We start from the raw sequence: 225,634 nt of genomic DNA, 5'->3' as shown, positions 1-225,634 counted from the left end.
TCTGCGCCGTATCGATCTCAACCTGCTGGTGATCCTCGACGCCTTGCTCAACGAGCAGCACGTCACCCGTGCCGCCGAACGTTTGCACCTGAGTCAACCGGCGGTCAGCCATGCGCTGGCGCGGTTGCGCGATCTGCTCGGCGATCCGTTGCTGGTGCGCGCCGGTTCCAGCCTTGTACCGACGTCGCGAGCGCTGGAACTGATGGCGCCGCTGGCCGAAGCCCTGGCCCAAGTGCAATCGCTGCTCGCGCCCAACACTTTTGATCCGGCCACCGCCAAACGCACCTTTCGTCTGGCGATGTCCGACTACGGCGCCGCCATCGTCCTGCCAGGGTTGATCCGTACACTGCGCCGTGAGGCACCGGGCATCGACCTGCAAATCAGCCACGCCAGCCGCGAAGGCATGCTCGAAGGCGTGCTCAACGGTGATATCGATATCGCCGCTGCCGTATTTCCAGAAATACCCAACGAGTTACGCAGCACCCCATTGTTCGAAGAGCGCTACGCCTGCCTGGTGGATCGCAGCAGCCTGCCTGAAACAGGCACCCTCGACTTGGCCACCTATCTAAGCCGCCCGCATGTCCTGCTGGAAATGCGCGGCAGCGGCACCCCGGAAATCGAGCGCGCCCTGACCAGCCTGCGCGAACGCCGCCGTGTCGCCGTCAGCCTGCCGCACTGGCGCGTCGCCCCGGAATTCATCAGCGGCACCGACCTGATCCTCACCGTCGCCTCCCGGGCTTTGCGCGACATCGATGAGTCGACCTTGGTCGTCGTGCCGCCGCCGTTTGAGATTCCATCCTTTACCTTTGTATTGGTGTGGCACAAGCGGCGGGGCGGGGATCAGGCGTTGAATTGGTTGAATGAGCGAATTGCCGAGGGGATAAAGCGATAAGGGTTTTCTAAATGAGTTTTACCAACTGGAAGGCGGAAGTCGACGCGTATGAAAGACGCGTAGTACCTGAAGCCGACCTTCACGAACCCGATAGGGAATCAAATAGGGGCGATCAGGCATGACCCATTCCCGAGTACCGGGTAAACGTCCCTCACGGCCTGTCGCTGGAAAGCGGGCGAGGTGATCGACACTGGCTAGAACAGCCTGAACGAAATCTGCTGCCGCTTTTGGATTCTCGATGGCGATATACGCGGCTTCGTCATCCAGATTTTTTAACGCCGTACGCAACCACTCAACGCGCATTGGCCGTCCACTTATCAGCGATTGCGGTCACTTCCTCTTGTGTGGCGAAGTCACCCTCATCGGCTTCTTTCAAGGCTTTCTGGATTTCCTCGATTTGCCACGCTTCACGGGCCAGGTATTCGCGCAACGCATCCACAGCCAAAAAAGATTTGCTGCGCCCAGTTGCTTTGGAAAGTCTGGCGAGGGTATCGGCGATTTCGTCGGGTACGCGCAGAGACATGACTGACATGACGGTCTCGATGTAGTGGTTTGTAATACAACATAGTACACCGTCATCTAGGGTGCACAGCCTGGCCGTTCGTCTGTCGAGATGTTTCAGTCGACAGGCAACGACTGATATAGACTGGCGCCCATTCACCAAACCGTGCAAAAGGACTTCCCATGACCCCCTCGCTGCTGATGGCCGTGCTCGCCTCGGGATTCATTTATGGCATCACCCCGGGACCGGGCGTGCTGGCGGTGTTTGGCATTGGTGCGGCGCATGGGCGGCGGGCGGGGGCGGGGTTTCTTTGCGGGCATTTGCTGGGGGATGTGATTTGGTGCAGCACCGCGCTGGTGGCGATTGTCGGGGCGCGGGAAATCGGCAGCACCGCGTTTGATGTGCTGGGCGTGCTCAGTGGCCTCTATCTGTTCTGGCTCGGCTGGCGTGCGGTGAGGGCGCGCCGCAACAGTGCCGATGCGCCGCAAGGCCCGGCGCGCCAGCCGTTTTGGCATGGCATCCTGTTCGGCCTGACCAACCCGAAGGCGTACCCGGTAGCGGTGGCCACGTTCACGGCATTGCTGTCGAGCCGCGCCGAGTTGCTGACCTGGTCGATGTTGCCGTGGCTGATATGTCTGAGCTTTGTTGGCGGCCTTATCGCCTACGCTATCCTCATCGGCATTGTCGGAGCGCAGCGGGTACGCACCTTGTATCAACGTCATGAGCTGGCGATTACGCGGTTGTGCGGGGTAATGTTCATCGGTTTTGCTATCAATGCTTTGGCCCATGCGCTGCCGGGGCTGGTGACGAACAAGGCTTGACGCTGATCGCCCGGATGCATCAGCCGCACACGTACGGGTCAGGGATGGGTTTTTATTGCTGCATTGTTCGGACACGCGCTCGGCACCATGACCATCAGAAATTCCGCGCCGCTGGCGAGCTACATCGACCTCCTGCTGGACGCCGTTTGCGCGGTCGACAAACAAGGTCGCTTCGTTTTTGTCAGCGCCGCCTGTGAGCGCATTTTCGGCTACAGCCCCGACGAGTTGATCGGCCAGCCAATGATCGATCTGGTGCACCCGGCCGATCGCCAGCGTACCCTCGACGCCGCCCGCGAGATCATGGACGGCGAGCCCAAGCTCAACTTCGAAAACCGTTACCTGCGCAAGGACGGCCAGGTGGTGCACATTCTCTGGTCGGCGCGCTGGTCGGAGGTCGATCAGTTGCGCATTGCTGTGGCTCGCGATATCACCGAGCGCAAGCAGGCCGAGTCCCGGCAGGCGGCACTTTATGCGATTTCCGAAGCAGCCCATGCGGCGGAAGACTTGCTGGCGCTGTTCAAACGCATCCACCTGATCATCGGCGAGTGGTTGCCGGCGCTAAATTTTTCCGTGGCGTTGTATGACGAGCACTGTGCAGAGCTGAATTTCCCCTACCACGTCGACGACCTCGGACCTCAACCCGAGCAGCCCGGCACGATCACCGCTCGGCTGTGTGCCGAAGTTATCCGCAGCGGTCTGCCGATCCTGCTGACCCCGGGGCAGGAACATCCACCCGGGGGCTTCGAGGCGCTGGTGACCGGGCAGAACTCGCCGTGCTGGCTCGGCGTGCCGCTGAACTCACAGAACGGCACCATCGGCGCACTGATCGTCAAAAGCATTCCGGGGGGCGAGCGTTACACCGAGCAGGATAAAGAGCTGTTGCAGTATGTCTGCGCGCAGATCGCGACGGCGATCGAGCGCAAGCAATTGCACGAGCGGTTGCAGCGCATGGCCCAGTACGATCAGTTGACCCAGCTGCCCAACCGCGGATTGCTGCGTGACCGGCTCAAAATCGCAATCGAGGCGGCGCGTGAGGCACAGGGGCGCATGGCGCTGCTGTACGTCGACCTCGATCGCTTCAAGCAGGTCAACGACACCCACGGCCATGCGGTGGGCGACATGCTCCTGCAAACCGTGGCCAATCGGCTCAAGGGCTGCGTGCGCGAAACCGACACGGTGGCGCGCATCGGCGGCGACGAATTCGTGGTGTTGTTGCACAGCATCCACGCCTCGGGCGATGCCGATTGCGTGGCCGGGAAAATCCGTCAGGTGCTGGCCGCGCCGCTGCGCCTGGACGGACACAGCCTGAACATCCAGCCCAGCATCGGCGTCGCCCAATACCCCGAACACGGCACGGAAGAAAAACAGTTGTTCCGTCACGCTGATGAAGCGATGTACACCGCCAAGCGCGAACATCACCTGCGGCTCGTCTGAAAAAAATCGCCACCGTTCGTCGTGGCGATTTCAGGTTTTCTAAACCTTTTGGTGCGCGAAAATTCAGATTCTATGCGGGCTCCAGCTCGCCGCGATTAATACCAAGAGGTAGAGAATCATGCCTAACTCAAGAAACTCGAACTCGGGAAACTTCGCCAACGATCGAACCAAGGCCTCTGAAGCCGGTCGCAAAGGTGGGAAAACCACTACAACGACTGTCGATAAAGAGCCTGCGAAACCCGATATGGGCCGCAAGCCCGCACAGAAATCCAAGTAAGGATGAAGGTGGTTTTGATTGAGAAGCGGGGGCGAAAGCTCCCGTTTGAATTTGAAGAGGAGGGCGCGACCATGAGCCCGATGACCATCCGATTACGCAACAGCGGTTTTGCCGTATTACTGGGCCTGTGCGCCACTAGCGCCTTTGCCCAGACACCCACCGAATTCATCAACGATGCCTCGGCCAAAGGTGTGGCCGAAATCGAAGCCAGCCGCCTGGCGCATCAGAAGGCGGAATCCAAAGAGGTCAAGGATTACACCATCGTCGTGATCAACGACCGCACCACCGCCAACCAGCATCTGGCGAAAATCGCCAAGCAACTGGACCTGCCGGTGGCGCCCCGCGAAGAGGTTGTGGAGAAAGCCAAGACCTTGATGCCTGAGGTCATGGACGGCGCGACGTTCGATGAGGCATATGCCGCGAGCCAGGTGAAGACGACTCAGGAAGCCATTGAGCAGCTTGAGCAAACGGCGCAAACCACCGATGTACCGCAAATCAAAGCCTTCGCCGAAGAAACCTTGCCCAAACTGCAAAACCATCTGCAAATGGCCAGGGCGCTGCAGGCCAGTCGCTAGCCACCCATCAGCATTTATTCAAATTCTGATTGCCATTTTCCTGGACGACGGTGCCGTCCAGGGAAACGGTCTGGCCCTCGCCAAGCTGCCGATACTGCTTTCTCAGCGCCTCCAGTTCCTTGAGGTCCAACGCCTCAAGCCCGAGCATCGCGTTCTGCGCCTCCTGGGTCACCCGCAGCAATTCATCGACCTTCAAATGCAAAATGTCCGTGTCGCGGTTCTGCGTGTTCTGGATCAGGAACACCATCAGGAACGTGATGATGGTGGTCGAGGTGTTGATGACCAGCTGCCAGGTGTCGTTGTAACCAAAAAACGGCCCGCTCACCGCCCACAAAAAAATCAGAATGATCGCGCCCATGAAGGTGGTGGGACTGCCGGCCCACAGGGCGAGTTTCTGCGCGACTTTTGCGAATTTCATGGCCGTGTTCCTTATCAGAAGGCGCTTGAATTTCAGACAGTGGCGGTAAGGTGAAAATTCGATGTGACTGAACATCCGTTTTTCTGAAACCTTTGATGATGTTCAACGCGGTATCGTAGCGACCCGAGGACAACACACCGACAGGAGAACGCAATGAGTTGGTCTGCCAAACAATACGTCGCTTTTGAAGATGAACGCACCCGTCCCGCCCGCGACCTGCTGGCGGCGGTCCCCGCCGGGGACGTGCGCTCGGCCATCGACATCGGTTGCGGCCCCGGCAATTCCACCGAGTTGCTGGTAGAGCGTTTTGCCGGTGCTGCGGTGCGTGGCCTGGACAGTTCCACCGACATGATTGAAGCGGCACGCAAGCGCTTGCCGCAGGTGCGGTTCGACCTTGCGGACATCGACACCTGGCAGGAAAGCGGCCCGTTCGATGTGATTTTTGCCAACGCAGTGCTGCAGTGGGTGCCGGACCACGCCACGTTGCTGCCTTCGCTGGTGAGCAAACTTTCTCCCGGTGGCAGCCTGGCCATCCAGATGCCGGACAATCTGAATCAACCCTCGCATCGCCTGATGCGTGAAGTTGCGGCTGACGGCCCATGGGCGGGCAAACTGGCGGGCGCCGCTGACCAGCGAACTGACATGGAAAGTGCCAGCGGCTACTACTCGATACTAAAAGCCTGTTGCACCCGTGTCGATGTGTGGCGCACCACCTATCATCACCCATTGGCGGGCGGTGCCTCGGGTGTGGTCGAGTGGTTCAAGGGCAGCGGATTGCGACCGTTTCTCGAACCGCTGGATGAGGCGGAGCGGGCGCAGTACCTGAAGCAGTATCAGGCCGCTATCGAAAAGGCTTATCCGGCTTTGAGCGATGGTTCAGTGCTGTTGCCGTTCCCACGTTTGTTTTTGGTGGCAACGCGATGATGTAAAAAAGGGACAGATGACCTTGGAGTCATCTGTCCCTTTTCTTGACCGCCCGAATCATTACGGCAGCTTGTTCTTTTTCGAGCGGCGGGCGCTCAAGTATTCAAATGCAAAGGAGGCAAAGCCGAACAACCCGATCATTGAAATGATCATGATCCCCAACTCTGAACTGGCCATGTTGATCTCTTAGCGGAAGGTGAGCCGAGAGAATAGGGGATCTTTCTCCGGGCTCAACGCCTTGCTACGGTTTCTTTACTGCCGCACGAAGATCGATACGAAAAATATACGAGCGCCTTCAAAGGCGCCCGAATAACCGTCAGGACGTTTCCGCATCCATGCGCCGGGCGATCACATCCAGCACATCGCAACCATCGCGCAATGGTATGGCGCACAACAATGCGAAGTCGCTGAGAATCACCGAGTCGGTGCTGATTTCACCGCGCATCGCGAGGTTTTCGAGAACCTGCGTCACGGCACCGATTCGATATCGGGCGCTGCTGAGCAGTGAGTGCAGCGGTTGGGTGGTGTTGACGTAAAACGAGGGGAGGTCGTCGGCGTTGCTGGTTAAAGCCATGAACTCTTGCATGAGTGATTTCCGTGTAATTTTGAATTAACCACTCCATCGTCGCCAAACAAAGGGTGGCAGCTGTACGCGGGTTGGCGAACCGGGACACGGCAAAACCGGCAGATCCTAAGATCTCCCACGCACAGCTACCAAAAAACAGGCAGCACAGTGCGTTCAAAAGCACACCGATTAACAGCTCGGAAGCTTCTGCACCGTATCGTCGAGTCGCCAAACCCGACACGCCATTTGGGCGCACTCGGACTATAGGTCTCATGACAAACGCACGGCAATGCGCAAGTGTACGGACATTTCCCAGACTATTGTAGGACGTTGCTTTTTCTGAAAAACGGCTTCGATTGAGCGCTCTAAGTTCGGGGGTGGACCCCGCGGTTCACTAAATGCCGGCCATAAAAAAACCGGCCATCAAGGCCGGTTTTTTCTGTCTCTACAGCCCCCGTCAAAACTCTCTTAACGTGAGACTAAAAATTCGATTGGAGCGGGTGAAGGGAATCGAACCCTCGTTATCAGCTTGGGAAGCTGGAGTAATGCCATTATACGACACCCGCTCAGAGCGGTGACTTTGTACCAGATGTGCGCAGGGAAATGAAGTTTTTCTTTGTGCCAGACGGCTTTAGCGCAGGTGACACGGGGCAACGACCGTATGACGGTCTGTCGCGGGCAAGCTTCGCGGTTACAGGAATACGTTCAACACTGTAGAGCGAAACTTGCTCGCGATGACGCTGTTTCAAATGGCCAATGCATGGTGGTCCTGGACGTAGTGGTAACGCGGTCGGCTTTCGTGCAGCGCCGGCTTCAGGAACCCCATCAGGGCGTTGCGGCTGTCTCGGCAGGCGGCTTTGTGTTCCATGTCGAGAAAATGGCCGGTGGCTTCGAGGGTGGTGAAGGTGGCGTTTTGCACGTGGTTGGCGAATAACCGGGCGCCATCGGCGGCGGTGTATTCGTCCCATTCGCCGTTCATGAACAGCACTGGCACGTTGATTTTTTCCGAGGCTTTCAAGAAGCACTGGCGGTCGCTGTGCAGCAGGTCGTTGATGTGGAAGTGCATCTGCCCGTATTCGTGATCGGCCAGGCTGCTGACGTGCCGGTAGTTGAAACGCTTGAACAGCGACGGCAGGTGTTTGCCGATGGTGCTGTTGACCAGATTGCCGACCCGGTCGCCATCACGGCTGCCAAGGTAATCCACACCGCGCTCAAGGTAGTCGAGCATGTGTGCGTTGATCTCCGGGGAGAACGAGCTGATCACGGCTTTTTCGATGCGCCGTGGCCGGTGGGCGAGGGCGACCAGGGTCGCGGCGCCACCCCAGGAAAACGACAGCACGTGTTCGGCGGCGAAGTGGTCGATCAGCTCCAGGAGGATCTGCCCTTCGACTTCCTTGGTCAGCAATTTCTCATGCAGGTTGTGGGCTTTGGACTTGCCCGCGTAGGGCTGGTCGTAGCAGACCACATTGAACTGCGGGTGAAGGTTCTTCACGGTTTGTGCAAACGACGCAGTCGTGGCCATCGAGCCGTTGACCAGGATGATGGTCTTCTCTGCGGCGTCTGCGCGATAGAACTCCGTGTAAACCCGATACTGACCCTGTATATCCAGCACAGCGATTTCTGGCCTCATGTCATAAGACTCCTGGCAAGCGGGTATGCGCGCAAAAGAGATTGCACGAGCTTTGTGACAGGTAGGCATATGCCTGGAATTTTGAGAGGCCCATGTCGATCCAGTGCAGTCCGGTCGACGGGTATTGTTATTGGCGGGCAGTCTGCCGGGTGAGGCCGGAACCCAAGGGTTCCTACCGGCAAAAAGTTTCTTAGAAGTATGTGGTGACTTGTCGGTCACATTTCGGCCGACGTCCTGATTCAAGCAGGGGTCACATCATTGCGCAAGTGCCGTTGGTAAATTGTTAGACAACTTCTGCTCAGCGGTAGGCTGCTTAGATCAATTCGATCTCATCAACCCTCAGCGGACGGTATTCGCCGGTTTTTAACGCGTCGTCGAGCACCAGTGGGCCCATGCGTTCGCGGTGCAGGCGCAGCACTTTGTTGTTGAAGTAGCCAAACATGCGCTTCACCTGATGATAGCGACCTTCGACGATGCTCAGGCGCGCGCACTTCGGCCCGAGCAGCTCGAGCCCGGCGGGCTGGGTGGTGAGGTCTTCGAAGGCGAAGTACAAGCCTTCGTTGAATTTGATCGCGTATTCGGGGCCGATGACTTGCTCGGTTTCGACGTAGTAGACCTTCGGCAGTTTGGTCTGCGGCTGGGTCAGGCGTCGTGACCAGCTGCCGTCGTTGGTGATCAGCATCAGCCCGGTGGTGTTGAAGTCCAGGCGTCCGGCGATGTGCAGTTCGTCCTTGTCCGGTTCATGGATCAGGTCGAGCACGGTCGGGTGTTGCGGGTCGCGAGTGGCGCTGACGCAACCGGCAGGCTTGTTCAGCATGAAGTGGCGCAACGGTTTGCCGGTCTGCAGCACTTCGTCGTCGACCTCGACGCGACTGAACTCGCGGACTTCGCTGTGCGGATCGCTGACGATTTTGCCGTCAATCCTGATGCGTTTTTCGACCAGCAACAGGCGCACTTGCTTACGGTTGAAGCGAGGCAAGTTGCTGAGGAAGCGGTCGACGCGCATGACTTAAGGATCGGTAAAGAAAGGGCCGAGCATGTTACGCGATCGGCCGCGTCGCTGCTTGCAACTGCGCCTCGACGTCGGCACAACGCGGGCACAGGCACGCGGCGTTGCGCAGTTCGGCGGGCAGCGCTTCAAGCACCGCCGGGTCGATGCTGACGCCGTAGCACCAGCATGCCCGGTCAGCGGTTCGCGGGTCGGCCAGGGCGCAGTCGTTGGGTGCGCCGCAGGCGGGGCAGAGATCAGGCGGGTTCATAACTGGAGTGAGGCATTTCCACGCAGGTGCGGTTGCGGCCACTTTGTTTGGCCCGGTACATCGCATGATCGGCCCGCGACAGCAAGGTGTGCAAGGTGTCATCGGTTTGCAGGGTGGTCAGGCCGATGCTGACGGTCAGATGCAGGGTGCTGCCGTTGTAGGCATAACGCTGTTGCTCCACATGCTGGCGAATTTTCTCGGCGATCATCAGACCGGTCTCACCATCGGTGTCCTTGAGCAGCACGATGAATTCTTCACCGCCCCAGCGACAGACGATGTCGGAATGCCGCAGGCAGCTCTCCAGGTCCCGGGCAAAGCCGATCAGTACCTGATCACCCGCGAGGTGGCCGTAGGTGTCGTTCAGGGCCTTGAAGTGGTCCAGGTCCAGCAGCAACGCTGTCAGCGGTTTCGGCTCGCGCTGGGCTTCGTGCATGGCTTGCGCGGCGAGCAGGTCGAAGCCGCGACGGTTGGGCAGGTCAGTCAGACTGTCGAGGGTGGCCTGGGCCTGGATCCTGCTCTGATAGCGTTTGATCACCCGATTGAGCAGGGCCAGCACGGTCAACGTGACGATCAGGCAGATCAGCAGGTTGAGGTACAGCGAGCGACGGATGTCACTGAGGTCGCCGTCTTCGCGTTTGTCGACAAACAGATACCAGTTCAACTCCGGGATGAACCGAACGTTGAGGAAATGTCCCTGGCCTTCGCCGGAATATTCGAAGCTGCCGCTGTGGGGTTTGGGCAACTGGCTGACCAGGTTCTTCATGCTGTCGAGTTCGCCCAGGGTCTGCCCGATACGTGCGCCGTCCGGTCCACCCTCGGCGCCGGTCAGCACCACGCGTCCGAACGTGTCGACGAAGTACACGCTGCGCTGGTAGCGCTGCTGGTATTTGTCGATCAGTTTGATCACTGCATCGACCGTCAGTCCGACACCGGCGGCGCCGATGAAGCGGTCGTTGTAGTCGTGGACTTTGTAGTTGATGAAGACCGTCAGGTTGTCTTTGTTGGCGAGGTCCGGGTCGACGTTGATCTCGTAGGGATCCTTCATGTCGCGCACGCGAAAGTACCAGGCATCGCGTGGCTCGGTGGCCTTGACCTGCTTGAGCACGCCTTTGGCGTGGTAGTACGTCAGGCTGGCGTTGGAGACGAAGAACGCGGTGTAGGCGCCGTAGTGGGTCATGACCTCGTTGAGGTAGCGGGTCATCTGGTCGGAATCTTTTTCACCGTTGACCACCCAGTCGCGCATGAAGGTGTCGCGGGCCATCATCGAGGAAATCAGGATCGGTCTGACAAGGTCTTTCTGGATTTCCGAGTACACCGTGTCCGAAGTCAGCGGCAGTTCGGTGTTGACGATGTTGTCGCGGATCGACGCCCGCGAGGCGTAGTAACTGAGAAAAGACGTGGCGAGGAAACCCGCGCCCAGCAACGCGACCAGCGTGAGGATCAACGAACGTTGAGAATACAGCGGCGAGCGAAGCGGCATGGCAATTCCGTTGTCAGTATTCCGATGGCATGCATTCTAGTGGCACTGCCGGGAAATAACTGCTCTATGTGCGCCGCGAATGGTCATAAATCTTGCCCGGGCCTTGTGGGAGCGAGCTCGCGATCGCGCAGTATCAGACACCCATGAGGGGCGTGCTGACGTCATCGCGAGAAAGCTCCCACAGGCACACTGTCAGACGAGGCTTTTCAGATACGCACGCCATCCGCCGAGCTGGCTGATGTCGGTCGCGCCCTGCAAGCCATACGCCTCGCAAATAAAACCGCTCTCCCAGCGACCGTCCGCCAGTTGCACCTTGCCCAACCCCAACGGTGCGGGAATCCCGGTCAGGAACGAGCCCAATTCGTTGCTTGGCAACTCCCACACTTCCACGGCAATCGCCACGCCACCGTCCTTTACCCGAACCATGCCGGGACGAAACGGCGGGCCACCGGCCAGGGCGTACAGTTGATAGTCCGGTGAGCTGAATGTCGTTTCCACCCATCGCCCACCGCGCTGCTTGAGCTGCCAGTTCAGCGCCAAACCGTCCAGGTGCGCACCACAGACCACCAGTCGGGCGCGGTCATTGCGCGCAACGGTCGTCGGCGCAGGCGTTGCCAGACCTTGTTGGCGCTGCAAACCGTGCGCCACGCTCAATAGATATTGATCGGTAAACGCCCGGCCAAACAGCGTCACGCCCCACGGTAAACCATTGCCCATGAAGCCGCTCGGCACGGCGATGGCGGCGTAGTCCAGCAGGTTCATGAAGTTGGTGTAGTAGCCCAATTCGGAATTGCGCTGCACCGGTTCGGCGGCGAGTTCTGCCAGGGTGACGGGGCGGCCAATGGTCGGCGTGACCACGCAATCGAGGTTTTCCAGCGCTTTGTCGCACAGGGCTTTCAACGCTTGCAGGCGGTACTGGGCGCGGAAGGTTTGCACGCCGCTGACGGCTGGCGCCTTGGCCAGCACGGCACGAATCACCGGCAGCACGGCTTCGGGATTCTGCTCCATCAGCTCGCCAGCCACGCTATAGCGCTCGGCCACCCAAGGACCTTCATAGAGCAGGCGCGCCGCTTCAAGGAATGGCGTGAGATCCAGTTCCACCGCTTCGCCGCCCAGGCGCTTGAGTTGCTCGATCGCATCACCGAACAACACGGGGCCTTCAGCACAACCGAAAAACGCCAGGTCTTGTGCGCGGGGCACGCCGAAGCGGAACGGGCGCGGCGTGCCAAACGCCGAGCCGTCATTCCACAGCGGATTGTCGCGGCTGTACTCATCCCGGGGGTCGAATCTGGCGGTCAATGCCAGCAACTGACTGGCTTCCTGGGCGGTCGCCGTAAATGTGGTCACACAATCCAGCGTGCGACAGGCCGGCACCACCCCGGCGGTGGAAATCAGCCCCTTGGTGGCTTTCATCCCGACCAGATTGTTCAACGCCGCCGGTACGCGGCCCGAGCCTGCCGTGTCGGTGCCCAAGGAGAAACTCGCGACACCGAGCGCCACGGCCAACGACGAACCGGCACTGGACCCCCCCGACGGATAGTCCGGCAGCACGCTGTTCGGGCAAACGCCATACGGCGAGCGACTGCCGTTGAGGCCCGTGGCGAATTGATCGAGATTGGTCTTGCCCAACGGCACCGCGCCCAGCGCCAGCAGTTGCTCAACGATGGTTGCCGAACGCTGTGGCACGTAAGCAAAGGCCGGGCACGCTGCGGTGGTCGCGATACCCGCCAGATCAATGTTGTCCTTGATCGCGAAGGGCACGCCGTACAACGGCAGGCTGTCGATGTCGCGACCGTCGAGGGCCGCCAGATACGGTTCCAGTTCCTCGACACTCAGCAAGTGGATGAACAGGTGATAGTCGGGGTTCAGCGCCGCGGCTTTGTCCCGCAGGCTCAGCAGCAATTGCCGGGGCGTGGTGCTGCCGTCGCGGTAAGCGTTGCGCAGGGCGTCGAGTTGCAGATTGATATTCATGGCGTGAGTCCTTGTCAAAATGGGTTCAGTCGAGTTCCAGCACCACGACGCGCTGTCCGGCGCGCACGGCCGAACCGGGTTGCACGCGAATCTCGCGGACGACGCCGGCCATCGGCGCGAGCACAGGGATTTCCATCTTCATCGACTCCAGAATCACCAGCACATCACCGGCCTCGACCCGGCTGCCGGTTTCCACCTGCACCTGCCAGAGGTTGCCGGCGATGTGGCTGTCGACGCTCTGTTGGCCGCTGCCCAGCGGCGAATCCTCGGTCGCTTCCGGAGCCAGTTCCTCGCTGTCGAAATGCGCCTGGCCGCTGGCGATCCAGCGCTCGCGTTCGGCGTTGAACGCGGCTTGTTGTTGACGACGAAAAGCGTCGATGGTCTCGGCTTCCTGTGCCAGGAATGCCTGGTATTGCGCCAGGTTCAGCTGGCTGTGCTCGATGTTCAGGTCGAAGCGCCCAAGGGGGAAATCCCGGCGAATACGCAGCAGTTCATTGGCGCTGACCGGGTAGAAACGGATCTGGTCGAAGAAGCGCAGCAACCACGGTTTGCCCTCGAACGCGGCGACGTCGCGGTAGCGGTTCCACATCTGCAAGGTGCGCCCGACAAACTGATAGCCACCGGGGCCTTCCATGCCGTACACGCACATGTAGGCGCCGCCGATGCCCACCGAGTTCTCGGCGGTCCAGGTGCGGGCCGGGTTGTACTTGGTGGTGACCAGGCGGTGGCGCGGGTCGAGCGGGGTGGCGACCGGCGCACCGAGGTAGACATCGCCCAGGCCCATCACCAGATAGCTGGCGTCGAACACCGTGCGCTGCACTTCATCGAGGTTCGGCAGGTCGTTGATGCGGCGGATGAACTCCAGGTTGCTCGGGCACCACGGCGCGTCCTTGCGCACGGTGGTCATGTACTTCTCGATCGCCAATTGGCACGCCGGGTCGTCCCAGGACAGCGGCAGGTGGACGATGCGCGACGGGACTTGCAGGTCCTTGGCGGCACACACCGCGTCCCATTCGCCGGCCACGATGCCGAGCAGGTCTGCCAGTGGCAGTTGTTCGGGCTGGTAGTGGATTTGCAGCGAGCGGATGCCGGGGGTGAGGTCGATCACGCCGTGCAGGGTTTTGCTTTCCAGGGCCTGCATCAGTGCGTGGGCGCGGAAGCGCAGGACGAGGTCGAGTTCGGGGGCGCCGATTTCGAGCAGTAGATGTGTATCGCCGGACAGGCGTGCCACCAGCCGCGTGTCTCCCTCACCCAACTCCAAAACAACAGGCGACATAAGCGCTAGGGGGAGCTGGCTTGGCAGCGATGAAGTTGATGCGGTGTCTGGTCGGGCACCATCGCTGGCAAGCCAGCTCCCACAGGTGCCCCAGTTGCAGGCGAGATTTCTGGCGGTCTTCAGGTCTACCGGCAAAAACTGCACCTTGTCCCCCGCCTTCAACTGCCCCAGTTGCCATAGATCCGCCTCGATCACTGTCACCGGGCATACAAACCCACCAAGGCTCGGGCCATCCGGGCCGAGGATCACCGGCATGTCACCGGTAAAATCCACCGCGCCAATCGCATACGGATTGTCATGAATGTTCGACGGGTGCAGACCCGCCTCGCCACCGTCGGCACGCACCCATTGCGGCTTCGGGCCGATCAGGCGCACGCCGGTGCGGCTGGAGTTGAAGTGCACTTCCCACTGCGTGGCGAAGAAGGTACCGATGTAGTTTTCGGTGAAATATTCCGGGGCGCCGTGGGGGCCGTAGATCACGCGGATCTGCCGCACGGTTGGCAACGCGGTCACGTGTTCTTGCGCCAGTTGCTGACCGACGCTGCGATCGCTCAGCGCGGGCACATGCAACACGTCGCCGGCACGCAAGGCGCGACCGCCGTGACCCCCAAACTGACCGAGGGTGAAGGTGCTTTTACTGCCCAGATAATCCGGGACTTGCAGGCCGCCGCGCAGGCACAGGTAGCTGCGGGCCCCGCTGCCGGCGATGGTGCCGAGGCTCAACGTCTCCCCTGCGGGAATCAGCAATGCCGTGTTCATCGGCACGGTTTCGCCGTTCAGCGTCAACGGAATCACCGCCCCGGTCACGGCAACCACGGCGTCGCAATTGAAGCGCAGCAGCGGTCCGCTCATGGTGATTTCCAAAGCCGCCGCGCCTTCTTCATTGCCCAGCAAACGGTTGCCCAGACGCAACGCGCGACTGTCCATCGGCCCCGACGGCGGAACGCCAACGGCCCAGTAACCGAGGCGGCCGGGATAGTCTTGCACGCTGGTTTGGGTGCCGGCGCTGATCACCTCAAAGGTGTTGGCCTGATACACCAGGCCCTCCAGGCAGCGGGTCCATGGCTGGCCGCTGGCGAAGGGCGCATCGAGCAGAATCTGCCGCAGGTAGTCGCGATTGGTTTCCACGCCATACAGCAGGCTGTCGCCGAGGGCACGATGCAAATCGGCGCGGGCTTCTTCACGCGTTGGCGCCCAGTTGATGACCTTGGCGATCATCGGGTCGAAGTACGGAGGGATCTCGCAACCCGCTTCGACCCAAGTGTCGATGCGCAGTTGGATGCCGTTGGCGGTCGGGAAATTCACGGCAGTGAGCAAGCCCGGGCTCGGCTGGAAATCCCGGCCCGGATCTTCGGCATACAAGCGCGCCTGAATCGCATGGCCCTCGGGTTGCAAGCCCTGCATCAGCTCGCTCAGCGGCGGCAAGTCACCGGCTGCCAGTTGCACCATCCAGCGCACCAGGTCCACGCCCCACACTTGCTCCGTGACGCCATGCTCCACTTGCAAGCGCGTATTCACTTCAAGGAAATAGAAGCGCTGGGCGTCACTGTCGAAGACGAACTCCACGGTGCCGGCGCTGCGGTAGTTCACGGCTTTGGCCAGCTTGATCGCGGCGGCGCAGAGTTCATCGGCCATGCCGTCCGGCAGGTTCGGCGCCGGGGTTTCTTCGAGGACTTTCTGGTTGCGCCGCTGCACCGAGCAGTCGCGCACACCGAGGGCAATCACCTCGCCACAGCCGTCGCCAAACACCTGCACTTCCAGATGCCGGGCGCGCTGGATGTACTTCTCGATGAACACACCGGCGTCGCTGAAATTGTTCTGCCCCAGGCGTTTGACCGCTTCGAAGGATTCACTCAACTCGGCCGCACTGCGGCACACACGCATGCCGATGCCACCGCCGCCAGCGGTGCTCTTGAGCATCACCGGGTAGCCGACCTGTTCACCGGCAGTCAGCGCGGCGTCGAGGCTGTCGAGCAGTTCGGTGCCTTCGAGCATCGGCACGCCGTGTTGTTTGGCCAGGGCGCGGGCGGTGTGCTTGAGGCCGAACACGCGCAGTTGCTCTGGCGTCGGGCCGATGAAGGCGATGTCGGCGGCTGCGCAGGCTTCGGCGAACGCGGCATTTTCCGAGAGAAAACCGTAGCCGGGATGGATCGCCGTGGCACCGGTGGACTTGGCAATGGCGAGGATCTTGTCGACCGCCAGATACGTGCCGGCGGCGGCACCTTCGCCGAGGCTGTGGGCCTCATCGGCTTGCAGGATGTGCAGGCTGGCGGCATCGGCTTCGGAGTACACGGCGATGCCCTGGACGTGCAGCTCACGCAGGGTGCGCAGGATGCGGCAGGCGATGGCGCCACGGTTGGCAATCAGGACTTTTTCGAACATGGCATAACCCCTGAAGGGGATGCGGGCCGTCCCGCAGTTTTTCGACAGGCATCCGGGACGTCCCGGATGTAGAAATCCACATCAACTGTAGGAGCTGGCAAGCCAGGTCCTACAGGGATTAACTGTGTTTTTACTTTTTGAGGCACTGGCCTGAACGGGCCTGGCACAGGCCAAACAGCCAGCGCCGCAACCGCGAAAATTTCAGTTCCATACCAGCAGCTCCGCAGGGGTCGGGTTGTAGGCGTTGCACGGATTGTTCAGTTGTGGGCAGTTGGAGATCAGCACGATCACGTCCATCTCGGCGCGCAGATCGACGTATTTGCCCGGTGCGGAGATCCCGTCTTCGAAGGTCAGCCCGCCGTCAGCGGTGACCGGCACGTTCATGAAGAAATTGATGTTCGGCCCGATGTCGCCCTTGCCCAGTCGGCCATCGTGGACACAGGCTCGCAGGTAGTTGTCGCGGCAGCTGTGCATGTAGCGTTTTTCCAGGGCGTAGCGCACGGTGTTGCTCTCTTGCGCGCAGGCGCCGCCGAGGGTGTCGTGACGGCCGCAGGTGTCGGCGACGATGGTCAGCATCGGCTTGCCAAGGTTGGAATAGAGCACGCTGCCGGTGCTCAAGTAGACGCTGTTCTGCCGGCGCAAGGTGCGCTGTACGTCGTAGCGTTCCTTCGGATTGGCCACGCTGTAGAACAGGGTGTCGACTGCCTGATTGCCTTCGAGGTCGAGAATGCGCAGGGTCTGGCCGGCCTTGACCTCCATCAGCCAGGGTTCGCCGGCGGGAATCGTGGCGCGGTAGATCGCGGTTTCTGGCTGCTTTTCAGTATTGATGAGAGCGAGTGACATGGCTGCGATCCTCAGGCGAACAGACGGTCGGTGTTGATGAAGCCGCGCTCGTTTTCCGGGCGCGAGGTGCGGCAGTGTTCGGCGACGCTGGCGTCGGCGTTCATCCAGCTGAGCTTCAGTGGTTTCGGTGCGTATTGCGGCGACGGGTCCATCGGGTGTTGCAGGGCGGTGAGCACCACCAGCGTGTCCATCGGTGCGTACAACTCGATGTAATCGCCGGCCTTGGAATTGCCCTCGACAAAGTGGAAGCGTCCGGCGTCGTCGACGTTGACGCGGCTGAACAGGTTGAGGGTCATCAGCAAATCCGACAGGCCCAGACCCCACTTGCCCAGTTCCACCAACAGGTTGTCGGTGCCGTTGCGGAAGAAGCCGTTGCGCAGTTCCTGATAGCGCCCGGCGCCATATTTTTCGGCGACTTCTTCAGCGCAAAGCACGCCGCCGAGGCTGTCGCTCCAGCCGCAGGTGTCGGCGGTGATGGCCGCGAGCACGCGGCCCATGTCCGAGTACAGGCAATGGCCGGTGGTGAGCTTGGCGGTGTGTTGGCACTTGAGGCTGTCGGGAAGGTTCAGGCGTTCGGTTTTTTCATTGGCGTTGAGCAGCGTCAGGCTGACGTTGGCGCCACCGCGAATGTCGGTCAGGCGCAGCAGTTGGCCGCGTTTCAAAACGAAGGAACGATGGCCGCCACCGGGGAGCATTTCTTCGGCGAAGGGTGGAAACAGTTGGGTCGAATCAGTCATTTCAAAATTCCTCTAAGCGATACGAAGCGTGCCTGCCAGTTGCACCGGCAAGGCATCGACGGCGGCACGGGTGGTGCGGCGGTCGCTGTTCAAAGGGATGTCGTAAGTGATGCGTGCGCCATAGCGGCCGGGTGCATGGGGGTCAAGACGGACCTTGTCGAACACCAGCAAACGGGTGCCGAGGCTGAAGCCTTCGGACAGATCATGGGTGACCATGAATACCGTCAATTGCGTTTCGCGCCACAGCGCCAGCAGCAACGCGTGCATGTCCTTGCGGATGCCCGGATCGAGCGCGCCGAAGGGCTCGTCGAGCAGCAGCACGCGCGGCTTCATGATCAACGCCTGGGCGATGGCCAAGCGTTGTTGCATGCCGCCGGAGAGCTGCGCCGGGTACTTGTCCAGCGAGTGCCCGAGGCCGACTTTGTGCAGCAGCGCCGAGGCCTGTTCGCGGGCTTCTTTTTTCGCGCTGCCGAACAGGCGACCGAGCAATGGCGAGCGCGGCAGTTCAAGGCCGAGGGCGACGTTGTCCAGTACGCTCAGATGCGGGAACACCGAATAGCGCTGGAACACCACGCCACGGCTGGCATCCGGCTCACCGGCCAACGGTTGGCCGTCGAGCAGGATCTCGCCGCGGCTGGCGCGCTCCTGGCCGAGCAGCAGGCGCAAGAAGGTCGATTTGCCGCAACCGGAAGCGCCGACCAGGGTGCAGAACTCGCCCTCGTTGACGGTCAGGTTCAGGCCTTCGAGCACCACCTGGTCGGCGTATTGCTGCCAGACGTTTTTCACGGTGATGAAGCTCATGCCCGTGCTCCTTCATACCAGGGGAACGCACGTTGGGTCAGGCGTTTCAGGCCCCAATCCATCAGCCAGGCGAGCAGGGTGATCCACACCACGTAGGGCAAAATCACGTCCATCGCCAGGTAGCGGCGTACCAGGAAAATCCGGTAGCCGAGGCCGTCGGTGGAAGCAATCGCCTCGGCGGCAATCAGGAACAGCCATGCCGAGCCGAGCATCAGCCGCAGCGAGATCAGCAGCCGTGGCAGCAGTTGCGGTAATACCACGCGCAGCATCAAGGTCCAGGTCGAAGCGCCGAGGGTTTGGGCCTTGATCAGCAGTTCCACGGGAATTTCCCGGGCGCGCTGTTCCAGATCCCGGGCCAGTGCCGGGGTGATGCCGATCACGATCAGCATCACTTTCGACAGCTCGCCCAACCCGAAAACGATGAACAGGATCGGCAGGATCGCCAGCGGCGGCACCATCGACAACACCGTCAGCAAGGGCGACAACGGCGCGCCAAACAACGGCAGGGTGCCGGCGGCCATGCCGAGGCATAAGCCAGCGAGGGCGCTGATACCCAGGCCGATAGCCAGGCGTCGCAGACTCGAAGCACTGTCCTGCCAGAGCAGGTAGTCACCGGTGCGGCTGTCGGCGACGAACGCCAGGCGTTTCACCGCATCGGTCATCTGCACGGCGCTGGGCAGCAGCTTGTCGTTGGGGTTGTCCGCCAGTCGCTCGGCCGAGCCCATGAAGTAGGCGAACAGCAGCAGGGCGAACGGCAGGATCACCAGCAACAGGCGACTCGGGCGATCCGGGTGGCGATTGATCAGGCGCATGGCCAAGTCCTCTTCTTACAACTTGGCGTCGGCGGCCATTTGCACGTAGCTCGGGTCGAAGCGCAGCTTGAGGTTGCCTTTGTCGCCGCTGGTCACGCCGTTGGCGAAGGCCATGCCGACCGCGCTGGTGTCCTTGGCGCCTTCACCCAGCAAACCGTGCTGGAAGGAGAATTCGGCGACCTTGCGCATGGTTTCCGGCAGTTGCTTGCTGGTGCTGAACGCCAGGGCCTCTTGCGGCGTGGCGAACAGCTTGGTGGTGTCCAGTTGCGCCTGGAAACCTGCAAGGTCGGTGCCTGAGGCTTTGGCCATGTGTTCGAGCGCGGCTTTGCCGGCGGCGTTCTTCGCGTTCATCAACTCGACCACTTCGAACCAGGCGCCGGTCAGTGCTTTGCCCAGTGCCGGGTTGTCTTTGAGGGTGGCGCTGTTGACCACCATCATGTCCATGATTTCGCCGGGGATCTGGCTGGAGTTGAAGACTTCGGTCACCCCGGGCTTGGCCTTGATGTCCGAGAGCATCGGGTTCCAGGTGGTGACGGCGTTGACCTGATCAGTGTTGAAAGCCGCCGCGATATCGGCGTCGGAGGTGTTGACCACTTTCAGGTCCTTCTCGGTGAGGTCCACCGAATCCAGGGCCCGGGCCAGCAGGTAATGGGACACCGACAGCTCGACCAGATTGACGTCCATGCCCTTGAGGTCGGCGACTTTCTTGCCTTCGCCCTTGAGCACGATGCCGTCGTTGCCGTTGGAGAAATCGCTGACGATCAGCGCGGTGCTGTCGACGCCACCGGCAGCGGGAATGGTCAGCGCGTCCATGTTGGTCATGGTGCAGCCGTCGAACTGGCCAGCGGTGTACTGGTTGATGGATTCGACGTAATCGTTGAGCTGCACCACATCGATCTTGATGCCGTACTTCTTCGCCCATTTGTCGACGATGCCTTGGCTGCCGGCATACTCCCAGGGCATCCAGCCGGCATAGATCGTCCAGCAGACGCTGAAGTGGTCTTTGGGTGCCGCGTGGGACGAGACGCTCACGAGGGCTGCGAAAGCAGCGGCGAGCAGGGCGGGTAAACGAAGCTGGGACATGGTGGTTCTCCAGTTGATCAGGGGCGGACAGGAGGCAACGCGGCACCGTTAGCGGTGGCTTTGTCTCCCGGGCTTTTGTCCCGCCGTGTAACCTCAACTGGAGGTCGCCAACTCTCGGACCAGTCACTCGCGAAGCGAGCCGGAACCCTAGTCAGCCATTGCAAATTGTGGTGCCGCGAACCTGTGATGACTCCTGCACGCCATTGCTAAAGCGAGAGCCGTGCCAAGTTTGCAGAACGCTTCTAGCGCGCGGGGGAGAGGCAAGTCTCGGTGAGTGCAGTGGGGAACAGCTGCTTTGTGATGGTGCATCGGTGCACTGTGATGTGGCGTGGGCAGCCGTTATTACCGGGTGGATATCTCCACCTGCAGCATTAATCAGCGCGTGAATGGATGAAAAACCTTTCATCGGCGAGATGTTTCAACTTGTTGCAGGAACGCACCAGATTCTGAAATCGATGTCTGATCTTTCGACAGTCGCCGAATAATCGACTGTCGCCTGCCAGCGTCGCTGGTGTGGCTCACTCGCGGTCCAGGAGGCCGCCATGCTCTCTCGAATTCTACTGATTGCTGTGTTGGGTTTGTCCCTTGGTGCATGCGTGCCTTATTCCGATGGAGGCGTCAGCTACTACAGTTCCGAGGTGTATACCTCGCCAGCGCCAGGCTATTACGCCGGTGGTGATCGCTACTATTCCAATGGCGGTTATTACTCGCCGCCAGCCCGTTACTACGCGCCGCCTGCGCGGTATTACAAGCCAACGCCGCGCTACTACTCGCAGCCGCGGATCTATCAACCCTCACCGCGCTATTACCAGGCGCCACCGCGTTACTATCAGGCGCGTCCTGATTACCGGGCGCATCAGAATCATGGCTGGGATGGCCGCAAACGTGGCGGCTGGGACAACGACCGAGGCCATGGCGGGCGCAACAACAATTACGGCGGCCGAGGTGACCATAACGGACGCGGTGATCGCGACGGCCGGGGCAATCACCGCTAATCATTCCTTGTAGACACACAATCGGTGGGAGCGAGCAGACTCGCTCCCACAGTTCGTTCAGTATCCAGAAAGATCCGCCAACGGATGCCGCCCCTCCCACGCCTTATGAAAATGCGCCTCCACCACCGCATCCGGCACGTTATTGATGTCCGGCCAGTGCCAGTGCGGTTTCTGATCCTTGTCGATCAACCGCGCGCGCACGCCTTCACTGAATTCCGGATGGCGGCAGCAGTTGAGGCTTAGCGTGTATTCCATCTGAAAGACCTCAGCCAGCGACAGGTGGCGGGCGCGGGCGATCTGTTCCCAGACCAGGTGGGCGGTCAGCGGTGAACCTTCGCTCATGGTTCGGGCGGCGCGGCTGAGCAGCGGGTCGGCGTCATCGCGTAATGGGCTGATGGCTTTCCATGCGCACCGCACATCGCTCACATCCAGCAATTCATCGATGCGCTGGCGTCGCGGCAGCCATTGAGGTTCGGGCATCTGTGCAACGGCTTCCTGCTGCAACGCCTTGAGCAGGCTGTTGAGTTGCATCGGCGTCTGTTCCTGCCAGTTCAGTTGCAGCAAGCCTTCGATCAGCGCTTCCTGTTGCTCGTCGAGCAGGAAGCGGTCAGCCAGGTCCAGATCGATCGCATCGCGCGCGTTCATGTGGGCGCCGGTCAGGCCGAGGAACAAGCCGAGCTTGCCGGGCAAGCGTGACAGGAACCAACTGGCGCCGACGTCCGGGTACAGGCCGATGGTGATTTCCGGCATGGCCAGTCGACTGCTCGGCGTGACAATGCGGATGCTCGCCCCCTGCAGCAGGCCCATGCCGCCGCCGAGCACATAACCATGGCCCCAGCAGATCAACGGTTTTGGATAAGTATGCAAGCTGAAGTCCAGGCGATATTCCGCTGCAAAGAAGTGCGCGGCCAGGGGCGGCACTTCGCCGGGATGGTCGCGGCAAGCCTCTACCAGGCTGCGCACCTCACCACCGGCGCAAAAGGCCTTGGCGCCGTTGCCTCGCAGCAGGACGCAGACGATTTGCGGCTCCTTGGCCCAGGCGTTCAGTTTGTCGCTCAAGGCGTTGATCATGGGCAAGGACAGCGCGTTCAGCGACTTTTCGGCATCCAGCGTGGCAATGCCGATGCGGGCGCCGTCGGTGCCGGTGAGTTCTTCGAAGTGCAGATTCATCGTGACCTCGATCAGGAAATTGAGGGTTAAGTATGATCGCTGTGTAGGAAAGTGCCGGATCTGTGTCAGATCAATTGACAAGCGTGATGCGCTTTCCTAGGGTTCGCCCCATTGTTTTTGCCGGATGTAACCATGACTGCTGATGACCGTATCAAACTCGAACCGAGCTGGAAGGAGGCCCTGCGTGCCGAATTCGACCAGCCCTACATGACAGAGTTGCGAAACTTTCTCCAACAGGAACGGGCGGCCGGCAAGGAGATCTATCCACCGGGCCCGATGATTTTCAACGCGCTCAATTCCACGCCGCTGGATAAGGTCAAGGTCGTGATTCTCGGCCAGGACCCGTACCACGGCCCGGGCCAGGCCCATGGCTTGTGCTTCTCGGTGCAACCGGGCGTGCCGGCACCGCCATCGCTGGTGAACATTTACAAAGAGTTGAAGCGCGACCTGAACATCGACATCCCCAGCCACGGTTATCTGCAAAGCTGGGCCGAGCAGGGCGTGCTGATGCTCAACACCACCATGACCGTCGAACGCGCCAACGCCAATGCGCACAAGGACAAGGGCTGGCAGTTTTTTACCGATCGGATCATCGAAGTGGTCAGCCAGCAGCAACCGCACCTGGTGTTCATGCTGTGGGGCGCTCATGCCCAGAGTAAGCAGAAGTTGATCGATGCGACCAAGCATCTGGTGCTGACCTCGGTGCACCCGTCACCGCTGTCGGCCTATCGCGGCTTCCTCGGCTGCGGGCACTTCAGCCGCACCAACAAGTTTCTTGAGCAGAATGGCGAGACGCCGATCGAGTGGCGATTGCCGCCGGTTTGATGGTTTGACCGGGCTGGCCCCTTCGCGAGCAGGCTCGCTCCCACAGGTTTTGTGAACACCGCAAATCCACTGTGGGAGCGAGCCTGCTCGCGAAGGGCGCGACTCGGTCTAACTGTCTGAATCGGGATTTCGGTTCCAGTACTTGAACAACGGCTCCGCCAGAAACAGCACAAACAACAACCGCATCACCTGCATCGCCGTCACCAGCGGCACCGACAGTTGCAGGGTCTCCGCCGTCAGGCTCATCTCCGCAATCCCGCCCGGCATCATGCCCAGCGTCAGCGAACGCAGATCCAGGTGAGTCAGCGCACTCAAGCCCAATGCAGCTGCCGTGGCGATCAACATGGTCAACACCGTACCGATCAAGGTCCGGCCCATGAATGAAGGCGCCCGACGGAAAAACTGCCGGTTGAAGTGACAGCCCAGACCGCTGCCGATCAACCACTGGCCGATCTGGCTACCGCCGTTGGGTAGGCCGATGTGCAAATCCCAACCGATACTCACTGCCGCACTGACCAGCAACGGACCGAACAGCCACGGGTTGGGTTGACGCAGACGCTCCCATATCCAGGCGGCCAGTGCGCCTGCGGGAAATAAAATCGCCAGCCAGCGCCAATCGATACTGCCAGCATGGGAAATCGGTGCTCCGTCGCCCAGCAGGTATTTGAATGCTGCCGGTACACACAATACGACGACCAGTACGCGCAAGCTCTGCCCCGCAGCAACTCGGCTGAGCACGGCACCATTGCGGGCACCGAGGTTGACCATCTCCCCGGAGCCGCCGGGCATACTGGAGAAAAAAGCGGTGGCGCGGTCCTCACCGGTACGTCGCATCAACCAGACACCGACCACGGCCGACAGGCTGGTGACCAACGCACCGAAGAAGATCAAACCGAAATGACTCAGCACCTGCTCCATCACCACCGGGGTGAAGTGCAGGCCAATGCCGATGCCGACGATCCACTGGCCGCACTTGCGCCCGCCAGGGATTTCCGCCAGTTGCCAGGGTGTCAGGCAGCGCACGAGGATGATCGCCAGTAACGAGCCGACCATCCACGGCAAAGGCCAGCCGACCTGGCTGGCGAGATAACCGCCCAGCAGGCCGACCAGCGGGGTTCCCCACCAAAGTTTGAAGGGGGAGCGATCAGACATCGGCAATCGCGCGTTGCGCGGCCGAACGTTTGCGCCAGATGCGGATGAGCGGCATCAGCAGCATGATCGCCGTCAGCACCCAGCAACCGAACGTGATCGGGCTCGACCAGAGGATTTCCAGTGCACCGTTGGAAATCGACAGGGCGCGACGCAGGTTTTGTTCCATCAAACCACCGAGGATGAAGCCCAGCAACACCGGCGACAGCGGGAAATCCAGCTTGCGCAGGATATAACCGAAGATGCCGATGCCGATCATCAGGAACAGGTCGAAGGTGGTGGCGTGCACCGCGTAGACGCCAATCCCGGTAATGATCGCGATCACCGGTACCAGTGCCCAGTTCGGCACGGCGAGGATGCGGGTGAAGATGCGGATCATCGGAATGTTGAGGATCACCAGCATCACGTTGGCGATGAACAACGAGGCGATCAGGCCCCAGACGATGTCCGGTTGTTGCTGGAACAGCAGCGGGCCCGGTGTGATGTTGTAGAGCGACAGGGCGCCGATCATCACCGCCGTGGTGCCCGAGCCCGGAACGCCGAGGGTCAGCATCGGCACCAACGCACCGCAGGCGGCGCCGCCGATGGCGGTTTCCGGGGCTGCAAGGCCGCGCATGTCGCCTTGGCCGAAAGTACCCTTGGCACCCGCCATGCGTTTTTCGGTCATGTAGGCCACGGCGCTGGCCAGGGTCGCGCCGGCACCGGGCAACACGCCCATGATGAAACCCAGTACGCCACAACGGATGTTCACCACGAACACCGACGCCGCTTCCTTGAAATTGAACATCATGCGCCCGGTGGCTTTCACCGCTTCCTGTCCGTGGTGGGTTTTTTCCAGCAGCAGGAGGATTTCGCTGATGGAGAACAGGCCCAGCACCAGCACGACGAACTGAATGCCATCGGTCAGGTGGATGTTATCGCCAGTAAAACGGTACACGCCGCTGTTGGCGTCGATGCCGACGGTCGACAGGAACAAACCGATCAGTGCCGCGATAAACGTTTTCAGCGGTCGGTCGCCGGCCATGCCACCCAGGCAAACGATCGCGAACACCATCAGCACGAAGTATTCCGCCGGTCCGAAGGCAATCGCCCATTTCGCCAGCAGCGGGGCGAACAGCACCATGCCGCAGGTGGCGATGAAGGCGCCGATGAACGAACTCCACGCCGACAGCGACAACGCCACGCCGGCCAGGCCTTTGCGGGCCATCGGGTAGCCATCGAGGGTGGTCATCACGGTGGAGGCTTCGCCCGGAATGTTCAGCAGGATCGAGCTGATCCGGCCGCCGTATTCGCAACCCAGGTACACCGCCGCCAGCAGGATCAGTGCCGACTCCGGTGGCAGACCGAGAGCGAAGGCGATGGGGATCAGCAGCGCCACGCCGTTGATCGGCCCCAGGCCCGGCAGCAGGCCGACCACGGTGCCGATCAGGGTGCCGCAGAGTGCGGTCACCAGGTTGTACGGGCTCAGCGCGACGCCGAAGCCCTGACCCAAATAGCCAAGAGTATCCATATCAGTTCTCCAGAACGTCGAGCACGCCAAGTGGCAGCGGCACGTCCATCAACTTGTCGAACAGCAGGTAGAGGCCGACGGCCATCAGACTGATGATCACGATGCTTGGCACCCAGCGACCGCCATACAGACGGGCCATGGGCACGCCGATGAGGATGCTGGCGACGATGAAACCCAGCGGTTCGAAGGTGCCGGCGAACACCAGTAGCAGCGCTACGCAGATGCCGATCTTGGTCAGGGTTTCGCGATCCAGCGGAGGCTCGTCCTCACTGTGCTTGATCGGTGCCGGACGGAACACCATGTACAACAGCGCCGCGCCCATCAGACCGAGCATCAACAGCGGAAAGGCCCGAGGCCCCACCGGTTCATAGGAAAAAGCCGCTTGATACGGCCAGGCCATCAGCGCGAGGCCGAGACAGGCCAGCAACAGCACCGAAGCAAAAATGCGTTGTAAGAGCATGGGGAACTCCTTTGCCGCGACTCCGCCAAGCGGAGCCGCAGCCGCTAGACAGAGGCGATCACTGAATCAGGCCGAACTCTTTGGCCAGCACTTTGTAGTCCGCGACTTGCTTCTTCACGTAGGTGTCCAGTTCCGGGCCGGTCATGGCGAACGGGAACAGTTCACGCTGATCGCGCAGCTTGGCGAACTCAGGGGAAGCCAGCAGTTTGTCGAAGGAGTCTTTCCACCAGGCGTAGTCTTCGTCGCTGACTTTTGGCCCGAGGTAGAAACCGCGAACCACTGGCCAGACGATGTCGTAGCCTTGCTCGCGAGCGGTCGGGATGTCCTTCATTTCCGGCTCATCGAGACGCTTGTCGGCGAACACCGCCAGCAGGCGCATGTCGCCGCTCTCGATGTGCGGCATGGAGTCGGAGATGTCGGTGCTGCCGACCTGAATGTGGCCGCCGAGCAGGGCGGTGGCGATTTCACCGCCGCCTTCGAGGGCGACGTAACGCAGGTCACGCGGATTGATCCCGGCGGCCTTGGCGATCAGTGCGGTTTGCATCCAGTCCTGGCTGCCAACGGTGCCGCCGGAACCAATCACCACTTTGCTCGGGTCTTTCTTCAGCGCCTGAACGAGGTCGTCGAGGGTCTTGTAGGGCGAATCGCTTTTTACTGCGATGGCGCCGTAACTGGTGCCGACAGCCGCGAGCCAGCGCACATTGCTTTCATCGAAACGGCCGAACTTGCCCTGGGCCAGGTTCAGCAACGAACCGCTCGACCAGGCCACCAACGTGCCGGCATCCGCCGGACGCTGGGCAACCACTGCGTTGTAGGCCACGGCGCCGACACCGCCAGGCATGTACGTCACGCGCATCGGTTTGGTCAGCAGTTTTTCGTTGACCAGCGCGCTTTGCGCCAGTTTGCAGGTCAGGTCGAAACCGCCGCCCGGCGATGCCGGAGCGATGCATTCCGGGCGCTTGGGCTCGGCCATCAGTTGGCCGGCAAACAGCATGCAGCTGGCGGCGAGGGCGAAACGGCGCAGTGGTCGATTCATTTTTTTCTCCACGGGAGTTGTTGTTTTTGGGATGTTTCAGGTGCGGCGGTTTCGCTTCGCGCAGCCGATAACGGCGCCGGCAAGCGTAAACGATGAGGTGCGGGAATAGGCGCGGGGCGGGCAAATCTGGCGCTGGGTGGGCAGCATGGCGAAGTACCTCGTTATTGTTCTTATTGGCGAAAACGCATCAAGGCGTTTTTCGGGAGCTACATTTCAAAGCAGGAGCGATGGCTACGATTGAAAACCTCCGTGGATCGACTCTAACGCTCGAACCTTTCGCTAACCTTTCATCGGGCTTTCACGGTTTTTCGGGCTTCACAGCGACGGATGCCGCTGTAAACTCCGCGCCAAAGAATGGCGTCGACCATCCCTGAATGAGGTAAAAATCCATGCGTGTCCTGCTCGTCGAAGACCATCTGCAGCTCGCCGAAAGTGTCGCCCAGGCGCTCAAGAGCACCGGCCTGACCGTGGATGTGCTGCACGATGGCGTGGCGGCCGACCTGGCGCTGGGCAGCGAGGAATACGCCATGGCGATCCTTGATGTCGGCTTGCCGCGCATGGATGGTTTTGAAGTGCTGGCGCGCCTGCGTGCGCGGGGCAAGAACCTGCCGGTGCTGATGCTGACGGCGCGCAGTGACGTCAAGGACCGGGTCCATGGCCTGAACCTCGGCGCCGATGATTACCTGGCCAAACCGTTTGAGCTCACCGAGCTCGAAGCGCGGGTCAAGGCCCTGTTGCGCCGCAGTGTGCTGGGCGGTGAGCGCCTGCAACGCTGCGGCGTGCTGGCCTACGATCTGGACACCCGGCGCTTCACCCTTGGCGAAGAGTTGCTGACCTTGACCTCCCGCGAGCAGGCCGTGCTCGAAGCGTTGATCGCCCGGCCGGGTCGGGTGATGAGCAAGGAACAACTGGCCTCTCAAGTCTTCGGTCTCGACGAAGAGGCCAGCCCCGACGCCATCGAAATCTACGTGCACCGCTTGCGCAAGAAACTCGACGGCCAGCCGGTGGCCATCGTGACGTTCCGCGGCCTCGGTTATTTGCTGGAAAGCCGCGATGCATAAGCCCAGCAGCCTGCGCTGGCGGTTGCTGTGGAATCTGGCAGTGCTGCTGGTGGTGTTGATGCTGGCCAGCGGCTTGAGCGCCTACTGGAACGGTCGCGAAGCGGCCGATACGGCTTATGACCGGACGTTGCTCGCCTCGGCGCGGACCATCGCGGCGGGCCTCTCCGAACGCGACGGCAGCCTCAGTCTCGACGTGCCTTACGTGGCGCTAGACACCTTCGCCTATGACAGTGCCGGGCGGATATTTTATCTGGTCAATGACATCAACCAGAAGCTGATTTCCGGCTACGAAAACCTGCCTGGCCCGCCCCCGGGAACGCCGCGCACCGATGATTATCCGGCGCTGGCGCGGTTCTACAATGCGACTTATCGCGGGCAGAACGTGCGTGTGGTCAGCCTGCTCAAACCGGTCAGCGAACCGAACATGAACGGCATGGCGGAAATCCGCGTGGCCGAAACCGATGAAGCGCGGGTCAGCATGGCCCGCAGCCTGGCGGCAGATACATTGCTGCGTCTGGGCATGCTGGCGGTCGGGGCATTACTGATGGTGTGGTTTGCGGTCAGTGCTGCTTTGCGTCCGTTGGAGCGCTTGCGCACGGCGGTGGAGGAGCGTCAGCCGGATGACTTGCGGCCGTTGCCGCTGGTGGAAGTGCAACACGAATTATGGCCGCTGGTGCGCGCCCTCAATCACTTTACCGAACGCCTGCGCGGGCAATTCGAGCGGCAAGCGCAGTTCATTGCCGATGCCGCCCATGAACTGCGCACGCCACTGGCGGCGCTCAAGGCTCGGCTTGAGCTGGGCTTGCGTTCGACCGAGCCACAAACCTGGCGCAGCACGCTGGAAACTGCGGCTCAGGGGACTGATCGTCTGACTCATCTGGCTAACCAGTTGCTCTCGCTGGCGCGGGTCGAAAACGGCGCCCGGGCGATTGCCGAGGGCGGCGCGCAGTTGCTGGACCTCAGTCAACTGGCGCGTGAACTGGGTATGGCCATGGCACCACTGGCCCACAAACGTGGGGTGGCGCTGGCGCTGGAGGCGGACGAGCCCGTTTGGTTGCGCGGTGAACCGACGTTGTTGAACGAGCTGTTGAGCAATCTGGTGGACAACGCCCTGGCCCACACGCCGTCGGGCGGCAACGTCATTTTGCGGGTTTCGGCGCCAGCGGTGCTGGAGGTCGAAGACGACGGTCCGGGGATTCCACTGGATGAGCGTGATCGGGTGTTCGAGCGTTTTTATCGACGCAACCAGCAAGTGGCTGGGTCAGGCCTGGGGTTGGCGATTGTCGGCGAGATCTGTCGGGCGCACCTGGCGCAGATCAGCCTGCATGATGGGGAAAAGGCGGGGTTGAAGGTTCGGGTGAGTTTTATTCCCGGGGAGTGATTACCGCTTTTTGTGGAGGGGGAGCAAGCTCCCTCGTCACAAGGACTGGCTCAGGCTCAGTAAAACATCGACCGCGTTTCCTCCAGTTCGGCGCACCTGGCTTGGTTGTCCAGATCAATCCCGAGTTTGACGAAGGCCGGGACGCTAAGTGGATCGATGCGCGAAATCGGGTGGTCGGTGTCTTTGTGGCAGTACAGGCTGGCAACCTGCACCAGGTCGACATAATCGATCCGGGCCGATTGCCGCTTGAAGTTCTGATACAGCAGCGGCACCTGCACCAGCAACTCCGGAAACTCCCAGGCCCTGAGCAGCTTGTCGCCGAGCAGCGGATGAATGCGCTCAATTACATGGTTGAGGCTGACCGGATCGGCCAGCAGCTCATAGTGGTCTTCGGCATAGGTCAGGATCGGCAACACGCCAATCTGATGGACCAGCCCGCCAAGTGCTGCCTGATCAGGCTTGAGTTGGGTGTACGTGCGGCACAGCGCATAACTGACGCCGGCAATCTCCAGGCTCTTGCGCCAGACATCGCGCATTTTCTGTTCAACCACCTCGGAGCGGGCATGGAAAATCTGTTCCATGACCAAGCCGATCGCCAGGTTGCTGCTGTAATTGATGCCCAAACGAGTGATTGCCGTGTGCAAGTCAGTAACTTCCTGGGTCGCGCGCAGCAAGGGGCTGTTAACCACCTTGATCAGGCGCGCCGACAGCGCGGCATCACGGCCAATCACTTTGCTCAAACTGCTGATGCTGATTTCCGGGTCTTCAGCGGCCTTGCGAATCTGCAACGCCACTTCCGGTAATGTCGGCAGAACCAGGTCATCGTTATCGATGGCCTCAACCAAATCCTGTTGGACCTTTTCCGCCAGCTCAATCATTTAGTTTCTCTAGGTGTCGCAAAAGGGTACTGCGATTAACGCTGGATCTCGCGGTCGCGGTCCAGTTGATAAGGCAGGTCGAGCAAGTGCAGCGGCGGGCCATCGATGGCGCCCACATGAATATCGCCACCCTCTGCAGCTTCGGCTTGCAACACGGCCAACAGTTCAATGTGGTTTTGGGCGTTGGCAGCGAGCACCACTTCACCGATTGCACTGTTATGGCTTGGGGAAAACAGTTGGGTGCCAGGTTCAGGCAGGTCGCTGGCGTCCAGTTTCACGCGATAGAGTCGACGCTTGAGTTTGCCCAGGTACTGCATCCGCGCAACGATTTCCTGGCCGGTGTAGCAACCCTTTTTGAAACTCACGCCGCCAACGGCTTGCAGATTGAGCATCTGCGGAATGAACAGCTCGCGGGTGCCGGGCATGACCTGGCCGATCCCTGCGCGGACCTGGCCCAGCAGCCATTGATTGAGGTCACCTTCGGCCAGCAGCGCTGACAGCTTGCCCTTGATGCTGTTGGCCTGATCCGCCGCGGCCCAGAGTTCGGCGCGCTCGGGCGATACGCGAATGGCGATCAAACCGTCATGTCGCGCGACGCTGTCGGTGTCTGCCGGCAGGTCGAGTCCAAGGCTGTTCAGTGCGGCATCGCCATGATCGATGCCGAATCGAGTCCAGGCAGTGCTTTCGTCAGTCAGTTTGGATTTGGAAAACACGGCGTACTTTTTCAGGTCGGCCAGTTGCGGTTCCAACAGTTCACTGGCCATGGCCAGCAACACGCCGTCACCTTCGAGCAAGATACGGAAGCTCGATTGCATCCGGCCTTTCTGGGTGCAGCGCGCCCCGAGGCTGGACTGTGTGTCGCTCAGGTAGTTGAGGTTGCAGGTCAATTGGCCTTGCAGGAATTTGCCGGCGTCCGCGCCGCGGACCGCCAGGACACCTTCATGAGACAGCGTGCAGAAAAAAGCAGAATCGGCCATGGGTCATCGCAGGGTAAAGAGTCTGGCGGACATGATAAGGGGGCGCCTTCGAAATGGGTAGTTCACAAAGGATCGCCGGTGCCCGACCAAAGCCGACTGTTCGGCGCGGCGAGGCGCTGTATACTTGCGGCCTATTTGAGGAGCGCTCCATGGTCGAAGATGTTGAACTGAATCGCCTCTACTGGCACAGCCGCCGCGGCATGCTTGAGCTTGACGTGTTGCTGGTGCCGTTTGTGAAAGAGGTTTACGCAAGTCTGAACGAGGTGGATCGCGCGTTGTACGTCCGCCTGCTGGAATGCGAGGATCAGGACATGTTCGGCTGGTTCATGGAGCGCAACGAATCGGAAGATCCGGAGCTTCAGCGCATGGTTCGCATGATCCTGGACCGTGTCCAGCCCAAGTAATTCGTTCGAATGCCGCTGGCATGCCTCACGGCAGTTGCTGGCGGCTTATCTGTTGGCCCAGCTGCTCGCGCTGGGCTCGTTGTTCCTGCTTGAACTTCCGCTCTGGGCCAGCCTGCCGGGCGCTTTATGCTGCCTGCTGCATGGCATTCGGGCGTTGCCTCGTCAGATATTGCTGACACACCCACAGGCATTTTGCGGCTTGCGTCGCGATGCCGATGGTTGGCAGTTATGGAATCGGGCGGCGGGATGGCAACCGGTGCAGTTGCGACCGGACAGCCTGGCGCTGCCGTTGGTGGTGGTGCTGCGTTTTCGTCTGCGAGGCGAGCGGCGGGTCCGGGCAATCTGTGTGCCCCGGGATTCGCAGGCGGCGGATGTGCACCGACGCCTGCGGGTTCGGCTCAAGTTCAGTCGGCGTAGGTGGGCGGCACCAGAATAGTGTCGAGCGCGACGGGCAGCATCTCCGGATAGTCGAGCGTGTAATGCAGGCCGCGACTTTCCTTGCGCTCCATGGCTGACAAAATCATCAATTCGGCCACTTGGGCGAGGTTGCGCAATTCAATCAAGTCCCGGCTGACTTTGTAGTTGCTGTAGAACTCGTCGATTTCATCCAGCAACAACCGCACCCGGTGCTGAGCCCGTTGCAGGCGCTTGTTGGTGCGCACGATGCCAACGTAGTCCCACATGAAGCGCCGCAGCTCATCCCAGTTGTGCGCAATGATCACGTCTTCGTCGGAATCCGTCACCTGGCTTGCATCCCAGGCGGGCAGGGCGATGGGTGTTGAAATCTGCGGCAACTGCTCAACGATGTCCGCAGCCGCCGAGCGCGCGTAGACAAAGCACTCCAGCAGCGAGTTGCTGGCCATGCGGTTGGCACCGTGCAGGCCAGTGAAGCTGGTTTCGCCAATCGCGTACAGCCCGGGTACATCGGTGCGACCTTGCTGGTCGACCATTACGCCACCGCAGGTGTAGTGCGCCGCCGGAACCACCGGGATCGGTTGCTTGGTGATGTCGATGGAAAATTCGAGGCAGCGTTCGTAGACGGTGGGGAAGTGCGTCTTGATGAAGTCTTCGGACTTGTGGCTGATGTCCAGATACACGCAGTCAACGCCCAGGCGCTTCATTTCATGGTCGATGGCCCGTGCGACGATGTCTCGGGGCGCCAGTTCGGCCCGTGGGTCGAATCGCTGCATGAAGCGCTCGCCGTTGGGCAGCTTCAAGTGTGCGCCTTCACCGCGCAGGGCTTCAGTGATCAGGAAGCTCTTCGCTTGCGGGTGATACAGGCAGGTGGGGTGGAACTGGTTGAATTCCAGGTTCGCTACCCGGCAGCCCGAGCGCCAGGCCATGGCAATGCCGTCACCGCAGGCGCCGTCGGGGTTGCTGGTATAAAGGTAGACCTTGGCGGCGCCACCGGAGGCGAGGATCACGAAACGGGCGCCATAGGTGTCCACTTCACCGGTGCCGCGATTGAGCACGTAGGCGCCCAGGCAGCGTTCGCCCTCAAGGCCGAGGCGTTTTTCGGTGATCAGGTCGACGGCGACTCGCTGTTCCAGCAGTTCGATGTTCGGCCGTTGCATGGCCTGGGTCAGCAAGGTTCTGAAAATCGCCGCGCCCGTGGCGTCAGCGGCATGGATGATACGGCGATGACTGTGCCCGCCTTCACGGGTCAGGTGAAATTCGAAGCCGCCGTCTTCGACGCTGGACTGTTCATCACGAGTGAAGGGAACGCCCTGGTCGATCAGCCATTGAATCGCCTCTTTGCTGTGCTCGACCGTGAAGCGCACGGCATCCTCGTGACACAGGCCGCCGCCGGCATTGAGGGTGTCATCGACGTGGGATTCGACAGTGTCAGTGTCATCCAGAACGGCAGCGACACCGCCTTGCGCCCAGAACGTCGAGCCATTGGCGAGATCGCCTTTGCTCAGTACGGCGATACGCAAATGACCGGGCAAGGTCAGCGCAAGGCTCAAGCCGGCAGCGCCGCTGCCAATTACCAGAACATCGTGTTGAAACTGTTGGCTCATTTCAGGATTCCGCTCAAAGCGACCCGGGTCGGGGGAGGCGCTGGACAACTGGACAGGCGAGTCAGGTTTGCGAACAGCCCACTAGTATATAGAGGGGGGGAGCGGCACAATAGCCGAGCCCATATGGCATTGTGAAACTACTCTTGCGGAAAACACCCGACGCTTCGTCGGATGTTTTTTCGATCGATTCGGCGACAAGTGAACTGTATCGTGGATTTAACAGTCTTTTTCGCTGCGTGGTTGCACAATGTCGGTTTCATGCAGCTATAAATATTTGGAACTTTTGCCAAAGGCCCAAGATCAATAGACGGTTGCCTGATTCAAGGGACAGTGTCGGCTTCAGCGCGGGATCTGCTTTGGATCCTTGTCGGCGAACCGATAACAAGATTATTCGCGCAGCCGGGGAATCTCGCGCTGCGTTTTTCGTGCGTGCCGAATCAGAGCCCGCAGGAAACTTGCCTGGAGGGGGAGAACTTTTGCGAAAAGCCCGAGTCTATGTTTGCAAGTCCGGTCGTTTAGTAATGCAAGCCTCCTCCGAGCTCATCGAGGAGTGTTCATGCTAACCCAGGAAGAGGATCAGCAGCTGGTCGAACGCGTTCAACGCGGCGACAAGCGCGCATTCGATCTGCTAGTGCTGAAATACCAGCACAAAATTCTCGGGTTGATCGTGCGTTTTGTGCACGACACCCATGAAGCCCAGGATGTGGCACAGGAAGCCTTTATCAAGGCCTACCGTGCACTTGGAAATTTTCGCGGAGACAGCGCGTTTTACACGTGGCTTTACCGCATCGCCATTAATACGGCGAAAAACTATCTGGTTTCACGCGGCCGTCGGCCGCCGGATAGCGATGTCAGTTCCGAGGATGCAGAGTTCTACGATGGCGATCATGGCCTCAAGGATCTCGAGTCGCCAGAGCGGGCTTTGCTGCGGGATGAGATCGAAGGCACCGTCCATCGAACCATTCAGCAACTACCGGAAGATTTGCGTACGGCTTTAACTTTACGTGAATTCGATGGTCTGAGTTACGAGGACATTGCGAGCGTCATGCAATGTCCGGTGGGCACCGTGCGCTCCCGGATTTTCCGCGCCCGGGAGGCCATCGATAAAGCCCTGCAGCCGTTGTTGCAGGAAAACTAAAGACAGCGGCGACAGCCAAGAGAGGAACGCCATGAGTCGTGAAGCCCTGCAGGAATCGCTGTCCGCAGTGATGGATAACGAAGCGGACGAATTGGAATTGCGTCGGGTACTCAGTGCCTGTGACGATGTTGAAACCCGTGAAACCTGGGCTCGTTATCAGATCGCTCGGGCAGCGATGCACAAGGATCTGCTGCTTCCACGTCTGGACATCGCCGCGGCCGTTTCCGCAGCCTTGGCTGACGAAGCCGTACCGGCAAAAGCCACCCGTGGTCCATGGCGCAGCCTGGGTCGTCTGGCGGTCGCAGCTTCGGTAACGGTGGCTGTACTGGCGGGTGTTCGCCTGTACAATCAGGACGAAATCGCCGGTGTAGAACTGGCTCAGCAGTCCAGCCAACAGAATCTGGCCGCACCTCAAGTGAAGGGCCCGGCCGTTTTGGCAGGCTACAATGAGAGTTCGGAAGCCACTGGCCCTATGGCCAACGGCGTATTGCAAGGTCAGCCTGGCTGGCACGATCAACGTCTGCCGAGCTACCTGCGTCAACATGCTCAACAGGCTGCATTGAAAGGCACTGAGAGCGCACTGCCTTACGCTCGCGCAGCAAGCCTGGAAAACCGCTAAGGAGGATCATGCGCGCCATACCTCTACTTTCGCTTCTGCTCGGTGGCTGGTTTGTTGTTCCAGCCCATGCCGATGAAGCCCAGGACTGGTTGACCCGTCTTGGTCAGGCCGAGCAACAGCAAAGCTTTCACGGTACCTTCGTCTACGAGCGTAACGGTAGTTTTTCTACCCATAACATCTGGCACCGCGTCCAGGATGGCAAGGTCCGCGAGCGTTTGCTTCAGCTCGACGGATCCGCTCAGGAGGTTGTGCGCGTCGATGGCCATACACAATGTGTCAGCGGCACCCTGATTGCAGGGCTTGGGGATTCTCCCAATGCCGCCGCCCGTGCACTTGATCCAAAAAAGCTCAAGAACTGGTATGACCTTGCCGTCATCGGCAAGTCGCGTGTGGCCGGGCGTTCGGCGGTCATTGTGTCACTGACGCCTCGCGACCAGCACCGTTACGGGTTCGAGCTGCATCTGGACAAGGAAACCGGCCTGCCACTCAAGTCATTGTTGCTCGATGACAAAGGGCGTCTGCTGGAGCGTTTCCAGTTCACGCAACTGGTCACCTCTGATGTTCCGTCCGAGAGCGATCTGCAGCCGGGCAGCGATTGCAAGGCAGTTAACCTCGACAGTGACAAGGCTTCGGCAGTCAAGGCTGCGCAGGCCTGGCATTCAGACTGGTTGCCACCAGGGTTCGAGCTGACCAGCAGCACGTCACGTAAAGACCCCGAGACCAAAACCCAGGTCAACAGCCTGATGTATGACGATGGCCTGGCGCGTTTTTCTGTTTTCCTTGAGCCTTTGAACGGCGCTGCCGTCACCGATACCCGCACTCAGCTCGGGCCAACGGTGGCTGTATCCCGGCGATTGACGACCCCGCAAGGTGAAATGATGGTGACGGTGGTGGGTGAAATTCCGGTCGGCACTGCTGAACGGATAGCCTTGTCCATGCGCGCCGACGTCACTGCAACCTCCAAGCAGTGAGCTGAAATCGAAATGTTTCGTGAGCATTTCAGTTTGCAAAGACCCCCAAAATTTTTTATAGGTCAGAGCCCCTCGGCTCTGGCCTTGTTTGTTGTTCCCGGAACAAAAATACTGGCGTATCTTTCCCGGTGTTCTTTGAACCATATCGCTTAACCATGCTCGTCGTAACGGGAGCCGTATGTCGATACCACGCTTGAAAACTTATCTATCCATCTTTGCCACCGTGCTGGTGCTCGGTCAGTCGGTCGCTGCGCAAGCAGTCGAATTGCCTGACTTCACGCAACTGGTTGAACAGGCGTCGCCCGCGGTCGTGAACATCAGTACCACGCAAAAGCTGCCGGAACGCAAAGTGAACCAGCAGATGCCTGACCTTGAAGGCCTGCCGCCAATGCTGCGCGAGTTCTTCGAGCGCGGCATGCCGCCGCAGCCGCGTTCGCCTCGCGGCGATCGTCAGCGTGAGGCCCAATCCCTGGGTTCGGGTTTCATCATCTCGCCTGACGGCTACATCCTGACCAACAATCACGTCATCGCTGATGCCGACGAAATACTCGTGCGTCTGGCCGATCGCAGTGAAATGAAAGCCAAACTGGTCGGCACCGATCCACGTTCCGACGTGGCGCTGTTGAAAATCGAAGGCAAGGACCTGCCGGTTCTGAAGCTCGGCAAATCCCAGGACCTGAAGGCCGGTCAATGGGTCGTGGCAATCGGTTCGCCGTTCGGCTTTGACCACACAGTGACCCAAGGCATCGTCAGTGCCGTCGGTCGCAGCCTGCCCAACGAGAACTACGTGCCGTTCATCCAGACCGACGTGCCAATCAACCCGGGTAACTCCGGTGGTCCGCTGTTTAACCTGAACGGAGAAGTGGTTGGCATCAACTCGCAGATCTACACCCGTTCCGGCGGCTTCATGGGCGTATCGTTCGCGATTCCCATCGATGTGGCGATGGACGTTTCCAATCAGCTCAAAAGCGGCGGCAAAGTCAGCCGTGGCTGGTTGGGTGTCGTGATCCAGGAAGTGAACAAGGATCTGGCTGAGTCATTCGGTCTGGACAAGCCGGCCGGTGCGCTGGTTGCCCAGATCCAGGATGACGGCCCGGCTGCCAAGGGCGGCTTGCAGGTTGGCGACGTGATCCTGAGCATGAATGGTCAGCCGATCGTCATGTCCGCCGATCTGCCGCATCTGGTGGGTGCACTGAAAGCCGGTGCCAAGGCTAATCTGGAAGTCATCCGCGAGGGCAAGCGCAAGAACGTCGAGCTGACGGTCGGCGCCATTCCTGACGAAGACAAAGAGCTGGAAGCGTTGCCAAAGTCCGGCGCTGAGATCAGCAGTAATCGTCTGGGTGTTGCGGTTGTCGAGTTGACCGCCGAGCAGAAGAAAACCTACGACCTCAAGGGCGGTGTGGTGATCAAGGAAGTGCAGGACGGTCCTGCGTCGATGATTGGCCTGCAGCCAGGTGACGTCATTACTCACCTCAACAACCAGGCGATCGAGTCCGCCAAGCAATTCACCGACATCGCCAAGGCGCTGCCGAAGAATCGTTCGGTATCGATGCGTGTATTGCGTCAGGGTCGTGCCAGCTTCATCACCTTCAAACTGGCTGAATAATCCGTTTGCAGGTTGAATAAAAAACCGCCTCGAAAGAGGCGGTTTTTTGTGCCTGAAACACGCTAGCCCATCATGTCCTTGATCATGCGCTCCTGCTCCATCAGCTCTCGCTGGCGGGCATCGATGCGTGACGACAGTGGGAAGTTGGAGCCGGCCTTGCGCTTGGCGAAGTCCAGTTGCTGGATGGCCTGGCGGTAGTCGCCGACCAATGCGAAGTACTCGGCGCGAGCCTGGTGCAGGCCAATGATGTTGCCCGACAAGCCGCGAGTTTCTGCCACCTGATACCACACGTCCGGATCGTCCGGGCGCGACTTGAGCAAACCTTCCAGTGCTTTCTCAGCGTCCGCAGCGCGGTTCTGTTTCAGCAGCAGATCGACACGTACCTGGTTCAGCGGATAGTTGCCGGGATATTGGGTCAGCATCCGGTCAACACGGGTTTGTGCATCCGGCAGACGGTTGTTGGTGATGTCCAGATCAATCTGGGCGAGGTTGTAGATAATCTCGTTGGGCGCCTTGGCCAGCAGCAGTTTGAGATTTTCCCGTGCCTCGTTCAGTTGGCCACCCTTGACCTGGGCAATGGCCAGTCCGTAGCGCGCGACATCGCTTTTCGGGTTTTCATCCAGCTGGGCGCGGAAGCGCTTGGCGCCCAGGCCCGGAGTCTCCTCATAAATCAGTTGCACGCGTGCGCGAATCAGTTGATAGCGCACGGTGTCTTCGATGCCCCCTTGTGGAGCCTGTTCGGCGCGGTTGCGGGTGTCGGCGATCCGCGATTCTGTGACTGGGTGAGTCAGCAGGAATTCTGGTGGCTTGGCATCAAAACGGTACTGACGCCCCAGACGCTCAAACATGGTAGGCATCGAACGAGGGTCGTAACCAGCCTTTTCCAGGTTGAGGATGCCGATACGGTCGGCTTCCTGCTCGTTCTGGCGAGAGAAACGTCGTTGTTCCTGAATCGCTGCTGCCTGCGTACCGGCAATGGCCGCGATCCCGGCATCACCGGCACCGGCGGCCGCAATCACGATCCCGGCCAGCAACGCAGCCATCATCGGCACCTGCATGCGCTGTTGGGCTTCGACGCCGCGAGCAAAGTGGCGCTGCGACAGGTGAGCCAATTCGTGCGCCAGTACCGACGCGTATTCGCCTTCTGTCTGGGCATTGAGGAACAGGCCGCCGTTGACCCCGACAATGCCGCCCGGCGCTGCGAATGCGTTGAGTTGCGGGCTGTTGATCAGAATGAACTCAAGACGCCGGTCGTTGACCTGGCTGGTTTCCACCAGGCGATAAACGCTGGATTCGACGTAGTCCTTGAGTTGCGGATCGTTCAGTTGTGACACCTGGCTGCGCAACAGCGCGAGCCAGGCACGGCCCAGCTGATATTCCTGCTGCGGCGAGACAATGGCAGAACTGGCGTCGCCGAGTGACGGCAGGTCGTCGGCGAAGCCCGGTGAGGCGAGCAGGCAAGCGAGCGTCAGCAGGGTAGGGCGCAAAAAAGTCATGCACAAAGCCTTAGTCGACAAAGACCTTACTGTAGCCGGACACCAGCCTTGCGACCAGATATTCTAGGCAACTCGACTACGTGACCCGGAGTGATGCAATGATCGATGCTGTAGCCCATGACGTTGAGCTGGACGCCAGTGGCCTGAATTGTCCGCTGCCGTTGCTCAAGGCCAAGATGGAACTCAATCGGATGGCTAGTGGCGCGATACTCAAGGTCATTGCCACGGATGCGGGTTCGCAGCGCGACTTTCGCACCTTTGCCCGGTTGGCCGGTCATACGCTGCTTCGTGAAGAAGACGAAGCAGGCGTTTACCGCTACTGGTTGAAAAAAGCCTGAAACCTGCGGCATTTGTTCTTAAGGATTATTGATGTTCAAAGTGTTACGCGACTGGATTCAGCGCTATTTCTCCGATGAAGAAGCGGTGGTGCTGGCGGTGCTGCTGTTTTTGGCGTTCACCGCGGTCCTCACGCTGGGCGGCATGCTGGCGCCGGTGCTGGCGGGGATGGTGCTGGCGTACCTGATGCAAGGGCTGGTGGTGGCGCTTGAACGGATGCGCGTGCCGGGCTGGGTGGCGGTGGGACTGGTGTTTGCCTTGTTCATGGGGCTGCTGCTGGTATTCATCGTGGTGGTCGTGCCGCTGCTGTGGCACCAACTGATCACGCTGTTCAATGAATTGCCGGGGATGCTCGCCAAGTGGCAATCGCTATTGTTGCTGCTGCCCGAGCGTTATCCGCATCTGGTGTCCGACGAGCAGGTGCTGCGGGCCATCGAAGCGGCGCGGGGCGAGATCGGCAAGTTCGGTCAATGGGCGCTGACATTCTCACTGTCGAGTCTGCCGCTGTTGGTCAACATCATGATCTACCTGGTCCTGGTGCCGATCCTGGTGTTCTTCTTTCTCAAGGACCGGGCCATGATCGGCCAGTGGGTGCGTGGCTACTTGCCGCGCGAACGGGCTTTGATTACCCGGGTCGCCCATGACATGAACCGGCAAATCGCCAACTACATTCGCGGCAAGGTTATCGAGATCTTCATTTGCGGCGGCGTGACCTACATCGCCTTCGTCGTCCTGGAGCTCAACTACGCGGCACTGCTGGCATTGCTGGTGGGGATTTCGGTGGTGGTGCCCTATGTCGGCGCCGTCGTGGTGACCGTGCCGGTGTTTCTGATCGCGCTGTTTCAGTGGGGCTGGAGCGATCAGTTCATCTATTTGATGGCGGTGTACGGAATCATTCAGACCCTGGATGGCAACGTGCTGGTGCCGCTGCTGTTTTCCGAAGCGGTCAACCTGCACCCGGTGGCGATCATCTGTGCAGTGCTGCTGTTCGGCGGGCTGTGGGGGTTCTGGGGCGTGTTCTTTGCGATTCCCCTGGCGACGCTGTTCAAGGCTGTGCTGGATGCGTGGCCGCGCAAGGAGCCTGTGGTGGCGCCGCTGCTTTAAAGGATGCTGATAAAAGAATCGCAGCTCAGGGCTGCGATTCTTTTGAAGGATCAGGCCTTGTTCAGCGCCTGAGCTGCGGCCAATACCGCATCAACATGCCCAGGCACTTTCACGCCACGCCATTCCTGACGCAAAACGCCATTCTTGTCGATCAGGAATGTGCTGCGATCCACGCCCATGTATTCCTTGCCATAAAGCTTCTTCAGCTTGATCACATCGAACAGCTGGCAAAGCGCTTCTTCCTTGTCGCTGATCAGCTCGAACGTGAACGCCTGCTTGGCCTTGAAGTTCTCGTGGGATTTGAGGCTGTCGCGGGACACGCCGAACACTTCGGTGTTGGCCGCTTTGAACGCGTCCAGTTGATCGCGAAAGCCCTGCCCTTGGGTCGTGCAACCCGGCGTGCTGTCCTTCGGGTAGAAGTAGATCACCACTTGCTTGCCTTTGAGGCTCGCCAGGCTGACGGTTTGCCCGCTGGTGGCGGGTGCTTCGAAGTCGGCAACCGGTTGGTCGATAGCAACGGCCATGAAAAGCTTCCTTACATTGGGTTTTGTGGGCGCCACGGTTCGATCAGGGCATCCAGGTTCAGCGCGTCGGCGAAGTCGAGGAACTGATCGCGCAGCCAGCTGATTTGCACGCCGGCCGGCAGCGTCACGGTAAACGTGGCATTGAGCATGGTGCCGCCGGTCTGTGGAGCCTGATAGGTGTCGCAGGTCAGGTTTTCCAGCTCGACGTTGTGGTCCATGAAGAACTGGCACAGTTCATTGATGATGTCCGAACGGTAAGCCGAGCTGACATAAGCCACGTAAGGCAGGGCCTGGGGACGATTCTCCAGTGCCGCGCTGCGCACCACGTTAACGGTAAACGCATGACGCTTGGCCAGTACTGGCAGGCTGCCTTCCAGGCGCGCCAGGGCGTCCCAACTGCCGGAGACTTCCAGCACCAGCGCACTGCACTCGCCATGGCGGGTCAGGCGGGAGGTGACGACGGCGCAGCGGTTTTCATGGCTGGCTCGGCACAGGACGTTGGTCAGCTCCATGGGGTTGGCGCCGAGGGCACTGATGACAAGGAATTGTTCGCGAACTGTGGGGGTGGACATGCAGCATTCCTAAAGCGATGAGCGGTCGGTACTTCTATCGGCTGGTTCTGCCGGGAGTGAGCCTGCTAATGCGAATTCAGAAAGCCCCGACCCAGCTTGCAACGTGCTCCAGTAGGGCCGGAGCGGGAGCAGCAACGCTGGGGTGGGGCTTGTGATGCCGAAATTGGAGGCTTAGACCCGGTGTACGAGCTTGTCAGTATCGATCAAAGTCTGAAGGGTAGCGAAAAGCGACGCCAAGGGGAATGGCGGCAGCGCAGTACTTCGCTTGTACAAGCATCTTGGCGCCAGTACCATTACGGCTCTCTTTTTCCGGCAGGAGCGGTTTCATGATTGCGGGCAGTATGGTGGCACTGGTCACTCCCATGGATGCACAAGGGCGTCTTGACTGGGACAGCCTCAGCAAACTCGTGGACTTCCATCTCAAGAACGGTACCCATGCCATTGTCGCGGTCGGAACGACCGGCGAGTCGGCAACCCTTGATGTAGAAGAACACATCGCCGTCATCAAAGCCGTGGTCAAACAGGTTGCCGGGCGTATCCCGGTGATTGCCGGTACCGGCGCCAACTCGACTCGCGAAGCTGTCGAGCTGACCCGTAACGCCAAAGAGGCCGGCGCCGACGCCTGCCTGCTGGTCGTGCCGTATTACAACAAGCCGACCCAGGAAGGCCTGTACCAGCACTTCAAGCACATTGCCGAAGCCGTCGACATCCCTCAGATCCTCTATAACGTTCCAGGCCGCACCTCCTGCGACATGCAGGCCGAGACCGTTATCCGTCTGTCCACCGTGCCGAACATCATCGGCATCAAGGAAGCGACCGGTGACCTGAAACGCGCGCAAGCCATCCTCGATGGCGTGAGCAAGGACTTCATCCTCCTTTCCGGCGATGATCCGACTGCCGTCGAACTGATCCTGCTGGGCGGCAAGGGCAACATCTCGGTCACCGCCAACGTCGCTCCGCGCGAAATGGCCGACCTGTGCGAAGCCGCTCTCAGGGGCGACGCCGCGACCGCCCGTGCAATCAACGAAAAACTGATGCCTCTGCACAAAGACCTGTTCATCGAAGCCAACCCGATTCCGGTGAAGTGGGCTTTGGTTGAAATGGGCCTGATGCAAGAAGGCATTCGCCTGCCGCTGACCTGGCTGAGCGCACCTTGTCATGAAACGCTTCGCACGGCCCTGCGCCAGTGCAGCGTCCTGGTTTAATTGAGGAAGTACAACGCATGAAGCGAATGGCCGGACTTTCCGCACTTGCCTTGATTATCTCCAGCACCAGTGGCTGCGGATGGATCTGGGGCCCGGAAGGTTATTTCCGTGACCGTGGTAGTGATTACCTGGAAGCGCAACAGACTGCACCGATGCAACTGCCACCCGACATCAGCACCGCCAAGCGTCTGGATCCGCTGTTGCCGATCCCGCGTAACGTCGCGGACGATACCGCCAAGGGCGAGTACGTTGTGCCTCGTCCGCAGCCGTTGTCGGCCGCTGCCGATGCCAGCGCCTACTCTCTGCAAAAGAGCGGCGATACGCGCTCGATCCTGGCGCAGAACCCTCCGGCCGAAGTCTGGCCTGTGGCCGTGCAGTTCTTCCAGGATAACGGTTACCGCCTGGATGAACAGCGCCCGCAAACCGGCGAGTTCACCACCACCTGGCAGCATTCCGACGAACTGTCCGCAGCCATGGCCAAGCGCCTGAGTGCGGCCGGTGTCAGCACCGACAGCGAAACTCGCGTACGGGTCCGCATTGAGCCGGGCGTGCAGCGCAACACCAGTGAAGTCTACGTGGTCAGCGCCGAGCGTCCTGCCGGCAGCACTGCCGATGTCGCCTTCACCAACCGTTCGGTCAACACTGGCCTGGACGCCGCACTGGTCGATGACATGCTCGCGAGCATGAGCCGCATCTCCGAGAAGGGCGGTTCGGTTTCCATGCTGGCTTCCCGTGATTTCGACGCACCTAGCCGTGTCAGCCTGAACGAAGACGGCAGCGGCAACCCTGTGCTGAACGTCGGTACCGATCTGGATCGTGCCTGGTCGAGCGTCGGTCGTGCGCTGGAACAAGGCGAGTGGCGCGTTGAAGACATCAACCGCAGCCTGGGCCTGTACTACATCAACCTGGCCGAAAAAGCCGAGAAGAAAGACGACAAACCAGGCTTCTTCAGCAGCCTGTTCGGCAGCGCGCCGAACAAGGAAGAAGTTGAAGCCCGTGCCGAGCGTTATCAGGTTCGCCTGAGCAAGGTGGGTGAAAACGTTCAGGTCACCGTCGAGAAAAACATCAACACCGTGGCGCCTGCTGACGTGGCGCGTAAAGTGTTGAGCGTGATTCAGGACAATCTGGGCTGACCCCATGCGTTTTGCCGTTCTCGGCAGCGGTAGCCAAGGGAACGGCACGCTGATAGCCAGCGCTGATACGTACGTGCTGGTGGATTGTGGTTTCTCCCTGCGGGAAACCGAAAAACGCCTGCTGCGCCTGGGTGTGAACCCTGCGCAGCTGAACGCGATTCTCGTAACCCACGAACATGCCGACCACGTGCATGGCGTGGGTTTGCTGTCTCGGCGCTACAATCTGCCTGTCTACCTCAGTCGCGGGACCCTGCGCGGGATGCGCAAACCGATTGAACCCGCCGGCCTTCTGGCCGGTGGCGAGCAACTGCAAATCGGTGACTTGAGCATTGGTGTCATTGCCGTGGCCCACGATGCGCAGGAACCGACGCAATATGTTTTCAGTGATGGTGAGCGCCGTTTCGGCTTGTTGACCGACCTGGGTTCGTATTGTGACAAAGTGCTGGACGGCTATCGTGACCTCGATGCATTGATGATCGAGGCCAACCATTGCCGTGACATGCTGGCTCGCGGTCACTACCCGTATTTTCTCAAGCAGCGGGTAGGCGGTGAATTGGGACATTTGAACAACCACCAGGCGGCATTCCTGGTGTCCGAGTTGGGCTGGCAAGGCCTGCAACACCTGGTCCTGGCCCATCTGAGCAGCAAGAACAACCTGCCGCAGCTGGCCCGGCAATGTTTTGTCGACACCCTCGGGTGCGACCCGGACTGGCTGCAATTGGCCGATCAAGATTCAGGGCTCGACTGGCGACACATCGCCTAGCCCATCTACTTAGCAAGCGGAGCCCATCATGGAAAAACGTGAAGAACTCTACCGCGGCAAAGCCAAGTCGGTTTACAAGACCGACGACGCTAACCGTCTGATCCTGCTGTTTCGCAACGACACTTCGGCGTTCGACGGCAAGCGCATCGAGCAGCTCGACCGTAAAGGTATGGTGAACAACAAGTTCAACGCCTTCATCATGCAGAAGCTCGAAGCTGCCGGCGTGCCGACCCAGTTCGACAAGTTGCTGGGCGACAATGAGTGCCTGGTGAAGAAGCTGGACATGATCCCGGTTGAATGCGTCGTGCGTAACTACGCCGCTGGCAGCCTGGTCAAGCGTCTGGGTGTTGAAGAGGGCATGAAGCTCAATCCTTACACCTTCGAGCTGTTCCTCAAGGACGACGCCAAGGGCGACCCGTTCATCAACGAATCCCACGTCGTGGCTTTCGGTTGGGGCACTGCCGAGCAACTGGTTCGCATGAAAGAACTGTCGCTCAAGGTCAACGATGTCCTGAGCAAGCTGTTTGACGACGCCGGCCTGCTGCTGGTCGACTTCAAACTGGAATTCGGCGTATTCCACGACGGTTCCATCGTCCTGGGTGACGAATTCAGCCCGGACGGCTGCCGTCTGTGGGACAAGGCCACCAAGAAGAAAATGGACAAAGACCGCTTCCGTCAGGGCCTCGGTGACGTCATCGAAGCCTACGAAGAAGTCGCCAATCGACTGGGCGTACCGCTTTAACCGACGCAAGCATCTGATAGCACAGAAATATTTCGCTCAGGGGGTTCGCTTCCGGCAAAAGTGTTGTTATGATGCGCGCCGTTGGAGAGATGCCAGAGTGGCCGAATGGGACGGATTCGAAATCCGTTGTACCTTCACCGGTACCTAGGGTTCGAATCCCTATCTCTCCGCCATTACATAGAAAAAGCCCCGTAGCTGAAAAGTTACGGGGCTTTTTTGTTTATACGGGTTTTCTCTCGAGTAACGGATGTCGGACCAGGCGTCATTCCGATGTAAGAAAAATATGCCGATTTTCATGAAAAATTACCGACTCTTGTCGCTGAATTTACCGCCCCCTTAATCCATTGCTCGCCCCCGCGGTTCAAGGATTTCTCCCGAAATATTTTCTGACACCCCGACGCCTCACTGTCCAAAAACCTCATCTACTCTGGCATTCACAGGTCAGCGACCTGTTGTAACCAGTCATCGCAAGGAGCGAACAATGTATTTTGAGATTTACAGGCAAACCCGCGGCTCGATCCTGACTGGGAAAGGCCAGTGGAGGTGGCGTTTGCGGGCGGGGAATCATGAAACGATTGCCAGCGGAGAGGCCTATGTCAACAAGTCCGATTGCGTGCATGCGATCAGTTTGATCAAGGGCACATGCGACGTGACGCCGGTCAAGGAGATCTAAGCCAGTCGGCGAAGCCGGTCATTCAACCGCTTTGTTCCAGTCGGGCAGTTAATTGCAGCGTGTTGCGGCTATTCGCGTGTGTTGCATAGACGCCGATTGGGACATCTCCCTAAACTGTCGACAGTTTTTGGGCGCGGGGGCAATGGATGAATCGCAACGAGCTACGCAAGGCCGACATCAACCTGATGGTGGTGTTTGAAGCATTGATGCTTGAGCGCAATGTCACGAAGGTGGCGAACAAGCTGTTTCTCGGTCAGCCGACCATCAGCTCGGCGCTCAACCGTTTGCGTACGATGTTCGACGATCCATTGTTCATTCGCGTCGGCCATCGCATGGAACCGACCGCTCGGGCCGAAGAGATCTTTCGCTACTTGTCGCCGGCACTGGACTCGTTGTCGGTGGCATTGAGCCTGACCCACGATTTCGATCCGAGCAACAGCGCCATGACCTTTCGTATCGGCATGTCGGACGATGTCGAGTACGGGCTGCTGCCACCGCTGCTGCGCGCATTGCGCCAGGAAGCGCCGAAAGTGGTATTCGTGGTGCAGAACGTCGATTACTGGCGGATTCCCGATTTGCTGGCGTCTGGCGACATAACGGTGGGTATCAGTCAGACACGTGGGTTGCCGGCCAATGCCAAGCGCAAGTTGCTGCGGCACATCTACCCCAGTGTGTTGCGTGCCGATGCATCCGATACGCCGTTGACCCTCGACGAGTATTGTTCGCGCCCGCATGTGCTGGTGTCCCACATCGCCAACGTCAGTGGTTTCGCTGATGAGTGGCTGGCGCAGATCGGTCGTTCCCGCCAGGTGGTGCTTTCGGTGCCGCAGTACAGCTCGCTGCCGGCGTTGCTTGCCGGGACAGATCTGATTGCCAGTCTGCCTGACTACACCGCCGAAGCCATGGCGGCTTCCGGTCAGCTGTTCAGAGAACCGTTTCCCTTCAATACCCCGACCCTCGAGCTGTCGATGGTTTGGCTCAGTCATGCCGACAGCGATCCTGCCGAGCGCTGGTTGCGCTCTCGAATTGAAGCGTTCATGGGGGAGCGCAGTCTGATGTCGTTATCGCAATGACTCGGGCAGCGCTGTGTTATATCTAAGAACTTTCCACCCACCTACAGGAGTTACGCCATGCCTCATCTGCACTTGGAATACACCGCAAACCTGACGGATCTGAACGCCGATGTGGCGTTGATGCGGCTGAACAATGCGCTGGTGGGTTCCGGGCAGTTCGGTGCCGAGTTCGACATCAAGAGCCGCGCGGTGAAAGTTGAAACGTTCAAGGTCGGGACGGCGATGACAGAGCGGGGTTTCGTGCATGTGAAGCTGGCGTTGTTGAGCGGTCGCTCGCCGCAGATCAAGCAGCAGTTGTCCGAAAGCCTGCTGGCGGTGGTGAAGGAGTTGTGTGCGTGGCCGGCAGGCGTTGAAGTCCAGTTGTGCGTGGAAATCCTCGACATCGATCGTGAGTCTTACGCCAAGGCTGCCATCGGCGTCTGAGGTTCAGATTTCCGGCTCGGCAAAAGCCTTGATCACCTGCTCGCGCATCCAGAACAGGACGCAGGTGTAGGCGAATACCTCTTGGGTTGCATTGATCAATCACTGAACCAGAGCTGAACCATTCTCAAATAAGTTGAAAGTTTGATTCCGGGAAGGCAAGCCAACTATTCGTTGGCTTCTTTTTCACAAAAAATTGATGGTCGGCTACCCAGAATTAGTGTTGTCGCGGTAAATGAAATTTTCACATTTACAGCAGGCACATCTTTTCAGGAATAGCCGATCATATGTTGAAGATTAAAGCCGTTCGCCCCGAGTGGGTGACACTGTTTGCCAGCGCTTTTCTAATAACCGGCTTTAATTTGGTTCTATGGAAACATCTGTTTGAAATCACCGCGCATGACGCTGCGGGCATCGTCATGCGTGTGGCATTCGGTGCAATGATCTTCGCGGCCTTCAATATCGTGCTGACCCTGCTGGCGTTCCGGCCTGTCATGAAACCGGTCCTGACACTGTTGTTCATGGTCAGCGCGGGCGTGGCGTATTTTATGAGCCAGTATGGTGTATTAATCGATGCCGGAATGTTGCGTAATTTTGCCGAAACCAACGCCACGGAAGTTCGTGATTTACTGTCCTTAAAGTTATTTATCTATATTGTGTTGCTCGGCGTGTTGCCTTCTTGGTTACTGTGGAAAACCCCTGTTAACTATCGCCGCTGGCATCGTGAGTTGTTGAGTAAAACGTTGGTGTGTGTTGCATCGGTGGCAGTCATCGGTGGCGTTGCACTGATTAACTATCAAGGGTTGTCTTCACTGTTCCGTAATCACCATGAGCTGCGCCTGATGGTGGTGCCAAGTAACTACATTGGCGCGTCGTTTGGTTATTTGCGCGAACAGGTCGCGTCGGCCCGACAGCCTTTTATCGCTGTAGGTGAAGACGCGCAGCGCAATCCGGCCTGGCAAACCCATGGTCGAAAATCCCTGACGGTATTGGTGGTGGGTGAAAGTGCCCGGGCCGAGAACTTCGGCATTCTCGGTTATGACCGCAACACGACCCCAATGCTGGATAAAGAAGCCGGCCTGATCGCGTTTACCGATGTGCATTCATGTGGCACTGAAACCGCTGTGTCGGTGCCGTGCATGTTCTCCAACATGGGCCGCAAGGATTACAGTGCCAGCAAGGCGAAGAACGAAGAGGGCCTGCTGGACGTGCTCAAGCGTGCCGGTCTCGACGTGATCTGGCGCGACAACCAGTCCGGCTGCAAAGGCACGTGTGATCGGGTCACGCTCGATGATGTCAGCAAACTGAAAGACCCGGTGTTGTGCGCCAACAGTGAATGCCGCGACGAGATTCTGCTGCAAGGTCTGCAGCACTTCATCGATAACCTGAGTAAAGACACGGTGTTGGTGTTGCATCAAATGGGCAGTCACGGTCCGGAGTACTTCAAGCGCTACCCGAAAGAATACGAACGCTTCACTCCGGTGTGTGAAAGTAATGCGCTGAACAATTGCAGCCGCGAAAGTATCGTCAACGGCTACGACAACACCCTGGTTTACACCGACCATGTGTTGTCGACCCTGATTGATTTACTGCGCAGCAATCAGGACAAGGTCGATACCGCGATGCTTTACCTGTCGGACCATGGCGAATCCCTGGGCGAGTACAACCTGTTCCTCCACGGCACACCGTACATGCTGGCGCCGGAACAACAGAAGCACGTGGCGATGCTGGCCTGGTTCTCCGACAGTTATCAAAAATCGTTCTCCGTAGACACCCATTGCCTGCAACTGAGCCGTGAAAAACCCCTGAGCCAGGACAACCTGTTCCACTCGATGCTGGGGTTGCTGGAGGTCAACAGCAAGGTCTACAACCAGGATCTGGATATGTTTGCCGGATGCCGCTCAGCGGTGATCGATGGCGTGTTGGCCGACAAATGAGGGCTGCATCTCCTTTAGCCGTGTTTGCTTGCATGCCCTGCAGCGCCGGTTGAATGAGGACTTGCGGGCTATTCTTTGCGAATGTCAGGTGATTTCGCTAAAGCTCTTGTTCAGTGGATGCGCGGAAATCGCCGGGCGCGATATATACTGCGGGCCATTCTTCAAGGGAGAGCCGTGTGGCCATCGATATTCACTGGATTCGCGACAACGATAGCCTCGGTCAATTTTGCGCCGAGTGGCAAAAGTTGCCATTCGTTGCCCTCGACACCGAATTCATGCGGGTCGACACCTTTTATCCGATCGCAGGTCTGCTGCAGATCGGCGATGGCGAACGCGCTTACCTGATTGATCCACTGACCATCGACAACTGGCAGCCGCTGGCCGCGTTGCTGGAAAACACAGCCGTGGTCAAAGTCCTGCATGCCTGCAGCGAAGACCTCGAAGTCTTGCTGCGCCTGACCGGCAGCCTGCCGGCGCCGCTGTTCGATACGCAACTGGCCGCCGCTTACCTGAACCTTGGCTTCTCGATGGGGTATTCGCGACTGGTGCAGGAAGTGCTCGGCATTGATCTGCCCAAGGGAGAGACCCGTTCCGACTGGCTGCAACGCCCGCTTTCCGACACCCAGATCAGCTACGCCGCCGAAGATGCGGTGCATCTGGCGGAGGTTTTCGTAAAACTTCGCCCGAAGCTATCCGACGATAAATTCGCCTGGGTCCTGGAAGACGGCGCCGAACTGGTGGCCAACCTGCGCCGCGAGATCGACCCGTATGAGGTCTATCGCGACGCCAAACTGGCCTGGAAGCTCTCCCGCGCGCAGCTCGCGGTCCTGCGTGAACTCTGCGCCTGGCGTGAAAAAGAAGCCCGTGCCCGTGATTTGCCGCGTAATCGCATCGTCCGCGAGCATTCGTTGTGGCCACTGGCGCGCACGCAACCGGACAACCTTGGCGCACTGGCGAAAATCGAAGACATGCATCCGCGTACCGTGCGTCAGGACGGCGAGTTTCTGCTTGATCTGATCAAGCGCTCTGGCAGTGTGTCGCCAGATCAATGGCCGCCAGCCGTGCCGGAGCCTTTGCCAGTGGACGCCGCTGCACTGCTCAAACAAATGAAAGCCATCGGCCAGGCAGAGGCGGAGCGTCTGAACATGGCGCCGGAACTGATGCTGCGCAAGAAAACCCTGGAAGCGCTGCTCAAAAGCGGCTTCCCCAATGGTCCTTACCAATTGCCTGATTCGCTGCGTGGCTGGCGCCGCGAATTGATGGGCCAGGCGCTGCTCGACAGCCTGGCCACCGCCGGAGAACAGCCTTGAAACGTATTTGTTCCATCTACCGCAGCACCAAACGCAATGAAATGTACCTCTATGTGCTCAAGAGCGATGCCCTGGAGCGCGTACCTGAAACGCTGATGGCGGCCTTCGGCAAAGCCATCCACGCCTTTGACCTGGTGTTGAGCCCGGAGCGCAAGCTGTCGCGCGAGGACATCACGGTGGTGCTGGAAAACCTCGACACGCAGGGTTATCACCTGCAAATGCCGCCCGCCGAGGATGAGTACATCGAACACTTGCCGGAAGAGTTATTGCGACGCAACGACCCTATGTAATCGGCAGACAGGCTCTGTTCAGAGTCTTGATGAAATACTGGAATGATTTTGGCGATGGTCGCGTGGACGGAGCGAAGCTCTGTCGGCGACCGTCTGCACTGTTTTCGAAAGGTTTGATGCATGCGCGTTCTGATTGCTGAACACGACCACCCGGTGTACGCCCAATTGTTACGGGAGGCTGCCCCTGATCTGGAAGTACTGACCAGTGGCGACTCCGCCGAACTGGCCCGCCAGGCAGCCGATTGCCCGATCTGGCTCGGCCAGCCCGATTTGCTGGCGACGTTGCTGCGACAGGGGCACCAGCCGCAATGGTTGCAATCGACATGGGCAGGCATTACGCCGCTGCTGGTCGACGGCCTGCCACGGCACTTTCGCCTGACCCGCGCCGTGGGGATTTTTGGCCAGGTCATGGCCGAGTATGTGCTCACGTACATGCTGGGGCATGAGCGCGAAGTGCTGGCGCGGTTGGTCAGCCAGGTCGAACGCAAGTGGGACAGTCGCCATTGCCAGAGTCTGGCGGGGCGCAAGGTGTTGATTGTCGGCACGGGGGATATCGGCCAGACCGTTGCGCAGTTCCTCGTGCCGTTTGGCGTTGAACTGTACGGCATCGCCAGCAGTGCCAGGGAACAGGCGCCTTTTATCGAAGTCGGCGCAATGGCGGATTTGCCACGCCTGGTCGGCGAGGTGGATTACGTGATCAATCTGCTGCCCAATACCCCGAACACCCACGATATCTACGATGCCGCTCTGTTCAAGCAATTCAAGCCGACCGGTTTGTTCATCAACGTCGGGCGTGGCGTGGCGGTGGTCGATGCAGATTTGGTGGAAGCGTTGAAGGAAGGCCATCTTGCGGGGGCGGTGATTGACGTCTGCCGTCAGGAGCCTCTGCCGCAGCGCCATCCGTTCTGGACTGCCTGGGGCTTGTTGTTGACGGGCCACAGCTCGGCACCGACATCGCCGTCGTTGATGGTCAAACTGTTTGTCGAGAACCTGCGGGCGTATCAGGCGGGTGAGGCATTGCGCGGGGAAGTGGACTTCAATCGCGGGTATTGAAAATACCTGAAAACCTGTGGGAACGAGCCTGCTCGCGATAGCGGTGTGTCAGCGGACATTTGTGTTGGCCGACTTGGCGCCAATCGCGAGCAGGCTCGCCCCCACATCGGGTTCTGCCGTGAGGGTCAGAGGGTAAAATCACCTTCCGCCGCCAACTCGCTCAGCGGACGACGCGGGCTCGGCTCTTCGCGGGCCTGCAGGTACTCCGCCAGCGTAGCCTTGTCACCCAGCTTGCCTACCGCGACAGCCGCGTGCAGGGCGTAGCCTTCTGGAATGTTCAGCTCCTTGCGGGTCAGTTCCTGATCGAAACCCGCCATGCCGTGGGTGTGCCAGCCGCTCAGGCTCGCTTGCAGCGCCAGGTGGCCCCAGGCCGAACCGGTGTCGAAGGTGTGCCACAGCGCCGGGGTTTCTTCGGTGGCGCCAGGCGCCGTGAAGGTGGTTTTTGAAATCACGATCACCAATGCCGAGGCGTGTTGCGCCCAACTGCGGTTGAATTCGTTCAGCAGGCCCAGGTAGCGCTCCCAGTTTGGCGTGTCGCGACGCGCGTAAAGAAAGCGCCAAGGCTGCGAGTTGTACGCCGACGGCGCCCAACGAGCGGCTTCGAAGAAGCTCAGCAGGGTTTCTTCCGGGATGGTTTCGCCGGTAAAGGCACGGGGCGACCAGCGATCGGTGAACTGAGGGTGAATGGCGTATTCGGCAACGCGTGGGTTTGCACTCATCAAGAGGCTCCTTGCTACGTCTGAAAGTGATTGGCGACGCAAAACCCTACTTGGCGGCGCAATAGCTGACAAGCGCGTTCTACCGACAGTCGCCAATGCTTGGCCCGCGCGGCTGCGGGCACTAGACTGGCGGCCTTCTCACCACCTGATGTTGACGCTCGAACCATGGCCGCCAAAGTAGAACCGTTCTGGATACGCAAGACCCTCGATCAACTCGATCAAGAGGAATGGGAATCGCTGTGCGACGGTTGTGGCCTGTGCTGCCTGCAAAAGCTTGAAGATGAAGACGACAACAGCGTCTATTACACGCGTATCGCCTGCAAACTGCTGGATTTGAAAACCTGTCAGTGCACCGATTACCCGAACCGTCGCGCCTCGGTACCCGATTGCATCCAGCTCACGCCGGGCAAGGCTGACGCGTTCAAGTGGCTGCCACCTACCTGCGGTTATCGTCTGGTCAGTGAAGGCAAGGATCTGCCACTCTGGCATCACCTGGTCTGTGGTGATCGCGACGCCGTGCACCACGAGCGTATCTCCCAGTCCGGGCGCATGCTCGCCGAAGGCAGCGTGCCGGAAGATGATTGGGAAGATCACCTGATTTTCCGCGCGGGTTGAGCGCCCCGCGAGTCGACGGTTTTATCAAGGAGTGAGTATGGCTGTGGGATGGCGGCGGGCGCTGATCGTTGGCATGTGGATCTTGAGCTCACCGGTGTGGGCGGCGAAAAAGGTCGATCTGGATTACCACGTGCGCCTGTTGCCGCAAAGTGATCAGGCGGAAGTCCGCCTGACCCTGGCCCAGGGCTCGGCGGTCCGCAGTCTGGATTTTTCCCTCGGCGACGGCAACCGTTACAGCGATTTCAAGGCCGACGGCCAATGGCAGCTCACACCGGGCAAGCAGGTCCGCGGCATTTGGCGCCCGGCGCCGGACAAGGCCAGCCTGACCTACCGGGTACGTATCAGCCAGGGCCGAAAAAACGGCAGTTTTGACACACGCATGACGCCGGGTTGGGCGTTGATGCGCGGTGACGATCTGGTGCCGCCCGCCAGGCTTGATCAGCAGGACGGTATCGAACTGGTTTCCCGCCTTGAGTTCGAGTTGCCCAGCGGCTGGAAAAGCATCGAGACGGCCTGGCCGCGCATCGGCAAGAACACGTTCCGCGTCGACAATGTCTCCCGCCTGTTCGACCGGCCCACGGGCTGGATGCTCGCCGGCAACCTTGGCAGCCGCCGCACCCGGCTCGGTGAAACCGAAGTCACCGTGACTTCGCCGCAAGGCCAGGGCATGCGGCGCATGGATGTGCTGACGTTGCTGACGTTCGTCTGGCCGCAAGTACAAGCGGTGTTCCCTCGTCATCCCACCAAGTTGTTGATTGTCGGTGCCAACGATCCGATGTGGCGCGGCAGCCAGTCGGCGCGTGAGTCGATCTACCTCAACAGCCGCCTGCCATTGGTCAGCGAAAGCGGCAGCAGCGCACTGGTGCGTGAACTGGTTCAGGTGTTCGGGCGAATCAATGATTCGCAGCACAGTGACTGGATCAGCGAAGGGTTTGCCGAGTACTACGCCATTGAGCTGGTGCGCCGCGCCGGTGGCATGAGCGATGAGCGGTTCGAGAGCCTGCATGGAAAACTGGTCAAGTCCGGGCAGAAGGTCACGACGCTGCGCGGGGAGCAGGTTAATCCGGCGCAGGTGGCCAGGGCGGTGGTGTTGTTGCAGGAGCTGGATCGCGAGATCCGCCTGAAGACGCGCAACAAGCGGTCGCTGGATGATGTGGTGCGCGGAGCGATGCGGTTGGAGAGCATCGATACCAATGAGCTTGTGCAGCTCAGTGAGCGTGTAATTGGCGACTCATCCAAAGTCCTTGATACCGGGTTGCTTCAATGAAACCGCCATCTCGAGCAAGATCCCACAATGAACGCCGGCGATCACACATGTTGTTCACACCGCACCACTCTGTGGGAGCGAGCTTGCTCGCGATGAGGCCTTTAAACTCGCCGAACCTTGCCGGTCAGACGCCGGTTTTTGGCGACTTCAAGGAATCATTCCCGGTCACGGTGGCGGTTTTGGTCGCCGCTTCGGCATTGGCCTTCAGCGTCTGCAACTCCTCACCCGCACGCTGAATTTTCGCCCGCACGTTGTTCATGTCCTGACGGCTTTTTTCCAGCAGGCTTTTCGCCGAGCTGTGGCCGGTGATGCCACGGGCCAGGGCTACGCCGCCGATGGCCACCTGGATCAGGCCAAAGAAGCCGCCGCGGCGCAGACCCTTGCCCACCATCACCACGCCACCGGCCAGCGAACCGAGGCGTTCCCAGCCCTGAACGTTATGCTCGGACGGGGTCTGGAACGGGGTGGATTCGATGCGCTCTACACGTTTGAGTTCGCTCATGATCTGTCTCCAGGCAGGAAGGGCTGCTTCAGTAATCGATAGTTAAGCTGACTGTGCGGACATGGCGCTTGTTCCATCGGATGTGCAGCGACTCAGCGGAATTTTGGCCCCGAGCGGGTATTGAGGCCCTTGGCCATGCGGTCATAGAGCACGACGTTGACCGTGGCGGCCAGGTTCATGCAGCCGGTGGTCGGGATGTAGACCACGTCTTCACACCAGTCGCGAATTTCTTTATCCAGCGAGCCGTCTTCCGGGCCGAAGATGTACAGCGCGCGGTCCGGGTGGGTGTACTCGGGCAGCGGGCGGGCGCCTTCGACCAGTTCCACGGCGACTGGAACGCAGTTCAGCGGCAGGATTTTCTTCAGGTCATCGATGCCGATCAGCGGGATGTCGTAGTGGACGCGCTTGGTATCAGTCACGAAATCGGCGGCGCGTTCATAACGCTTGCCGGTGTAGAACACCGACGCCACGCCATAACAGCCAGCGGCGCGCATCACCGAACCGACGTTCTCCGGTGATTTGGGGTTATACAAACCAATGCAGCTGTACCGTTTGTCTGCCACGAGCGGGGTGCCTTTGGGTAAAAAAGCGCGATTATACGGGGATTGGGGCAGGGGTGCTCAGGTTGGCGATCTATGTGTCTGGGCTATTGCTATCGCGGGCTTGCCCGCGATGAGGCCAGTTCAGGCAATGAAGGTGTTCACTCTTCTTTTTTCATCAACCCGGCCAATGCGGCAAACGGGTTATGCGTCGCCTTGGCGATTTTCGGCGTGCTCAGCGAGCCTTCGCCGAAGTACTGCTGGTCGGTATAACGCGAGTGCTCGTTATCGTGGCAGTACAGGCACAACAACTCCCAGTTCGAGCCATCCTGCGGGTTGTTGTCGTGGTTGTGGTCACGGTGGTGCACGGTCAGTTCGCTCAGGCGCTTGCCGGAAAATTCACGGGCGCAGCGGCCGCACACGTGTGGGTACATCTTCAGGGCTTTGTCGCGGTAGCCCATTTCCTTGTCGCGCTGATTGTCGGCGAGGATGCGATCGAGCTTCGACGTGTTGGTTGGGGTGGACGAACTCATGGGTTCACCTTTGTAGAAAGACTAATGACGGTTATGCAGCCAGTTTAGCTCAGCCCTTGAGCTTCTCGGCAATCCAGATGGTATGGCGGGTGCCCTTGTTGCCGTGGGCGAAGACCTGCACTTCTTCGGCCTTGAACCCGGCTTTTTTCAGTTTGTCGGAAAACTGCCGGTCTGCGCTGGCCGACCAGACCGCCAGCACGCCTTTGGGGCGCAGGGCCTTGGCGCAGGCGCTTAGGCCGCCAGCGGAGTAGAGCCAGCTGTTGGCCCGTTGGGTCAGGCCTTCGGGGCCGTTGTCGACGTCGAGCATGATCGCGTCGAAGCCTTGTGGCTCGGCTTGCAAGACTTTGGCCACGTCTTCCATGCGGATGACTGTGCGCGGGTCCTGCAGCGGGTTGCCGGCTTTTTCGCCCAAGGGTCCACGGTTCCATTCCACCACGCCCGGCACCAGTTCGGCGACCACCACTTCAGCGGCCTTGCCCAGGTGCTTGAGTGCCGAGGCGAGAGTGAAACCCATGCCCAGGCCACCAATCAACACCCGAGAATTCGGACGACCGGCGACCTTGCGGCAGGGGATCTCGGCCAGGGCATCTTCGGACCCGTGCATGCGCGTGTTCATCAGCTGCCCGCCGTCACCGCCCTGGATCTTGATGACGAAATCCTCGCCATACTCGAACAGGCACAAGGCGCCGCCGTTCTCGGGAATGGGGGCGGTATCGAGTAGAACGAAACGTTTCATGGGGCTCACTTGAGGAAAAATGGCAGCACAGGGGGAAGGCAAATCGACGCAGTTGGGAGTAGCCTGCAACAGACCACAAGGCCAACGGAGCCATTGATGAAGCGCATCATTCTAACGGTCATTGCCATGGCCGCGCTCTCGATTACTGCAGTGCAGGCCCAACAGCTGCAATCCCTTCCCGTCAGCCCCGCACCCATGCCCGGTTCACCGGGGACCGCAACGCCTACGCCGTATCCGCAAATCAGCCCGGCCCCCTTGCCCAAGGTCGGTCCCGGCAGCGGCGGCCCGCCGTTGGTGCCCATTGAAAGACCGAGCCCGCCCACCAAGGACCAACCGTTGCCGGGCATAGAACCTGACCCGCCGAAAGCCAAACCGCCCGGGGGTTAGACCTGCTGCGTAAGCAGTTGCCCGTCAGCCATGCGCAGGCGTCTGGACAGTGCGACGGCGAGGGCGCGGATGATCTTGGCGGCGATTTTCGGTGCGTCGTTGAGCATTTTTTCCAGTGAGTCCTTGCCCAGGTTGAGCAACTGGCAGTTGCTCGCTGCCACGCAACTGGCCGAACGCCGTTCACCATCGAGCACGGCCATTTCGCCGAACGAGCGACCGCTGCGCAAGGTGGCAATGGTCACCTGCTGGCCGTCACTGGTGGTCTTCTGCACGGCCACCTGGCCGGTGTGGATGATGCACATGAAACTGCCGGCATCACCCTCGTGGAAAATCTCTTCGCCCTGGGCAATGGTGCTGATGCTGAAGTAGCCTGAAGCGGCGGCAAAGTCGGCGGGCAACAGCTGGTTGAACAGGCCGCAGTCCATCAGCCAGTCGCGGATTTCGTTGTTCAGGAAGGTCGGTTCTGACATGTCGTGCGGTCTTTTTTGTTGTGTCTGATGGCGGCTTTTTAAGTATCCCCAATCCCTTGTGGGAGCGAGTCTGCTCGCGAAGGGGTCTGCACATTCAAGATCAATGTTGACTGATTCGACGCTTTCGCGAGCAGGGATCTTCGTTGTATCGGGTCCGGTGTACTGGTCTTGAGACCGGTTCTAGGGGGCAAGTTCCTCAGGCAACGCCCAAAACCTTGAACAAAAATGCGTATTCGAGTGCTACGTCACGCAATCCCTGATACCGCCCGCTCATCCCGCCATGTCCGGCGCCCAGTTCGGTCTTGAGCAGCAGGGGATTGGTGTCGGTTTTGGCCGTGCGCAATTTCGCCACCCACTTGGCCGCTTCCCAATACTGCACACGACTGTCGTTGTAGCCGGCAATGACCAGCATGGCCGGATAGGCTTGCGCCTTGACGTTTTCGTAGGGGGCGTAGGCCTTGAGCCGCTCATAGACGTCCGGCTCCTGCGGGTTGCCCCACTCGTCGTATTCGGTGACGGTCAGCGGCAGGTCCGGGTCGAGCATGGTATTGAGCACGTCGACGAACGGCACTTCGGCAATCGCGGCACCGAACAATTCCGGGCGCTGGTTGAGCACCGCGCCGATCAACAGGCCGCCAGCGCTGCCACCGCTGATCGCCAGTTGTGGCGCGCGGGTGAAGCCGTTGGCGATCAGGTGCTCGGCGCAGGCAATAAAGTCGCTGAAGGTGTTTTGCTTGTGTTCCTGCTTGCCGGCGCGATACCAGGCCTCACCCAACTCGCCGCCACCGCGAACGTGGGCAATGGCGAACGCCATGCCGCGATCCAACAGGCTCAGGCGCGCGTGGGAGAACCAAGGATCGAGGCTTTCGCCATAAGCGCCGTAGCCGTACAGATACAGTGGCACCGGTTTGCCAAGGGCTTCGCGTTTGATCACCAGGCTGATCGGTACCTGCGTGCCGTCGGGCGCGGTGGCCCACAGGCGCTGGCTGACGTAGGCGTCGGCATCGAACGGACCGAGCACCGGGGTTTGCTTGAGCACTTGCTGTTCGCCGTTACTCAGTTGCAACTGGCGGATCTGCGCCGGACGGTTCAGCGCTTCATAGCGCAGGCGGATCCGCTCGCTGACGAACTCCAGGGTATTCTGCACATGCAGGCTGTACGCGGCGTCCGGCAGTTGCACGCGGTAGCTCGGCAAATCCTGTGGGTGCACTTCGATGATCGGCAAGCCGCCTTCACGCAGGCTCAGGGTCATGGCGCCGGCGTTCAGGCTCATGCCGTCGATCATCACCGTGTCGCTGTGCGGGATCAGGATTTGCCATTGCGCCTCGATCGGCGCCACGCCGGTATCGACAGCGGTGTACAGCGCGAAGTTGATGCCGTCGCGGTTGGTGCGGATGAACCAGGTCCATTGGCCGTCGAGTGCGCCGTGGTCGACGTCATACTCGTGGTCTTCGACCCTTGGCGCGATACAGGTAAAGGCTTGTTGCGGCTGGTTGGCGTCGAGCACCCAGACTTCGCTGGTGGTCTTGCTGCCTACGGACAGGAGCAGTTGTTGCTCGGAGCTTGAGCGGTAGCAATGCATGAAGAAGCGGCCGTCCGGCTCATGGAACACTTCTTCGGCCGCCGTGCCGTCCAGGCGATAGCGATACAGCTTGTGCGGGCGGTGGGTGTCATCCAGCTCGCCAAAGAACAGCGTCAGGCTGTCATTGGCCCAGGTCATGCTGCCGTCGCAGTCCTGGAACTCCAGTTCGCTGACACGTCCGTCGGACAGTTCCTTCACGAACAGCGTGTAAATCTCATCGCCCGTGGAGTCGATGCTGTAGGCCAAGCGCTGGTGGTCCGGGCTGATGCTGAACGCGCCCAGGGAAAAGAAGCCGCCGTTGGCCAGCACGTTCGGGTCCAGCAGCAGTTGTTCCCGGCTTTCGTCGAGGATCAGGCTGTCGTCGGCCGGACGCGGGCAGCGGTAATGACGGGCGTATTCATCGCCCGCCGTGGTGCGCGTGTAATACAGGTACGGCCCCCACGGCGAGGGCAGGGACAGGTCGGTTTCGAGAATCCGGCCCTTGATCTCCTCGAACAGGGTTTCACGCAGCGCGGCCTGGTCGGCGGTTTGCGCCTGCTGGTAGCTGTTTTCAGCCTTGAGGTAGTCGAGCACAGCTTCGGTGTCGCGCTCCTGCAGCCAGGCATACGGGTCGCAGCCTTCGGCCTTATGGGCGATCGGGGCGTCGCAAATGTTGGCGGATGTCGGCATGAAAGGCTCTCGAACAGTGTACTGAATAGGGGGTGGCTCCTACATGAAGGAGCCTGATGGGCGAAAAGCCGTTATCATAAGCGCCTCTTTGCCTGCCTTGCCATGGACACCATGACCGAGAACGACTATCTGATCGCTTGGGGCCTTTACGCCTTTGCCGCTTTGGGCTGCCTGTTGGTGTGGATGCGCATTACCCGCTGGATGTGGCGCTGGTTGCGTGAACCGCTGCGGTTGCTGGTGGCGGTGCTGCTGTTCAGCCCGACGATCATTGACCCGGTGAAGGAAAAGGTCGCCCCGGCCATTGCCATTACTGCCCTGGACCTGCTGTTCAAGGTCGGCAACAACGCCTGGCGGGCCATTTCCGATCTGTTCATGTACGGCATGATCGCATTCGGCATTTACCTGGTATTCGTGGCCATCCGCTTCCCCTTCGAGCGCGCTGCCAACGCCCGCAAGGAGCAGGCGGCCGCCGCCAAGGCCGCTGCCCGTGCCGACGATCCGGAAGAAGAGGACCATCCTTTCGGTGGTGCCGGCGATGATCGCTACGGCCGTCCGCCGGTACCGGGCAATCCCCAGCGTATGCGGGTCGAACCTCGTCTGTAACCGCGCCCCCTGCCATTGAGCGAGAGTCCGAGCATGTGTGAGTTATTGGGCATGAGCGCCAATGTCCCGACCGATATCGTGTTCAGCTTTACCGGGCTGATGCAGCGCGGCGGGCGTACCGGTCCGCACCGTGACGGCTGGGGCATCGCTTTCTACGAAGGTCGCGGTTTGCGCCTGTTTCAGGACCCGGCGGCGAGCTGCGAGTCGGAAGTGGCCAATCTGGTTCAGCGCTACCCGATCAAGAGCGAAGTGGTGATCGGGCATATCCGCCAGGCCAATGTCGGCAAGGTCTGCCTGTCCAACACCCACCCGTTCGTCCGCGAACTGTGGGGTCGCAACTGGTGTTTCGCCCATAACGGCCAGTTGGCGGATTTTCAGCCGACGGCCAGTTTTTATCGGCCCGTGGGCGATACCGACAGTGAAGCGGCGTTTTGCGATTTGCTCAACCGCGTGCGCGCGGCGTTCCCCGAGCCGGTCGAGGTCGAGGAACTGCTGCCGGATCTGGTGGCCGCTTGCGCCGAATACCGTAGCAAAGGCGTGTTCAACTGCCTGCTCAGCGATGGCGACTGGTTGTTCTGCTATTGCTCGACCAAGCTGGCGCAGATTACCCGTCGTGCGCCGTTCGGCCCGGCACGCTTGAAGGATGTCGATGTGATCGTCGACTTCCAGGCTGAAACCACACCCAACGACGTGGTGACAGTGATCGCCACCGAACCGTTGACCGAAAACGAAACCTGGACCCGTTACGAACCGGGTCAATGGAGCCTGTGGCGACGCGGTGAATGCGTCAGTCAGGGCCAGACCTCATAAGGACTACTCCCATGTTGCTCAGTTATCTACGGCTGGTGTTGTTCGCGGCGGGACTGTTGATCGGTGTCCAGGTGCCGGGGTTCATCAGCGATTACGCCAAGCGGGTCGAGGCGCACCTGATTGAAGCGCAGACCGGGTTGAGCGGATTCCAGAACACCGCCAATCAGTTTTTCAAGGGCGATATGCAGGCCCTGGTGGCGCATTATCGCGCCAGTGAAGACCCGATCTTTCGCAGCGATGCCGACAGCCTGAGCAACCTGCTGACCCGTCAGGTCGCGCTGGATAAACAGTTCCAGGCGATGCAAGGCCCTTGGTACATCCGGCTCCTGCAAGTGGTGCTGGCCGCCGACCCGGACATCCGCAAGGAAACCTGGAATGGCTACAGCTACCAGATCCTGCTGACTCCAGAGGCGATGATTTGGGGCATGAGCGGCGCGTTGCTGTTGTCGTTCGGGATTGAGTGCCTGTTCCGGCTGATCGACTGGGTGGTGTTGGGCGGCAAGCGCCTGCGCCAGAGCCGGCCGATTGAAGAGCGGGATTTTCGCGGGCTTTAAACACGGTCTTTGTGGCGAGGGAGCAAGCTCCCTCGCCACAGGGCTAACCAGCCAATACGATGTAGCTGCTTCCAACCCTGCGCGCATACCCCTCCAGTACCTGCTGACACAACGCCACGATCTCTTCGACCCATTCCACGCCCACGCGCCACGACACCACCACCTGCAAATTCGGTGGCCGTTGCTCGATGTCGAGCAAGGTCAATTCCCCGCGCGCCAGTTCCTCGGCCACCAGCACCGGCGGCAATGCGCCAATCCCAAAACCGTCACGCAGCAACCGGGTAATCGCCGACACCGAGTTCACGCAATTGAGTCGCGGCGCCGCCACGCCGTTGGCCTGCATCAGGGCGAGCACTTCCTGATGCGGATGGGAGTTTTTCGAGTAGGTGATGATCCGTTCGTTCGCCAGATCGGCGATGCCCGAATACTCGCGGTTGTAGAGGGCGTTGCTGGCAACGATCCAGCCCATCGGATGGCTGGCCAGTTCGAGGCTGCGCACGCTCTCCTGACGTAGCAGATCAGTTTGCAGGATCACATCGAGGAAGCCTTTTTGCAGCTGATCGCAGAGGTTCAGCGAGGTATCGGCCACCAGCTCGATTTCCACCAGCGGGTAGTGATCGGTCATCTGCGCCACCAACGGGCTGAGCCAGGTGTGGATCACCGTGTCCATCACACCGATGCGGATGCGCCCGGCCTTGCTCGAACGGGTTTCGATCGATTGCTTGAGCGCCTGCATGGTGTCCATCATCTGCTCGGCGTAATCGAGCACTTTCAGGCCTTCGGGCGTCAGGCTCACACCGCGTGAATCACGCAGAAACAGCTTCACCCCCAGCTCGCTTTCCAGCACGGCGATGCGGCTGGAAATCGACGCCTGGGTGGTGAAGAGCTTATCGGCGGTCAGGCGAAAACTCTTGAGTCGGGCGACCCAGACAAAGGTCTCGAGAAACTTCAGGTTCATGGGATAAAAATTTCTTATGCCTAAGGCGGGGTTTTATTAGTTGGACGCAGCAGGGATGGGCGCACAAAAATCAGGGCCATCCGGTTCCCACGATAGGCGTCGTCGGGGCTCAGAACAATACCAATAAAATCAGCGCGGAGATTTGCCATGAGTGCGCCCGACACCCCCTACGTCCCGAAAGCCTCGGCCCGCCCGGGACCTTTCGACTGGTATCGCAACATCAATCAGCAGGAACGTCGCACCTTCTGGAGCTGCAAGATCGGTTATGGCCTGGATGGCATGGACACCCAGATGCTCAGCTTCGTGGTGCCGACCCTGATTGCCATGTGGGGCATCACCACCGGACAGGCCGGGTTGATTCACACCAGCACGCTGATCGCTTCGGCCGTCGGTGGCTGGGTGGCGGGGATTCTCTCCGACCGTATCGGCCGGGTGCGTACGCTGCAACTGACCGTGCTGTGGTTTGCGTTCTTCACCTTCCTCTGCGGTTTCGCACAAAACTACGAGCAATTACTGATCGCCCGCACCCTCATGGGCTTCGGTTTCGGTGGCGAATGGACCGCGGGTGCGGTGTTGATCGGCGAGGTGATTCGCGCCAAGGATCGCGGCAAGGCCGTGGGCATGGTGCAATCCGGCTGGGCGCTGGGTTGGGGCCTGACCGCGATTCTGTACGCGTTGCTGTATTCGATCATGCCGCCGGAAGACGCTTGGCGTGCGCTGTTCATTCTTGGCATCGTGCCGGCGGTTTTTGTGATCTTCGTCCGTCGCCTGGTGAAAGATCCGGAAATTTACCGTGAAGCCAAGGCCAAACAGGAGCCAAGCAACCCGTCGAAGTTCTACGAGATCTTCGCCCCCGGCATTCTCTTCACCACGATTCGCGCTTCGCTGCTGACCACCGGTGCACTGGGCGGCTATTACGCGATCACGTCCTGGCTGCCGACGTTCCTGAAGAACGAGCGCGGTTTGAGTGTACTCAATACGAGCGGTTATCTGGCGATGGTGATCGTCGGGTCTTACGTCGGCTACGTCATCAGCGCCTATCTGACTGACATTCTTGGCCGTAAAAAGAACTTCATCCTGTTCGCCGTCGGCTCGTTCACCATCGTCTTGCTGTACACCCAACTCTCCGTCAGCAACGGCGTGATGCTGTGGCTGGGCTTCCCGCTGGGCTTCTTCGCCTCGGGGATTTTCAGTGGCATGGGCGCGTTCCTGACCGAGTTGTTCCCTACACGCATTCGCGGTTCCGGCCAGGGCTTTTGCTACAACATCGGCCGGGCGCTGGCGGCCTTGTTCCCGTTGTTGATTGGCCTGCTCAGCCAGACTGTGCCGTTGAGCGTGGGCATCGGTGCCTTCGCGGCAGTGTCCTACGGCGTGGTGATTCTGGCAGCGTTGAGCCTGCCGGAAACCCGTGGCAAACAACTCGACGCCCAGTAACTGATAATCTGCGGGCGTGTCATACGGATATGTCCCACAGCCGAAAAGAATAAAGCCTACAGGAGTGTTCACCGTGAACCGCCTGCTATTGAACTGCGACATCGGCGAGAGCTTCGGCACCTGGACCATGGGTCTGGACGCCGAGGTCATGCCTTTCATCGATTGCGCCAACATCGCCTGCGGCTTTCACGCCGGCGATCCGAGCATCATGCGCAAGACCGTCAGCCTCGCGCTCAGCCATGGCGTACAAATCGGCGCCCATCCGGCGTATCAGGACCTCGTGGGGTTCGGGCGGCGTTCCATGGCCTACGCGCCCCAGGAACTGCAGGACATTTTGCATTACCAGATCGGCGCGCTCGACGGCATCTGCCGGGCTCAGGGCGGTCGGGTGAGCTACGTCAAACCCCACGGCGCGATGTACAACGACATGATGGCCAAACCGGCGCAATTGCGCGCCGTACTGCAAGCGGTGGCGTCCTATGACCGCGACCTGCCACTGATGTTGATGGCGACCAGGGACAACAGCGCCGCGCAGCAGCTGGGTGATGAGTATGGCGTGACCCTGTGGTTCGAAGCCTTCGCCGACCGTGCCTATGACAGCGCCGGCATGCTGGTTTCGCGGCAACTGCCGGGGGCGGTGCATCACGATCCGGAAAAAATCATCGAGCAGGCGCTGACCATTGCCCGTGGCGACCCCCTCACCGCCAGCGACGGCAGTGCCTTGCATTTACAGGCCAATACCCTCTGTGTGCACGGCGACAACGCCAGTTCGGTGGCCGCCGTACAACGCATCCGCCAAGCCCTGAACCAGCAGAGCGCGTCATGAAGCTGCGGGTGGAAGTGGTCGCGCTGGATTGTCTGATGGTGCGCCTGTTCGATGAAATCGCCGAAGCCAACATGCCGTGGATGCTCGCGGCCAGCGAAAGTCTGCGGGCTGCGTTTGCCGGGCACCTGATCGATCTGGTGCCGTCCTACACGACGTTGATGGTGCATTACGATTTGACCGCATTGAGTCCGGCCCAGGCCCGCGAGTTGATCGCCCACGCGTTGATTGATCTGTCGCCCAATGCGCGGGCACGCGGCACCTGCCACGTGCTGCCGGTGTGGTACGACTTGAGCGTCGGCCCCGAGTTGAGCCTGCTGGCGCAACGCAGCGGACTGGCGGTGGAGGAGGTCATCCGTCGCCACAGCGAGCGTGAATATCAGGTGTTCGCCCTGGGCTTTGCGCCGGGCTTCGCGTTCATGGGGCTGGTAGAAGAAGTGCTGGCCGCGCCACGCTTGAACACCCCGCGCAAGAAAGTCGCCGCCGGCAGTGTCGGCATCGCCGAGCGACAAACCGCGGCCTATCCGGTGGTATCGCCGGGGGGCTGGAACCTGATCGGCCGTACGCCGGCCAAATTGTTCGACCGCAACCGTGACGGCTACAGCCTGATGCAACCGGGCGACACCGTGCGCTTCGAAGCGGTCGGTCATGCCGAGTTCATCAATCTGGGCGGTGATGACACGCCACTGGAGGCCCAGGCATGAGCCGTTTGACGATTGAGGCGAGTACGCCGCTGTGCCTGTTGCAGGACGCCGGACGTTTTGGCGTGCGGCATCTGGGCGTGACCCAGGGCGGCGCGACTGATTGGCGGTCGATGTCGTGGGCCAATTGGTTGCTGGGTAATAATCTGGATGCCGCCGTGATCGAAATCACCCTCGGTGGTTTCACGGTGGTGGCTGAACAAGATTGCGTACTGGCATTGGCCGGCGCGGATCTCGGCGCGCAGGTGGACGGTGAGGCGTTGGCGCCCTGGCGCAGTTTCCGATTGCACAAAGGCCAGCGTTTGCAACTCACCCAACCGTTGCTCGGTGCGCGTGCCTATCTGGCGGCACCGGGTGGCTTCGATGCGCCGAAAGTGTTGGGCAGCGCCGCAACGGTAGTCCGTGAAGCGTTGGGTGGGCTCGATGGCATGGGCCGGGCGCTGAGCCAAGGCGCGAATTTGGGCTATTCGGGCAACTCGGTGATGTTGCTGCGGGAGCTGACCGCAGACCAGCGGCCGGACCTGAACCTCAATGCGCCGCTGGATTTGGTTCTCGGTGCGCAAATCGGTGAGTTCAGCGGGCAGAGCCTGTTCGATGCGTTCAACAGCACGTGGAGCCTCGACAGTCGCGCCGACCGCATGGGCATTCGTCTGTTGGGCACGGCGTTACAGTATCAGGGCAAGCCGATGATCTCCGAAGGCATTCCGTTGGGGGCTGTTCAGGTGCCGCCGGATGGGCAGCCGATTGTGTTGCTCAATGACCGGCAGACCATTGGTGGTTATCCACGGTTGGGCGCGTTGACGCCGTTGGCGTTGGCGCGATTGGCGCAGTGTTTGCCAGGGGCGCAGGTGCGGTTGCGGCCGGTGGTGCAGGACGTGGCGTATCGTGAACAGGTCGAATATCTACAGCGCTTTTAACTGTGGCGAGGGAGCAAGCTCCCTCGCCACAGGTTCAGTGTGTTATTTAGACAAAAACCGCATCCCTTCCTCCAACCCGCGAAGGGTCAGCGGATACATCTGGTCGTCAATCAAGTCCCGCACAATATTGGTCGACGAGGTATAGCCCCAGGTGTCCTTCGGATACGGGTTGATCCAGATGAGCTTCTTGTACTTCTCCTTGAACCGCTGCATCCACACATAACCGGCTTCTTCGTTCCAGTGCTCGACACTGCCGCCCGCCTGGGTGATTTCATACGGTGCCATCGCGGCATCGCCGATGAAGATCACTTTGTAGTCGGCACCGTACTTGTGCAGCAGGTCCTGGGTCGAAGTGCGCTCGGACGTGCGGCGCATGTTGTTTTTCCACACCGATTCATAAATGAAGTTGTGGAAGTAGAAGTACTCCAGATGCTTGAACTCGGTCTTGCAGGCCGAGAACAGCTCTTCGCAGATCTTCACGTGCGCGTCCATCGAACCGCCGATGTCGAACAGCAGCAGCAACTTGACGGTGTTGCGCCGCTCCGGTCGCATCTGGATGTTCAGCAGCCCCGCGTCCTTGGCGGTGTGGTCGATGGTGCCATCGATGTCCAGTTCTTCCGCCGCACCCTGACGGGCGAATTTGCGCAAGCGCCGCAGGGCAACCTTGATGTTGCGCGTACCCAGCTCGACCGAGTCATCGAGGTTCTTGTATTCACGCTGATCCCAGACCTTGGCCGCCTTGCCCTGGCGCTTGCCGGCGTCGCCGACCCGAATGCCTTCCGGGTTGAAACCACCGGAACCGAACGGGCTGGTACCACCGGTGCCGATCCACTTATTGCCGCCGGCGTGGCGTTCCTTCTGCTCTTCCAGGCGCTTCTTGAACTCTTCGATCAGCTTGTCCAGACCACCGAGGGACTGGATCGCCGCGCGTTCTTCATCGGTCAGGGAGCGCTCGAATTCCTTGCGCAGCCAGTCTTCGGGAATCAAGGCCTGCAAGTGATCGTCGAGTTTTTCCAGGCCATTGAAGTAGGCACCGAAGGCCCGGTCGAACTTGTCGAAATGCTTTTCGTCCTTCACCAGAATCGCCCGGGACAAGTAGTAAAACTCATCCATGTCGGCGAAGGTCACGCGCTGTTTCAGCGCGTTGATCAGGTCCAGCAACTCTCGCACCGAGACCGGCACCTTGGCTGCGCGCATTTCATTGAAGAGGTTGAGCAACATGGGTTGACGCCTGTTAGTAGTGCTTAGCGGCTGCCGCGACGACTCATGAACGCCAGGCGTTCAAGCAGTTGCACGTCCTGTTCGTTTTTCACCAGCGCACCGGCCAGTGGCGGGATGGCTTTGGTCGGATCGCGTTCACGCAGCACGGCTTCGCCGATGTTGTCGGCCATCAACAGCTTCAGCCAGTCCACCAGCTCGGAGGTCGAAGGCTTTTTCTTCAGGCCCGGCACTTTGCGCACGTCGAAGAACACGTCCAGCGCTTCGCTGACCAGGTCTTTCTTGATGTCCGGGTAGTGCACGTCAACGATTTTTTGCAGGGTGGTGCGGTCCGGGAAGGCGATGTAGTGGAAGAAGCAGCGACGCAGAAAGGCGTCCGGCAGCTCTTTCTCGTTGTTGGAGGTAATGATGATGATCGGGCGCTTCTTGGCCTTGATGGTCTCGTCGATCTCGTAAACGTAGAACTCCATCTTGTCGAGTTCTTGCAGCAGGTCGTTAGGGAACTCGATGTCGGCCTTGTCGATTTCGTCGATCAGCAGGATCACCCGCTCTTCGGACTCGAAAGCTTCCCAGAGCTTGCCCTTTTTCAGGTAGTTGCGCACGTCGTGGACTTTTTCGTTGCCCAGCTGCGAGTCGCGCAGGCGGCTGACCGCGTCGTACTCGTACAGGCCCTGATGGGCCTTGGTGGTGGACTTGATGTGCCAGGTGATCAGCTTGGCGCCAAAGGATTCGGCCAGTTGCTCGGCGAGCATGGTCTTGCCGGTGCCCGGTTCGCCCTTGACCAGCAACGGCCGCTCCAGGGTGATGGCGGCGTTGACCGCGAGCTTCAGGTCATCGGTGGCGACGTAGGCCTGGGTGCCTTCGAACTTCATCTGCTAATCCTCGAACGGTAACTCCGACCTGAACGAGGCAGGGCGGGGCGCAATAAAAGAGTCAGCCCCGACTATAACGCGCTGCCCGGTCGACTGTGAACGCAGACGACTTATTCAGTCTCTGAATGGGGCGTCACATCTTGACTCAGTCTCGACGTGTGGCCGGTATTGAGCTAGGTTCGAGCAGGCCGAGCTCGGGGATGACGGCTGGTGCGTTGAATGGCCTGAGCTGGACATCCAGATCGGCGCCGATACCTTGTATCTGGATGCACTCGCGCAAAACGCATCCGACGAAAATACCCGGATCTTCATCGATTGGCGCGCTCGCACCGGCTTGCCGCTGCACCAGGCCGCCGAGGCATTGGGCGTCAGCACCCGCAGCATCACTCGCTACAGCAGCGGTCGGGAACCTGTGCCACGCTCATTGGCTCTGGCCTGTCTCGGCTGGGACTTCCTGCAACTGCAAGCGAAATCGCCAAGGGCAGCCGAAGAGACCGGGCGGTACACCGTCATGCGTAGACGTTAACCAGCATCCGGCTTCGGCCGCTCATACCGTGCATTGAATGCCTGGATGAAACCATTGCGTAAAATCTGCAAAAACGCTTCGAATGCGTTGATATTTTGCTGGTGTACGCTGCCACTGAGTTCAACCCGAGTGGCGAACTGGTTTTTGCCCTGATTTTTCAGCACGGTTTCAGAACCGCCGACGATGGCCTCCCAAATGGAGCGGAACAGACCCTTGTCCTTGTTTTCCACGTCCTGCTGCCAATTGAACACGTCGACGTCTTTCAGCAGCGGCTTGATATAGCCGGTCAGTCTGGCCTTTTTTGCCTGGGCCTCGATGACTACATCGCCATGGCCCGCGTTGAAATCGAATTTTCCGTAGGCCGAGGCGAAGTCGTTCATGCGTTTGAGCTCGATGTCCCTGGCGCGCAAACGGAACTCAAAGTCTTCGAAATTGCTCAGTGGGTCAAACGTTGCGGTGGTTTCCAGCGGCGCATGCCCCAGCAGCAGCGCCTTGCCTTCGAAGCGGGCATCGCGTTTGCCTTCGGTGTCCACCACGTTGGTCAGGTTGAAAATGCTGGCGTCGACATTTGTGGCATTCATGTTCACCGGCGGCTTTGAGTTGAAATTTCGAAAGGTGATTTTGCCATCGCTGATTCGCACCTCGTTCAAGGTGAACGGCAGCAGTTTGCCCAGTTGCGCCCGCCAGTCGGTACCCTGACCGGTCTGGGAGTTCTGTTTATTGGCGCCGCCGTCGACGAAGTTCACTTCGGGCTTGATGAACTGGACTTCGGCAACTACGGCATGGTCGTACCAGAGCGAGTGCCAGCTGACGGCAAGGTCGATCAACGGCGCGTTGACGAACGGTACCGGGACCTTGCCATCGACCTTGACGATTTTCAGCCCGTTGATTTTGTAGGCACCGCGCCACAGGGCCAGGTCTACATCGGTTATCTGGCCACGGTAATCGCCCATGTCCGCCAATCTGTCGTTCAGGTAGTCGCGCACCAGATAGGGCAGGGCAAAGTGCAGGGTAATGACTAGCACAACGAGACCGGCGAGGGTCCACAGTGGCCAACTGTATCGACGTTTCATAGTGGCAAATCTCTGGCGATCTAAAGCCATTGACTGCGCTGAACTGCGGACGTTCGACCTGACTGGACGCCTCCCGGCAAGAGGCTTACCTTGATGGCCTATTTCAATGCTGTCTTTAAGGACCCAGCCATGAGCCGTATTTTCGCTGACAACGCCCACTCCATCGGCAATACGCCGCTGGTGCAGATCAACCGTATCGCTCCCCGTGGTGTGACCATCCTGGCCAAGATCGAAGGGCGAAACCCGGGCTATTCGGTCAAGTGCCGCATCGGCGCCAATATGATCTGGGATGCCGAAAGCACCGGCAAACTCAAGCCGGGCATGACCATTGTTGAACCGACTTCCGGCAATACCGGCATCGGCCTGGCTTTTGTTGCCGCGGCGCGGGGCTACAAACTGATGTTGACCATGCCTTCTTCCATGAGCATCGAGCGCCGCAAGGTGCTCAAGGCACTGGGGGCGGAACTGGTGCTGACCGAGCCGGCCAAGGGCATGAAGGGCGCCATTGAAAAGGCTGCGGAAATCGTTGCGAGCGATCCTTCCACCTACTTCATGCCGGCGCAGTTCGATAACCCGGCAAACCCGGCCATTCACGAAAAAACCACCGGCCCGGAAATCTGGAACGACACCGATGGCGCGGTGGATGTTCTGGTGGCAGGTGTCGGAACCGGTGGAACCATTACCGGTGTATCGCGGTATATCAAGAATACCCAGGGCAAACCGATTCTCTCGGTGGCGGTCGAGCCCGTCGTATCACCGGTGATCACCCAAGCGCTGGCCGGTCAGGAGATCAAGCCGAGCCCGCACAAGATCCAGGGTATCGGTGCCGGTTTTGTGCCGAAGAACCTCGACTTGTCGATTGTCGATCGCGTGGAGCTGGTCAGCGACGAAGAATCCAAGGCCATGGCCCTGCGATTGATGCAGGAAGAAGGCATTTTGTGCGGTATCTCGTGCGGCGCGGCGATGGCGGTGGCGGTTCGGTTGGCCGAGACCCCGGAAATGCAGGGTAAAACCATTGTGGTGATCCTGCCGGACTCCGGCGAGCGCTATTTGTCGAGCATGCTGTTCAGCGATCTGTTTACCGAGCAGGAGAACCAGCAGTAAACGGCATTGTCCGGTTGATGGAGGAGGAAGGGCTAAGCCTTCTCCATCAAGGCTGATTGACGTCAGCCGGCGTTCAGGCCCTTCGTGCTAATAAGTGCTTTGTTGCGCTTTCGTTAACACTGATTGTTGGCTCGGGCGGTTTTTCCCTTGGAGGGTAATGTTTATCATGCCGGTTGCAACGTCGGGTAAAGGGCGTTGTGCAACGTGTTTATTGCCAAGGAGTTGTTGATGACCTTTTCTTTTGCCGCGAAGGCGTCGTTGTTGCTGCTGTTTCTGGGCAGTACCCTCTATGTCCACTTGCGTGGCAAGGCGCGTTTGCCGGTTCTGCGCCAGTTCGTCAACCACTCGGCACTGTTTGCCCCTTATAACGCCTTGATGTACCTGTTCTCCGGCGTGCCTTCCAAACCTTATCTGGACCGCGACAGGTTTCCTGAACTGGACGTGCTCAAGCACAATTGGCAAGTCATTCGCGATGAAGCGATGCACCTGTTCGACGAGGGCTACATCCGCGCCGCCGAGAAAAACAACGACGCCGGTTTTGGCTCGTTTTTCAAGAAAGGCTGGAAGCGTTTCTATCTCAAGTGGTACGACAAACCATTGCCTTCCGCAGAACTGCTGTGCCCGAAAACCGTGGAACTGGTCAACAGCATTCCCAACGTCAAGGGCGCGATGTTTGCACTGCTGCCAGGCGGCAGTCACCTCAACCCGCATCGTGACCCCTTCGCCGGTTCCCTGCGTTATCACCTGGGCCTGTCCACCCCCAATTCCGACAATTGCCGGATCTTCGTCGACGGCCAGGAATACGCCTGGCGTGACGGTGAAGACGTGATGTTCGACGAGACCTATGTGCACTGGGTCAAGAACGAGACCGACAAGACCCGGGTCATCCTGTTCTGCGATATCGAGCGGCCGTTGAGTAATCGTTTGATGACTCGCATCAACCGTTCGATCAGCGCTTTCCTGGGCCGCGCCACCGCACCGCAAAACCTTGATGATGAACGTGTGGGCGGCATCAATCAGGCTTACGCCTGGAGCAAGAACGCCAGCGACAAAATCAGCGGTGCCGTCAAACAGTGGAAACGTGGTCATCCCAAGGCTTACCGGGTTTTACGACCGGTGCTGGCGGTGGTGGTGCTGGCGTTGTTGGGGTATTGGTTGATCGGGTGATGATCTGCTTGAAAAACCGCTCTCTGGACGCGGTTTTTTAAGCTCTCCATTGGTTTGACAAGCCGGCTCCTACAGGTTTTGCGTTATCCGTGAACAACCGTTTTACTTGGTCAGCGCATGCTCGGCCCGCACCGAGTTCATGAACGCCTGCATCGCCGAGGACTGAATGCGATGACGGCGGGTGATCAGTCCGTAGGGGGGCAACCGTGCTTCGAACTTGATGGGCAACACTGCCAGCAGGTCACGACCGGGATAATCCTCGACCACCGACACCGGCGTGACGCCCAGCATGTCGGTCTGTTGTATCAAAGAAAGCAGGGTCATGATCGACGTGGTTTCGACGATACTGCTGGGGATGTCGACCCGGGCGTTGTGGAACACCTGATTGATGATTGCGCGCATCGGGCTGGGTTGTTGTTGCAGCACCCACGTCATGTTCTGCAACTCTGCCCAACCCAGGTTTTTCTCTCGCGCCAGCGGATTTTTCGCACCCGCGATTACGCACAGTTCTTCTTCACCGAGGCTGTCGAACAGCAGTTCTTCAGCCCGTGCACCGGGCGGAATTCGCCCCAGCACGATGTCCAGTTGATCCTGCAGCAGTGCCTGTACCAGCACGTCGCTGGTATCGACCTGAATGCTCATGGACAAGCGTGGATGGCTCTGTTTCAACGTGGCGATGGTGCGGGTCAACAGCCCCGAAGCCAATGCCGGAATGGCACCGACCGCGACCCGCCCAAGGTTGCCTGATTGCAGCGCCACCAGTTCTTCGCGCATGCCGCTGAGTTCGGCGAACACCATGCGTGCGTAGTAGATGACGGTTTCACCGAATGGCGTGGAGCGCATGCCCCGGGGCAGGCGTTCGAAGAGCTCGACACCGAGCAAATCCTCGGCCTCGTGCAACATCTTGGTCGCCGCCGGCTGGGTCATGCCGATGTGGTCAGCGGCGCGCCGCAACGAACCGAATTCCTCCAGCGCCAGCATCAGCCGCAGTTGGCGTAGACGCAGTCGACTGTGGATTACATTGGCATCTGGAATTCGGGACATGGGCCGTACTCGCAATAAAGACTGCGGCAAGCCTGACAACAAATGTCAGGCCTTGCCAGCATTGCCGTGTCACAGCACCGATTTTGGTTTGGCGACGTGAGGTTTGCGCAGGCCCAGCAGCGCGCCCAGCGCCTTGGAAATCAACGGCCAGAACAGCATCAGCAGCGCTGCCGTGGTCAGGCAGCCCACCAGTGGGTTGGACCAGAAAATGCTCAGGTGGCCGTCAGAGAACAGCATCGACTGACGGAACGCATCTTCAGCCTTGTCTCCCAAAACGGCCGCCAGCACCAGTGGCGCAATCGGGTAGCCGAGCTTCTTGAACAGATAACCCAGCGCACCGAAGCCCAGCATCAACACGACGTCGAAGAACGAGTTGTGCACCGAGTACGCGCCGATGGCGCAGACCATGATGATGATGGGCGCGATGATCGAGAACGGAATGCGCAGGATCGAAGCGAACAGCGGCACGGTGGCCAACACCACGATCAGACTGACCACGTTGCCCAGGTACATGCTGGCGATCAGGCCCCAGACAAAATCGTGTTGCTCGACGAACAACGTCGGCCCAGGATGCAGGCCCCAGATCATCAGGCCACCGAGCATCACCGCCGCCGTGGCGGATCCCGGAATGCCCAGGGTCAGCATCGGCAGCAGCGCGCTGGTGCCGGCGGCGTGGTCGGCGGTTTCCGGGGCGATCACGCCTTCGATTTCGCCTTTGCCGAAGTTGTCGCGGTTTTTCGAAAAGCGCCGCGCCAGGCTGTAGCTCATGAACGATGCGGCCGTCGGGCCACCGGGCGTGATACCCATCCAGCAACCGACCAGGGTGCTGCGCACAATCGTCCACCAGTAGCGCGGCAGTTTTGCCCAGGTGCGCAAAATCACCATGGGTGTAATCCGTGCGTGTTCGCCACGGAACACCAAGCCTTCTTCTACGGTGCAGAGGATTTCGCCGATGCCGAACAGGCCGATCACCGCGACTTCAAAACTGATCCCGGTCATCAGGATTGGCTGGTCGAATGTCAGGCGCAGGTTGCCCGACACGGTGTCCATGCCGACAGCCGCCATGGCGAAACCGATCATCATCGCCACCACGGTTTTCAACGGCGGGTTCTTGCTCATGCCAATGAACGTGCAGAACGCCAACAGGTACACCGCAAAGAACTCCGGCGAGCTGAATGACATGGCGAACGCGGCGATTTTTGTCGACAGGAATGTCAGCAACAACACCCCGCACAAGGCACCGATCAGTGCCGAGCTGAACGCCGCGGTCAACGCTTCGGCAGCGCGGCCTTCGCGGGCCATCGGGTAGCCGTCAAACGTCGTCGCCACCGATGAGGGCTCACCGGGTATGTTGAACAGGATCGAGGTGATCGAGCCGCCAAACAGCGCGCCCCAATACATGCACGACAGCAGGATGATCGCCGACACCGGTGACATGGTGAACGTCAGTGGCAGCAACAGTGCCACGCCGTTGGGGGCGCCAAGGCCGGGCAGGACGCCGACCAGAATGCCCAGCAGCACGCCGATCACCATCAGGCCGATGTGGCCCGGGGTCAGGATCAGGTTCATGCCTTGCAACAGGGAATCGAATTCGCTCATTTGAAATTTCTCCCGGCCAGGGCAATCCAGTCGCCCATCGGGCCGGCATCCAGCGGGACCTTGAACCACAGCGCGAAGATCAGGTAGCTGGCGAGTACCGCGCCGAGGGAGACGCTGCCGATCATCAATTTGCCGTACGGTTTTGCACGGACCTTGTCACGCCACATGAACCTCGCGATGAAGCACGCCGAGGCGACGTAGATGCCGGTGAACGGCATTGCGCCGACGAACAGGGCAATGGGCACGAACACCGACATCACTTGTTTGAACGCACTGCGGCTGACGAATGCCACGCTCAGGGCTTGCCAGCGCACCACGGTCAACACGCCGTTGGCAACGCTTGCGGCGCTCAACATCAGGCCGATGTAGAAGGGGAAGTAACCCGGTTCAGGGCCGGCATCGCCCCAGCCGATGCCTTGTTCGATACTGCCGTACATCACCACCGCGCCGAGCAGGGCGGTGAAGACCGTCAGGCCGAGCTCGACCCAACGGGTGCCGACCAGCGCCGGTGAATCCGAAGAATGGGACATCAAACACCTCCAGCAGGTGACGGCCGCCCGTGGGCGAGCGGCCCTGGCAACTTCAGTTTTTCAGCCAGCCGGCTTCCTTGAACACCGGCGTGACGCGGGCGGTGTCTTTTTCGATGTAGGCGGTCAGCGGTTCGCCTTCGAGGAAGGTTGGCACCAGCGCGTTTTGCTTTACGTAGGCCTTGAACTCATCGGTCTGCGTGACTTTGCGCATCAGCTCGACATAAAACGCCCGTTGTTCGGCGCTGACATCGCCGGGCATGAACACGGTGCGCGGGAAGCGATATTGGTCGATACCCAGGCCTTGTTCGTGGCAGGTCGGTACGTCGGCCCAGGATTTATCGCCAGCCACCTTCTCGGTGTAGCTCATGCGTTCCTGACTGAACACACAGAGCGGCTCGACCTGATCGCCACGCCATTGGCTGATGCTTTCGCTGGGGTTGTTGACGTTGGCAGCGATGTGTTTGCCGGCCAGTTGCGTCGCGGCTTCACTGCCGCTCTTGAACGGGATGTACACCAGTTTGCTGTTGTTGGTCTGGTTGAGCAGCAGGGTCAGGGTCTGGTCGACGTCCTTGGACTGGCTGCCACCCATGCGCAGTTTCGATGGATCAGCCTTGGCCGCTTCGTAGAAGCTTTTCGCGTCTTTCCACGGTGCGCCCTTGTAGCTCCAGAGGATGAAGTCGTCCTCGGCCACGGCGGCAATCGGCGTCAGCTCCTGCCACTGGTAACCGAGCTTGGACACCAGCGGTAACAGGTAGATGTTGTTGGTGCCGATCACCAGTTTCTCGGCATCGCCCTTGTTCATTTTCATGTCGAGGAACGCTTCGGCGCCGTTGCCGCCGCCCTTGTTGAGGACGATGGTATTGACGTCGAGCAGCTTGTGAGTGGTGATGATTGACTGGATCAGGCGACCGAGTTGATCGGTTCCGCCACCGGGGCCGCCGGCGACAACGATTTCGACGTTCTTGTCCGGTTGCCAGGCGGCCTGGGCGAGAGCGGGAAGGGCGCCGGCGGCAATCAGGGTGCAGCCAAGGACCAGACGGGAAGTGCGACGGACGAATGCATTTCGCATGATGGAAGAGCCTCGTTTTTGTAGTTGTTATGAGTGACTTGTCTGCGCTGTGAAGCCGCAAGCCTGGCCTGAGTGTGGGAAGGCGCGGTCGCCGCGTCTAGTCAAAACAATACATACACCGATAGCCTGGGGTTATAGCAAGACAAACGAAGCAGGCTTTCTGCAGGTGCGAGCAAGCCGCTCCTGCAGGAGAGCAGGCGTGCCAACGCTGAAAGCTCGTTGAAAGCAGGGCATGACATAACCCGAGGCTATCGCCGTATTTCAAGTTTTGATTAGACGGTTATCACTGAGCCTTCGATAGTGCTCACAAACCGCCGCGATAAAGCGGCGCTGCAGTCTCCACAAAAATAATAAAGAGGTACGCACCATGGCTCGTCCCAGTGCTTCCCTGCATCTGCCCGGCGCGGAGACTCCGTCCGCCGTCGCGGCTGAACCGCAGGCCAACGCCGCCAAGGCCAGCAGTGTGCGCTGGCGGATCTTCGCGATCGTCTTCGCGTTGACCATGGTCAACCTGATCGACCGGGTGTCGCTTTCCATCGCGATGCCGACCATCGCCGATGAGTTTTCCCTGTCGCCGAGCATGCAAGGCCTGATCCTCAGCAGTTTCTTCTGGGCCTACGCGCTGTTGCAGATACCTGGCGGCTGGATGATCGATCGCTTCGGTCCGCATCGGGTCATCAGTTGGTCCACCGGGTTGTGGGGTACGTTTCAGGTGCTGGCGGCGTTTGCCTCCGGTGGCTTGTCGTTGCTGTTCGCCCGCGTGGCGCTGGGGGCTTCGGAAGCGCCTCTGTTCCCGTCCGGCGGCAAGTTGATTTCCCTGTGGCTGGCGCCCAGCGAACGCAGCCGTGGCGCGGTGCTGATGGACAGCGGCAGCCCCTTGGGTGTGGCGTTGGGCGGATTGATCATCGCTTATCTGATTGCTTCGCTGGACTCCTGGCGCCTGGCATTTGTGATCGCCGGTGTCGCGACCCTGGCCCTGGCCTGGCTGGCGTGGCGTTATCTGCGCGACGACCCGGCCAGCCATCCGCAGGTCAATGAACTGGAGCTGGAAAAAATCAACGCCGGACGCGCGACACCGGCCGCCGAAACTGCACGCGCACCGGTCAAGGGCCTGGGCATTGCCACCCGTTCCCTGAGCGGTCTGCTGATTGGCCGGGCCAGTTGGGCGATGGTGTATTTCGGTTTGCTGACCTGGGGGCCGAGTTATCTGTCCCAGGCGCGCGGCTTTGATATCAAGGGCATTGGCGCGGCGACATTTGTGATTTTTGTCTGTGGTGCGCTGGGTTCGCTGACCGGTGGGTTCCTCTGCGACGGTTTGATCCGCAAGGGCGTCAGTCGTGGTGTGGCGGTCAAGAGCCTGCTGGCGTTCTCCGGCCTGATCGCCCTTGGCGCGTTCCTGTTGTTGCCCACCCTGAGCAATCCTTTTGCCGCGGTGGCGTTGCTGGCCATGACCGCGTTTTTCCTGATGTGGGGCAGCCTCTACTGGAGCTTCCCGGCATTGCTCGCCGCACCGGCGCGGGTCGGTTTGATTGGCGGTGTGATGAACATGGCCGGCAGCACCGGCGGCATCGCGGTGCCGATCCTGGTAGGGGTGATCCTGCAAATGTCCGGTGGTTTTGCCCCAGTGCTGGGATTCTTCGCGGCGTGCTCGGCAGTGTTCGTGCTGGCGACGTTGTTCATCAGCCTGGATGAGGTGCGCCATGACTAATGCGCAATGGGACGGCCCGATCATTGACGCCCATCATCACTTCTGGGACCCGGCTATCAACGATCACCCGTGGCTCGCCCCCGAGGCCAATGTGCCGTTTCGCTACGGCGACTACAGCGCGATCAAGCGTCGCTATTTTCCCGAGGATTACTTTGCCGACGCCGGGCCGCATAACGTCGTGCAAACGGTGTACGTCGAGACGGAGTGGAACCCGCAGGACCCGATTGGCGAAACCCGTTTCATCGAGCAACTGGCTGCCTGTTATGGCGTGCCCAATGCGGTCGTCGCGCAAGCCTGGCTCGATCACCCGGACGCCATCGATGTGTTGAGCGAACAGGCGCGCTTCAAGCAGGTGCGCAGTGTCCGGCACAAACCCGGCGGGCCGATTGCACCGGAGCAGGTCGGGCATATGCGCAGCCTGATGAGCGACGAACACTGGCGCCGCAGTTACGCCGCGCTGGAAGGTCTGGGCCTGCATTTCGATTTGCAGACGCCGTGGTGGAACCTGCATGAGGCCGAGCGCCTGGCTCGGGATTTTCCCGGCATCACCCTGATCCTAAATCACGCCGGGTTGCCCAACGACCGCAGTGCCGAAGGTCTGGCGGGTTGGCGTCTGGCGATGGCGCGGCTGGCCCAATGGCCGAACGTGCAGGTGAAGATATCCGGGCTGGGGCAGGGCGGCCGGAAATGGCGCGCCAAGGACAATGCCTGGATCGTGCGCGAAGTCATCGCGATGTTCGGCACCCATCGGGCGATGTTCGCCAGCAATTTTCCGGTGGACAGCCTGTGCGGCTCGTTCGACGACATCTACAGCGGTTTCAAAGCCATCGTCGCCGATCTGCCACTGGCTGATCAGGAGCGACTGTTCTACAGCAACGCGCAGCGCATCTATCGCTGCGAACCTTGCGCCATTGACCGGGCGCGTCCTGAATTCTTGAGGAGTGAAGCATGAAAAAAACCACTATCGCCATGGTCCTCGGTGACCCGGCGGGCATTGGCCCGGAGTTGATTGCACGTTTGCTCGCCGAGCCCGAAGTGCGCAGCAAGGCCAACGTGATCCTGATCGCCGACGAAGCCGAAATGCGTCGTGGCATGCGCATCGCCGGGTCCGAATTTCCTTATCGGCGAGTGGAGACTTTGCAGACGTTGGAGTTTGTCGATGACACGCCACTGTTCTACGACTTTCGCGGTGAGGCGGTCGGTGAATTCTCGCGCAACGAGGCCAGTGTGATTGGCGGTCGCTACAGCCTCGATACGCTGGAGCAGGCCCTGCGCCTGACCGAAGCCGGGACCTCCGACGCGATCCTGTTCGGGCCGCTGAACAAAACCTCGCTGCACATGGCCGGCATGGCGCACAACGACGAACTGCACTGGTTTGCCGAGCTGCTGGATTTCCACGGGCCGTTCTGCGAATTCAATGTGCTCGACAATCTGTGGACTTCACGGGTGACTTCCCACGTGGCTCTGGCCGAGGTTTCGGGTCTGCTCAGTGAGCAGCGGGTGGTTGAAGCGATTCAACTGATCGACACTGCGCTCAAGCGCAATGGCCTGGAGAAACCGCGTATCGGCGTTTGCGGTTTGAACCCGCACAACGGCGACAATGGTTCGTTTGGCCGTGAGGAACTGGACATCATCGGCCCAGCCGTGCGCTCGGCACAGGCGCTGGGGATCGCGGCGGAAGGGCCGTATCCCGGGGACACGATTTTCCTCAAGGTCCAGGGCGATGCCAGTGCCTTCGACGCGGTCGTGACCATGTACCACGACCAGGGCCAGATCGCGATCAAGTTGATGGGCTTTTCACGGGGCGTGACGGTGCAGGGCGGCTTGCCAATCCCGATCACCACCCCGGCCCATGGCACCGCGTTCGATATTGCGGGGCAGGGCAAGGCAAACGTCGGCGCAACCCGCCAGGCGTTCGAAATCGCCTGCCGGATGGGCGCCAACAGCTACTGACACCGCAATTTCCGAGCAACACATAACCCTGTGGGAGCGGGCCTGCCCGCGATGACGGCAGTGCAGACACCTTTTAGGTGCCTGTCAGACCGCTATCGCGGGCAAGCCCGCTCCCACAGTGGTTTGTGTATGCCCGATATCCTGATCTGCCAAGAAATCGCTGGATGCCATCACCCCAGGTTATCGCCGGATACGCATAAGTGATTATCCGCACTCCCTTGGCGCTGGCTAAAGTCGCTCCATCGAATGCCTGGAACCGTTCACCCGAGCGGCTCCGCGCAGCGACTCAACAATTACAAGAAGCCGGCAGCGCAAGGAAACTGTATTCATGAAAATCAAAGCGATCCGTACCCGCGTTTTCGAGTGGAAAGGCAAAGTCGTCCCCCCTCAAGCGCACTTCTGCACCAACGCCAGCGACATCCTGTTCGAACGCGGCGACGCCATGGGCTCGTTCCGTTTCCACGGCTGGCTGGTGGTGGAAGTCGAGACCGACACCGGTCTTGTCGGCATCGGTAACTGCGCCCTGGCGCCACGTGTGGCCAAGGAAATCATCGACACTTACCTCGCGCCGATCGCCATTGGCGAAGACCCGTTCGACAACGAATACATCTGGCAGAAAATGTACCGCCAGAGCCACGCCTGGGGCCGCAAAGGCATTGGCATGGCGGCGATCTCGGCGATCGACATCGCGATCTGGGACATCATGGGCAAAGCGGTCAACAAACCCGTCTTCAAACTGCTTGGCGGTCGCACCAAGGAAAAGATCTGGACCTACGCCTCCAAGCTCTACGCCAACGACAACCTCGACCTGTTCCTCGAGGAAGCCCAGGGCTACCTGAACCAAGGCTTCACCGCTCTGAAAATGCGCTTTGGCTACGGGCCGAAAGATGGCCCGGCGGGCATGCGCAAAAACATCGAACAAGTACGCGCGCTGCGCAATCTGGCCGGTCCCGACGTCGACATCATGCTCGAATGCTACATGGGCTGGACCCTGGAGTACGCGCGACGCATGTTGCCGAAACTGGCCGAATTCGAACCGCGCTGGCTGGAAGAGCCAGTGATCGCCGATGACATCGAAGGCTACATCGAGCTGAAGAAGATGGGGATCATGCCGATCTCCGGCGGCGAGCACGAGTTCACTTCCTACGGCTTCAAAGACCTGCTGGAACGCCGTGCCATCGACGTAATCCAGTACGACACCAATCGCGTCGGCGGCATCACCGCCGCGCGCAAGATCAACGCCATGGCCGAAGCCTGGTCGGTGCCGGTGATCCCCCACGCCGGGCAGATGCACAACTACCACCTGACCATGTCCACCACGGCTTCGCCAATGGCCGAGTTCTTCCCGGTGTTCGACGTCGAAGTCGGCAACGAGCTCTTCTACTACGTGTTCAAGGGCGAGCCGCAACCGGTCAACGGCTACATCCAGCTCGACGACAACAAGCCGGGCCTGGGCCTGGAAATCTCCGATGAGTACTTGAGCGACTTCAACATCATCGAGTGACCTGGAGGCGCCGCAAACCTGTGGCGCCCACCCTGAATTTCTGGAGGCCAGCATGCGCCTGATTCAATTCGAAAACGCCAACGGGGAGCGCCAGGTCGGACTCGTCGACGGAGTACAAATCCAAGTGCTCAAAGGCGCCCGCAACACCCGTCAACTGGCGCTCGCCGCGATCCGCGGCAAACGCAGCCTGCAAGAAGAAGTCGCCTCGCGCGGCACCGAGCCGGGCCCGGATTACGCACAGCTGTTGCAACAAGGCAAAGTCCTGCCGCCACTCGACCATGAAGACCCGGCCCATTGCCTGATCAGCGGCACCGGCCTGACCCACTTGGGCAGCGCCTCGGCGCGAGACAAAATGCACCAGCAGGAAGGTGCGGTGGAAGTCGGCATGACCGACACCATGCGCATTTTCAAATGGGGCCTTGAAGGCGGCAAACCCACGGCGGGGCAGGTCGGGGCGCAACCGGAATGGTTCTACAAAGGCGACGGCAGCATCGTCGTGCGCCCCGGCGCGGACTTCCCGGTACCGCCGTTTGCCGAGGACGCCGGTGAAGAACCGGAGCTGACCGGCCTCTACGTGATTGGCGACGATGGCCAGCCATATCGCGTCGGTTATGCCTTGGGCAATGAGTTCTCCGACCATGTCATGGAACGGCGCAATTACCTGTACCTCGCCCACTCGAAACTGCGCAGTTGCTCCTACGGTCCGGAGCTGCGCGTCGGTGAGTTGCCTAAGTATCTGGTCGGCACCAGCCGCATCCAGCGCAATGGCGAAACGATCTGGGAGAAGGCGTTTCTCAGCGGCGAAGACAACATGTGCCACAGCCTGGCCAACCTTGAATTCCACCACTTCAAGTACGCGCAGTTTTTGCGCCCAGGCGACGTTCATGTGCATTACTTCGGCACCGCGACCCTGTCGTTCGCCGACGGTGTGAAGACCCAGCCGGGGGATCGCTTTGAGATCAGCCTCGACGAGTTCGGTGCGCCACTGGAGAACGGCATTGGCGAGAGTGCCCAGCCGTTGCCCATCGGCCAAATTCGAGCGCTCTGAATCGAACCCGCTGCAGGCGCGAGCTTGCTCGCTCCTGCAGTGAATCGCAGCAGGTGCAGCCTCCTATCAAGGAATCCACATGACCACGTTATCTGGACACAATTACATCGGCGGTCGCCGCAGTGCCAACGGCACCTTGCAATTGCAAAGCCTCGATGCGACCACCGGCGAACCCTTGCCCGGCACATTTTTTCAGGCATCCGAAAGTGAGGTGGATGCAGCCGCCAAAGCCGCCGCTGCGGCTTACCCGATCTATCGCAACCTGAGTGCGGAAAAACGTGCCCGGTTCCTCGATGCCATTGCCGATGAAATCGACGGACTGGGCGATGACTTCGTCGCCACCGTGTGCCGCGAAACCGCATTGCCGGCCGGACGCATTCAAGGGGAACGGGGACGCACCAGCAGCCAGTTGCGCCTGTTCGCCAAAGTGCTGCGTCGCGGTGATTTCTACGGTGCGCGCATCGACCGCGCATTACCGGATCGCCAGCCATTACCGCGCCCTGACCTGCGTCAGTACCGCATCGCCCTGGGGCCAGTGGCGGTGTTCGGCGCCAGTAACTTTCCGTTGGCGTTTTCCACCGCTGGCGGCGATACCGCTTCGGCGCTGGCTGCCGGTTGCCCGGTGGTGTTCAAGGCCCACAGCGGGCACATGGCGACCGCCGAGTGGGTGGCGGACGCCATCCTCCGCGCCGCCGAACGCACGGAAATGCCAGCTGGCGTGTTCAACATGATTTATGGCGGTGGCGTCGGTGAGTGGCTGGTCAAGCATCCGGCCATTCAGGCGGTGGGCTTTACTGGTTCGCTCAAGGGCGGTAATGCCTTGAGCCACATGGCGGCGACCCGGCCGCAGCCGATTCCGGTGTTCGCCGAGATGTCGAGCATCAACCCGGTGTTCCTGTTGCCCGAGGCACTGGCAGTGCGCGGTGAGCAGATCGCGGCGCAACTGGCCGGTTCGGTGACGTTGGGTTGTGGTCAGTTCTGTACCAATCCGGGTCTGGTCATCGGCTTGCGTTCGCCGCAGTTCAGCACGTTCCTGGAAGCCTTCTGCGCCAACATGAACCAGCAACCGCCGCAAACCATGCTCAACGCCGGGGCCTTGGCCAGTTACAGCCGAGGCCTGGGCGAGTTGCACGAACATCCGGGCCTGACGCACCTGGCGGGCAAGCCGCAACAGGGCAGCCAGGCGCAGCCACAAGTGTTCAAGGCCGATGTCAGTCTGTTGCTCAAGGGCGATGAACTGTTGCAGGAGGAGGTGTTCGGGCCGACCACCATCGTCATCGAAGTCGAAGATCGCGCTCAGTTGGCGGCGGCGTTGCACGGCCTGCGCGGGCAATTGACGGCGACCTTGATCGGCGAGGCGGACGAGTTGCTGGAATATCGTTGGCTGGCAGAGGTGCTGCAGGAGAAAGTCGGGCGGATTTTGCTCAACAGCTATCCGACCGGGGTCGAGGTGTGCGAGGCGATGGTGCATGGCGGACCGTATCCGGCGACGTCCGATTCCCGGGGTACGTCGGTGGGCACGCTGGCCATTGACCGCTTCCTGCGGCCGGTGTGTTTCCAGAATTACCCGGATGCGTTGTTGCCCGAGGCATTGCAGGATGCCAATCCGCTGGGTATACGGCGGTTGGTGGATGGGGAGGTGAGTCAGTCAGCTTTGTAGTGTCTGGGTGATCGCTATCGCTGGCAAGCCAGCTCCCACGGGTTCGGCGTAGTGCACGGAAACAGTGTCCGACACCAAACCCTGTAAGAGCTGGCTTGCCAGCGATGTCGTCATCGACGGCACCACACATCTATTTGGCTGCTACCCCAGCCACCTTCACCAGCGCCGGTTTCAACACCAGCCACAACGCCACGGCAATCAACACCCCGCCATAGATATGCGCCATCGACAGCGGCTCATCCAGAAACAGCGCGCCCCACAACACACCGAACAACGGGATCAGGAAGGTCGTGGTCATCGATTTCACCGGGCCAACCGAGCTCAGGAGGCGGAAGTAAATGATGTACGCAAACGCCGTGCAGCCCAGACCCAACCCCAGCAGCGATAGCCAGACACTCCAGCCGCCCCAGCTCGCCGGTGGTTGGCTGATAACGCTGTAGCCGAACAGCGGCAGCAGGAACAGCGTCGCGCCGAGCATGCTGCCCAGTGCCGACAAGCGGCTGTCGAGACCGCCGGCCTGATCGAGCCAGCGGCGCGCCAGAAAGCCCGCAAATCCGTAGCACGTGGTCGCGAGCAGGCAGGCGACGGCACCCATCAGCAGTTCCATATCGAACGCCACCGGACCGGCACGGGTCAGCACGCCCACGCCGAACAGCCCGAGGAACACGCCGCCGAGCTTGGCGCCGGTGAGCCGCTCATGGAAAAACAGGCCGCCGATGAGCACGCCCATCAAAGGGGTGGTGGCATTGAAAATTGACGAATAACCGGCGGGCAGCACCTGCGCGGCCACCGAATAGAGCGTCGCCGGAATCCCGGAGTTGATCACCCCGAGCAGCATCACGGTTTTCAGTTTGCCCTTGAAATCCCAGCTGATGCGCATCAGCCCCAGAATCACCAGCAACCCGGCAGCGGCAATCGACACACGGAAAAAAGCGGTAGGGATGCTGCCTATCACCGGCGCAATGATGCGCATGAACAGGAAGCTCGCCCCCCAAATGGCCGCAAGCGACAATAAACGGAATAAATCGACGGGGTTCACAGCGCGTTCCTTCCTTGATGAGGGCCAGAGTGTTGCTGAGCGCCTGATCGATGGCAACCGGAAAACGAACAGGTAACTCTACTAGGCGTTGATGACGCGGCAGTCACAAAATTACGCTTCTCCTGCACCCGTTTCACTGGCTAAGCTCAAGGCTCACGAATTCCCGCAGAGGTCTCACCATGCCGCAGCAATGGCCAGCCGCCGACATCGCCCGCTTGATCCTCGATGGCTTTGACGATTACCGCGAGCATTTCCGCCAGATCACCGACGGCGCCCGGGCCCGCTTCGAACAGGCCAAGTGGCAGGAGACGCAGTCGGCGTCGGCCGCGCGAATCAACCTGTATGAAGAAAAGGTCAGTGAAACGGTGGGGCGGTTACGCACTGCATTTGACACCGACACGCTGGATGTCAGCTGCTGGCCACTGGTGAAAAGCGCCTACATCAGCCTGATCGACCTGCGCTTCGACGATGAACTGTCCGAGACCTGGTACAACTCGATTTTCTGCGGCTTGTTCAGCCATGACCTGATCAGCGATGGCTGCATGTTTATCCACACCACCCGACCCAGCCTGCGCCGGGCCCGCGCTGCGCAAACCCGCACCTATAAACCCCAGGGGCAATTGTCCGGCATGCTCGCGAGCATCTTTGCCGATTACCGCTTCAGCGAGGAATACGCCGACCTGTCCGGCGACCTCAAGCGCCTCGAAGCACAACTGCGCGAGAACCTGCCGGACTGGGTGTGCAAGGACCCGGAACTGAGCGTCGAACTGTTTTCCTCGGTGCTTTACCGCAACAAGGGCGCCTACCTGGTGGGGCGCATCTACACCGCCGACGAACAATGGCCGCTGGCCATTCCGTTGCTGCACCTCGAGGGTCGCGGCATCCAGATCGACGCGCTGATCACCGACGAGGCGGACGTGTCGATCATTTTCTCGTTCACCCGTTCGTATTTCATGGTGGATGTGCCAGTGCCGGCTGAGTTCATCGGCTTCCTTAAACGCATTTTGCCGGGCAAGCACATCGCCGAGCTGTACACCTCGATCGGTTTCTACAAGCACGGCAAGTCCGAGTTTTACCGAGCGCTGATCAATCACCTGGCCAACACCGACGACCAGTTCATCATGGCCCCCGGTGTGCGCGGCATGGTCATGAGCGTGTTCACGCTGCCGGGGTTCAACACCGTATTCAAAATCATCAAGGACCGTTTCTCGCCGTCGAAAAACGTCGACCGCGCCACGGTGATCGAAAAGTATCGCCTGGTGAAAAGCGTCGACCGCGTCGGGCGCATGGCCGATACCCAGGAGTTCGCTGACTTCCGTTTTCCGCTGAGCAAGTTCGATCCGGCGTGCCTGGAAGAGTTGCTGGAAGTCGCGCCGTCAACGGTGTCGGTGGAAGGCGACACGGTGCTGATCCGCCACTGCTGGACCGAGCGCCGCATGACGCCGCTGAACCTCTATCTGGAAAACGCCAACGATGCTCAGGTGCGCGAGGCGCTGGACGATTACGGCCTGGCGATCAAGCAACTGGCGGCGGCGAACATTTTTCCCGGCGACATGTTGCTGAAGAACTTCGGCGTGACCCGTCACGGTCGCGTGGTGTTTTATGACTACGACGAAATCTGCTTCCTGACTGAAGCCAACTTCCGCCACATCCCGCAGCCGCGCACGCCGGAAGATGAGATGGCGTCCGAGCCGTGGTACTCGATCGGGCCGCTGGATGTGTTCCCTGAAGAGTTTCCGCCGTTCCTGTTTGCCGATTCGGGGCAGCGCAAGCTGTTCGATCAACTGCATGGCGAGTTGTACAACGCCGATTACTGGAAAAGCCTGCAAGAGGCGATCCGGGCAGGGAAGGTGATCGATGTGTTCCCGTATCGACGCAAAAGCGCCGAAAACTGACTCTGTAGGCGCTGCCGAAGGCTGCGATCTTTTGATATTGAAATCAAACGATCGCCGCCTCGTTTCACTCGACAGCTCCTTCAGGAGAAACAGCCAATCCATGGCAAATCTGCGACAATCCCCGACCTTGCGCCACTAGACGACTGAATTGCGTACCCGATGACCGACGAATCGCCCTCCATCGACAAACTGCTGAAAAACCTAGATCACGCCATGCTCGCCGACCGCCACCGGCTGCGGCGGCAGTTGCTTGAGCTGCGCAAGAAACCCGATGAGGCCAAGCTGGCCCAATGGGTGGCGCGCATGCAGGCGTCCTGTGATCAGGTGCTGGCCCGCCGTGCCAGCCTGCCGGTGATTCGTTACGACGACAGCCTGCCGATTGCCGCCAAGCGCGACGAAATCAAGAAAGCGCTGGAAAAGCATCAGGTGCTGATCATCGCCGGCGAAACCGGTTCGGGTAAAACCACCCAGTTGCCGAAGATCTGCCTGGAAATCGGTCGTGGCCAGCATGGCCTGATCGGCCACACCCAGCCGCGCCGGATCGCCGCGCGCAGCGTGGCCGCACGGGTCGCGGAAGAATTGGGCACGCCGTTGGGCGCGCTGGTCGGTTATCAGGTGCGGTTCGAGGATCAGAGCGATTCCAACACCCTGATCAAACTGATGACCGACGGCATCCTGCTGGCGGAAACCCAGAACGACCGCTACCTGGAACGCTACGACACGATCATCGTCGACGAAGCCCACGAGCGCAGCCTCAACATCGACTTCCTGCTCGGTTACCTGAAAACCCTGCTGCCACGTCGCCCGGACCTGAAAGTCATCATCACCTCGGCGACTATCGACCTGGAGCGCTTCTCCAGGCACTTTGACGATGCGCCGATTGTCGAGGTCTCCGGCCGTACTTTTCCGGTGGACACCTGGTATCGCCCGCTGACCCTGGAGCAGGACGAAGAGGGCAACCGCGTCGAGGACGACTTGACCGTCGATCAGGCGATCCTCGCCACCCTCGATGAAATCGCCGCCTACGAACGCAGCGAACGCCGCAGTCCCGGTGACGTGCTGGTGTTCCTGCCCGGCGAGCGCGAGATTCGCGACGCTGCGGACATGCTGCGCAAGGCCCAACTCAAACACACCGAAATTCTGCCGCTGTACGCGCGGCTGTCGCCGGCTGAACAGCAGCGGATTTTCCAGTCGCACCCTGGCCGCCGTGTGGTGCTGGCAACCAACGTCGCGGAAACCTCGCTGACCGTGCCGGGTATCCGCTACGTGATCGACAGCGGTACCGCGCGCATCAGTCGCTACAGCTATCGCGCCAAGGTTCAGCGCCTACCCATCGAAGCGATTTCCCAGGCCAGTGCCAACCAGCGTAAAGGTCGTTGCGGGCGGGTCGAGCCGGGCATCTGCGTGCGCCTCTACAGTGAAGAAGATTTCCTCGGGCGCCCGGAATTTACCGATCCGGAAATTCTGCGGACCAACCTCGCCGCCGTTATTTTGCAGATGTTGCATTTGCGCCTAGGCGAAGTCACCGCGTTCCCGTTTATCGAGCCGCCGGATGGCAAGGCGATCAGCGACGGCTACAACCTGCTGCAAGAACTCTCTGCGGTGGATCGCAACAGTCAGCTGACCCCGCTCGGTCGGCAATTGGCGCGGCTGCCGGTGGACCCGCGCATGGGCCGCATGTTGCTCGAAGCGGCCAAGCTCGGCAGCTTGCAGGAAGTGCTGATTGTCGCCAGCGCGATGTCGATCCAGGACCCGCGCGAGCGTCCGCCGGAGCGTCAGCAAGCGGCGGATCAGGCCCACGCACAATGGAAGGATGCCGATTCGGACTTCGCCGGGCTGGTCAATCTCTGGCGCGGGTTCGAAGAGCAGCGCCAGGCGCTGACGGCCAGCCCGCTGCGAAACTGGTGCCGCAAGAACTTCCTGAATTACCTGCGCTTGCGCGAGTGGCGCGATTCCCATCGCCAGTTGAGCCTGATCTGCCGCGACATGCAGCTGAGCCTCAACAAAGAACCGGCGGACTATTCGAAACTGCACAAAGCGGTGCTGGTGGGCCTGCTCAGTCAGATCGGCCAGAAAACCGAAGACGGCGACTACCTCGGCGCGCGGCAGCGGCGTTTCTGGATTCACCCGTCGTCGGGGATCGGCAAGAAGCGCCCGCAATGGCTGATGACCGCCGAACTGGTGGAAACCACCAAGCTCTACGCGCGGATGGTGGCGAAAATCGATGCCGACTGGATCGAACCGCTGGCCGGACACCTGATCAAGAAAAACCACTTCGAGCCCCATTGGGAGAAGAAGCGCGGCCAGGTCGTGGCGTTCGAGCAGATCACCCTGTTCGGCTTGATCGTGGTCGGTCGCCGGCCGGTGCATTACGGCCCGGTCGATCCGGTGGTGTCTCGCGAGTTGTTCATCCGAGAAGCACTGGTGCGTGGCGAAATCCAGTCCAAAGCCAAGTGCCTGAGCGCCAACAAGCAATTGCTCGAACAGCTCGACGAACTGGAAGCCAAGGCCCGACGTCGCGATATCCTCGCCGACGAAGAAACCCTCTACGCCTTCTACGATGCGCGGCTGCCAGCGGAGATCCATCAGACCGCGACCTTCGATAGCTGGTATCGGATCAACAGCCAGAAAGACCCGCAGCTGCTGATCATGCGCGAAGAAGACGTGCTGGCCCGCGAAGCCAGCGAAGTCACCGCGCAGCATTACCCGGACACGCTGCACATCGGCGATCTGGAGTTGGCTCTCAGCTACCACTTTGAACCGAATCATCCGCGTGACGGCGTCACCTTGCGCGTGCCGGCGCCGCTGTTGCCGATGCTGCCGCCGGAGCGCCTGGAGTGGCTGGTGCCGGGTGTCATCGAAGCCAAGTGCATCGCGCTTGTGCGCAACCTGCCCAAGGCGTTGCGCAAGAACTTCGTGCCGGTGCCGGACTTCGTCAAAGCCGCGTTGCAACGCATGACCTTCGCCGAGGGCTCGTTGCCTCAGGCTTTGGGCCGCGAGCTGCTGCGCATGACCGGCGCCCGGGTCAGCGATGAAGCCTGGAGCGAGGCGGCGCAGCAAGTCGAAAGCCATTTGCGCATGAACCTGGAAATCGTCGACGCCCAGGGCAAGTTCCTCGGTGAAGGTCGTGATCTGGCCGAGCTGACCGCGCGTTTCGCTGAAGCGAGCCAAGCCGCATTGGCGGTGCCGCAAACCGCGAAAAGCCAGCAGCCGGTCGAGCCGAAGGTGTTTGCCGCGGTCGCCGAGAAGACCCAACAGAAGATCGCCGGGCTGTCGATGACGGTGTATCCGGCGTTGGTGGAAGAGGGCGGTACGGTCAAGGAAGGACGTTTCTCGACCCCGGCCGAAGCGGAGTTCCAGCATCGCCGTGCCTTGCAGCGTTTGTTGATGCAACAACTGGCCGAACCGGCGAAGTTCCTGCGCGGCAAGTTGCCGGGCCTGACCGAGCTGGGCCTGCTGTACCGCGACATGGGGCGCGTCGATGCGCTGGTGGAAGATATTCTGCTGGCCAGTCTCGACAGCTGCATTCTTGAGGGTGAAGACCCGTTGCCTCGCGACGGCGCCGGTTTGGCGTCGTTGGCCGAACGCAAGCGTGGCGCGTGGACCGAGCACGCCGAGCGGGTGGCGAAACTGACATTGGAAATCCTCAAGCTCTGGCATGGCCTGCAAAAGCGCTTCAAGGGCAAGATCGATCTGGCACAGGCCGTGGCCCTTAATGACATCAAGCAGCAGCTCAGTCATCTGGTGTATCCGGGGTTCGTCCGGGAAACGCCGATGCAATGGCTCAAGGAGTTGCCGCGTTATCTCAAGGCAATCGAACAGCGCTTCGAGAAAATCGGTGCTCAGGTGCAACGGGACCGGGTCTGGAGCGGCGAGTTGTCCGGACTCTGGACCCAATACCAGACCCGCGCCAACAAGCACGCCCAGGAAGGCAAGCGCGATCCGCAGCTGGAGCTGTATCGCTGGTGGCTGGAGGAATACCGGGTTTCACTGTTCGCCCAGCAGTTGGGGACCAAGGTGCCCATCTCCGACAAACGCCTGAACAAACAGTGGGCCCAGGTCGAACCCTGAACCTGAGGTTTGCACAATACCTGTGGGAGGGAGCCTGCTCGCGAAAGCGGTGTGTCAGTCAATGCAGGTGTTGAATGTGATGACCCCTTCGCGAGCAGGCTCGATCCCACAGGATGCTGTACTGTCTTATCCAGCAAATAGGGGCCAAAACCCAAGGTTTATGGCAAACTTCGCGCCTATAAACGCCGGCCCCGCGGTTTTGAGCCTTCGCCACTGCGGGCAGATCGGAATAAAGCGATGCCAGGTTTGCGTCCCCCGGATGGGAATAGACCCTTTGTGTATTGGTACGACGGTGCCAATGCTTTCTGCCTGAACAGATTAGAGACACGACCATGCATAACGTCGTCATCAGTGGCACCGGCCTTTACACCCCGGCCAACAGCATCTCCAACGAAGAGCTGGTGCAGTCTTTCAATGCCTACGTCGCGCAGTTCAACGCCGACAACGCCGATGCCATCGCTCGCGGCGAAATCGAAGCATTGACCGAGTCCAGCGCAGCGTTCATCGAAAAAGCATCCGGCATCAAAAGCCGCTTTGTCATGGACAAGGAAGGCATCCTCGACCCGCAACGCATGGCGCCACGCCTGCCGGAACGCTCCAACGACGAATGGTCGGTGCTCTGCCAGATGGCCATCGGCGCCGCCGAGCAAGCCTTGCAACGCGCCGGCAAGACCGCCGCGGACATCGACGGCGTGATCGTCGCTTGTTCCAATCTGCAACGCGCCTACCCGGCCATCGCCATCGAAGTACAGGAAGCGCTGGGCATCCAGGGTTTCGGTTTCGACATGAACGTGGCGTGTTCTTCGGCGACCTTCGGCATTCAGGCCGCCGCCAACAGCATCCAGCTGGGCCAGGCCCGGGCGATCCTGATGGTCAACCCGGAAGTCTGCACCGGCCACTTGAACTTCCGCGACCGCGACAGTCACTTCATCTTCGGTGATGCGGCCACTGCCGTGATCATCGAACGCGCCGACCTGGCCACGTCCGAGTACCAGTTCGACATCGTCAGCACCAAGCTGCTGACCAAGTTCTCCAACAACATCCGCAACAACTTCGGCTTTCTCAACCGCGCCGCGGAAGAGGGCATTGGGGCCAGGGACAAACTGTTTGTCCAGGAAGGTCGCAAGGTGTTCAAGGAAGTGTGCCCGATGGTGGCCGAACTGATCGGCGAGCACCTGGAAGAAAACCAGCTCAACGTCAGCGACGTGAAGCGCTTCTGGCTGCACCAGGCCAACCTCAGCATGAACCATCTGATCGTGAAGAAACTGCTCGGTCGCGACGCCACCGAACAGGAAGCGCCGGTGATTCTCGACACCTACGCCAACACCAGTTCCGCCGGTTCGGTCATTTCGTTCCACAAGAACCAGGACGATCTGCCGGCCGGTTCCCTGGCGGTACTCAGCTCGTTCGGCGCCGGTTACTCGATCGGTAGCGTGATTCTGCGCAAGCGCTGAGTCTTCGGATGACCCCGGTCCATGTGAGAGCGAGCCAGCTCGCGATGAGGGCGTGTCAGTCGACATCAATGTTGGCTGATATACCGCAATCGCGAGCAGGCTCTCTCCCACGGTGGATCGCCGCGATGCCCAGGCCCTGGTCGATCACTCGAATAATCAACTGCTCGCGATGGTCTTCGAGAGTAAGTACGGGCATGTCGCGTGTGTACCGAACTCGACACAATGGTGGCAAAGGCTAGTCTTGCCTGAGCGCCATCGACGATTTACCGATCATCGGGTCCCGCAGCGGCGCTGGTTCCGCTACAATGCGCGCCGATTTCGACTTGCCTGAGAGCCCATTCATGTCCGCCTGCCAGACTCCTATCATCGTCGCCCTGGATTTCCCTACCCGTGACGCCGCACTGAAGCTGGCCGATCAGTTGGACCCGAAACTGTGCCGGGTCAAAGTCGGTAAAGAACTCTTCACCAGTTGCGCCTCGGAAATCGTCGGCACCCTGCGTGACAAGGGTTTCGAAGTGTTCCTGGACCTCAAGTTCCACGACATTCCAAACACCACCGCCATGGCAGTGAAAGCGGCAGCGGAAATGGGCGTGTGGATGGTCAACGTTCATTGTTCCGGTGGCCTGCGCATGATGGCGGCCTGCCGTGAAGTGCTGGACAAGCGCAGCGGCCCGCAGCCTCTGCTGATCGGGGTGACCGTGTTGACCAGCATGGAGCGTGAGGATCTGGCGGGCATCGGCCTGGACATCGAACCGCAAGAGCAAGTACTGCGCCTGGCCGCATTGGCGGAAAAAGCCGGGATGGATGGTCTGGTTTGTTCGGCCCTGGAAGCCCAGGCCCTGAAGTCGGCACATCCGTCGCTGCAACTGGTGACCCCGGGGATTCGTCCGGCGGGCAGCGCCCAGGACGATCAGCGCCGCATCCTGACCCCGCGTCAGGCGCTGGATGCCGGTTCCGACTACCTGGTGATCGGTCGTCCGATCAGCCAGGCGGCTGATCCGGCACAAGCGTTGGCTTCGGTGGTCGCCGAACTGGCGTAAACACCGCTAAACCTGTGGGAGCGAGCAGGCTCGCTCCCACAGTGGGTTTCCGGGTGGGGTCAGATTTCGGATTAAACATTCAGCACCAACTTGCCGAAATTCTCCCCGCTGAACAATTTCATCAGCGTCTCCGGGAAGGTCTCCAGTCCTTCCACGATGTCTTCCTTGCTCTTGAGTTGCCCCTTGGCCATCCAGCCGGCCATTTCCTGCGCGGCACTGGCGTACTGTGCGGCGTAGTCCATCACCACAAAGCCTTCCATTCGTGCGCGGTTGACCAGCAACGACAGGTAGTTGGCCGGGCCCTTGACCGCTTCCTTGTTGTTGTACTGGCTGATGGCGCCGCAGATCACCACCCGTGCCTTCATATTCAGACGGCTCAACACCGCGTCGAGAATATCGCCGCCGACGTTATCGAAATACACGTCGACGCCTTTCGGGCATTCGCGCTTGAGGCCGGCGAGGACGTCTTCGCTCTTGTAGTCGATAGCGCCGTCGAAGCCCAATTCCTCGGTCAGGAACTTGCACTTGTCCGCGCCGCCAGCGATCCCGACAACACGACAACCTTTGATCTTGGCGATTTGCCCGGCAATGCTGCCCACCGCGCCGGCCGCACCCGACAGCACCACCGTGTCACCGGCCTTCGGTGCGCCGACATCGAGCAAGGCGAAATACGCGGTCATGCCGGTCATGCCCAACGCGGACAAATAACGCGGTAGTGGCGCCAGTTTCGGATCGACCTTGTAGAAACCTCGCGGCTCACCGAGGAAATAGTCCTGCACGCCCAAGGCACCATTGACGTAGTCGCCGACGGCGAACTGCGGATTGTTCGAAGCAACGACCTGGCCGACGCCCAAGGCGCGCATCACTTCACCAAGCCCCACCGGCGGAATGTAAGACTTGCCTTCGTTCATCCAGCCGCGCATGGCCGGGTCCAGGGACAGGTATTCGTTTTTGACCAGAATCTCACCTGCCGCTGGCTCGCCGACCGGTACTTGCTGATAGGTGAACGTCTCGCGGGTGGCTGCGCCCACTGGGCGTTTGGCGAGCAGGAACTGGCGATTGGTCTGGGAGGTCATGACAGGCACTCAAGATGAATGAAGTCTTGTTGATAGCCCTTCATGGGCGATGCCGCAAGTTTGGCTGATGCGGCGAATGCAGGTTTATCCAGAACGGTGATAGTTGGTACGGCAGTTCCATCACTGCAACTCATGGGCAGCCAACCGGCCACCTGATAGTGCTGCCTCGGCAGGGGCCGCTGTGGCTAGACTGGGAAACGCGACCCCCGCAAGCATCTCTTCGAGGACATAACAATGAGCATGACGTTTTCCGGCCAGGTAGCCGTAGTGACGGGCGCCGCCAATGGTATAGGCCGTGCGACCGCCCAGGCGTTCGCCGCCGAGGGCTTGAAGGTGGTCGTCGCCGACATGGACACGGCGGGTGGCGAGGGGACGGTGGCGCTGATTCGCACGGCGGGCGGCGAAGCGACCTTCGTGCGGTGCAATGTCACCGTAGAAAGCGAAGTAAAAAATCTGATGGATGAAGTGGTCAATACCTACGGCCGTCTCGACTATGCCTTCAACAATGCCGGCATCGAGATCGAAAAGGGCAAACTGGCCGAAGGCACGGTCGACGAGTTCGACGCGATCATGGGCGTCAACGTCAAAGGCGTGTGGCTGTGCATGAAGTATCAGTTGCCGTTGCTGCTGGCCCAGGGCGGCGGCGCAATCGTTAACACAGCTTCGGTGGCGGGCCTTGGCGCCGCGCCAAAGATGAGCATCTACGCCGCGTCCAAGCACGCGGTGATCGGCCTGACCAAGTCCGCTGCCATCGAATACGCCAAGAAAAAAATCCGCGTCAATGCGGTATGCCCGGCGGTGATCGACACCGACATGTTCCGCCGCGCTTACGAAGCCGACCCGAAGAAAGGCGAGTTCGCCAACGCCATGCATCCGGTGGGTCGCATTGGCAAGGTGGAGGAAATCGCCAGCGCGGTGCTGTACTTGTGCAGCGATGGTGCTGCGTTCACCACCGGGCATTCACTGGCGGTGGATGGTGGGGTCACGGCGTTCTGAAAAGATACTTCTGGACACCCCGGAACCTGCCGGCTCGCTCCTGTATTTTGCGCATGACTTGAATGTCCTGGCAGTGTGTTTCAAATGGTTAAAACCGCTGGTTTTGACGGCGTTGTCGCACATCCCGTCGAACGCTCCTGTGATTAACTGTTTCCGGCAGAACCCACAGGAGTTTTCTTGCTCATGGAATTGAGAATAGATCGACAGGCATTGGTGCCGGTCGTACAGCAGATCGTCGACGCACTGGTCTGTTGGCTGCATTGCAACAACTTGGCGCCGGGTGCGCGTTTGCCTCCAGTGCGGCAGATCGCACGAATCAATCTGCTCAGTCAGTCCTGTGTCGTCGAGGCGTGTGAGCGCCTGGTGGTGCAAGGTGTGCTGGAATCTCGACAGGGCGCCGTTTTCGTCGTGGCGGCTCCGACGCCCGATGCCCGGGATCGCCAGGATGACTTGTGGTTTCAAGGCACACAGCCGGGACCTTCGTCTGAATTGCAACTGGGCTGCGGTGGGCTGCCCGAAAGTTGGCGCGAGTCGGACGATTTGAGTTACGCGATCCGTCAGGTCAGCCGCACCGACATGGCCGGCCTGTTCAACTACAGCACGCCCTTGGGGTTGCCCGCCCTGCGCGAGCAAATCCTCAAGCGCCTGAAACCGCTGGCCATCAACGTAGAAGCCAATCGAATCATGACCACCGCCGGCGCCAGTCAAGGGTTGGACCTGATCGTGCGGACGCTGTTCAAACCGGGGGATTGCGTGGTGGTCGAGAGCCCGGGCTATCCCATGTTGTTCGACCTGCTGAGGTTGCACGCAATCAGCATGTTCGAGGTGCCACGAACCCCCCATGGGCCAGACGTCGCCGTTCTGGAACAACTGCTGCTGGAGCACCGCCCGAAAGGGCTGTTCATCAACAGCTTCCATCACAACCCTACGGGCGGCAGCCTGGTCCCGGTGGTGGCGCAACGGGTGTTGCAACTGACAAGAAAACACGGAGTGCTGCTGATTGAGGACGATGTCTACGCCGATCTCCACAGCGGCACCGGAACGCGTCTCGCTGCCTTGGATGACCGTGTGATCTACGTCGGCAGTTACTCGAAAACCCTCAGCAGTTCCTTGCGAGTCGGCTTTGTGGTGGCCAGTGCCGACGTGATTGCGCGGTTGGCTGAAGTCAAGATGATCAGCAGCATGGGCGCGTCACGATTTTGTGAGTCGGTGCTGGCCTGCCTGCTGGCTAATGGCGCCTATCGCAAATTGCTGAAGCGTCAGAGGCAGCGTTTGAACACTGACAGGCAGGCGGCTTTGCAGTTGCTGGAAGATGCCGAGTGGGAGGTGTTCGGCAAGCCCACTGCCGGCCTGTTCATCTGGGCGCGTTCACGATGGATGGACTGCGCGCAGATGCAAGCCCGGGCGCAACGTCATGGTGTCGTGTTGTCTTGCGCGACAGCCTTCAGCCCCGTTGGCGAGGCCGCTGATTGGCAGCGAATCAATGTGGCTTGTGCCTGCGATCCGCGAGCCAGGGCATTTTTTCAGGCCACCGCCCCGAATCGACATCAAGCGTTCTGAAAACGACGTGGGCGTAGCTTTTTGCCATTATTCCGACGCCAGAGACTTGTGTTGGTAGAAGCCCGTTGCGAATCTGCATCCATAGACTATGGCAGGGGGACTACGCGCAATGATTTCGGCCGTGCAAGGACGTTTTGCCAACCTCGGTATGGCAAAAAAACTGGGTGTCGGGTTTGTGCTCGTGCTGCTGTTGACCGCCGTGGTGGCGGCCATCGGCGTATGGTCCCTGCAAACCATCAGTCAGCGCTTCGACGGACTCAAGCAGATGTCGTCGCTCAACAGCGGTTTGCTCAACGTGCGGCTGCTGGAGCAGGAGTATGCGTTGCGCGGCAACCCGAAAACCGCCGACGCCCTGCGTGAAGGGGTGGACGGTCTGATTGCGCTGGCGAACCGGCTCAAGGTTGGGTCTGCAGCGAATGTGCCGGTGATGACTGATGTCGAGCAATCCCTTGCGGCATACCGCAAGGCGTTTGATGAGTTTGTCTCACTCAGTCAGGCCAAGGACCTGGCATTGGAAATGGCCAGTTGGTCGGTGTCCAGCGTTGCCAATAATCTCGACGTGTTGCAGGCGGGGCTCGCCGATGACGGCGCCTATACCCTGAAGGATTCCGAAGGCAAGGACGGTGCGCAGTTTATCGAACAAGCCAATCAGGTCAGCCAGGTTTCGCGCCTGATGCTGCAAGCCATGAATGAAGCGCGCGTGCGCCTGGACCAGAGCCGCAAGGGAGACGACGGCGCAGGGCAGGGCAAGATCGAGCAGGCCAGTCAGGCATTGACCCAAGCCGAAGCATTGAAAACCACGGTCAAGGATGAGGGTTATCAAACGGTTCTCAATGAAGTGAGCGGACATATCGCCAGCTTTAACGACAAGCTCGCCGAGTACACCGGTTTGCTGGAGCAGGAAAAAACCGTTTACCAACAACTGCATCAACGCGCCGGCCAAGTGGTGGAGCGGGTGGACCAGGCGTATGTCGCCGAAGACCAATCGATGCAGACCGAGCTGAAAAAGAATTCGCTGCTGATCATTGGCTCCTCGGCGCTGGCGTTGTTGGTGGGGTTGATCGCCGCCTGGGTGATTACCCGGTTGATCGTGGGGCCACTGCGCCGTGTCATCCGTGTGGCGCAGCAGATCGCTTCGGGGGATTTGAGCGGGACTGTCGAAGTCACCCGTCGGGACGAGATTGGTCAATTGATGCAGGCCATGCAGCAAATGGGCGCGGGTCTGAGCCAGATCGTCAGCGGTTTGCAGGCAGGCATCGAGCAATTGGCAACGTCGGCTCAATCGCTGTCGGCCGTGACTGAGCAGACCAATCTTGAAGTCAGCAGTCAGAAGGAAGAAACCGAGCAAGTCGCCACGGCGATGAACCAGATGACCGCCACCGTTCACGATGTCGCACGTAATGCGGAGGAGGCCGCCCAGGCTGCGCAAACGGCAGACGGCAAGGTTGAAAGCGGCCAGCACGTGGTGCGCAAAAGCATGGCGAGGATTGAGCAATTGGCCGATTCCGCCCATTCGGCCAGTTCAAGCATCGAAAGCCTGAGTGCGGAAATCCAGAACATCGGCACGGTGCTGGGTGTTATCAAGAGTGTGGCAGAGCAGACCAATTTGCTGGCGCTCAATGCGGCCATTGAAGCGGCACGTGCCGGCGAGCAGGGCAGGGGCTTCGCGGTGGTGGCCGACGAGGTGCGCGCCTTGGCCAAGCGCACGCAGCAATCGACCGAGGAGATCGAACGTCTGGTCAGCGCCTTGCGCGCGGCGGCGCAGTCGTCGGTGCAGCAGATTCAGAACAGTGGCGAACTGGTGAAGCTGGCGGTCAGTGATGCGCTGCAAACCGAGAGCGCGCTGGGGAGTATTGCGGCGGCGGTTTCGTTGATTCAGCAGATGAACCAGCAGATTGCGGCGGCAGCCGAGGAGCAAAGTTCGGTGGCTGAGGAGATCAATCGCAGTGTCACGAGTATTCGTGCCAGCGCTGATCAGTCTTCGTTGGCGATGCAGGGGAATGCGGCGTCGAGTATTGAGCTGGCGCAGTTGGGGGTTGAGTTGAAGGGGATGGTGGGGCATTTCAGGCTTTGAGCTTTGAGCTTTTTTGATTGGGTACATATCCGTTGCTGCGGTAACGGCTGCTTATGGTTTCGCCCTTACGGCGAGTCCCTTTTGGCAAACGCCCCAAAAGGAACCAAAAGGTCTTGCCCCTTTCGTACGGCACCTCGCTCGGGCTCGGTGTTCCTTCGCTCCGGCATTCACCCGGGGGCATCGCCTCCGGTCTGCTTCGCGACGACCTCCTCTCGATGTGTGCGGCTGCGCCGCACGGCGCTACGCGCCCACCCCCGGATAAACGCCTCCACTCAGCCTGCCGAGGGGGCGGGTGGATCAAAAGCGGCAGGCGAGCTAACGCTCGGCCTGTGGAGTGGTGAAGAACTCGGGTGTACTCATATCCACTGTAGGCGCCGGCTCGCTGGCGATGACGTCCTGACATTCAACGTATTTCACTCGGATGTATGCATCCTAAAAATCCAACCCCAAAAAAAGCCACCTCTCGGTGGCTTTCTCTTTTATTGCTGATCAGTCGTAGATCACCTTCTTCTTCCAGTCCGCATCCGCCTCGACGTCTTTGAGGCCTTCGGTCAATTGGTTGACTTCGCCTTCTACAGGGGCGATGCGGTCCATGACCTGGGCGTTGGCGCGGGCCAGGAGTTTTTCCAGGTATTCCAGTTGTTCGGCGTAGATCTGCGGCTCCTGCTGTTTACGCAGGTATTGCACGCCGCGCTCGAATGCCAGGCGCGCCTGGCCGGGTTGATTCTGTTGCAGCGAGTGCTGGCCGAGGTTGTTGAAGAACTCAATGTGCAGCAGCACCAGAATATGGCGGACCTCGCGGATCCAGCGCTTGGCCTCGTTGGGCGGCAGATAGCCGTCCTGAGCAGCTCGGGTAATTTGGCCATGCAGGGCTTCAAGCAGGAAGCGCACATCCTTGGCTTTGGCTTCGGTCTGGATCGGCGCGGGCGGGTTGTTGACCGGGATCGATTCGCCCTGGGCGACCAAAGTCTCCAGCTCGCCAATCCGTGCCTTGAGGTTGGAGCTGGTTTTTTCCAGATTCAACAGGCGCTGGCAGACGTTCAATTCCAGGCGGGTCATCAGCAGCTTGAGCGCCGGTGTCATCAACTGGCCGGGGAAGGTCTCGGTGATCTCACCGCAACGACGCAGGCGATCGTTGAGTTCAACCTTGGTACGGGCCCTTTCCAGCTTATTGTTTTCCACCACATGGTTGATGTAGCCAATGGCGATCAATAATGCGATCCCGGCTACGACGAGCAGGGTGATCATGAGTGGTGTCACCGGTAAGACCTCTTTTTAGGGTTCGCGTGCGAGTGTAGTGGCTGGGCATATAGGCGCCTAGGGCCGCTCGACGAGCTGATCGATGTGGCCCAATCTGTATCGGCCGCCGTCTTCTTATATGAATGCTGGCATCGGTAGGGCGGATTGCCATCATTGCTGGCTGCGACTATAACGCCTTGGCGAGTGTCAGAATATAGGCGCCAAACACCGGGCGGCGGAAAATCCGGATTGGCACCGGAAAGCAGGGCGAAGTCATTGATTTAAATAAATTTATATCAGGGGGTTGACGACCTCTCAATCCATCCATAGAATGCGCGCCACTTGCAGCGTAAAGCACACAGCGAAACGAAGCAGGGAGTGAATGTTGTAGTGTGTCCCCTTCGTCTAGTGGCCTAGGACACCGCCCTTTCACGGCGGTAACAGGGGTTCGAGTCCCCTAGGGGACGCCAATGCGGGAATAGCTCAGTTGGTAGAGCACGACCTTGCCAAGGTCGGGGTCGCGAGTTCGAGTCTCGTTTCCCGCTCCAATTTTAAACAGCGTTGCTTTCGGGCAAGGCTGAGTGAAACCAGAACCAAGTCTTCGGATGCGGATCTGGGCACCGAAACACACACCATGTGTTCCGGGCAGCGTGTCCCCTTCGTCTAGTGGCCTAGGACACCGCCCTTTCACGGCGGTAACAGGGGTTCGAGTCCCCTAGGGGACGCCATTTGCGGGAATAGCTCAGTTGGTAGAGCACGACCTTGCCAAGGTCGGGGTCGCGAGTTCGAGTCTCGTTTCCCGCTCCATATTCAACAAAAACGCCGCTCAGCAATGAGCGGCGTTTTTGTTTGTGCGCGATTCATGCTCCAGATAAAAGAAGGCCCGCCAGCCTGACTGTGCGGGCCTTTTCATGTCCTGCGCTTTTACATCGACAGCATCAACCGCCCAGCAAACAAAATCAGGATCACGCCCATGCTGCGTTCGAACCAGTGCCCCATGCGCATGAACAGCAATCTGACCTTGGGGCTGGAAAAGAACAGCGCCACGATCACAAACCACAGGGCGTTTACAAAGCACATCCACACCCCATACAGCGCCTGAATCTTCAGCGGTGTCGTGGCGCTGATGAGCGTGGTGAAAATCGCCAGGAAAAACAGCGTGGCCTTGGGGTTGGTGGCGTTGGTCAGAAAACCGGTGGTGAAGGCCTTCAGCAATGTCTGCTGGATAATCGCTTCGTCGGTGGCTTTATCGCCCTCAAGTACGGGTTTGGGCTGACTCCGTACCAGGCTCACACCCAAGTACAGGATGTAGGCACCGCCCACGACTTTGGCCACTGATAATAGCCACGGTGTGGTGTGCATCAATGCGCCTATGCCAAGCACGGTGTACAGCACATGCACGGAAATGCCCGCGCCGATGCCCAGCGCCGTGCAAATCCCCACCCACCGGCCGAAGCGTACGCTCTGTCGGATTGTGACGGCGAAATCCGGGCCGGGGGCGACCACGGCGAGAAAATGGACGATCGCCAGCGCCAGAAACTCGCCCAGGTAATTTGAAAGCATCTCAACTCCAGAAAGTCAGGGGGGAAGCGAGCGTCGACGAAGCTCTCGAATGCAGGCGCCATCCGGCGTCGGGCAACGGCAGGGGCGACATTGCCCAAAGGCTCAGTCCACGTGGTAGTGGACGGATAACGTGCCTTTCTTTTGCGCAAGGGATTCGATCGTGATCGTGCCCAAATCCTTCAAACTACGTACATGGGTGCCGCCGCAACCGTAGGCGGGCAGTTCACCAAAGCCGATTTCCCGGGCCCCTTCGCGCAGAGATATCAGGCGCGGCAGATCGTCGGTGATCCACTGCTCGATGCCTTGCTGCAGGATGTCTGCTTCAACTTCCTGGGCCGATTCCGTCGGCTTGAATTGCACACGCCCTTCGCCAGGCCAGTGATGCGCCTTGATCGGCATCCAGCCCATGGCCTGGACAAAATGGCCAATCAGATGCCCGGCGGTATGCATGCGTGTATTGAACTGGCGGCGCTCCTCGTCGATCCGGATCGGGGTCATCCCGATTTTTACCGGGCTGTCGACGAAATGGATGATCCGGTCCGGGTCCTGCAACACGCGCAGGACTCGGCTCTCACCGATCCAGCCGGTATCGAAGGGTTGTCCGCCGCCCTGAGGGTGGAACAGAGTTGCGCGCAGCACCACGGCGAATTCGCTCTCGTGGGGTGTGCAATCCAGGACTTCCACGTTGGCCTTGAGGTCATCACTGTGGAAGAAGAGGCGAAGCGTCATGTTCCATGCTCGAATTAAAATGTCTGATTTTTATTATATGAAGGGTGGAATAGCGTGATAATCCGTTCAAACATCAAAGGACTGTTGCGTCGTGAGCATAAATCTTCCACTGCCACTGCTGGGTGAAATGGCGATTTTCGTCAAGGTCGTCGAGACCGGCAGTTTCTCTGAAGCGGCACGCCAACTGGGCTCTTCACCCTCGGCGGTCAGTCGCAGCATTTCGCGCCTGGAGAAAGCGCTGGCGACCCGGCTCCTGCAACGAACCACGCGCAAGTTGCGCTTGAGTGACGGTGGGGAAGAGGTGTTCAAGCGCTGCCAGGAGATGGTCAACGCTGCCCGTTCGGTGATGGAGATCAGTGGTCAATTTACCGATGAGCCCGAAGGGGTCGTCCGTCTCAGTGTGCCAAAAGCGGTGGGCCGGATCGTGATTCATCCGCACATGTCGGAGTTTTTGCGTCGTTATCCCAAAGTCGATGTGGAGTTGCTGCTGGAGGATCGCCAGGTTGATTTGATCGACGATCACGTCGATCTGGCGATACGCATCACCGATCGCCCGCCTGCGGGGCTGGTGGGTCGCCAGTTACTGACAATCGACCATTTGCTCTGCGCGACCCCGCAGTATCTGGCCGAACATGGAACGCCGACCCATCCCCATGACTTGCTCAACCACAGTTGCATTTACCTGGGGGAAACCCCGAGCGATGCGCGGTGGAAATTCAAGAAAGGCAGCAAGTCGGTCACGGTCGGTGTGCGTGGGCGCTATGCCGCCAATCACACCGGCGTGCGGTTTGGTGCGGTTTTGCAACACATAGGCATTGGCAGCCTGCCGTATTTCACGGCGCGCCGAGCGCTGGAGAAAGGGTTGATGGTGCAAGTGTTGCCGGACTGGACTTTCCTGGCGTCCTACCACGGCGGTGCCTGGCTGCTGCATTCGCCAACCCGATACCTGCCTCCCAAGCTGCGGGTGTTGATCGATTACCTGGTGGAATGCCTGGAGAAGGAGCCGACACTGGGCAAGCCCGGTAAACCGGGTCGCCTGAGTACGGCGGTATCGGAGTATGAGCTGCCCGAGAGTGATGGGTTGTTCTGAGCAAGATCAAAAGTTCGCCGGGAAAAACAAAAAAGGTCCGCATGCGGACCTTTTGTTTTGCTGATCCTGGATCAGTGCTTGCTGTCCTGATTGGACAGCGCCAGCAGCTGTTTTTCCTGGTTCCAGTCAAACGGTTCGTCATTCTGTTCAGCTTCGAAACGACGCTCTTCCAGCGCCTGATACAGGTCGATTTCGTCATCGGGCATGTAGTGCAGGCAGTCACCGGCGAAGTACCACAGCAGGTCGCGCGGGACCAGGTGGGCGATTTGCGGGTAACGGGTGATCACCTGGCACAGGATGTCCTGGCCCAGGTACTGGCTTTCGATCGGGTCGACCGGCAGCAGTGCAAGCAGTTCGTCGAAGCGCTCCAGGAACAAGGCATGGCTTTCGTCGGGAACCTGTTCGGCCTCACCTACGGCGACCAGGATGCTGCGCAGGTGGTCGAGCAATACGAGATGATCGGCAACGATGTTGGACACGAGATAAGTCCTCAAGAGCAAAACGGGCGCGGGAGTATAAAGCTCCTGCGCCCGTTTTTACATGGTGGACGGGGACGGTTTGATCAGCGGACCTTCCCCGGTGCTATCGCCAGCTCCTCTTTATCGAAGTCGTCGACATCGATCACCTTGCGCCGTGCCGCCTCGGCCTCACGCAGGGTTTGCGCCTCCACGGGTTGCAATACGCCGGCCTCCAGCGCCGCATCGATCACGTGTTCGCCGGCGACCGGTCTGACCTGACCGCTCTTGAGCGCCCCATGGAGTTTTTTCTGCAGGGTTTGTGAAGCGCCCGTCAGGTTGCTGGCATGTTGCAGGGCGCCGACCGGATCTTCCTTCGATTGTGGGCGGTAGCAGCCGAGGAGCACTTCCTCCAGCGCCGGATCACCCTTGGCTCGACCGATGATCGCAGCCACTTGTGCGCCCAGCTTGTCGGAAGGTCCTTTATGGCGGCGTCCGAACGGGAACACGATCACCCGCAGCAGGCATGCCAGCACCTTGTTCGGGAAATTGTCGAGCAGTTCATCCATGGCTCGTTCGGCCTGGCCAAGGCTTTCCTCCATGGCCCAGGCAAACAGTGGCTCCATGTGTTCCGGCGCGTCGAGGTCGTTGTAACGCTTGAGTGCGGCGCTGGCCAGGTACATGTTGCTGAGCACGTCGCCCAGGCGTGCCGACAGGCGTTCGCGGCGTTTCAGTTCCCCGCCGAGCAGCATCATGCTCAGATCGGCAAGCAGCGCAAATGCGGCGGCCTGACGGTTGAGGGCGCGGAAATAACCCTGGCTGAGCTTGTCGCCCGGGGTATGTTCCAGGTGGCCAAACCCGAGGTTCAGCACCAGCGTGCTCGCGGCATTGCTGACGGCAAAGCCAATGTGCTTGAGCAGCAGGCCATCGAATTCGATCAGTGCCTGATCCTTGTCTTCACGGGTGGCCAGCGCCATTTCCTTGAGGACGAAAGGATGGCAGCGAATCGCGCCCTGGCCGAAGATCATCAGGTTGCGCGAAAGGATGTTGGCGCCTTCCACGGTAATGAAGATCGGTGCGCCACACCATTTGCGCGCGAGGTAGTTGTTCGGTCCTTGAATGATTGCCTTGCCGCCATGCACGTCCATGGCGTGGCTGATGCATTCGCGGCCCCGTTCGGTGAGGTGATACTTGAGGATCGCCGACAACACCGACGGTTTCTCGCCCAGATCCACTGCGTTGGCGGTCAGCATCCGCGCGGCATCCATCATCCAGGCGTTGCCGCCGATGCGGGCCATGGATTCCTGAATGCCTTCGAACGCGGCAATCGGCACGTTGAACTGTTCGCGAATCTGCGCGTACTGGCCCGTCACCAGACTGGTGAACTTGGCCATGCCGGTGCCAACGGCGGGCAGGGAAATCGAACGCCCGACCGACAGGCAATTCATCAGCATCATCCAGCCTTTGCCGAGCATTTCCTGGCCACCGATGAGGAACTCCAGCGGGATGAAAACGTCTTTGCCGGCGTTAGGGCCGTTCATGAACGCTGCGCCCAGTGGCAGGTGACGACGGCCGATTTCCACGCCGGGAATATCGGTCGGAATCAGCGCGAGGCTGATACCCAGGTCTTCTTTATCGCCCAGCAGGTGGTCCGGGTCGTAAGCCTTGAAGGCGAGGCCGAGGAGGGTGGCCACCGGTCCCAGGGTGATGTAGCGCTTTTCCCAGTTCAGGCGCAGGCCCAGGGTTTCCTGGCCTTCCCATTCACCTTTGCAGATCACCCCGGTGTCGGGCATGCCGCCGGCATCGGAACCCGCCATTGGCCCGGTGAGGGCGAAGCACGGAATATCGTCGCCGCGCGCCAGACGTGGCAGGTAGTGGTTGCGTTGTTCGTCGGTGCCGTAATGCAGCAGCAGTTCAGCCGGACCGAGGGAGTTGGGGACCATCACGGTGGAGGCCAGGTCGCCGCTGTGGCTGGCGAGTTTCATCGCCACTTGTGAGTGGGCATACGCCGAGAAGCCCTTGCCGCCGAACTCCTTGGGGATGATCAGGGCAAAGAAACCGTTTTCCTTGATGAACGCCCAGGCCTCGGCCGGCAGGTCCATGGTTTGACCAATCTGGTAGTCACTGACCATGGCGCAGAGTTCTTCGGTCGGGCCGTCGATGAAGGCCTGTTCCTCTTCGCTCAGCTGTACCTTGGGATACGCCAGCAGTTTGTTCCAGTCCGGACGACCGCTGAACAGTTCGCCATCCCACCACACAGTGCCCGCTTCAATGGCATCGCGTTCGGTTTGCGACATGGGTGGCAGGGTTTTCTGGAACCAGTTGAACATCGGCGCGCTGAAGAGTTTTCGGCGCAGGTCTGGCAGTAATAATGGTGCGGCCACCGCAGCGAGCAACACCCAGAAAATCAACAGCAACCAACCCGGCGCGTGACTGAAGATGCCCATTGCCAGCAGATAGACAGCCACGATGCCCAAGGCAGGCAGCGGTGAAATGCGACGGTGGGCTAAATAAGCGATCCCGACAACCAGAACCAGTATCCACAACAGCAGCATATTTAATCCTCCGTGAAACCAGGGCAAGCCAACCCACAGAGCTTAGACGGCATCCGCAAAACGGGGTGGTCGGAGCGAGGTGATTGAAATCGTGGGAAATCCCGGATGATTTCTGTAGGTCCGGTTGGCAACATGCCCGGGAAAACGTTCATTGAGCGGGCGGCTAAGCGCCCATGTTTGGCCGAAACGTCGTTATCTCTGTGCTGAACCTCTCGTTAGACTCGAGGCTTCCCCCAGGAGATCGCCCGCATGCACGAGTATCTGCACCCGTACTTAAGCCCCGGCCGCTTCATCGATAGTGACCATCCCGGCGTGGTGGAGTTCGCCGAAAAACACCGTGGCAGCAGTCGCGACCCGCGCGAGCAGGCGATCAGCCTTTATTACGCCGTACGCGAGGCGGTGCGCTACAACCCGTACACCTTCAGCCGTGATCCGCAGACCTTGCGCGGCAGTTACGCACTGGCGGCTGGCGAGAGTTATTGCGTGCCCAAAGCCACGCTGCTGGCCGGTGCCGCGCGCCATTGCGGCATCCCGGCGCGGATCGGCCTGGCGGATGTGCGCAATCATTTGTCGACGCCGCGTCTGCTCGAATTGCTCAAGAGCGACATGTTCGCCATGCACGGTTACACCGAGTTCTATCTGCAGGGTCGCTGGGTCAAGGCGACCCCCGCGTTCAACCAGAAACTTTGCGAGTTGTTCAATGTGGCGCCGCTGGAATTCGACGGCATCAACGACAGCGTTTTCCACCCGTACAACCGCGATGGCGAGCAGCTGATGGAGTACCTCGTCGATCACGGCCAGTTTGCCGATGTGCCTGAAGCGTTCTTTTTCGAGCACCTGGAAAAGTGCTATCCGCATCTGTTCGGCGAACAACTGCCGCCGTTGTTGGGTGACATGCAGACTGATTTGAGTCGCGCCTGATCCGGCGTATGCTGCCTGCGCATTCATCAATCAAGAGGCGGTCATGCTGAAGATCTGGGGTCGGAAAAATTCATCGAATGTCAGAAAGCCATTGTGGGCCGCCGAGGAGTTGGGGCTGGCGTATGAAGCCATCGATGCGGGCGGCGCCTTTGGTGTTGTCGATACGCCCGAGTACCGTGCAATGAACCCCAATGGCCGCGTGCCGGTGATCGAAGACGACGGTTTTGTGTTGTGGGAATCCAACGCCATCGTGCGTTATCTACTGGCCAGACATGCGGCGGATACCGCGTGGTATCCGGCCAGTGTGCAAGCGCGTGCCATCGCTGACAAATGGATGGACTGGACCACGTCCAGTTTCGCCGGTCCTTTCCGCACCGTGTTCTGGGGCGTGTTGCGCACCCCGGCAGATCAGCAGGACTGGCCTGCGATCAAGGCTGCAATCACGGAATGCGAGGGGTTGCTGGAAATGGCCGATCAAGCGCTGGCGGCCACGCCTTACCTGTCCGGCGAGGAAATCGGCATGGGCGACATTCCCCTGGGCAGTTTCATTTATGCCTGGTTCGAGATGCCGATCGAACGCGCGCCACGGCCGCATCTGGAGGCCTGGTATGCACGGCTGAAACAGCGTCCGGCGTATCGCAAGGCCGTTATGACCGCGTTGACTTAATACTTATTATCGACACAGTTGACTGTACTTGTGTGGCGGCGACAAGCACCATTGCGTTCATGCGCCGCGGTTGCATTGCTCGCCGGCCGCCCTTATTTACTCCTTTCTTCCCTTCTTGGTGCGTAATCCGATATGAGTTCCGCTCTGTCCATCCGGCAGCTAACCAAAACCTACGGCAACGGTTTCCAGGCCTTGAGTGGTATCGATCTGGACGTCGCCGAAGGTGATTTTTTCGCCTTGCTCGGCCCCAACGGCGCCGGCAAATCCACGACGATCGGCATTCTCTCGACCCTGGTGAACAAGACCAGCGGTACGGTGAATATCTTTGGTCACGATCTGGACAAGAACCCTGCGCAGCTCAAGCGTTCCATTGGCGTTGTGCCTCAGGAGTTCAACTTCAACCAGTTCGAAAAGACCTTCGACATTGTCGTGACCCAAGCGGGTTACTACGGCATTACGTCGAAAGTCGCCAAGGAGCGCGCCGAGCAATACCTGACCCAGCTCGGTCTGTGGGACAAGCGCGATGTGCCGTCGCGTTCGCTGTCCGGCGGCATGAAGCGTCGCTTGATGATCGCCCGTGCGCTGGTTCACGAACCGCGCCTGTTGATTCTCGACGAACCGACTGCCGGCGTGGACATCGAACTGCGTCGCTCGATGTGGACTTTCCTCACTGAGCTGAACCAGAAAGGCATCACCATCATCCTCACCACGCACTACCTGGAAGAGGCTGAGCAGTTGTGCCGCAACATCGGCATCATCGACCACGGGACCATTGTCGAGAACACGAGCATGAAGCAGTTACTCGGCCAGTTGCACGTCGAGACCTTCCTGCTGGATCTGAAGAACAGCCTGGTTGCGCCGCCGCAGTTGCTGGGTTATCCATCCCGTTTGCTCGACGATCACACGCTGGAGGTCCAGGTGGACAAGTCCATGGGGATCACGGCGCTGTTCACCCAGCTTGCCCAGCAGAACATCGAGGTGTTGAGCCTGCGCAATAAAACCAATCGCCTTGAGGAGTTGTTCGTGTCCCTGGTGGAGAAAAATCTGTCGAAGGTGGCAGTATGAGTTCCGAGCTGCGACCCAACCTCGTTGCCCTCAATACCATCGTTTACCGTGAAATCCGGCGCTTCACCCGGATCTGGCCGCAGACCCTGCTACCGCCGGCGATCACCATGGTTCTGTATTTCGTGATCTTCGGTAACCTGATCGGCCGGCAAATCGGCGACATGGGCGGCTTCACTTACATGGAGTACATCGTGCCGGGGCTGATCATGATGTCGGTGATCACCAACTCCTACGGCAACGTGGTGTCGAGTTTCTTCGGCAGCAAATTCCAGCGCTCCATCGAAGAACTGATGGTCTCTCCGGTTTCGCCGCACACTATCCTGATCGGCTACACCTTGGGCGGCGTGCTGCGCGGGTTGATGGTCGGGATCATCGTGACGTTGTTGTCGCTGTTCTTCACCCATCTGCAGGTGCATCACCTGGGTGTGACCATTCTGGTGGTGGTGCTGACGGCGACGATCTTCTCGTTATTGGGCTTCATCAACGCGGTGTTTGCGCGCAACTTCGATGACATCTCGATCATCCCGACGTTTGTGCTGACGCCGTTGACCTATCTCGGTGGGGTGTTCTATTCGATTACGCTGCTGCCGCCGTTTTGGCAGACCGTGTCGCTGGCCAACCCTGTATTGCATATGGTCAATGCTTTCCGGTACGGGATCCTCGGGGTTTCGGATATTCGGATCAGTGTGGCGATTGCCTTTATGGTGGTGGCGACTGGGGTTTTGTATGTTGGCTGTGCGCGGTTGTTGGTGAGTGGGCGGGGGATGCGGACCTGAGGTTGTTTTTCTAGTGGTCAACCTGCCGAGGGGGCGGGTGAATCAAAAGGGCCGAGGCGGCCTGACGGCCGGCCTGTTTGATTTGGTGGTCCGCATTCCAACCTGTAGGAGCCGGCTTGCTGGCGATGACGCGCTGCCAGCCAACCAATCTTTATCAGACACCCTCCAATCCAAATGTGCGAGCCAGCCTGCTGGAGATAGCTGTATGTCAGTCTCGATGATGTTGACTGAGCGGTCGCCATCGCCAGCAAGCCGGCTTCTACAGGGGGAGATGCGCACAAACCAGATAAACAGGCCGGCCGGCAGGCCGCCTCGCGGTGCTGTGGCGGAACTCGCCCCCTCGTGAGGCCGAGTGGAGGTTCTGCGCAGTGGGCAACCCGGCATGGATGCCGGGTTAGCCGCCCCCGGCCATGGATGGCCGATGGCGGCGAGCCCACGGAGCAGGACCGGAGCGAGGGCATGCCGAGCCTAGGCGAGGCACCGAACGAAAGGGGCAAAAGCGCTTTGGTTACTTTCGCGCTTTTCGAAAGTGACCCGCTGTAAGAGCGGAACCGTCAGCAGCCGTTACCAAAACAACGGATATGTACACGATCAATCCCATCCCAAAGACAGCCCACTCACATCCGGCTCTTCTTTCTCCGAGCCCACTGCCGAGCCACCCACCACCGCCAATACATCATCACCAGACAATAAGCCAACGCCCCCAGCACCAACCCCGTCACCACCGACCCCAGCAAAAACGGTTGCCATAACGTCGAGAGCTCGCCGCTAATCCATTCCCAGGTCAACTCATCCGGCAAATGCCGTGCAGGAACGTCCAACAACCACGCCCCCGTCTGATAGGTGCAAAAGAACACCGCCGGCATGGTGATCGGATTGGTCAGCCAGACCAGGCTCACTGCAATCGGCATATTGCCGCGCACCACGATCGCAAGGAAGGCCGCCAGCAACATCTGCAACGGAATCGGCAGGAACGCCGCGAACAAGCCAACCGCCATGGCCCGTGCGACGGAATGACGATTGAGGTGCCAGAGGTTCGGGTCATGCAGCAGCGTGCCGAGAAAGCGTAAGGACTTGTGTTCCCTGATGCTGGTCGGGTCTGGCATGTAACGTTTGAATAATCGCCGGGGCATAGGGCTTCTCGGTCGGTCAAGGCGGCAAGTATGTCTGGATTCTATGAAGCGCCCATTCAGACTTTGTGACAATTGATAACGACGAGCGTGCGCCCGGACGTCTATGCCTAAGACCGGGACTCTCAAGGACGGGCTTATGCGCACAGGGATGATGGCGCTGGCGTTGGGTCTGCTGGCCCTGCGTTTTTTACCGGCATTGCCGCCGGTCGGGTTGTGGTGGTTGATGCCGGTTGCCGGTTTGATGTTGTTGCCGTTCAAGACCTATCCGGCGGCGTTTTTCCTGTTCGGTTTGAGTTGGGCCTGCGTGCAGGCCCAATGGGCACTGGATGACCGTCTGGCGCCGAGCCTGGACGGTGGAACCCGCTGGGTCGAGGGTCGTGTGACGGGATTGCCCGAGAACGGGGAGGCGGTGGTTCGCTTTGAATTGGCCCAGGCTACGTCGCGACACGGGAAAGTGCCGACACGCATGCGACTGGCCTGGTACGACGGTCCGCCGGTGAAAAGCGGCGAGCGCTGGCGATTGGCGGTCAAGTTGAAGCGTCCAGCCGGTTTGCTCAATCCGCAGGCTTTCGATTATCAGGCCTGGTTATTGGCGCAGGGCATAGGTGCAACGGGTACGGTCAAGGACGGCGAGCGACTGGCCGAGGCGAGGTGGGCCTGGCGCGATGGCATCCGCCAGAGGCTGCTGGCAGTGGATGCCCAGGGCCGAACGGGGGCGTTGGCAGCATTGGTGCTGGGGGATGGCGCCGGGCTCAGCCGTGAAGACTGGCAAGTGCTGCAAGACACCGGCACCGTGCACCTGTTGGTGATTTCCGGCCAGCACATCGGTTTGCTGGCGGGCGTGGTCTACCTGCTGATCGCCGGTCTTGCCCGCTATGGATTGTGGCCGAACCGTCTGCCCTGGTTGCCCTGGGCCTGTGGTCTGGCATTCAGTGCCGCGTTGGGCTACGGACTGTTGGCCGGATTTGAAGTCCCGGTACACCGTGCCTGTTTGATGATCGGTCTGGTGTTGTTGTGGCGCCTGCGTTTTCGTCACCTCGGTGCCTGGTGGCCGTTATTGCTGGCACTCAATGGCGTATTGCTGCTGGCCCCGCTGGCCAGTTTGCAGCCGGGGTTCTGGTTGTCCTTCGCCGCGGTCGCGGTATTGATTTTTACCTTTGGTGGTCGTCTGGGGCCTTGGCGGTGGTGGCAAACCTGGACCCGCGCCCAATGGTTGATCGCCATTGGCCTGTTGCCTTTGCTGTTGATACTGGGGTTGCCGATCAGTGTCAGCGGGCCGCTGGTCAACTTGCTGGCGGTGCCCTGGATCAGTCTGGTGGTGTTGCCCCCCGCATTGCTCGGCACCGTGTTGTTGCCGCTGCCTTACGTGGGGGAGGGGCTGTTGTGGCTGGCGGGCGGTCTGATCGATGTCTTGTTCAAGGGCCTGGCGTTGGCCGCTGGGCAGATTCCGGCCTGGGTGCCCATGGCGATTCCGTTCTGGGTCTGGTGCGTGGGGGCGATGGGCGCCTTTCTATTGTTACTGCCACGGGGTGTACCACTGCGCCCGCTGGGGTGGCCGATGTTGCTGTTGCTGGTATTTCCCCCTCGGGCAGCACTGCCCGAAGGGATCGCCGACATCTGGCAACTGGATGTCGGCCAAGGCCTGGCGATACTGGTGCGCACTCGCCATCACACGCTGCTGTATGACACCGGCCCGCGTTTCGGTGATTTCGACCTGGGAGAGCGGGTCGTACTGCCATCATTGCGCAAACTGGGGGTGAAAGAACTCGACGTGATGCTGATCAGCCACGCTGACGCCGATCATGCTGGCGGTGCCCGGGCAGTGGCTAAAGGGCTGCCGGTCAAGGGCGTGATCAGTGGCGATCCGCAAGCCCTGCCCGCCGCACTGCAAGCCCAAGCCTGTGAAACGGACCGGCAATGGACCTGGGACGGCGTTCAGTTCCGGCTCTGGCAATGGTCGGCAGCCGGGGACAGCAATCAGAAGTCCTGTGTTTTACAGATCGAAGCCAATGCCGAACGGTTGCTGCTGACCGGAGATATCGATGCCGCCGCCGAGCGATCATTGCTCGACAGTGCATTGGCCGTCCCGACGGACTGGTTGCAGGCACCGCATCATGGCAGCCGCAGTTCGTCGTCGACAGCGCTGCTCAACGGCCTGCAGCCCAAAGCGGTACTGATTTCCCGCGGGCACGGCAACTCGTTTGGCCATCCGCATCCAACGGTCGTGGCGCGCTATCGCAAACGTGGCATTACGATCTACGACAGCGCTGAGCAGGGCGCCATTCATCTGCAACTGGGGCGGTTCGAATCACCCCGCTCAATGCGTCTGGAACGACGGTTCTGGCGTGATCTGCCATGATTGAATCAATAACCGGGCGCTATTAAAGGCCGACCGGATGCGACATCACAGTCTTCGGTGCGCCGACCCCCTATGTTAGAGTGGCGCACTTTTTCGAGGGGACTGACACTGTGTGGGAATTGGTCAAATCCGGCGGCTGGATGATGCTGCCGATCATCCTGAGTTCCATCGCGGCAATGGCGATCGTTGCCGAACGTCTCTGGACCCTGCGGGCCAGCCGCGTGACCCCGGAGCATTTGCTCGGGCAGGTCTGGGTCTGGATCAAGGACAAAAAACTCAATAAAGAAAAACTCAAGGAACTGCGCGCCAACTCGCCGCTGGGTGAGATCCTGGCTGCGGGCCTGGCCAACTCCAAACATGGTCGCGAGATCATGAAAGAGTGCATCGAAGAGGCCGCTGCCCGGGTCATCCACGAGCTGGAGCGCTACATCAATGCCCTGGGCACCATCGCCGCCATGGCGCCGTTGCTCGGCTTGCTCGGTACGGTATTGGGCATGATCGATATTTTCAGCGCATTTACCGGCAGTGGCATGACCACCAACGCGTCGGTGCTGGCCGGTGGTATTTCCAAGGCCTTGATCACAACGGCGGCCGGTTTGATGGTCGGTATCCCGTCGGTTTTCTTCCATCGGTTCCTGCAACGCCGGATCGATGAACTGGTGGTGGGGATGGAGCAGGAAGCGATCAAGCTGGTCGAGGTAGTACAGGGCGACCGCGATGTGGATCTGGCCGAGGGCAAAGCGTGAAATTCCGCCGCAAGCAACGGGAGAACGTGGACATCAACCTCGCGTCGTTGATCGACGTGGTGTTTATCCTGTTGCTGTTTTTCGTCGTGACGACGACTTTTACCCGTGAAACCCAGTTGCGCGTCGATCTGCCCGAGGCCGTCAGCGGTTCGCCGGCTGAAGACCAGAACAAGCCACTGGACATCGCCATCAGTGCTGACGGCGTGTTCTCGGTGAACAACCAGGTGCTGCCGAAAAGCGACCTGGCCACCCTGATGGACGCGTTGCAGAAAGCATCCAATGGCGACACCGATCGGCCGCTGTCCATCAGTGCCGACGGTAAATCCCAGCATCAATCGGTCATCACGGCCATGGACGCCGCCGGCAAACTCGGCTTCAACCACCTGCGCATGACCACAGTCGAGGCGGCGCCGCCCGCGCCCTGATGGCCATGTCCGATCGCCTGCTTGCCGCGTGGTACCGAGGCCATCCGGCCCTGAAGCTGTTGCAGCCGCTGGAGTGGTTGTACCGGCGTGTGGTCAACAACAAGCGCAAACGCTTTCTGGCGGGCGAGGGTGAAATCTACCAGCCGCCCGTGCCGCTGATCGTCGTCGGCAACATCACCGTCGGCGGCACCGGCAAAACGCCGTTGATTCTGTGGATGATCCAGCATTGCCAGCGCCGCGGTTTGCGGGTCGGCGTGGTCAGTCGTGGTTATGGCGCCAAACCGCCACAGTTACCGTGGCGCGTCGAGGCGGAGCACAGCGCGGAGATTGCCGGTGACGAACCGTTGTTGATCGTGCAACGCACCGGCGTGCCGCTGATGATCGACCCGAACCGCAGCGCCGCGGTCAAAGCCTTGCTGGCGAGCGAACCGCTGGACCTGATCCTCTCCGATGACGGCATGCAGCATTACCGTCTGGCCCGGGATCTGGAACTGGTGCTGATCGACGCTGCCCGCGGCCTGGGCAACCAACGATGCCTGCCCGCCGGGCCGTTGCGCGAACCGGTCGAGCGCCTGCAAAGCGTTGATGCAGTGCTTTATAACGGCTCGACGGCCGATCGTGACGGCGGTTTTGCCTTCCAGCTGCAACCGACCGCGCTGGTCAATCTGCAAAGCGGTGAGCACCGCCCCCTCGATCACTTTCCCGCAGGTCAGGCGCTGCACGCCGTGGCCGGGATCGGTAACCCGCAGCGTTTCTTCAAGACCCTCGAAACGCTACACTGGCAGCCAGTGCCGCACGCGTTCGCCGACCACGCTGAATACAGTGTGCAAGCCTTGAATTTCACCCCGTCATTGCCGTTGGTGATGACCGAAAAGGACGCGGTGAAGTGCCGTGCCTTCGCCGCCGCCGACTGGTGGTACCTGGCGGTCGATGCTGTGCCGTCGCCGGCCTTCGTGGCCTGGTTCGATACACAGTTGATGCGCCTGTTGCCGGCTCGTCTGTTGCCTTAAATCCGTTTTTATCCAGGGAATGCTCATGGACACCAAATTGCTCGATATCCTCGCTTGCCCGGTCTGCAAAGGCCCGCTCAAGCTCAGCGCCGACAAGACCGAGCTGATCAGCAAGGGCGCCGGCCTGGCGTACCCGATTCGCGATGGCATCCCGGTGATGCTCGAAACCGAGGCCCGCACCCTGACCACCGACGAGCGCCTGGATAAATGACCACAGCCTTTACCGTTGTCATTCCTTCGCGCTACGCCTCCACCCGTTTGCCGGGCAAACCGCTGCTGTTGATCGCAGGCAAGCCGATGATCCAGCACGTCTGGGAACAGGCGAGCAAAAGCAGCGCCCAACGCGTAGTGGTCGCCACTGACGATGTGCGCATTGTCGAGGCCTGCCAGGGCTTTGGCGCCGAAGTGGTGCTGACCCGTGAAGATCACAACTCCGGTACTGATCGCCTGGCGGAAGTCGCGACCAAGCTGGGCCTGGCGCCCGACGCCATCGTGGTCAACGTCCAGGGTGACGAGCCGTTGATTCCGGCGAGCGTGATCGATCAAGTCGCCGCCAACCTGGCCGCCCACACCGAAGCGCGCATGGCCACCCTGGCCGAGCCGATCGAAGACGTGGAAACCCTGTTCAACCCCAACGTGGTCAAAGTCGTCAGCGATCTCAATGGCCTGGCGCTGACCTTCAGTCGTGCCACGCTGCCATGGGCGCGGGACTCGTTCGCCCAGAGCCGCGAGCAGTTGCCGGAAGGCGTGCCGTACCGCCGTCACATCGGCATCTACGCCTATCGCGCCGGTTTCCTGCATGATTTCGTCAGCTGGGGCCCGTGCTGGCTGGAAAATACCGAGTGCCTGGAACAGTTGCGTGCGCTATGGCATGGCGTGCGGATTCACGTCGCCGATGCGCTGATCGCACCGCCTCCGGGTGTCGATACCGTTGAAGACCTTGAGCGCGTTCGTCGCCTGCTGGAGGCCTGATGCGGGTTCTGTTTGTCTGCCTGGGCAACATCTGCCGTTCGCCCACGGCTGAAGGCGTGTTGCGCCACAAGCTGCGTCAGGCGGGGATTGCCGGCCAGGTCGAAGTCGCCTCCGCCGGCACCGGTGACTGGCACGTCGGCAAGGCGCCGGACAAGCGCAGTCAGGCGGCGGCGAAGCTGCGTGGCTACGACCTGTCGGCTCAACGCGCCCAGCAAGTGACCCGCGCCGATTTCGCCACCTACGACCTGATCCTGGCGATGGACAACAGCAACCTGCGCAACCTCAAGGCTTTGCAACCAGCCAAGGGCAGGGCTGAGCTGGATTTGTTCCTGCGCCGTTATCAGTCGGAAGTCGACGAAGTCCCGGACCCGTATTACGACGGCGATCAGGGGTTTGAACAAGTACTGGATCTGATCGAGCGCGCCAGTGATTTGCTGGTGGTCGAGCTGAAGGGACGGTTATGAGTTTGCAGGTTCAGTCGCAGGTTTCCCTCAAACCGTTCAACAGCTTTGGCGTGGATGTCCGGGCCCGGTTGTTCGCCGAAGCCCATAATGACGCCGATGTACGGGAAGCCCTGGCCTACGGGCTGGAACATCAGGTACCGGTGCTGGTGATCGGCGGCGGCAGCAATTTGCTGCTGACGGCGGACATCGAGTCGTTGGTGCTGCGCATGGTCTCGCGTGGGATTCGTGTGCTCAGCGATGACGGCAGCAAGGTGGTGATTGAGGCCGAGGCCGGTGAGCCCTGGCACCCGTTTGTGCAGCACACGTTGGCACAGGGATTGTCGGGTCTGGAAAATCTCAGCCTGATTCCTGGCACCGTCGGTGCGGCACCGATGCAGAACATCGGCGCCTACGGGGTAGAGATCAAGGACGTGTTCGCCGGCCTGACCGCGCTCGATCGCCATAGCGGCGAACTGCGCGATTTCAGCCTGGAAGAATGCAACTTCGCCTACCGCGACAGCCTGTTCAAACAGGAGCCGGGGCGCTGGTTGATCCTGCGCGTACGTTTCGTCTTGAACCGCGTCGCGCATTTGCATCTGGAATACGGCCCGGTGCGTCAGCGCCTGACCGAGCAAGGCATCGAGCACCCGACCGCCACCGATGTCAGCCAGGCCATTTGCAGCATCCGCAATGAAAAGCTCCCGGACCCGGCGGTGCTCGGCAATGCCGGCAGTTTCTTCAAGAATCCGTTGGTGCCCGCGGCACTGGTCGCTCAGCTCAAGGGGCAATACCCGGATCTGGTGGCTTACGCGCAACCCGATGGGCAGATGAAAATCGCCGCAGGCTGGCTGATCGAGCGCGCCGGCTGGAAGGGTTTCCGTGATGCTGATGCGGGCGTGCATAAACTGCAGGCGCTGGTACTGGTCAACTACGGCAGCGCCACTGGCCTGCAGTTGCTCGACCTGGCGCAACGTATCCAGAAGGACATTTCAGATCGTTTCCACGTCGAGCTGGAAATGGAGCCGAACCGGTATTAGTGCAACAGCGGCAAGCCACTGGCTACAAGCTACAATTACAGATCGCAGGCTATGGGCTGTTTCACTTTCACGGAAAGTTTTCAGCTTGAAGCTTGCAGCAAAAAAGCCCTGTCTCAGCAGGGCTTTTTTGTTAATGCTGGGTTAACTTTGTCGGCTAACGATGCAAGCATTTGTTCCACCAAAGGCCCGGTGCAGACGTCTGCGTTCGCACAAGAGAGCCCATTAGCCTGAGTCGATCTGCGTGTCGAACCAAGATCCCATAGCAGATTGCTCGACCCCATAACTTCAGAAATATGCGGGCGTGCCCATGATTACCCTGAAACTCAATGGTCAAGACCATCAACTCGACGTCACCGAGGACATGCCGCTGCTCTGGGCGATCCGCGACGTGGCTGGCTATAACGGCACCAAATTCGGCTGCGGCATGGGCCTGTGCGGTGCTTGCACCATTCATATCGAAGGCGCGCCGGCGCGCAGTTGCATCACGCCGATCGGTTCAGTGATCGGCCAGAACGTCACCACTATCGACAACCTGCACGCCGACCCGGTGGGCAAAGTGGTTCAGCAAGCCTGGCTCGACTCCGCAGTGGCCCAATGCGGTTACTGCCAAGGCGGGCAGATCATGTCCGCCACCGCACTGCTCAAGACCCATCCGAACCCGAGCGACGAACAGATCGAAGAGGCGATGGTCGGCAATATCTGCCGCTGTGGCACCTATAACCGCATCAAGACCGCCATCCGCCAGGCATCCACCCACCTGAAGGAGGCCAAGGCATGAGCCAGTTACCGATGGATTTCGCCCTGAGCAACCTCAGTCGCCGTGGTTTCCTCAAAGGCGTGGGCGCTACCAGTGCCTTGGTGGTCGCCGCGAGTTGGGGCTGGCAGGACGTGTTTGCCGAAGACGTGAAGAAGTTCGGCGCCGACGGCATGCCCAATGGTTGGGTGGATGATCCCAAGGTCTACGTGAGCATCGCCGGTGATGGCACGGTGACCGTGATGTGCAACCGTTCGGAAATGGGCCAGGGCGTGCGCACCAGTCTGACCATGGTGGTTGCCGACGAACTGGAAGCTGATTGGGCGCGGGTCAAAGTGCAGCAGGCACCGGGTGACGAAGTGCGCTTCGGCAACCAGGACACCGACGGATCGCGCAGCATGCGCCACTGGTACGAGCCGATGCGCCGCTGTGGCGCCGCCGCGCGGACCATGCTGGAACAGGCCGCTGCCAATCAGTGGAAAGTACCGGTCGGCGAATGCCATGCGCAGTTGCACAAAGTCATTCACAAACCTTCCGGTCGTGAACTGGAATACGGCGCGCTGGCTGCCGCCGCCGGTGCCCTGGCCGTACCGGCGCGTGACAGCCTGAAGCTCAAGCAACCGTCTGAATTCCGCTACATCGGCAAAGAAGGCACCAAGGCCATCGACGGTGACGACATCGTCAACGGCCGTGCGGTCTACGGCGCCGATGTGCATTTCGACGGCATGCTGTACGCCACCATTGCCCGGCCTGCAGTGTACGGCGGGAAGGTCAAATCCTTCGATGCCAGCGCGGCGATGAAAGTGCCGGGCGTGGTCAAAGTGGTGCAAATTGAAAGCCGTCCGCTGCCATCGGAATTTCAACCGCTGGGCGGCATCGCCGTGGTAGCGAATAACACGTGGGCCGCGATCAAGGGCCGCGAAGCGCTGAAAATCGAGTGGGATGACGGCGCCAACGCCAGTTACGACTCGATCGCCTATCGCAAGGAACTGGAAGCCGCGTCCCTCAAGCCTGGCAAAGTCATCCGCAATACCGGCAACATCGACGAAGCCATGAGCGGCGCCGACAGCACGCTGGAAGCCTCCTACTATCTGCCGCACCTGTCGCAGTCACCGATGGAGCCGATGGTCGCCATTGCCCGCTACAAGGATGGCGTGTGCGAAGCGTGGGGCCCGAGTCAGGCGCCGCAGGTCACCCGTGAACGGATCGGCGAGCGTCTTGGGCTGCCATTCGATAAGGTCACTTTCAACGTGACCTTGCTCGGTGGCGGCTTCGGGCGCAAGTCCAAGCCAGACTTCATCATCGAAGCGGCCATTCTCGCCAAGGAATTTCCGGGCAAGGCCGTGCGCGTGCAATGGACCCGTGAGGACGACATCCATTGTTCCTACTTCCACACCGTGTCGGCCGAGTACCTGAAGGCCAGCCTGAACAAGGACGGCCTGCCGTCTGGCTGGTTGCATCGCACAGTGGCGCCGAGCATTACCGCGTTGTTCGCCCCTGGCATGAATCACGAAGCGGCTTTCGAGTTGGGCATGGGCTTCACCAACATGGCCTACGCCATCCCGAATGTGCGCCTGGAAAACCCCGAGGCGACGGCACACACCCGCGTGGGCTGGTATCGCTCGGTGTCCAACATTCCGCACGGCTTCGCGATCCAGAGCTTCATCGACGAACTGGCCCACAAGGCCGGGCAGGACCCGCTCAAGTACCAGATCAAATTGCTCGGGCCGGATCGGCAGATTGATCCTCGCACCCTGAGCGAAGAGTGGAACTACGGCGAATCGCCCGAGCGCTATCCGATCGATACCGGGCGCCTGCGTACCGTGCTGGAGACCGCCGCCAAAGCCGCCGGATGGGGCCGCGAGTTGCCGAAGGGCCGAGGCCTGGGGCTCGCGGTGCATTACAGCTTCGTCACCTACGTGGCGGCGGTGATCGAGGTCGAAGTCAAAGACGATGGCACGTTGATCGTGCACAAGGCCGACATTGCCGTGGATTGCGGGCCGCAGATCAACCCCGAGCGGATTCGCGCACAGTTCGAAGGCGCATGCGTCATGGGCCTGGGCAATGCGGTGTTGGGCGAGATCAGCTTCAAGGACGGCAAGGTCCAGCAGGACAACTTCCACATGTACGAAGTGGCGCGCATGTCACTGGCCCCGAAGCAAGTCGCTGTGCATCTGGTCACGCCACCCGGCACCGTACCCTTGGGCGGTGTGGGTGAGCCGGGTGTGCCGCCGATTGCCCCGGCGCTGTGTAATGCGATCTTCGCCGCCACCGGCAAACGCATTCGCAGCCTGCCGGTTCGCTATCAACTGCAAGACTGGCAGAAGGCGCCGGCCTGATGGACAGCGTCGATCTGAACGTCCTGCGCAGCGTGCTGGAGTGGCGCCGCGCCGGTCAGCGGGTGGTGTTGTACAGCGTGGTTCAGACCTGGGGCACTGCGCCCCGGGCGCCGGGTGCCATGCTGGCGCTGCGCGAGGACGGTGTCGTGATCGGCTCGGTGTCCGGCGGTTGCGTAGAGGACGACCTGATTGCGCGGTTGCATGACGGTCGAATCCCGCCTGACGGGCCGCCGGTACAACTGATTACCTACGGCGTCACGCGTGAAGAGGCCGCGCGTTTCGGTTTGCCGTGCGGCGGCACCTTGCGTTTGACCGAGGAGCGGGTCGGTGATGCGGATTGGGTCGCCGAGTTGCTGGCACGCTGCGAGGACCATCAAATCGTCTCCCGTTCGCTGGATGTGGCGACGGGGGAAGTGACGTTGCAGCCGGCCGACAAGTCGGATGTACTGACGTTTGACGGCAAGACGCTGCGGGCCATTTATGGGCCGCGCTGGCGCCTGCTGCTGATCGGCGCGGGCCAGTTGTCCCGGTATGTCGCCGAGATGGCGCGGCTGCTGGATTTCGAAGTGCTGATCTGCGATCCGCGCACCGAGTTCGTCTACGGTTGGGAGGAGCAGCACGGCCGCTTTGTCTCGGGCATGCCCGACGATGCAGTGCTGAACATCCAGACCGACGAACGCACAGCGATTGTCGCGTTGACCCACGACCCGCGCCTGGACGACATGGCGCTGCTCACCGCCCTGGATTCCAAAGCCTTCTACGTGGGCGCACTGGGGTCGCGGGTCAACAGCCAGAAACGTCGGGAAAACCTCGCTCAATTAGGCTTGTCGCAACAGTCCATTAAACGGCTGCACGGCCCGATCGGCTTGCACATTGGTAGCCACAGCCCGGCGGAAATCGCTTTGTCGCTGATGGCCGAGATTGTCGCGATCAAGAACGGCGTCGAGCTGAAACAGAAGAAGCCGTTGCGGGAGGGCGCATGAGTGAGTCCATCGGCGTCGTCATTCTGGCGGCGGGGCAGGGCAGCCGCTTTCGGCAGGTCGCAGGCGAGGAAAAGGACAAGTTGCTGGCGGACTGTACGGGGCGTGATGGCGCTGTCCGTTCGGTGGTCGAGCAGGTGCTGGTGAGTTTGCCGGCCACGCTGGACAAGCGAGTGTTGGTCACTACGGCTGAGCGGCCCCAAGTGATTCGTATGGCCAAGGCTTATAGCTGTGAAATCGTACTGATCGAATCCACGGGAATGGGTGACAGCATCGCCGCGGGGGTTGCTGCGTGTGCGCAACTTGATGGCTGGCTGATGGTATTGGGGGATATGCCGTTCATCCTGCCTTCGAGCATTGAGCACGTCGTGGCGCAGATTGCTGATGACTGCATCAGCGTGCCGGTGCAGGACGGCGAATACGGGCACCCGGTGGGTTTCGGTCGCAGTTTTGCATCGGGGTTGATGGCATTGTCGGGTGATCGCGGGGCCAAGCCGTTGTTTGCGCAGGGGCGGTTGGTTGAAGTAACGGTGGATGATCCGGGGGTGTTGTGGGATGTGGATGTGCCCGAAGCGCTGATCTTCAGGTAAATATAGATCCACTGCGGGAATGGGGTGAAGCAGACATAAAAAACCCCGCCTGGGTTCACCAGGCGGGGCTTTTTATTGACCGATGGAATCAGACGAGTGGTTTAGGCTCGTGTTCTTTTTCCTCGGCTTGTTCGTGTTGCTCTACCGCGTCCTGAACGGAGCGCGGCGCTTCCTCGATCACCGACTCAACCTGTGCGGCGGCGACTTCGGCAACCGGGGCAGGCGCTGCCTCGACCACTTCAGCAACAGCGGTTTCAGCTTGAGCAGCAGCGGCAGCCAGTTCGGCTTCCTTCTGCAGGCGCTCTTCTTCACGCTTGCGACGACGCACTTCACGCGGGTCGTTCGGCGCGCGGCCGCTTGGGGTCAGGGCGCTGACCGGGGCCGCTTCTGCGACAGGCGCTGGCGCTTCGGCAACAACCGGTGCTTCTACCACCGGTGCTGGCTCGGCAGCTGCAACAACCGGCTCGGAAACCACTGCTTCAGCTACCGGCGCGGGAGCAGGCGTTTGAGCAACGGCTGGCTCGGCCACCCAGTTGAACGCGGTTTGCTCTTCGCGAACTTCACGAACGGTTTCGGTCACGGTTTCAGCAACGGTTTCAACTGCCGGTTCTGCAACCTCGGCAGGTGCCTGGGCAACGACAACCGGCTCGGCAGCTGCTTCAACCACTGGCTGGGCTTCTGGCGCCTGGGCCACTTCGATTTCCGGCGAAGCGGTCACTTCTACCGGCGCAGTGGCTTCAACAACAGGCGCTTCAACGGCTGGCGCTTCAACCGGAGCAGTTTCCAGGGTGGCGGCAGTGGCGCGTTCGGCTTGTTCGTTGGCTTGTGCTTCGGCCGGAGCGCTGATCACGGTACTGGCAACAGCTGCGGTAACAGCCAGGCCAGCGGCCAGATCGGCAGTGCTTGGCGCTTGAATGCCTTCGGCACCTTCGTTGCCTTCGGACTCTTCGGAGCCCTCGATCACGTTGCCGTTGGCATCACGTTGACGCTCGCGACGGTTGCTGCGGCGACGCTGACCACGGGAGCGACGGCGTGGACGATCGCCTTCGGCGCCTTCCTGACCTTCTTCCTGCAGTTGCTCTTCGTTGGTTGGCAGCTCTTCTTCGGCTACAGCGGCAGCGGCTTGCTCGGCACGTGGCTGACGTTCTTCACGCGGTGGGCGTGGCGCGCGTTCTTCACGTGGCTGACGGGCCGGACGCTCTTCAGCATTGGCGGTAACGGCAGCAGCGGCAGCTGGAGCAGCATCCAGTGGCTCACGCAGTTCACGAACGCGTTCTTCACGCTCGCCACGTGGCTTGCGATCTTCGCGTGGAGCGCGCGGTGCACGTTCTTCACGCGGTGCGCGTGGAGCACGTTCTTCACGGGCTACGGCTGGCGTCTCTTCACGGGCTTCGCGTGGCTGACGTTCTTCGCGTGGTTCACGTGGTGCGCGTTCTTCACGCGGTGCACGTTCCTCGCGCGGCTTGCGTTCTTCATCGCGGCGGCCGTTACGGTTGCGGCTCTGCTGACGACCGTTGCGACGCTCTTCATTGCGAGCTGGACGCTCGGTGGCCGGCTTCTCGACTACTACGGGAGCCGCTGGCTCTTCCTTGGTCGCGAACAGGCTGACCAGCGACTTCACCAGGCCTTTGAACAGGCTTGGCTCTGGCGCGGCGGCGGGTGCGGCAACCGGTGCAGCCACTTCGGTCGGAACCGGAGCATTGGCGCGGGCTGGTGCCGTCTTGACCGCAGCTTCCTGGCGAACCAGGGTGCGGGTCGCGGCGGCTGGCTGGACTTCTTCGACTTCGGCAGCGGCAGCGGCGATTTCGTAGCTGGACTGGTTGGTCGCGGCTTCCGGGCTGTCGTCACGCAGACGTTGCACTTCGAAGTGCGGCGTTTCGAGGTGGTCGTTCGGCAGAATGACGATACGGGCACGGGTGCGCAGTTCGATCTTGGTGATCGAGTTGCGTTTTTCGTTGAGCAGGAACGCGGCCACCGGGATCGGCACTTGTGCACGAACTTCGGCGGTGCGGTCTTTCAGGGCTTCTTCTTCGATCAGGCGCAGGATCGCCAGGGACAGCGATTCAACGTCACGGATGATGCCGGTGCCGTTGCAACGCGGGCAAACGATGCCGCTGCTTTCGCCCAGGGATGGACGCAGGCGCTGACGGGACATTTCCAGCAGGCCGAAGCGCGAGATGCGACCGACTTGCACGCGAGCGCGGTCGGCTTCCAGGCATTCGCGGACTTTTTCTTCCACGGCGCGCTGGTTCTTGGCAGGGGTCATGTCGATGAAGTCGATGACGATCAGGCCGCCGATGTCGCGCAGGCGCAACTGACGGGCGATTTCTTCGGCGGCTTCAAGGTTGGTCTGCAGGGCGGTTTCTTCGATATCGCTGCCTTTGGTGGCGCGCGCCGAGTTGATGTCGATGGACACCAGGGCTTCGGTCGGGTCGATAACGATGGAGCCGCCGGAAGGCAGTTCGACCACGCGCTGGAAGGCGGTTTCGATCTGGCTTTCGATCTGGAAACGGTTGAACAGCGGAACGCTGTCTTCGTACAGTTTGATCTTGCTGGCGTACTGCGGCATCACCTGGCGAATGAAGGTCAGGGCTTCGTCCTGGGCTTCAACGCTGTCGATCAGCACTTCGCCGATGTCCTGGCGCAGGTAATCGCGGATGGCGCGGATGATCACGTTGCTTTCCTGGTAGATCAGGAATGGCGCGGCGCGGTCAAGCGAGGCTTCTTTGATGGCGGTCCACAGTTGCAGCAGGTAGTCGAGGTCCCACTGCATTTCTTCGCTGCTGCGGCCCAGGCCGGCAGTGCGCACGATCAGACCCATGTCGGCCGGGGCAACCAGGCCGTTCAGCGCTTCACGCAGTTCGTTGCGCTCTTCGCCTTCGATGCGACGGGAGATACCGCCGGCACGCGGGTTGTTCGGCATCAGCACCAGGTAACGACCGGCCAGGCTGATGAAGGTGGTCAGGGCTGCGCCCTTGTTGCCACGTTCTTCTTTTTCGACCTGAACGATGACTTCCTGGCCTTCGCTCAGGACGTCCTTGATGTTGACGCGACCTTCCGGAGCTTTCTTGAAGTATTCGCGGGAGATTTCTTTGAGGGGCAGGAAGCCGTGGCGCTCGGAGCCGAAATCGACAAAGGCAGCCTCAAGGCTTGGTTCGATGCGAGTAATCCGGCCTTTATAGATGTTGGCCTTCTTCTGCTCGCGTGCACCGGATTCGATGTCCAGGTCGTAGAGGCGTTGGCCATCTACCAGTGCAACACGCAACTCTTCGGGTTGAGTTGCGTTAATCAGCATTCTTTTCATGTAGTACCGTCGGTTTCCGGGCTGCCGGAAACGGCGTTCGGCACACACGACTTCTCACGGTCGGTGTCAGGTGCGTCGGGAGTGGTTGGCCATTCCCGTGTCCAGCGATGTCCGGCCAATGAGGGCCTGCATCGCGACGTACGCGTCCTGCTTGCTGTGGCTACTTAAGCACTCAGTCAGGAGGAGGAATCAACCGGCGGCTGTGGACGAGATGAAGCGTCTTGATAAAGCCTATTGCTACACAGTCCAGCGGTTGTGCATCTCCACCCTACACGTATCCCTGATAATTCGGGTGCTGCCGCGCGCAGAATCCGCAGCGGGTTGGCATTTACCGTGAGCTCCGAAAGGGGAGGTCACGCATCATGGCTAATTTAGGCGGTGTTTCCGAAGCGTTCGCTCGGGGTCATTCGCAGCTGACTGCACTTTGTGAACTGGCCGTGAATATGGCTCGCAAAACGAGTGAAAACTCTGCTTTACGGCGTGATTCAGGCCTCATGTCACCTGCGCTCGTTACACCTGCAAACTCCACCGTTACGTAGCGAAAGCCCCGTAGGACGGCCTCGCGTCCTGGTGAATTGCGTTGGTCAGGGCCGGTTTTTGACCGTTGGTCCGCTGTCCAGGCCGCTTTTGGCGGCGTTCGCGACTATAGCAGCAATGATTAAGTGCTTCAATTCCATAAAAAATTGTTATCATCCGCGCCATGACGACTACTGCCCCTTCGACCCCAGGCGTCCAACTGCTTGAGGTCTCGCCGGAATATGCCGGCCAACGTATTGATAACTTCCTTCTCGCTCGGCTCAAAGGCGTGCCCAAGACCTTGATTTATCGCATTTTGCGCAAAGGCGAAGTGCGGGTGAACAAAGGTCGGATCAAGCCCGAATACAAGCTGCAGGCGGGCGATATCGTGCGCGTGCCGCCGGTTCGCGTGCCTGAGCGCGACGAACCCGTGCCGCTCGCACAGGGCCTGCTGCAGCGACTCGAAGCCTCGATTGTCTACGAGGACAAGGCGCTGCTTGTGATCAACAAGCCTTGCGGCATTGCCGTTCATGGCGGCAGCGGCTTGAGTTACGGGGTCATCGAAGCCTTTCGTCAGTTGCGCCCCGATTGCAAGGAGCTCGAGCTGGTTCACCGCCTGGACCGTGACACCTCCGGCCTGCTGATGATCGCCAAGAAGCGCAGCATGCTGCGTCACTTGCACACGGCCTTGCGTGGCGATGGTGTCGACAAGCGCTATATGGCGCTTGTTCGCGGTAACTGGGCGTCTTCGATCAAGCAAGTCCGGGCCGCGCTCGGCAAGAGCAACCTGCGCTCCGGTGAGCGTATGGTCGAGGTCGACGAGGAGGAGGGCAAGGAGTCCGTGACCGTGTTCAAGGTCCTGCGTCGTTTCGGCGACTTTGCCACCCTGATCGAAGCCAGGCCGATCACCGGCCGTACTCACCAGATCCGCGTCCACACCTTGCACGCCGGGCACTGCATCGCCGGCGACACCAAGTACGGCGATGACGATTTCAGTAAGGAAATCCGTGATCTGGGCGGCAAGCGCCTGTTCCTGCACGCCTACATGCTGACCGTGCCGCTGCCCGATGGTGGTGAACTCAAGTTGCAGGCGCCGGTCGACGAGATGTGGGCCAAAACCGTGGAGCGCCTGAGTGCACCCATCTGATTACAAACTGCTGATTTTCGATTGGGATGGCACGCTGGCCGATTCCATTGGTCGGATTGTCGAGGCGATGCATGTCGCCTCGGAGCGATCCGGATTTCAACTGTGCGATGACTTTGCCGTCAAGGGCATCATCGGGCTGGGGCTGCCGGAAGCGATCCGTACGCTGTACCCGCAAATCAGCGATGCCGAGTTGATCGCCTTTCGCGAGCACTATGCGGATCACTACATCGCTTCGGAAGCCGTGCCTTCGCCGTTGTTCGAAGGCGTGGTGGCGTCGATGGAAGCGTTTCGTGCCGAGGGTTATCACTTGGCTGTCGCCACGGGCAAGGCGCGCCGTGGGCTGGATCGGGTCCTTAAAGCGCACGGTTGGGCGGATTATTTCGATATCACCCGCGCCGCTGATGAAACTGCCAGCAAACCCCACCCGTTGATGCTTGAGCAGATTCTTGCCCATTGCGACGTTCGCCCGGAGCAGGCGCTGATGGTTGGCGACTCGTCCTTCGATTTGCAGATGGCGCGCAACGCCGGTATGGATTCGGTGGCGGTCAGCTACGGCGCCCAGTCGATCGAGGCGTTGAAACTGTTTGAGCCACGCTTGGCGATTGATCGCTTTTCAGAATTGCACGCCTGGCTGAGTCAGCGGGCTTAATACGTTTTTGCTGGGGTAGATGGCATGACCGACGAATGGAAAGCGCCCGCAAAGGCGGGTGCAGAGAGCGGTGACGAAAAGAGCTGGAAGCTGTTGGAAAAGACCTTGCTTGCAGGTGTGCAGGAGCAGCGTCGCTCCCGCCGCTGGGGGATTTTCTTCAAGTTGCTGACGTTCGTGTATCTGTTTGGCGCGCTGTTGCTGTTCTCGCCGCTGATGGACATGGAAAAAGCGGCGACTCGCAGCGGCAACTACACCGCGCTGATCGATATCACCGGCATGATTGCCGACAAGGAACCGGCCAGTGCCGACAATATCGTTGGCAGCCTGCGTGCCGCCTTTGAAGACAAGAAGGTCAAGGGTGTCATCCTGCGCATCAATAGCCCGGGTGGCAGTCCTGTGCAGTCAGGTTACGTTTATGACGAGATTCGTCGTCTGCGCGCTCTGCACCCCGATACCAAGTTGTACGCGGTGATTTCCGATCTCGGTGCCTCCGGTGCTTATTACATCGCCAGTGCCGCCGATCAGATCTACGCCGACAAGGCGAGTCTGGTGGGCTCCATCGGTGTAACGGCGGCCGGTTACGGTTTTGTCGGCACCATGGAAAAGCTGGGTGTCGAGCGTCGCACCTACACCTCGGGCGAGCACAAATCGTTCCTCGATCCGTTCCAGCCGCAAAAGCCTGAAGAGACTGCGTTCTGGCAGGGCGTGCTCGATACCACGCATAAGCAGTTCATCAACAGCGTCAAGCAGGGGCGTGGCGATCGTCTGAAGGACAAAGAGCATCCGGAGCTGTTTTCCGGGCTGGTCTGGTCGGGTGAGCAAGCGCTGCCGCTGGGGTTGGTGGATGGCCTGGGTAACGCCAGTTCGGTCGCGCGTGATGTGATTGGTGAAAAGGAACTGGTGGATTTCACGGTCCAGGAATCGCCATTCGACCGCTTCTCGAAAAAACTCGGTGCCAGCGTGGCTGAGCATTTGGCAATGTGGATGGGGTTCAACGGTCCGTCGTTGCGCTGATTTCCGAAAGCACAGAAAAACCGGCCATTGCCGGTTTTTCTGTGCCGCTCGTGGCCCTGCAAGGGCTGGCAAGCCGGCTCCTGGTTCAGGGGATTTGCACGCCCTCGGCCAACAGCATGTCCACAAGGCGAATCAACGGCAAGCCGATAAGGCTGGTGGCGTCAGGGCCTTCGGTGCTTTGAAACAGGCTCACGCCCAAACCTTCGGCCTTGAAGCTGCCTGCGCAGTCGTACGGCTCTTCGGCGTACAGGTAGCGTTCGATGTGTGTGGCGTCGAGTGTGCGCATGTGTACGGTGAAAGGCACGCAGTCGACCTGGCAATGGCCGGTCTTGCTATTGAGCAGCGCCAGTCCGGTGAGGAAGGTCACGCTGGCGCCGCTGGAGGCCAGCAGCTGTTCGCGAGCCTTTTCGAAGGTGTGAGGTTTGCCGATGATCCTGTCGCCGAGCACGGCGACCTGGTCGGAGCCGATGATCAAATGAGCGGCATGGCTGTGCGCCAGTGCGCGGGCTTTTTGCTCGGCGAGGCGTTTTACCAGATCAATGGCTGTCTCGCCCGAACGATGGCTTTCGTCGATATCTGGCGAGCTGCAAGTGTATGGCAGCCGCAGGCGGGCCAGCAAATCCCGGCGATAGATCGAGCTGGAAGCGAGTAATAAAGGCAGCATGCGCATCTCCAAGTGGCAGGTGCGAATTCTAGCGAGGCTTCCAAGTGACGCACAGGGCTGAATTTCCTTTGACATGGGCGGGTGCATCCCTATAATGCTGCGCCTATGTTGAATGACCCGATTCCACCTCACGTTGACCCGCGCAAATTGGCTGATCGTGGCACCACCCTTCAAGGTGAAATGCTGCTGGCCGATTTGGAGAGACTCTGCGACCCGCTTTCCGACACTGTCGGTACGGTGCAGGCTAAATTCGTTTTTGAACGAGATGAACGTAAATCTGTGGTCATCCACAGCTTTATCGACACTGAAGTCAAAATGGTTTGCCAGCGTTGTCTTGAGCTGGTCACCCTGCCGATCCATAGCGAGTGCAGTTATGCTGTGGTGAAGGAGGGTGCGAATACCCAGTCGTTGCCGAAAGGTTATGACGTGCTGGAACTGGGCGAAGATCCATTGGATCTGCAGTCACTGATCGAGGAGGAGCTTTTGCTCGCCTTGCCCATTGTGCCTGCTCATCATCCGGAAGAATGCCAGCAGCCGGCGGGAGCAGATGAGCCCGAACCGAGCGAGGACGAGGTAACGCGGTCCAACCCGTTCAGTGTATTGGCGCAGTTAAAGCGTGACCCAAACGTTTAGGAGTTAATCAATTATGGCTGTTCAGCAGAACAAAAAATCCCGCTCTGCCCGTGACATGCGCCGTTCGCACGACGCTCTCGAGGCTAGCACCCTGTCTGTAGAAAAAACCACCGGTGAAGTTCACCTGCGTCACCACGTATCGCCAGAAGGCGTATACCGTGGCCGTAAAGTGATCGACAAGGGCGCTGACGAGTAATCACTTGTCTGCTCAAGTCATCGCGATTGACGCAATGGGCGGGGACTTCGGTCCCCGCAGCATTGTTCAGGCCAGCATCGCTTGCCTGTCTGCTACACCCTCGCTGCACCTGACCCTCGTCGGTCAACCCTCCCTCCTTGAAGAATTGATCGCTGGCCAATCGGCTGTGGATCGCGCGCGCCTGTCGATTACTCCGGCGTCCGAAGTCATTACCATGGACGAAAAACCTTCCCAGGCCCTGCGTGGCAAGCCTGATTCATCCATGCGCGTGGCGCTTGAGTTGTTGCGTGACGGCAAGGTCCAGGCGTGTGTCAGTGCCGGCAATACCGGGGCGTTGATGGCGTTGTCGCGGTTCGTGCTCAAGACGTTGCCGGGCATCGATCGTCCGGCCATGGTTGCGGCGATTCCGACGCAGAAGGGTTATTGCCAGTTGCTCGATCTGGGCGCCAATGTCGATTGCAGTGCCGAACACCTGTTGCAGTTTGCCGTGATGGGTTCGGTCGCGGCGCAAACCTTGGGTATCGTTCGTCCCCGGGTGGCCTTGTTGAACATCGGCACCGAGGACATCAAGGGTAATCAGCAGGTCAAGCTGGCTGCGACCTTGTTGCAAAGTGCGCGTGGTATCAACTACATCGGTTTTGTCGAAGGTGACGGTTTGTACCGCGGTGAGGCGGATGTCGTGGTGTGTGACGGTTTTGTCGGCAATATCCTGCTCAAATCCAGCGAAGGGCTGGCGACCATGATTGCCGGGCGCATTGAGGCGTTGTTCAAGAAAAGCCTGCCTTCACGTTTGGTGGGGGCGCTGGCGTTGCCGCTGATGAGGCGTCTGCAAGCTGATCTGGCGCCAGCACGACATAACGGCGCGAGCTTCCTCGGGCTGCAGGGCATTGTTGTGAAAAGCCACGGTTCCGCTGGGGTGCAGGGGTTTCAGAGTGCTATTTCCCGTGCCTTGATCGAAATTCAGGAAAATCTGCCAGAACGCATTCACGGTCGTCTGGAGGATTTGTTGCTTTAGGCGTTTTCGTCGGACAATGCTTAAATGTGACCGCTCAGTTCAATTGGCCATCCAACTGTCAGTTTCTTGCGTCCCCCAAAGCGGGACGTCAACTCTCCGACGACAAGATCATTAGGGGCTTGTTACATGTCTGCTTCCCTCGCATTCGTCTTTCCGGGACAGGGTTCGCAGTCCCTCGGCATGCTGGCCGAGTTGGGCGCGCAACATCCGGTTGTCCTCGAAACATTCAAAGAAGCTTCCGAAGCTCTGGGTTACGACCTGTGGGCATTGACCCAGCAAGGGCCGGAAGAGCAACTCAATCAAACCGATAAAACCCAACCGGCCATTCTGACCGCTTCGATCGCCCTGTGGCGCTTGTGGCTGGCGGAAGGCGGCGCGCGCCCGGCTTATGTTGCCGGTCACAGCCTGGGTGAATACAGCGCGCTGGTTGCTGCCGGCAGCCTGAGCCTCGGCGACGCGGTGAAGCTGGTCGAGCGTCGCGGTCAGCTGATGCAGGAAGCCGTTCCGGCCGGGCAGGGCGGCATGGCTGCAATCCTCGGTCTGGACGATGCCGATGTGCTGGCAGCCTGCGCCGAAGCGGCACAAGGCGAAGTGGTGAGCGCGGTCAATTTCAACTCCCCTGGCCAGGTGGTTATTGCCGGTGCCAAGGCTGCGGTCGAACGCGCCATCGAAGGCTGCAAGGCGCGTGGCGCCAAGCGTGCCATGCCGTTGCCGGTCAGCGTGCCGTCGCATTGCGAGCTGATGCGCCCGGCAGCCGAGCGTTTCGCCGAGTCGATCGCCGCAATCGACTGGCAGGCGCCACAGATTCCTGTCGTGCAGAACGTCAGTGCCGCAGTGCCTGGCGACCTGGAAACCCTCAAGCGGGATCTGCTTGAGCAGCTTTACAAGCCTGTGCGCTGGGTCGAGTCGGTCCAGGCGCTGGCAGCCAAGGGCGCGACCCATCTGGTCGAGTGCGGTCCTGGCAAGGTACTCGCCGGCCTGAACAAACGCTGCGCCGAAGGCGTGTCGACTTCCAATCTCAATACCCCAGACGCTTTCGCTGCCGCCCGTGCAGCGTTGGCCTGAATCAGGAGAAACTTGCATGAGTCTGCAAGGTAAAGTTGCACTGGTCACCGGTGCAAGCCGTGGCATCGGCCAGGCGATCGCCCTGGAACTGGGTCGTCAGGGCGCCATCGTTGTTGGCACCGCGACCTCCGCTTCGGGTGCCGAGCGTATTGCCGCCACCCTGAAAGAAAACGGCATCCAGGGCACCGGCCTTGAGCTCAATGTGACCAGCGACGAGTCCGTGGCGGCTGTCCTGGCGAGCATTCAGGAGCAATTCGGTGCGCCGGCGATCCTGGTCAACAATGCCGGTATCACCCGCGATAACCTGATGATGCGCATGAAAGACGACGAGTGGCATGACGTCGTCGATACCAACCTGAACAGTCTGTTCCGCCTGTCCAAGGGTGTTCTGCGCGGTATGACCAAAGCCCGTTGGGGACGAATTATCAGTATTGGCTCGGTTGTGGGTGCCATGGGCAACGCAGGCCAAGTAAACTACGCTGCCGCCAAGGCCGGTCTGGAAGGTTTCAGCCGCGCACTGGCGCGTGAAGTCGGTTCGCGTTCGATTACGGTAAACTCGGTGGCCCCAGGGTTCATCGATACCGATATGACCCGCGAACTGCCCGAGGCACAGCGTGAAGCCTTGCAGACGCAGATTCCGCTGGGTCGTCTGGGACAAGCTCAAGAGATCGCGTCTGTGGTCGCTTTTCTTGCCTCCGACGGTGCGGCTTACGTTACTGGGGCTACAATCCCGGTGAACGGCGGGATGTACATGAGTTAAATGTGACGGATTGCTTCAAAAAAATGTCATACGAGCTGTCTAAAATCCGTTATAAAGCTGCAATCTATTTATAGGCAGAGGGTCACCGGGTTTGAGGAGTGAAGCTTTCAGTTGAAAAGCTGAAAAGTCTTTCTATACACTTACCCACTGGCCAGCTGCCTGAATTTGTCCATTAGGAGTGAAAACAAGGTATGAGCACCATCGAAGAGCGCGTCAAGAAAATCGTTGCCGAGCAACTGGGCGTTAAAGAAGAAGAAGTGGTCAACACTGCTTCCTTCGTTGAAGACCTGGGTGCTGACTCCCTTGACACCGTTGAGCTGGTGATGGCTCTGGAAGAGGAATTCGAGACCGAAATCCCTGACGAAGAAGCTGAGAAGATCACTACTGTACAAGCTGCAATCGACTACGTTACTAGCCACCAGGCGTAATAGTTTGTAATCGTTGCTTGCTGTCATGGAAAAACCGCACTGCCATCATGGCGTGCGGTTTTTTCTTTAGGCCTGATGCAAAGTCGTCATTTGAAAAAGGAGAGTGCTGTGTCGCGTAGACGCGTCGTAGTCACCGGTATGGGTATGTTGTCGCCACTGGGCACGGATGTGCCAAGCAGCTGGCAGGGCATTCTGGCTGGCCGCAGTGGCATTGGTCTGATCGAACACACCGACCTTTCTGCCTATTCCACCCGTTTTGGCGGCTCGGTAAAGGGCTTCAATGTCGAGGAATACCTGTCACTCAAGGAAGCACGCAAGCTCGACCTGTTCATTCAGTACGGTCTGGCCGCGGGTTTTCAGGCAGTGCGCAATGCCGGTCTGGAAGTCACCGACGCCAACCGTGAGCGCATAGGCGTAGCGATGGGTTCGGGCATTGGCGGACTGACCAATATCGAAGAAACCAGCCGCACGCTGCACGAGACCGGTCCACGACGGATTTCTCCGTTTTTCGTACCTGGCTCGATCATCAATATGATTTCCGGTTTCCTGTCCATCCACCTGGGTGCACAGGGGCCTAACTATGCCATCGCCACGGCGTGTACCACCGGTACGCACTGCATCGGCATGGCCGCCCGCAACATCATGTACGACGAAGCTGACGTAATGATTGCCGGCGGCGCCGAAATGGCTGCTTGTGGCCTCGGCATGGGTGGCTTCGGTGCCTCCCGCGCACTGTCGACCCGCAACGACGAGCCGACCCGCGCCAGCCGTCCATGGGACAAGGGGCGCGATGGCTTCGTTTTGTCCAACGGTGCCGGTGCGCTGGTTCTGGAGGAGCTGGAGCATGCCAAGGCACGTGGCGCGACCATCTATGCCGAGCTGATTGGTTTCGGTACCAGCGGTGACGCTTTCCATATGACCTCGCCACCCGCCGATGGCGCCGGTGCGGCGCGCTGCATCACCAACGCGCTGCGCGATGCCAAGATCAATGGCGATCAAGTGCAGTACATCAATGCCCACGGTACGTCGACGCCTGCCGGCGACCTCGCGGAAGTCAACGCGATCAAGTCGGTGTTTGGCGAGCACGCTTATAACGTGGCTGTCAGCTCGACCAAGTCGATGACCGGTCACCTGCTCGGCGCAGCCGGTGCGGTTGAGGCGATCTTCAGCGTGCTGGCGATCAACAGCCAGGTGGCGCCACCGACCATCAACCTGGATGAGCCGGACGATGGCTGCGATCTCGATTTCGTACCGCACACCGCACGCAACATGGAAATTGATGTGGTCCTGTCCAACTCCTTCGGTTTTGGCGGCACCAACGGCTCGCTGGTGTTCCGCCGGTTCGCTGGCTGATGGACACCTGGGTCGACGGTCAACCGGCTGACGCGCTGTCGCTGAAAGATCGCGGCCTGGCGTACGGCGACGGTCTTTTCGAGACCATCGCCGTACGTAACGGCTCTCCGGTACTGCTGGATCGTCATCTGGAGCGTCTGGCCAGGGGCTGCCAGCGGTTGGCGATCAACCTCGATCATGAGGCGGTGGTCAGGGAGCTGGTGACCTGCGCCGGGGATTTGCAGGAAGGTGTGCTCAAACTGATCGTGACCCGTGGCGACAGCCTGCGCGGTTACGCATTTGATCCCTCGGTCCAGGCCCGTCGCATTTTGTCGGGTAACCCCCCGGCGACTTACCCGAACACCCATAGAGAACAAGGCGTTCGCCTGTTCCCTTGCGCCACACGACTTTCCATTCAGCCTCTGCTCGCCGGTCTCAAACACTTGAACCGTCTCGAACAGGTTCTGGCCCGCGCCGAATGGCAGGACGGCGAACATGCCGAAGGTTTGATGCTCGATCAGGAGGGGCGAGTGATTGAGGGGGTGTTCAGCAATCTGTTCCTGGTGCGCGACGGGGTGTTGATCACCGCCGATCTCAAACGCTGCGGCGTGGAAGGCGTGATGCGTGCCGAATTATTGTTTCAAGCCGAGTCACTGGGCATCCCCACAGACATCACCGATATCACGCTGGAGCAGTTGCAGCAGGCCGATGAAGTGTTTGTCTGCAACAGTGTCTATGGCGTATGGCCGGTGCATGCCTATGCCGCACTGAGCTGGCCGGTTGGGCCGCTCACCCGTAAACTCCAAACCATTGCCTGCGCGCTACTGGATGCTTGATACGTGAGACGTAAACTCTTGCTGCTGCTGGAAACCGGATTGGTTCTGGCGGGGCTGATATTGGGCGCTTCTGCCTGGAAAATTCATTCGGCGCTGGTTCAGCCGCTGAACATTACTCAGGAAGAACTGTTGGAGGTGCCCAAAGGCACCACGCCGAACCGCACCTTCTTGCGAATGGAAGCCGACGGCGTCATCAAGGACGCGTTCTGGCTACGCGTTTACTGGCGCTTCAACCTGCCCAAGCAACCGTTGCACAGCGGCGAATACCGCATGACGCCCGGCATGACTGTCGAGGGTCTCATCGACCTGTGGAAGCGCGGGGAAATGGTGCAATACAGCCTGACGCTGGTCGAGGGCTGGAATTTTCATCAAGTCCGTGCGGCGCTGGCCAAAGAGGAAAAAATCGAGCAAACCCTTAACGGCCTGAGCGACAGCCAGGTCATGGACAAGCTCGGCCATGCCGGAATTTTCCCGGAAGGGCGGTTCTTCCCCGACACCTACCGTTTTGTGCGCGGCATGACCGATGTCGAACTGCTGAAGACCGCCTATGACCGTCTCGACGAAGTCCTGGCCAAGGAATGGAATCAGCGCGCGACCGATTTGCCCTACAGCGGCCCGTATCAGGCCCTGATCATGGCCTCGTTGGTGGAGAAGGAAACCGGCGTGCCGCAGGAACGCGGGCAGATTGCCGGCGTGTTCGTGCGGCGCATGGCCATCGGCATGATGCTGCAAACCGATCCGACCGTGATCTATGGCCTGGGCGAGCGTTACAGCGGCAAGCTCACTCGCGCCCATCTCAAGGAAGCGACGCCTTACAACACCTACATGATTTCCGGCCTGCCGCCGACCCCGATTGCCATGGTCGGCCGCGAAGCGATCCACGCGGCGTTGAATCCGGTGGATGGCAGCAGTCTCTACTTCGTCGCTCGCGGTGATGGCAGCCATGTGTTTTCCGATGACCTGGATGCCCATAACAACGCCGTGCGGGAGTATCAACTCAAGCGTCGCGCCGATTACCGCTCCAGCCCGGCACCCGTGACCGCGCCCGAATCGCCGGAGGTTCCGGCTGAAGAACCTCAGGCAGAACCTGAACACGTGCCGATCCCGGCTGCATCACCTGACACCGTTCCCGAGACTTTGCCGCCAGTGTCGCCGAAAGAACCTGCGCCTGAACCTGCGCCCGCGCCGGATGCAGCCGCGCCGCAAAACTCGCAATGACTCTGACTAAGGACTGCCTGTGACTGGCTTGTTTATTACGCTGGAAGGCCCGGAAGGCGCCGGCAAGAGCACCAATCGTGAATACCTGGCCGAGCGCCTGCGCGCCGCCGGTATCGAGGTCGTGCTGACCCGCGAGCCGGGCGGTACTCCATTGGCCGAGCGCATCCGTGAAGTGCTGCTGGCCCCGGTTGATGAAGTGATGAACCCGGACACGGAATTGCTGTTGGTGTTTGCGGCACGTGCCCAGCATCTGGCCGAGGTGATTCGCCCGGCGCTGGCCCGTGGTGCAGTAGTCTTGTGTGATCGGTTCACGGACTCGACTTACGCCTATCAAGGTGGTGGCCGTGGCCTGTCGCTGGAGCGGATCGCGGCGCTGGAAACCTTCGTCCAAGGTGATCTGCGCCCCGACCTGACGCTGATCTTCGATCTGCCGGTGGAAGTCGGCCTGGCCCGCGCCAGCGCACGCGGACGACTGGATCGTTTCGAGCTTGAGGGCCGGACGTTTTTCGATGCCGTGCGTAATGCCTTCCTCACGCGCGCAGCGGCGGAGCCGGCGCGTTATGTGCTGGTCGATGCCGCGCAACCGCTGGCGCAGGTTCAGCAGGCGCTGGATGCCTTGCTGCCACGTCTGCTGGAGCTGACCCGTGGCTGAAGCCTATCCGTGGCAGGACAGCCTTTGGCAGCAACTGGCCGGTCGCACTCAGCACGCTCATGCCTATTTGCTGCACGGCCCGGCCGGGATCGGCAAGCGGGCGCTGGCCGAACGCTTGATGGCCAGCCTGCTGTGCCAGCGTCCGACCGCGCAGGATGCCTGCGGCGAATGCAAATCCTGCCTGTTGCTCAAGGCTGGCAGCCACCCCGATAACTACATCCTGGAACCGGAAGAGGCGGACAAGGCGATCAAGGTCGATCAGGTGCGCGATCTGGTCAGTTTCGTGGTGCAGACTGCCCAGTTGGGCGGACGCAAAGTGGTGCTGATCGAGCCGGTCGAGTCGATGAACATCAACGCGGCCAACGCCTTGCTCAAAAGCCTCGAAGAGCCATCCGGCGACACCGTGTTGCTGTTGGTCAGCCACCAGCCCAGCCGTCTGCTGCCGACGATCAAGAGCCGCTGCGTGCAGCAGGCCTGTCCGCTGCCAAGTGCGGCCATGAGCCAGGCCTGGCTGGCCAGGGCCTTGCCCGATTGTTCGGAAGAAGAGCGGGTCGAATTGCTGACATTGGCTGCCGGTTCGCCCCTGGCCGCCGTCAACCTGCAAGCCCAGGGTGTTCGCGAACAGCGCGCGCAAGTGGTCGAAGGCGTGAAGAAGTTACTCAAGCAGCAGCAATCGCCGACACAACTGGCCGAGGGCTGGAATGCGATCCCGCTCTTGTTGCTGTTCGACTGGTTCTGTGACTGGTCGAGCCTGATCCTGCGCTATCAGTTGACCCAGGATGAGGACGGCCTGGGCCTGATGGACATGCGCAAGGTGATTCAGTATCTCGCGCAAAAAACCGGTCAGGACAAAGTCCTGAATATCCAGGACTGGATCCTCGCCCAGCGCCAGAAAGTATTGAGCAAGGCCAACCTCAATCGGGTATTGCTGCTGGAGGCCCTGCTGGTGCAATGGGCATCCTTGCCTACCCAGAGGTGACCGTCTGCGCCTAGACTCTGTGCATCAGCAGTGGAGGTCAGCATGAATGAACCCGCAAGCCCTGGACCGCGCAACGGCATTTTGTCCCTCGCCATCAAGGACAAGTCGGTGCTGTACGCCGCCTACATGCCGTTCATCAAGAACGGCGGCCTGTTTATCCCGACCAACAAAAGCTACAAGTTGGGCGATGAGGTGTTCATGCTGCTGCACCTGATGGATGAGCCGGAAAAAATCCCGGTGGCCGGCAAGGTCACCTGGGTCACCCCCAAGGGCGCGCAGGGTAACCGGGCCGCCGGGGTCGGCGTACAGTTCAACGACGGTGACGACACCGCGCGCAGTCGAATCGAAACCCATCTGGCCGGAGCACTGAAGTCCGACCGTCCCACTCATACGATGTAAGTTGCAGTCATTTTTATGCTCGTAGATTCCCATTGCCACCTCGATCGCCTTGACCTTGCTGCCCACGACGGCTCCCTCGATGCCGCCCTTGATGCGGCTCGCCAGCGTGGGGTAGGGCACTTCCTGTGTATTGGTGTCAGCGTCGACAACGCCGCCGACGTCAAAACCCTGGCCGAAAAGTATGACGACGTAGATTGCTCGGTCGGCGTGCATCCGCTGGACGTGCAGCCCGGCGCCGCTCCCGCGCTGGACTGGTTACTGCAGGAACTCAATCACCCGCGCGTCGTGGCGATCGGTGAAACCGGTCTGGATTATCACTACGAACCCGAGGCGGCCGAGTTGCAGCAGCAGTCGTTCAGGCTGCACCTGCAAGCCGCGCAGCAGACCGGTAAGCCTGTGATCATTCATACCCGAGGCGCGCGCGCCGATACCCTGGATCTTTTGCGGGAAGCGGCGTTGCCCCAGGCAGGCGTGCTGCATTGCTTTACCGAGGACTGGGACATGGCGAAAGCCGCGCTGGACATGGGTTATTACATTTCTCTGTCCGGGATTGTCACGTTCCGCAATGCGGACGCGTTGCGCGATGTGGCAAGCAAGGTGCCGGCCGATCGCCTGTTGGTGGAAACCGATTCGCCGTACCTGGCGCCGATCCCGCATCGCGGCAAGCCGAACCTGCCACAGTACGTGCGTGAAGTTGCGGAATTTCTGGCAATGTTGCGCGGTGAGCCCTACGAGCGATTTGCCGAGCAGACCACCGAGAACTTCAAGCGATTGTTTCCCCTGGCACATGTCCGGACATCGGCGTAACGCCATAGGAAAATCGCAGCCTGAACCCGCTCATGCGGGGCTTTGACCACCAAATCGCAGGCAAAAAAAACCCGGGTTCTGGGGGGTGAATCCGGGTTAAGACCATTAGGAGTAAAACAATGGTACGCGGTCCGTTGGTACCAATATCGGCGTGACACTTGGGGGAGATGCCCCGCCGACAGTTCAAGTATTGATCAGTATTTCGCACAGTCCAGTTTGATAACCGCGGTTTTTAAACAAATTTGGAATACGGGCGCTTCGGAAGTGTTCTCATCAACCTCAAGGCGTACGCGAAATGACCAGAAAACACAGATATGGTCGGATGATCCGTGCATTTTGGCGCAATTTAGGCATAATACGCGGCTTCGAATTTTGACCCCTACAGACCTTTTCTTATGCATAAAGAACCTCGTAAGGTCCGTGAGTTTCGTCGCCGCGAGCAAGAAATTCTCGATACCGCGCTAAAGCTGTTCCTCGAACAAGGTGAAGACAGTGTCACCGTCGAGATGATTGCTGATGCCGTCGGTATCGGCAAAGGCACGATCTATAAACACTTCAAATCCAAGGCCGAGATCTATCTGCGCCTGATGCTCGATTACGAGCGCGATTTGAACGAGCTGTTGCACTCCGCCGACGTCGACAAGGACAAGGAAGCCCTGTCGCGCGCCTATTTCGAATTCCGCATGCGCGATCCGCAACGCTATCGTTTGTTCGATCGCCTGGAAGAAAAGGTGGTCAAGGGCAACCAGGTACCGGAGATGATCGAGGAGCTGCACAAGATCCGCGCCTCGAACTTCGAACGCCTGACCTTGCTGATCAAGGGCCGGATCAGCGAAGGCAAGCTTGAAGACGTGCCGCCGTATTTCCACTACTGCGCGTCCTGGGCGCTGGTGCACGGTGCGGTTGCGCTGTATCACTCGCCGTTCTGGAGCAATGTGCTGGAAGATCAGGAAGGTTTCTTCCAGTTCCTGATGGACATCGGCGTGCGCATGGGCAACAAGCGCAAGCGCGACACCGACACCCCGAGCAGCTGAATCATTCAGCCGCCTTATTGCCCCATGATTTCGCTACATGGGGCAGTACCGCAGGAATATACTCAGGCATGGGACTTGCTAAAACTTGATTTGTGAGTCAAGTTTTAGCAACCCGAATATCCTTTCGCCGGAGTGGCCATGATCGTTGACCGTCAAGGCAGGCGTTTTCGCAATTTGCGAGTCAGCCTGACCTCAGCCTGCAATTACGCCTGTACCTACTGCGTGCCCAACGGCAAGCGGCTGGTGGCTGCGCAGGATGAACTGTCGGCCGAGGCCATGGCGCGCGGTGTGGCCTATCTGATCGAAGCGGCCGGCATCGAGCGTTTGCGCATCACCGGTGGCGAACCGCTGGTGAGTCCCAAGCTCGAAACCTTCATGACGGCGGTCGGGCAGATGGGTCTGCAAGACATCAGCCTGACCACCAACGGTCAATTGCTGGCGAAGAAACTGCCGCTGCTGGTGGACGCCGGCATACGGCGCATCAACGTTTCCCTCGATACTCTCGACGCCAGCGCATTCCGTAGCATTGCCCGTGGCGGCGACCTGGCGACCGTGCTCGACGGCATGGACCAGGCACGCGCGGCCGGCATGAAGATCAAGGTCAACATGGTGCCCTTGCGCGGCCAGAACCTCGATCAGGTGATGCCGTTGCTCGATTATTGCCTGGAGCGCGGTTACGAACTGCGCTTCATCGAGTTGATGCGCATGGGCCACTTGGCCAGCGACTCCAATGCCTTTCTGCAACAGTTCGTCAGTCTCCAGCAATTGCTGACGCTGATCGGTGAGCGTTATGAGTATTTGCAGGCCAACGCGCCGGTTGATGCGACGGCGGTGCGCTATGAGATTCCAGGTGTTGGCCATTTCGGCGTAATCGCCAATGAAAGCGTTCCGTTCTGCCGGACCTGTTCGCGTTTACGTCTCTCGTCCACGGGATGGCTGCATGGTTGCCTGTCATCGAGCAATCGCCACTATGTCGGCGATCTGCTGGACAAGCCGCGCCACCAGGCGCTGCCGGCGTTGCAGCGTCTGCTGGTCAAGGCGTTGGGCGACAAGCAGGAAGTGGCGTTCTCTGGTGGCGCAACCGTCATGAAAATCATCGGCGGCTGATTAATCCCATTCGCGGGCAACGAAGATATTGAGCTGGCTTAAAAGCTGCATCCCACGGCCATTCGCCGGTTTTCCGTCACCGGCCTCTGGAGGATAGGATGCGTAGCCTGGTTTTGCTGCTGGCCGTTTTGGCGCTCGGTGGCTGCATGAACGTCAGCGATATGGCCGAAGGGACTCGCTACCATATGAGCGATGCGGGCCTGCTGGATCACAGCGACAGCCGCCGCGTGAATAACCTGCGCATTCAGCCGGACTCGTTCGTCTACATCGCTCAAGGCGCGTTCATGCCGCCAGGCAGTGCCGTTTACCCGCGACCAAACGTGATTGCCGAAGTCGCGTTTGACGGTTTTATCGAATACTTCCCCATGGTCCGCCGCGCGCGCGTGCCCGAAGGCCTCGATCAGGCCATGGGCGAAGCCCGCGCCGTTGGCGCTCATTACCTGCTGTATACCCGCTTCGCCAAATCCGATGACCGCATCGGCAACTCGGATGAATGGCTGGATCAGGAAGCCCTGGATCGCCTGGGTGTCGACACCGGGGTGATTCAAATCATGTTGATTGAGACCAGCACCCAGTATTTGATTGATACTGCACGCATCAAGAGTCGTGGCGGTTTACTGACGTTCCACGATGAAAAACCCGAAGACCTGATGGGCCCGCCGCTGGAGCAATACGCTCGTAGTCTGTTGGGTCTCAGCGACCAGTAATTTCAAGGAGTACGCCATGAGTGGCCCGCAAAAAGCCAACGACCTGTTGGGGCAAATCCCCAAGACCAAGGGCTTGCCGCCGGTCCACTTGTGGAACCCCGACTTCTGCGGCGACATCGACATGCGCATCGCCCGCGACGGCACCTGGTATTACCTGGGCACGCCGATCGGGCGCAAACCGATGGTCAAGCTGTTCTCCACGATCATTCGCCGCGACGGCGATGATTATTTCCTGATCACCCCGGTTGAAAAAGTCGGCATCAAAGTCGATGACGCGCCGTTTGTGGCCATTACGGTGGATGTGGAGGGCGAGGGGGAGGCTCAGGTCTTGCGCTTTACCACCAACGTCGACGAAACCACCGAAGCCGGGGCCGAGCACCCGATTCGCGTGGTGATCGATCCGGACACCCAGGAACCGGCGCCTTATGTGCATGTGCGGACCAATCTCGAAGCGTTGATCCATCGCAATGTGTTCTACCAACTGGTGGAGCTGGCGGTGAGCCGCGAGATTGATGGGCAGCGTTGGTTGGGCGTGTGGAGTGGTGGTGAGTTTTTTCGTATCGGGCTTGAGCCCTAAATAGATCGCAGCCTTCGGCAGCACCTACAGGAGCGCACATTTCCCGTAGAAGCCGCCGAAGGCTGCGATCTTTTTTATTTGACAGTCAATCATATGATGATTAGCGTGGGCACCCATCGCGAACGGCTTTGAGGTGTCCATGTCCAGCAGCTTTCATGCGTCAACAGTCGACTGGCTGGGTTGCTGGATCGCTACCGGGCAGATCAAGCCCGGTGAAACCCTCAAGGTCGAAGCCGATCTTGGCGAGCAACTCGGTGTCAGCCGCACGGTCATCCGCGAAGCCATCAAGACCCTGGTCGCCAAGGGCATGCTCGAAGTCGGGCCGAAAGTCGGCACCCGGGTGTTGCCGGTGCGGCGCTGGAATCTCTTCGACCCGCAAGTCGTGGGCTGGCTGTCACGCAGCGGCTTGCCGGAAAATTTCGTCGATGACTTGCTCGACCTGCGCCGCACCATCGAACCCATGGCCGTGCGCTGGGCCTGCGAACGGGCGAATGCCGAGCAGGTGCAAGCCGTGCTGTTGGCCTACAACGCGCTGGAGCGAGCGGTGGAAAGCGGAGTCGATTACAACCGCGCGGACCAGATTTTCCACGAGTGCATTCTCGCCGCCAGCCACAACCAATTTATCGAACAAATGATCCCGGCCCTCGGTGCGCTGTTGGCGGTGTGTTTCGAAGTGTCCGCTGCCGACCCCGACGAACTGCGCCGCACCTTGCCGATTCACAAAGACATGGCCGACGCCATCGCCGCCCGGGATTCCGCGCGGGGCGTCTGGGCCTGCATGACCCTGATCGATAACGCCGACCTGGCGATCAAGCGCTATTACCCGCAAGTCATGGCGGACAAAAAGGCCAGCTGAAAAACGAAGAACCTGTGTAGGAGCCGGCTCCTACCTGAAAACAATAAGAAAGCAGGAGGTTTCATGACGTTGAACGCGGTTACCGAGCACCGGGCCCAACTCGGTGAAGGTCCATTCTGGGATGCACCGACCCAGGCGCTGTACTGGGTGGACATCGCCGGCAAGCAAGCGCTGCGGCTGATCGGCGCCAACGTGCAGATCTGGCAGATGCCGGAACACGTTTCTGCGTTTATCCCCTGTGAAAGCGGTGATGCACTGGTGACGTTGAGCAGTGGTGTGTATCGCCTTGATCTGGACTCCCCGGGGCTGGACCCACGGCTGACACTGCTGTGCGTTGCGGATCCGCAACCGGGCAACCGCGCCAACGAAGCCCGTTGCGATGCCCAGGGCCGGCTCTGGCTCGGTACCATGCAAAACAACATCGGCGAACAGGGCGAAGACTTGCCCATCGTGCACCGCTCGGGCGGCTTGTTCCGTATCGATCGCGATGCGCGGGTGACGCCACTGCTGCGCGGGCTGGGCATTCCCAACACGCTGCTGTGGAGCGATGACGGCACCACCGTGTATTTCGGCGACAGTCTCGATGCCACGCTGTATCAACATTTCATTCGTACCGACGGCAACCTTGAGCCAGCCCAAACGTGGTTTGGACCTCATGGTCGCGGTGGTCCGGATGGCTCCGCGATGGACGTCGAGGGTTTCGTCTGGAACGCCCGTTGGGATGGCAGTTGCCTGCTCAGGCTGAGCCCGGATGGCAAAGTCGACCGGGTGATCGAACTGCCAGTGAGCCGCCCGACCAGTTGTGTGTTTGGCGATGCTGACTTGAAAACCTTGTACATCACCAGCGCTGCCAGCCCGCTTGGGCATCCACTGGATGGGGCGGTGCTGGCGATTCGGGTCGACGTGCCAGGAAAGCTTTGTACACGGTTTTCTGGGTAGATCCCTAAATGTGGGATGTAAATATATATATTGAGATTTTCTGCGGGCCGGGTTTATAGTCGGCTCATCCAGTTACACGCACTCACACTTAAAAAAACAAAACAGGTGAAGTGATGCAGCGATCCATGGCTGAACCCCTTTCGATGCCAGAGGCGCCCAAACCGCCCAAGGGTGAACGCCTGAAAAACAAAATCGTATTGCTGACCGGTGCCGCCCAAGGCATCGGTGAGGCGATTGTTGCGTCCTTTGCATCGCAGCAGGCCAGGTTGATCATCAGTGATATCCAGGCTGAGAAAGTCGAAGCCGTTGCTGCGTACTGGCGAGACCAGGGTGCCGATGTGCAGGCGATCAAGGCCGACGTTTCGCAGCAGCAGGACTTGCATGCCATGGCCAGGCTGGCGGTCGAACGTCACGGGCGGATCGACGTGCTGGTCAACTGCGCCGGGGTCAACGTGTTCCGTGACCCGCTGGAAATGACCGAGGAAGACTGGCGCCGCTGCTTCGCCATCGACCTTGATGGCGCCTGGTACGGTTGCAAGGCTGTGTTGCCGCAGATGATCGAGCAGGGCGTCGGCAGCATCATCAACATCGCGTCCACTCATTCCTCTCACATCATCCCGGGCTGCTTTCCCTATCCGGTGGCCAAACATGGCTTGCTCGGCCTGACCCGCGCCCTGGGAATCGAATACGCGCCCAAAGGCATCCGCGTCAACGCCATCGCCCCGGGTTACATCGAAACTCAACTGAATCTCGACTATTGGAACGGTTTTGCCGATCCACACGCCGAGCGTCAGCGCGCCTTGGACCTGCATCCGCCAAAGCGCATCGGCCAGCCGATTGAAGTGGCCATGACTGCCGTGTTCCTGGCCAGTGATGAAGCACCGTTCATCAACGCTTCCTGCATCACCATCGATGGTGGTCGCTCGGTGATGTACCACGACTGAGAGACCGGGATTTCAGGCGCATTACTACGACTAAAATCCAATCATCATACGATATGACTATTGGCAGTATGGTTACACCGCTTTTTGCTTTTCAAAGAACGCTCAAGAAAAATAACAAGGAGTCAGCTTATGAATCGTCGTCACGCCATCCGAACCCTGTGCTGTGCCGCCCTGGCGGTTTCAGCGGTCAGCCTGAGCAGCACGCTGCTGGCGGCTGAAGAGGTGAAAATCGGATTTCTGGTCAAACAAGCGGAAGAGCCCTGGTTCCAGACGGAATGGGCCTTCGCCGAAAAGGCCGGCAAGGATAAGGGTTTTACCCTGATCAAGATTGCCGTGCCGGACGGTGAGAAAACCCTGTCGGCCATCGACAGTCTGGCGGCCAACGGCGCCAAGGGCTTCGTGATTTGCCCGCCGGACGTGTCGCTCGGCCCGGCAATCATGGCCAAGGCCAAGCTCAACGGTCTGAAAGTGATTGCTGTGGATGACCGCTTTGTCGATGCCAGCGGCAAGTTCATGGAAGACGTGCCGTACCTCGGCATGGCCGCCTTTGAAGTCGGCCAGAAGCAGGGCGCCGCCATGGCCACGGAAGCGAAAAAACGCGGCTGGGAGTGGAAAGACACTTACGCGGTGATCAATACCTACAACGAACTCGACACCGGCAAGAAGCGCACGGACGGTTCGGTCAAAGCGCTGGAAGACGCCGGCATGCCGAAGGACCACATCCTGTTCTCGGCCCTCAAGACGCTTGATGTGCCAGGCAGCATGGACGCGACCAACTCGGCCTTGGTGAAACTGCCGGGCGCGGCGAAAAACCTGATCATCGGCGGCATGAACGACAACACCGTGCTCGGCGGCGTGCGTGCCACGGAAGCCGCCGGTTTTACCGCGGCGAACGTGATCGGCATCGGCATCAATGGCACCGACGCCATCGGCGAGTTGAAAAAGCCTAACAGCGGCTTCTTCGGTTCGATGCTGCCAAGCCCGCACATCGAGGGCTACAACACCGCCAGCATGATGTACGAGTGGGTCACCACCGGCAAAGAGCCGCCGAAGTACACCGCCATGGACGACGTGACGCTGATCACCCGCGAAAACTTCAAGCAGGAACTGGAAAAAATCGGCCTGTGGAACTGAAGGCCGGTTGATTTCAACGGTGGCCCCGGCAACGGGGCCACCCGTTCTGTGTGAAGAGGTAGGCTATGCACGCGCAAACACAAGTACAACACAATGCAGGCGGCAGCTTGCGCTTCAACGGGATCGGCAAGACCTTTCCTGGAGTGAAGGCGCTGGACAACATCAATTTCGTTGCTCATCCGGGGCAGGTTCACGCCTTGATGGGCGAGAACGGTGCCGGCAAGTCGACGCTGCTTAAAATCCTCGGCGGCGCTTACGTGCCGAGCAGCGGCGACCTGCAGATCGGTGAGCGGACGATGGCGTTCAAGTCCACCGCCGACAGCATCGGCAGTGGCGTCGCGGTGATCCACCAGGAGCTGCACCTGGTGCCGGAAATGACCGTGGCGGAAAACCTGTTTCTCGGCCATCTGCCGGCCAGTTTCGGCCTGATCAATCGCGGCACCCTGCGCCAGCAAGCGTTGGCCTGCCTCAAGGGCCTGGCCGATGAAATCGATCCGCAGGAGAAGGTCGGGCGTCTGTCACTTGGCCAACGGCAACTGGTGGAAATTGCCAAGGCGTTGTCCCGTGGCGCCCATGTGATTGCTTTCGACGAGCCTACCAGCAGCCTGTCGGCGCGGGAGATCGATCGTTTGATGACGATCATCGGTCGCCTGCGCGACGAAGGCAAAGTGGTGCTCTACGTTTCCCATCGCATGGAAGAAGTGTTCCGCATCTGCAACGCGGTGACGGTGTTCAAGGACGGCCGTTATGTGCGTACTTTCGAGGACATGAGTGAGCTGACCCACGATCAACTGGTCACGTGCATGGTCGGCCGCGACATCCAGGACATCTACGATTATCGCTCGCGGCCTCGTGGGGCGGTGGCGTTGAAGGTCGATCGCCTGCTCGGGCCAGGCCTGCGCGAACCGGTGAGCTTCGAGGCGCACAAAGGCGAGATCCTTGGCCTGTTCGGCCTGGTTGGAGCAGGGCGCACGGAATTGTTCCGCATGCTCAGCGGCCTGGAGCGCAACACGGCCGGACGCCTGGAACTGCGCGGCCATGAGTTGAAGTTACGCTCACCTCGCGATGCGATTTCGGCGGGGATTCTGCTTTGCCCCGAAGACCGCAAGAAGGAGGGCATCATGCCGCTCTCCAGCGTCGCCGAGAACATCAACATCAGCGCCCGCGGCGCTCATTCCACCTTCGGTTGCCTGTTGCGCGGCCTGTGGGAAAAGGGCAACGCCGACAAGCAGATCAAGGCGCTGAAAGTGAAGACGCCGAGCGCGGCGCAGAAAATCATGTACCTGTCCGGCGGCAATCAACAGAAGGCCATTCTCGGTCGCTGGCTGTCGATGCCGATGAAAGTCCTGCTCCTCGATGAGCCCACCCGTGGCATCGACATCGGCGCCAAGGCCGAGATCTATCAGATCATCCACAACCTGGCGGCGGATGGCATCGCCGTGATCGTGGTGTCCAGTGACCTGATGGAAGTGATGGGCATTTCCGACCGTATCCTGGTGCTGTGCGAAGGCGCGATGCGTGGCGAGCTGAGCCGCGAACAGGCCAATGAATCCAACCTGCTGCAACTGGCTTTGCCGCGCCAACGCGCTGACGGCGTGGCGAACTGAGAGGTGACTATGATGACAACCCAAAACGAAACCCTGCCGACCGCGCGCAAACCACTGGACCTGCGGCGCTTCCTCGATGACTGGGTGATGCTGCTGGCGGCTGTCGGCATCTTTGTCGCCTGCACTTTGCTGATCGACAACTTCCTGTCACCCCTGAACATGCGTGGGTTGGGGCTGGCGATTTCAACCACCGGGATCGCGGCGTGCACCATGTTGTACTGCCTGGCGTCCGGGCATTTCGATTTGTCAGTGGGCTCGGTGATTGCCTGCGCCGGGGTCGTCGCGGCGGTGGTGATGCGCGACACCGACAGCGTGTTTCTCGGTGTCGGCGCGGCGTTGGTGATGGGCCTGATCGTCGGCCTGATCAACGGCATCGTGATCGCCAAGCTGCGGGTCAATGCGTTGATTACCACGCTGGCGACCATGCAGATCGTGCGCGGCCTGGCTTACATCTTCGCCAACGGCAAAGCGGTCGGCGTGTCCCAGGAATCGTTCTTCGTCTTCGGCAACGGCCAGTTGTTCGGCGTGCCGGTGCCGATCCTGATCACCATCGTCTGCTTCCTGTTCTTCGGCTGGTTGCTCAACTACACCACCTACGGGCGCAACACCATGGCCATCGGCGGCAATCAGGAAGCGGCGTTGCTGGCCGGGGTCAACGTTGACCGGACCAAAATCATCATCTTCGCCGTGCATGGCCTGATCGGTGCGTTGGCCGGGGTGATCCTCGCCTCGCGCATGACCTCCGGCCAGCCCATGATCGGCCAGGGTTTCGAGCTGACGGTGATTTCGGCCTGCGTACTGGGCGGGGTTTCGTTGAGCGGCGGGATCGGCATGATCCGACATGTGATTGCCGGGGTGCTGATTCTGGCGATCATCGAGAACGCGATGAACCTGAAGAACATCGACACGTTTTACCAGTACGTGATCCGGGGTTCGATCTTGCTGCTGGCGGTGGTCATCGACCGACTGAAACAGCGCTGACACCCCATTACGTGTGGGAGCGAGCCTGCTCGCGAAGGCATTGGCACATTCAGCATCAATGTGTCAGCAACACCGCTTTCGCGAGCAGGCTCGCTCCCACAAGGTGATTTTCAATCCCGCTCCTTCCGTCTGAACCCATAAATTTTCCTTGCCCCCCCGAACCTGTTTCGGTTATCACGTTGTACATGATTAGACAGGTTCGATTTGACAAGAAACAACGGGTGGTCGACGAACTCATCCGGCGCATCGAAAGCGGCCTCATGGAGGACGGCTTTCAGTTGCCGGGCGAGCATCAGTTGGCTCAAGAATTCAAAGTCAGCCGAGGCACGTTGCGTGAAGCCCTGGCCGAATTGAAACGGCGCAATTACATCGCGACGCAAAGCGGGGTGGGTTCCATCGTCACATTCGACGGTGTGGTGCTCGACCAGCGCAGCGGCTGGGCCCAGGCCCTCGCCGACAGCGGGGCGCTGGTCAATACCGAAGTGCTGCGGCTGGAGGCGGTGACCCGTCCCGACTTGTTGTCGCGGTTCGGCACCGAGCAGTTCATCACCCTCGACCGTCGCCGCCGTTCCAACGACGGTACGCTGGTTTCTCTCGAACGCTCACTGATGCCCGCCACCGGAGGCCTGGAAAGTCTGCCGCGCGTGGGACTGATTGACGACTCCCTGACCATCACCCTGGCCGCCTACGGCTACATCGGCGAGCGTGGCGATCAATGGATCGGCGCCGAACCGTTGAATGAACAGGACGCCGAGCTGTTGGGACGTCCGGTCGGCACGGTCTTCCTCAAGGCCTTGCGTACCACCTACGACCGGCAAAACCGCTTCATGGAGCAGGTGGAAAGCTTGCTCGACCCCGTACACTTCCGTTTGCACCTGCAATTTGGAACGTCAAAATGACCGCGCTCAATCGTGCCCTGGGCGCGTTCTATGGCCTGGCCTTGGGCGATGCCCTGGGCATGCCGACCCAATCTTTAAGCCGCGCTCAGATCCAGGCGCGCTTTGGCGAAATCACTAACCTCGAAGATGCCGGCCCCGATCAACCGATCGCCGCCAACATGCCCAAAGGCTCGATCACCGACGACACCGAACAGGCCATCCTGGTCGGGCAGTTGTTGATTGATGGCGAAGGCACGATCGAGCCGTCAGTGCTTGCCCAGCGTTTGATCGAATGGGAAGCCGTGATGCAGGCCAAGGGCTCGCAGGATCTGCTCGGCCCTTCGACCAAACGCGCCATCGAGATGATCCTCGCCGGCCATTCACCGCAAGAGGCGGGGCGCTACGGCACCACCAACGGTGCGGCGATGCGCATCACGCCGGTGGGGATCGCAGCGAATGTCGCCGATCCGCAGCGTTTCATTGCAGCGGTGGTGCAGGCCTGCCAGGTCACCCACAACACCACGCTGGGGATCTCCAGTGCGGCGGCGGTGGCGGCGGTGGTGTCCGCCGGGATCAACGGCATGGACCTGGGCGAAGCGTTGAACCTCGGTCAGCAAATCGCCCAGCAAGCCGAAACCCATGGCCACTGGGTAGCCGGTGGACGCATTGCGTCGCGCATCAGTTGGGCGCGGACTATCAGCGTCGACAGCGACAAAGCATTACTGGCCGACCTGATGTACGACGTGATCGGCACGTCGGTGGCTTCGCAGGAATCGGTGGTGGTGTCGTTCGCCCTGGCCCAGCAAGTGGCCATCGGTGAAATGAATGCCTTCGAAGCGCTGTGTATGGCGGCGAGCCTGGGTGGCGATACTGACACTATCGCGGCGATTCTCGGCGCGATGCTCGGGGCCTGCCTGGGGCTTGAGAGCTGGCCGGTCGGGATGATCGACACTGTCAAGGCGGTGAACGATCTTGAACTGGAGCCCTTGGTACAGCAGCTGCTGACGCTGCGCTGATTTTCGGGTCGATCCGATTTCCCGTGGCGAGGGAGCTTGCTCCCGCTCGGCTGCGCAGCAGTCGTAAACGCTGACGACTCGGTGTGCCTGCCTCACTACTGTCGCAGGTTTTGGGGCCGCTTCGCCGCCCAGCGGGAGCAAGCTCCCTCGCCACACATGTCTTATCGTTTTGCGTCATTGCCACAACCACAAAAATGGCAACAGGAGCATTGTTCATGAGTTCATCAAACGCCGGGCAAAGTGCCGGGCAACTGGAAACCCGCGGCATCGAACCGGTGCCGGAATCCGAGTGCAACGGCCATCCGCTGCAACTGTTCTGGGTCTGGTTCGCCGCCAACATTTCCATCCTCGGCCTGCCCCTGGGCGCAACCCTCGTGGCCTTTCGCGGGCTCGCAATCTGGCAGGCAGTCATCGTCGCGATCCTCGGTGCCGCCGGCTCTTTCGCGGTGGTCGGGATCATCTCCATTGCCGGCCGTCGAGGCCGGGCACCGAGCCTGACCCTGTCACGGGCGATCTTCGGCGTACGTGGCAATATCGGTCCGACCCTGGTGTCGCTGATGTCGCGCCTGGGCTGGGAAACCGTCAACACCACCACCGCGGCATTCGTGCTGCTGTCGCTGTGCTCGATCCTGTTCGGCTCGCCGGTGGAAGCGAAAAGCGCACCGCTGCTGACCCTGGTGTTCATCGCGATTTTCGTACTGTTGACGTTGTCGGTGTCCGGCCTCGGTCATGCCACATTGCTGGTGATCCAGAAGTGGGCCACGTACGTGTTCGGCGCGCTGAACATTCTGGTCGGCGGGTTCCTCTGCGCGACCATCGACTGGAGCGCGGTGTTCAACGCCACGCCTGCACCGCTGAGCGCGATGATCATCGGTATCGGCACCATGGCGGCCGGCACCGGGATCGGTTGGGCCAACGCCGGCGCGGACATGTCGCGCTATCAGCACCGCAGCGTCAAGGCCGTGCGCCTGGTGGCCTCGGCGGCCTTCGGCGCGGGGATTCCGCTGGTGCTGCTGATCACCCTCGGTGGCCTGCTGTCGGTGGGCAACAACGACCTGGCCCAGGCCACTGACCCGATCATCGCGATCCGCGACATGTTGCCGACCTGGATGGCCGTGCCTTACCTGATCACCGCGTTCGGTGGCCTGCTGCTGTCGAACAACCTGTCGGTGTACTCCGCCGGTTTGACCACGCTGACCCTCGGTCTCAAGGTCAAGCGCGTCTATGCGGTGGTGGTCGACATCGTCGCGATCTTTGCCGGTTCGATCTACTTCATGCTGATCGCCGACAGTTTCTACGGCCCGTTCATCACCTTCATTTCCCTGCTGGCCGTGCCGATCACGGCGTGGGTCGGGATCTTCGTGGTCGACTTGATTCACCGTCACTACTACAGCCCCAAGGATCTGCTGGACGTCAGCCCGAGCAGCGCCTATTGGTATCGCGGCGGCGTGGAGTGGCGTGCATTCGGTGCGTGGGCCATTGCCATCGTGTTGGGCTTCAGCTTCACCACTATCGGCACCACGGCAGAGAACGTCTGGTTCAAGGGCTTCCTCTCCGACTCGTGGCTGGGCCATAACGGCCTCGGCTGGATCGTGACTTTTGTGGTGGCCGGCGGGATTTACTTTTTGCTCGGTGGGGCGAAGGACCGTCGCGCTGCGTTGGCCGAGAATGCTCATGCCTAAGATGTTGCACACCGGTCAGGTCATCATCGATCTGGTCATGGCCGTGGATAAACTGCCGCAAGCCGGGGGCGACGTGCTGGCGCAATCGGCCAGTTTCGAAGCCGGCGGCGGTTTCAATGTGATGGCCGCCGCGCAGCGTAACGGGTTGCCGGTGGTCTATCTCGGCCGCCACGGCAGCGGGCGTTTCGGTGATCTGGCCCGCGACGCGATGAACGCGGAAGGTATTCACATCGGCATCGCCGATCCCGCCGAGCGTGATACCGGTTTGTGCGTTGCAATCACCGATGCCTCTGCTGAGCGTAGCTTCGTCTCCTACATTGGCGCCGAGGGTGAATTAAGTGCAGAGGATCTGGCCAGCGTCCCGGCCGAGACGGGCGACTATGTCTACGTCAGCGGCTACAGCCTGCTGCACGTGGGCAAGGCGCAACCGTTGGTGGACTGGGTACTGATGCTGCCGGCAGGCGTCAACGTGGTGTTCGATCCGGGCCCGCTGGTGGACTCACCGGATGCGCCGTTGATGCAGGCGCTGCTGCCGCGTATCGACGTGTGGACCAGCAACAGCGTCGAGGCGCTGAAGATTACCGGCGCGTCGGACATTGCAGAGGCTCTGGATCGACTGGTCGGGTATCTGCCGCGCGATGTGCTGATGGTGGTGCGTGACGGGCCGCAAGGGTGCTGGATCAGCCAGGGTTCAGAGCGCAGTCATGTGCCGGGATTCACGGTTGAGGCTGTGGACAGTAACGGGGCCGGTGATGCCCATGCGGGCGTGTTCGTCGCGGGGTTGGCGCAGGGCTTGTCCGCGTTTGAAGCGGCGCGTCGGGCTAATGCGGCCGCGGCGTTGGCGGTAACCCGGTGGGGGCCGGCGACTTCGCCGGGGACTGCTGAGGTGGATGCGTTGATGGGTAAGACTTTCGGCGACTGATCCGCCGCTATCGCTAGCAAGCTAGCTCCTACCGAGGTTCTGTGTACCACACAAATTCCTTGTGGGAGCGAGCCTGCTCGCGATAGGTCTATCAGCTTCAACGCAAATCTCGGACTCATGCCCGGGAATGTCTGTCGCCCTCAGGCATCCAGCTTGCGTGCCGCCTCAACCCCGGCGGCGCTGAGCTTGATGGGCAGATTCAACGAATGTTCGCCGGCTTCATTGCACTGCACATTGCCGTGCTGGATCAAACCGCGTTCCTGCAACGTCGCGAGGGTGCTGGCCACGACTTTCTCCCCCCGGTAATTGTCCAGGACCTCCTTGCCCAAGCCACTTGGGTGGGCGTGCAGCAGGCGGGTCAGGACTTCTTTTTCCAGGTTTTTATCGACGTTCATGGTTACCTCTTCATGGTGATGGACTTCATGATGATGGATAGGTACTGCGGCGAATTACTGGCTGGCGCCCCCTTCTGAGCCCGAACCACCGGTCGTGGTTTTCGAGCCCATGCCGGGGCCGGCGTTGTCCGGCGTTTTGCTGTCTGGCACGTTCAGGCCGCCCTGGCGGCCCATGTCGTTCCCTTGAGTTCGCGGGTCGGTGCCGGTGGACGGCGGCAGGCTATTGTCGACGCCCGTGCCGTTGGTGTTCATGCTGGGGGCGCTCTGGATGGCGGGGGACTTGGGCGCTTCGACCGGATTGGTCGGGCCGGTGCCGGACGCGGTGGTCGCAGCGATGGCAAGCGGGGAAAGCAGTGCAGCAAAGGCGAGGGCGGTCAATCGGGTCGAGATCATGGTGGTGTCTCCATTGATTTAAAGTCCTTACCTGATATTGGTCTGCGCCCGTTTTGAATTGGTGCCTGATGAACGACGAACGGTTCAGGCTCGCTGCAGGGCTTTTGTAGCGAGGGAACTAGCTCCCGCTGGACTGCGAAGCAGTCCCAATAGATATCAACCGCGCGCCGACTTAGTATGGTGTTTTCAACCTCTGACAAGGCATGTCCATGACGATCGAAATCCGCCCGGCGACCCCCAGTGATGCCCCGCAAATTCTTGCGTTCATCACCGAACTGGCCGACTACGAACGTGCTCGCCATGAAGTCATCGCCAGCGTCACCGATATCGAGCGCAGCCTGTTCAGCGAAGGCGCCACCGCCCATGGCCTGATCTGCCTGCGCGATGGCTTGCCGATCGGCTTCGCGGTGTTTTTCTTCAGCTATTCGACGTGGCTGGGCAGCAACTGCCTGTACCTCGAAGACCTGTACATCACGCCGGAGCAGCGCGGCGGCGGTGCCGGTAAAACCCTGCTGCGGCATCTGGCGAAAATCGCCTGTGCCAATGATTGCGGGCGGTTTGAGTGGAGCGTGCTGGAGTGGAACACACCCGCCATCGATTTCTACAAATCCCTGGGCGCGCAGCCGCAGGAGGAGTGGGTTCGTTATCGCATGGACGGGAAGGTGTTGAGAGAGTTCGCCGAGGGTAATTGATGCCCCAATAAAAGATCGCAGCCTTCGGCAGCTCCTGCATTGGATGTGGTCCTGCAGGAGCTGTCGAAGGCTGCGATCTTTTTTTGTCTTGTCTCACAATATGGGATTGATATTTATATATTGAGATTTTCCAGCCGAGGGTTTATAGTCCCGCTCACTCACTGCCAATAAACAAAACAGGTGAAGCGATGCTGGCGCAATTGATCGCGCTCGATTGGGGGACAACCTCATTACGTGCTTACAAACTTGCCGAAGGTGGCCAGGTCCTCGAACAGCGCTCGCTGTCGTCGGGGATCATGCAGCTGCCCAAGGCACCGCGAATTATCAACGGTCGTGAATGCACCGACGGTTTTGAGCTGGCTTTCGACGAGGCCTGCGGCGACTGGCTTGACGCTCAGCCCGATTTGCCGGTGATTGCCTGCGGCATGGTCGGCAGCGCACAAGGCTGGCGCGAAGCAGCCTACCGCGATACGCCGGCCAACGTGGCCAATCTCGGAACCTCCCTGCAAACCGTGCGCAGTCTGCGTGGCGTCGATGTGCAGATCGTGCCGGGTGTGATTCAACGTTCGCACCTGCCGAACGTAATGCGCGGCGAAGAAACCCAAGTCCTCGGTGTCCTGCAAACCCTCGCGAGCGAGGCGGGCGCTGACCTGTTGATCGGCCTGCCGGGCAGCCATTCGAAATGGGTGGAAGTCAGCGATGGCTGCATCGTGCATTTCGATACCTTCATGACCGGCGAAGTCTTCGCCGTGCTCAGCGAACACAGCATTCTGGGGCGTACCCAACAGCGCGGCGGTTCGTTCGATGGCGATGCGTTTGATCGCGGTGTCCAGGTCGCGCTGTCGGCGGACGGTGACATCGGCGTGCTGTCGACCCTGTTCAGCGCCCGCAGCCTCGGATTGACCGGCGAACTGAGCGCGGCCGCGCAACCGGATTACCTGTCCGGCCTGCTGATCGGCCATGAGCTGTCGGCCCTGGCCACCGTTCAACGTCGGCGGCGCAACAGCGTTCATCTGCCGGCGATCATCCTCATCGGCAGTTCCCAACTCTGCACCCGTTACAGCCGGGCCCTCGACGCTTGCGGCTTTGCCCGCGTGACCCTGGCCGAGCAAGCCACCGAACGTGGCTTGTGGCAACTGGCGCAAGCCGCCGGCCTGATCCTGCCCAACCCCATCCGTTAAACCTGACTGGAGTCCTGACATGCTCAAACAAGCACTGGCGCAAAACGGTCTGATCGCGATCCTTCGCGGTCTGCATCCGCAAGAAGCGGCCGCCATCGGGAACGTCCTGTACGCCGCCGGGTTCCGTGTTATCGAAGTCCCGCTCAACTCCCCTGTGCCGTACGAAAGCATTCGCATCCTGCGCGATGCCTTGCCCAGCGATTGCCTGATCGGCGCGGGCACGGTGTTGACCCCGGAGCAGGTCGACCAGGTGAAAGCGGCGGGCGGCCAAGTGATCGTCATGCCCCACAGCGACCCCAAAGTCCTGCGCGCAGCGAAAGCGGCCGGGTTGTTCCTGTCACCGGGTGTGGCGACACCGACCGAAGCGTTCGCGGCACTGGCCGAAGGCGCCGATGTGCTGAAGATGTTTCCGGCCGAGCAGATGGGACCGGCGGTCGTCAAAGCCTGGCTCGCGGTACTGCCGGCGGGAACGGTGCTGGTGCCTGTCGGCGGGATCACCCCGGACAACATGCAGGTGTTTATCGACGCCGGCGTCAAAGGTTTCGGCCTCGGTTCGGGCCTGTTCAAACCGGGCATGACGGCGGAGCAAGTGGCGGCCAATGCCAAGGCCTACGTCGCTGCCTGGAAAGCCCTTCGCTAAGACTGTTTTGGCGCTGCGAGCGCTGCATCCAATAAGAGAGACAAACAGATGAAAATCACCAAACTGACCACTTTCATCGTTCCGCCACGCTGGTGCTTCCTCAAGGTTGAAACCGACGAAGGCGTAACCGGTTGGGGCGAGCCCGTCGTCGAGGGCCGCGCCCACACCGTGGCTGCTGCCGTTGAAGAATTGTCGGACTACCTGATCGGCAAGGACCCGCGCAACATCGAAGACATCTGGACTGTGCTCTATCGCGGCGGTTTCTACCGTGGCGGTGCGATCCACATGAGCGCCCTGGCCGGTATCGACCAGGCCTTGTGGGACATCAAGGGCAAGGCGCTGGGTGTGTCGGTCAGCGACTTGCTCGGTGGTCAGGTGCGGGACAAGATTCGCGTCTATTCGTGGATCGGCGGCGACCGTCCGGCGGACACCGCGCGGGCGGCGAAAGAAGCGGTCAGCCGTGGGTTCACTGCAGTGAAAATGAACGGCACCGAAGAGCTGCAATTCCTCGACACTTTCGAAAAAGTCGACCTGGCCCTGGCCAACGTCGCTGCCGTGCGTGATGCGGTCGGCCCGAACGTCGGCATCGGTGTCGACTTCCATGGCCGGGTGCACAAGCCGATGGCCAAGGTGCTGATGAAGGAGCTCGACCCGTACAAGCTGATGTTCATCGAAGAGCCGGTGCTCAGCGAAAACTATGAAGCGCTCAAAGAACTGGCACCGCTGACCAGCACGCCGATTGCCCTCGGTGAGCGCCTGTTCTCGCGTTGGGATTTCAAGCGCGTGCTCAGCGAAGGCTACGTCGACATCATCCAGCCGGATGCGTCCCACGCGGGCGGCATCACCGAAACCCGCAAGATCGCCAACATGGCCGAGGCTTACGACGTGGCGCTGGCGCTGCATTGCCCGCTGGGCCCGATTGCCCTGGCGGCGTGCCTGCAACTGGACGCGGTTTGCTACAACGCGTTCATTCAGGAGCAGAGCCTGGGCATCCATTACAACGAGAGCAACGACCTGCTCGACTACGTCAAAGATCCACGGGTGTTCGACTACGACAAAGGCTTCGTGAAGATCCCGAACGGCCCGGGCCTGGGCATCGAGATCAACGAGGAGTACGTGATCGAACGCGCCGCCGTCGGCCACCGCTGGCGCAACCCGATCTGGCGCCATGCCGATGGCAGCTTTGCCGAGTGGTGAGTTTTATCCGATTCAACACATGACCCCTGTGGGAGCGAGCCTGCTCGCGAAGATGGCGATACATCCGACTCTGATATGACTGGCAGGACGCTTTCGCGAGCAGGCTCGCTCCCACAATTTGATCTCCATGGACAGTGAGATCTGCGTTTCACATTGACCTCAATAAACATAAAAAGAGGCACTCCCCATGCAACCGCAAACCCTCACCGGGCAGGCGTCGTTGGCGGCGCCCAGCCGTAAGCGTTTTTTCATCATGGTGCTGCTGTTCATTACGGTGGTGATCAACTACCTGGACCGCAGCAACCTGTCGATCGCTGCCCCGGCGCTGACCAGCGACCTGGGTATCGACCCGATCCACGTCGGGCTGATTTTCTCCGCATTCGGCTGGACCTATGCCGCCATGCAAATCCCCGGCGGCTGGCTGGTGGACCGTGTTCCGCCGCGCATCCTCTACACCGCTGCATTGCTGCTGTGGTCGATCGCCACGGTGATGCTCGGGTTCGCCGGCAGCTTCATTGCCCTGTTCGTCCTGCGCATGGCTGTCGGTGCCCTCGAAGCCCCGGCCTATCCGATCAACAGCCGTGTGGTCACCACCTGGTTCCCGGAACGTGAACGCGCCACGGCCATCGGTTTCTACACCTCCGGGCAGTTTGTCGGCCTCGCGTTTCTGACGCCGGTACTGGCCTGGCTTCAGCACGAATTCGGCTGGCACATGGTGTTCGTCGCCACGGGCGCGGTGGGCATCATTTGGGCGGCAATCTGGTACGCGGTGTATCGTGAGCCTCGGGATTTCAAAGGCGCCAACGAGGCTGAAATCGAGCTGATCCGCGAAGGCGGCGGGCTGGTGGATATCCAGTCTGAGCAGGCCAAGGTCAAAGCCAAGTTCAGCTGGACCGACTTGGGCATTGTCCTCACCAAGCGCAAACTCTGGGGCATCTACCTCGGCCAGTTCTGCCTCAACTCGACGCTGTGGTTTTTCCTGACGTGGTTCCCGACCTACCTGGTGAAATACCGCGGCATGGACTTTATCAAGTCCGGCCTGTTGGCATCGCTGCCGTTTCTCGCGGCGTTCGTCGGCGTGCTGTGCTCCGGCTTCTTCTCGGACTTCCTGATCCGTCGCGGTTACTCGGTAGGGTTCGCGCGCAAGTTGCCGATCATCAGCGGCTTGCTGATTTCCACCTCGATCATCGGCGCCAACTTCGTCGAGTCGACGCCGCTGGTGATTGCATTCCTGGCGTTGGCCTTTTTCGGCAATGGCCTGGCGTCGATCACCTGGTCGCTGGTGTCGACGCTGGCTCCGGCGCGGTTGCTGGGTTTGACCGGCGGGGTGTTCAACTTCATCGGCAACCTGTCGGCCATCGCCACGCCAATCGTGATCGGTTTTCTCGCCAGCGGTGATTCCTTTGCCCCGGCGATCACCTATATCTCGGTGCTGGCGCTCATCGGTGCGCTGTCCTACATCTTGCTGGTGGGCAAGGTCGAGCGTATCAAGTTGTAGTCGTGGCATCCGGGCGACCATAATGCCGCCCGTTCACTCGCTCAACGGTAAAGGCTGGATATGCAGGAAGACGCCCCAAAAATCGCCAAGGCCCCCGCACCGACCGGCACTCAGACACTGCTTCGCGGTCTGGGAGTGGTCCAGGCCGTGGCCAGTGGTGCCCGCGATCTCAAGGAAATCGCCCGGCTGATCGGCACCACGCGCAGCACCACCCATCGTCTGGCCAGTTGCCTGGTGGATGAGCGTTATCTGCGAGTGGTGCCGCAAGTCGGCTATCTGTTGGGGCCCAAGCTGATCGAGCTGGGATTCCAGGCGCGTGAAGAGTTGCCGCTGGTGACCCTGGCCGGGCCCTATCTGGATGAGTTGTCGGCATTGACCGGCGACACCATTCACCTGGCGATCCGCGAAGGCGACGAGGTGCTGTATCTGCACAAGAATCCGGGGCGCAATGGCCCGGAAATGCGTTCGCGGGTCGGCCATCGCATGCCGTTGGCGCGCACCGGGATCGGCAAGGCGCTGATGCTCGATGACACGCCGCAAGAGTGGCAACGGCTGTACGAAGTCAGCCTGCCCGTGGGTGGGAAAAATCAGTTCTGGCCGCAGCACCCGGAGCAGTCCTGGGAGCAGTTTCAGCAGCGCATGATCGAGTATGTGGCCGGCGGTTATGCCTTCGACCTGGAAGACAACGAACCGTCGATCCGCTGTGTGGCGGCGCCGATCCGTGATGCCAGCAAACGCATCGTCGCCGCAATCAGCATCGCCAGCACCGTGCCTTATATGTCGCTGGAAAAAATGGCCGAGCTGATTCCCCTGATCAAAGGGGTCACAGCCCGGTTGTCGGCGGAGCTTGGCCTCAAGGTTTAAACCTTGAGGGTCGCCATGTCGATGACGAAACGGTACTTCACGTCACCGGCGATCATGCGCGTGTAAGCCTCGTTGATCTGGCGGATGTCGAGCATCTCGATGTCGCAGGTGATGTGGTGCTCGGCGCAGAAATCCAGCACTTCCTGGGTTTCGGCGATGCCGCCAATCAACGAGCCGGCCAGCACGCGGCGGCTCATCACCAGTTTGCCAGCGTGTACCGGTGGCGCTACCGGCTCGATCAACCCCACCAGAATGTGCACGCCGTCGAAGCGCAGGGTATCGAGGTAGGGATTGAGGTCGTGCTGCACCGGAATGGTGTCGAGCAGGAAGTCGAAGTGGCCCGCGGCGGCCTTCATCTGTTCGGCATCGGTGGACACAATGACGTGGTCCGCACCCTGCCGTCGAGCTTCTTCAGCCTTGCTTGCCGAGCGGGTGAACAGCGTCACTTCAGCGCCCATCGCCTTGGCGAACTTGATGCCCATATGGCCCAGGCCACCCATGCCGAGAATCCCGACCTTGTCACCGGCCTTCACGCCGTAGTGCTTGAGCGGCGAGTAGGTGGTGATGCCAGCGCACAGGATCGGCGCGGCACTGGCCGGATCGAGTTTCTCGGGGATGCGCACCACGAAGTGCTCGCTGACCACGATGCTGTCGGAGTAACCGCCCATGGTATTGCTGCCATCCACGCGGTCCGGGGTGGCGTAAGTCATGGTCGGGCCTTCGAGGCAGTATTGCTCGAGGTTGGCCTGGCACGCTTCGCAGCTGCGGCACGAGTCGACCATGCAGCCGACACCGACCAGATCGCCGACCTTATGCCGGGTGACATTTGCACCCACGGCAGTCACTTTGCCGATGATCTCGTGGCCAGGCATCAGTGGATAAACGGCAATGCCCCATTCGTTGCGGGCCTGATGGATGTCGGAGTGGCAGACGCCGCAGTAGAGAATCTCGATGGCCACGTCGTCGGCCCGTGGGCTGCGGCGTTCGAATTTCACTGGGGCGAGGGGGGTGGTGGCCGATTGGGCGGCATATCCGATGGCGGTGTACATGGTGAACCTCGCAAAAGCTTTGACAGGTGAGGTGGCGCATTCTGGGCGCCGAAACCCGTGTCGCAAATGACGATTCCTCCGGGTGTCATGCCTAATCCTCCGGCATGCGAGGGGCAGCCATCGAATTGGCCAGCGGATCTGCGATGATGCTTTCATCCCTTTTTCCGTGACTTTTTTTGTGAAGAACGCTGATGTTGTTGACCCGTCATCTTGATGCCAATGCCACGCTGGTTTCGCTGATCGAACCGTTGTCGGCCCGCGACGGCTTCGCCCCTACCGCGTTGCCAGGCGTGCAGGTTTTACGTGCCGCGCGTGATGTGGCCCGTGGACCGCAGATTTACGAACCGAGCCTGGTGATCATCGCCCAAGGCAGCAAACTGGCGTATCTCGGGCCTCGTATCCTGGAGTATGGCGCCGGGCACTATCTGATTCAGGCACTGCCAGTGCCATTCGAGTGTGAAACCTTTGCCGCACCGAACGGGCCGATGTTGGGCGTCTCCATGGCCATCGACCGGGTGATGCTGGGCGAGTTGGTGATGGCGATGGGGTTAGTGCCAGGGCGGCATATTCCGGCACAAACGTCTGAGTCCATGACCTCGGCGGTGCTCGACGATGCCATGCGAGGATGTGTTGAGCGGCTGCTGCGTTGCCTGCACGATCCGCTGGAATGCCAGATCATGGGACAGGCGCGGTTGCGCGAATTATTGTTTGTCGCCTTGCGCGGTCCGCAAGCTGACGTACTGCGGGCACTGGTTGAGCAGCAGGGGCAGTTCGCCCGGATCGCGGCATCCCTCAGCCATCTGCATGCGCATTACACCGAACCCTTGAATGTCGAGACCCTGGCCAGTTGCGCGAATATGAGTGCGTCGACGTTTCATGAGCATTTCAAGCGCAGTACGTTGCTGTCACCGGTGCAGTATTTGAAACGTTTGCGGTTGCTTCGGGCACAGCAGTTGCTGGTGAGCGAGGGGTTGGGTGTGGCGCAAGTGGCGCACAGGGTGGGGTATCAGAGCACTTCGCAGTTCAGTCGCGAGTACAAACGCTACTTCGAGCGCAGCCCCGGAGAAGAACGCGCAGCCTGATCCCGAAACGAAGCCCTGTGGCAGGGGTTTAAATGCAGGCAACAAAAAGGCCCCCATTCGGGAGCCTTGATGTTCAGCGGTTCGGCTTACATGTTCGGGTAAGTCGGGCCGCCAGCGCCTTCCGGCGTCACCCAGGTGATGTTCTGAGCAGGGTCCTTGATGTCACAGGTCTTGCAGTGAACGCAGTTCTGGGCGTTGATCTGGAAGCGCTTCTCGCCGTCTTCCTTGGTGATCACTTCGTACACACCGGCCGGGCAGTAACGCTGGGCAGGTTCATCGTACAGCGGCAGGTTCTTGCTGATCGGGATGCTCGGATCGGTCAGCTTCAGGTGGCACGGCTGTTCTTCTTCGTGGTTGGTACCGGAGATGAACACCGAGCTCAGTTTGTCGAAGCTGATCTTGCCGTCTGGTTTCGGGTAGTCGATCTTCTTGCAGTCGGCGGCCAGTTTCAGGCAAGCGTAATCCGGCTTGGTGTCGTGCAGGGTGAACGGCAGTTTGCCGCCGAAGATGTTCTGGTCGAGCCAGTTGAAACCACCACCCACGATCGCGCCAAACTTGTGGATCGCCGGGCCGAAGTTGCGGCTGGCGAACAGTTCTTCGTGGAGCCAGCTGTTCTTGAACGCATCGACGTAGCTGGTCAGCTCTTCGGTGCCGTCCTTGTCGGCGAACAGCGCGTCAGCCACGGACTCTGCAGCGAGCATGCCGGACTTCATTGCCGTGTGGCTGCCTTTGATCTTGGCGAAGTTCAGGGTGCCAAGGTCGCAACCGATCAGCGCGCCGCCCTTGAAGACCATTTTCGGCAGCGAGTTGAGGCCGCCCTTGCAGATGGCACGTGCGCCGTAGCTGATGCGCTTGCCGCCTTCCAGGTACTGCTTGAGCACCGGGTGATGCTTGAGACGCTGGAACTCGTCGAACGGCGACAGGTAGGTGTTGCTGTAGGAGAGGTCGACGATCAGGCCCACGACCACCTGGTTGTTTTCCAGGTGATACAGGAACGAGCCACCGGTGTTCTCGGTGCCCATGATGTCCATCGGCCAACCGGCGGTGTGCACCACAAGGCCTGGCTGGTGCTTGGCCGGGTCAACTTCCCAGATTTCTTTCAGGCCGATGCCGTAGTGCTGCACGTCGGAATCGTTGTCGAGATTGAAGCGCTTGATCAGTTGCTTGCCGATGTGGCCACGGCAGCCTTCGGCGAACAGCGTGTATTTGCCACGCAGTTCCATGCCCGGGGTGTACAGGCCTTCTTTCGGATTGCCTTCGCGGTCTACACCCAGATCACCGGTGATGATCCCGCGAACGATGCCGTTTTCGTCGAACAGCGCTTCCTGGGCGGCGAAGCCCGGGTAGATTTCTACCCCCAGGTTTTCGGCCTGCTGGGCCAGCCAGCGGCACAGGTTACCCAGGGAAATGATGTAGTTGCCTTCGTTGTGCATGGTCTTGGGCACAAAGAAGTCAGGGATTTTCTGCGCGCTTTCGGCGTTCTTGAGCACGAAGATGTCATCGCGGGTGACAGGCGTGTTCAGCGGCGCGCCGAGTTCCTTCCAGTCCGGGAACAGTTCGTTCAGGGCGCGTGGTTCAAACACGGCACCGGACAGGATGTGAGCACCGACTTCGGAGCCTTTTTCGACCACGCAGACGCTGATTTCCTTACCGGCTTCGGCGGCCTTCTGCTTCAAGCGGCAGGCGGCGGAAAGGCCAGCGGGGCCGGCACCGACGATGACCACGTCGAATTCCATGTATTCGCGTTCCACAGGCTATCTCCTACTCAAGGCTCAACAGTTTTTTCTAATTTTGGAGGTTAGGTGTCGCATCCTTGAATCCCGGCGTAAGGTCGGGAGAGGACAATCGAGTGGCCACCTTTCTCTTTGGGTGGCGCATTATATCTACACCACTCTCAGGGTCCAATACAAACGTTTGTTTGAATTGGCTCAAAGCCAGAGAAATCAAAGTCACGCGGCTTATGAACGGCTATTTTGCCGTATTGACCGGAATAGGTGTTCCGGTCAAGATACGGGCGGTTTTGCGCTCGCCGTAGGCTGACTGTTGGTTTCAAGAGCACCTCTAAAGACAGGGCGATGGCAGTAGCAAGTGAAGCGCCACGACGATTTGGCGCGCAGTTTACACGCCGCGATATTGAATGACTCGTCAGTCACTCCTGACGAACGGTCATCGACATCATGAGCGAAGCTCACTTGACACGTTTGCCGGCGTTTTTGGAGGTGCCCTTGCGCCCGATGAGCATCAACCGCCAGGTTCGCCTAGGCGACTTTCTTTTCACCGGAGAGTAACGAGGAATCCATGAAGGTTCTTGTAGCTGTCAAACGCGTTGTGGATTACAACGTCAAGGTCCGCGTCAAGGCGGACAATTCCGGCGTCGATCTTGCCAACGTCAAGATGTCGATGAACCCGTTCTGCGAGATCGCAGTGGAAGAAGCCGTACGCCTGAAAGAGAAAGGTGTTGCGACTGAAATCGTCGTCGTCTCCATCGGCCCGACAACCGCTCAAGAGCAACTGCGCACCGCGCTGGCTCTGGGTGCCGATCGCGCCATCCTCGTCGAATCCGCCGAAGATCTGACTTCCCTGGCTGTTGCCAAACTGTTGAAAGCGGTTGTCGACAAGGAACAGCCTCAGCTGGTGATCCTTGGCAAACAAGCCATCGACAGCGACAACAACCAGACGGGCCAAATGCTTGCTGCATTGAGCGGCTACGGTCAGGGCACGTTCGCTTCGAAAGTCGAAATCAGCGGCGACAGCGTTGCTGTCACCCGCGAAATCGACGGCGGCGCGCAGACCGTTTCGCTGAAACTGCCGGCCATCGTCACCACCGACCTGCGTTTGAACGAGCCGCGCTACGCGTCCCTGCCAAACATCATGAAAGCCAAGAAGAAGCCTCTCGAAGTGCTGACTCCGGACGCTTTGGGCGTTTCCACCGCCTCCACCAACAAGACCGTCAAAGTCGAAGCGCCTGCTGCACGCAGCGCGGGTATCAAGGTCAAGTCGGTGGCTGAACTGGTCGAGAAACTGAAAAACGAAGCGAAGGTAATCTAATCATGACTATCTTGGTAATCGCTGAACACGACAACAAGGTAGTGGCTCCGGCCACCCTGAACACCGTGGCTGCCGCTGCCAAAATCGGCGGCGACATCCACGTGCTGGTTGCAGGCCAGGGCGCTGGCGCCGTGGCTGAAGCCGCTGCGAAAATCGCTGGCGTGGCCAAAGTGCTGGTGGCCGACAACGCTGCCTACGCTCACCAGCTGCCGGAAAACGTAGCGCCTCTGGTCGCAGAGTTGGGCAAGGGCTACAGCCACATCCTGGCGGCCGCCACTTCCAACGGCAAAAACATCCTGCCGCGCGTTGCCGCTGCACTGGACGTTGACCAGATCTCCGAGATCATCTCGGTAGAAAGCGCCGATACCTTCAAGCGCCCGATCTACGCCGGTAACGCCATTGCTACCGTTCAGTCGAACGCTGCAGTGAAAGTGATCACCGTGCGTGCCACCGGTTTCGACCCGGTTGCCGCTGAAGGTGGTTCGGCTGCCGTTGAAGCCGTTGCCGCTGCTCACGACGCTGGCATCTCCAGCTTCGTCGGCGAAGAACTGGCCAAGTCCGATCGTCCGGAACTGACCGCTGCCAAGATCGTCGTTTCCGGCGGCCGCGGCATGCAGAACGGCGACAACTTCAAACACCTGTACGCCCTGGCCGACAAGCTGGGCGCTGCCGTCGGTGCTTCCCGCGCCGCGGTCGACGCAGGTTTTGTTCCGAACGACATGCAGGTCGGTCAGACCGGCAAGATCGTTGCGCCACAGCTGTACATCGCCGTCGGTATCTCCGGCGCGATCCAGCACCTGGCCGGCATGAAAGACTCCAAAGTGATCGTTGCGATCAACAAGGACGAAGAAGCGCCGATCTTCCAGGTGGCCGATTACGGGCTGGTGGCGGACCTGTTCGAAGCCATCCCTGAGCTGGAGAAGCTGGTCTAATCCGGCTGCTTCACTTATAAAGAGCCCGGCCTTTTGGCCGGGTTTTTTTTTGCTTGCCTGTCGGAGCCAGCAAGCCGGCTGCTACGGGTTGGTGTAATCAGGTTCAAGTGGAGCGTATCGCCATGGATTTGCGTGTTGTGTTGAGTTTGCTGGGGTTGACGCTGTTGCCGGGGCTTTGCGCTGCCGCAGGCAAGTGCGAGCGCCTCGTCGTGACCGGCAGCCCCGATGCGCCGCCATACCTCTGGCAAGACCCGCAAAACCCCAAGCATCTGATCGGCGCGAGTGCCGATCTGTTGCAGCAAGTGGCGGGGGAGTTGGGCATTAAGGCCGAGCTGCTTTACGCCGGCAAGCGTTCCCAGGCACTGGAAGAAGTGCGCAGCGGGCGCATGGACATGCTGGCCGATGCGCCGTTGATGGTCAGTGAGCTCGAATCCCTGGATTACATTCATCCACCGATGCTGGAAAACGACTATCAGGTCTGGACCCGCAAGGACTCGTCACTGATCTACAACGACGTGCAGGATCTGCACGGCCACCCCGGCGCTTTGTCGGAAAAGTCTCGATTAACCTCGGCATTCGGCACATATGCCGAACAGAATTTGACCCTCATCCGTACACCCAATCTGCCCCAGGCCTTTCAGAAACTGCTCTTGGGCGAGGTGGAATTTGTCCTCGCCGGACGCTACTCCGGCATGGCGATGGCGCAGACGCTGGGTATGGCCAACGACTTGATCGTCCGTGAGCAACCGGTCGACAGGCCTGGGCTGTTTCTGGCGATTTCCCATAACTCGGCCTGCAACGATCCCTGGTTGCGCGGACAGCTGGCCAAAAAGATGACAGAATTGCCCGCGTCCGGACTGACGGAGGCTGTGCTGCAACGCAATATCGAGCGTTGGAATGCGCAACAGAAACAACCTGTCAGTGCCCCAAAACAGTAGGGATTTTTAGTGAGTATTCGACCTCTTTTCGCTGCCCTGGCCGTTCTGGCTCTGGCGGGTTGTGCAGCCGATCCGGCGCCGAATGAACAAATGCGCCTGACCGAGCAGGCACTCGAACAAGCCAAGGCTGTTGGCGCCACTGCCGATGAAGTGCCGGAAATGAAACTGGCCGAAGACAAGTTCAAACGGGCCAAAGGCAGCATGGCTGACCAGTCTTACAAGAATGCGCGGATGCGGGCCGAGCAGGCCGAGCTGGACGCGCGTCTGGCTGAAGCCCGGGTCCTGACCCTCAAGAGCGAGGAACAGTTGAACGTTCTCAACACCCGCATCGCCCGTCTGCGCAAGCAGTTGGGAGATGCCCAATGAATCTCAAGTCCAAAGTGTTCGGTGGTTTGCTTCTGGCAGGTTGCGCCAGCCTCTATGGTTGCGCCGGCCAGCATAGCGAGGCGGCGTTGCAGCAGGCGAGTGCCGACTTCCAGAAGGTCAAGGAAGATTCCAACGTGCTGCGTATCGCTCCCAAGGATGTGATTCGTGCCGGTGAGTCCCTGGCCCGGGCCGACCGCTTGTCCACTTACTGGGGCAGTGGTTCGGACGTGTTGCAATACGCCTATCTGAGTCAGCGCTACAGTGAGATCGCTCGGGAGCACACCCATCAGGTGCTCAACGAAGAGCGCGCAGCCAAGCTCGAGCTTGAACGTCAGCGCCTGCAGCTGGCCTTGCGCGAATCCAAGCTGCTCAGCGTGCAGCAACAGGGCAAATGGCTGGAAGAACAGATCGTGGCGTTGGCGACGACGCAGACGGATCGCGGCTTGGTGATGACCTTGGGCGATGTATTGTTCGATACCGGTGAAGCGGAGCTGAAAAGCTCGGCCAACCGCGTGGTGTTGAAGATCGTGCAGTTCCTGCAGCTCAACCCCAAGCGCGTGGTGCGTATCGAGGGCTATGCCGACAGCACCGGCGGCAAGCAGGAAAACCTCAAGCTGTCCCGGGACCGTGCGCAATCGGTGGCGGACGTACTCATGGACCTGGGCATCGAAGACAAGCGTATTCAGGTCGAAGGTTATGGCGACGAATACCCGGTGGACGCCAACGCTTCCGAGCGTGGACGTGCGCAGAACCGCCGCGTGGAAATTGTGTTCTCCGACGAAAAGGGCCAGCTCGGCGCAGCCCGCTAAGGGGTGCGTCTCTGGAAAGCCCGGCCTGCCAGACAGCGCCGGGTTTTTTTGTGCCTGCCGATTACCGCACAAAACAGTACAGTTTTTGCTGACACTGCACTGTACTGTCGACTATTGTGACAACTGTCCCAGTACACTTCCAAACTGTTCCGGTATCGTTTCATACAAGAATAAAATGCCCGTGAAATCGAGTGCTGCGTCATGACCAATCTCTTGCTTTACCAACGTATTGCTCAGCAACTGGCCGAAGACATCCGCCGTGGTGTCTATCAACCGGGTGAGCGCGTGCCTTCGGTGCGCAAGATGAGTTCGCAGCTCAATGTCAGCCATGCCACGGTTTTGCAGGCGTATGCCAACCTGGAAGATCAGGGCCTGATCCGCGCCCGGCCACAGTCCGGTTATTACGTGCACCAGACGCCGGCCCTGACTGCGCCGACGCCGGACATCGCCAGGGTCGAGCGTCCGGGCCTGGTCACGCGCAGCAGCATCATCCAGCAGGTGCTGGTCGAATCGCGCCGCGAAGGTGTGTTCCCGTTGGGGGCTGCCGTGCCAAGCGTCGACTATTTGCCGGTGCGGGCGTTGCATCAGCAATTGGCCAAAGTCACCCGTTTTCATAGCCCCCGTGCGTTCAGCTACATGTTCAGCCCCGGTTTCGAACCGCTGCGCCGGCAAGTGGCGATCCGCATGCGCGATGCCGGTGTCGTGGTCGATCCCTCGGAAGTGGTCATCACCCACGGCTGTGTCGACGCCTTGCAGATGTCGCTGCGGGTGCTGACCCGCCCGGGCGATCTGATTGCCGCCGAGTCACCGACTTACTACGGTTTGCTGCAACTGGCCGATTTGCTGGGCCTCAAAGTCATCGAAATTCCTAGCGATCCATCCACCGGCATGAGCCTCGAGGCCCTGCAACTGGCGGCCAACCAATGGTCGATCAAGGCACTGGTGCTGACCACTCGCTTGAGTAATCCGTTGGGCGGCACCATGCCCGAAGAGCGGCAGAAGCAGCTGCTTCGCCTGGCATCGGACTTTGACATTCAAATCGTCGAGGATGATATCTACGGCGAGTTGATGTTCGAGCAGGGGCGCACCAAATCGCTCAAGGCCTATGACCGGCTGGATCGGGTTATCTACTGTTCGAGTTTCTCCAAGACCCTGTCGCCGGGGGTTCGCATTGGCTGGATGATCGCTGGCAAGTTCCAGCAGGAAATTCAGCGGCTACAGACCTTCAGTACCCACTCAGCCTGCAGCGTTACGCAGATGGGCATTGCCGCCTATCTGGAAAACGGCGGTTACGACCGGCACTTGCGCTACATCCGTCAGGAATATCGCAAGAACCTCAGCGCCTTCCAGCTCGCGGTGCAACAGTACTTCCCCGAAGGCACGCAGATGACGCGACCGACGGGCGGTTTCATTTTGTGGGTGAGTCTGCCAGGGCGGGTCAACACCCAGGAATTGCATGTGCGGGCGCTGCAGCAAGGCATCAGTATCGCGCCCGGGCTGATTTTCAGTAACACCGAGCAATTCAATCACTGTATCCGGCTCAACTGCGGTATCCCGTGGAACCGTGAGGCTGAGCGTGCATTGATGACGCTGGGCATGCTCGCCACTCAGCTCTGTCAGGAAATGGCCGGAGGGCTGTAGCAGGTAATATGGCGTTACGGGCCGTGCTTGTCTTGTAGGTTGCAACAGGCGAGCATAGGCATCCCTGCCGTTTGCGCCGTTGGGTCCATGAAACCGATTTTTCCTGCTGCCTTGCTTTTGGTCTGCCTGTTTATCAGCACTCAGCCGTTATGTGTGATGGCCGCTTCCGCTCAGGAGAAACCAGCGGCAAGCATGCCTTCGAAAAAAACTGCTGCCACCAAACAAACTGTGCCAGTTAAAAAGAAGCCCGCCGCAGTTAAAAAGCGTCCGCCCATCGCCTCGAAATCGAAATCGGCCAGTGAAGTGGCGAAAACCCAATTGCCTTCCGCCAACCTGGATTTGAGCTTGCCCAAGGACATGGTTGAAGAGCTTGATCCGGTCGGCACGGTGCCATTGCCCAAGCGCGAACCCATATTGCCGCAAATGTTCGGCGACAAAAGCAGTCAGTTTCAGCTCAACGGTCGCTTGATCAGTAACGAAATGCAGCTGCAATTGCGTAATGAAGAGCGCCGCGAGATCGAAGGCGCCGCGCTGGAATTCGAGTTCAAGCAATAACCTCGTGCAGTTCGTGACCTGCGAGCCAGACGCTTTGTCGGAGACTGGGCGGTCAGGCCACCGTTCAGGTAAAAACCCATGGCCGGGTAATTTAAAACACCTGTTTTAGCGGTTACTCTGTGCGCCGTCCTTTAATACATTGCCCGTCGTGAGGTGCTAGTCGTCATGAAATGCCGTGAGGGCTGTGGCGCTTGTTGCATTGCCCCTTCCATCAGTTCGCCGATTCCCGGAATGCCCCAGGGCAAAGCCGCCGGTGAACGCTGCCTGCAATTGTCTGCCGAGAATCTGTGCAATATTTTCGGCCAGCCGGAGCGACCAGCCGTGTGTTCGGCATTCGAGGCCGATGTTGAGGTGTGTGGCAGCAGCAGTGAAGAAGCCATCAGGCTGATTGGCTGGTGGGAGCAAATGACGGCGGCGTGATGTATCAACGAACGGAACTTCAACAATAAGGAATAACATTATGGGTTCGCTGCATCGTATCGCTGTGTTGTGTGGTTTGACGGCTGTATTGGCCACCTCGGTTGCACAGGCCGAAGACTGGAAAGTCGCCAAGAATGAAGACGGCATCAAGGTCTCCCTGAGTGAGGTGGCGGGTTCCGGCTACAAGGCCTACCAGGGTGTCACCCTGATGAAAACCACCATGGCCAAGCTGCGCGCGTTGCAGGAAGACGTATCCGGTGCCTGTGCCTGGATCCACGAGTGCAAGAGCCAGAAGTTGCTCAAGCACGAAGTTGACCAGAACTGGACCTACACTCAATTCAATACGCCATGGCCGGTCACCCCGCGTGACTCGGTGTTGCACATCACCACCGTTGAAGGGGCCGATGGCAGCCTGACCCGCAAGCTTGAAGGCGTGCCCAAGTACGTTCCCGACGAAAAGGGTTTTGTGCGGGTGACCAAGGTTGAAGGCTTCTGGAAGTTCGTGCCCAAGGGTGATCAGATTGAAGTGACTTATCAGGTTCACACCGAGCCGGGTGGCAGTATTCCTTCGATGGTTGCCAACAAGTTTGTGGTGGATGCGCCGTTCAATACGCTGAAAAATCTGAAGGCCCGCGCCGAAAAACCCTGATCAAAAGTCGCCAGCAACGCCCCGGTCGGTTCCGGGCGTTGCTGTTTTCAGTCCCTCAACAGCTATTTAATGTGTTTCCAGATATACGTTGCACAAAATTTTCACAAAGCCTCCAAGACAATCCGCCCGCGCCGACACGACAGAAGAGTAATCAATGGCAATGCCGTCGTTGATCGTGCAACATTTGCGCACCGCGCAAGCCCCGGGGCCAAGTACTGGCCAATAGAGGGCAAGGCGCCGCTGTATTTTGAAACTTCAACTTCCAATGGGTCCTAAAACGAAATGGCAATCCCGGACGCCCTGAGTCAGCAGCGAGCTTCGAGTCGCCTGCTGCAACCGACCGTCAAATCGCATCTGGCCTACACGTTGCTGTGCGCCTTGGTGATGATGGTGATGTTTTCCGCGCTGCGCCTTGCGCTGCTGGTCTACAACCGTGAAATGATCCTCGATACACCGGCCTCGACCTTTGTCGAAGCGTTCGCCAATGGCCTGCGTTTCGACCTGCGTCTGGTGGTCTACCTCAGCATCCCGTTGATCCTGGCACTGTTCAGCGCCCGGGCCATGGCTGCGCGCGGGTTCTTTCGCTTTTGGCTGACCATTGCGTCCAGCATTGCGTTGTTCCTGGGTCTGATGGAGATGGACTTCTACCGTGAATTCCACCAGCGCCTCAACGGACTGGTATTCCAGTATGTAAAAGAAGATCCGAAAACCGTGATGAGCATGCTCTGGTACGGTTTTCCGGTGGTTCGCTACCTGCTGGCCTGGGCCGTTGGCACCTGGCTCCTGAGCCTGGCGTTCAAGGGCGCGGACCGAGCGACCCGTCCTCGTGGTCCGTTCAGTGGCGGCAGCATCAGTACCCGCCAGGTTGCACCGTGGTACGCACGCACCATGGTCTTTGTGGTCTGCCTGCTGATTTGTGTGGTCGCCGCTCGTGGCACCTTGCGCCAGGGCCCGCCAATGCGTTGGGGCGATGTCTACACCACCGATTCCAACTTCGCCAACCAACTGGGCCTCAACGGCACGCTGTCTCTGGTCGCCGCGGCGAAGAGCCGGATGTCCGAAGACCGCGACAACATCTGGAAAGCCACGTTGCCGCAACCGATGGCGCAGCAGACCGTGCGCGACATGCTGGTGATGAAGGACGACAAACTGGTGGATGGCGAAACCGCCGCCGTTCGTCGTGACTACACGCCGCCAGCCGACAAGACCCTGCCGATCAAGAACGTCGTTGTGATCCTGATGGAAAGCATGGCCGGTCACTCGGTCGGTGCGTTGGGCGCCTCGGGCAACATCACCCCGTACCTCGACAAACTGTCGAAGGAAGGCCTGCTGTTCGACCGTTTCTTCTCCAACGGTACCCACACCCACCAGGGCATGTTCGCCACCATGGCGTGCTTCCCGAACCTGCCGGGCTTTGAATACCTGATGCAGACCCCGGAAGGCAGCCACAAGTTGTCCGGCTTGCCACAGTTGCTCAGCGCCCGCGACTACGACGACGTGTACGTCTACAACGGTGACTTCGCCTGGGACAACCAGTCGGGTTTCTTCAGTAACCAGGGCATGACCAACTTCATCGGACGTAACGACTTCGTTAACCCGGTGTTCTCCGATCCGACGTGGGGCGTGTCCGACCAGGACATGTTCGACCGTGGCCTGGTTGAACTGAAGGCTCGTGACGGCAAGGACAAGAAACCGTTCTATGCCTTGCTGCAAACCCTGTCCAACCACACCCCTTACGCCTTGCCGACGCCATTGCCGGTCGAGCGCGTAACCGATCGTGGCAGTCTGAACGAGCACTTGACCGCCATGCGTTACTCGGACTGGGCGTTGGGCCAGTTCTTCGAGAAAGCCCGCAAGGAGCCGTACTTCAAGGAGACCCTGTTTGTAGTTGTCGGCGACCACGGTTTCGGCAACGAGCGGCAGATCACCGAAATGGACCTGGGTCGTTTCAACGTGCCGATGTTGCTGATCGCACCGGGCATCCAGGAAAAATTCGGCACGCTGAACCACACCGTGGGTACGCAGATCGACATCGTACCGACCATCATGGGCCGTCTCGGTGGCGAAGTGCGGCATCAGTGCTGGGGGCGTGACCTGCTCAATCTGCCTGAAGGCGACACCGGTTTTGGTGTGATCAAGCCTTCGGGCAGCGAACAGACCACGGCCATCGTCACGGCGGATCAGATTCTGGTTCTGCCACGGGACAAGGACATGGCGCCGAAAATGTACCAGTACGAACTCGGTGCCAAGCCGCACGCCGAGGTTGTTCCGGATGCACCGCGCACCGCCGAGTTGAAAACCAAGCTTGAGGCGTTCCTGCAGACAGCGACCAAAAGCTTGATCGATAACACTGCCGGTGTCGTCGACGGCACGCCGGACTAAACAGTGACGCAATAAAAAAGAGGCCCTTGAAAAGGGCCTCTTTTTTTGCTTTTTAAACCGTCATATTTTGCCGAGTAACAATAGAATCAGTATCACCACCAACACCACGCCAATGATACCGGATGGGCCATAACCCCAACTTCTGGAGTGCGGGAAGACCGGCAGACCACCGATCAGTAACAAAATCAGAATGACGAGAAGAATTGTGCCCATGTCTATTTCCTTGCTGTAAGAGTTCAGGAATGACTTTGCCGTTATCAGTCAGCGGGAATGTCATTAATTCGAGCTGCTTAAAACTTCCGACCCTTGCGCTTGAAAGAAAATTCCAAGTTTTTTTGCTGTTTTTCGCACCAAAGCCCATTCCAGTTCTTGTTGTATTAGTTGATTCAGCCGTTCCGCCGGTTTGCTCGGGCCATTCAGCAATCTGATGGAGCGTGGGTCGGGCAATATCCTTCGCTACACTCGACGCATCTTCCCCGGAACAACAAGGCTGTTTGCTATGCAAAATCGCATGATGATCACTGGCGCAGGCTCTGGCCTGGGTCGCGAAATCGCGCTGCGCTGGGCGCGTGAGGGCTGGCAACTGGCCTTGTCGGACGTCAGTGAGCCCGGCCTGCAGGAAACCCTGAAACAGGTGCGCGAAGCGGGCGGCGACGGTTTTATCCAGCGTTGCGATGTCCGCGATTACAGCCAGCTGACCGCATTTGCCCAGGCTTGTGAAGTGAAGCTCGGTGGCATTGATGTCATCGTCAATAACGCCGGCGTGGCATCGGGTGGGTTCTTCAGTGAATTGTCCCTGGAAGACTGGGACTGGCAGATCGCGATCAACCTGATGGGCGTGGTCAAGGGCTGTAAAGCCTTCCTGCCGTTGCTGGAAAAGAGCAAGGGCAAGATCATCAACATCGCGTCGATGGCAGCGTTGATGCAGGGCCCGGCCATGAGTAACTACAACGTGGCCAAGGCCGGCGTGGTGGCACTGTCCGAAAGCCTGCTGATCGAACTGGCGCAACAGGAGGTGGGCGTGCATGTGGTCTGCCCGTCTTTCTTCCAGACCAACTTGCTGGACTCTTTCCGTGGCCCGACCCCGGCAATGAAAGCCCAGGTCGGCAAGTTGCTGGAAAGTTCGCCGATCAGCGCCGCTGACATCGCCGACTACATCTATCAGCAGGTCGCTGCCGGCGAGTTCATGATTTTGCCCCACGAGCAGGGCCGCATGGCGTGGGCACTGAAACAGAAGAACCCGCAATTGCTCTACAACGAAATGACGATCATGGCTGACAAGATGCGCGCCAAGGCCAAACAAAGCGCAGGCTGAACTTGCCCGCGAGCGACGGTATCGTTAGGGTGGCCGCCATCGGCCACTCTTTTGAGACGTTTGCATGCTCAACTACCTATGGTTCTTTCTGGCCGCGCTGTTCGAAATCGCCGGTTGCTTCGCGTTCTGGATGTGGTTGCGCCAGGGTAAAAGCGCCTGGTGGATCGTGCCCGCGCTGCTTAGCCTGACCTTGTTCGCACTGTTGCTGACCCGCATCGAGTCGACTTATGCCGGTCGCGCCTATGCCGCCTACGGTGGCATCTACATCATTGCCTCGATTGGCTGGCTGGCGGTGGTCGAACGGATTCGTCCGCTGGGCTCGGACTGGATCGGCGTGGCGTTGTGCGTGATCGGCGCCAGCATCATTTTGTTCGGCCCACGTTTTTCCGCCTCATGACACTTGGCGGTACTTTTACAAGTTTTGTCAGACGTTTCCGTCAGCACCTTGGTTGCGGGCTGTAAGTTCATTCTGGATTACCGTTGCTGCCTTGAAGGCCTGACCTGCGCCGGGCATCTTCAGGGCTCGGTAATCCTTAAAGGACCAGGGCCATGCTTGTACTCAGTCGCGTTGTGGGCGAAATGATTTCCATCGGTGACGACATTTCCATCCGCGTTGTCGCCGTCAATGGCAACAACGTGCGTTTCGGCATCGAGGCGCCGAAGACCGTCAATGTGCATCGGTCGGAGATTTACGATCGCATCAAGCGCAACCTGCCCCGACAGAAAAAATCAGTCGAATAGATGCTTGGGCACATCGTGCTTGAGCATTAGCTGGCACTGCTCGCTTTCCGGGTCGAATACGATCAGTGCCTGACCTTTGGTCAATGCCTGGCGCACCCGCAGAACACGGGTTTCCAGCGGCGTGTCATCGCCATTGTCGGTGCCGTCGCGGGTCACGAAATCCTCGATCAGGCGGGTGAGGGTGTCGACTTCAAGTTGGTCGTGGGGGATGAGCATAGGCACCTCGGGTGAACAATCTGGCGATGCTACGGCGAATGGGCGAGTGCGGCTAGTTCTGACTCCCCGGTTGACTGCACCATCGCCATTGCAAGCAGGCTCGCTCCTGCAGTTAATCGCGTAGATGTGAGAGCGAGCCTGCTCGCGATAGCGCCAGATCAGTCAACAAAAATGCAGGGATCAACTCTCCGACCGCTGCCCCACCAGGCTGTCCACCGACGGCACCCGCGTATCGCTTTCCATCTGGGTGTCGTGCTCGATCTGGTGACTGAACCGGTCCAGTGACCCTGTGGCAGGTTGGGCGTCGCTGGCGAAGACCGGCGGGCTGAGGATGTAGGCGCCGAGCAGGCGGCTCAGGGCTGCAAGGCTGTCGATGTGGGTACGTTCGTAGCCGTGGGTCGCGTCGCAGCCGAAAGCGAGCAGGGCGGTGCGGATGTCATGGCCGGCGGTGACCGCCGAGTGTGCATCGCTGAAGTAGTAGCGGAACAGATCGCGGCGCACGGGCAAGTCGTTATCGCTGGCCAGGCGCAGCAAGTGTCGCGACAGGTGGTAGTCGTAAGGCCCGCCCGAGTCCTGCATCGCGATGCTCACCGCGTGTTCGCTGGAGTGCTGGCCCGGGGCGACTGGCGCGATGTCGATGCCGACGAATTCGCTGACGTCCCACGGCAATGCCGCCGCGGCGCCGCTGCCGGTTTCTTCGGTGATGGTGAACAGGGGATGACAGTCGATCAGCAGTTCCTCACCACTGTCGACGATGGCTTTCAGCGCCGCCAGCAGTGCCGCGACCCCGGCCTTGTCGTCGAGGTGACGGGCACTGATGTGACCGCTTTCGGTGAACTCCGGCAGCGGGTCGAAGGCGACGAAATCGCCGACGCTGATGCCCAGCGAATCGCAATCGGCGCGCGTCGCGCAGTAGGCATCCAGGCGCAGTTCGATGTGGTCCCAACTGATTGGCATTTCATCCACGGCCGTGTTGAAGGCGTGCCCGGACGCCATCAAGGGCAACACGCTGCCACGGATCACGCCGTTGTCGGTGAACAGGCTCACCCGGCTGCCCTCGGCAAAACGGCTGGACCAGCAACCTACCGGAGCCAGGGTCAGGCGACCGTTATCCTTGATAGCCCGCACGGCTGCGCCGATGGTGTCCAAGTGGGCGGAAACGGCGCGGTCGGGGCTGTTTTTCTTGCCCTTGAGGGTGGCACGGATGGTGCCGCGACGGGTCATTTCAAAGGGAATGCCCAGCTCTTCCAGGCGTTCGGCGACATAGCGCACGATGGTGTCGGTGAACCCGGTCGGGCTGGGGATGGCGAGCATTTCCAGCAGGACTTTTTGCAGATAAGTCAGGTCGGGCTCTGGGTATTTGATAGTCATGGAAACTCCTGATGAGTGAAGAGCATCGATGGTTTCGATGAGTGAAAACGTTGTCGTCTGTTGAGCCGCCATCGCGAGCAGGCTGGCTCCTGCATTGGGACGCGTCCCCCTTGCAGGAGCGGGCTTGCCGATCAGGCTCTACATCAATAGGAAGCTGCTGGCTGGCTATGCGGAAACAACAAATCCACAAAACGCTCAGCCGTCGGTTGTGGCTCGTGGTTGGCCAGCCCGGCGCGTTCATTGGCTTCGATGAACACATACTCGGGCTGATCGGCGGCAGCCACCATCAGATCCAGGCCCACCATCGGAATGTCCAGCGCGCGGGCAGCGCGCACGGCAGCGTCCACCAGGGTCGGGTGCAGGATCGCGGTGACGTCCTCGAGAATGCCGCCGGTATGCAGATTCGCCGTACGCCGCACGAACAGATGCTCGCCCGCCGGCAGGATGCTGCTGTAGTCGTAACCGGCAGTGTGCAAGGTGCGCTGGGTTTCGTGGTCCAGGGGGATTTTGCTTTCGCCGTCGGTGGCTGCCTGGCGACGCCGGCTTTGGGCTTCGATCAGCGCGCCGATGGAATGCTGACCATCACCCACCACTTCCGCCGGCCTGCGAATGGCTGCCGCCACCACTTCAAAGCCGATCACCAGAATGCGCAGGTCGAGGCCTTCATGGAAGCTTTCCAGCAACACACGGCTGTCGAACTGGCGGGCTGACTCGATGGCTTGCTGGACCTCTTCGATGCTCTGCAAATCCACCGCCACGCCCTGGCCTTGTTCACCGTCCAACGGTTTGACCACCACACGCGAGTGTTCGTCGAGGAACGCCAGGTTGTCATCGGCATTTGCGGCCAGTTGTTGCGCGGGCAAGTTCAAGCCGGCCGCCTTGAGCACTTTGTGGGTCAGACTTTTGTCCTGGCACAGGCTCATGCTGATGGCGCTCGTCAGGTCGCTGAGGGATTCACGGCAGCGCACGCGTCGCCCGCCGTGACTGAGCGTGAACATCCCGGCCTCGGCGTCATCGACCTGCACATCGATCCCGCGCCGATGCGCTTCTTCGACGATGATCCGTGCGTAGGGGTTGAACTCGGCTTCGGGGCCCGGGCCGAGAAACAACGGCTGATTGATGCCGTTCTTGCGCTTGATGGCGAATGTCGACAGGTTACGAAAGCCGAGCTTGGCGTAGAGGTTTTTTGCCTGGCGATTGTCGTGCAATACCGACAAGTCGAGGTAACTCAGCCCGCGGCTCATGAAGTGTTCGATCAAATGCCGCACCAGCACTTCACCGACGCCAGGCCGCGAACAGTGCGGATCGACCGCCAGGCACCAGAGGCTGCTGCCGTTTTCCGGATCGTTGAATGCCTTGTGATGATTGAGACCCATGACGCTGCCGATCACCGCGCCGCTGTCCTCGTCCTCAGCCAGCCAGTACACCGGGCCGCCGAGGTGTCGCGGGGTCAGCAAAGTCGCGTCGATCGGCAGCATGCCGCGTGCCTGGTACAGCTGATTGATCGCATTCCAGTCCGCTTCGCTCTGGGCGCGGCGGATGCGAAAGCCGCGAAACACCCGAGTGGCCTGACGGTAGTCGCTGAACCACAGGCGCAAGGTGTCGGACGGGTCGAGAAACAATTGGGTCGGTTCCAGCCCCAGCACTTGCTGGGGGGCGGCGACGTACAGCGCAATATCGCGTTCGCCGGGCTGCTCGTTGAGCAGCTCCTTGGCGAGGCTGGCCGGATCGGCAAAGGTATGGCCGATCAGCAGGCGGCCCCAGCCGCAATGCACGGCAATCGGCTCGCCGCCCAGTGCGCTGCCGTCTTCGGCCAGGCGCGCCTGCAAGCGTTCGTAAGAGGGCGCCTGACCGCGTAACAAGCGTTGGCTGAACGCCGTGGCGTGAGGTTTCATCGATCAGATTCCTTGTTCACTGAGCCACAGGTTCAGGGCCGCCAGTTGCCACAGCTTGGAGCCGCGCAGCGGGGTCAATTGCCCTTGCGGGTCAGTCAGCAGCCGGTCGAGCATGGCCGGGTTGAACAGGCCGCGATCCTGGCTGGGGTCGAGCAACAACTCGCGCACCCAGTTCAGCGTGTCACCCTGCAAATGCTTGAGACCCGGCACCGGGAAGTAGCCTTTCTTGCGGTCGATCACTTCACTCGGGATCACCAGCCGCGCCGCTTCCTTGAGCACCTGTTTGCCACCGTCCGGCAGTTTGAATTTACCCGGCACTCGGGCCGACAACTCCACCAGGCGATAATCGAGAAACGGTGTGCGTGCTTCCAGGCCCCAGGCCATGGTCATGTTGTCGACGCGTTTGACCGGGTCGTCCACCAGCATCACCGTACTGTCCAGGCGCAGGGCTTTGTCCACCGCCGCATCGGCACCCGGTTGTGCGAAATGTTCCTTCACGAAGTCACCGGCAGCGTCGTTCGCAGTCAGCCATTTCGGCTGCACGGTGGCGGCGTAATCGTCGTAGCTGCGGTCGAAAAACGCTTCGCGATAGGCCGCATACGGATCGCTGGCGCCGTCCACCTGCGGGTACCAGTGGTAGCCGGCAAACAGTTCGTCGGCGCCCTGGCCGCTTTGCACCACTTTGCAATGCTTGGCCACTTCCCGGGACAGCAGATAGAACGCGATGCAATCGTGGCTGACCATCGGTTCGCTCATTGCGCGGAACGCAGCGGGCAGTTGCTCGATGATCTCTTTTTCGTCGATCCGCAGCTGATGGTGCTGGGTGCCGTAGTGTTTGGCGATCAGGTCCGAATACTGGAACTCGTCGCCGCGTTCGCCACCGGCATCCTGGAAGCCGATGGAAAACGTCGACAGGTTTTCAACACCGACTTCACGCAACAAGCCCACCAGCATGCTCGAATCGACACCGCCGGAAAGCAGCACGCCGACATCGACCGCTGCCCGTTGGCGAATCGCTACGGCCTCGCGGGTGCTGTCGAGCACGCGGTCGCGCCAGTCTTCGAGTGTCAGATTCATCTCATCGGCGTGTGGGCCGTAGGGCAGGGTCCACCAGGTTTTCTGCTCGGTACGGCCGTCGGCTTCGATGCGCATCCAGGTCGCGGGCGGCAATTTTTCGATGCCGGCCAGCAAGGTGCGTGGCGCCGGGACCACCGCATGAAAATTCAAATAATGATTGAGCGCCACCGGGTCGAGGATCGGGTTGATGTCGCCCCCCTTGAGCAGCGCCGGTAACGCCGAGGCAAAGCGCAGGCGCTGGCAGGTGCGCGACAGGTACAGCGGTTTTACACCGAGACGGTCGCGGGCGATGAACAGGCGTTGTGCATCACGCTCCCAAATGGCGAAGGCAAACATGCCGTTGAGTTTCGGCAGCAGCGCTTCACCCCAGGCGTGAAAGCCTTTGAGCAGCACTTCGGTGTCGCCACCCGAATAGAAGGCATAACCGAGCGCTTCCAGCTCGGCACGCAATTCAGGGTAGTTGTAGATGGCGCCGTTGAAGGCCAGGGACAGACCCAGTTGGTTGTCGATCATCGGCTGCGCCGAGCCGTCCGACAGGTCCATGATTTTCAGGCGTCTGTGGCCCAGGGCAATCGGCCCCTGGCTGTGAAAACCCCAGGCGTCGGGGCCGCGTGGTGCCAGGTGATGGGTAATTCGTTCAACCGCCGCGAGGTCTGCAGGTTGATGATCAAAACGTAACTCGCCAGCTAATCCGCACATAAATTCCTTACCGGTTTTTCCGTTGGGGAGGGGCAATCGATACCGCGCCAAAACGGCGGGTACTCAGAAACTGACCCGGCTCATTCCCCGGAGTTTTAGACCGATAAGTTATAAAGAGCGCAAGCCCTTCCGGTAGAGCGGCCGTCACCCAGCCAGCCGGTTCCTGCAAGGGCCGAGTCAGGCGTGGGTGCGGCGGATCAGGTTGCGCAGCGCAAACCGGTTCGGGTGACAGGCTTCGGCCACGCTTCTGGGCAGGGGCAAGGGTTCGTCATTCAGCCAGGCGGCCAGCAGTTCTCCGGACAGCGGTGCGGTGATCAAGCCGCGTGAGCCGTGGCCGCTGTTGACGTACAAACCGTCGAGCCACGGGCATTCGACATCCGGCACCTGCCGGGCGTCCTTGCTCAGGGCGGCGTACGCCTGGGCAAATGCCTGGTTGTCAGCCAGCGGCCCGACGATTGGCAGGTAGTCGGGGCTGGTGCAACGGAAGGCGGCGCGCCCCTCGAGGCTTTCAGGGGCCAGTTCGGCGACGTGTAATCGGCTGACCAGATCCTCGGAAATCTCTTCGAGCATGGCCAGGTTGCCCAGGTGTTCGGCGGTGGTCGGGGTCAGGTCATCGCTCTTGAAGTCGAAACTCGCGCCCAGTGTGTGCTCGCCCAGACGCGCCGGGGCGACGTAGCCTTCGGCGCAGACCACCGTGCTCAACGCCTGACTTTGCGGGGTTTGCATCAGGCGGGTGATTTGCCCGCGAATGCGTTTGAGTGGCAGCCCGGCGCTTTGCGCAAAGCGCTGGATCTCGGCGGCACCGGCCAGCACCACCACCGGAGCGCTGGCGAGCAAGCGTTCACCGTCACAGGCTTGCCACTGGCCATCGACCTTGCGCAATTGCACGGCATCGTGGTGCGTCAGCAATTGAATGTCGGGGTGCGCAGCCTGCCATTGGCACAGCGCCGGAGGATGCACCCAGCCACCTTCTGGATAGTACAAGCCACCGTGCGCCAGACCGATCCCCGCCAGCGCCTGGGCCTGGGGCTGGTCGACCTGGTGCAGCAGGTCCGCAGGAAACGCCGCGGCCAGTTGCGCCTGACGTTCGCTTTCCTTGGCGTTGAACGCCAGTTGCAGCACGCCGCAATCGTCCCAATCGGTGCCGCGTTGCAGGTGTTCGAGTTGGCGTCGGGTGTAACCGAAGCCGCTGACGATCATTTGCGACAGCGCGGTGCCGTGAGCGGATAACTTGAGGTAAAGCACGCCTTGCGGATTACCGGAGGCTTCCGGGGCAAGGTCGGCGTGGCGCTCGAGGACGGTCACCTGCCAACCCCGCGCCGCGAGACTGGCCGCGCTGGCACAACCGGCCAGGCCGGCACCGATCACCAGTGCGCGGCGTTCGCCGGCCAGCGGTGCAGGTCGGGCGAACCAGGGCTTGGCGGGTAATGGCGCGGGAACCTCCTGCGGCCAACCCAGAAACTCGCCGCGCAGGATCTCCCATTTATGGCCGATGCCCGGCGTGCGTTTCATCTTGAAACCGGCGGCGTTGAGGAGTCGCCGGACCCAACCGGTGCTGGTGAATGTGCTGATGGTCGAGCCTGGGGCGGCCAGTCGCGCCAGTTCGACGAACAGCTCGGCGGTCCACATGTCAGGATTTTTCGCCGGGGCAAACCCGTCGAGAAACCAGGCGTCGATTTGCGCGTCCAGTTGCGGCAGTTGTTCCAGCGCATCGCCGATCAGCAAGGTCAGGGTCACCCGGCCGTTGGCCAGCGTCAGCCGCTGAAAGCCTTGATGGATGGCCACGTATTGCGCCAGCAGTTGATCGGCCAACACCTTGAGTTCGGGCCACAGCGCCAGGGCGCGTTGCAGGTCGGCGGGGCTCAACGGGTACTTTTCGACACTGACAAAATGCAGCCGCGCACCGACCGGCGCGTGTTGCTCGAACACCTGCCACGCGCACAGAAAATTCAACCCGGTGCCAAACCCTGTCTCGCCGATAACCAGCCGGCCATCGTGCGGCAACGCGGCAAAGCGTTCAGCCAGACGGTTCTGCTCGATGAACACATAGCGGGTTTCATCCAGCCCCGACTTATCGGAGAAATACACATCGTCGAACAGGCGCGAATAGGGACGACCCTGGTCGTCCCAATCGAGCTGGGCGTGGGGCAATACAGGTTTCATGGCAGGCTCGGTCACGGCAAGGTGGCCATTCTAGCCGATCGCGGGGGCCGTGCTTGATCCGCCTTTGTGGCGAGGGAGCTTGCGCCTGCAAAAATTGGATTTCTTCCACGTGACACCGGTCAATCCGCTAGTCTTGCTCACATCTGGAAGGGAGCCGTTCATGTTCGAATCCGCTGAAATCGATCACACCATCGACAAAGAAACCTACGACGCCGAAGTGCCCGCACTGCGCGAAGCCTTGCTTGAAGCGCAATTTGAACTGCAGCAGCAGCGCCGGTTTCCGGTGATCATCCTGATCAATGGCATCGAAGGTGCCGGTAAGGGCGAGACGGTCAAATTGCTCAACGAGTGGATGGACCCGCGCTTGATCGAGGTCCGCACGTTCGATCAGCAAACTGATGAAGAGCTGGCGCGGCCACCAGCCTGGCGTTACTGGCGGATGCTGCCGGCCAAGGGGCGCATGGGCGTTTTCTTTGGTAATTGGTACAGCCAGATGCTGCAGGGCAGGGTGCATGGCGAGTTCAAGGACCCGCGTCTCGATCAAGCCATCAACGGTGCCGAGCGCCTGGAAAAGATGCTGTGCGATGAAGGCGCACTGATCGTCAAGTTCTGGTTCCACCTCTCTAAAAAACAGATGAAGGCGCGGCTTAAAGCGTTGGCCGACGATCCATTGCACAGCTGGCGCATCAGCCCGCTGGACTGGCAGCAATCGCAGACCTACGACCGCTTCGTGAAGTTCGGTGAGCGGGTCTTGCGCCGCACCAGTCGTGACTATGCGCCGTGGCATGTCATCGCCGGGATGGATGCGCGCTACCGCAGCCTGGTGGTGGGCAAGATTCTGCTCGACAGCCTGAACGGTGCGTTGAAGCGGCCGAAGATCCATCCCGAAAAAGTCAGCGCCGCACCGATGTTCCCCAGTGTCGATCAGGTCAACCTGCTCGACAGCCTGGACCTGACCCTGCACCTGGAAAAAGACGATTACGAGGAACAGTTGGTGACCGAACAGGCTCGGCTTTCCGGGTTGATGCGTGACAAGCGCATGCGCCGGCACGCGCTGGTTGCGGTGTTCGAAGGCAATGACGCCGCAGGCAAGGGCGGGGCGATTCGGCGAGTGGCGGCGGCGCTCGACCCACGGCAATACAACATCGTGCCGGTTGCCGCGCCCACTGAAGAAGAGCGCGCGCAACCGTACCTGTGGCGCTTCTGGCGACACCTGCCGGCGCGGGGCAAATTCACCGTGTTCGACCGCTCCTGGTATGGCCGGGTGCTGGTGGAGCGTATCGAGGGCTTCTGCAGCCCGACGGACTGGTTGCGCGCCTACGGTGAAATCAATGACTTCGAGGAGCAGATCGCCGACGCCGGGGTGGTCGTGGTCAAATTCTGGCTGGCCATCGATAAACAGACGCAACTGGAACGCTTCCAGGAGCGTGAAAACATCCCCTTCAAACGCTTCAAGATCACCGAGGATGACTGGCGCAATCGGGACAAGTGGGACGACTATCGCGCCGCTGTCGGCGACATGGTCGACCGCACCAGCACTGAAATCTCGCCCTGGACATTGATTGAAGCCAGCGACAAGCGCTGGGCGCGGGTCAAGGTCTTGCGCACGATCAATCAGGCACTGGAAGCAGCCTTCGAGAAGTCCGAAAAGCGCGCCAGGAAGGAAAACAAAGGCAAGAAGTGAGGCGATGGTCGCGCATACGCAGGGTGAATGATTGTCGCGGTCGGTCATTGAGTGGGCTTATGCTCGGTCCACTCTCAACCGACAACAACAATGAGGTATGCCATGCGTGAAGTGGTGATCGTCGACAGCGTGCGGACCGGCCTGGCCAAATCCTTTCGCGGCAAGTTCAACCAGACCCGTCCGGACGACATGGCCGCGCATTGCGTCAACGCCTTGCTGGCGCGCACCGGCATCGACCCGGCCAGCGTCGAGGACTGCATTGTCGGCGCCGGTTCCAATGAAGGCGCCCAGGGCTACAACATCGGTCGTAATGTCGCGGTGCTGTCGCGTTTGGGCATCGGCACGGCCGGCATGACCCTCAACCGCTTCTGCTCGTCAGGCCTGCAGGCGATTGCGATCGCCGCCAATCAGATCGCTTCGGGTTGCAGCGACATCATTGTCGCCGGTGGTGTCGAGTCGATCAGCCTGACCATGAAGAGCGTCAACACCGATAATCTGATCAACCCGCTGCTCAAGGAGCGGGTGCCGGGTATTTATTTCTCGATGGGCCAGACCGCCGAAGTCGTCGCTCGCCGTTACGGCGTCAGCCGCGAAGAACAGGATCTGTACGCCCTGCAAAGTCAGCAACGCACCGCCCAGGCGCAGGCAGCTGGGCTGTTCGACGATGAAATCGTGCCGATGGCGGTGAAGTACCGCGTTGAGGACAAGGCCACCGGTCAGGTACAGGTGCTCGACGGCATCGTTGATCGCGATGACTGCAACCGTCCCGACACCACGCTGCACAGTCTGGCCGGATTGAATCCGGTGTTCGCCGAGGAGGGTTCGGTCACCGCCGGCAATTCGTCGCAGCTGTCGGACGGCGCTTCGATGACGTTGGTGATGAGCCTGGAAAAAGCCCTGGCGCTGGGCTTGAAGCCGAAAGCGTTTTTCCGTGGTTTTACCGTGGCAGGTTGCGAACCGGATGAAATGGGCATCGGCCCGGTGTTTTCGGTGCCGAAACTGCTCAAGGCCAAGGGTTTGCAGATGGGCGATATCGATCTGTGGGAACTCAACGAAGCATTCGCCTCGCAGTGCCTGTATGCGCGTAATCGGCTGGAGATCGATAACGAAAAGTACAACGTCAACGGCGGCTCAATCGCCATCGGCCACCCGTTCGGCATGACCGGTTCGCGTCAGGTCGGGCACATTGTTCGCGAGTTGCAGCGGCGTAACCTGCGCTACGGCGTCGTGACCATGTGCGTGGGTGGCGGGATGGGAGCGACCGGGTTGTTTGAGGCGGTGCGGTAAACGCGTCGGATTTTGTTGGTGACTGTTATATAGCTATCGCTAGCAGGCTAGCTCCCACACTGGATCTGTGTCGCCTATCAGACCCCTGTGGGAGCTGGCCTGCTAGCGATAAAGGCGACTCGGTTTATCTATTTACCGCCATATTCTGCATCCGCTCGATATACGCCTGAATTTCCCGCGCAGCCGCCTCGGCACTCTCAAACGGCCCCTCGAGGGTGTTTTCCCGGGTGCTGAAAAACAACTCTCCATTGACCCGGCACAACCGGTCGCTGCGAAAGTGCAGGGCGGGGGCGTTATCCTGGGCACGCATGCCATACATGGCGATCTCCTGAAATTTTCCTGGCGTGGATCCAATCAGCTTATGCAAGAACCACTTGTGGCGCGTGGCGATCCGATCGACGGCAGATCGCCAATTTAACGTTGCGACCTGCACAGTTTCATTCGCGGCCAGACGCCAACTGTCCCTGTGTGCCACACGCCGGTGCGCCTAGAATGGCGGTTCTTGCCATTGGGTTTCGGGGTTCGCATGCACATTTCATCGGGTCGCTGGGTGTACGGTTTGTTTCTGGCCCTGCTGACCGCGCTGCTGTGGGGAATCCTGCCGATCAAACTCAAGCAGGTCTTGCTGGTGATGGACCCGGTCACGGTCACCTGGTTTCGCCTGATGGTGTCCGGCAGCTGTCTGTTCATTTATCTGGCCGCGACCAAACGTCTGCCAAGCCGCAAAGTGCTCGGCCCGCGCGGCGGCTGGCTGGTGGCGATGGCCGTGCTCGGGCTGGTGGGCAACTACGTGCTGTACCTGATGGGGCTCAACCTGCTCAGCCCCGGAACCGCGCAACTGGTGGTGCAGATGGGGCCGATCATGCTGCTGATCGCCAGCCTGTTTGTATTCAAGGAGCGTTTCAGCGTGGGGCAGGGGATTGGCCTGCTGGTACTGCTGATCGGGTTCGCGCTGTTTTTCAATCAACGACTGACCGAGTTGTTGACGTCGTTGAGCGATTACACCGCCGGTGTGTTGCTGGTGTTGTTGGCGTCCACGGTCTGGACCTTCTATGCCTTGGGGCAGAAGCAACTGCTGACGGTGTGGAATTCATTGCAGGTGATGATGGTGATCTATCTGTTCTGCGGGCTGTTGCTGACGCCGTGGGTGCAGCCGCTTGAGGCGCTGGAGTTGAACCCGTTGCAAGGCTGGTTATTGCTGGCGTGTTGCATGAACACCCTGATCGCCTACGGCGCGTTTGCCGAAGCGCTGGCGCATTGGGAAGCGTCGCGGGTCAGCGCGACGCTGGCGATCACGCCATTGGTGACCTTTGGCGCGGTCGCCATCGCCGCCTGGCTGTGGCCGGACTATGTGCATGCCGAGACCATCAATGGCTTGGGGTATGGCGGCGCGGTGCTGGTGGTGCTGGGGTCGGCGCTGGTCGCGTTGGGCCCTTCGCTGATTGCCGGGCTCAAGGCGCGCAAGATGCGGATGGCGGCTAACTAGGCCGCGTCATCGTTCATCGCGGGCAGGCACGCACCCCTTTGGCTGCGTGCACAGTTCTGTGGGAGCGAGCCTGCTCGCGAAGGCGACCTGACAAACACTACAACACTCAGCCCTTTGCCCCGGCCTCCAGCATATTCTCCGGCCTTACCCACGCATCGAACTCTTCATCAGTCAGATACCCCAACTCAAGAGCAGCCTCACGCAAGGTCAGCCCTTCGGCGTAGGCCTTCTTGGCGATCTCTGCCGATTTGTCATAGCCGATATGCGGGTTGAGCGCCGTCACCAGCATCAAGCCTTGCTCCAGGTGCTCAGCCATTTTCCCGGCATCCGGCTCCAGGCCGGCAATGCAGTGCTGCTGGAAGTTGCTGCAGCCATCGCCCAGCAGGCGAATCGATTGCAGCAGGTTGTGGATGATCACCGGTTTGAACACGTTCAGTTGCAGATGACCCTGGCTCGCGGCGAAACCGATGGCGACGTCGTTGCCCAACACCTGACAGGCGAGCATCGACAGCGCTTCGCACTGGGTCGGGTTGACCTTGCCGGGCATGATCGAGCTGCCGGGTTCGTTGGCCGGGAGTTTCACTTCGGCGAAGCCGGCGCGAGGCCCGGAGCCCAACAGACGCAAATCGTTGGCGATTTTCATCAGCGTCACGGCGAGGGTTTTCAGGGCGCCCGACAGCGTCGTCAGCGGCTCGTGCCCGGCCAACGCCGCGAACTTGTTTGGTGCGGTAATGAACGGCAGGCCGGAAAGCGCGGCCAGTTCGGCGGCGATGGCTTCACCGAAACCGTGGGGGGAGTTCAGCCCGGTGCCGACCGCCGTACCGCCCTGGGCTAGCTCACACACCGCCGGCAGGGCGCTGCGAATGGCCCGCTCGGCGTAATCGAGTTGCGCTATAAATGCCGAAATTTCCTGGCCGAACGTGATCGGCGTGGCGTCCATCATGTGCGTGCGGCCAGTCTTCACCAGTTTCATGTGGCGCGCCGACAACTCGGCCAGACCGCCCGACAGTTCGCTGATCGCCGGTAGCAAATGGTGCTGCACGGCCTGCACGGTGGCGATGTGCATGGCGGTGGGGAAGCAGTCGTTGGAACTCTGGGAGCGGTTGACGTGATCGTTGGGGTGCACCGGCGACTTGCCGCCACGCGGGTTGCCGGCCAGTTCGTTGGCACGGCCGGCGATCACTTCGTTGACATTCATGTTGCTCTGGGTGCCACTGCCGGTTTGCCAGACCACCAGCGGGAATTGATCGTCGTGCTGACCGTCGAGCACTTCATCCGCCGCTTGTTCGATCAGCCGGGCGATGTCGGCGGGAAGGTCGCCGTTGCGATCATTGACCCGGGCCGCCGCTTTCTTGATCAGCGCCAGGGCGTGGAGCACGGCCAGCGGCATGTGTTCGTTGCCAATGGCAAAGTTGACCAGCGAGCGTTGCGTCTGAGCGCCCCAGTAGGCTTCTTCCGGGACTTCAACCTCGCCCAGACTGTCGGTTTCAATACGGCTCATCGGTCACACTCCTGTAGGTCTGTTTGCGCAATTTAGGCCGTGATCACCGGCCGCGGTTCCATCTGTCACGATTCTGACCATTGAACCCCTCTAAATCAGATGCGACAAGGGTTGGGGTTGAGCGCCACACTTTTTTAGGCGCAGAATGGACGTCCTTGGGGTTTTACCTCGTCTGCTAGTAAAGGAAACTCGATGACTCGTCTTCGTGCCATCTGTACCGCGGTTGCATTGGTTTGTGCCAGCGGCCAGGTTTTTGCCGACACCGCCAGCCACAACGCCAGTGCCGAGGCTTTCCTGACTCTGGCGCATGCTGACAAATTGGGCACTCCGGTGTACATGCAGGTCCAGCAGATGTTCGCCCAGCGCTTCCAGCAAACCAAGGCCCCGGAATCGAAAAAAGCCGTGCTCGAAACCTACCAGGCCAAGGCTAACGCCGCGCTGGACCAGGCCATTGGCTGGAACAAGCTGAAACCGGACATGGTCAAGCTCTACACCACCAACTTCACTGAATCCGAGCTCAAGGACCTGGTTGCGTTCTACAAGTCGCCGCTGGGCAAGAAAGTCCTGGAAAAAATGCCGCAGCTGACCCAGCAATCGGCCCAGATGACCCAGGCCAAGCTGGAAAGCGCGGTGCCGGTGGTCAACAAACTGCTGGCTGACATGACGGCCGAGCTGGAGCCCAAAGGCGCCGCCGAGCCAGCCAAGAAAAAGCCTTGAGCGGAGTTCGGTATGACCATGCAACAACGCATCGAATCGACGCTGGGCCTGCTTCAGCCGCAGCATCTGCAGGTGCTTGATGAAAGCCACATGCACAGCCGCGGGTTGCAGACCCACTTCAAGGCTGTGGTTGTCAGTGCGCAGTTCGAAGGCCTGAACCGGGTCAAGCGCCACCAGAAAGTCTACGGCACGCTCGGCGAGCTGATGGGCGAGTTCCATGCGTTGGCGCTGCACACCTACACGCCTGAAGAATGGGCACAGATCGACGCGGCCCCGGCTTCGCCGACCTGTGCCGGTGGCAGCAAACACTAAAGATCACCACCTGTAGGAGCCAGCAAGCCGGCTCCTACAGGGTTGGCTTTTTTGGTAGAATGCCCAACGCGCCGCTCACCCGGCGCGTTTTTTTTCGCATCCGGTTCACCCCTTACGAGGGTAGCCACCTGGAGATTTACCCATGACACAACAGATTGTCGTGGCGGCACTGTATAAGTTCGTCACCCTGGAAGATTACGTTGACCTGCGCGAGCCACTGCTCAAGGCGATGGTCGACAACGGCATCAAAGGCACCCTGCTGATTGCCGAAGAAGGCATCAATGGCACCGTGTCCGGTAGCCGCGAAGGCATCGACGGGTTGATGGCCTGGCTCAAGAACGATCCGCGCATGGACGACATCGACCACAAAGAGTCGTACTGCGACGAACAGCCGTTCTACCGCACCAAAGTCAAACTCAAGAAAGAAATCGTCACCCTCGGCGTCGAAGGCGTGGACCCGAACAAAAAGGTCGGCACCTACGTTGATCCGCAGGACTGGAACGCGTTGATCAGCGATCCGGAAGTGCTGCTCATCGATACCCGGAACGATTACGAAGTCTCGATCGGCACCTTCGAAGGCGCCATCGACCCGAAAACCACCAGTTTTCGTGAATTCCCCGACTACATCAAAGCCAACTTCGACCCGGCCGTGCACAAGAAGGTCGCGATGTTCTGCACCGGCGGCATTCGCTGCGAAAAGGCATCGAGCTACATGCTCAGCGAAGGCTACGGTGAGGTCTATCACCTCAAGGGCGGCATCCTGAAGTACCTCGAAGAGGTGCCACAGGAAGAAACCAAGTGGCAGGGCGACTGCTTCGTGTTCGACAACCGCGTGACCGTTCGCCACGACTTGAGCGAAGGCGATTACGATCAATGTCACGCCTGCCGCACGCCGGTCAGCGTCGAAGATCGCGCTTCGGAGCACTACGTGGCCGGCATCAGTTGCCCGCATTGCTGGGACAAACTGAGCGAGAAAACCCGTCGCAGCGCCATCGATCGGCAAAAGCAGATCGAACTGGCCAAGGCCCGCAACATGCCTCACCCGATCGGTTACAACTATAAGCAAGCATCTTCCGAGGCCTGAACCATGACTGCGCGCCTGCTCTATGTGATGGACCCGATGTGTTCCTGGTGCTGGGGTTTTGCTCCGGTTGCAAACGCGTTGGTGGAGCAGGCGGCGGCCGCCGGAGTAGACGTGCATCTGGTGGTGGGCGGTTTGCGCACCGGCAGTGGCGCCGCGCTGGAACCGACCACCCGGCGCTACATTCTCGAGCACTGGCAGGCGGTCACCGAGGCTACCGGCCAGCCGTTCAAGCGCGAAGGCGCATTGCCTGACGGTTTTGTCTACGACACCGAACCTGCCTGCCGGGCACTGGTGACGGCACGTAACCTGGCGCCGGATTGCGCGTGGAAACTGCTCGGGCTGATTCAGCAGGCCTTTTACGCTGAAGGTCGCGATGTCACCCGGGCCAGTGTTCTAGTGGAGTTGGCCGATCAGGCCGGTCTCCCGCGAATTGAATTTGCCGCAGCGTTCGACCGTGCCGATACGCACGCCGCGACATCGGCGGACTTCGCCTGGGTTCAGGATCTGGGCATCGCCGGTTTCCCTACGCTGCTGGCTGAGCGAAACGGCCAATTGGCGTTGCTGACCAATGGCTATCAGCCTTTGAGCGAATTATCCCCGCTGCTCGGCCGCTGGCTGGAGCGCGCTGCCTGTGCATGATCTGCCCGACGAAGCCGTAACCGCTAAACGTGTCGACCGCTTGAGCTGGGCGGAAATCCGTCGCCTGGCCCTCCATCACAAGAAATCCCTCTGGATCGCCAACGGCGTGGCCGTACTGGCGACGCTGTGCAGCGTACCGATCCCGTTACTCCTGCCGTTGCTGGTGGACGAAGTGCTGCTGGGGCACGGCGATGCCGCACTGAAAATCATGAACCTGGCGCTGCCTGATGTTTGGCAAAAAGCCGCGGGTTACATCGGCCTGATGCTGGTGGTGACGCTGGCCCTGCGTTGTGCCGCGTTGCTGTTCAACGTGCTGCAGGCGCGATTGTTCGCCGCGCTGGCCAAAGACATCGTCTACCGCATTCGTATCCGCCTGATCGAACGCCTCAAACGCATCTCGCTGGGTGAGTACGAAAGCCTGGGCAGCGGCACGGTGACCACGCATTTGGTCACCGACCTCGACACGCTGGACAAATTTGTCGGCGAAACCCTCAGCCGCTTCCTCGTGGCCATGCTGACCCTGGTCGGCACCGCCGGGATTCTGATGTGGATGCACTGGAAACTGGCGTTGTTGATTCTGCTGTTCAACCCACTGGTGATCTACGCCACGGTGCAGTTGGGCAAGCGGGTCAAGCACCTGAAGAAACTCGAAAACGACAGCACGTCGCGCTTCACCCAGGCCCTGACCGAAACCCTGGACGCGATCCAGGAAGTGCGCGCCGGCAACCGCCAGGGTTACTTCCTCGGTCGTTTAGGGCTGCGGGCCAGGGAAGTCCGCGATTACGCGGTTAACTCACAATGGAAAACCGACGCCTCGAACCGTGCCAGCGGTTTGCTGTTCCAGTTCGGCATCGATATTTTCCGTGCTGCCGCCATGCTCACCGTGCTGTTTTCCGACCTGTCCATCGGCCAGATGCTCGCGGTGTTCAGCTATTTGTGGTTCATGATCGGCCCGGTCGAACAGCTGCTGAACCTGCAATACGCCTTCTACGCCGCCGGTGGTGCGCTGTCGCGGATCAACGAATTGCTGTCGCGCGCCGATGAGCCGCAATACCCCAAGGGCGTGGACCCGTTTACCGGGCGCGATACCGTGGGTATCGAGGTTCAAGGCCTGAGTTTCGGTTATGGCGACGAACTGGTGTTGAGCCAGATGAACATGTCCATCGCCCCCGGTGAGAAGGTTGCGATTGTCGGCGCCAGTGGTGGCGGCAAGAGCACGCTGGTGCAGCTGCTGCTCGGCTTGTACACGCCGCTGGCCGGGACCATCCGCTTCGGCGGCTCGACCCAGCAGGAGATTGGCCTGGAAACAGTGCGGGAAAATGTCGCCGTGGTCCTGCAACATCCGGCGCTGTTCAATGACACCGTACGCGCCAACCTGACCATGGGCCGCGAGCGCAGCGACGAAGCCTGCTGGCAGGCGCTGGAAATCGCTCAGTTGCACGCCACCATCCGCGATTTGCCCAATGGCCTGGACAGCATCGTCGGGCGCTCCGGCGTGCGTTTGTCCGGTGGGCAGCGCCAGCGTCTGGCGATTGCGCGAATGGTATTGGCGGAACCGAAAGTGGTGATTCTCGACGAGGCCACCTCGGCGCTGGACGCCGCCACCGAATACAACCTGCATCAGGCGCTGGCACGGTTCCTGAGCAACCGCACCACGCTGATCATTGCCCATCGACTTTCGGCAGTGAAACAGGCCGACCGTGTATTGGTGTTCGACGGCGGGCAGATTGCCGAAGACGGCGATCACCAGCAGTTGATCGCCGACGGCGGCTTATATGCCAAGTTGTATGGTCATTTGCAACAAATGTAAGTCTTGAGGCCGAATGAATGAATGCTGTTTGAAGCGTATTTGAAGCCCCACAACAAGAACATCGTCACCGGCATCAACGGTTTCCAACCGCTCTCGGGCGAGGCTCGACGCTTGCCGAGAGCGCAATCGCGACCTAGTCTAGATGGAGCGATTTCGTCCGGATGACGATCAAGCAGTGCTAATGCAAGGGACCTCATGAATCAAACGCGGACTCTCGGAACGCCCCGGTTGTTGGGCATCGTCTGGCCATTTATTGCCGTTGTGCTGTTTCAAGCCTTGTTGGGCGGCGTTAGCCTCTATGTGCTGTCGGCGGTTCGCGGCTATGTTGCCGGCGAGAGCCTCTGGTCCAAGGGCCAGAAAGATGCCATCTATTACCTCAATCTCTACGCCGATAGCGGCGATGAAGGGATCTTTCGCAAGTACCAGCACGCCATCTCCGTACCTCAGGGCGGGCATGAGTTGCGCGTGGCACTGGATCGGCAGCCGCCTGATATAGAAGCGGCGCGGGTGGCGATTCTCAAGGGCGGTAACCACCCGGACGACGTCAACAGTCTGATCTGGCTGTACCTTAATTTCCGCCATTTCAGTTACCTGGAAAAAGCCATCGATCTGTGGACGGTCGGTGACGCCTATCTGGTCAAGCTCGACGACGTTGCGCGGGACATGCACCAGCACATCACCGCCAAGCCGGCTTCCGAGGCGGATATCCGGCGCTGGAAAGAGCAGATTTTCGCGATCAATGATGAGGTGACGCCGGCGGCGAAAGCCTTCAGTGATGCACTGGGAGAAGGGTCGCGGGTCATTCTTCGTCTGTTGCTGCTGACCAACCTCGCCACCGCCCTTGGCTTGATTGCCCTGGCATTGATGCGCACCCACAAGCTGCTCAAGCAACGCCATGCTTTCGCCGAAGCCTTGCAGTTGGAAAAAGATCGCGCGCAGATCACCCTGCAATCGATTGGCGATGGAGTGATTACCACGGATGTGGACGGCGCCATTGCCTACATGAATCCGGCCGCCGAGGCGTTGACCCACTGGAAGGCTGAGCAGGCGGCGGGGTTGCCACTGGCAGCGTTGTTCAATCTGCTGGATGAAAACGCCCAGGCCGACGGGTTTACCTTGATCGAGCGCATTCTGAGCGGGCAACTCAGCGGTGGCAGCGAGCATTCAAAACTGATTCAGCGCCTGGATGGCAGCACGGTTTCGGTGACACTGGTGGGGGCGCCGATCCGCAATGCCGGCAAGGTCAGCGGCACGGTGCTGGTGTTGCACGACATGACCCAGGAGCGGCAATACATCGCCAATCTGTCGTGGCAGGCTACCCATGATGCCTTGACCGGTCTCGCCAACCGCCGCGAGTTCGAGTATCGCCTGGAACAGGCGCTGCACAACCTGACGCGGCAGTCGGGGCGCCATGCCCTGATGTTTCTCGATCTGGACCAGTTCAAACTGGTCAACGACACCTGCGGTCATGCCGCCGGCGACGAATTGTTGCGCCACATCTGCGCGCTGCTGCAATCGGGTTTGCGCGAAGGCGATACCCTGGCCCGATTGGGCGGTGACGAGTTCGGCATCCTCCTGGCAAACTGCGGGCCCGAGGCCGCGGAGAAAATCGCCGAGTCGCTGCGCCAGACCGTGCAGAACCTGCACTTTGTCTGGAAGGGCCGGCCATTCGTGACCACCGTGAGTCTCGGCCTGGTGCATATTTCACAGAGCCCGACCACCCTTGAAGCCTCGCTTCGCGCTGCCGACATGGCGTGCTACATGGCCAAGGAGAAGGGGCGCAACCGGGTTCAGGTCTATCACCCCGACGACTCGGAACTGTCCCTGCGCTTCGGCGAAATGGCCTGGGTGCAGCGCTTGCACATGGCTTTGGAGGAGGACCGCTTCTGCTTGTACGCGCAGGAAATCGCGCCGTTGGGGGCCGATGCGGACTGCGGGCATATCGAGATTCTGCTGCGCCTGCACGATGAAGCCGGGCGGATGATCCTGCCTGACAGTTTCATTCCGGCAGCCGAGCGTTATGGCCTGATGAGTACCATCGATCGCTGGGTCGTGAAGAACGTGTTCAAGATTATTGCCCAATGCCGCGCCGAGAGCCCTGGCGAACCGCTGGCCATGTGTGCGATCAATCTGTCAGGCACGACCATCGGTGACGAGGCATTTCTCGACTTCTTGCGAGAACAGTTCGTAGCGTATTCAATTCCGGCTGAAATGATTTGTTTTGAAATCACAGAAACCAGCGCGATTGCCAATCTGGGCAGCGCAATTAGATTCATTAATGAACTCAAAGGCTTAGGCTGTCTGTTTTCGCTGGACGACTTTTGCGCCGGGATGTCCTCATTCGCGTATCTGAAACATTTGCCTGTAAACTTCCTGAAGATCGACGGGAGTTTTGTAAAGGATATGCTGGACGACCCGATTAACCGCGCCATGGTCGAGGTGATCAATCACATCGGCCATGTCATGGGTAAGCGCACGATTGCCGAGTTTGTCGAAACAACTCAGATCGAGCAGGCATTGCTGGAGATCGGCGTGGATTACGCTCAAGGATATGTCATTGAACGTCCGCAACTGTTTACCCGCGATAGCCTCAAAAGTCGTCCTGCCAGGCCTCAGCCTTTGCTGTTCAAGGCGCCTGGCACATTCCGTTGAAAACTCTCGATGATCTAACAATCACAATCAAAAGGAGCTCGACAGTGATCGACACATTCAACAGAACCGGACCGCTCATGGAAGCTGCAAGTTATCCTGCCTGGGCCCAGCGCCTGATCCAGGATTGCAGCGAGAGCAAGCGCCGGGTTGTCGAACACGAACTGTATCAGCGCATGCGAGATAACAAACTCAGCGCAAAAACCATGCGGCAGTACCTGATAGGTGGCTGGCCGGTGGTTGAACAGTTCGCGTTATACATGGCACAAAACCTGACCAAGACCCGTTTCGCCCGCCACCCTGGCGAGGACATGGCGCGTCGCTGGCTGATGCGTAATATTCGCGTCGAATTGAACCATGCCGACTACTGGCTGAACTGGAGCCGTGCACACGGCGTCAGCCTGGAAGATCTGCAGGAACAACAGGTTGCCCCTGAACTTCACGCCCTGAGCCATTGGTGCTGGCACACCAGTTCGGCGGATTCGCTGATCGTCGCCATTGCCGCCACCAACTACGCCATTGAAGGCGCGACGGGTGAGTGGTCGGCGGTGGTCTGTTCCAGTGGCGTGTACGCCGCCTCGTTCCCCGAGGAAGAGCGCAAGCGTGCGATGAAGTGGCTGAAGATGCATGCCCAGTACGACGATGCCCATCCGTGGGAAGCGCTGGAAATCATCTGCACCCTGGCAGGCACCAACCCGAGCAAAGCCCTGCAGGTAGAGCTGCGTCAGGCGGTGTGCAAGAGCTACGACTACATGTACCTGTTCCTTGAGCGGTGCATGCAGTTGGAGCATTCAGAAAAGGCGCCGGTAGTCCGGGAGCGACTGGAATTGGCTGAAAGCTGATTCCGACGTAGGCAATAAAACTGTGGGAGCGAGCCTGCTCGCGATAGCGTGGTGTCATCAATTCATCATTGACTGACACGACCTCATCGCGAGCAGGCTCGCTCCCACATTGATTTGGGTGGTGGCTGAAAATCAGCCGGCCATCGTCAGCCGGTTCCGCCCCTCGCGCTTGGCGACATACAGCGCATTATCGGCCCGTCGCACCAGGCTCTCGGCGGACTCGCCGGGTAGCAGGGTTGAGCAACCGAGGCTGATCGTCAGCTCGATCGGGCGTCCATCGGCGATGTATTCCTCGGTCTGCGCGGCAAATCGCAGGCGTTCACCCACCAGGGCAGCGGCTTCGCGGCTGGTGTTCGACAGCAGAATCAAAAACTCCTCGCCGCCGTAACGAAACACCATGTCGACATTGCGTAGCTGATTTTTGATCGAAGCGGCAACTGCCTTGAGCACGTCGTCGCCGGCGCTGTGGCCATGGGTATCGTTGATCTGCTTGAAGTGGTCGATGTCCAGCATCAGCAACGACAGCGGTTGCTGGTGACGCCGTGACAGCTCGATTTCCCGTTGCAGCGTCTGATCCATCGCGATGCGGTTGCCGGTGTCGGTCAGTGGGTCGCGTAAGGCGCTTTGAGTGGCTGCGCGGTACAGCAGCGTGTTGCGCATCGGGTACAGCAGTGTCGCCAGCAGCGATTCAAGGTTGCCCTGCTCCTGCTCGCTGAAACGCTGGTTGCGGCGAAATACCAATTCACCCAGATGTTCACCCTCGTGGCTGAGGCTGTAGCTGATCGAGTGATGACCGCGTTGGCCGAACTCCAGTCGCAAGTCGCTGCTCTTGTGCTCGTAGCTCAAGGCGTCCAGCGGGACCAGGCGCTGAACCTCGCGGAAGAACAAACCAAGAATGCGTTGCGGTTCAAGACTGGTTTGCAGCTGCATGCTCATTTGCTGGCGCAGTTTTGCAAGGCTGACAGGCCTTTCCAGAGAGGGTTGCTGCTGACCAAAACCCAGGCGCTGCAATTTGGCACTATCGAAGTCAATTGCGTTGGTCTGGGAGGGTGATTTCATATGGCGTGCGCCCTTGAGCAGTAAGGCTGTCTTACAAGCTGGGTGAGAGCGGCTTTGGGCTGCGCGTCAATACTGGTCCGTCAGTCCCGTAGGACATTTCGTACAAGTTTAATCTGCTTTGTAGAAGTTGAGCATGCTCAAATGCCGCGACGGGAACTCGACGCGGCACAAAAGCGACGTACGGCATTACTGCGCGTTGAAAGCCTGGCCGTTGATGCCCGTGCTGTCGGGTCCCATCAAGTACAAATACACCGGCATGATCTCTTCCGGCGTCGGATTGTTCAGCGGGTTTTCTCCCGGGTAAGCCTGGGCGCGCATGCTTGTGCGGGTAGCGCCCGGGTTGATGCTGTTGGAGCGCACTGGCGCTACGGTGTCGACTTCGTCGGCCAGGGTTTGCATCAGGCCTTCGGTGGCAAACTTGGAAACGCCATAAGCGCCCCAGTACGCGCGGCCCTTGCGGCCGACGCTGCTGGAGGTGAATACCACCGAGGCGTCTTGGGACAACTTGAGCAGCGGCAACAGCGTGCTGGTGAGCATGAACATGGCGTTGACGTTGACGTGCATGACACGCATGAAGTTTTCGCCCGACAGCTGTTCGATCGGCGTGCGCGGACCAATGATCGATGCGTTGTGCAGCAAGCCGTCCAGGTGACCGAATTCAGTTTCAATCATCGCCGCCAGCTCATCGTATTGATGGGGCAGGGCGGTTTCCAGATTGAACGGAATCACCGCCGGTTGCGGGTGGCCCGCGGCTTCGATTTCGTCATAGACCTGAGTCAGGTTGGCTTCAGTCTTGCCCAGCAACAGCACGGTCGCGCCGTGGGCTGCATAAGTTTTTGCGGCGGCAGCGCCGATGCCACGACCAGCGCCAGTGACCAGAATGACCCGATCCTTGAGCAAATCGGGGCGGGCGGAATAATCAAACATATAAACCTCTACACAATTATGCGGGCACCGAACTGTGGCGAGGGAGCTTGCTCCCGCTCGGCTGCGAAGCAGTCGTAAAACCATTCAATGCGGTGTGCCCGAGATACGGTGGTGGTAGACAGTGGGGCGCTAGACGCCCTCGCCACAAAATCCGGTTCGGCTCAGCAGCTGCAAAGGGCGCTATCGAGCACCTTGCGCAGCTCCAGCGGATGATCAACCACCACATCCGCACCCCAATGCCGCGGATTGTCATCCGGGTGGATGTAGCCGAAGGTCACGGCCGCAGTCTTGGTGCCGGCATCACGCCCCGACTCGATATCACGCAAGTCATCGCCCACGAACAATACGCTGGCCGGATCCAGGTCGAGCATCTTGCAGGCAAGGATCAACGGTTCCGGGTCCGGTTTGCTGTTCTTCACATGATCCGGGCAGATCAGCAGGGCCGAGCGTTCGGCCAGCCCCAGTTGCTGCATGATCGGTTCGGCGAAGCGCAGCGGCTTGTTGGTGACCACGCCCCAGATCAGGTTGGCCCTTTCGATGTCCGCCAGCAGTTCGCCCATGCCGTCGAACAGTTTGCTGTGGACCGCGCAACCCACCAGGTAGCGCTCCAGAAATTCCAGGCGCAGTTCCTCGAAGCCGGGTGATTCCGGGTCCATGGAGAAGGTCACTGCGACCATCGCCCTGGCGCCGCCGGAGATCTCGTCGCGGATGTGTTTATCGTTGATCGGTGGCAAGCCACGGTCGGCACGCATCGCCTGGCAGATCGCAATGAAGTCCGGCGCGGTGTCGAGCAGGGTGCCGTCCATGTCGAAAAGAACTGCTCTGATACGCATCGGCTTACTCCTCGCGCAGGGTCTGGATCATGTAATTGACGTCCACGTCGGCCGCCAGTTTGTAATGTTTGGTCAGCGGGTTGTACGTCAGGCCGATGATGTCCTTGACGGTCAGCCCGGCCATGCGGCTCCAGGCGCCCAGCTCGGAAGGGCGGATGAATTTCTTGAAGTCGTGGGTGCCGCGCGGCAACAGCTTCATGATGTATTCGGCGCCGACGATGGCGAACAGGTACGCCTTCGGGTTGCGGTTGATGGTGGAGAAGAACACCTGGCCGCCCGGCTTGACCATACGGAAGCAGGCACGGATCACTGAGGATGGGTCCGGCACGTGCTCGAGCATCTCAAGGCAAGTGACCACGTCGAACTGTTCCGGCATTTCTTCGGCCAGGGCTTCGGCGGTGATCTGCCGGTATTCGACGCTCACGCCGGATTCCAGTTGATGCAGTTGAGCGACCGCCAGCGGCGCTTCGCCCATGTCGATGCCCATCACGGTGGCGCCGCGCTGAGCCATGGCTTCGCTGAGGATGCCGCCGCCGCAACCGACGTCGAGGACTTTCTTGCCGGCCAGGCTGACGCGTTCGTCAATCCAGTTGACCCGCAGCGGGTTGATGTCGTGCAGGGGTTTGAATTCGCTTTCACGGTCCCACCAGCGATGGGCCAGGGCTTCGAATTTGGCGATTTCGGCGTAATCGACGTTGCTCATGGTTTAAGTCCTCTAAAACTTGAAAAATCCTGTTGCCCCGGGGTTGAGTCCGGGGTGCTTACGATTCGTTACGGCCGCTGATGCGCTGGCCCCAGGCCTTGGCGGTGGCGACCAGTTGCTGTTCATCGAGGCGCGTCAGGCGCCGGTCGTCGAGCAGTTGCTTGCCGGCGACCCAAACATGTTTTACGCAGTCCCGGCCGGTGGCATAGATAAGCTGCGATACCGGGTCGTAGATCGGTTGCTGGGCCAGGCCGGAGAGGTCGAACGCCACGATGTCGGCGGCTTTGCCGACTTCCAGCGAGCCGGTTTCGGCTTCGATCCCCAGGGCGCGGGCGCCGTTCAACGTGGCCATGCGCAGGGCGCGATGGGCGTCCAGTGCGGTGGCCGAGCCGGCGACGGCTTTGGCCAGCAGCGCGGCGGTGCGGGTTTCACCCAGCAGGTCCAGGTCATTATTACTGGCGGCGCCGTCGGTGCCCACGGCCACGTTGACCCCGGCCTGCCACAAACGCTCCACCGGACAGAAGCCGCTGGCCAGTTTCAGGTTCGACTCCGGGCAATGAATCACATGGGTGTTGCTTTCTACCAGCAGCGCCAGGTCTTCTTCGCTGATCTGGGTCATGTGAACGGCCTGGAAACGCGGTCCCAGCAACCCCAGCCGAGCGAGGCGGGCCAGTGGCCGTTCGCCGCGCTGTTCGACCGCTTGCTGCACTTCGAAGGCGGTTTCATGCACGTGCATGTGGATCGACGCGTCCAGCTCTTCGGCGATCACGCGGATTTTTTCCAGGTTTTCATCGCTCACGGTGTAGGGTGCGTGGGGGCCGAAGGTGATCTTGATGCGTTCGTGATGCTTGAGGTCGCCAAACAATTCGATGCCCTGACGAATGGCTTCGTCCGCGGTGCTGGCGCCGGGAATCGGGAAATCGAGGATCGGAATCGCGATTTGGGCGCGAATGCCGCTGTTATGTGCGCGCTCGCTGGCAACCTTCGGGAAGAAGTACATGTCAGAGAAACAGGTGATGCCACCTTTGAGCTGTTCGGCGATAGCCAGGTCAGTGCCATCACGCACGAACGCTTCATCGACCCATTTCGCCTCGGCAGGCCAGATGTGTTTTTCCAGCCAGCTCATCAATGGCAAATCATCTGCCAGCCCGCGGAACAAAGTCATGGCCGCGTGCCCGTGGGCATTGATCAGGCCCGGACTGAGCAGCATGTCCGGCAATTCGCGGACTTCGCGGGCGTCAAGCTTCAGTGCGGCGGTGCGTGGCCCGATAAACACGATGCGTCCGTCACGGATGCCCAGGGCATGCTCCTTGAGGACAACGCCGGCAGGTTCGACGGGTACCAGCCAGGTCGGCAGTAATAACAGGTCGAGCGCAGCGGCAGTGTTCGGCATCGAGGGTCCAGTGCTTTTGTGAAGGATGGCGAAGTATACCCGAGCGTCTTCGCGGGGGGATCGCTATAATCGGCGGCTTTTGTTCATGAGTGCGGGGTGTGGGATGCGCGATCGACTGTTGGCTGCGGAGAAGGTGAAGGCCATCGATTGGCGTGATGACGCCCTTTATCTGCTGGATCAGCGTGTTTTGCCGTTCGAGGAAACCTGGATCCCCTACACCAGCGCCGCTGGCGTGGCCGACGCCATTCGTTCGATGGTGGTGCGCGGTGCGCCGGCCATCGGCATCAGCGCCGCCTATGGCATCGTGCTGGCCGCCCGCACCCGGATTGCCGAAGGCGGCGACTGGTATGCGGCGCTCGAAGAGGATTTCGCGCTGCTGTCCGATGCGCGGCCGACGGCGGTCAACCTGTTCTGGGCGCTGGGCCGCATGCACGACCGGCTCGATCGCCTGAAAGACAATGTCGACCCGTTGGTGGCGCTGGAGGCCGAAGCGATCGCCATTCATGAAAGTGACCGTGAAGCCAACCTGACCATGGCGCAACTGGGCGTGGACCTGATCCGCAAGCATCAGGGCAATGCCCAGACGATCCTGACCCACTGCAACACCGGCGCGCTGGCGACCGGTGGTTTCGGTACGGCGCTGGGGGTGATTCGCGGTGCATTCATCGAAGGCATGGTCGAGCGCGTGTATGCCAACGAAACCCGTCCCTGGCTGCAGGGTTCGCGATTGACCGCGTGGGAACTGGCCAACGAGGGCATTCCCGTGACCCTCAACGCTGACTCTGCCGCAGCCCACATCATGAAGACCAAAGGCATCACCTGGGTCATCGTCGGCGCTGACCGGATCACCGCCAATGGCGACGTGGCGAACAAGATCGGCACCTATCAACTGGCGGTCAACGCCATGCACCACGGCGTGCGTTTCATGGTGGTGGCGCCGAGCTCGACCATTGACATGCACCTGGCCAGTGGCGACGACATTCCGATTGAGGAGCGTGACGCACGCGAGTTGCTGGAAGTGGGCGGCCAGCGGGTCGGGGCGGATGTCGATGCGTTCAACCCGGTATTCGACGTGACCCCGGCGGACCTGATCGATGCGATCGTCACTGAAAAAGGCATCGTCGAACGCCCGGACACCGCGAAAATGGCCCAGCTGATGTGCCGCAAGCGCCTGCATTGATTGGCTTGAGTTCTGCGTTGTCCTTTTCGCGAGCAGGCTCGCTCCCACAGGTTTTGTGATCGCTACAGGATTTTGTGGGAGCGAGCCTGCTCGCGAAGGGGGCTTGAAAGTCAATAAACATCGGTAATTCAGCCCCCCATTCTGCATTCGCAGCGGCTCTGAGCCTCTCTCGTCCCCTTTGCGCCTGTCACCGGTCAACTAACTATGCTCCATGCGCATCAGGGGGATAGGTGCGTGGCGGCTCTTGTGATAACATCCGGCGGTTTCCAAGGTTGCCCCGCGGGGCGATCTTTACTGCGCAGATCCATGGCATAACTCGTTGATTTGTCGTAAGTCGGTGCATGGCACTCAGCCTGCAGCGGCGAGCTTCGTTGGTCCCATATGGATGTGACGAAGTTTCACCAGAAAAAGGAATCAGGCTTCTCATGGGCGAACTGGCCAAAGAAATCCTCCCGGTCAATATCGAAGACGAGCTGAAGCAGTCCTACCTCGACTACGCGATGAGCGTAATTGTCGGGCGGGCACTGCCGGATGCGCGCGATGGCTTGAAGCCCGTGCATCGGCGTGTGCTGTTCGCGATGAGCGAGCTGGGCAACGACTTCAACAAGCCGTACAAGAAATCTGCCCGTGTTGTCGGTGACGTGATCGGTAAGTATCACCCGCACGGTGATACCGCGGTGTACGACACCATCGTTCGGATGGCGCAGCCATTCTCCTTGCGCTACCTGCTGGTAGACGGTCAGGGCAACTTCGGTTCGGTGGACGGCGACAACGCCGCGGCCATGCGATACACCGAAGTGCGCATGACCAAGCTGGCGCACGAGCTGCTGGCTGACCTGCATAAAGAAACCGTGGACTGGGTGCCGAACTACGACGGCACCGAAATGATCCCGGCGGTCATGCCGACCCGTATTCCCAACCTGTTGGTCAACGGTTCCAGCGGTATCGCCGTGGGCATGGCGACCAACATTCCGCCGCACAACCTCGGTGAAGTCATCGACGGTTGCCTGGCGCTCATCGACAACCCCGAGCTGACCGTCGACGAGTTGATGCAATACATCCCCGGTCCGGACTTCCCGACCGCTGCGATCATCAACGGTCGCGCCGGCATCATCGAAGCCTACCGCACCGGTCGCGGCCGCATTTACATGCGCGCCCGCTCGATGATCGAAGACATCGACAAGGTCGGTGGCCGTCAGCAGATCGTCATCACCGAACTTCCTTACCAGCTGAACAAGGCGCGTCTGATCGAGAAGATCGCCGAGCTGGTTAAAGAGAAGAAGCTTGAAGGCATCACCGAACTGCGCGACGAGTCCGACAAGGACGGTATGCGCGTCGTGATCGAGCTGCGTCGCGGCGAAGTGCCTGAGGTGATCCTCAACAACCTCTACGCCCAGACCCAGTTGCAAGCGGTGTTCGGTATCAACATCGTTGCGTTGATCGACGGCCGCCCACGGATCCTGAACCTCAAGGACCTGCTGGAAGCCTTCGTTCGTCACCGTCGCGAAGTGGTCACCCGTCGTACCGTGTTCGAACTGCGCAAGGCGCGCGAACGTGGTCACATTCTGGAAGGCCAAGCGGTCGCCCTGTCGAACATCGACCCGGTCATCGCCCTGATCAAGGCCTCGCCAACGCCGTCGGAAGCCAAGGAAGCGCTGGTCAGCACCCCTTGGGAATCCTCCGCTGTGGTGGCGATGGTCGAGCGTGCCGGCGCCGATTCGTGCCGTCCGGAAAACCTCGATCCGCAATACGGCCTGCGCGACGGCAAGTACTTCCTGTCGCCAGAGCAGGCGCAAGCCATTCTGGAACTGCGTCTGCACCGCCTGACCGGTCTGGAACACGAAAAACTGCTGGCCGAGTATCAAGAGATCCTCAACCAGATCGGCGAGCTGATCCGCATCCTCAACAGCGCCACGCGCCTGATGGAAGTGATCCGCGAAGAACTGGAAGTGATCCGCGCCGAATACGGCGATGTGCGCCGCACCGAGATCCTCGATGCCCGTCTCGACCTGACCCTGGGTGACATGATCCCGGAAGAAGAGCGCGTCGTGACCATTTCCCACGGTGGCTACGCCAAGACTCAGCCTCTGGCTGCGTACCAGGCCCAGCGTCGTGGCGGTAAAGGCAAGTCGGCGACCGGCGTCAAGGATGAGGACTACATCGCTCACCTGCTGGTTGCCAACAGCCATACCACGCTGCTGCTGTTCTCCAGCAAGGGCAAGGTGTACTGGCTGAAAACCTACGAAATCCCGGAAGCGTCCCGCGCTGCCCGTGGTCGTCCGCTGGTCAACCTGCTGCCGCTGGATGACGGTGAATACATCACTACCATGCTGCCGGTCGAGGAATACACCGAAGGTCACTACATCTTCATGGCCACCGCCAACGGCACCGTGAAGAAGACCCCGCTGGAATCCTTCAGCCGTCAGCGCAGCGTCGGTTTGATCGCGCTGGAGCTGGACGAAGGCGACGTATTGATCAGCGCGGCCATCACCGATGGCGAGCGCGAAGTCATGCTGTTCTCCGACGGCGGCAAGGTGACTCGCTTCAAGGAATCCGACGTTCGCGCCATGGGCCGTACCGCTCGCGGTGTGCGCGGCATGCGTCTGCCGGAAGGCCAGAAGCTGATTTCCATGCTGATCCCGGAAGAAGGCAGCCAGATCCTCACCGCTTCGGCGCGTGGCTACGGCAAGCGCACGGCGATCACCGAGTTCCCTGAGTACAAGCGTGGCGGTCAGGGCGTGATCGCCATGGTCAGCAACGAACGTAACGGCCGTCTGGTCGGTGCGGTGCAGGTGCTCGACGGCGAAGAGATCATGCTGATTTCCGACCAGGGCACTCTGGTTCGTACCCGTGTCGACGAAGTCTCCAGCCTGGGGCGTAATACCCAGGGCGTGACCCTGATCAAACTGGCCAATGACGAAACACTGGTCGGCCTGGAGCGGGTTCAGGAGCCTTCGGAAGTCGAGGGAGAAGAGCTGGAAGGTGAAGAGGGTGCAGGGTTCGAGGGTGACGCCGTCATCGACGATGTCGCCGAAGACCAGCAGCTCGACGCCGCCGCTGACGAAGAACCACAGGAATAAGCGGGTAAACAGGGGGCGGATGAAAATTCGCCCCCTTGTTGTTTGTCCGTTATGAAATATCGACACCTCTGGAGATCCCTTGTGGGAGCGAGCCTGTTCGCGATGCAGGCGCCACGGTATGTCTGAAGTATCGCGGTGATGCAATCGCGAGCAGGCTCGCTCCCACACATCTGTTTCAGCGGGGACCCGGTGTCGGCTGTTAATGTGATTTATTGCGTGATACCACCAGATCAGAGCGAGATTGGATGTGAGCAAGAGAGCCTATAATTTCTGTGCCGGTCCTGCGGCGCTTCCCGAAGCTGTCCTGCAGCGCGCCCAGGGTGAACTTCTCGACTGGCACGGCAAAGGCCTGTCGGTAATGGAAATGAGCCATCGCAGCGATGAGTTCGTGTCCATTGCCACCAAGGCAGAGCAGGATCTGCGTGATCTGCTCAATATCCCCTCGAACTATAAAGTGCTGTTTCTGCAAGGCGGCGCCAGCCAGCAATTTGCCCAGATTCCGCTGAACCTGCTGCCGGAAAACGGCTCTGCCGACTATATCGACACCGGTATCTGGTCGCAGAAAGCCATCGAAGAAGCTTCGCGTTACGGCCACGTCAACGTTGCCGCGACCGCCAAGCCTTACGACTACTTCGCCATTCCCGGCCAGAACGAATGGAAGCTGTCGAAAGACGCGGCCTACGTTCACTACGCGCCGAACGAAACCATCGGCGGCCTGGAATTCCAGTGGATTCCTGAAACCGGTGATGTGCCACTGGTGGCCGACATGTCCTCGGACATCCTGTCGCGCCCGGTGGATGTTTCCCGTTTCGGCATGATCTACGCCGGCGCGCAGAAAAACATCGGCCCAAGCGGCATCGTGGTCAACATCGTCCGCGAAGACCTGCTGGGTCACGCCCGTTCGCTGTGCCCGACCATGCTCGACTACAAGGTCGCGGCCGATAACGGCTCGATGTACAACACCCCGCCGACCCTGGCCTGGTACCTGTCCGGCCTGGTGTTCGAATGGCTCAAAGAGCAGGGTGGTGTAGAAGCCATTGGCAAGCTCAATGAAGTGAAACAGCGCACGTTGTACGAGTTCATCGACGGCAGCGGCCTGTACAGCAACCCGATCAACAAGACTGACCGCTCGTGGATGAACGTGCCGTTCCGTCTGGCTGACGATCGCCTGGACAAGCCGTTCCTGGCCGGTGCCGACGAACGTGGCCTGCTGAACCTCAAGGGTCACCGTTCCGTGGGCGGCATGCGCGCCTCCATCTATAACGCCGTCGATATCGTTGCGGTCAACGCACTGGTTTCGTACATGGCAGAGTTCGAGAAGGAACACGGCTAATGTCTGAGCAAGAACTCAAGGCACTGCGCGTTCGCATTGATGCGCTGGACACTAAAGTCCTGGAGCTGATCAGTGAGCGTGCGCGTTGCGCCCAGGAAGTCGCGCGAGTAAAGATGGCCTCGCTGGCCGAAGGCGAAGTGCCGGTGTTCTATCGTCCCGAGCGCGAAGCTCAGGTGCTCAAGCGTGTAATGGAGCGCAACCAGGGGCCGCTGGGCAACGAAGAGATGGCGCGGCTGTTCCGCGAAATCATGTCTTCGTGCCTGGCGCTGGAGCAGCCGCTGAAAGTGGCTTACCTCGGCCCCGAGGGCACCTTCACCCAGGCGGCCGCCATGAAGCACTTCGGTCACGCCGTGATCAGCAAGCCGATGGCGGCGATCGACGAAGTGTTCCGTGAAGTGGCGGCCGGCGCGGTGAACTTTGGCGTGGTCCCGGTGGAAAACTCCACCGAAGGCGCGGTCAACCACACCCTCGACAGCTTCCTCGAGCACGACATGGTGATCTGTGGCGAAGTCGAGCTGCGCATCCATCATCACCTGTTGGTCGGTGAAAACACCAAGACTGACAGCATCAGCCGCATCTATTCCCACGCCCAGTCCCTGGCCCAGTGCCGCAAGTGGCTGGACGCCCATTACCCGAATGTCGAGCGCGTGGCGGTGTCCAGCAACGCCGAAGCGGCCAAGCGGGTCAAGGGTGAGTGGAACTCGGCGGCGATTGCCGGCGACATGGCGGCCAGCCTGTACGGGCTGACCCGCCTGGCCGAGAAAATCGAGGACCGTCCGGACAACTCCACGCGCTTCCTCATGATCGGTAATCAGGAAGTGCCGCCGACCGGCGACGACAAAACCTCGATCATCGTTTCCATGAGCAACAAGCCGGGCGCGCTGCACGAGTTGCTGGTGCCGTTCCACGATAACGGCATCGATCTGACGCGCATCGAGACCCGTCCTTCGCGCAGCGGTAAATGGACCTACGTGTTCTTCATCGACTTCGTTGGCCACCACCGCGATCCATTGATCAAAGGTGTGCTGGAAAAGATCAGTCAGGAAGCAGTAGCACTCAAAGTGCTGGGTTCCTACCCGAAAGCAGTTCTCTAAGGGGCGGTAGCAAATGAGTGGCAATTTCCTCGCTCTGGCACAGCCGGGCGTGCAACAACTTTCGCCTTATGTTCCGGGCAAACCCGTGGACGAACTGGCGCGTGAGCTGGATCTCGATCCGGCCAGCATCGTCAAACTGGCGAGCAACGAAAACCCGCTGGGCGCCAGTCCTCAAGCGCTGGCGGCCATCCGCGACGCACTGTCCGAGCTGACCCGTTATCCGGACGGCAACGGTTTCGCGCTCAAATCGCTGTTGGCCGAGCAGTGCCGCGTCGAGCTGAACCAGGTCACGCTGGGCAACGGCTCCAACGACATTCTCGAACTGGTGGCGCGCGCCTACCTGGCGCCGGGCCTCAACGCCGTGTTCAGCGAACACGCGTTCGCGGTTTACCCGATTGCGACCCAGGCGGTCGGCGCCCAGGCCAAGGTCGTTCCGGCCAAGGAGTGGGGGCATGACCTGCCGGCCATGCTCGCTGCCATCGACGCCAATACCCGCGTGGTGTTCATCGCCAACCCGAACAACCCGACCGGGACCTGGTTCGATGCCGAGGCGCTGGACGAATTCCTGCAGGATGTTCCCGAGCACGTGCTGGTCGTGCTGGACGAGGCCTACATCGAGTACGCCGAAGGCAGCGACCTGCCGGATGGTCTGGATTTCCTCGCGGCTTATCCGAACCTGCTGGTCTCGCGTACGTTCTCCAAGGCCTACGGCCTGGCGTCGCTGCGCGTCGGTTATGGCTTGTCCACCGCGGTCGTGGCCGATGTGCTGAACCGTGTACGCCAGCCATTCAACGTCAACAGCCTGGCCCTGGCCGCGGCTTGCGCGGCGTTGAAAGATGAAGAATACCTGGCAGAAAGCCGTCGCCTGAACGAAGCCGGCATGCAGCAACTGGAAGCGGGCTTCCGCGAACTGGGGCTGGGCTGGATTCCGTCCAAAGGCAACTTTATCTGCGTCGATCTCGGTCAGGTCGCGGCTCCGGTGTTCCAGGGCTTGCTGCGTGAAGGCGTGATCGTGCGTCCGGTGGCCAATTACGGCATGCCGAACCACCTGCGCGTGACCATCGGTCTGCCGGCAGAAAACAGCCGCTTCCTTGAGGCGCTGACCAAGGTTCTGGCTCGTGGTTGATGTCACTGCACTGCAATCTGCTGAACCTATGATCGGGCGCCTGGTGGTGGTCGGTCTGGGATTGATCGGCGGTTCGTTTGCCAAGGGTTTGCGCGAAAGTGGCTTGTGTCGCGAAGTGGTCGGGGTCGATCTCGACCCGCAGTCGCGCAAGCTGGCGGTTGAACTGGGTGTGGTGGATCGTTGTGAGGAAGACCTGGCCATTGCTTGCCAGGGCGCCGACGTGATCCAGCTGGCTGTGCCGATTCTCGCCATGGAGAAAATGCTCGGCCGCTTGGCGGGCATGGATCTGGGGCAGGCGGTTCTGACCGATGTCGGCAGCGCCAAGGGCAATGTCGTGCGTGCGGCCACTGAAGCGTTTGGCGGTATGCCGCCGCGTTTCGTGCCGGGGCACCCGATTGCGGGCTCCGAGCAGAGCGGGGTGGAAGCCTCCAATGCCGAGCTGTTCCGTCGTCATAAGGTGATCCTGACGCCGCTGGAGCAGACCGATCCGCAAGCCCTGGCCGTGGTTGATCGTCTGTGGCGCGAACTGGGCGCCGATGTCGAGCACATGCAGGTCGAGCGTCACGACGAAGTGTTGGCGGCCACCAGCCACCTTCCGCACCTGTTGGCGTTCGGTTTGGTCGATTCGTTGGCCAAGCGCAATGAAAATCTTGAGATCTTCCGTTACGCTGCGGGCGGTTTCCGCGATTTCACAAGAATCGCCGGAAGCGACCCGGTCATGTGGCACGACATCTTCCTCGCCAACCGCGAAGCTGTCCTGCGCACACTCGATACATTTCGCAGCGACCTCGACGCCTTGCGCGACGCGGTCGATGCAGGGGATGGGCACCAATTGTTGGGCGTTTTCACTCGCGCCCGGGTTGCCCGCGAGCATTTCAGTAAAATCCTGGCCCGTCGGGCCTATGTGGACGCTATGAATTCCAACGATCTGATTTTCCTGGCTCAACCTGGTGGCCGCCTGTCCGGTCGGATTCGCGTACCAGGTGACAAATCGATTTCCCACCGTTCGATCATGCTCGGCTCCCTGGCCGAAGGCGTCACCGAAGTCGAAGGCTTCCTCGAGGGCGAAGACGCCCTGGCGACCTTGCAGGCGTTCCGTGACATGGGCGTGGTCATTGAAGGCCCGCACCATGGTCGCGTGACCATTCATGGTGTCGGCCTGCACGGCCTGAAACCTGCGCCGGGCCCGATCTATCTGGGCAACTCCGGCACTTCGATGCGCCTGCTGTCCGGCCTGCTGGCCGCGCAGGACTTCGACAGCACCCTGACCGGTGACGCTTCGCTGTCCAAGCGCCCGATGAATCGCGTGGCCAATCCACTGCGTGAAATGGGCGCCGTGATCGAAACCGCCGCCGAAGGCCGTCCGCCGATGGTCATCCGCGGTGGCAACAAGCTCAAAGGCCTGACTTACACCATGCCGATGGCCAGTGCCCAGGTTAAATCCTGCCTGCTGCTGGCAGGGCTGTATGCCGAAGGCAAGACCACCGTTACCGAGCCGGCACCGACCCGCGATCACACCGAGCGCATGCTGCGTGGCTTCGGTTACCCGGTCACCGTCAATGGCGCGACGGCCTCCGTCGAGTCCGGCGGCAAGCTGACGGCGACCCACATTGAAGTGCCGGGCGATATCTCGTCGTCGGCGTTCTTCCTGGTGGCCGCGTCGATCGCTGAAGGTTCGGAGCTGGTGCTCGAGCACGTCGGCATCAACCCGACCCGTACCGGGGTCATCGACATCCTGCGTCTGATGGGCGCCGACATCACCCTGGAAAACCAGCGTGAAGTGGGCGGCGAGCCAGTCGCTGACCTGCGCGTACGTGCGGCTAAACTCAAAGGTATCGAGATTCCGGAAGCGCTGGTGCCATTGGCGATCGACGAATTCCCGGTGCTGTTCGTGGCGGCGGCCTGCGCTGAAGGGCGCACCGTGCTGACCGGCGCCGAAGAGCTGCGGGTCAAGGAGTCGGACCGTATCCAGGTCATGGCCGATGGTCTGCTCGCCCTGGGCGTCAAGTGCGAACCCACTCCGGACGGCATCATTATCGACGGCGGCCAGATTGGCGGCGGCGAAGTGCATGGTCACGGCGACCACCGGATTGCCATGGCATTCAGCGTGGCTTCGCTGCGTGCGACCGCGCCGATCCGCATCCATGATTGCGCCAACGTCGCGACGTCGTTCCCGAACTTCCTGGCGCTGTGCGCACAGGTCGGCATCCGCGTTGCCCAAGAGGCTCAGTCGTGATCAGCATTGCACCGGTCATCACCATCGATGGGCCTAGCGGCTCCGGCAAGGGTACGGTAGCCGGGATTCTGGCCAAGCGTCTGGGCTGGAATCTGCTGGATTCCGGTGCGCTTTATCGGCTGCTGGCATTTGCCGCGCATAACCACGGCGTTGATCTGACCAATGAAGAGCTGCTGAAAAAACTTGCCGCTCATCTGGATGTTCAGTTCATCGCGGCGACCGACGGTCAGCTGCAACGCATCATTCTGGAAGGCGACGAAGTCAGCGATGTGATCCGCACGGAAAGCGTCGGCTCCGGCGCCTCCCAGGTGGCTGCATTGCCCGCCGTGCGCGAGGCGCTGCTGCAGCGCCAGCGCGCATTCCAGGAAGCGCCGGGCCTGGTGGCCGACGGGCGTGACATGGGCACGGTGGTTTTTCCGGACGCGCCGCTGAAGATTTTCCTGACCGCCAGTGCCGAGGAGCGTGCGCGCCGTCGATACTTGCAGTTGAAGGGCAAAGTCGATGGTGTTAGTCTGTCGAGTCTGCTAGATGAGATACGTGCACGCGATGAGCGTGATACCCAGCGAGCGGTAGCCCCGCTCAAGCCGGCGGCTGACGCCATACAGCTGGATTCCACGGAATTATCCATCGATCAGGTGCTGGAACGCATCATGAGCGAGATCGCCATTCGCGATATCGCCGGGTGACCAAGAAGGCCGCAGGGGACCAGTCATAGTCCTGCGACGCTTCTTTTAAATGAAACTAACCCACACCGTCTGGGGTGTGGAGATGGGCGTATTCTTCGCCCTCATCAACAGGAATTAAAATGAGCGAAAGCTTTGCGGAACTCTTTGAAGAAAGCCTAAAAACCCTGAACCTTCAGGCAGGCTCCATCATCACCGGTGTTATCGTTGATATCGATTACCAAGCTCGCTGGGTAACCGTTCACGCTGGCCTGAAGTCTGAAGCACTCATCCCGCTTGAGCAGTTCTACAACGACGCTGGCGATCTGACTATCAATGTCGGTGACGAAGTTCACGTTGCTCTGGACTCGGTTGAAGACGGCTTTGGTGAAACCAAGCTGTCCCGTGAAAAAGCCAAGCGCGCTGAATGCTGGATTGTTCTGGAAGCAGCCTTCGCAGCCGAAGAAGTGGTCAAGGGCGTTATCAACGGTAAGGTTAAAGGCGGCTTCACTGTCGACGTTAACGGCATCCGTGCGTTCCTGCCAGGTTCTCTGGTTGACGTCCGTCCAGTGCGCGACACCACGCACCTGGAAGGCAAAGAGCTGGAATTCAAGGTCATCAAGCTGGACCAGAAGCGCAACAACGTTGTCGTTTCCCGTCGTAGCGTCCTGGAAGCCGAGAACTCCGCCGAGCGCGAAGCTCTGCTGGAATCCCTGCAGGAAGGCCAACAAGTCAAAGGTATCGTCAAGAACCTCACCGATTACGGCGCATTCGTCGATCTGGGTGGCGTCGATGGCCTGCTGCACATTACCGACATGGCTTGGAAGCGTATCAAGCATCCTTCCGAAATCGTCAACGTTGGCGACGAGATCGATGTCAAGGTTCTGAAGTACGATCGCGAACGCAATCGTGTTTCCCTGGGCCTGAAGCAACTGGGCGAAGATCCATGGGTTGCTATCAAAGCCCGTTACCCAGAAAGCACTCGCGTTACCGCTCGTGTAACCAACCTGACCGACTACGGCTGCTTCGCTGAGCTGGAAGAAGGCGTTGAAGGTCTGGTACACGTTTCCGAAATGGACTGGACCAACAAGAACATCCACCCTTCGAAAGTCGTACAAGTCGGCGACGAAGTGGAAGTTATGGTTCTGGACATCGACGAAGAGCGTCGTCGTATCTCCCTGGGCATCAAGCAGTGCAAATCTAACCCATGGGAAGATTTCTCTGGCCAGTTCAACAAGGGCGATAAAATCTCCGGCACCATCAAGTCGATCACCGATTTCGGTATCTTCATTGGTCTGGACGGCGGCATCGACGGTCTGGTTCACCTGTCCGACATCTCCTGGAACGAAGTGGGCGAAGAAGCCGTACGCCGTTTCAAGAAGGGTGACGAGCTGGACACCGTTATCCTGTCGGTTGACCCAGAGCGTGAGCGCATCTCCCTGGGCATCAAGCAACTGGAAAGCGATCCGTTCTCCGAGTACGTTCAAGAGAACGACAAAGGCGCAATCGTTAAGGGCATCGTGAAAGAAGTTGACGCTAAAGGCGCCATCATCACTCTGGCCGACGATATCGAAGCGACTCTGAAAGCCTCCGAAATCAGCCGTGACCGCGTTGAAGACGCACGCAACGTTCTGAAAGAAGGCGAAGAAGTAGAAGCCAAGATCATCAGCGTTGATCGCAAGAGCCGCGTAATCCAGCTCTCGATCAAGTCGAAAGACGTTGAAGACGAGAAAGAAGCCATCCAGAGCCTGCGCGACAAGCCAGTAGCTGGTGACGCTCCAGTAGCCACCACCCTGGGTGACCTGCTGCGTGCTGCACAAGCGGAAAAACAGAACTAAGTTCTGACTTTCTGTAGAAAAAGGGCGACTTCGGTCGCCCTTTTTCGTGCCTGGAATTTGGTGCTTCAGAGGCTCGTCCCGGCGGCTGCTGTAATGGCGTGAAACAAATGCCCTTCCTGGGATGTCTCTTTCTTTAACGGGATCAATCGTTTATTTGCAGCTAGTCTTATTCAAAAGCGAATCACGCTCGGCAGGGTGCCTGGCATAAGGAAGTGAATGAACAAGCTCATTGTCGCAATCGCATTACTGACGCTGGCGGGTTGCACCACTAATGCCAAGACCCATGCGGTACGTGGGGTCAGCGGTATTGAGGTCGATTGTTCGGGGTTGGGTTCAGGCTGGGAGAAGTGCCACAAGCGCGCAGCGAGGGAGTGCAAGGGCGCCGGCTATAAAGTCGTAGTCAGGTCAGATGACGCAAAGGAAGAGGACGAATTCCCGTTCGGCTTCAATCCCGCGGGCTACCTGACACGAACCATGCTGGTGATTTGCAGGTGAGGCAGTAATTGGCAGTGGAACCGACATTGTGTGATGCGTGAAAAGATGTCAAAACCCGGGCTGTTCAAATCCACGCGGGCATGCTAAAACCTCTGGAGCGATTTTCCTAGCTGCTTGAAAAAGAAGGGAAAAATATGACGAAGTCGGAGTTGATCGAACGAATTGTCACCCATCAAGGGCTGCTCTCATCAAAAGATGTGGAGCTGGCCATCAAGACCATGCTTGAGCAAATGTCCCAATGTCTGGCCACCGGTGATCGGATTGAGATTCGGGGGTTTGGTAGCTTTTCTCTTCATTACCGTGCGCCGCGGGTTGGGCGCAATCCCAAGACCGGGCAGTCCGTTAGCCTCGACGGTAAGTTTGTGCCGCATTTTAAGCCAGGTAAAGAGCTGAGAGATCGGGTGAATGAGGATGAGGAGCTTGGCATTTGATAGTCGCTACGATTTAAGGAGACGCTGATGCGTAATATCAGGCGCGTAATACTCGCGATATTTGTTCTGCTGCTGGTTTTAGCGATTCTGGTCTTTGTTCTAGAAAATCAACAATCGGTCTCACTTCTGTTTCTTGGGGGGGCTGCACCAGAATTACCTTTATCTGTAGTCGCGATGACGGCTCTATTGGTAGGAATGATTATTGGCCCTTTGATTTTATGGTTCGCCGGCGCTAATTCGCAACGGCGGCGCAAATGATTTAACGCAGTCTCAATGATAAGAGCCCGGTGCTCACCTGTGATTGAAAGAAAGTTGAATATATATTTTTGTCATTTGATACATTCAATTTTGATAACAGCTTAATAGGATTTTATTTGTATTTTTAATAATTTAAATGGAATCAGTGTTTTTTATAATCTGCTTAGGTTTCCTAGGTCGAGTCGTATTGGGTAGGCTTTTTCAGGCTTCAAAATGGTAATAAAAATGATGAAAAGTAGAAGGCATAATTTTTACATTGGTTCACCTTATGTGAAGTATATAATTTTGATTTTTGTTGTTTTTTCTTACCTTTCATACGTAATACCCTTGGTTCATAGTTATTATAATTCGACAAATTTTATTTATGTTAATGCATGGGACGAAGAAACGTACTTGAGTTATCAAGGTGCGTTAGGTGCAATGAAGGTTCCGGGGTATTGGTTTTCTTCTTCACTTGTATATGTCCTGCAAAATTTTGGTTTCAGTGGTGCAAATATAAATTTGATATTTGACTGCTTTCTTATGCCGATTTTGTTTTTTGGATTGGTTTATACGATTGTTCGCTTTGATATTGGCTTTTACAGAGCGTTATTTTTTTCTGTTCTTATAGTTTTTTCCCCAATACTTTTTAACTTCGGTAACCCGCTTATTAACGCTATTTTTAAGAGGGAGTATGGTTTGTTTGGGTTTGGATTCGAACCTTATCAATCAATATTGCGAACGCCTGAGCCACAGATGTCCTTTATTTTAGTTGTACTCGCATCTGCTTTTTATGCAAGGACAAAAAAAATATCAGGTCTTCTTGTTGTTCTGCCTTTTTTGTATTTTTACGTTGCAGTTGTTTACGTATATACACTTATCGCTGCTTATTTTATTAGGTTGCCCGGGTTTTATAAGGGTGGCCATAAACTGACTCGAATAGTTTTGGCTTGCTTAGCTTCTTATTTTTTGATTTCTATTGGTTTCTCCATACTTGATTTTATATTTTTTTCGAAAGATTTGTTTATTGTTGGCTTTGCTAATATGTATGTTAGAACTCATTTGCCTATAGTTCCTATTGCTGGCGTATTTGGTGCGTCGCTATTAGTAATTCAGCTATTTTTATCCAAAAGAATCCCAAGGATACAATCGGGCGCCAATGAGTTTCAGTTGTTTTTGGTGCTGTCTATCTTTTTTGTTTCTAATATACATGTTTTTTCAGGGGTCATGCTTTCATATAAGAACTACATGGATTATGGGGTTGGTTTTTTAGGAGGCGTAAGTTTGATTGTTTTTTTGCAGTTTTTACTTGTAAACAGGGTTTTTGGTGGGGTTCTAGTCTCGACACTGTTTGGATGTTTGATATTGTGCCTTACATTAAATGCTTACGGATTCAGTTTTAAAGATGGTGAATATAATTTTTTTAGAGGCTTGCAGTTTAAAACTGCAGAAGAATATCGGCATGCATCTCAAAATCCAATGTCAGTTATCGTAACTGATAGTGATCTATCGGCAAAGCTGCCATATTCTGTAGCGAAAGCGGGAATTCCGTTATTTTCTTATCAGTACAATTTTCCAGTAGTGGCGAGGGGGTGTGAATCAATCCTTGTCAAAATGCAGGAAGCAATAGATTTCCTGCAAATAAATAGACCTGATGTATATAAGTCTAAGAGAGATTATTTTATGCGTTCAATTGAGGTTTTTTCTGGAAGAAATATTGTCGCGCTAAACTCTCAATCAAATACTGAGGAATCGATTTTTTGTAAGAGCTTGAACTCAAAAAAACCATTTGAGGTTCTTGAGAGTGATTTTAGAGACGACGGCTGGCAGAGGATAAAGATATGGTAGGGGTTGGTTTGCTTCTAGTAACTAACTCATGATATTCGTGAAGTGTAACTGTCTATCTATAGGTGAAGCTGAGTTCCGCTGACTCACCAGATACTGATTGTTTTGCGACTTTTAAAGTAGCAATAAGTGATCACAGTTCTTTAGGTTGATTGTGTATGCTTGCTGCTCGGAACCCCTTGGGCCTCTGGTACGGGTAACAAGCGGTGCACTTCGGTATCCAGTCGATGTTGAGGTTTTCGTCCGTCATAAAAGGTGTTTGCGCGTTAGCGATCTCCATCAACCAAGGGTCGATCTTGTTGGTCGCGACCTCAATGTTCGACAGCAAGTTTAACTGGTCAAGTGACGCGGCCAGCGGCACTACGAAAGTGTTCTTCAGGAAGTGAATGAAGCGCTCGAGCTTGCTCTTGGTCTATACCCGATAAGGCCGACCGGCTTTCGGTGTGACGCTATAGCACTCTGCTAAATCTAATAGCGCGGGATTCCAGCAGTACTGACGTAAGCGCTCCATGAACCCCACATTCAAAGCCGCCACCTGATCCCCGATGCTGTGCTCTCGATTCCTTTCCGGAGCCAGCACCTCATGATGCGTCCCGACGCAAAAGTCGAAAAAGTCTATCTCTACCCCAAACCCGTCGACTTCCGAAAATCCATCGATGGCCTCGCTGGGGATTCCATGACCATCCGGACAGCCATTCCACCAACATCCGGACACTGATTCCACGTTGATCCGGACACTCATTCCACAAGCATCCGGACACCGATTCCACGGCCATCCGGACACTTTCAGGCAGGCAGCGACGCAGGAATATTCACTACCATCGGCCTCTTTTATCGAAGCGAAGAGGTCGTCGTGGAGCGTTTATCCATGCGTAAAATCCGAGAGGTACTACGCCTAAAGTTCGACGCCGGCCTGTCCGTGCGCAAGATCGCCAAAAGTTTATCCATTGGCCATTCGAGTGCGAGAGACTACCTTTGCCGGTTCGCTGCCAACGGGCTTCAGTGGCCCATCGATCTCTCAGATGCCGAGCTGAATCGACGTCTTTTTCCGCCGGCAGTACCACCCGCGCCAAGCGACCAACGTCCGACGCCGGACTGGGCTCATGTCCACGCCGAGTTACGCCGTCCCGGCGTCACCCTGGCCCTGCTCTGGCAAGAGTACCGACTCGCCCATCCGCAAGGCTTCCAGTACAGCTGGTTCTGCGAGCACTACCGGCTCTGGGCGGCCAAGGTCGACGTGGTCATGCGCCAGGAACATCGCGCCGGCGAAAAACTTTTCGTCGACTACGCCGGCCAGACCGTGCCGGTCATCGACCGGCAGACCGGCGAGATCCGCCAGACGCAGATCTTCGTCGCCGTCCTCGGCGCGTCCAGCTACACCTTCGCCGAGGCCACCTGGTCGCAGAAACTGCCCGACTGGCTGGGCTCGCACGTGCGCTGCTTCGCCTTTCTCGGCGGTACATCGCAGATCCTGATACCGGATAATCTGCGCAGCGGCGTCACCAAAGCGCTTCGCTACGAGCCCGACATCAACCCCAGTTACCGCGACCTGGCCGAGCATTACAGCGTGGCCGTGCTGCCTGCCAGATCTCGCAAACCTCGGGACAAAGCCAAGGTCGAAGTCGGCGTGCAAGTGGTCGAGCGCTGGATCCTGGCGGTGCTGCGCAACCGCCAGTTCTTCTCGCTGGGCGAACTCAACACAGCCATCGGACTCCTGCTGGATCACCTCAATCAGAAGCCCTTCAAGAAGCTGCCCGGCTCACGATGGTCAGCCTTCGAGGCCCTTGACCGGCCGGCGCTGCAAGCGCTGCCGGAACACCCTTACATCTACGCCGAGTGGAAAAAGGTACGGGTGCACATCGACTACCACGTCGAAGTCGACGGCCATTTTTACTCCGTGCCGTACCAACTGGTGAAACACCAACTCGAAGTACGCCTGACCGCACAGACCGTCGAGTGCTTCCACGCCAACCAGCGCGTGGCCAGCCATCTGCGCTCGTCACACAAAGGCCGCCACACCACCCAGATCGAGCACATGCCCAAGAGCCACCGCGAACACGCCGAGTGGACACCGCAACGGCTGATCCGCTGGGCCGAGCAAACCGGGCCGAACACCGCTGGCGTCATCGCCTACATCCTCGAACGCCGAATCCATCCGCAGCACGGCTTCCGCGCCTGCCTGGGCATCCTGCGCCTGGGCAAACAGCACGGCGAAGAGCGGCTGGAAGCCGCTTGCCAGCGTGCGCTGGCACTGGGCGCATGCAGTTACAAGAGCCTCGAATCGATCCTGCGCCAAGGGCTGGAGCGGCTGCCGCTGGCCCAGCAAAACCTCCCGTTACTGCCTGAAGAGCATATCAATCTGCGTGGCCCTGGCTACTACCACTGACCTGAAAAAGGAGCACGAACATGCTGCCTAATCCGACACTCGATAAGCTACAAACCCTGCGACTGCACGGCATGATCAAGGCGCTTGGCGAACAACACGCAACGCCCGACATCAACGATCTCAGCTTCGACGAACGCCTCGGCCTGATGGTCGACCGCGAGCTGACCGAGCGCGAAGATGCACGCCTGACGACTCGCCTCAAAGCCGCACGACTGCGCCATAACGCCTGCCTGGAAGACATCGATTACCGCAGCCCCCGTGGCCTGGACAAGGCGCTGATCCTGCAACTGGGCAGCGGCCAGTGGCTGCGCTACGGCCTGAACCTGATCATCGGCGGCCCAACCGGCGTGGGCAAAACCTGGCTCGCCTGCGCGCTGGCCCACAACGCCTGCCGGGACGGTTACCGCGTGCGCTACCTGCGCCTGCCGCGCTTGATGGAGGAGTTGGGCCTGGCCCACGGCGACGGCCGCTTCGCCAAACTGATGGCGGGTTATGCCAAGACCGACTTGCTGATCCTGGACGACTGGGGCCTGGCGCCGTTTACCGCTGCGCAACGGCGCGACATGCTCGAACTGCTGGATGATCGTTACGGCAACCGCTCGACACTGGTGACCAGCCAGATGCCGGTGGACAAATGGCATGCGCTGATCGGTGATCCGACCTTGGGCGATGCGATCCTCGACCGGCTGGTGCACAACGCTTACCGGATCGAACTGAAGGGCGAATCGATGCGCAGGCGCGCAACGAAATTGACGACGGCAGGGACTTCAGACTAACAATGCAAACCTGCGTCGCTGCGCTCCGACTGCCTGTCCGAATGAGCGTGGAACGAGTGTCCGGATGTTCGTGGGCTGAGTGTCCGGATGGCGTGGAATCCGCAGCCTCGCCGCTCTGGTCGAACTGGACATTAAGGTCGCGGTGTTTGACCCGGTACTTTTCGTGTTCCTCAACAAGCCTCGAAACCGAGTGAGAATTTTGTATTGGGAGCGTAACGGTTTTTGCCTTTGGCTAAAGCGGCTGGAGTCCGAGCGCTTCAAGACATCGCCGGATTTTTCGGATGAAGCCATCGTTCTGACGGTTCAAGAACTCAACTGGTTA

General features: G+C 59.8%; 215 protein-coding genes, 6 tRNA genes, 2 pseudogenes and 1 riboswitch (1 of these 224 cut by a window edge). Of the genes and pseudogenes, 153 read left to right on the top strand and 70 right to left on the bottom strand.

Annotated elements, in window-relative coordinates; all coding sequences use genetic code 11:
- Positions 1 to 892 carry the 3' portion of a LysR family transcriptional regulator gene (locus BVK86_RS17075; RefSeq protein ID WP_075947524.1) on the top strand. 17 nt of this gene lie to the left of the window's left edge, so only the last 892 of its 909 coding nucleotides appear in the window; the start codon falls outside the window, past its left edge; its stop codon occupies positions 890 to 892.
- 18 nt (positions 893 to 910) lie between these two features.
- Here BVK86_RS17075 and BVK86_RS17070 read toward each other — a convergent pair whose 3' ends face one another.
- Together BVK86_RS17070 and BVK86_RS17065 are read right to left on the bottom strand one after the other, a co-directional pair.
- The gene (locus BVK86_RS17070; RefSeq protein WP_075947523.1) at positions 911 to 1,195 is read right to left on the bottom strand and encodes a type II toxin-antitoxin system RelE/ParE family toxin; all 285 of its coding nucleotides are present in this window, start codon (positions 1,193 to 1,195) and stop codon (positions 911 to 913) included.
- Positions 1,185 to 1,424: a CopG family ribbon-helix-helix protein gene (locus BVK86_RS17065; RefSeq protein ID WP_075947522.1), complete on the bottom strand. Its 240-nt coding sequence runs from the start codon at positions 1,422 to 1,424 to the stop codon at positions 1,185 to 1,187. The genes BVK86_RS17070 and BVK86_RS17065 overlap by 11 nt, the downstream gene beginning before the upstream one ends.
- Positions 1,425 to 1,576: 152 nt before the next feature.
- On the opposite strand from BVK86_RS17065, the gene BVK86_RS17060 reads away from it, so the two are divergent.
- The 4 genes from BVK86_RS17060 (at position 1,577) to BVK86_RS17045 (ending at position 4,501) form a co-directional block, all read left to right on the top strand.
- Positions 1,577 to 2,215: a LysE family translocator gene (locus BVK86_RS17060; protein ID WP_075947521.1), complete on the top strand. Its 639-nt coding sequence runs from the start codon at positions 1,577 to 1,579 to the stop codon at positions 2,213 to 2,215.
- Between the two features lie 87 nt (positions 2,216 to 2,302).
- Positions 2,303 to 3,649 carry a sensor domain-containing protein gene (locus BVK86_RS17055; RefSeq protein WP_075947520.1) on the top strand — a complete coding sequence of 449 codons (1,347 nt, stop codon included), beginning with the start codon at positions 2,303 to 2,305 and terminating at the stop codon, positions 3,647 to 3,649.
- A 118-nt stretch (positions 3,650 to 3,767) separates the two neighbouring features.
- The gene (locus BVK86_RS17050) at positions 3,768 to 3,926 is read left to right on the top strand and encodes a KGG domain-containing protein (protein ID WP_034150113.1); all 159 of its coding nucleotides are present in this window, start codon (positions 3,768 to 3,770) and stop codon (positions 3,924 to 3,926) included.
- 71 nt (positions 3,927 to 3,997) lie between these two features.
- Positions 3,998 to 4,501 carry a DUF4142 domain-containing protein gene (locus BVK86_RS17045; protein WP_075947560.1) on the top strand — a complete coding sequence of 168 codons (504 nt, stop codon included), beginning with the start codon at positions 3,998 to 4,000 and terminating at the stop codon, positions 4,499 to 4,501.
- Between the two features lie 7 nt (positions 4,502 to 4,508).
- Here BVK86_RS17045 and BVK86_RS17040 read toward each other — a convergent pair whose 3' ends face one another.
- A complete protein-coding gene (locus tag BVK86_RS17040; protein WP_075947519.1) occupies positions 4,509 to 4,919 on the bottom strand; it encodes a low affinity iron permease family protein in 411 nt (136 codons plus the stop codon).
- Between the two features lie 153 nt (positions 4,920 to 5,072).
- Here BVK86_RS17040 and tam point away from each other — a divergent pair, with 153 nt between their 5' ends.
- The gene (gene tam, locus BVK86_RS17035; RefSeq protein ID WP_075947518.1) at positions 5,073 to 5,843 is read left to right on the top strand and encodes a trans-aconitate 2-methyltransferase; all 771 of its coding nucleotides are present in this window, start codon (positions 5,073 to 5,075) and stop codon (positions 5,841 to 5,843) included.
- Positions 5,844 to 6,159: 316 nt separating this feature from the next.
- Here tam and BVK86_RS17030 read toward each other — a convergent pair whose 3' ends face one another.
- The 13 genes from BVK86_RS17030 to BVK86_RS16970 all read right to left on the bottom strand — a co-directional run bounded on the left by BVK86_RS17030 (position 6,160) and on the right by BVK86_RS16970 (position 20,682).
- On the bottom strand, positions 6,160 to 6,429 hold the full coding sequence (locus BVK86_RS17030) for a short-chain dehydrogenase (protein ID WP_075947517.1): 270 nt from the start codon (positions 6,427 to 6,429) through the stop codon (positions 6,160 to 6,162).
- Positions 6,430 to 6,900: 471 nt separating this feature from the next.
- Positions 6,901 to 6,974 (bottom strand) — tRNA-Gly (locus BVK86_RS17025).
- Between the two features lie 179 nt (positions 6,975 to 7,153).
- Positions 7,154 to 8,038, bottom strand: a complete 885-nt coding sequence (locus BVK86_RS17020) for an alpha/beta fold hydrolase (RefSeq protein WP_075947516.1) — start codon at positions 8,036 to 8,038, stop codon at positions 7,154 to 7,156.
- A gap of 313 nt (positions 8,039 to 8,351) precedes the next feature.
- Positions 8,352 to 9,044 carry a pseudouridine synthase gene (locus BVK86_RS17015; RefSeq protein ID WP_075947515.1) on the bottom strand — a complete coding sequence of 231 codons (693 nt, stop codon included), beginning with the start codon at positions 9,042 to 9,044 and terminating at the stop codon, positions 8,352 to 8,354.
- Between the two features lie 34 nt (positions 9,045 to 9,078).
- The gene (locus BVK86_RS17010; protein ID WP_075947514.1) at positions 9,079 to 9,297 is read right to left on the bottom strand and encodes a cysteine-rich CWC family protein; all 219 of its coding nucleotides are present in this window, start codon (positions 9,295 to 9,297) and stop codon (positions 9,079 to 9,081) included.
- Positions 9,284 to 10,777, bottom strand: a complete 1,494-nt coding sequence (locus BVK86_RS17005) for a sensor domain-containing diguanylate cyclase (RefSeq protein ID WP_075947513.1) — start codon at positions 10,775 to 10,777, stop codon at positions 9,284 to 9,286. The genes BVK86_RS17010 and BVK86_RS17005 overlap by 14 nt, the downstream gene beginning before the upstream one ends.
- A 192-nt stretch (positions 10,778 to 10,969) precedes the next feature.
- Entirely contained in the window at positions 10,970 to 12,748 is a 1,779-nt protein-coding gene (gene atzF / locus BVK86_RS17000) for an allophanate hydrolase (protein WP_075947512.1), read from the bottom strand.
- Positions 12,749 to 12,773: 25 nt separating this feature from the next.
- Positions 12,774 to 16,406 carry an urea carboxylase gene (uca, locus tag BVK86_RS16995; RefSeq protein WP_075947511.1) on the bottom strand — a complete coding sequence of 1,211 codons (3,633 nt, stop codon included), beginning with the start codon at positions 16,404 to 16,406 and terminating at the stop codon, positions 12,774 to 12,776.
- A 201-nt stretch (positions 16,407 to 16,607) separates the two neighbouring features.
- Positions 16,608 to 17,249 carry an urea amidolyase associated protein UAAP2 gene (locus BVK86_RS16990; RefSeq protein ID WP_075947510.1) on the bottom strand — a complete coding sequence of 214 codons (642 nt, stop codon included), beginning with the start codon at positions 17,247 to 17,249 and terminating at the stop codon, positions 16,608 to 16,610.
- An 11-nt stretch (positions 17,250 to 17,260) separates the two neighbouring features.
- Positions 17,261 to 17,986 carry an urea amidolyase associated protein UAAP1 gene (locus BVK86_RS16985; protein ID WP_034150080.1) on the bottom strand — a complete coding sequence of 242 codons (726 nt, stop codon included), beginning with the start codon at positions 17,984 to 17,986 and terminating at the stop codon, positions 17,261 to 17,263.
- A 12-nt stretch (positions 17,987 to 17,998) separates the two neighbouring features.
- Positions 17,999 to 18,787 (bottom strand): ABC transporter ATP-binding protein, encoded by a 789-nt coding sequence (locus BVK86_RS16980; RefSeq protein ID WP_075947509.1) that lies wholly within the window; start codon positions 18,785 to 18,787, stop codon positions 17,999 to 18,001.
- Positions 18,784 to 19,599: an ABC transporter permease gene (locus BVK86_RS16975; RefSeq protein ID WP_075947508.1), complete on the bottom strand. Its 816-nt coding sequence runs from the start codon at positions 19,597 to 19,599 to the stop codon at positions 18,784 to 18,786. The genes BVK86_RS16980 and BVK86_RS16975 overlap by 4 nt, the downstream gene beginning before the upstream one ends.
- Positions 19,600 to 19,614: 15 nt before the next feature.
- Positions 19,615 to 20,682, bottom strand: a complete 1,068-nt coding sequence (locus BVK86_RS16970) for a putative urea ABC transporter substrate-binding protein (protein ID WP_075947507.1) — start codon at positions 20,680 to 20,682, stop codon at positions 19,615 to 19,617.
- Between the two features lie 62 nt (positions 20,683 to 20,744).
- A riboswitch (guanidine-I (ykkC/yxkD leader) is annotated at positions 20,745 to 20,844 on the bottom strand.
- 380 nt (positions 20,845 to 21,224) lie between these two features.
- Between BVK86_RS16970 and BVK86_RS16960 the strand changes: the two genes are divergently transcribed.
- Positions 21,225 to 21,677 carry a hypothetical protein gene (locus BVK86_RS16960; RefSeq protein ID WP_075947506.1) on the top strand — a complete coding sequence of 151 codons (453 nt, stop codon included), beginning with the start codon at positions 21,225 to 21,227 and terminating at the stop codon, positions 21,675 to 21,677.
- A gap of 57 nt (positions 21,678 to 21,734) precedes the next feature.
- Here the strand turns inward: BVK86_RS16960 and BVK86_RS16955 are convergent, their stop codons facing one another.
- Entirely contained in the window at positions 21,735 to 22,847 is a 1,113-nt protein-coding gene (locus BVK86_RS16955) for an enoyl-CoA hydratase/isomerase family protein (protein WP_075947505.1), read from the bottom strand.
- A gap of 132 nt (positions 22,848 to 22,979) precedes the next feature.
- Between BVK86_RS16955 and ung the strand changes: the two genes are divergently transcribed.
- On the top strand, positions 22,980 to 23,672 hold the full coding sequence (gene ung, locus BVK86_RS16950) for a uracil-DNA glycosylase (protein ID WP_075947504.1): 693 nt from the start codon (positions 22,980 to 22,982) through the stop codon (positions 23,670 to 23,672).
- Positions 23,673 to 23,780: 108 nt separating this feature from the next.
- Here the strand turns inward: ung and BVK86_RS16945 are convergent, their stop codons facing one another.
- The 4 genes from BVK86_RS16945 to BVK86_RS16930 are packed head-to-tail and all read right to left on the bottom strand — an operon-like array spanning position 23,781 to position 27,827.
- On the bottom strand, positions 23,781 to 24,824 hold the full coding sequence (locus BVK86_RS16945) for an AbrB family transcriptional regulator (protein ID WP_075947503.1): 1,044 nt from the start codon (positions 24,822 to 24,824) through the stop codon (positions 23,781 to 23,783).
- Positions 24,817 to 26,331: a tripartite tricarboxylate transporter permease gene (locus tag BVK86_RS16940; protein WP_075947502.1), complete on the bottom strand. Its 1,515-nt coding sequence runs from the start codon at positions 26,329 to 26,331 to the stop codon at positions 24,817 to 24,819. The genes BVK86_RS16945 and BVK86_RS16940 overlap by 8 nt, the downstream gene beginning before the upstream one ends.
- A gap of 1 nt (position 26,332) precedes the next feature.
- Positions 26,333 to 26,791, bottom strand: coding sequence for a tripartite tricarboxylate transporter TctB family protein (locus BVK86_RS16935; RefSeq protein WP_075947501.1), 459 nt, complete (start codon positions 26,789 to 26,791; stop codon positions 26,333 to 26,335).
- 58 nt (positions 26,792 to 26,849) lie between these two features.
- Positions 26,850 to 27,827 (bottom strand): Bug family tripartite tricarboxylate transporter substrate binding protein, encoded by a 978-nt coding sequence (locus BVK86_RS16930; protein ID WP_075947500.1) that lies wholly within the window; start codon positions 27,825 to 27,827, stop codon positions 26,850 to 26,852.
- Between the two features lie 389 nt (positions 27,828 to 28,216).
- Between BVK86_RS16930 and BVK86_RS16925 the strand changes: the two genes are divergently transcribed.
- Together BVK86_RS16925 and BVK86_RS16920 are read left to right on the top strand one after the other, a co-directional pair.
- The gene (locus BVK86_RS16925; protein WP_075947499.1) at positions 28,217 to 28,888 is read left to right on the top strand and encodes a response regulator; all 672 of its coding nucleotides are present in this window, start codon (positions 28,217 to 28,219) and stop codon (positions 28,886 to 28,888) included.
- On the top strand, positions 28,881 to 30,269 hold the full coding sequence (locus BVK86_RS16920) for a sensor histidine kinase (protein WP_075947498.1): 1,389 nt from the start codon (positions 28,881 to 28,883) through the stop codon (positions 30,267 to 30,269). The genes BVK86_RS16925 and BVK86_RS16920 overlap by 8 nt, the downstream gene beginning before the upstream one ends.
- Before the next feature lie 56 nt (positions 30,270 to 30,325).
- Here BVK86_RS16920 and BVK86_RS16915 read toward each other — a convergent pair whose 3' ends face one another.
- Positions 30,326 to 31,147: an HDOD domain-containing protein gene (locus BVK86_RS16915; protein WP_075947497.1), complete on the bottom strand. Its 822-nt coding sequence runs from the start codon at positions 31,145 to 31,147 to the stop codon at positions 30,326 to 30,328.
- Positions 31,148 to 31,182: 35 nt separating this feature from the next.
- Positions 31,183 to 32,124, bottom strand: coding sequence for a CAF17-like 4Fe-4S cluster assembly/insertion protein YgfZ (ygfZ, locus tag BVK86_RS16910; protein ID WP_075947496.1), 942 nt, complete (start codon positions 32,122 to 32,124; stop codon positions 31,183 to 31,185).
- A gap of 149 nt (positions 32,125 to 32,273) precedes the next feature.
- On the opposite strand from ygfZ, the gene BVK86_RS16905 reads away from it, so the two are divergent.
- The gene (locus tag BVK86_RS16905) at positions 32,274 to 32,528 is read left to right on the top strand and encodes an FAD assembly factor SdhE (RefSeq protein ID WP_056856022.1); all 255 of its coding nucleotides are present in this window, start codon (positions 32,274 to 32,276) and stop codon (positions 32,526 to 32,528) included.
- Complete coding sequence (locus BVK86_RS16900) at positions 32,512 to 32,964, top strand: protein YgfX (protein WP_075947495.1); 453 nt, start codon at positions 32,512 to 32,514, stop codon at positions 32,962 to 32,964. The genes BVK86_RS16905 and BVK86_RS16900 overlap by 17 nt, the downstream gene beginning before the upstream one ends.
- Here BVK86_RS16900 and nadB read toward each other — a convergent pair.
- A complete protein-coding gene (nadB, locus tag BVK86_RS16895; RefSeq protein ID WP_075947494.1) occupies positions 32,933 to 34,549 on the bottom strand; it encodes an L-aspartate oxidase in 1,617 nt (538 codons plus the stop codon). The two genes, BVK86_RS16900 and nadB, sit on opposite strands and share 32 nt — an antisense overlap.
- A 556-nt stretch (positions 34,550 to 35,105) precedes the next feature.
- Here nadB and rpoE point away from each other — a divergent pair.
- From rpoE to BVK86_RS16875, 4 genes are all read left to right on the top strand, one after another.
- Complete coding sequence (gene rpoE, locus BVK86_RS16890; protein WP_003172477.1) at positions 35,106 to 35,687, top strand: RNA polymerase sigma factor RpoE/AlgU; 582 nt, start codon at positions 35,106 to 35,108, stop codon at positions 35,685 to 35,687.
- A gap of 31 nt (positions 35,688 to 35,718) precedes the next feature.
- On the top strand, positions 35,719 to 36,306 hold the full coding sequence (locus tag BVK86_RS16885; protein WP_056856020.1) for a sigma-E factor negative regulatory protein: 588 nt from the start codon (positions 35,719 to 35,721) through the stop codon (positions 36,304 to 36,306).
- Between the two features lie 8 nt (positions 36,307 to 36,314).
- Positions 36,315 to 37,277, top strand: a complete 963-nt coding sequence (locus tag BVK86_RS16880) for a MucB/RseB C-terminal domain-containing protein (protein ID WP_075947493.1) — start codon at positions 36,315 to 36,317, stop codon at positions 37,275 to 37,277.
- Positions 37,278 to 37,455: 178 nt separating this feature from the next.
- Positions 37,456 to 38,883: a DegQ family serine endoprotease gene (locus tag BVK86_RS16875; protein WP_075947492.1), complete on the top strand. Its 1,428-nt coding sequence runs from the start codon at positions 37,456 to 37,458 to the stop codon at positions 38,881 to 38,883.
- A 62-nt stretch (positions 38,884 to 38,945) separates the two neighbouring features.
- On the opposite strand, the gene BVK86_RS16870 is transcribed toward BVK86_RS16875, so the two are convergent.
- Complete coding sequence (locus BVK86_RS16870; RefSeq protein ID WP_075947491.1) at positions 38,946 to 40,379, bottom strand: M48 family metalloprotease; 1,434 nt, start codon at positions 40,377 to 40,379, stop codon at positions 38,946 to 38,948.
- Between the two features lie 98 nt (positions 40,380 to 40,477).
- On the opposite strand from BVK86_RS16870, the gene BVK86_RS16865 reads away from it, so the two are divergent.
- Together BVK86_RS16865 and BVK86_RS16860 are read left to right on the top strand one after the other, a co-directional pair.
- Complete coding sequence (locus tag BVK86_RS16865) at positions 40,478 to 40,717, top strand: sulfurtransferase TusA family protein (RefSeq protein ID WP_056856016.1); 240 nt, start codon at positions 40,478 to 40,480, stop codon at positions 40,715 to 40,717.
- A gap of 31 nt (positions 40,718 to 40,748) precedes the next feature.
- A complete protein-coding gene (locus tag BVK86_RS16860) occupies positions 40,749 to 41,819 on the top strand; it encodes an AI-2E family transporter (RefSeq protein WP_075947490.1) in 1,071 nt (356 codons plus the stop codon).
- 50 nt (positions 41,820 to 41,869) lie between these two features.
- Here the strand turns inward: BVK86_RS16860 and BVK86_RS16855 are convergent, their stop codons facing one another.
- On the bottom strand, positions 41,870 to 42,343 hold the full coding sequence (locus BVK86_RS16855; protein ID WP_008034924.1) for a peroxiredoxin: 474 nt from the start codon (positions 42,341 to 42,343) through the stop codon (positions 41,870 to 41,872).
- Positions 42,344 to 42,354: 11 nt separating this feature from the next.
- Entirely contained in the window at positions 42,355 to 42,915 is a 561-nt protein-coding gene (locus tag BVK86_RS16850) for a glycine cleavage system transcriptional repressor (protein ID WP_056856013.1), read from the bottom strand.
- A 326-nt stretch (positions 42,916 to 43,241) separates the two neighbouring features.
- Between BVK86_RS16850 and dapA the strand changes: the two genes are divergently transcribed.
- From dapA to BVK86_RS16785, 12 genes are all read left to right on the top strand, one after another.
- On the top strand, positions 43,242 to 44,120 hold the full coding sequence (gene dapA, locus BVK86_RS16840) for a 4-hydroxy-tetrahydrodipicolinate synthase (RefSeq protein WP_075947489.1): 879 nt from the start codon (positions 43,242 to 43,244) through the stop codon (positions 44,118 to 44,120).
- A 17-nt stretch (positions 44,121 to 44,137) separates the two neighbouring features.
- A complete protein-coding gene (bamC, locus tag BVK86_RS16835; protein WP_075947488.1) occupies positions 44,138 to 45,253 on the top strand; it encodes an outer membrane protein assembly factor BamC in 1,116 nt (371 codons plus the stop codon).
- Between the two features lie 4 nt (positions 45,254 to 45,257).
- Positions 45,258 to 46,016 (top strand): MBL fold metallo-hydrolase, encoded by a 759-nt coding sequence (locus tag BVK86_RS16830; RefSeq protein WP_075947487.1) that lies wholly within the window; start codon positions 45,258 to 45,260, stop codon positions 46,014 to 46,016.
- Positions 46,017 to 46,044: 28 nt separating this feature from the next.
- Positions 46,045 to 46,758 carry a phosphoribosylaminoimidazolesuccinocarboxamide synthase gene (gene purC / locus BVK86_RS16825; protein WP_075947486.1) on the top strand — a complete coding sequence of 238 codons (714 nt, stop codon included), beginning with the start codon at positions 46,045 to 46,047 and terminating at the stop codon, positions 46,756 to 46,758.
- Between the two features lie 83 nt (positions 46,759 to 46,841).
- Positions 46,842 to 46,931, top strand: a tRNA-Ser gene (locus BVK86_RS16820).
- Between the two features lie 308 nt (positions 46,932 to 47,239).
- Entirely contained in the window at positions 47,240 to 47,431 is a 192-nt protein-coding gene (locus BVK86_RS16815; protein WP_075947485.1) for a YegP family protein, read from the top strand.
- A 146-nt stretch (positions 47,432 to 47,577) separates the two neighbouring features.
- Complete coding sequence (locus tag BVK86_RS16810) at positions 47,578 to 48,504, top strand: LysR substrate-binding domain-containing protein (RefSeq protein WP_075947484.1); 927 nt, start codon at positions 47,578 to 47,580, stop codon at positions 48,502 to 48,504.
- A 57-nt stretch (positions 48,505 to 48,561) separates the two neighbouring features.
- A complete protein-coding gene (locus BVK86_RS16805; RefSeq protein WP_075947483.1) occupies positions 48,562 to 48,927 on the top strand; it encodes a 5-carboxymethyl-2-hydroxymuconate Delta-isomerase in 366 nt (121 codons plus the stop codon).
- A gap of 284 nt (positions 48,928 to 49,211) precedes the next feature.
- The gene (locus BVK86_RS16800; protein ID WP_075947482.1) at positions 49,212 to 50,861 is read left to right on the top strand and encodes a phosphoethanolamine transferase; all 1,650 of its coding nucleotides are present in this window, start codon (positions 49,212 to 49,214) and stop codon (positions 50,859 to 50,861) included.
- 176 nt (positions 50,862 to 51,037) lie between these two features.
- The gene (gene rnd, locus BVK86_RS16795; protein ID WP_075947481.1) at positions 51,038 to 52,171 is read left to right on the top strand and encodes a ribonuclease D; all 1,134 of its coding nucleotides are present in this window, start codon (positions 51,038 to 51,040) and stop codon (positions 52,169 to 52,171) included.
- Positions 52,168 to 52,461 carry a YcgL domain-containing protein gene (locus tag BVK86_RS16790; protein ID WP_075947480.1) on the top strand — a complete coding sequence of 98 codons (294 nt, stop codon included), beginning with the start codon at positions 52,168 to 52,170 and terminating at the stop codon, positions 52,459 to 52,461. Before rnd ends, BVK86_RS16790 begins: the two co-directional genes overlap by 4 nt.
- 120 nt (positions 52,462 to 52,581) lie before the next feature.
- The gene (locus BVK86_RS16785; RefSeq protein WP_075947479.1) at positions 52,582 to 53,514 is read left to right on the top strand and encodes a D-2-hydroxyacid dehydrogenase; all 933 of its coding nucleotides are present in this window, start codon (positions 52,582 to 52,584) and stop codon (positions 53,512 to 53,514) included.
- A gap of 125 nt (positions 53,515 to 53,639) precedes the next feature.
- Here BVK86_RS16785 and BVK86_RS16780 read toward each other — a convergent pair whose 3' ends face one another.
- Complete coding sequence (locus tag BVK86_RS16780) at positions 53,640 to 54,233, bottom strand: nitroreductase family protein (RefSeq protein WP_075947478.1); 594 nt, start codon at positions 54,231 to 54,233, stop codon at positions 53,640 to 53,642.
- 165 nt (positions 54,234 to 54,398) lie between these two features.
- On the opposite strand from BVK86_RS16780, the gene BVK86_RS16775 reads away from it, so the two are divergent.
- Together BVK86_RS16775 and BVK86_RS16770 are read left to right on the top strand one after the other, a co-directional pair.
- Positions 54,399 to 54,848 carry a YcgN family cysteine cluster protein gene (locus tag BVK86_RS16775; RefSeq protein WP_075947477.1) on the top strand — a complete coding sequence of 150 codons (450 nt, stop codon included), beginning with the start codon at positions 54,399 to 54,401 and terminating at the stop codon, positions 54,846 to 54,848.
- Positions 54,849 to 54,885: 37 nt separating this feature from the next.
- Positions 54,886 to 56,115 (top strand): hypothetical protein, encoded by a 1,230-nt coding sequence (locus tag BVK86_RS16770; protein ID WP_075947476.1) that lies wholly within the window; start codon positions 54,886 to 54,888, stop codon positions 56,113 to 56,115.
- 124 nt (positions 56,116 to 56,239) lie between these two features.
- On the opposite strand, the gene BVK86_RS16765 is transcribed toward BVK86_RS16770, so the two are convergent.
- The 4 genes from BVK86_RS16765 to BVK86_RS16750 all read right to left on the bottom strand — a co-directional run bounded on the left by BVK86_RS16765 (position 56,240) and on the right by BVK86_RS16750 (position 58,425).
- On the bottom strand, positions 56,240 to 56,617 hold the full coding sequence (locus BVK86_RS16765) for a YgaP family membrane protein (RefSeq protein ID WP_075947475.1): 378 nt from the start codon (positions 56,615 to 56,617) through the stop codon (positions 56,240 to 56,242).
- Between the two features lie 92 nt (positions 56,618 to 56,709).
- Entirely contained in the window at positions 56,710 to 57,180 is a 471-nt protein-coding gene (locus tag BVK86_RS16760; RefSeq protein ID WP_007911337.1) for an RNA methyltransferase, read from the bottom strand.
- Between the two features lie 137 nt (positions 57,181 to 57,317).
- Positions 57,318 to 57,689, bottom strand: coding sequence for a YajD family HNH nuclease (locus tag BVK86_RS16755; RefSeq protein WP_053156205.1), 372 nt, complete (start codon positions 57,687 to 57,689; stop codon positions 57,318 to 57,320).
- A gap of 49 nt (positions 57,690 to 57,738) precedes the next feature.
- The gene (locus tag BVK86_RS16750) at positions 57,739 to 58,425 is read right to left on the bottom strand and encodes a spermidine synthase (protein WP_075947474.1); all 687 of its coding nucleotides are present in this window, start codon (positions 58,423 to 58,425) and stop codon (positions 57,739 to 57,741) included.
- 96 nt (positions 58,426 to 58,521) lie between these two features.
- Here BVK86_RS16750 and BVK86_RS16745 point away from each other — a divergent pair, with 96 nt between their 5' ends.
- Positions 58,522 to 58,812, top strand: coding sequence for a hypothetical protein (locus BVK86_RS16745; RefSeq protein WP_075947473.1), 291 nt, complete (start codon positions 58,522 to 58,524; stop codon positions 58,810 to 58,812).
- Here BVK86_RS16745 and BVK86_RS16740 read toward each other — a convergent pair.
- Positions 58,809 to 59,282 carry a cyclic nucleotide-binding domain-containing protein gene (locus tag BVK86_RS16740; protein ID WP_075947472.1) on the bottom strand — a complete coding sequence of 158 codons (474 nt, stop codon included), beginning with the start codon at positions 59,280 to 59,282 and terminating at the stop codon, positions 58,809 to 58,811. The genes BVK86_RS16745 and BVK86_RS16740 overlap by 4 nt on opposite strands.
- Before the next feature lie 196 nt (positions 59,283 to 59,478).
- Entirely contained in the window at positions 59,479 to 61,533 is a 2,055-nt protein-coding gene (locus tag BVK86_RS16735) for a S9 family peptidase (protein ID WP_075947471.1), read from the bottom strand.
- A gap of 102 nt (positions 61,534 to 61,635) precedes the next feature.
- On the opposite strand from BVK86_RS16735, the gene BVK86_RS16730 reads away from it, so the two are divergent.
- Genes BVK86_RS16730 through BVK86_RS16720 form a run of 3 tightly spaced genes read left to right on the top strand, consistent with a single transcriptional unit; the run spans position 61,636 to position 63,500 of the window.
- On the top strand, positions 61,636 to 62,136 hold the full coding sequence (locus BVK86_RS16730; protein ID WP_075947470.1) for an MFS transporter: 501 nt from the start codon (positions 61,636 to 61,638) through the stop codon (positions 62,134 to 62,136).
- A gap of 33 nt (positions 62,137 to 62,169) precedes the next feature.
- Positions 62,170 to 62,946, top strand: coding sequence for a class II glutamine amidotransferase (locus BVK86_RS16725; RefSeq protein WP_075947469.1), 777 nt, complete (start codon positions 62,170 to 62,172; stop codon positions 62,944 to 62,946).
- An 11-nt stretch (positions 62,947 to 62,957) separates the two neighbouring features.
- Positions 62,958 to 63,500, top strand: coding sequence for a DUF2937 family protein (locus BVK86_RS16720; protein ID WP_075947468.1), 543 nt, complete (start codon positions 62,958 to 62,960; stop codon positions 63,498 to 63,500).
- A gap of 43 nt (positions 63,501 to 63,543) precedes the next feature.
- On the opposite strand, the gene BVK86_RS16715 is transcribed toward BVK86_RS16720, so the two are convergent.
- The gene (locus tag BVK86_RS16715) at positions 63,544 to 64,458 is read right to left on the bottom strand and encodes a LysR family transcriptional regulator (protein ID WP_075947467.1); all 915 of its coding nucleotides are present in this window, start codon (positions 64,456 to 64,458) and stop codon (positions 63,544 to 63,546) included.
- A 147-nt stretch (positions 64,459 to 64,605) separates the two neighbouring features.
- Here BVK86_RS16715 and BVK86_RS16710 point away from each other — a divergent pair, with 147 nt between their 5' ends.
- From BVK86_RS16710 to BVK86_RS16695, 4 genes are all read left to right on the top strand, one after another.
- Positions 64,606 to 65,892: an MFS transporter gene (locus BVK86_RS16710; protein WP_075947466.1), complete on the top strand. Its 1,287-nt coding sequence runs from the start codon at positions 64,606 to 64,608 to the stop codon at positions 65,890 to 65,892.
- Positions 65,893 to 65,965: 73 nt separating this feature from the next.
- Complete coding sequence (locus BVK86_RS16705; RefSeq protein WP_075947465.1) at positions 65,966 to 66,718, top strand: 5-oxoprolinase subunit PxpA; 753 nt, start codon at positions 65,966 to 65,968, stop codon at positions 66,716 to 66,718.
- Entirely contained in the window at positions 66,715 to 67,419 is a 705-nt protein-coding gene (pxpB, locus tag BVK86_RS16700) for a 5-oxoprolinase subunit PxpB (protein ID WP_075947464.1), read from the top strand. The genes BVK86_RS16705 and pxpB overlap by 4 nt, the downstream gene beginning before the upstream one ends.
- Positions 67,416 to 68,333, top strand: coding sequence for a 5-oxoprolinase subunit C family protein (locus BVK86_RS16695; RefSeq protein ID WP_075947463.1), 918 nt, complete (start codon positions 67,416 to 67,418; stop codon positions 68,331 to 68,333). Before pxpB ends, BVK86_RS16695 begins: the two co-directional genes overlap by 4 nt.
- A 42-nt stretch (positions 68,334 to 68,375) precedes the next feature.
- Here the strand turns inward: BVK86_RS16695 and BVK86_RS16690 are convergent, their stop codons facing one another.
- Together BVK86_RS16690 and BVK86_RS16685 are read right to left on the bottom strand one after the other, a co-directional pair.
- Entirely contained in the window at positions 68,376 to 69,554 is a 1,179-nt protein-coding gene (locus BVK86_RS16690) for a vWA domain-containing protein (RefSeq protein ID WP_075947462.1), read from the bottom strand.
- A 23-nt stretch (positions 69,555 to 69,577) separates the two neighbouring features.
- Positions 69,578 to 70,423 (bottom strand): AAA family ATPase, encoded by an 846-nt coding sequence (locus BVK86_RS16685; RefSeq protein WP_025110627.1) that lies wholly within the window; start codon positions 70,421 to 70,423, stop codon positions 69,578 to 69,580.
- Between the two features lie 178 nt (positions 70,424 to 70,601).
- Here BVK86_RS16685 and BVK86_RS16680 point away from each other — a divergent pair.
- Positions 70,602 to 70,949 (top strand): annotated as a pseudogene (locus BVK86_RS16680) (helix-turn-helix domain-containing protein); the annotation flags it as partial.
- On the opposite strand, the gene BVK86_RS16675 reads toward BVK86_RS16680, so the two are convergent.
- Positions 70,946 to 72,052, bottom strand: coding sequence for a DUF748 domain-containing protein (locus BVK86_RS16675; protein WP_456239074.1), 1,107 nt, complete (start codon positions 72,050 to 72,052; stop codon positions 70,946 to 70,948). The pseudogene BVK86_RS16680 and the gene BVK86_RS16675 sit on opposite strands and share 4 nt — an antisense overlap.
- A gap of 99 nt (positions 72,053 to 72,151) precedes the next feature.
- On the opposite strand from BVK86_RS16675, the gene cysK reads away from it, so the two are divergent.
- Together cysK and BVK86_RS16665 are read left to right on the top strand one after the other, a co-directional pair.
- On the top strand, positions 72,152 to 73,126 hold the full coding sequence (gene cysK / locus BVK86_RS16670) for a cysteine synthase A (RefSeq protein ID WP_075947559.1): 975 nt from the start codon (positions 72,152 to 72,154) through the stop codon (positions 73,124 to 73,126).
- 228 nt (positions 73,127 to 73,354) lie between these two features.
- Positions 73,355 to 74,293: an aspartyl/asparaginyl beta-hydroxylase domain-containing protein gene (locus BVK86_RS16665; RefSeq protein ID WP_075947460.1), complete on the top strand. Its 939-nt coding sequence runs from the start codon at positions 73,355 to 73,357 to the stop codon at positions 74,291 to 74,293.
- A 102-nt stretch (positions 74,294 to 74,395) separates the two neighbouring features.
- Here the strand turns inward: BVK86_RS16665 and BVK86_RS16660 are convergent, their stop codons facing one another.
- The 4 genes from BVK86_RS16660 to BVK86_RS16645 form a co-directional block, all read right to left on the bottom strand.
- Complete coding sequence (locus BVK86_RS16660) at positions 74,396 to 75,337, bottom strand: LysR family transcriptional regulator (protein ID WP_075947459.1); 942 nt, start codon at positions 75,335 to 75,337, stop codon at positions 74,396 to 74,398.
- Between the two features lie 69 nt (positions 75,338 to 75,406).
- On the bottom strand, positions 75,407 to 76,936 hold the full coding sequence (locus BVK86_RS16655) for a tripartite tricarboxylate transporter permease (RefSeq protein ID WP_075947458.1): 1,530 nt from the start codon (positions 76,934 to 76,936) through the stop codon (positions 75,407 to 75,409).
- Complete coding sequence (locus BVK86_RS16650) at positions 76,933 to 77,466, bottom strand: tripartite tricarboxylate transporter TctB family protein (RefSeq protein WP_075947457.1); 534 nt, start codon at positions 77,464 to 77,466, stop codon at positions 76,933 to 76,935. Before BVK86_RS16650 ends, BVK86_RS16655 begins: the two co-directional genes overlap by 4 nt.
- Before the next feature lie 52 nt (positions 77,467 to 77,518).
- On the bottom strand, positions 77,519 to 78,535 hold the full coding sequence (locus tag BVK86_RS16645) for a Bug family tripartite tricarboxylate transporter substrate binding protein (protein ID WP_075947456.1): 1,017 nt from the start codon (positions 78,533 to 78,535) through the stop codon (positions 77,519 to 77,521).
- Positions 78,536 to 78,902: 367 nt separating this feature from the next.
- On the opposite strand from BVK86_RS16645, the gene BVK86_RS16640 reads away from it, so the two are divergent.
- From BVK86_RS16640 to BVK86_RS16615, 6 genes are all read left to right on the top strand, one after another.
- The gene (locus BVK86_RS16640; protein ID WP_075947455.1) at positions 78,903 to 80,243 is read left to right on the top strand and encodes an MFS transporter; all 1,341 of its coding nucleotides are present in this window, start codon (positions 78,903 to 78,905) and stop codon (positions 80,241 to 80,243) included.
- On the top strand, positions 80,236 to 81,195 hold the full coding sequence (locus BVK86_RS16635; protein WP_075947454.1) for an amidohydrolase family protein: 960 nt from the start codon (positions 80,236 to 80,238) through the stop codon (positions 81,193 to 81,195). The genes BVK86_RS16640 and BVK86_RS16635 overlap by 8 nt, the downstream gene beginning before the upstream one ends.
- Positions 81,192 to 82,196, top strand: a complete 1,005-nt coding sequence (locus BVK86_RS16630) for a 4-hydroxythreonine-4-phosphate dehydrogenase PdxA (RefSeq protein ID WP_075947453.1) — start codon at positions 81,192 to 81,194, stop codon at positions 82,194 to 82,196. Before BVK86_RS16635 ends, BVK86_RS16630 begins: the two co-directional genes overlap by 4 nt.
- Before the next feature lie 328 nt (positions 82,197 to 82,524).
- Positions 82,525 to 83,700 (top strand): L-rhamnonate dehydratase, encoded by a 1,176-nt coding sequence (locus BVK86_RS16625; RefSeq protein ID WP_034150001.1) that lies wholly within the window; start codon positions 82,525 to 82,527, stop codon positions 83,698 to 83,700.
- A 52-nt stretch (positions 83,701 to 83,752) separates the two neighbouring features.
- The gene (gene araD1 / locus BVK86_RS16620; RefSeq protein WP_075947452.1) at positions 83,753 to 84,748 is read left to right on the top strand and encodes an AraD1 family protein; all 996 of its coding nucleotides are present in this window, start codon (positions 83,753 to 83,755) and stop codon (positions 84,746 to 84,748) included.
- Between the two features lie 79 nt (positions 84,749 to 84,827).
- Positions 84,828 to 86,408, top strand: coding sequence for an aldehyde dehydrogenase (NADP(+)) (locus BVK86_RS16615; RefSeq protein ID WP_075947451.1), 1,581 nt, complete (start codon positions 84,828 to 84,830; stop codon positions 86,406 to 86,408).
- 130 nt (positions 86,409 to 86,538) lie between these two features.
- On the opposite strand, the gene BVK86_RS16610 is transcribed toward BVK86_RS16615, so the two are convergent.
- Positions 86,539 to 87,447 carry a DMT family transporter gene (locus BVK86_RS16610; protein WP_075947450.1) on the bottom strand — a complete coding sequence of 303 codons (909 nt, stop codon included), beginning with the start codon at positions 87,445 to 87,447 and terminating at the stop codon, positions 86,539 to 86,541.
- 179 nt (positions 87,448 to 87,626) lie between these two features.
- Here BVK86_RS16610 and aceK point away from each other — a divergent pair, with 179 nt between their 5' ends.
- The 3 genes from aceK (at position 87,627) to BVK86_RS16595 (ending at position 94,867) form a co-directional block, all read left to right on the top strand.
- Entirely contained in the window at positions 87,627 to 89,342 is a 1,716-nt protein-coding gene (gene aceK / locus BVK86_RS16605) for a bifunctional isocitrate dehydrogenase kinase/phosphatase (RefSeq protein ID WP_075947449.1), read from the top strand.
- Between the two features lie 159 nt (positions 89,343 to 89,501).
- Positions 89,502 to 93,413: an ATP-dependent RNA helicase HrpA gene (gene hrpA / locus BVK86_RS16600; protein ID WP_075947448.1), complete on the top strand. Its 3,912-nt coding sequence runs from the start codon at positions 89,502 to 89,504 to the stop codon at positions 93,411 to 93,413.
- Positions 93,414 to 93,745: 332 nt separating this feature from the next.
- Complete coding sequence (locus tag BVK86_RS16595) at positions 93,746 to 94,867, top strand: beta-ketoacyl-ACP synthase III (protein ID WP_075947447.1); 1,122 nt, start codon at positions 93,746 to 93,748, stop codon at positions 94,865 to 94,867.
- Positions 94,868 to 94,922: 55 nt separating this feature from the next.
- Here the strand turns inward: BVK86_RS16595 and BVK86_RS29815 are convergent, their stop codons facing one another.
- Positions 94,923 to 95,063 carry a hypothetical protein gene (locus BVK86_RS29815; RefSeq protein ID WP_157720441.1) on the bottom strand — a complete coding sequence of 47 codons (141 nt, stop codon included), beginning with the start codon at positions 95,061 to 95,063 and terminating at the stop codon, positions 94,923 to 94,925.
- Positions 95,064 to 95,208: 145 nt separating this feature from the next.
- Between BVK86_RS29815 and pyrF the strand changes: the two genes are divergently transcribed.
- Entirely contained in the window at positions 95,209 to 95,907 is a 699-nt protein-coding gene (gene pyrF / locus BVK86_RS16590) for an orotidine-5'-phosphate decarboxylase (protein WP_162279042.1), read from the top strand.
- Between the two features lie 71 nt (positions 95,908 to 95,978).
- On the opposite strand, the gene BVK86_RS16585 is transcribed toward pyrF, so the two are convergent.
- The gene (locus tag BVK86_RS16585) at positions 95,979 to 96,983 is read right to left on the bottom strand and encodes an NADP-dependent oxidoreductase (protein WP_075947445.1); all 1,005 of its coding nucleotides are present in this window, start codon (positions 96,981 to 96,983) and stop codon (positions 95,979 to 95,981) included.
- A 234-nt stretch (positions 96,984 to 97,217) separates the two neighbouring features.
- Here BVK86_RS16585 and BVK86_RS16580 point away from each other — a divergent pair, with 234 nt between their 5' ends.
- The 4 genes and pseudogenes from BVK86_RS16580 (at position 97,218) to BVK86_RS30555 (ending at position 101,613) form a co-directional block, all read left to right on the top strand.
- A complete protein-coding gene (locus BVK86_RS16580; RefSeq protein ID WP_075947444.1) occupies positions 97,218 to 97,979 on the top strand; it encodes an SDR family oxidoreductase in 762 nt (253 codons plus the stop codon).
- Between the two features lie 183 nt (positions 97,980 to 98,162).
- Complete coding sequence (locus BVK86_RS16575; RefSeq protein WP_075947443.1) at positions 98,163 to 99,539, top strand: aminotransferase-like domain-containing protein; 1,377 nt, start codon at positions 98,163 to 98,165, stop codon at positions 99,537 to 99,539.
- An 88-nt stretch (positions 99,540 to 99,627) separates the two neighbouring features.
- A pseudogene (locus BVK86_RS30560) lies at positions 99,628 to 100,755 on the top strand (HAMP domain-containing protein); the annotation flags it as partial.
- A complete protein-coding gene (locus BVK86_RS30555) occupies positions 100,732 to 101,613 on the top strand; it encodes a methyl-accepting chemotaxis protein (protein WP_408002975.1) in 882 nt (293 codons plus the stop codon). The pseudogene BVK86_RS30560 and the gene BVK86_RS30555, both read left to right, overlap by 24 nt.
- Before the next feature lie 489 nt (positions 101,614 to 102,102).
- Here BVK86_RS30555 and BVK86_RS16560 read toward each other — a convergent pair whose 3' ends face one another.
- Entirely contained in the window at positions 102,103 to 102,861 is a 759-nt protein-coding gene (locus BVK86_RS16560) for a hypothetical protein (protein ID WP_173668848.1), read from the bottom strand.
- A gap of 385 nt (positions 102,862 to 103,246) precedes the next feature.
- Here BVK86_RS16560 and BVK86_RS16555 point away from each other — a divergent pair.
- The 4 genes from BVK86_RS16555 (at position 103,247) to BVK86_RS16540 (ending at position 103,659) form a co-directional block, all read left to right on the top strand.
- Positions 103,247 to 103,322: transfer RNA gene (locus tag BVK86_RS16555), tRNA-Glu, on the top strand.
- 2 nt (positions 103,323 to 103,324) lie between these two features.
- Positions 103,325 to 103,400: transfer RNA gene (locus BVK86_RS16550), tRNA-Gly, on the top strand.
- Between the two features lie 104 nt (positions 103,401 to 103,504).
- Positions 103,505 to 103,580, top strand: a tRNA-Glu gene (locus tag BVK86_RS16545).
- A 3-nt stretch (positions 103,581 to 103,583) separates the two neighbouring features.
- A tRNA-Gly gene (locus tag BVK86_RS16540) sits at positions 103,584 to 103,659 on the top strand.
- 117 nt (positions 103,660 to 103,776) lie between these two features.
- On the opposite strand, the gene BVK86_RS16535 is transcribed toward BVK86_RS16540, so the two are convergent.
- Both BVK86_RS16535 and BVK86_RS16530 read right to left on the bottom strand, forming a co-directional pair.
- Complete coding sequence (locus BVK86_RS16535; RefSeq protein WP_075947439.1) at positions 103,777 to 104,415, bottom strand: LysE family translocator; 639 nt, start codon at positions 104,413 to 104,415, stop codon at positions 103,777 to 103,779.
- Between the two features lie 102 nt (positions 104,416 to 104,517).
- On the bottom strand, positions 104,518 to 105,144 hold the full coding sequence (locus BVK86_RS16530; protein ID WP_075947438.1) for an alanyl-tRNA editing protein: 627 nt from the start codon (positions 105,142 to 105,144) through the stop codon (positions 104,518 to 104,520).
- A gap of 91 nt (positions 105,145 to 105,235) precedes the next feature.
- On the opposite strand from BVK86_RS16530, the gene BVK86_RS16525 reads away from it, so the two are divergent.
- Positions 105,236 to 106,234 carry a LysR family transcriptional regulator gene (locus BVK86_RS16525; protein WP_075947437.1) on the top strand — a complete coding sequence of 333 codons (999 nt, stop codon included), beginning with the start codon at positions 105,236 to 105,238 and terminating at the stop codon, positions 106,232 to 106,234.
- 71 nt (positions 106,235 to 106,305) lie between these two features.
- Here BVK86_RS16525 and BVK86_RS16520 read toward each other — a convergent pair whose 3' ends face one another.
- Positions 106,306 to 106,713 carry a PA2817 family protein gene (locus tag BVK86_RS16520; protein WP_007972361.1) on the bottom strand — a complete coding sequence of 136 codons (408 nt, stop codon included), beginning with the start codon at positions 106,711 to 106,713 and terminating at the stop codon, positions 106,306 to 106,308.
- Between the two features lie 83 nt (positions 106,714 to 106,796).
- Positions 106,797 to 109,244: an acyl-CoA dehydrogenase gene (locus tag BVK86_RS16515; protein WP_075947436.1), complete on the bottom strand. Its 2,448-nt coding sequence runs from the start codon at positions 109,242 to 109,244 to the stop codon at positions 106,797 to 106,799.
- 261 nt (positions 109,245 to 109,505) lie between these two features.
- Between BVK86_RS16515 and BVK86_RS16510 the strand changes: the two genes are divergently transcribed.
- The 4 genes from BVK86_RS16510 (at position 109,506) to BVK86_RS16495 (ending at position 112,673) form a co-directional block, all read left to right on the top strand.
- Positions 109,506 to 110,165 carry a transglutaminase-like domain-containing protein gene (locus BVK86_RS16510; RefSeq protein ID WP_075947558.1) on the top strand — a complete coding sequence of 220 codons (660 nt, stop codon included), beginning with the start codon at positions 109,506 to 109,508 and terminating at the stop codon, positions 110,163 to 110,165.
- Between the two features lie 43 nt (positions 110,166 to 110,208).
- Positions 110,209 to 110,832, top strand: coding sequence for a glutathione S-transferase family protein (locus BVK86_RS16505; RefSeq protein ID WP_075947435.1), 624 nt, complete (start codon positions 110,209 to 110,211; stop codon positions 110,830 to 110,832).
- A 132-nt stretch (positions 110,833 to 110,964) separates the two neighbouring features.
- Positions 110,965 to 111,897: an ABC transporter ATP-binding protein gene (locus BVK86_RS16500; protein WP_075947434.1), complete on the top strand. Its 933-nt coding sequence runs from the start codon at positions 110,965 to 110,967 to the stop codon at positions 111,895 to 111,897.
- A complete protein-coding gene (locus tag BVK86_RS16495; protein WP_075947433.1) occupies positions 111,894 to 112,673 on the top strand; it encodes an ABC transporter permease in 780 nt (259 codons plus the stop codon). The genes BVK86_RS16500 and BVK86_RS16495 overlap by 4 nt, the downstream gene beginning before the upstream one ends.
- Before the next feature lie 617 nt (positions 112,674 to 113,290).
- On the opposite strand, the gene BVK86_RS16490 is transcribed toward BVK86_RS16495, so the two are convergent.
- Complete coding sequence (locus tag BVK86_RS16490; RefSeq protein WP_075947432.1) at positions 113,291 to 113,806, bottom strand: DUF2062 domain-containing protein; 516 nt, start codon at positions 113,804 to 113,806, stop codon at positions 113,291 to 113,293.
- A gap of 136 nt (positions 113,807 to 113,942) precedes the next feature.
- Between BVK86_RS16490 and BVK86_RS16485 the strand changes: the two genes are divergently transcribed.
- The 12 genes from BVK86_RS16485 to BVK86_RS16430 all read left to right on the top strand — a co-directional run bounded on the left by BVK86_RS16485 (position 113,943) and on the right by BVK86_RS16430 (position 125,461).
- Complete coding sequence (locus tag BVK86_RS16485) at positions 113,943 to 116,165, top strand: DNA internalization-related competence protein ComEC/Rec2 (protein WP_075947431.1); 2,223 nt, start codon at positions 113,943 to 113,945, stop codon at positions 116,163 to 116,165.
- Positions 116,166 to 116,275: 110 nt separating this feature from the next.
- Positions 116,276 to 116,911, top strand: coding sequence for a MotA/TolQ/ExbB proton channel family protein (locus BVK86_RS16480; protein ID WP_162279041.1), 636 nt, complete (start codon positions 116,276 to 116,278; stop codon positions 116,909 to 116,911).
- A complete protein-coding gene (locus tag BVK86_RS16475) occupies positions 116,908 to 117,336 on the top strand; it encodes an ExbD/TolR family protein (protein WP_075947429.1) in 429 nt (142 codons plus the stop codon). Before BVK86_RS16480 ends, BVK86_RS16475 begins: the two co-directional genes overlap by 4 nt.
- On the top strand, positions 117,336 to 118,346 hold the full coding sequence (lpxK, locus tag BVK86_RS16470; RefSeq protein WP_075947428.1) for a tetraacyldisaccharide 4'-kinase: 1,011 nt from the start codon (positions 117,336 to 117,338) through the stop codon (positions 118,344 to 118,346). The genes BVK86_RS16475 and lpxK overlap by 1 nt, the downstream gene beginning before the upstream one ends.
- Positions 118,347 to 118,371: 25 nt before the next feature.
- Positions 118,372 to 118,557, top strand: a complete 186-nt coding sequence (locus BVK86_RS16465) for a Trm112 family protein (RefSeq protein WP_007945752.1) — start codon at positions 118,372 to 118,374, stop codon at positions 118,555 to 118,557.
- A complete protein-coding gene (gene kdsB, locus BVK86_RS16460) occupies positions 118,554 to 119,318 on the top strand; it encodes a 3-deoxy-manno-octulosonate cytidylyltransferase (RefSeq protein WP_075947427.1) in 765 nt (254 codons plus the stop codon). Before BVK86_RS16465 ends, kdsB begins: the two co-directional genes overlap by 4 nt.
- Entirely contained in the window at positions 119,318 to 119,782 is a 465-nt protein-coding gene (locus BVK86_RS16455) for a low molecular weight protein-tyrosine-phosphatase (RefSeq protein WP_075947426.1), read from the top strand. Before kdsB ends, BVK86_RS16455 begins: the two co-directional genes overlap by 1 nt.
- Positions 119,779 to 120,798: a UDP-N-acetylmuramate dehydrogenase gene (gene murB / locus BVK86_RS16450; RefSeq protein ID WP_075947425.1), complete on the top strand. Its 1,020-nt coding sequence runs from the start codon at positions 119,779 to 119,781 to the stop codon at positions 120,796 to 120,798. The genes BVK86_RS16455 and murB overlap by 4 nt, the downstream gene beginning before the upstream one ends.
- Before the next feature lie 307 nt (positions 120,799 to 121,105).
- Positions 121,106 to 121,576: a (2Fe-2S)-binding protein gene (locus tag BVK86_RS16445; RefSeq protein ID WP_075947424.1), complete on the top strand. Its 471-nt coding sequence runs from the start codon at positions 121,106 to 121,108 to the stop codon at positions 121,574 to 121,576.
- The gene (locus BVK86_RS16440; RefSeq protein WP_075947423.1) at positions 121,573 to 123,891 is read left to right on the top strand and encodes a xanthine dehydrogenase family protein molybdopterin-binding subunit; all 2,319 of its coding nucleotides are present in this window, start codon (positions 121,573 to 121,575) and stop codon (positions 123,889 to 123,891) included. The genes BVK86_RS16445 and BVK86_RS16440 overlap by 4 nt, the downstream gene beginning before the upstream one ends.
- Entirely contained in the window at positions 123,891 to 124,874 is a 984-nt protein-coding gene (locus BVK86_RS16435; RefSeq protein WP_075947422.1) for an XdhC family protein, read from the top strand. Before BVK86_RS16440 ends, BVK86_RS16435 begins: the two co-directional genes overlap by 1 nt.
- Complete coding sequence (locus BVK86_RS16430; RefSeq protein WP_075947421.1) at positions 124,871 to 125,461, top strand: nucleotidyltransferase family protein; 591 nt, start codon at positions 124,871 to 124,873, stop codon at positions 125,459 to 125,461. The genes BVK86_RS16435 and BVK86_RS16430 overlap by 4 nt, the downstream gene beginning before the upstream one ends.
- An 88-nt stretch (positions 125,462 to 125,549) precedes the next feature.
- On the opposite strand, the gene rne is transcribed toward BVK86_RS16430, so the two are convergent.
- Positions 125,550 to 128,765 (bottom strand): ribonuclease E, encoded by a 3,216-nt coding sequence (gene rne / locus BVK86_RS16425; protein ID WP_075947420.1) that lies wholly within the window; start codon positions 128,763 to 128,765, stop codon positions 125,550 to 125,552.
- A gap of 700 nt (positions 128,766 to 129,465) precedes the next feature.
- Between rne and rluC the strand changes: the two genes are divergently transcribed.
- The 3 genes from rluC to BVK86_RS16405 are packed head-to-tail and all read left to right on the top strand — an operon-like array spanning position 129,466 to position 132,091.
- Complete coding sequence (gene rluC, locus BVK86_RS16415; protein WP_075947418.1) at positions 129,466 to 130,428, top strand: 23S rRNA pseudouridine(955/2504/2580) synthase RluC; 963 nt, start codon at positions 129,466 to 129,468, stop codon at positions 130,426 to 130,428.
- Positions 130,415 to 131,077 (top strand): HAD-IA family hydrolase, encoded by a 663-nt coding sequence (locus BVK86_RS16410; RefSeq protein WP_075947417.1) that lies wholly within the window; start codon positions 130,415 to 130,417, stop codon positions 131,075 to 131,077. The genes rluC and BVK86_RS16410 overlap by 14 nt, the downstream gene beginning before the upstream one ends.
- 24 nt (positions 131,078 to 131,101) lie before the next feature.
- Positions 131,102 to 132,091, top strand: a complete 990-nt coding sequence (locus BVK86_RS16405; protein ID WP_075947416.1) for a S49 family peptidase — start codon at positions 131,102 to 131,104, stop codon at positions 132,089 to 132,091.
- Between the two features lie 85 nt (positions 132,092 to 132,176).
- Here the strand turns inward: BVK86_RS16405 and BVK86_RS16400 are convergent, their stop codons facing one another.
- The gene (locus BVK86_RS16400) at positions 132,177 to 132,755 is read right to left on the bottom strand and encodes a Maf family protein (protein WP_075947415.1); all 579 of its coding nucleotides are present in this window, start codon (positions 132,753 to 132,755) and stop codon (positions 132,177 to 132,179) included.
- 105 nt (positions 132,756 to 132,860) lie between these two features.
- Here BVK86_RS16400 and BVK86_RS16395 point away from each other — a divergent pair, with 105 nt between their 5' ends.
- The 27 genes from BVK86_RS16395 (at position 132,861) to BVK86_RS16265 (ending at position 157,459) form a co-directional block, all read left to right on the top strand.
- Positions 132,861 to 133,388 carry a YceD family protein gene (locus BVK86_RS16395; RefSeq protein WP_075947414.1) on the top strand — a complete coding sequence of 176 codons (528 nt, stop codon included), beginning with the start codon at positions 132,861 to 132,863 and terminating at the stop codon, positions 133,386 to 133,388.
- A gap of 13 nt (positions 133,389 to 133,401) precedes the next feature.
- On the top strand, positions 133,402 to 133,584 hold the full coding sequence (rpmF, locus tag BVK86_RS16390) for a 50S ribosomal protein L32 (protein ID WP_003179396.1): 183 nt from the start codon (positions 133,402 to 133,404) through the stop codon (positions 133,582 to 133,584).
- 4 nt (positions 133,585 to 133,588) lie between these two features.
- Complete coding sequence (gene plsX, locus BVK86_RS16385; protein WP_075947413.1) at positions 133,589 to 134,599, top strand: phosphate acyltransferase PlsX; 1,011 nt, start codon at positions 133,589 to 133,591, stop codon at positions 134,597 to 134,599.
- 126 nt (positions 134,600 to 134,725) lie between these two features.
- Positions 134,726 to 135,664, top strand: coding sequence for an ACP S-malonyltransferase (gene fabD / locus BVK86_RS16380; protein ID WP_075947412.1), 939 nt, complete (start codon positions 134,726 to 134,728; stop codon positions 135,662 to 135,664).
- A 16-nt stretch (positions 135,665 to 135,680) separates the two neighbouring features.
- Positions 135,681 to 136,424, top strand: a complete 744-nt coding sequence (gene fabG / locus BVK86_RS16375; protein ID WP_007942004.1) for a 3-oxoacyl-ACP reductase FabG — start codon at positions 135,681 to 135,683, stop codon at positions 136,422 to 136,424.
- Positions 136,425 to 136,615: 191 nt separating this feature from the next.
- Positions 136,616 to 136,852 carry an acyl carrier protein gene (gene acpP, locus BVK86_RS16370; protein WP_003175607.1) on the top strand — a complete coding sequence of 79 codons (237 nt, stop codon included), beginning with the start codon at positions 136,616 to 136,618 and terminating at the stop codon, positions 136,850 to 136,852.
- Between the two features lie 108 nt (positions 136,853 to 136,960).
- A complete protein-coding gene (fabF, locus tag BVK86_RS16365) occupies positions 136,961 to 138,205 on the top strand; it encodes a beta-ketoacyl-ACP synthase II (RefSeq protein WP_075947411.1) in 1,245 nt (414 codons plus the stop codon).
- On the top strand, positions 138,205 to 139,020 hold the full coding sequence (pabC, locus tag BVK86_RS16360; RefSeq protein ID WP_075947410.1) for an aminodeoxychorismate lyase: 816 nt from the start codon (positions 138,205 to 138,207) through the stop codon (positions 139,018 to 139,020). Before fabF ends, pabC begins: the two co-directional genes overlap by 1 nt.
- A 3-nt stretch (positions 139,021 to 139,023) precedes the next feature.
- Positions 139,024 to 140,238, top strand: coding sequence for an endolytic transglycosylase MltG (gene mltG, locus BVK86_RS16355; RefSeq protein WP_075947409.1), 1,215 nt, complete (start codon positions 139,024 to 139,026; stop codon positions 140,236 to 140,238).
- 19 nt (positions 140,239 to 140,257) lie between these two features.
- A complete protein-coding gene (gene tmk / locus BVK86_RS16350; protein ID WP_075947408.1) occupies positions 140,258 to 140,890 on the top strand; it encodes a dTMP kinase in 633 nt (210 codons plus the stop codon).
- Positions 140,883 to 141,869 (top strand): DNA polymerase III subunit delta', encoded by a 987-nt coding sequence (locus BVK86_RS16345; protein WP_075947407.1) that lies wholly within the window; start codon positions 140,883 to 140,885, stop codon positions 141,867 to 141,869. Before tmk ends, BVK86_RS16345 begins: the two co-directional genes overlap by 8 nt.
- A 42-nt stretch (positions 141,870 to 141,911) precedes the next feature.
- Positions 141,912 to 142,268 (top strand): PilZ domain-containing protein, encoded by a 357-nt coding sequence (locus BVK86_RS16340; RefSeq protein WP_075947406.1) that lies wholly within the window; start codon positions 141,912 to 141,914, stop codon positions 142,266 to 142,268.
- Between the two features lie 15 nt (positions 142,269 to 142,283).
- Positions 142,284 to 143,075: a TatD family hydrolase gene (locus BVK86_RS16335; protein ID WP_075947405.1), complete on the top strand. Its 792-nt coding sequence runs from the start codon at positions 142,284 to 142,286 to the stop codon at positions 143,073 to 143,075.
- Between the two features lie 395 nt (positions 143,076 to 143,470).
- Positions 143,471 to 144,109: a TetR/AcrR family transcriptional regulator gene (locus BVK86_RS16330; RefSeq protein ID WP_034149949.1), complete on the top strand. Its 639-nt coding sequence runs from the start codon at positions 143,471 to 143,473 to the stop codon at positions 144,107 to 144,109.
- 138 nt (positions 144,110 to 144,247) lie between these two features.
- Positions 144,248 to 145,216, top strand: coding sequence for a GTP 3',8-cyclase MoaA (locus BVK86_RS16325; protein WP_075947404.1), 969 nt, complete (start codon positions 144,248 to 144,250; stop codon positions 145,214 to 145,216).
- Between the two features lie 98 nt (positions 145,217 to 145,314).
- Positions 145,315 to 145,923: a DUF4823 domain-containing protein gene (locus BVK86_RS16320; protein WP_075947403.1), complete on the top strand. Its 609-nt coding sequence runs from the start codon at positions 145,315 to 145,317 to the stop codon at positions 145,921 to 145,923.
- 16 nt (positions 145,924 to 145,939) lie between these two features.
- Positions 145,940 to 146,500, top strand: coding sequence for a DUF1285 domain-containing protein (locus BVK86_RS16315; protein ID WP_075947402.1), 561 nt, complete (start codon positions 145,940 to 145,942; stop codon positions 146,498 to 146,500).
- Positions 146,501 to 146,639: 139 nt separating this feature from the next.
- Positions 146,640 to 147,356: a FadR/GntR family transcriptional regulator gene (locus tag BVK86_RS16310; RefSeq protein ID WP_075947401.1), complete on the top strand. Its 717-nt coding sequence runs from the start codon at positions 146,640 to 146,642 to the stop codon at positions 147,354 to 147,356.
- Positions 147,357 to 147,419: 63 nt separating this feature from the next.
- Positions 147,420 to 148,295: an SMP-30/gluconolactonase/LRE family protein gene (locus BVK86_RS16305; RefSeq protein ID WP_075947400.1), complete on the top strand. Its 876-nt coding sequence runs from the start codon at positions 147,420 to 147,422 to the stop codon at positions 148,293 to 148,295.
- A 125-nt stretch (positions 148,296 to 148,420) separates the two neighbouring features.
- A complete protein-coding gene (locus tag BVK86_RS16300) occupies positions 148,421 to 149,239 on the top strand; it encodes an SDR family oxidoreductase (RefSeq protein WP_075947557.1) in 819 nt (272 codons plus the stop codon).
- A gap of 129 nt (positions 149,240 to 149,368) precedes the next feature.
- Positions 149,369 to 150,373 carry a substrate-binding domain-containing protein gene (locus BVK86_RS16295; protein WP_075947399.1) on the top strand — a complete coding sequence of 335 codons (1,005 nt, stop codon included), beginning with the start codon at positions 149,369 to 149,371 and terminating at the stop codon, positions 150,371 to 150,373.
- Between the two features lie 65 nt (positions 150,374 to 150,438).
- Positions 150,439 to 151,980 (top strand): L-arabinose ABC transporter ATP-binding protein AraG, encoded by a 1,542-nt coding sequence (araG, locus tag BVK86_RS16290; RefSeq protein ID WP_075947398.1) that lies wholly within the window; start codon positions 150,439 to 150,441, stop codon positions 151,978 to 151,980.
- A 12-nt stretch (positions 151,981 to 151,992) separates the two neighbouring features.
- Complete coding sequence (araH, locus tag BVK86_RS16285; RefSeq protein ID WP_075947556.1) at positions 151,993 to 152,961, top strand: L-arabinose ABC transporter permease AraH; 969 nt, start codon at positions 151,993 to 151,995, stop codon at positions 152,959 to 152,961.
- A 185-nt stretch (positions 152,962 to 153,146) separates the two neighbouring features.
- Positions 153,147 to 153,860 (top strand): GntR family transcriptional regulator, encoded by a 714-nt coding sequence (locus BVK86_RS16280; protein WP_075947397.1) that lies wholly within the window; start codon positions 153,147 to 153,149, stop codon positions 153,858 to 153,860.
- Positions 153,857 to 154,855: an ADP-ribosylglycohydrolase family protein gene (locus BVK86_RS16275; protein ID WP_075947396.1), complete on the top strand. Its 999-nt coding sequence runs from the start codon at positions 153,857 to 153,859 to the stop codon at positions 154,853 to 154,855. The genes BVK86_RS16280 and BVK86_RS16275 overlap by 4 nt, the downstream gene beginning before the upstream one ends.
- A gap of 215 nt (positions 154,856 to 155,070) precedes the next feature.
- Positions 155,071 to 156,537: a purine-cytosine permease family protein gene (locus BVK86_RS16270; RefSeq protein ID WP_075947395.1), complete on the top strand. Its 1,467-nt coding sequence runs from the start codon at positions 155,071 to 155,073 to the stop codon at positions 156,535 to 156,537.
- The gene (locus BVK86_RS16265) at positions 156,530 to 157,459 is read left to right on the top strand and encodes a PfkB family carbohydrate kinase (protein WP_075947555.1); all 930 of its coding nucleotides are present in this window, start codon (positions 156,530 to 156,532) and stop codon (positions 157,457 to 157,459) included. Before BVK86_RS16270 ends, BVK86_RS16265 begins: the two co-directional genes overlap by 8 nt.
- 140 nt (positions 157,460 to 157,599) lie before the next feature.
- Here the strand turns inward: BVK86_RS16265 and BVK86_RS16260 are convergent, their stop codons facing one another.
- Both BVK86_RS16260 and BVK86_RS16255 read right to left on the bottom strand, forming a co-directional pair.
- Entirely contained in the window at positions 157,600 to 157,854 is a 255-nt protein-coding gene (locus BVK86_RS16260) for a hypothetical protein (RefSeq protein ID WP_075947394.1), read from the bottom strand.
- Between the two features lie 54 nt (positions 157,855 to 157,908).
- Positions 157,909 to 158,247, bottom strand: coding sequence for a hypothetical protein (locus BVK86_RS16255; RefSeq protein WP_075947393.1), 339 nt, complete (start codon positions 158,245 to 158,247; stop codon positions 157,909 to 157,911).
- Positions 158,248 to 158,456: 209 nt separating this feature from the next.
- On the opposite strand from BVK86_RS16255, the gene BVK86_RS16250 reads away from it, so the two are divergent.
- The 6 genes from BVK86_RS16250 to BVK86_RS16225 all read left to right on the top strand — a co-directional run bounded on the left by BVK86_RS16250 (position 158,457) and on the right by BVK86_RS16225 (position 164,319).
- The gene (locus BVK86_RS16250) at positions 158,457 to 158,939 is read left to right on the top strand and encodes a GNAT family N-acetyltransferase (protein ID WP_075947392.1); all 483 of its coding nucleotides are present in this window, start codon (positions 158,457 to 158,459) and stop codon (positions 158,937 to 158,939) included.
- 188 nt (positions 158,940 to 159,127) lie between these two features.
- A complete protein-coding gene (locus BVK86_RS16245) occupies positions 159,128 to 160,120 on the top strand; it encodes a 2-dehydro-3-deoxygalactonokinase (protein ID WP_075947391.1) in 993 nt (330 codons plus the stop codon).
- Positions 160,121 to 160,139: 19 nt separating this feature from the next.
- A complete protein-coding gene (locus BVK86_RS16240) occupies positions 160,140 to 160,760 on the top strand; it encodes a 2-dehydro-3-deoxy-6-phosphogalactonate aldolase (RefSeq protein WP_075947390.1) in 621 nt (206 codons plus the stop codon).
- Positions 160,761 to 160,808: 48 nt separating this feature from the next.
- Positions 160,809 to 161,957 (top strand): galactonate dehydratase, encoded by a 1,149-nt coding sequence (gene dgoD / locus BVK86_RS16235; protein ID WP_008085519.1) that lies wholly within the window; start codon positions 160,809 to 160,811, stop codon positions 161,955 to 161,957.
- 187 nt (positions 161,958 to 162,144) lie between these two features.
- Positions 162,145 to 163,455: an MFS transporter gene (locus tag BVK86_RS16230; protein ID WP_075947389.1), complete on the top strand. Its 1,311-nt coding sequence runs from the start codon at positions 162,145 to 162,147 to the stop codon at positions 163,453 to 163,455.
- Between the two features lie 60 nt (positions 163,456 to 163,515).
- Positions 163,516 to 164,319, top strand: coding sequence for an IclR family transcriptional regulator (locus tag BVK86_RS16225; RefSeq protein WP_075947388.1), 804 nt, complete (start codon positions 163,516 to 163,518; stop codon positions 164,317 to 164,319).
- On the opposite strand, the gene BVK86_RS16220 is transcribed toward BVK86_RS16225, so the two are convergent.
- Positions 164,316 to 165,368 (bottom strand): NAD(P)-dependent alcohol dehydrogenase, encoded by a 1,053-nt coding sequence (locus tag BVK86_RS16220; protein WP_075947387.1) that lies wholly within the window; start codon positions 165,366 to 165,368, stop codon positions 164,316 to 164,318. The two genes, BVK86_RS16225 and BVK86_RS16220, sit on opposite strands and share 4 nt — an antisense overlap.
- Before the next feature lie 191 nt (positions 165,369 to 165,559).
- Between BVK86_RS16220 and BVK86_RS16215 the strand changes: the two genes are divergently transcribed.
- Positions 165,560 to 166,450, top strand: coding sequence for an AraC family transcriptional regulator (locus BVK86_RS16215; RefSeq protein ID WP_075947386.1), 891 nt, complete (start codon positions 165,560 to 165,562; stop codon positions 166,448 to 166,450).
- Positions 166,451 to 166,536: 86 nt separating this feature from the next.
- Here BVK86_RS16215 and BVK86_RS16210 read toward each other — a convergent pair whose 3' ends face one another.
- Complete coding sequence (locus BVK86_RS16210) at positions 166,537 to 168,201, bottom strand: electron transfer flavoprotein-ubiquinone oxidoreductase (RefSeq protein WP_075947385.1); 1,665 nt, start codon at positions 168,199 to 168,201, stop codon at positions 166,537 to 166,539.
- 547 nt (positions 168,202 to 168,748) lie between these two features.
- Here BVK86_RS16210 and BVK86_RS16205 point away from each other — a divergent pair.
- From BVK86_RS16205 to BVK86_RS16160, 10 genes are all read left to right on the top strand, one after another.
- The gene (locus BVK86_RS16205; protein WP_075947384.1) at positions 168,749 to 169,498 is read left to right on the top strand and encodes an electron transfer flavoprotein subunit beta/FixA family protein; all 750 of its coding nucleotides are present in this window, start codon (positions 168,749 to 168,751) and stop codon (positions 169,496 to 169,498) included.
- A 2-nt stretch (positions 169,499 to 169,500) separates the two neighbouring features.
- On the top strand, positions 169,501 to 170,430 hold the full coding sequence (locus tag BVK86_RS16200) for an electron transfer flavoprotein subunit alpha/FixB family protein (protein WP_075947383.1): 930 nt from the start codon (positions 169,501 to 169,503) through the stop codon (positions 170,428 to 170,430).
- A gap of 122 nt (positions 170,431 to 170,552) precedes the next feature.
- The gene (locus BVK86_RS16195; protein WP_075947382.1) at positions 170,553 to 171,368 is read left to right on the top strand and encodes a substrate-binding periplasmic protein; all 816 of its coding nucleotides are present in this window, start codon (positions 170,553 to 170,555) and stop codon (positions 171,366 to 171,368) included.
- Between the two features lie 9 nt (positions 171,369 to 171,377).
- Positions 171,378 to 171,734, top strand: coding sequence for a DUF4398 domain-containing protein (locus BVK86_RS16190; RefSeq protein WP_075947381.1), 357 nt, complete (start codon positions 171,378 to 171,380; stop codon positions 171,732 to 171,734).
- Positions 171,731 to 172,543 carry an OmpA family protein gene (locus BVK86_RS16185; protein ID WP_075947380.1) on the top strand — a complete coding sequence of 271 codons (813 nt, stop codon included), beginning with the start codon at positions 171,731 to 171,733 and terminating at the stop codon, positions 172,541 to 172,543. The genes BVK86_RS16190 and BVK86_RS16185 overlap by 4 nt, the downstream gene beginning before the upstream one ends.
- Before the next feature lie 201 nt (positions 172,544 to 172,744).
- A complete protein-coding gene (locus BVK86_RS16180; protein WP_075947379.1) occupies positions 172,745 to 174,184 on the top strand; it encodes an aminotransferase-like domain-containing protein in 1,440 nt (479 codons plus the stop codon).
- Between the two features lie 87 nt (positions 174,185 to 174,271).
- The gene (locus tag BVK86_RS16175) at positions 174,272 to 174,739 is read left to right on the top strand and encodes a translation initiation factor 2 (protein WP_075947378.1); all 468 of its coding nucleotides are present in this window, start codon (positions 174,272 to 174,274) and stop codon (positions 174,737 to 174,739) included.
- A 165-nt stretch (positions 174,740 to 174,904) separates the two neighbouring features.
- A complete protein-coding gene (locus BVK86_RS16170; RefSeq protein WP_075947377.1) occupies positions 174,905 to 175,159 on the top strand; it encodes a YkgJ family cysteine cluster protein in 255 nt (84 codons plus the stop codon).
- A 40-nt stretch (positions 175,160 to 175,199) separates the two neighbouring features.
- Positions 175,200 to 175,808, top strand: a complete 609-nt coding sequence (locus BVK86_RS16165) for an START domain-containing protein (protein WP_075947376.1) — start codon at positions 175,200 to 175,202, stop codon at positions 175,806 to 175,808.
- 282 nt (positions 175,809 to 176,090) lie between these two features.
- On the top strand, positions 176,091 to 178,190 hold the full coding sequence (locus BVK86_RS16160) for an LTA synthase family protein (RefSeq protein ID WP_075947375.1): 2,100 nt from the start codon (positions 176,091 to 176,093) through the stop codon (positions 178,188 to 178,190).
- Positions 178,191 to 178,250: 60 nt separating this feature from the next.
- Here BVK86_RS16160 and BVK86_RS16155 read toward each other — a convergent pair whose 3' ends face one another.
- Entirely contained in the window at positions 178,251 to 178,409 is a 159-nt protein-coding gene (locus tag BVK86_RS16155; protein ID WP_173668865.1) for a DUF3309 family protein, read from the bottom strand.
- 280 nt (positions 178,410 to 178,689) lie between these two features.
- Here BVK86_RS16155 and BVK86_RS16150 point away from each other — a divergent pair, with 280 nt between their 5' ends.
- From BVK86_RS16150 to csrA, 3 genes are all read left to right on the top strand, one after another.
- Positions 178,690 to 179,505: an SDR family oxidoreductase gene (locus BVK86_RS16150; protein WP_075947373.1), complete on the top strand. Its 816-nt coding sequence runs from the start codon at positions 178,690 to 178,692 to the stop codon at positions 179,503 to 179,505.
- Positions 179,506 to 179,569: 64 nt separating this feature from the next.
- Positions 179,570 to 179,902 carry a YnfA family protein gene (locus tag BVK86_RS16145; protein WP_075947372.1) on the top strand — a complete coding sequence of 111 codons (333 nt, stop codon included), beginning with the start codon at positions 179,570 to 179,572 and terminating at the stop codon, positions 179,900 to 179,902.
- Between the two features lie 152 nt (positions 179,903 to 180,054).
- Positions 180,055 to 180,246 carry a carbon storage regulator CsrA gene (gene csrA, locus BVK86_RS16140; protein WP_075947371.1) on the top strand — a complete coding sequence of 64 codons (192 nt, stop codon included), beginning with the start codon at positions 180,055 to 180,057 and terminating at the stop codon, positions 180,244 to 180,246.
- Here the strand turns inward: csrA and BVK86_RS16135 are convergent.
- The 5 genes from BVK86_RS16135 to mnmC form a co-directional block, all read right to left on the bottom strand.
- Complete coding sequence (locus BVK86_RS16135; protein WP_003199186.1) at positions 180,235 to 180,462, bottom strand: YheU family protein; 228 nt, start codon at positions 180,460 to 180,462, stop codon at positions 180,235 to 180,237. The two genes, csrA and BVK86_RS16135, sit on opposite strands and share 12 nt — an antisense overlap.
- Before the next feature lie 180 nt (positions 180,463 to 180,642).
- Positions 180,643 to 181,833, bottom strand: a complete 1,191-nt coding sequence (locus tag BVK86_RS16130; protein ID WP_075947370.1) for an osmoprotectant NAGGN system M42 family peptidase — start codon at positions 181,831 to 181,833, stop codon at positions 180,643 to 180,645.
- A 143-nt stretch (positions 181,834 to 181,976) separates the two neighbouring features.
- Positions 181,977 to 183,728: an N-acetylglutaminylglutamine synthetase gene (ngg, locus tag BVK86_RS16125; RefSeq protein WP_075947369.1), complete on the bottom strand. Its 1,752-nt coding sequence runs from the start codon at positions 183,726 to 183,728 to the stop codon at positions 181,977 to 181,979.
- Positions 183,729 to 183,731: 3 nt separating this feature from the next.
- Positions 183,732 to 185,504 (bottom strand): N-acetylglutaminylglutamine amidotransferase, encoded by a 1,773-nt coding sequence (locus BVK86_RS16120; protein ID WP_075947368.1) that lies wholly within the window; start codon positions 185,502 to 185,504, stop codon positions 183,732 to 183,734.
- A 177-nt stretch (positions 185,505 to 185,681) separates the two neighbouring features.
- Complete coding sequence (mnmC, locus tag BVK86_RS16115; RefSeq protein WP_075947367.1) at positions 185,682 to 187,667, bottom strand: bifunctional tRNA (5-methylaminomethyl-2-thiouridine)(34)-methyltransferase MnmC2/FAD-dependent 5-carboxymethylaminomethyl-2-thiouridine(34) oxidoreductase MnmC1; 1,986 nt, start codon at positions 187,665 to 187,667, stop codon at positions 185,682 to 185,684.
- 160 nt (positions 187,668 to 187,827) lie between these two features.
- Between mnmC and pap the strand changes: the two genes are divergently transcribed.
- Both pap and BVK86_RS16105 read left to right on the top strand, forming a co-directional pair.
- A complete protein-coding gene (gene pap / locus BVK86_RS16110; RefSeq protein ID WP_075947366.1) occupies positions 187,828 to 189,351 on the top strand; it encodes a polyphosphate:AMP phosphotransferase in 1,524 nt (507 codons plus the stop codon).
- Between the two features lie 102 nt (positions 189,352 to 189,453).
- Entirely contained in the window at positions 189,454 to 190,638 is a 1,185-nt protein-coding gene (locus BVK86_RS16105) for a thiolase family protein (RefSeq protein WP_075947365.1), read from the top strand.
- Positions 190,639 to 190,762: 124 nt separating this feature from the next.
- On the opposite strand, the gene BVK86_RS16100 is transcribed toward BVK86_RS16105, so the two are convergent.
- Positions 190,763 to 190,957, bottom strand: a complete 195-nt coding sequence (locus tag BVK86_RS16100; protein ID WP_075947364.1) for a DUF6316 family protein — start codon at positions 190,955 to 190,957, stop codon at positions 190,763 to 190,765.
- 207 nt (positions 190,958 to 191,164) lie between these two features.
- On the opposite strand from BVK86_RS16100, the gene BVK86_RS16095 reads away from it, so the two are divergent.
- The gene (locus tag BVK86_RS16095; RefSeq protein ID WP_075947363.1) at positions 191,165 to 192,124 is read left to right on the top strand and encodes a DMT family transporter; all 960 of its coding nucleotides are present in this window, start codon (positions 191,165 to 191,167) and stop codon (positions 192,122 to 192,124) included.
- Positions 192,125 to 192,230: 106 nt separating this feature from the next.
- Here BVK86_RS16095 and BVK86_RS16090 read toward each other — a convergent pair whose 3' ends face one another.
- Positions 192,231 to 193,625: a class II fumarate hydratase gene (locus tag BVK86_RS16090; RefSeq protein WP_075947362.1), complete on the bottom strand. Its 1,395-nt coding sequence runs from the start codon at positions 193,623 to 193,625 to the stop codon at positions 192,231 to 192,233.
- 192 nt (positions 193,626 to 193,817) lie between these two features.
- On the opposite strand from BVK86_RS16090, the gene BVK86_RS16085 reads away from it, so the two are divergent.
- The 7 genes from BVK86_RS16085 (at position 193,818) to BVK86_RS16055 (ending at position 201,678) form a co-directional block, all read left to right on the top strand.
- The gene (locus BVK86_RS16085) at positions 193,818 to 194,342 is read left to right on the top strand and encodes a DUF2059 domain-containing protein (protein WP_075947361.1); all 525 of its coding nucleotides are present in this window, start codon (positions 193,818 to 193,820) and stop codon (positions 194,340 to 194,342) included.
- Positions 194,343 to 194,354: 12 nt separating this feature from the next.
- The gene (locus tag BVK86_RS16080; protein ID WP_075947360.1) at positions 194,355 to 194,654 is read left to right on the top strand and encodes a BolA family protein; all 300 of its coding nucleotides are present in this window, start codon (positions 194,355 to 194,357) and stop codon (positions 194,652 to 194,654) included.
- 142 nt (positions 194,655 to 194,796) lie between these two features.
- Positions 194,797 to 195,738, top strand: coding sequence for an oxygen-dependent tRNA uridine(34) hydroxylase TrhO (gene trhO / locus BVK86_RS16075; protein ID WP_075947359.1), 942 nt, complete (start codon positions 194,797 to 194,799; stop codon positions 195,736 to 195,738).
- A gap of 36 nt (positions 195,739 to 195,774) precedes the next feature.
- Positions 195,775 to 196,377: a DsbA family protein gene (locus tag BVK86_RS16070; protein WP_173668864.1), complete on the top strand. Its 603-nt coding sequence runs from the start codon at positions 195,775 to 195,777 to the stop codon at positions 196,375 to 196,377.
- The gene (locus tag BVK86_RS16065) at positions 196,370 to 198,187 is read left to right on the top strand and encodes an ABC transporter ATP-binding protein (protein WP_075947357.1); all 1,818 of its coding nucleotides are present in this window, start codon (positions 196,370 to 196,372) and stop codon (positions 198,185 to 198,187) included. Before BVK86_RS16070 ends, BVK86_RS16065 begins: the two co-directional genes overlap by 8 nt.
- Positions 198,188 to 198,382: 195 nt before the next feature.
- A complete protein-coding gene (locus tag BVK86_RS16060; protein ID WP_075947356.1) occupies positions 198,383 to 200,839 on the top strand; it encodes an EAL domain-containing protein in 2,457 nt (818 codons plus the stop codon).
- A gap of 77 nt (positions 200,840 to 200,916) precedes the next feature.
- A complete protein-coding gene (locus BVK86_RS16055; protein WP_408002963.1) occupies positions 200,917 to 201,678 on the top strand; it encodes an iron-containing redox enzyme family protein in 762 nt (253 codons plus the stop codon).
- Positions 201,679 to 201,810: 132 nt separating this feature from the next.
- On the opposite strand, the gene BVK86_RS16050 is transcribed toward BVK86_RS16055, so the two are convergent.
- The 5 genes from BVK86_RS16050 to BVK86_RS16030 form a co-directional block, all read right to left on the bottom strand.
- Complete coding sequence (locus BVK86_RS16050) at positions 201,811 to 202,737, bottom strand: GGDEF domain-containing protein (protein WP_075947354.1); 927 nt, start codon at positions 202,735 to 202,737, stop codon at positions 201,811 to 201,813.
- Positions 202,738 to 202,923: 186 nt separating this feature from the next.
- Positions 202,924 to 203,664 (bottom strand): YciK family oxidoreductase, encoded by a 741-nt coding sequence (locus BVK86_RS16045; RefSeq protein WP_063341138.1) that lies wholly within the window; start codon positions 203,662 to 203,664, stop codon positions 202,924 to 202,926.
- A 161-nt stretch (positions 203,665 to 203,825) separates the two neighbouring features.
- Positions 203,826 to 204,497, bottom strand: coding sequence for an N-acetylmuramic acid 6-phosphate phosphatase MupP (gene mupP, locus BVK86_RS16040; RefSeq protein WP_075947353.1), 672 nt, complete (start codon positions 204,495 to 204,497; stop codon positions 203,826 to 203,828).
- Between the two features lie 4 nt (positions 204,498 to 204,501).
- Positions 204,502 to 205,200 carry a bifunctional 2-polyprenyl-6-hydroxyphenol methylase/3-demethylubiquinol 3-O-methyltransferase UbiG gene (gene ubiG / locus BVK86_RS16035; RefSeq protein ID WP_075947352.1) on the bottom strand — a complete coding sequence of 233 codons (699 nt, stop codon included), beginning with the start codon at positions 205,198 to 205,200 and terminating at the stop codon, positions 204,502 to 204,504.
- Positions 205,201 to 205,258: 58 nt separating this feature from the next.
- On the bottom strand, positions 205,259 to 206,593 hold the full coding sequence (locus BVK86_RS16030) for a TRZ/ATZ family hydrolase (protein ID WP_075947351.1): 1,335 nt from the start codon (positions 206,591 to 206,593) through the stop codon (positions 205,259 to 205,261).
- 103 nt (positions 206,594 to 206,696) lie between these two features.
- Here BVK86_RS16030 and mtnA point away from each other — a divergent pair, with 103 nt between their 5' ends.
- The 15 genes from mtnA to tnpB all read left to right on the top strand — a co-directional run.
- The gene (mtnA, locus tag BVK86_RS16025; RefSeq protein ID WP_075947350.1) at positions 206,697 to 207,773 is read left to right on the top strand and encodes an S-methyl-5-thioribose-1-phosphate isomerase; all 1,077 of its coding nucleotides are present in this window, start codon (positions 206,697 to 206,699) and stop codon (positions 207,771 to 207,773) included.
- A gap of 425 nt (positions 207,774 to 208,198) precedes the next feature.
- Positions 208,199 to 210,853, top strand: coding sequence for a DNA gyrase subunit A (gene gyrA, locus BVK86_RS16020; RefSeq protein ID WP_075947349.1), 2,655 nt, complete (start codon positions 208,199 to 208,201; stop codon positions 210,851 to 210,853).
- A gap of 247 nt (positions 210,854 to 211,100) precedes the next feature.
- Positions 211,101 to 212,186 (top strand): 3-phosphoserine/phosphohydroxythreonine transaminase, encoded by a 1,086-nt coding sequence (serC, locus tag BVK86_RS16015; RefSeq protein ID WP_075947348.1) that lies wholly within the window; start codon positions 211,101 to 211,103, stop codon positions 212,184 to 212,186.
- A complete protein-coding gene (pheA, locus tag BVK86_RS16010) occupies positions 212,186 to 213,280 on the top strand; it encodes a prephenate dehydratase (protein WP_060540878.1) in 1,095 nt (364 codons plus the stop codon). The genes serC and pheA overlap by 1 nt, the downstream gene beginning before the upstream one ends.
- A gap of 13 nt (positions 213,281 to 213,293) precedes the next feature.
- Positions 213,294 to 214,406 (top strand): histidinol-phosphate transaminase, encoded by a 1,113-nt coding sequence (gene hisC / locus BVK86_RS16005; RefSeq protein ID WP_075947347.1) that lies wholly within the window; start codon positions 213,294 to 213,296, stop codon positions 214,404 to 214,406.
- A 28-nt stretch (positions 214,407 to 214,434) separates the two neighbouring features.
- The gene (locus BVK86_RS16000) at positions 214,435 to 216,642 is read left to right on the top strand and encodes a bifunctional prephenate dehydrogenase/3-phosphoshikimate 1-carboxyvinyltransferase (protein ID WP_231977970.1); all 2,208 of its coding nucleotides are present in this window, start codon (positions 214,435 to 214,437) and stop codon (positions 216,640 to 216,642) included.
- Positions 216,639 to 217,328, top strand: coding sequence for a (d)CMP kinase (cmk, locus tag BVK86_RS15995; protein ID WP_007939921.1), 690 nt, complete (start codon positions 216,639 to 216,641; stop codon positions 217,326 to 217,328). Before BVK86_RS16000 ends, cmk begins: the two co-directional genes overlap by 4 nt.
- A 119-nt stretch (positions 217,329 to 217,447) precedes the next feature.
- Positions 217,448 to 219,142 carry a 30S ribosomal protein S1 gene (rpsA, locus tag BVK86_RS15990; RefSeq protein WP_008065216.1) on the top strand — a complete coding sequence of 565 codons (1,695 nt, stop codon included), beginning with the start codon at positions 217,448 to 217,450 and terminating at the stop codon, positions 219,140 to 219,142.
- Positions 219,143 to 219,358: 216 nt separating this feature from the next.
- Positions 219,359 to 219,637 (top strand): hypothetical protein, encoded by a 279-nt coding sequence (locus tag BVK86_RS15985; RefSeq protein ID WP_075947345.1) that lies wholly within the window; start codon positions 219,359 to 219,361, stop codon positions 219,635 to 219,637.
- Between the two features lie 134 nt (positions 219,638 to 219,771).
- Positions 219,772 to 220,068 (top strand): integration host factor subunit beta, encoded by a 297-nt coding sequence (gene ihfB, locus BVK86_RS15980; RefSeq protein WP_075947344.1) that lies wholly within the window; start codon positions 219,772 to 219,774, stop codon positions 220,066 to 220,068.
- 27 nt (positions 220,069 to 220,095) lie between these two features.
- Complete coding sequence (locus BVK86_RS15975) at positions 220,096 to 220,326, top strand: lipopolysaccharide assembly protein LapA domain-containing protein (RefSeq protein WP_075947343.1); 231 nt, start codon at positions 220,096 to 220,098, stop codon at positions 220,324 to 220,326.
- Between the two features lie 393 nt (positions 220,327 to 220,719).
- The gene (locus tag BVK86_RS15970; RefSeq protein ID WP_139315775.1) at positions 220,720 to 222,153 is read left to right on the top strand and encodes a hypothetical protein; all 1,434 of its coding nucleotides are present in this window, start codon (positions 220,720 to 220,722) and stop codon (positions 222,151 to 222,153) included.
- Between the two features lie 865 nt (positions 222,154 to 223,018).
- Positions 223,019 to 224,536 carry an IS21 family transposase gene (gene istA, locus BVK86_RS15955; protein WP_075947339.1) on the top strand — a complete coding sequence of 506 codons (1,518 nt, stop codon included), beginning with the start codon at positions 223,019 to 223,021 and terminating at the stop codon, positions 224,534 to 224,536.
- A 20-nt stretch (positions 224,537 to 224,556) separates the two neighbouring features.
- A complete protein-coding gene (istB, locus tag BVK86_RS15950) occupies positions 224,557 to 225,312 on the top strand; it encodes an IS21-like element ISPsy14 family helper ATPase IstB (RefSeq protein WP_075947338.1) in 756 nt (251 codons plus the stop codon).
- Between the two features lie 79 nt (positions 225,313 to 225,391).
- The coding region (tnpB, locus tag BVK86_RS15945; RefSeq protein WP_083659334.1) for an IS66 family insertion sequence element accessory protein TnpB at positions 225,392 to 225,634 on the top strand (243 nt) is incomplete at its 3' end.

Source organism: Pseudomonas reinekei (assembly GCF_001945365.1).
GTDB lineage: Bacteria > Pseudomonadota > Gammaproteobacteria > Pseudomonadales > Pseudomonadaceae > Aquipseudomonas > Aquipseudomonas reinekei.
Note: the sequence above shows the minus strand (reverse complement) of the source record. Positions and strands in the feature narration are given on the sequence as shown.

Bases quoted from the DNA above. Each gene is read 5' to 3' on its own strand.
- BVK86_RS16660 (WP_075947459.1), bottom strand. From the start codon at position 75,337: ATGTCCCGAATTCCAGATGCCAATGTAATCCACAGTCGACTGCGTCTA.
- BVK86_RS16495 (WP_075947433.1), top strand. From the start codon at position 111,894: ATGAGTTCCGAGCTGCGACCCAACCTCGTTGCCCTCAATACCATCGTT.
- BVK86_RS16630 (WP_075947453.1), top strand. From the start codon at position 81,192: ATGAAAAAAACCACTATCGCCATGGTCCTCGGTGACCCGGCGGGCATT.
- BVK86_RS16655 (WP_075947458.1), bottom strand. From the start codon at position 76,936: ATGAGCGAATTCGATTCCCTGTTGCAAGGCATGAACCTGATCCTGACC.
- acpP (WP_003175607.1), top strand. From the start codon at position 136,616: ATGAGCACCATCGAAGAGCGCGTCAAGAAAATCGTTGCCGAGCAACTG.
- BVK86_RS16780 (WP_075947478.1), bottom strand. From the start codon at position 54,233: ATGAGTGCAAACCCACGCGTTGCCGAATACGCCATTCACCCTCAGTTC.
- BVK86_RS17070 (WP_075947523.1), bottom strand. From the start codon at position 1,195: ATGCGCGTTGAGTGGTTGCGTACGGCGTTAAAAAATCTGGATGACGAA.
- BVK86_RS16990 (WP_075947510.1), bottom strand. From the start codon at position 17,249: ATGTCACTCGCTCTCATCAATACTGAAAAGCAGCCAGAAACCGCGATC.
- BVK86_RS16875 (WP_075947492.1), top strand. From the start codon at position 37,456: ATGTCGATACCACGCTTGAAAACTTATCTATCCATCTTTGCCACCGTG.
- BVK86_RS16265 (WP_075947555.1), top strand. From the start codon at position 156,530: ATGCCTAAGATGTTGCACACCGGTCAGGTCATCATCGATCTGGTCATG.
- BVK86_RS17050 (WP_034150113.1), top strand. From the start codon at position 3,768: ATGCCTAACTCAAGAAACTCGAACTCGGGAAACTTCGCCAACGATCGA.
- BVK86_RS16315 (WP_075947402.1), top strand. From the start codon at position 145,940: ATGAGTGGCCCGCAAAAAGCCAACGACCTGTTGGGGCAAATCCCCAAG.
- BVK86_RS16340 (WP_075947406.1), top strand. From the start codon at position 141,912: ATGAATGAACCCGCAAGCCCTGGACCGCGCAACGGCATTTTGTCCCTC.
- BVK86_RS16395 (WP_075947414.1), top strand. From the start codon at position 132,861: ATGTTGAATGACCCGATTCCACCTCACGTTGACCCGCGCAAATTGGCT.
- BVK86_RS16095 (WP_075947363.1), top strand. From the start codon at position 191,165: ATGCACATTTCATCGGGTCGCTGGGTGTACGGTTTGTTTCTGGCCCTG.
- BVK86_RS16215 (WP_075947386.1), top strand. From the start codon at position 165,560: ATGTTGTTGACCCGTCATCTTGATGCCAATGCCACGCTGGTTTCGCTG.
- BVK86_RS16675 (WP_456239074.1), bottom strand. From the start codon at position 72,052: ATGGCTTTAGATCGCCAGAGATTTGCCACTATGAAACGTCGATACAGT.
- BVK86_RS16920 (WP_075947498.1), top strand. From the start codon at position 28,881: ATGCATAAGCCCAGCAGCCTGCGCTGGCGGTTGCTGTGGAATCTGGCA.
- ngg (WP_075947369.1), bottom strand. From the start codon at position 183,728: ATGAAACCTCACGCCACGGCGTTCAGCCAACGCTTGTTACGCGGTCAG.
- BVK86_RS17005 (WP_075947513.1), bottom strand. From the start codon at position 10,777: ATGCCGCTTCGCTCGCCGCTGTATTCTCAACGTTCGTTGATCCTCACG.
- istB (WP_075947338.1), top strand. From the start codon at position 224,557: ATGCTGCCTAATCCGACACTCGATAAGCTACAAACCCTGCGACTGCAC.
- BVK86_RS16750 (WP_075947474.1), bottom strand. From the start codon at position 58,425: ATGAAACGTTTCGTTCTACTCGATACCGCCCCCATTCCCGAGAACGGC.
- BVK86_RS16800 (WP_075947482.1), top strand. From the start codon at position 49,212: ATGTTGAAGATTAAAGCCGTTCGCCCCGAGTGGGTGACACTGTTTGCC.
- BVK86_RS16535 (WP_075947439.1), bottom strand. From the start codon at position 104,415: ATGCTTTCAAATTACCTGGGCGAGTTTCTGGCGCTGGCGATCGTCCAT.
- BVK86_RS16400 (WP_075947415.1), bottom strand. From the start codon at position 132,755: ATGCTGCCTTTATTACTCGCTTCCAGCTCGATCTATCGCCGGGATTTG.
- BVK86_RS17045 (WP_075947560.1), top strand. From the start codon at position 3,998: ATGAGCCCGATGACCATCCGATTACGCAACAGCGGTTTTGCCGTATTA.
- BVK86_RS16440 (WP_075947423.1), top strand. From the start codon at position 121,573: ATGAGCCAGTTACCGATGGATTTCGCCCTGAGCAACCTCAGTCGCCGT.
- BVK86_RS16585 (WP_075947445.1), bottom strand. From the start codon at position 96,983: ATGACCTCCCAGACCAATCGCCAGTTCCTGCTCGCCAAACGCCCAGTG.
- BVK86_RS16250 (WP_075947392.1), top strand. From the start codon at position 158,457: ATGACGATCGAAATCCGCCCGGCGACCCCCAGTGATGCCCCGCAAATT.
- araD1 (WP_075947452.1), top strand. From the start codon at position 83,753: ATGCGCCTGATTCAATTCGAAAACGCCAACGGGGAGCGCCAGGTCGGA.
- BVK86_RS16810 (WP_075947484.1), top strand. From the start codon at position 47,578: ATGAATCGCAACGAGCTACGCAAGGCCGACATCAACCTGATGGTGGTG.
- BVK86_RS16455 (WP_075947426.1), top strand. From the start codon at position 119,318: ATGCGGGTTCTGTTTGTCTGCCTGGGCAACATCTGCCGTTCGCCCACG.
- nadB (WP_075947494.1), bottom strand. From the start codon at position 34,549: ATGAGCCAACAGTTTCAACACGATGTTCTGGTAATTGGCAGCGGCGCT.
- BVK86_RS16465 (WP_007945752.1), top strand. From the start codon at position 118,372: ATGGACACCAAATTGCTCGATATCCTCGCTTGCCCGGTCTGCAAAGGC.
- ygfZ (WP_075947496.1), bottom strand. From the start codon at position 32,124: ATGGCCGATTCTGCTTTTTTCTGCACGCTGTCTCATGAAGGTGTCCTG.
- BVK86_RS16645 (WP_075947456.1), bottom strand. From the start codon at position 78,535: ATGCGAAATGCATTCGTCCGTCGCACTTCCCGTCTGGTCCTTGGCTGC.
- BVK86_RS16080 (WP_075947360.1), top strand. From the start codon at position 194,355: ATGACCATGCAACAACGCATCGAATCGACGCTGGGCCTGCTTCAGCCG.
- dapA (WP_075947489.1), top strand. From the start codon at position 43,242: ATGATTGCGGGCAGTATGGTGGCACTGGTCACTCCCATGGATGCACAA.
- BVK86_RS17060 (WP_075947521.1), top strand. From the start codon at position 1,577: ATGACCCCCTCGCTGCTGATGGCCGTGCTCGCCTCGGGATTCATTTAT.
- BVK86_RS16935 (WP_075947501.1), bottom strand. From the start codon at position 26,791: ATGCTCTTACAACGCATTTTTGCTTCGGTGCTGTTGCTGGCCTGTCTC.
- BVK86_RS16775 (WP_075947477.1), top strand. From the start codon at position 54,399: ATGGCCGCCAAAGTAGAACCGTTCTGGATACGCAAGACCCTCGATCAA.
- BVK86_RS16300 (WP_075947557.1), top strand. From the start codon at position 148,421: ATGGCTGAACCCCTTTCGATGCCAGAGGCGCCCAAACCGCCCAAGGGT.
- BVK86_RS16720 (WP_075947468.1), top strand. From the start codon at position 62,958: ATGTTGCTCAGTTATCTACGGCTGGTGTTGTTCGCGGCGGGACTGTTG.
- fabD (WP_075947412.1), top strand. From the start codon at position 134,726: ATGTCTGCTTCCCTCGCATTCGTCTTTCCGGGACAGGGTTCGCAGTCC.
- BVK86_RS16625 (WP_034150001.1), top strand. From the start codon at position 82,525: ATGAAAATCAAAGCGATCCGTACCCGCGTTTTCGAGTGGAAAGGCAAA.
- BVK86_RS16695 (WP_075947463.1), top strand. From the start codon at position 67,416: ATGAGCCGTTTGACGATTGAGGCGAGTACGCCGCTGTGCCTGTTGCAG.
- BVK86_RS16855 (WP_008034924.1), bottom strand. From the start codon at position 42,343: ATGGCCGTTGCTATCGACCAACCGGTTGCCGACTTCGAAGCACCCGCC.
- BVK86_RS16640 (WP_075947455.1), top strand. From the start codon at position 78,903: ATGGCTCGTCCCAGTGCTTCCCTGCATCTGCCCGGCGCGGAGACTCCG.
- BVK86_RS16445 (WP_075947424.1), top strand. From the start codon at position 121,106: ATGATTACCCTGAAACTCAATGGTCAAGACCATCAACTCGACGTCACC.
- rne (WP_075947420.1), bottom strand. From the start codon at position 128,765: ATGAAAAGAATGCTGATTAACGCAACTCAACCCGAAGAGTTGCGTGTT.
- BVK86_RS16060 (WP_075947356.1), top strand. From the start codon at position 198,383: ATGAATCAAACGCGGACTCTCGGAACGCCCCGGTTGTTGGGCATCGTC.
- mnmC (WP_075947367.1), bottom strand. From the start codon at position 187,667: ATGAAACCTGTATTGCCCCACGCCCAGCTCGATTGGGACGACCAGGGT.
- BVK86_RS15975 (WP_075947343.1), top strand. From the start codon at position 220,096: ATGCGTAATATCAGGCGCGTAATACTCGCGATATTTGTTCTGCTGCTG.
- pabC (WP_075947410.1), top strand. From the start codon at position 138,205: ATGGACACCTGGGTCGACGGTCAACCGGCTGACGCGCTGTCGCTGAAA.
- BVK86_RS16880 (WP_075947493.1), top strand. From the start codon at position 36,315: ATGCGCGCCATACCTCTACTTTCGCTTCTGCTCGGTGGCTGGTTTGTT.
- BVK86_RS16635 (WP_075947454.1), top strand. From the start codon at position 80,236: ATGACTAATGCGCAATGGGACGGCCCGATCATTGACGCCCATCATCAC.
- BVK86_RS16050 (WP_075947354.1), bottom strand. From the start codon at position 202,737: ATGAAATCACCCTCCCAGACCAACGCAATTGACTTCGATAGTGCCAAA.
- BVK86_RS17040 (WP_075947519.1), bottom strand. From the start codon at position 4,919: ATGAAATTCGCAAAAGTCGCGCAGAAACTCGCCCTGTGGGCCGGCAGT.
- pap (WP_075947366.1), top strand. From the start codon at position 187,828: ATGTTCGAATCCGCTGAAATCGATCACACCATCGACAAAGAAACCTAC.
- BVK86_RS16985 (WP_034150080.1), bottom strand. From the start codon at position 17,986: ATGACTGATTCGACCCAACTGTTTCCACCCTTCGCCGAAGAAATGCTC.
- BVK86_RS16730 (WP_075947470.1), top strand. From the start codon at position 61,636: ATGGACACCATGACCGAGAACGACTATCTGATCGCTTGGGGCCTTTAC.
- BVK86_RS16870 (WP_075947491.1), bottom strand. From the start codon at position 40,379: ATGACTTTTTTGCGCCCTACCCTGCTGACGCTCGCTTGCCTGCTCGCC.
- BVK86_RS17065 (WP_075947522.1), bottom strand. From the start codon at position 1,424: ATGTCAGTCATGTCTCTGCGCGTACCCGACGAAATCGCCGATACCCTC.
- kdsB (WP_075947427.1), top strand. From the start codon at position 118,554: ATGACCACAGCCTTTACCGTTGTCATTCCTTCGCGCTACGCCTCCACC.
- BVK86_RS16745 (WP_075947473.1), top strand. From the start codon at position 58,522: ATGAAGCGCATCATTCTAACGGTCATTGCCATGGCCGCGCTCTCGATT.
- BVK86_RS16970 (WP_075947507.1), bottom strand. From the start codon at position 20,682: ATGTCCCAGCTTCGTTTACCCGCCCTGCTCGCCGCTGCTTTCGCAGCC.
- BVK86_RS16975 (WP_075947508.1), bottom strand. From the start codon at position 19,599: ATGCGCCTGATCAATCGCCACCCGGATCGCCCGAGTCGCCTGTTGCTG.
- BVK86_RS16085 (WP_075947361.1), top strand. From the start codon at position 193,818: ATGACTCGTCTTCGTGCCATCTGTACCGCGGTTGCATTGGTTTGTGCC.
- lpxK (WP_075947428.1), top strand. From the start codon at position 117,336: ATGGCCATGTCCGATCGCCTGCTTGCCGCGTGGTACCGAGGCCATCCG.
- BVK86_RS16690 (WP_075947462.1), bottom strand. From the start codon at position 69,554: ATGTTGCTCAACCTCTTCAATGAAATGCGCGCAGCCAAGGTGCCGGTC.
- BVK86_RS16945 (WP_075947503.1), bottom strand. From the start codon at position 24,824: ATGTCTGATCGCTCCCCCTTCAAACTTTGGTGGGGAACCCCGCTGGTC.
- aceK (WP_075947449.1), top strand. From the start codon at position 87,627: ATGCCGCAGCAATGGCCAGCCGCCGACATCGCCCGCTTGATCCTCGAT.
- BVK86_RS16200 (WP_075947383.1), top strand. From the start codon at position 169,501: ATGACTATCTTGGTAATCGCTGAACACGACAACAAGGTAGTGGCTCCG.
- BVK86_RS16280 (WP_075947397.1), top strand. From the start codon at position 153,147: ATGATTAGACAGGTTCGATTTGACAAGAAACAACGGGTGGTCGACGAA.
- rpsA (WP_008065216.1), top strand. From the start codon at position 217,448: ATGAGCGAAAGCTTTGCGGAACTCTTTGAAGAAAGCCTAAAAACCCTG.
- BVK86_RS16650 (WP_075947457.1), bottom strand. From the start codon at position 77,466: ATGTCCCATTCTTCGGATTCACCGGCGCTGGTCGGCACCCGTTGGGTC.
- BVK86_RS16000 (WP_231977970.1), top strand. From the start codon at position 214,435: ATGATCGGGCGCCTGGTGGTGGTCGGTCTGGGATTGATCGGCGGTTCG.
- BVK86_RS16435 (WP_075947422.1), top strand. From the start codon at position 123,891: ATGGACAGCGTCGATCTGAACGTCCTGCGCAGCGTGCTGGAGTGGCGC.
- BVK86_RS16255 (WP_075947393.1), bottom strand. From the start codon at position 158,247: ATGATCTCGACCCGATTGACCGCCCTCGCCTTTGCTGCACTGCTTTCC.
- BVK86_RS16665 (WP_075947460.1), top strand. From the start codon at position 73,355: ATGACCTTTTCTTTTGCCGCGAAGGCGTCGTTGTTGCTGCTGTTTCTG.
- BVK86_RS16405 (WP_075947416.1), top strand. From the start codon at position 131,102: ATGACCGACGAATGGAAAGCGCCCGCAAAGGCGGGTGCAGAGAGCGGT.
- BVK86_RS16580 (WP_075947444.1), top strand. From the start codon at position 97,218: ATGAGCATGACGTTTTCCGGCCAGGTAGCCGTAGTGACGGGCGCCGCC.
- BVK86_RS16685 (WP_025110627.1), bottom strand. From the start codon at position 70,423: ATGAAGTTCGAAGGCACCCAGGCCTACGTCGCCACCGATGACCTGAAG.
- BVK86_RS16865 (WP_056856016.1), top strand. From the start codon at position 40,478: ATGATCGATGCTGTAGCCCATGACGTTGAGCTGGACGCCAGTGGCCTG.
- BVK86_RS16490 (WP_075947432.1), bottom strand. From the start codon at position 113,806: ATGCCCCGGCGATTATTCAAACGTTACATGCCAGACCCGACCAGCATC.
- atzF (WP_075947512.1), bottom strand. From the start codon at position 12,748: ATGAATATCAATCTGCAACTCGACGCCCTGCGCAACGCTTACCGCGAC.
- BVK86_RS16275 (WP_075947396.1), top strand. From the start codon at position 153,857: ATGACCGCGCTCAATCGTGCCCTGGGCGCGTTCTATGGCCTGGCCTTG.
- mtnA (WP_075947350.1), top strand. From the start codon at position 206,697: ATGCGCGATCGACTGTTGGCTGCGGAGAAGGTGAAGGCCATCGATTGG.
- BVK86_RS16930 (WP_075947500.1), bottom strand. From the start codon at position 27,827: ATGAATCGACCACTGCGCCGTTTCGCCCTCGCCGCCAGCTGCATGCTG.
- BVK86_RS16185 (WP_075947380.1), top strand. From the start codon at position 171,731: ATGAATCTCAAGTCCAAAGTGTTCGGTGGTTTGCTTCTGGCAGGTTGC.
- BVK86_RS16320 (WP_075947403.1), top strand. From the start codon at position 145,315: ATGCGTAGCCTGGTTTTGCTGCTGGCCGTTTTGGCGCTCGGTGGCTGC.
- ubiG (WP_075947352.1), bottom strand. From the start codon at position 205,200: ATGAGCAACGTCGATTACGCCGAAATCGCCAAATTCGAAGCCCTGGCC.
- BVK86_RS16860 (WP_075947490.1), top strand. From the start codon at position 40,749: ATGTTCAAAGTGTTACGCGACTGGATTCAGCGCTATTTCTCCGATGAA.
- uca (WP_075947511.1), bottom strand. From the start codon at position 16,406: ATGTTCGAAAAAGTCCTGATTGCCAACCGTGGCGCCATCGCCTGCCGC.
- BVK86_RS16170 (WP_075947377.1), top strand. From the start codon at position 174,905: ATGAAATGCCGTGAGGGCTGTGGCGCTTGTTGCATTGCCCCTTCCATC.
- cysK (WP_075947559.1), top strand. From the start codon at position 72,152: ATGAGCCGTATTTTCGCTGACAACGCCCACTCCATCGGCAATACGCCG.
- hisC (WP_075947347.1), top strand. From the start codon at position 213,294: ATGAGTGGCAATTTCCTCGCTCTGGCACAGCCGGGCGTGCAACAACTT.
- BVK86_RS16120 (WP_075947368.1), bottom strand. From the start codon at position 185,504: ATGTGCGGATTAGCTGGCGAGTTACGTTTTGATCATCAACCTGCAGAC.
- pxpB (WP_075947464.1), top strand. From the start codon at position 66,715: ATGAAGCTGCGGGTGGAAGTGGTCGCGCTGGATTGTCTGATGGTGCGC.
- BVK86_RS16240 (WP_075947390.1), top strand. From the start codon at position 160,140: ATGCTCAAACAAGCACTGGCGCAAAACGGTCTGATCGCGATCCTTCGC.
- BVK86_RS16220 (WP_075947387.1), bottom strand. From the start codon at position 165,368: ATGTACACCGCCATCGGATATGCCGCCCAATCGGCCACCACCCCCCTC.
- murB (WP_075947425.1), top strand. From the start codon at position 119,779: ATGAGTTTGCAGGTTCAGTCGCAGGTTTCCCTCAAACCGTTCAACAGC.
- BVK86_RS16530 (WP_075947438.1), bottom strand. From the start codon at position 105,144: ATGACGCTTCGCCTCTTCTTCCACAGTGATGACCTCAAGGCCAACGTG.
- BVK86_RS16805 (WP_075947483.1), top strand. From the start codon at position 48,562: ATGCCTCATCTGCACTTGGAATACACCGCAAACCTGACGGATCTGAAC.
- BVK86_RS16310 (WP_075947401.1), top strand. From the start codon at position 146,640: ATGTCCAGCAGCTTTCATGCGTCAACAGTCGACTGGCTGGGTTGCTGG.
- BVK86_RS17030 (WP_075947517.1), bottom strand. From the start codon at position 6,429: ATGCAAGAGTTCATGGCTTTAACCAGCAACGCCGACGACCTCCCCTCG.
- BVK86_RS16150 (WP_075947373.1), top strand. From the start codon at position 178,690: ATGCAAAATCGCATGATGATCACTGGCGCAGGCTCTGGCCTGGGTCGC.
- BVK86_RS16500 (WP_075947434.1), top strand. From the start codon at position 110,965: ATGAGTTCCGCTCTGTCCATCCGGCAGCTAACCAAAACCTACGGCAAC.
- rpoE (WP_003172477.1), top strand. From the start codon at position 35,106: ATGCTAACCCAGGAAGAGGATCAGCAGCTGGTCGAACGCGTTCAACGC.
- BVK86_RS16270 (WP_075947395.1), top strand. From the start codon at position 155,071: ATGAGTTCATCAAACGCCGGGCAAAGTGCCGGGCAACTGGAAACCCGC.
- BVK86_RS16485 (WP_075947431.1), top strand. From the start codon at position 113,943: ATGCGCACAGGGATGATGGCGCTGGCGTTGGGTCTGCTGGCCCTGCGT.
- BVK86_RS16175 (WP_075947378.1), top strand. From the start codon at position 174,272: ATGAAACCGATTTTTCCTGCTGCCTTGCTTTTGGTCTGCCTGTTTATC.
- BVK86_RS16515 (WP_075947436.1), bottom strand. From the start codon at position 109,244: ATGCTGCTGTTGTGGATACTGGTTCTGGTTGTCGGGATCGCTTATTTA.
- BVK86_RS16335 (WP_075947405.1), top strand. From the start codon at position 142,284: ATGCTCGTAGATTCCCATTGCCACCTCGATCGCCTTGACCTTGCTGCC.
- BVK86_RS16045 (WP_063341138.1), bottom strand. From the start codon at position 203,664: ATGTTTGATTATTCCGCCCGCCCCGATTTGCTCAAGGATCGGGTCATT.
- BVK86_RS16195 (WP_075947382.1), top strand. From the start codon at position 170,553: ATGGATTTGCGTGTTGTGTTGAGTTTGCTGGGGTTGACGCTGTTGCCG.
- hrpA (WP_075947448.1), top strand. From the start codon at position 89,502: ATGACCGACGAATCGCCCTCCATCGACAAACTGCTGAAAAACCTAGAT.
- BVK86_RS16615 (WP_075947451.1), top strand. From the start codon at position 84,828: ATGACCACGTTATCTGGACACAATTACATCGGCGGTCGCCGCAGTGCC.
- BVK86_RS16245 (WP_075947391.1), top strand. From the start codon at position 159,128: ATGCTGGCGCAATTGATCGCGCTCGATTGGGGGACAACCTCATTACGT.
- BVK86_RS17020 (WP_075947516.1), bottom strand. From the start codon at position 8,038: ATGAGGCCAGAAATCGCTGTGCTGGATATACAGGGTCAGTATCGGGTT.
- BVK86_RS16330 (WP_034149949.1), top strand. From the start codon at position 143,471: ATGCATAAAGAACCTCGTAAGGTCCGTGAGTTTCGTCGCCGCGAGCAA.
- BVK86_RS16030 (WP_075947351.1), bottom strand. From the start codon at position 206,593: ATGCCGAACACTGCCGCTGCGCTCGACCTGTTATTACTGCCGACCTGG.
- rluC (WP_075947418.1), top strand. From the start codon at position 129,466: ATGACGACTACTGCCCCTTCGACCCCAGGCGTCCAACTGCTTGAGGTC.
- rpmF (WP_003179396.1), top strand. From the start codon at position 133,402: ATGGCTGTTCAGCAGAACAAAAAATCCCGCTCTGCCCGTGACATGCGC.
- BVK86_RS16575 (WP_075947443.1), top strand. From the start codon at position 98,163: ATGGAATTGAGAATAGATCGACAGGCATTGGTGCCGGTCGTACAGCAG.
- BVK86_RS16090 (WP_075947362.1), bottom strand. From the start codon at position 193,625: ATGAGCCGTATTGAAACCGACAGTCTGGGCGAGGTTGAAGTCCCGGAA.
- BVK86_RS16740 (WP_075947472.1), bottom strand. From the start codon at position 59,282: ATGTCAGAACCGACCTTCCTGAACAACGAAATCCGCGACTGGCTGATG.
- BVK86_RS16100 (WP_075947364.1), bottom strand. From the start codon at position 190,957: ATGTATGGCATGCGTGCCCAGGATAACGCCCCCGCCCTGCACTTTCGC.
- BVK86_RS16710 (WP_075947466.1), top strand. From the start codon at position 64,606: ATGAGTGCGCCCGACACCCCCTACGTCCCGAAAGCCTCGGCCCGCCCG.
- BVK86_RS16770 (WP_075947476.1), top strand. From the start codon at position 54,886: ATGGCTGTGGGATGGCGGCGGGCGCTGATCGTTGGCATGTGGATCTTG.
- BVK86_RS16815 (WP_075947485.1), top strand. From the start codon at position 47,240: ATGTATTTTGAGATTTACAGGCAAACCCGCGGCTCGATCCTGACTGGG.
- BVK86_RS16725 (WP_075947469.1), top strand. From the start codon at position 62,170: ATGTGTGAGTTATTGGGCATGAGCGCCAATGTCCCGACCGATATCGTG.
- BVK86_RS16885 (WP_056856020.1), top strand. From the start codon at position 35,719: ATGAGTCGTGAAGCCCTGCAGGAATCGCTGTCCGCAGTGATGGATAAC.
- BVK86_RS16960 (WP_075947506.1), top strand. From the start codon at position 21,225: ATGCTCTCTCGAATTCTACTGATTGCTGTGTTGGGTTTGTCCCTTGGT.
- tam (WP_075947518.1), top strand. From the start codon at position 5,073: ATGAGTTGGTCTGCCAAACAATACGTCGCTTTTGAAGATGAACGCACC.
- ung (WP_075947504.1), top strand. From the start codon at position 22,980: ATGACTGCTGATGACCGTATCAAACTCGAACCGAGCTGGAAGGAGGCC.
- BVK86_RS17055 (WP_075947520.1), top strand. From the start codon at position 2,303: ATGACCATCAGAAATTCCGCGCCGCTGGCGAGCTACATCGACCTCCTG.
- BVK86_RS16735 (WP_075947471.1), bottom strand. From the start codon at position 61,533: ATGCCGACATCCGCCAACATTTGCGACGCCCCGATCGCCCATAAGGCC.
- BVK86_RS16180 (WP_075947379.1), top strand. From the start codon at position 172,745: ATGACCAATCTCTTGCTTTACCAACGTATTGCTCAGCAACTGGCCGAA.
- BVK86_RS16940 (WP_075947502.1), bottom strand. From the start codon at position 26,331: ATGGATACTCTTGGCTATTTGGGTCAGGGCTTCGGCGTCGCGCTGAGC.
- BVK86_RS16135 (WP_003199186.1), bottom strand. From the start codon at position 180,462: ATGCTCATCCCCCACGACCAACTTGAAGTCGACACCCTCACCCGCCTG.
- BVK86_RS16830 (WP_075947487.1), top strand. From the start codon at position 45,258: ATGCGTTTTGCCGTTCTCGGCAGCGGTAGCCAAGGGAACGGCACGCTG.
- BVK86_RS16160 (WP_075947375.1), top strand. From the start codon at position 176,091: ATGGCAATCCCGGACGCCCTGAGTCAGCAGCGAGCTTCGAGTCGCCTG.
- BVK86_RS16295 (WP_075947399.1), top strand. From the start codon at position 149,369: ATGAATCGTCGTCACGCCATCCGAACCCTGTGCTGTGCCGCCCTGGCG.
- BVK86_RS16230 (WP_075947389.1), top strand. From the start codon at position 162,145: ATGCAACCGCAAACCCTCACCGGGCAGGCGTCGTTGGCGGCGCCCAGC.
- purC (WP_075947486.1), top strand. From the start codon at position 46,045: ATGGAAAAACGTGAAGAACTCTACCGCGGCAAAGCCAAGTCGGTTTAC.
- BVK86_RS16165 (WP_075947376.1), top strand. From the start codon at position 175,200: ATGGGTTCGCTGCATCGTATCGCTGTGTTGTGTGGTTTGACGGCTGTA.
- BVK86_RS16070 (WP_173668864.1), top strand. From the start codon at position 195,775: ATGTGTTCCTGGTGCTGGGGTTTTGCTCCGGTTGCAAACGCGTTGGTG.
- BVK86_RS16260 (WP_075947394.1), bottom strand. From the start codon at position 157,854: ATGAACGTCGATAAAAACCTGGAAAAAGAAGTCCTGACCCGCCTGCTG.
- mupP (WP_075947353.1), bottom strand. From the start codon at position 204,497: ATGCGTATCAGAGCAGTTCTTTTCGACATGGACGGCACCCTGCTCGAC.
- BVK86_RS29815 (WP_157720441.1), bottom strand. From the start codon at position 95,063: ATGCCCGTACTTACTCTCGAAGACCATCGCGAGCAGTTGATTATTCGA.
- BVK86_RS16225 (WP_075947388.1), top strand. From the start codon at position 163,516: ATGCAGGAAGACGCCCCAAAAATCGCCAAGGCCCCCGCACCGACCGGC.
- fabG (WP_007942004.1), top strand. From the start codon at position 135,681: ATGAGTCTGCAAGGTAAAGTTGCACTGGTCACCGGTGCAAGCCGTGGC.
- BVK86_RS16980 (WP_075947509.1), bottom strand. From the start codon at position 18,787: ATGAGCTTCATCACCGTGAAAAACGTCTGGCAGCAATACGCCGACCAG.
- BVK86_RS16915 (WP_075947497.1), bottom strand. From the start codon at position 31,147: ATGATTGAGCTGGCGGAAAAGGTCCAACAGGATTTGGTTGAGGCCATC.
- bamC (WP_075947488.1), top strand. From the start codon at position 44,138: ATGAAGCGAATGGCCGGACTTTCCGCACTTGCCTTGATTATCTCCAGC.
- BVK86_RS30555 (WP_408002975.1), top strand. From the start codon at position 100,732: ATGCAGGCCATGCAGCAAATGGGCGCGGGTCTGAGCCAGATCGTCAGC.
- BVK86_RS16305 (WP_075947400.1), top strand. From the start codon at position 147,420: ATGACGTTGAACGCGGTTACCGAGCACCGGGCCCAACTCGGTGAAGGT.
- BVK86_RS16205 (WP_075947384.1), top strand. From the start codon at position 168,749: ATGAAGGTTCTTGTAGCTGTCAAACGCGTTGTGGATTACAACGTCAAG.
- BVK86_RS16595 (WP_075947447.1), top strand. From the start codon at position 93,746: ATGCATAACGTCGTCATCAGTGGCACCGGCCTTTACACCCCGGCCAAC.
- istA (WP_075947339.1), top strand. From the start codon at position 223,019: ATGCGTAAAATCCGAGAGGTACTACGCCTAAAGTTCGACGCCGGCCTG.
- csrA (WP_075947371.1), top strand. From the start codon at position 180,055: ATGCTTGTACTCAGTCGCGTTGTGGGCGAAATGATTTCCATCGGTGAC.
- pheA (WP_060540878.1), top strand. From the start codon at position 212,186: ATGTCTGAGCAAGAACTCAAGGCACTGCGCGTTCGCATTGATGCGCTG.
- BVK86_RS16715 (WP_075947467.1), bottom strand. From the start codon at position 64,458: ATGAACCTGAAGTTTCTCGAGACCTTTGTCTGGGTCGCCCGACTCAAG.
- BVK86_RS16925 (WP_075947499.1), top strand. From the start codon at position 28,217: ATGCGTGTCCTGCTCGTCGAAGACCATCTGCAGCTCGCCGAAAGTGTC.
- pyrF (WP_162279042.1), top strand. From the start codon at position 95,209: ATGTCCGCCTGCCAGACTCCTATCATCGTCGCCCTGGATTTCCCTACC.
- araH (WP_075947556.1), top strand. From the start codon at position 151,993: ATGACAACCCAAAACGAAACCCTGCCGACCGCGCGCAAACCACTGGAC.
- BVK86_RS17010 (WP_075947514.1), bottom strand. From the start codon at position 9,297: ATGAACCCGCCTGATCTCTGCCCCGCCTGCGGCGCACCCAACGACTGC.
- BVK86_RS15985 (WP_075947345.1), top strand. From the start codon at position 219,359: ATGAACAAGCTCATTGTCGCAATCGCATTACTGACGCTGGCGGGTTGC.
- BVK86_RS16055 (WP_408002963.1), top strand. From the start codon at position 200,917: ATGGAAGCTGCAAGTTATCCTGCCTGGGCCCAGCGCCTGATCCAGGAT.
- BVK86_RS16430 (WP_075947421.1), top strand. From the start codon at position 124,871: ATGAGTGAGTCCATCGGCGTCGTCATTCTGGCGGCGGGGCAGGGCAGC.
- BVK86_RS16325 (WP_075947404.1), top strand. From the start codon at position 144,248: ATGATCGTTGACCGTCAAGGCAGGCGTTTTCGCAATTTGCGAGTCAGC.
- ihfB (WP_075947344.1), top strand. From the start codon at position 219,772: ATGACGAAGTCGGAGTTGATCGAACGAATTGTCACCCATCAAGGGCTG.
- BVK86_RS16955 (WP_075947505.1), bottom strand. From the start codon at position 22,847: ATGAATCTGCACTTCGAAGAACTCACCGGCACCGACGGCGCCCGCATC.
- BVK86_RS16765 (WP_075947475.1), bottom strand. From the start codon at position 56,617: ATGAGCGAACTCAAACGTGTAGAGCGCATCGAATCCACCCCGTTCCAG.
- BVK86_RS16105 (WP_075947365.1), top strand. From the start codon at position 189,454: ATGCGTGAAGTGGTGATCGTCGACAGCGTGCGGACCGGCCTGGCCAAA.
- BVK86_RS16905 (WP_056856022.1), top strand. From the start codon at position 32,274: ATGGTCGAAGATGTTGAACTGAATCGCCTCTACTGGCACAGCCGCCGC.
- dgoD (WP_008085519.1), top strand. From the start codon at position 160,809: ATGAAAATCACCAAACTGACCACTTTCATCGTTCCGCCACGCTGGTGC.
- araG (WP_075947398.1), top strand. From the start codon at position 150,439: ATGCACGCGCAAACACAAGTACAACACAATGCAGGCGGCAGCTTGCGC.
- trhO (WP_075947359.1), top strand. From the start codon at position 194,797: ATGACACAACAGATTGTCGTGGCGGCACTGTATAAGTTCGTCACCCTG.
- BVK86_RS16785 (WP_075947479.1), top strand. From the start codon at position 52,582: ATGCGCGTTCTGATTGCTGAACACGACCACCCGGTGTACGCCCAATTG.
- BVK86_RS16755 (WP_053156205.1), bottom strand. From the start codon at position 57,689: ATGAGTTCGTCCACCCCAACCAACACGTCGAAGCTCGATCGCATCCTC.
- BVK86_RS16850 (WP_056856013.1), bottom strand. From the start codon at position 42,915: ATGTCCACCCCCACAGTTCGCGAACAATTCCTTGTCATCAGTGCCCTC.
- gyrA (WP_075947349.1), top strand. From the start codon at position 208,199: ATGGGCGAACTGGCCAAAGAAATCCTCCCGGTCAATATCGAAGACGAG.
- BVK86_RS16145 (WP_075947372.1), top strand. From the start codon at position 179,570: ATGCTCAACTACCTATGGTTCTTTCTGGCCGCGCTGTTCGAAATCGCC.
- BVK86_RS16130 (WP_075947370.1), bottom strand. From the start codon at position 181,833: ATGACTATCAAATACCCAGAGCCCGACCTGACTTATCTGCAAAAAGTC.
- BVK86_RS16560 (WP_173668848.1), bottom strand. From the start codon at position 102,861: ATGATCACCCTGCTCGTCGTAGCCGGGATCGCATTATTGATCGCCATT.
- BVK86_RS17015 (WP_075947515.1), bottom strand. From the start codon at position 9,044: ATGCGCGTCGACCGCTTCCTCAGCAACTTGCCTCGCTTCAACCGTAAG.
- BVK86_RS16505 (WP_075947435.1), top strand. From the start codon at position 110,209: ATGCTGAAGATCTGGGGTCGGAAAAATTCATCGAATGTCAGAAAGCCA.